The organism is Paenibacillus sp. JJ-223 (assembly GCF_927798175.1).
Classification (GTDB): domain Bacteria; phylum Bacillota; class Bacilli; order Paenibacillales; family Paenibacillaceae; genus Paenibacillus; species Paenibacillus hubeiensis.
On sequence record NZ_CAKMMP010000014.1, the window covers coordinates 1 to 230,686 of the forward strand.

Below are 230,686 nucleotides of genomic sequence, written 5' to 3' on the forward strand. Positions count from 1 at the left end.
CATCATGGCCGACCGGCGATAGCGGGCCTCGATCTCGCCCCGCAGCTCTTTGCTGAATTGCAGCACATACTCAGGGGACACTTCGGCCCCTTCCTTGCGAACCTGATCCAGCATCGCTTCATCCAAAACGGGAAGCTCCTGATTCAGCGACTCTTCCCATTTTGCATCCCATAACCCGTGCTTTTCGCCCAATTGCCGCAGCATCGTGCGAATGTGCACTTCGACCTGGCCGCCAGCCTGATCCCGGAGCATGCGCAGCAGTTCCATGGATCGCCGTTCTTTCTCCTGTTCCGTTTTGTTCCCCGCGAACAAAAATCCAACGCGGAAACCCGGTTTACGGCTTTCCAGAAATGTACCTGCCGCCGTTCGAATATCCGCAGGCGTCAGATTGGCATTCGACAAGAGCGATTCCAGTTCTCCGCGAAATGTTTCGCGTTCGCTTGAAGGCTTGGTACGCAGCTCTTTTTCTTCGCGGCTCAGCTCAGCCAGTTGGCGTTCCAGGCGCTCCACGCCTTCACGGCCTCCAATTTGCTCAAGCAGCCCAGACTTCTCTTCTTCCTGCTCTTCCTCTCGTCTGAGCAAATGCTGCTCGGTAACATGGCTTGCCGAACTGGCCAAGCTGTGACGGATAAGCGGTTCCTTCTGTTCGAGCAGATGGCGAATGATGTTCGGAATGAGCTGCCACTGATTATAGAGATGTTCCTTATCCCTCAAGGATGTGAACAGCAGCCCGTCATACTTCACTTCCCATGCTTCAAATATGGCTTCTACGCCGCGTACGTACTCATCAAAGGCCAGTTCACGGTCTCTGTGCTTATCAATTTGATTCACGATGAGAAACAAAGGTTTACCCCAATCCGACAGGCTTTTGGCAAATGACAAATTGCTTTCGGACTGTACGTGATTGTAATCCATAACATAAAAGACCACATCGGCAAGATGAAGCGCCGAATGGGTTGCCAAACTATGCCCTTTATCCGTCGAATCGACCCCAGGCGTATCGAGCAGCACGCCGTCATCGCCCAGCATCGGGATATCGTCCCAGACTTCAATGGCGCGGTAAGCTCCGCCGTTTTTGCAATACTCCTGTAATTGCTCGGGAAATACTTCAAGCGGAGCATGTGAATTCCCATGCATGTCAGCGCTTTCGTTATCGGCAGTATAGATCAGTGCGCGCGGTTCCCCGTTTCGGATCGATACCACGTTTGCGCTTGTCGGTACGGGGCTGGAGGGCAACACGCGCTTCCCGCACAAACTATTGATCAAACTCGATTTCCCTGCCGAAAAATGGCCGCAAAACGCAATCGTCAATTGCGTTGTCTCTGCCTTGCCGATCAGATCCGTTATTGCTTGTACAGCTGTCTGGTCCCCTGTCTGTTCCAGCGCTGCCCGCAGCGGAAGCAGAGGTTTGGCCAAGTCGGGCGCGTTAACTGTTCTGGTCATGGTTGGCCTTCCTCTCTCTGTAAACTTGGAAAATATCGATGTATCACTTGACCTGCATAAACGTTATTGTAACATTACCTTGCCATAATTTGAATTGGCTTCCTTCACCCATACGTCACATTCTCGATCTGCCGCCCACAAGAAAACGCATACAACATGACTGCAAAAAAATAAAACCGATCTTGTCGGTTTTATCGTCTGCCGCCGCTGAATCTCCTGTCGACGATCCCGCTTGGTTGCTTCTATGTATCCCCAATGAACGGGGAGTATGTTGCATGCAATGCGTGTGACCGTCCCGACGTGCGAACATATCCCAGAAACATTGATGCAACATTTCAATATGCGTTCCTGAATTAGGAAACGGCGTTCTCCAGCGAAGGCAGCAAAATTTCGAAAACTTGGCCATGCTGCAAAATCGTGATGCCTCTCACTTTGTCTTTCATGACAACAACCTCTGGCTTAACGGACATGCGCTCCAAATAATGTTCTGGCACATCGCCGGAGTGGCTTACTGTGATGCCTTCTACTTCTTTTTCTTCATTCTCGGCCATATCCTGGTCAACGATTTGCTCGAAAATGTCCGAGAAAGCTTCAAAATTGTCTGTGTACACGGAAATGCATTTCATCATTACTCATCCTCTTCTGATTAAGAATTTAATTTTTGCTTTGAGGTGGTGCCACGTACCTTATCTTTCCTGATTTTGGGCGTTTTCATACGCTTTTTCCCTTCCCTGCACACGTCCAGCAATGGACAAACTTCGCATTGGGGGTTCTGCGCCTTGCAATGATAACGTCCGAAAAAAATGAATCGGTGATGAGTGATGGTCCACTCATCCCGAGGTACCCGCTTCATCAGTTTTTTCTCGACTTCAAGGACGGAATCGTCCCAGCCAGCCAAACCCAGACGCTTGGATACACGTTCAACGTGGGTATCCACCGCAATTGCCGGCACGCCAAAAGCGTTAGAAACAACGACATTCGCCGTTTTGCGTCCAACTCCCGGCAGCGTCACGAGCTGATCGTGTTCCTGCGGCACATCGCCATCGTACTGATCGATCAGAATCCGGCACATGTTCTGAATATGCTTGGCCTTGTTCCGATATAAGCCGATCCGCCGAATATCCTGCTCAAGCTCTTCCAAAGGCACAGCCAAATAATCGGCAGGGCTTTTGTACTTTTGGAACAGGTCTGCGGTGACTTTGTTTACCGTTTCGTCGGTACACTGGGCAGACAACAAGACAGCTACGGTCAATTCGAACGCATTCTCATGGTTCAATTCACAGTGCGCATCCGGAAACATGGCTGCCATCGTATCAAGGATATGTCTTACCGTTGCTGCATTCATGAAGAGCTACCTCCCGCAAAATCACCACACAATATGGGCTTATTAATCAAATGCCCGATTCGAGTCAGGGCGGTGTGGACGCCGGTTCGCTTGCAAAAAAAACGTCCTGATGCGGGAAAGATCCCGCATCAAGACGGTCATTCTTTTGATCCTCGAAAATAATTGATTACTGTTTTTGGATCTCCAGGACCACGTTGCCCAAAAGATACAATACAATATTATCATTATCTTTGAGAGATTGCACGCTTAAAGTCGTGTCACCCTGATGAACATATGTGCCCGATGACAGTGCGAAACGGTAATTGGTGTCGGAAGTGGACTCCCGTTTTACCAAAATTTGATTGCCCACGGCATCATACGACCAGAACTGCCTGTTTGCTACGGTCATTACACGAAAACGCGTGGAATTGTCCGTATCTTTCGTCACTTCCACGCGATCTCCTGCCGTCAGGCTTCCAATCGTCGTCAGCGTCGAACCGGATTTCAGCACTTTGATCGTTCCGCTCACAGGCACGGTTTCGGTTTGTCCATTGAACAACTTCAATGTAACAGAACTTGCATCCACCGCCGTCACTTGGCCCAGTGTACGCTTAACGACCTGAACCGCTTTTGCCGTCGTTCCTTCAAATGTAACATTAATCAGATTGCCTGCTGCCAATTGAGCCGCAGTGATCGATTGACCATTCTCTCCGGTGAGCACAGCTTGGTCCACATAGAAGTGGCTGGTCAACAAATCGGATTTTACTAGAATGCGGCCATTGGTTTCAATGGACAATATTTCGAATTGAGCTGTTGTATTCAGCGCAATCTTCTGCACGGCATCTTGAGCTCCGTTCAGCGTGATCGTAACGGAATCGCCTACCTTCAGATCGCTTAGTCCGGCACCCGCTTTGTTATAAATTTCGATCGTTGGCACCGAGTAATACGCCACCGTCACCGTTTGGTTATTGGACAGCAGACTGATCTTTTTGTTCGCCGTGTCAATATTGCTCAGCGTACCCTCGTATTTATAAATGACTTTCACTGACAGTGCGCGAGTACCCACATATGTCAGGTCTATTTTGCGGCCTTCATTCAGAAGGGTCTCCAGCCCGGCAAGCGTTGGTTTTGCTGCATTATAGTCCAGCTTCGTTTTTTCGTCCAGCGTGAACACGTACGGTCTTTTGTTGCTGTCCAGCACGGTCAGCACTTTCGTTTTGCTGTTGTACGATACGACTGAAGCGCCGTTCATCGGCTCCATCTGACGACTCACGACCTGAATGCGTGTCACGCGGTCATCGGAGTTCAACGTCAATTCGACTTGATCCCCATTGTCTGCATCGGTAATCAGATCGCTGAGCGTTGCTTTTTCGATGCCGCTAATGATCACTTCAGGCTGGTCAACCAGCAATTTGGCTTCAAGAGAACCACCCTCCCGCTTAAACGTCAGCGTGGATTGATTGCCACCGATCTCTACCAGCGTAGCGCGTACGTTTTGTTCTACGCCTTGCGACAGTTCAACCGTTTGCAGCACGCTATCCTTCACCGTGTACTTGATGGCACTGCCTGCAGTAAGCTCGGCAACAGGCAAAATACGGTCACGATAACGAATGATGAGGTTGTCATTGTACGTGTACTGCTCCGACTGGCCGGCAGCATTCGTGATTTTGATCGTTTTGCCCGAAGGATTGACCTCGGTTACCGTACCGCTGTCGCTTTTGTTCACGATGCCCGATTTCACCCGAATAACAACGGTTTTTTTGTCAGCAGAGAATGTTTCGCGCTGAATTTCAACCGTACTGTCCGCGGTAATGTCGGAAACCTTGATTGCATTCCCGTTCTGGTCGATGAATGCCGTAGACTCATCATACGCATATGTCTCGTAGTTTTCACCGACAAAGATGCCGACTTTGTTGCCGGACAAAGCGCGCGCGAAAGTGCCTTCCACGCTCTCTACTTGAGGGGTAGCGTCCAGCAATTCGACATAGGAAGCAGCACCATTCGATCCTCCGACAATCAGCACTTTGGTGTACAATTGCACATTGGGTCCGGCAGCGCGTACTTCACTGTCTTTGGTGAAATACGGAGTACTGGAGTTCACTGTGAAATTCATCGTTTTTCCATTGGCAACCAGCGTGATTTGATTATCTTTCAAACCTGTGACATATCCGGTGTACGTGTTGGGGTAGGCCGTGTCCGTCAAACCTTCGCCGCGGCTGAAAAACGTTGCCAGCTGCGCACGCGTAACGGTCCCCGTCGGATTGAATTTGTTTCCGTCTACACCTTTGGCCAGATCAAGACTGACAGCAAGGTTTACATAACCTTTGGCACTGTCCGAAATGCTGTCATTGTCAGCGAATCCTGTGGACTGGGCATTTTGCGCTTTCGCTTCGTCATTTTTGCCCAAAGCGCGGATCAGCAGCTTTGCCGTCCATTCCCGGGATGCCGGTTTTTGGCCCCAGGTTGTATTCGTTACATCAGCAGCCGTTTCTTCGGTTTGATTAATAAGCCCCAGTTGAAGCGCCAATGCGACATACGGCTTGAAATAGTTGCTCACTTCCATGTTTGTCGGTAATGCTGCAGTCGTGCCGTCATTCAACTGGTTTTCTTTATTCATGAAACGGATGGCCATCGTTACGGCTTCTTGCTGCGTTACGGCGTCTCCCGGACGGAACAGACCGTTATTTCCGAGAAGGATCCCTTGGGATGCCAGCTTGTATACATGTTTTTCAGCCCAGTACCCTGCTTTAATATCGCTAAACAGGCCTGTTGGTGCGGCCGAAGTGGTGGTTGCCGCTGGCTGGCCTTGTCCCGTTTCGGTGGATTCGGCAGCCAGTGCGGCACCTCCGCCGCTCAGGGCCATCATGCCTGCAAGCATGGCGGACATTACTTTTTTCGAGTGTGATGGATTGTTATATTTAAAAGTCACCTATGATTCCCCTCTCTCATGTAAACGGTCATTCCCCGTAGACTCACAATTGACAGCGTGCCATCCTTTTCGTAACCGAATTATTTCGTCATCGGATGTTCCAGATCGACATGTCCCATCAGGCTTTCCAGCTGTTTGCCGTCAACCAGCAGGTCAAGGGACTTCACTTCGTCGAATTGGAAATACGTATTTTTCAAAGCCTCGATAGCAAAAGACTCGCCGCCTGCACCCAAACGTGCCGTATCGGGCATGTGGATATCAAGCGTTAACGCGCCTTCTTTGAATGTGACGGACTTGAGTTCAATTTCCTTGGCCCAGAGCGGGACAAGCTTCTCGTCGCTGCTTTGCTGCAACGCTTCGAATGCGGACTTGTACTTATCCTGGTCGCTCGCATATGAAATGCCGGCTGTCGATTCGTGCAGCTCAAGCTCTTCCGGGTCCGTGAAAAACACTTTGATCGTTTCTTGCTTTACGCTTTCGGAATTCCCTTTGGTTTCGGAGCTTTGTGAACTCGCATTCGTTCCGTTGCCCGAAGTATTCGTAGAATCGGTTGTATTCGCAGACCCCGTAGAACCGCCTTCCGATCCGTTCTGTGTCACCGTATCCGTTCCGGTCGAGTTTTGCTCCGGATCTGCCGTTACGGGTTCCGTAATTTGCGTCTCGCCTTCTGTCTCGGTCACATTGTTCTCGGTTGTCGCACCTTGGGTCTGAGCTGGAGCTGCTGTCGGTTTACTGCCACATCCGGCAGCAACTGCCATCACTGTTACTAGCAATGCTGCAATCCATATCTTTTTGTTCATCTTAACTCCGCCTCCTATCATAAGGAACAACCCTTAATTGATTCCCAGATACTCCTTGATCCCTGCTACGATGCCTTTGGCCACACTGTTCTGGAAGCTTTCGGTGAACAGGACGGCCTCGTCGCTTGCGTTGCTGAGGAATCCGCCTTCCAGCAATACCGCCGGCATGGTTGTCTCACGGGTTACATGAAGACTTGCCGTTTTCACTCCACGATCTTTCAGTCCCGAGGACTGGACGAGGTGTTTGTGCATAATATCTGCCAGGGCTTTGCTGGTCGAACGCGTATAGAAGGTTTCTACGCCATTCGCTGCAGCAGGACCGCTATTCGCATGAATGGAAACAAAGATGTCTGCTTTGATGTCCTCTGCAATTTTCACGCGCTGCTTCAATTCAAGAAACGTATCGTCACTGCGCGTCAGCACAACGTTAATGCCTGATTCCTGTTTCAACAAGGCCTGAACCTTCAAAGCCATTGCAAGATTAAAGTCTTTTTCCTTTTTGCCTGTAATACCAATGGCCCCCGGATCATGATCACCGTGACCCGCATCGATAACAACCACCTTTTTTCCGTCCCCAGTACCTGGAGTGGTTGTGTTTTGTCCTTCTTTGTTCAAGTTGATGACGACAAGGCCTGAGTCGCTCTCCACTTCATAGCCTTTCGCACTTGTCAAATCAATGACGAAACGAATGGTGGATGGGCTGTTGTTATAGAGCGAATAACGAATTTTCGACACATCCGGATAACCGCTAACCACAAGCTGTCCATTCTGATTGCTGTCCAAGGCTTGTCCTTCGCTGAAAGAATCTGCGAAAGCAGTGTTCGGCAAATCGATAACGATTCGATCCGGTCCTGTCATCGTGAAAACATTCGGCTTCGTGCTGCCGCTTGTGGCGATCATGAAGCGGTTTTCGCTGAAGCTGATGGCGTTCACCAGTACAAGACCTTCCTGATCTGAACTTCCGCTTTCATTTCCTGCATTCGGAGGTGTGATCGTTCCGTTTCCGGAGCCCGAGTTCTGGGTAACTAATGTTACCGTCTTCGTAGTGTTGTTCCAACCCACCTTAAGGCCCATTTGTTCGCCTACAAAACGCAAAGGCACAAGTGTAGTACCGTTTTTTACGATTGGCGGGGCATCAAGGCTAACGTTACTGCCGTTTACGGTTGCCGTTTTCTTTCCAACGACCATCTTCATGACGGTGTTATCCTTGGAAATCGTTACGGTGCTTGTTTTTTGCTGCCAGTCCACGCCGTATCCGAGACTTTCGGAAATAACGCGAATCGGAACCATCACTTTGCTGTTGATGTTTTCCGCTTTGGCGTCGGATGGCTGCACGATTTCCTTCCCATCAAGAACAATTTTTGTGTCTGCGGCCGCATGGCTATAGCCCGGGAAAACGAGCCCAAAGACAAATAACAGTGCCAAAAAACCGAACTTCTTCATCCTTCACCCCTACCATTCTCACATTTTATTGCCGCATGTTAAGATGACCTTGATCCGCCAGGTCAACTAGGCATTACCGGACACCTCATTAGACGTCCGCTTCCACCAAAAGTTGCGAATATATTCCAACATATCTGAGAATAAACGCTGTCAAATCAAGCTTTTTCTACATTTTCATGTCAAACTTCGCCCAGTTTTATCCATCAAACATCTTGAAACAACGAGCGTTCTTAAATCCTACACAAGAAACAATTACCAGCTAATTGCCCAAATATTCTACGATTCCATCCACGATGGCTTGCGCGCATTTATTCTGGTACTCCTCTGTAAGCATAACGGCTTCATCCGCGGGATTGCTCAAAAACCCAAGCTCGAGCAGTACAGCGGGCATCGTTGTTTCCCGCGTGACATGAAGGCTTGCCGTCTTAATCCCCCGGTCCTTAAGTCCTGTGGCCTGCATTACGTGTTTGTGCAATACGTCAGCCAATGCCTTGCTTTCCTTGCGGGTGTACAACGTTTCAATGCCATTCGGGACGGGAGTCGTAAACTTGTTTCCATGAATGGATACAAATAGCACCGCCTGATTCAGCTCAGCGATGTCAACGCGCTGCTGAAGCGATAGCTCCGTATCGTCCTGACGCGTCACCACGGTCTGAATGGCATCGTACTGTTGAAGCAAAGCCTGCACTTTAAGCGCCACCGCAAGATTGAAATCCTTCTCGTGCGCTCCGGTTACGCTCTCCGCGCCCGGTTGTCTTCCGCCATGTCCCGGATCGATCACGACGACCTGCTTTCCTTCCTTCCCCGGTATGGAAGGTTCCGCTGTCGATTCTCCAAGGCTTCCAGTCAAATCTACCAGCAGTACATTGTTATCTCCGAGGGACCATTTGGCTGTCGCAGGCTGCTTCAGGTCAAACACGACACGCACCGTTGAAGGCGAACTGCTGAACAACGCATAACGGATTTGGGATACCATGCCGGAGTCATTTACGGCAATCCGGCCGCTGCCATCCGGCGATCCGGCTTGTGCTTCGATAAACGAAGACGAGAACGCCGTTTCGGGCAGGTCAACCATAATTCGATCCGGTTCGGACAGACTCGATATCTTCGGAGCGATGCTGCCGTCTACAGCCACGCTCAAGCGATCCTTGTCATAACTGATGCTTTGCAGTAATGCCGTTTGTGCAATCGGTGCTTCACTCGGCTCCTCCTGCTCGTCCTTCTCGATAACAGGCGGGACGCTTTCCAAACTGACGGTTTTGGTACCATTATCCCAGCCAACGTGAAGCCCCATGCCCTCACCGATAAAACGAAGGGGGACCAGTGTCGTGCCTTGTCTGATCAAAGGAGGAGCATCCAGATTGACTACGGTACCATTCACGGTGGCCGAGGTCTTGCCTGCGCTCATTTCGATATGGCTGTTGTTTTTTTCAACCCATACCGTTTGGGTGGCTTTCTCCCATTTCACCTGATAACCGAGATTTTCAGACACGATGCGAATGGGAACCATCACCGTTTTGCCGATGTTTTCGGCTGGTGCTCCAGCTTGCTCCACTCTGACGCCATCGATGATAATGGAAGGTGTGACGTCAGCAGCATGTGCCGCTACAGGCAACAAACAGAGGAATAACAAAGCAAAGACAGCTGTCGACCATTTCTTCATAAATCCTCCACCAATCTGTTTTCTTTTGAACGTCCGTATGTATCTTTCCATAATCTACTAACCAGTTTATCAGATAATGTCCTGCAATCCGGTTACAACGTTGTCATATTTCGACGGCATAATAACTGCATCGAAAAAGAAAAACCGCCGACTGAAGCAGAGACGAATGTCCCCGTCCAGTCCGACGGTTTAGTTTGAGGAAAGCATTGGTTTAGCCGAAAAGTTTGGCGGCATGACGTTGTTCGTAAGCCGTGATGGCATCATCATGCTGAAGCGTCAGGCCAATGTCGTCCAAGCCTTGCAGCAGGAACTGGCGGCGATGTTCATCCAAATCGAAATCGATGTGCAGGCCGTGCGCATCCGTAATCGTTTTGTTTTCCAGATCCACGTTCAGCTGATAACCTTCATGCGCTGCGGTGCGCTGGAACAGGTCCTCGACCTGCTCTTCCGACAGCTTGATCGGCAAAATGCCGTTTTTGAAACAGTTATTGTAGAAAATGTCCGCAAACGTTGGTGCAATGACGCAGCGGAATCCATAATCCATGATCGCCCATGGTGCATGCTCACGAGAAGATCCGCAGCCGAAGTTGGCGCGCGAAATGAGGATGGATGCCCCTTCATAACGGGGTTTGTTCAATTCAAAAGAAGGATTGTTGTTTCCCTCTTCGTCAAAGCGCCATTCGTAGAACAAAAACTGTCCAAATCCGGTGCGCTCGATCCGTTTCAAAAACTGTTTCGGGATGATTGCGTCCGTATCCACGTTTACGCGGTCAACCGGTGCCACGATGCCTTGCAATGTTTTGAATGCTTCCATATCTTCCGTTCTCCCTTCGTTCCCTGCTCTTAGATAACTGCTTCCGTTTTGAAATTCCAGTCACGCACATCGACGAAACGGCCTTTGACCGCTGCGGCTGCCGCCATCGCCGGGGAAACCAGATGAGTACGTCCGCCGCGTCCCTGACGTCCTTCGAAGTTCCGGTTGGATGTCGACGCACAACGCTGGCCCGGTTGCAGTACGTCCGGATTCATCGCCAAACACATGCTGCATCCCGCTTCGCGCCATTCAAATCCTGCTTCGATAAATACTTTATCGAGACCTTCCTTCTCGGCTTGCAATTTAACTCGGCCCGATCCCGGCACCACAATCGCTGTAACGCCGCTGGATACTTTGTGCCCTTTAGCCACTTTCGCAGCCGCACGCAGGTCCTCGATCCGTCCATTCGTGCAGGAACCGATAAATACGTAGTCAATCTCGATGTCAGTGATGGCCGTTCCCGGCTCAAGTCCCATATATTCAAGCGCTTTTTCAGCTGCTTTGCGTTCGTTTTCGGTCGGCAGTTCAGCCGGTACGGGAACTCGGGAAGAAATGTCCGTCCCCATGCCCGGGCTAGTGCCCCATGTAACTTGCGGAATCAATGCTTCCACGTCGATTTCAACGACGCGGTCAAATTCAGCGCCTTCATCGGTTACGAGCTGTTTCCAAGATGCGACAGCTTCTTCGAATTTCTCGCCTTGCGGCACATACTCGCGTCCGCGCAGGTATTCGAATGTCGTTTCATCCGGCGCGATCATGCCGGCTCTTGCTCCACCTTCGATGGACATGTTGCAGACCGTCATGCGCTCTTCCATACTCAGTTCGCGAATCGCTTCGCCTGTATATTCGATGACATATCCTGTCGCAAAGTCCGTGCCGTATTTGGCGATGACCGCAAGGATCATATCTTTGGCCGTTACGCCAGGGTTGCGCTTGCCGACGAAGCGCACTTCCATCGTTTTGGCTTTCGCCTGCTGCAAACATTGCGTGGCCATGACGTGTTCCACTTCGCTCGTACCGATCCCAAATGCCAGCGCACCGAATGCTCCATGCGTCGAAGTATGGCTGTCGCCGCAAACGATCGTTTTGCCCGGATGCGTCAAGCCGAGCTCTGGACCCATAACGTGCACGACCCCTTGATCAAGCGTGTCCAGGTCATACAGCTTCACGCCAAAGTCACGGCAGTTTTGGGAGAGGGTATCGATTTGCTGTTTGGAAATCGGATCTGTAATGTTGTAACGGTCTTTCGTCGGTACGTTGTGGTCCATAGTCGCAAACGTCAGCTCAGGGCGACGGACTTTGCGGCCGCTCAGGCGCAGACCTTCAAACGCCTGCGGCGAAGTCACTTCGTGTACAAGATGCAGATCGATGTACAGAATGCTTGGTTTGTTTTCTTCCTGATGAATTACGTGGTTTTCCCAGATTTTCTCAAACATCGTTTTTTTACTCATCATTTTCACCCCATCATAAGTTCGGTCCTTGGAAGAGCTTCGACGTCTTCAATTGGCTCGGCTCTTGAATGACATAAATATATCACTCGTCTCTTCATTGTTCCAAGATATAAAAACTATAGATGCGATAGGTTTTACCTATACAGGATGAAACGCAAATAAACCATTGCAAGCTGCAGCGGTTTTATTGATAACAATTATCATTATCATAATTACATAGTACGCTGTCGGTGTTTGTGTGTCAATGCTTTTCCAGACATTTGATCGTGTACATAAACGTTATGGGGCAGGCCTTTGCGTATTTTCCCCAAAGATGTTGAAGGGACTGCGCTCCGTAATCCGTTCCCGGCCGGGGCAGCTGCGAGCGTTTTATCCCGACAAGTGATTTCTTCGCGGGGAATGATTATAATGTAGGCATAACGAAAGGAATGACAAGAACGATGGAATTAAGACAGCTTCAATATACGTTGCAGATCGCCGCCGAACGCAATTTCTCCCGGGCCGCCGAGAAGCTGCACATTGCGCAGCCATCCCTCAGCCAGCAGTTGTCCAAGCTGGAGAAGGAGCTTGGTGTGCTGCTTTTTCAGCGCAATACCAGCACAGTGGAATTGACCCATGCAGGGGTTACTTTTGTGGAGCAGGCGCAAAAAATCGTCGATGCCGTGGAGCTGCTCCGCCAGGAGATGTCCGACATCTCCCAGCTGCGCAAAGGCAAGGTTGTCGTCGGCAGCATGCCGATCACGGGCTCACATCTGCTTCCTCACGTGCTTCCGGCATATAAACAGGCTTACCCCGACATTGAAGTCACCCTGCTGGAGGATGCGGGCGGCGCGCTGGAAAAGCTGACGGCGAGCGGCAAAGCCGATCTCAGCCTACTCTCGCTGCCGCTTCAGGAACCAAGTCTGTCTTACGTAGCGATCGGGGAAGAGCGCATCGATTTGGCCGTTCCGCCTCATCACCCGCTGGCGAAGCGCGCCGATCCCGAGCATCCGGTTCCCGTCACGATGGAAGAGCTTCGCGATGAGTCCTTTATCGTACTCAAAAAAGGACAGGGATTCCGCAAATTGACCTTTGACCTTTGCGAAAAGGCTGGGTTCGATCCACAGGTCGTGTTCGAAAGCAACAACATCGAAACCGTGCAATCCCTTGTGGCCACAGGCATGGGAATCACCCTGGTGCCGCGTTTCATTGCACGGGCCCCGCGGAGCGAATTCGTGCCCGTCTACGTTCCGCTCGCAGAACCTGTGCCCAGCCGCACGCTCGTGGTTGCCTATCGCCAAGGCAGGGTGTTATCCAAGGCGGCGGAAGCGTTTATCCAAACGTTCAAAGACACGGTATCCGGGTTATCGGAGGAGTAACAAAAGTGAAGAAGTATACAAACATCAAACGAATGAATTTACCCTGCACTACAGCCCATTTTGCAACAAATGAGGCACTACAGCGACTGAAAGGCGTATCGTCAACATGTTCCTGAAGCTGTAAGGAACCTGAGACACCATATGAAGTCTAATTTCGTGGATATAGAATGCTAACGAACTCAGCACACGTTATTTAAGCAAAACATCCCTCTCACCGCTGTTTTTGCGCCAAATAAGGTGGCTAAAGTTCGTTAGCCGTCAAGGAGCATGAAATCCACCATATAAGGTGGCTGGGGTTCGTTAGCGCGCATCAAAAAGGAGCTAATGTGCCGGGTTGCGGTGACCCGGCACATTAGCTCCGCCCACTTCTCTTCAATCTTCGACCTCAGTTGCTTTTCTCATGCACCGTTGGCTTGCCGAATCATACGGACAATCTCGTCATTTCCCACTTCAACTGCCCGATCCAGCGGGCTTCCATCGTATGACCTCATCTTGCCTTTGAATCTGACAGGTTGGGTAAAATCTACCTCACGTTCAAGCAGCAGCCCCACAATCTCTTTGTGTCCAAGCCCGCATGTCATGGCACGCTTGATGCAAAATTTCTTTGGTTTGTGATCGCACATTGGACATTTGAGTATCCTCCCAAAGCTTTAACCTGATTGGTCTTCAAAGTTTCGAACTCTTAGTTGCCAAAGTACTTTTCCGGTCTGCGGTCCTCGAACACAGGAATGCGCCCACGCACTTCATCCACCAGCGAAGGCCGGATCAATCCGGTCACGATCTCTTCCTCTTCCCCGCCTTCGGCCACAATTTCGCCCCAAGGGTCGATAATGAGGGAATGTCCGAAAAAGGACGTATCCCCTGCATTGCCTACCCGGTTGCACGCAATCACGTACATTTGGTTCTCGATCGCGCGGGCAGTCAGCAGCGTGCGCCAGTGATGCAATCTCGGATGAGGCCACTCGGCAGGCACAATCAATGCTTTTGCTCCATTCAGCGCAAGAGTCCGGGCCAATTCGGGAAAACGAATGTCGTAACAGATGGACGCACCGGCCGTCAGCCCCTCTTCCAATTCAAACAGCTCCGGTTCGGCGCCAGGCTGCAAATATTTTTCTTCATCCATCAGGCGAAACAGATGCAGCTTGTCATATCGAAGGACCTCCTGCCCTTCTTTGTTATAGGCATACATCGCGTTGTAGATGTGGTCGCCCCGTTTCTCGGCAATGGAGCCGCCCACGATCGAAATGCGGTGTTTTTTCGCAAATGCCGACAACCACGCTCTCGACTTTTCTCCTTCCGGATCGGCCAGTTCATGAATTTGCTCCAGTGCGTAGCCCGTATTCCACATCTCGGGCAGCACGGCCAGCTCCAAATCCGGATACTGCTCTACCGCTTGTTCGAGCCGTCTTTGCATATGTTCATGATTCGCTTCCGGGTTCCCCAGTTGGATATTGCCTTGAATCAAAGCCACTCGCATTTCTGCCTGTTGTTGTTCTGTCATGTCAAGCACCCCTCCGACCATAATACTTGTAATCATAGCTTGATTCCCGGAATGCCTGCAACATCCTTTTGAACAAGCCTGGCCATCGCGTCAAGCGCCAAACAGGGCGATTAGACCGACACGTCCAATCCGTTCAGCAGCTCCGGCAGCAGGGACTGCAGCCTGCAGCTCGTCAGCGCATCTCCCATATTCCAAACACGCTCCTCCAGTTTGTATACTTGCCCGCTTTTCACCGCATGCAGCGCCTTCCATTCATCGCTTTCAAACAAATGCTCCGTCGCCATTCGCGCTGTATCGCTCTCAGGCATCATGACAAAGATGCGGTCGCCGGCATACTGGCTAACCGACTCCGTTGAGATTTCCTTATATGCCCGGCCTGCGGACATGGCATCCTGCACCTTGCTCACCGGAATAAATCCTTTTGGATGATACAGAAATGGAGCCAGTCCGATGTTGCCCATGACGAACAAACGAGCTCCCCGGTGATGCACCAGCACCGATGCCGTTTCCCCGGGCCGAATCCATGGCTGCACGCTGTCCCACATCTCCTCCGATCTCCGATGGTAAGCGCCCAGCCACGCCTCTGCTTCCGCTCCCATGCCAAACCAGCTGCCCACTCTGCGCATACGTTCTTCCAAATCCGCATGGGAGTTGTACATCAGCGTAGGCGCAATGCGGGAAAGACGCTGGTACAGCTGCTCGTTGCTGCTGTCGAACAAAATCAAATCCGGCTGCTTCTGTACGGTCCACTCCAAATCGAGGGGCGTCAAAGCGTCGTGCGATGCGTGGTCAAGGACGGGAATGCCGAGCGCAAGCAGGTCCCCTGCCGACTCTCCGTAAAACAATATGCGCTCGGGGGTCCGGGGAATGTTCAATTCATGCCCTGCCCAATCCTGAACAAGCGTTTGCCGTTGAAGGGATTTGTCATATTGGCGGGGGGCCAAACCGGTGTGCTTACGGAAACGTCTGCTGAAATAATATTCATCCCGAAAACCTACCCGGCTTGCAATATCCCGCAGCGGTTCATCGGACAACGCCAGCCATTCCTTGGCCTGTTTAATGCGTACGTAATTTACGTATTCAAGGGGCTTGCGGCCCGTAATTTGCCTGAACAATGCCGTAAATTGTGCGGGGCGCAGATTGGCAAGCCTGGCCAACTTTTGAACGCTGATATCCTGCGCATAGTGCTCGTCCACGTATTGAATCGTGCCTTGTACCCGGGCTTCCGGGCTTTGTTCCGTTTTGGGCAACGTGTACCGGGTCACGATCAGTTCCATCAATTTATGAAATTGCACGTTCAGCCGGCAATATTCCGCATCCGTCCGATACTGTCGACCCGAATGCAGCAAATCAAGCATGCCGCTGATCTGGGCCGGCGAAAATCCGTTCAGCCGATCCCTTATTTCAAAAAGAGGACGTGTGTACAGTTCCGGATCATCGGTTACCATATGTACAGCATCATAATGGAGCACTATATATTTCAAGGCATTCGGGCGATCATGCTCCAGCTGATAGTTTTCTCCCGGAGCCAAGGGATAGATTTTTCCTGAAACAAACGGATGAGACTCTCGGGCAATATATATGCGGCCTTCTCCCTGCTCGCAGAACAGGAGGGTGTGACGGTCACAGCTCACTTCAAGCATGACTTGACCGGATTGCTCGATGCACCGTTCGATATGACGATAACGAAACAGGAATGCCGCGAAAAATAAAGGAGCGCCGTTTGCATTCATTTTTTGCATTGCCGTTCACCTCATGAATCTTCTAGTGAGAATGGTTATCAACCATTTATTTCTTCTGATTATACGTCAGCACCCGTCATTATTCCAGCATATATGCTCACACAGCTATACATGAAGAGGAACCTGAAGGACTGCGTAAAATTCGCATGTTTCGAAATGAAAAAAGAGCCGTCCAACAAAATACGTTGAAGGCCCTCTATTCCAATAGAGATTAACACGTCTGTTATTGAAGCATCTGTTTCGGCAGCTCCTTTAAGAGCCACTCTCTGGAAGTGGCATCGCTCGATGCTTTGACGATATCGAAGCGATACACCTTTCCCTCCTTTACAGCGGGCAGGTTGTTCCATACCTCGCTCTTGGTCAAATCTTCCGTCGATTGCTGCGCTTCCTGGCCCACGGCATTAAGAATGAAAATGCGGTCTCCAGCGATTTCCGGCAATTTTTCCTGCGAAATCTCGATAAAACCAAGCCCTTCGTCCAACACCTTCTGAATCTCGGGAGTCGGTTTCATGCCGCCCTCTCCGTAAAGCAGCTGTGGCAATCCGGCACCGGCCATCACGAACAATCGGTTACCCGGATACATCGTGAATACCGACGCGGTTTCGTCTTCGTTAAGCCCGTGCTCGCGCAGCTGCTTCCACATGTCCTCTGTCGCTTTGGCATGGGCAGCCAGCCAGGTCTCTGCCTCTTGCTTTTTGTTCAACAGATCGCCCAAAAAGCGAATTCTCTCCTCTAACGGCCAGAAGGAATTAAACGTTACGGTCGGGGCAACTTTTGAAATGCGGTCATACTGCGCTGCGTCGTCATTAGAGAAAATGATCAGGTCGGGATTCAGCTCAAGCGACTTTTCAACGCTGATTGGAAAGCCGACGTCCTCCGCTTCAGCCACTTGATCATCGAACACGGTCCCTTCATTTTTGAGGATACCTACAGGAACAACGCCAAGGACCAACAGATCCCCCGTAACTTCGCCATGGTAAATGACACGCTGCGGATGGGTCGGAACCTCTACCTCATGACCGCTCCAATCTTTAAATATTCTGGTCTCGCTTGTGTTTTCCGCTTCTGCAGTAGTCTCTTCTTTTCCGGCTGCTTCGGTTGTTGCCTGAGACTCGTTCGACGCGGCCGCCGTTGTTTCTCCTTCGCCTGAACCATTGGAAGACGGGTTGCCGCAAGCAACCAGCAGCGCGGATAACGCCGCGATCATCAGTGTTGCGCTCAGTGCGCGAAAGCCTTGTTGTTTCATTTTTCTTTCCCCCCATCAATATGCGCTTCAATCAAATGATATTGATTATCATTATCGTAAATCATCATAAAATAATGGCATTCTCGAAAGCAATGGACAAACCTGAATGCTGAGCTTTGAATTTTGTGCAAATCCGCTTCGATGCTGTACGGAAAAGAAAGAGGATACATTATCCCCTCTATACAGCTCGGGATTGGCGTGATAAATTAAGGGATACGATCCATTCTAAGAACCGGAGTGATGTTGACCATGAGCCAAAAAGAGCAAATACAAAGCCGTTCTGCCTTCCCCATTCCTACAGCCGATATCATGGGACAGCTGCCGACGCAATTTTTCGCTGCCCTTGTGCAAAACGTAAACCGGGAAATCGCCGACGGGCATGACGTCATCAACCTGGGGCAGGGCAATCCGGATACGCCTACCCCTTCCCATATCGTCAAAACTTTGCAGCAATCCGCAGAGAATCCGCTGTATCACAAATACTCCCCATTCAGCGGCTACGCCTTCCTCAAGGAAGCCATCGCGCAGCGATATAAGGAAGATTACAAGGTGGATCTGGACCCCGAAACGGAAGTTGCCATTTTGTTCGGAGGCAAAACCGGGCTTGTTCAACTGCCGCAAATTTTGCTGAATCCCGGGGACGTCTGCCTGGTCCCTGACCCGGGTTATCCGGATTACTGGTCTGGCGTTGCGCTGGCCAAAGCCCGCATGTCCTTCATGCCGCTGCTGGAGTCCAATGCATTTCTGCCCGATTACGAGGCCATTTCCCCCGGGGACCGCATGCAAGCCAAACTTATGTACCTGAACTATCCGAACAATCCGACTTCGGCAACGGCACCGCTCTCCTTTTACGAAGATACGGTCAAGTTTGCAAGGGAAAATCAAATCGTCGTTGCGAGCGATTTCGCGTATGGGGCCATCGGGTTTGATGGCCATCGACCTGTGAGTTTCCTTCAAGCTCCAGGCGCCAAAGAAGTCGGTATCGAATTTTATACGTTGTCCAAAACGTACAACATGGCCGGTTGGCGGGTCGGATTTGCGCTTGGCAATGCAGAGATCATCTCCAAAATCAACCTGCTGCAGGATCACATTTACGTCAGCCTGTTTGGCGGCATCCAGGCAGCGGCTGCAGCGGCACTGACTTCCTCGCAGCAATGCGTAACCGATCTGGTGGCCAGATATGAATCCCGGCGCAACGCGTTTTTCGATGCCCTCGCTTCCATCGGATGGCATGCGTCCAAACCCGGGGGTTCCTTCTTCTCCTGGCTGCCTGTTCCGGAAGGGTTCACCTCCGCCTCCTTCGCAGACCTGTTGTTGAAGGAAGCCAAAGTCGCCGTCGCCCCAGGTATCGGATTCGGCGAGCATGGCGAAGGTTATGTCCGGGCAGGACTGCTCAGCGATGAAGCACGGTTATGCGAAGCGGTTGAACGAATCGGCAGACTGGGCCTGTTCCGATAAGCAAAACAGGCCTCGGTACCCTTTGCATCTGTCAAGTTTCCGTGGTATGTTATTAAAAACGTCTGCCTTATCGTGATGACTGTGATAATTGTCATTTATCCATATGAAATGAAACGTAATGACGGGACCAGTACAAAAGAACAAACCGCGCCCAGAGAGCAAATTTCGCCGGGCTGAAAAAATTTGCCGCGGTTTCTTTTGGAATCCTACCCCCGAACGGCCTGTGAAAGCAGGACAGTGCCTTCTGTTACAAGGCTCGAGCCGGATGATGGGAACATCATCAACAAAGGTGGTACCGCGGAAGATAACTTTCGTCCTTTTGAATTCAAAGGGTCGGGAGTTTTTTTGTTATATCAGCGTTTTCGTTCCGGGCCCATCGCCTGAAATCAACGCATTCAATTCAGTCTAAGGAAGTGAAAGCATGTCCTCACGTATTGTCGTTAAAATCGGCAGCAGTTCCCTTACATCGGATGAAGGTGGACTAAACCGCGATGCCATCGCGTTCTTTGCCCGAGAAATCGCCGCCCTTATGGAACAAGGCCATGAAGTGCTGCTGGTGACTTCCGGGGCGGTCGCTGCCGGATTCCGCGAAATCGGCTATGCCCAGCGCCCGAAGCTTTTGCATGAGAAACAGGCTGCCGCCGCTGTCGGACAGGCGCTGCTCATGCAGGCATACCAGCAGGCTTTGGCGGCGCACCGCGTCACCCCGGCGCAAATTTTGCTGACCCGTACCGACTTCCACAGCCGCAAACGAATGGGCAATGCGGGCATGACCGTGGAAGAGCTGCTCAAACAGCGGGTATTGCCCATTTTTAACGAAAATGACACCGTCTCCGTGGACGAGCTCAAATTCGGCGACAATGACCTGTTGTCCGCACTCGTGGCCAATCTCGTTAAAGCACAGCATCTTGTGATCATCACGGACACCAATGGCCTCTACACGGCTGACCCGCGCAAAGATCCGAACGCCTATCGCTATGACCGCATCAGCGAGATTACCGAAGAAATTTATGCATATGCAGGCGGCTCCGGATCATCCGTTGGCACAGGCGGCATGCGTTCGAAGGTGGATGCAGCCAAAGTGGCCACGCGCGGAGGCGTTCCCGTCTTCGTAGGCAGCGTCAAAGAACCCGGCGACATGCAGGATGCGGTAAACGGGACGGGTAAAGGAACGTATTTCGAAACACGACTCGGGGCTCTCTCCCGCAAAAAGCAATGGCTCGGCTTCATGTCCACCCCTCTGGGCACCGTCGTCGTAGATGCAGGCGCCGAAGAAGCGCTGGTGCATGGCGGCCATAGCCTGCTGCCGGTCGGCGTGAAGCGTGTGCTCGGTTCGTTCCATGCCGGAGACGTCGTCGAGGTCGTCGGCCCTGACGATACGCTGCTCGGCCGGGGCATCGTCAACTACGACGACGATCAGCTTCGCCTCATTGCCGGCCTGCCGAGCGGCGAAGTGATCCAACGGCTGAACAGCATCCATCGCCTCGAAGTGATTCATCGGGACGAGTGGATTACATTAAAATAAATGAGATCCAGTTGAACCAACCATTTATACGATAACGGAGTGGGCAGAAAGAATCTGGAGAAGCGAAGCGTTCTAAAAAGCTTTCTGAAAGAAAGCTGCAGCGGAAGCATAGGCTTATCACCGGATTTCCCCATGAAAAAGGGGATCCAAAAAATCCGGGGATAACAGCGATCGGAAGATGGTTCTGACTACGTAGCGGTCCCGTGTAAAAATCATTGGGGCAACTTATATTGAACTACTATTAAGGGGGAACTGATCATGAGTGAAGTAAGAGAAAAAGCAACGAAAGCCCAAGCGGCCTTGACGCAGCTCAACCGTCTGACCACGGAACAAAAAAATACGGCCCTGCTTGCCATGGCCGACGCATTGATCGCCGAATCCGATTCCATCATTGCCGCAAACGCGGAGGATCTGGAGCGCGGCAAACAACAAGGCACGCCTGAATCCATGCTTGACCGGCTTGCCCTGAACAAAAGCCGCATCGAAGGCATCGCGGATGGCCTGCGCCAGATTGTCGGCCTGCCTGACCCTGTCGGCGAAATCCTCGAATCGTTCACCCGTCCAAACGGCCTTCACATCGAGAAGCTGCGTGTACCGATCGGCCTGATCGGCATCATCTACGAAGCTCGTCCAAACGTGACCGTCGATGCGGCGGGATTGTGCTTGAAAACGGGGAATGCCGTGCTGCTGCGCGGCGGCTCCTCCGCCCTTTCGTCCAACCGCCGGATCGTTGAGGTGCTGACGAAGGCGCTGGCGGCGACCGATCTGCCGCCGGACGCGCTGCAGCTTGTCGAAGATGCGGATCGCGCATCGGTGGATGAAATGCTGAAGCTGAACGGCCTGCTGGATTGCATCATCCCTCGCGGGGGAGCTTCCCTGATCCGCAACGTGGTCAACAACGCCACCGTGCCCGTCATCGAAACCGGTGCTGGCATCTGTCACACCTATGTCGATGAAACGGCAAATCCTGAAATGGCTGCAGAGATCGCCTTGAACGCGAAAGCGCAGCGTCCGTCTGTCTGCAATTCCATGGAAACCCTGCTGCTGCATTCCGCTTATGCCGAACAGCATCTGAATGCAATGGCTGAACAATTCCGTGAAGCCAGCGTAACGATGAAAGGATGCGAAACGGTACGCCGCCTGGTGCCCGATGCACTTGAAGCGACGGAAGAGGACTACGCTACCGAGTATAATGATTACATTTTGAATATTCGTGTCGTGGACAGCCTGGATGAAGCGCTTCGTCACATCGCGAAGTACGGCACCAAGCACTCCGAATGCATCGTGACCGAAAACGCGGATCATGCGGCCCGGTTTCTGCAAGACGTGGATGCTGCCGCCGTGTACCACAATGCGTCCACGCGCTTTACGGATGGTTTCGAATTCGGATATGGCGCCGAGATCGGCATCAGCACCCAGAAACTTCACGCACGCGGTCCAATGGGCCTGCCTGCCCTGACATCCACGAAATACCGCATTACCGGAAACGGCCAAATTCGGCAATAATACACAGCTGATAGCTGACTAGGAGGAACGATAAACCATGAGTCAAGAACAACAAACACTGCTGCAACAAAAGATTACTTTCCATGGCGCGGGCGCGATGGCGGAAGCCATCGTCCGGGGACTGACTTCCCGCCTGGTCGTTCGGCCTAGAGACATTACGATGCTCAACCGCAGCAACAAAAAGCGCCAGGAAGAACTAAGCGCCAAATACGCGGTGCATACGGGAACGGCATCGGAGTCTTTGGATATCCTTGCGGATTCTCCTGTCATCGTGCTTGCCATGAAACCGAAGGATGCAGCAGCGGCTTTGCGTGAATTAGGCCCGATCCTGAAGCCGGATCAGCTGATTGTTTCCGTGATTGCCGGATTGTCCATCCGCACCATGCAAAGCATCCTTGGACGGAAGCAACCCATCGCCCGAACCATGCCGAACACGTCCAGCACCATTGGACTCGGGGCTACCGGCATTGCGTTCTCGGCGGAGATTACGGACGATCAGCGCAGCACGGTCATGACCATGTTTGAAGCCGTAGGCATCGTAACGATTGTTCCGGAAGAAAAACTTGAGGTCCTTACCGGCATTTCCGGAAGCGGCCCGGCTTATGTATACTATTTGATGGAAGCCATGATCGCCGCGGGCATTCGCGGAGGACTGTCCAGTCAGCAATCGCATGACCTGACCGTTCAGACCGTGCTCGGCGCAGCCCGCATGGTGCAGCAGACCGGCATGGAACCGATGAAGCTTCGCAGCGACGTGACCTCTCCTGGCGGAGCGACGCAAGCCGCGCTCAAAACGCTGGATGAAGGCGACTTTTTCGAAAACGTAATTGCAGCCGTGAACCGCTGCGCAGAGCGCTCACGGGAGATGGGGGCTGCTTTGGAAGGGGATTTGAAATGAGTAACATGTGTACGGCCACGTATCGTCTGCATGATGATCGTGCCGATTTTCGCAAAAAAGCGGAATCGATCGCGGTTGGCATGACCGTCGGAAGCTGGACCGAGCTGCCTCAAGCCAAACGCGAGGAAATGCAAAAACATCTTGGCGAAGTACTTCAGGTACACGTTCATGAAGCCGAAGGCATGGCGCCTGGCGAGCGTTATGCCGACATCACGATCGGGTACCCCGACGTCAATTTCAGCCGGGATATCCCGGCTTTGCTCGTCACGGTCTTTGGCAAAATCTCGATGGATGGACGTATCAAGCTGACGCATCTCGGGTTCTCCGACAACTTCCTGCGGGCATTTCCGGGCCCAAAATTCGGATTAAACGGCGTGCGTGACCTGCTTGGCGTGCATGACCGTCCGCTCTTGATGAGCATTTTCAAATCCGTCATCGGACTGAACGCGGATGAACTGCGCGAGCAGTTTCTGCGTCAAGCGCTCGGCGGCGTCGATCTGATAAAGGACGACGAAATTTTGTTCGAAAATCCGCTCACGCCAATCGAGAAAAGAGTCGAGGTCTGCATGAAGGCTGCCGAGCAGGCGAGCCGGGAAACCGGCAAAAAGCTGCTCTATGCCGCCAATTTGACTGGACCGACGTTCAGGCTGAAGCAGCAAGCCGAGCGGGCTATTCATGCCGGCGCAAACGCATTGCTTTTTAACGTTCTCTCTTACGGCTATGACGTGCTGCATGAGCTGAGCAGCGATCCGGACATTAACGTACCGATCATGGCCCATCCGGCTCTGGCAGGGGCAGTGTATCCTTCGCCGCATTATGGCATATCTGCTTCCGTGCTGCTTGGGCAACTGATGCGCCTGGCCGGAGCGGACTTGGTATTATTCCCATCCCCTTATGGCTCCGTAACGATGCCCAAAGAGGAAAACATGGCTATTACCGAACAGCTGCTCAGCCCGGAATTGCCCGTGCGCGCCAGCATGCCTGTGCCTTCCGCCGGGATCCATCCGGGACTGGTTCCACTCATCCTGAACGACTTCGGGACCGACGTCATCGTCAACGCCGGAGGCGGCATCCATGGTCACCCGATGGGCACGGAAGCGGGAGGACGAGCCTTTTTGCAGGCCATCGAGGCTGCCGGACGTTCCATCCCGTTGACCGAATACGCCGCAGAGCATCCCGAATTGAAGACCGCACTTGATTTGTGGGGTGCAGGCCGATGAGAAGCGACAAAAAAACGGTGATTTTTTGCGATTTTGATGGCACGATCACCCTTTCGGACAATATCGTCGCCATCATGAAACATTTTAACCCCGAAGGCATCGCACCGATCATGAAAGATACGGTCGAGCAACGAATTTCGCTGCGTGAGGGCGTAGGTGCCATGTTTGCCCTGCTGCCATCTTCGCAAAAAGACGAAATCGTCGAATTCGTGCTTGGACAAGCGGGCATTCGTGAAGGGTTCGGCGACTTTCTGGCATACGTGCGCAATGAAGGCATCGAATTTAACGTAACGAGCGGCGGCATGGATTTTTTCATTGAACCTCTGCTTGCGCCATTTGATATTCCGCAGGATCATGTATACTGCAACGGCGCGGATTTCTCGGGCGATCGCATCCGGATCGAATGGCCGCATCCCTGTCAGCCTCCATGCAAAAATGGTTGCGGCATGTGCAAAACGACCGTCATTCGCTCCTATGCAGCCGACCAATATAACCGCATTCTGATCGGGGACAGCCTGACCGACTTCGAAGGCGCCAAAATCGCCGATCTGGTCTACTCCCGCTCCATTTTGACGGACAAGTGCATCGAACTTGGGGTCGATCATGTCCCGTTCACCACGTTCCACGATATTATGGAAGACATGAAACAGAAGCAAACACAAGGAGTGCTGTAAAGATGGGCTTTGAGAAAATAACGACCGAACAGAAACGCCGGGTGCTTGAGGAACTCGCGGATATCAAGGCACTGTTCGCCAGCCGCAATTGGTTCCCCGGAACGAGCGGCAACCTTTCGATGCGCGTGGGCGAATTCGACCCCGAGCAATTTTACTTCGCGGTAACTGCTTCGGGTAAAGACAAATCCCTGCGCACACCGGAGGATTTCCTGTTCGTGGACAAACACGGCAAAGCGATTGAAGCGACCGAGCTTAAACCGAGTGCCGAAACGCTCATTCATTGCGAAATTTATCGCCTGACGGGTTGCGGCGCCGTATTTCATGTGCATACCGTGTTCAACAACCTCATCAGCGAATTTTTCGGGGCGCAGGGCCAAGTGCCGATTCAAGGCATCGAGTTGATCAAAGCATTTAACATCTGGGAAGAAAATGCGGAAGTACGCGTGCCGATTTTGCCTAACCATGCGCATATTCCATCCATTGCGGAGCTGGTGCCCGGCGTGCTGGATGCCAACGTTCCGGGCATTCTGCTGCGCAATCACGGCATTTATGCCTGGGGCAAGGACGCCTTTGAAGCCAAACGTCATCTGGAAGCCTTTGAATTTTTGTTCGAGGTATTGTATCGCCAACTGTTGTTAAAAAATGCTGCGAACTGAAATCATGATTTTTGCTTATCCTTGAACGCTGTACTCTTCTGATCGATGAAAAAACACGCCTGCGGCTGGATTTACCCAGCGCGAGGCGTGTTTTTGCTTAATACCGATCCTGCCGATCCTTGAACAAGAACAAGGAATCCGAATCATGATCCCCTGCGCTTGATCCACTGGAGGAACGCTGCTTGCCGAACAAAAGCTTCAGCCCTCCCCCAATCAGAAGCAAAGAGACGATAATCGTGTTAATGTAGGAATTGATCTCATAGGTTACGAAGAAATCGGGGAACAGTTCATTCAGCTGTGGAATAATTAACCGGATCGTAAGGTAATAGGCTCCCATCAGCACGATTCCAAATCCAATCAGCCGCTGGTGCCGCACCCAATCCTTCAATATCGGCTGATCATTCAAAGGCTCACGCCCATAACGGCTGGAACACTGAAGTCCGTCGAAGAAGCTGTAGAACCAGATCAGCGGAATCATGAACAGGAAAACCGAGAGCCTGAGCAGGTCCAGGACATAAATGCTTCCAAGGAACAGGAACATCAGCTGTATGCCTCTTTTTTGCAAGCCAAGGTACAAATGCCCTGCGCCGGGAAAAGCCGATAGCAGCGTTGCCAGCACCTTGCTGCGCCGCCCGGAATCCCGTCCCATTTCGAGCTCCTCGAACAATGTGCGGTCCTGCAGCACCTCTCCGGCCTGTTTGCGGTGCACGTGCTGCACGGCATCGAACATGCAATACACCCAAATAACAGGCAAGACAAGCAGGAACATTAAAATGGATTCGTCGATGATCGAGGCGACGAAAACCATCATCGCGAACGATCCGAAAAAGGCGATCAGGAACGATAGACCGCGGTGCAGCAGTCCCAGGTGCAAATGGCCCAATCCCGGGATAAACGAGAGCAGAATCGTGAAAAAACGCTCTCCCTCGCTGCCTTTGCGATACATAGGCTGTTGTGTGTACGGGGCTTCCGCATGAAGGTAATCCGCTTCACCCTCATGCTGGTGGTACATTCCGTCAGGATCCATGTCCCCCATGTTTCCCGCATAAGCTCCGGGATATGTGTTCAGATAGGCATGATGTCGGGCCGGCGTACGCAATAATACGATCAACATATCCAGCATGTTGATGCCCCAGAAGAACGCGGCCGCAATGCAGCCAGCAAGCATCACTACTCCCCCGTCATGTGACACGATGGCCAGCATGAAGGAACCGACCAATGTTCCAAAAAAGAGTAGCGGATAGATCGCGGCTTTTACTGGACGCCTCCAATATAAAAAGCCGAGTCCCGGAATGAAATTAAACAAAAAAGCGAGTAATCTGCTGCGTTCAGGTTGCACAGTCGTCATCCTTTCTTTTCAGGCAATGCGATAATGTTTATGGTTTGGGCTTGAGGCGATCCAGCCACGACGTGGCCGCCTCCGTCCATTTTTCTGTGAAAGAGCTCCCGTGTTCAGTCTGGAACTTATGGTAAGGGGCCATTCTGTCAAAGACTCCGGATGAGAGGAAGATTAGTGTCAGGCATGCAGCAACCGCATAATGAAATACCTTGTGCTCCAGTAAGCGCCGACGACGGTTTGATCGGGAAACGCGCTTCTGTTTGGCCGATTCCAACTCCCCAATTCGGTCCATGACGTTCTCGGCAAATTGGGCGGGATCGGCAAGGCTAGGTCGCTGTTGCTGGCGATCCAGCGCTCCGAGATAGTGTTCCATCGCTTGCGGATCATCCAGCAAAGCCTGCTCCATGCGTTCCATCTGATCAGCCTTCAAACGGTTTTCGATATAATCCGACCATTCATGGGCTCCAAATACCTCTTTACTCACGCCACTCTTCCTCCTTCCAATGATTTCGTATCCACTGCCTCGCCCGGTATAAACGCGATTCCACCGTCTTTACGGCGACTTGGGCATCGTGGGCAATCTGCTCGTAATTTTTCTCGCTCAGATAGAACGCGGTGATAATGTCCCGATGCTGGGCAGGCAGTTGATTGATCCGTTCCCTCAGAAATGCTTTGCGCTCTTCACGCACAAGGCGGGAGAGAATGTCTTCTTCGCCCCCCGGCAGACTGGCCAATCGTTCGTCTCCACCGGCTTCTTCGGGAATTCGCCTGCTCAGCTTGCGTTTGGCATCTATCGCTTTATGGAAGGCGATCCTTGTGATCCAGGTTTTAAACCCTTCGGATCGGTAGTCGGAGAGAGACTTATAGATCTGAATGAACGCCTCCTGAGCCGCATCCTGGGCATCCTGGTCGTTCCGCAGAACGGAATAGGCCACATGGTACACATGCTGGCTGTATTTGTCGACCAAAAGACGAAACAAGGATGTTTCTCCTTGGCGGATTTGTTCGATTAAGCGCGCTTCGTCAATGACTCTCCCCTCCTTCTCCACATGTATAGACGACATCTGTCCCGGTCACCCCTGCACATTTTACCAAACCATTTTAAAAAATTGTTCATTTGCCTGAAAAGCTTACGTTCTTTTTGCCGGGACTCACTCCCTGTGCAACAAAAAAACAGGACCAGACTATGCCATGGCCCTGTTTGTGCACGAATCTAACGATTATGAAGGGATCTCGGATTAGCGCCCGCCGCTGCGGAAACGCTGGGTATACGCTTTGGCGTCCTGGGCGGTTTTGACCCGATTCCTGCTCCATTCCAGCAAAATGCGATCGATGTACCGGAAGTGAACCTTCCCTGCAAATACCGCTTCTTTCAACGCCATCAAAATCAGCTCTTCCGGATAGCGGTCCTGGTCCAGCCAGCCCGAGATCGTCTCGCACTCCATCGGGGAGAGGGGACGACCAAACTCCTTCTCGAAAATGGAGAACATGTTGCGTTCTTCCTCTTCTATTTGAACACTGTTCGAATTCGGTCGTACGTTGTCAAAGCTTCGCGCATTTTGGCTTGTTTTGCTCTCTTCCGCCAAACATGCCGCAAGCTTGGCGTACAGGCCGTACAGATCGTAACGCTCATATTGGATGTCGCGGTCCTCGTCCTGATATTCCTCAATGCGGATATAACCGTCCTTCATCAATCGCTGCAGCATTCTCGCGATGCCCTCGGGAGGTTGTCCCGTACGTAGCGCGAGCTCTTCCAGCGTTGGGAATGCATTGAATTCCACTTGACGGAATCCAAGCAATTGGACGAGCAGAAGCACCTCTGCATCCGTTAATCCCAACTGATGGTAATAGCGAAGCAGCGCGTATGGCAATGGGACAGTCCCCGATGCCATGCCGTACGCCATGCCGCCAACCCAGTCGTTGGCGCCGAATTCCCCCATCATGCCACGGTTCAGCATTAAGGGTACAGACGATACAGCATGCGCGGGAATGGAATCGTCTCACGCACATGATCCAAACCGCAGATCCAAGCTACCGTCCGCTCCAATCCCAGACCGAAGCCGGAGTGCGGAACCGATCCGTATTTGCGCAAATCCATGTACCATTGATACGCCTCTTCGGACAATTTATGCTCCTCAAAGCGCTGCTGCATCAGTTCAGGGTCATCGATCCGCTGCGATCCGCCGATGATCTCGCCATAACCTTCCGGCGCAATCATGTCTGCGCAGAGAACAACCTCCGGACGATTCGGATCCGGTTTCATGTAGAATGCCTTGATTTCGGCCGGATAATGCGTAATGAATACCGGTGTTTCATATTTCTCGGCAATCGCCGTTTCATGCGGGGCACCGAAGTCTTCTCCCCAAGGAATATCGAAGCCTTGTCCGTTCAGGAACTCGATCGCTTCATCATACGTAATGCGCGGGAACGGAGCGATTACGCGTTCCAGCTTGGATACGTCGCGTCCGATCGTTTCCAGCTCGGTACGGCAGTTTTTCAGCACGGACTGTACCACGTGAGCGATGAAACGCTCTTGCACGCGCAAGTTTTCTTCATGATCTACAAACGCCATTTCCGGCTCGATCATCCAGAACTCGATCAGATGGCGGCGCGTTTTCGATTTTTCGGCACGGAATGTCGGCCCGAACGAATACACTTTGCCGAGTGCCATCGCAGCCGCTTCCATGTAAAGCTGACCGCTTTGCGTCAAATAAGCATCCTCGTCGAAATATTTGATGTGGAACAGGTTCGTCGTTCCTTCCGCGGACGAAGGTGTCAGGATCGGAGGATCAACCAAAGTGAATCCGTTATCATCAAAAAACTGCTGAACAGCGCGCACGATTTCGGCGCGGACGATCATGATCGCGCGTTGTTTCGGGGAACGCAGCCACAGATGGCGATGATCCATCAGAAAATCGACCCCGTGCTCCTTCGGCGTGATTGGATAGTTTTCGGTCAAATGGATGATCTCGATGCCCGTTACCGTCATCTCATAGCCGGAATTGCTGCGCGGCTCTTCGCGAATAATGCCGGTCACGTACAAGGAGCTCTCTTGCGTCAAGCTTTTAGCGTCGTTCCAGAGTTGTTCGCTAACTTCGCTTTTGACAACGACCCCTTGAATATATCCCGTTCCATCGCGCAGTTGCAAAAACTGGATTTTGCCGCTGGAGCGTTTGTTGTTGATCCAGGCACCGATCGTTACGGTTTCGCCCACATGCTCGTTCACGTTACGAATAACACAATTCGTAGTCATGCCCATATCTCTCCTTGATTCCTGAATTTGAAAATGCAGCAGGCAGGCGTTTGCCTGCCCCTGCACTTCCTGATGCTGCTATATCCACTTTACAATCCAATTACTTGGAATTCAATACGATTCGATGCGTATCTCTCGCAATCACCAATTCTTCATTGGTCGGAATAACCAAAACTTCCACTTTGGAGTTTGCAGTCGTGATTCGGCGAGGTTCGCCCGAACGGATGGCATTCAATGCTTCATCCAGCTCAACGCCCAAATATGTCAGCTGCTCACATACTTTCTGACGCAGCACCACAGAGTTTTCCCCGACTCCGGCCGTAAAGACGATGACGTCGACGCCATTCATTGCAGCGGCATAAGAACCGATGTATTTGCGCAGACGGTACTCGTACATTTCGAAAGCGAGCGTGGAATTGGCATCTCCGTTTTCCATGCCTTCCGTGATTTCGCGCATGTCGCTGCTGATGCCGGAAATGGCAAGCAAACCGCTATGTTTGTTCAACATGGAGCTGACTTCGCTTACGCTCAGTTCTTCCTTGTTCATGACGTATGGAACGATCGCCGGATCAAGGTCACCGCTGCGCGTTCCCATCATCAAGCCTTCCAGCGGTGTCATCCCCATCGATGTATCCACGGAAACCCCGCCTTTAACCGCTGTTACGCTGCCGCCGTTACCGATATGGCAAGTGATGATTTTCAGATCTTCCAGCGGACGGTTCAGATATTCCGCCGCAGTCTTGCTTACGTAATCATGGGAAGTACCATGGGCACCGTAGCGACGAACTTTGTATTTTTTGTAAAGCACGCGCGGAATGGCATACAAATAAGCCTTTTCAGGCATCGTTTGGTGGAACGCCGTATCGAATACCATGACTTGCGGAACGCCAGGCATGTTCGTTTCAGCCGCGCGAATCCCCATCATGGCAGCCGGGTTGTGCAGCGGCGCCAGATCGAACAAACGGCGAATCTCGGACTTCGCTTCAGAATCAACCAGCGCGGATGCCTTGAACGCTTCCCCGCCGTGAACGACGCGGTGGCCGACGGCTTCGATCTCTTCGACCGATTTCAGGACGCCGTATTCCGCATGGGTAAGCATGTCGATAACTTTGCGGATCGCCGTGGTGTGTTCCAAAATTTCGCTGACCTCCGTTACGTCCTCGAAACCTGTCGGTTTATGGGTCAGAATCGAAGAATCCATGCCGATCCGTTCAACGAGTCCTTTGGCCAATACGGATTCATCCGTCATGTCGTACAATTGATATTTAAGCGAGGAACTTCCCGCATTGATTACGAGTAATTTCACAGCCGGTCACCATCCTTGTCGTACTTGAAGAAGCCTTCGCCCGTTTTCACGCCGAGATGTCCGGCGCGCACCATTTTTTTGAGCACGGTGGAAGGACGATATTTCAGTTCGCCGAATTCGCGGAACATTCTCTCCAGAGCCGCTTCAACGGAATCCAAACCGAAACGATCGGCCATTTCGAGCGGTCCATGCTGGAAGTTGTATCCGATGCGCATCGCGTCATCGATGTCCTCTGCGGAAGCGACGCCTTCCTGCAGAACGTGCAGCGCTTCGTTAATCAGAAGGCAGATCAGGCGGGAAGTAACGAATCCAGGGGATTCATAGATCATGACGCCTTTTTTGTCCAGGACCTCTTCAACGAACCTTCTGGTTTCGTCAAAGGTGCCGTCCGAAGTTTTCAACCCGCGAATAAGTTCTACAAGATCAACCCGGGATACCGGGTGAATGAAGTGCATGCCAATAACACGCTCCGGATATTTGGTCGAGCTGGCTAGCTCGGTCAAACTCAGCGTGGATGTGTTGCTTGCAAGAATGACGTTTGCAGGACAAACTTCGTCCAGTTTGCTGAATACAGACTTTTTGGCTTCGAGATCCTCGGAAACCGTTTCGATCACCATATCGCAAGAACCCAGCTCGGCCAAGTGCGCTACCTTGGTAATCCGGGAGAGAATCAATTTTTTCTCGGCCTTCGTAATGGCCCATTTCTCCAGTTGTTTATCGAGGTTCGTCTCGATCATGTCGTAGGCATGATCCAGCTTCTCCGCCGTTTTTTCTACCAGAAGCACATCCAGTCCTTTGGCTGCGAGCATTTGGGAAATCCCTTGCCCCATCGTGCCCCCGCCGACAACTCCTATTTTTTTGAAAAACATGGTTTCTGCTCCATCCTTTCGCTTCTCTATTTCTCTATTGTACCCTGTTCGCCGAAAATTACAAATTTCGACCCAACAACTAATAATATCTTAGCACGAGTAAAAAGTAAAAAAAAATAACCGGCATACATAAATTATGCCGGTAAAAGGGCGTTGTCACGAAATTGACAACGAAATTGCTCCCCTGACAAAACTTCCTCCTTCATGAGGATATCCAGGGAGTTGTCGAAGATCGGTCTCTGTTCTTCAAGCAAGCGTTTCGTCTCATCCATCAGGCCCTGCAGAATCTCTTTATTTTCCCGCATCAGCTCTTCGGTCGTCACCATGTCCATGTTGACGATGCCAAGCGACGTCAACCCGGAAGACATCATCGTCTGCACGACGTTGGTTGCCTGCTCGAAATCATTGCGCGATCCCGTACTGCGGCCGCCATAATACATCTCTTCGGCAGCTGCGCCGCCAAGCGCAATCATGATCTGTTCTTCCAAAAAACGTTTCGTATACAGGAATTGCTCCTGCTGAGGATTGTGCCGCACATATCCAAGAGCCTGTCCGCGAGGACTCAAGGCCACCTGGCTGACACTTCCCGGCCGTACCAGTTCGGCCATAATAGCATGGCCCAATTCGTGAATGGCGACCCGTTTCTTCTCTTCCACCGTGGACTCGCGGTCGGTCTTTTCGCCCATCATGACCTTATCGATCGCCAAGGACAGGTGACGCTGTTCGATCAGCGGCAATCCTTCGCGCATCGCATAAATGGCCGCTTCGTTCATGACACTTTCCAACTGGGCTCCCGAAAATCCGTACGACTCCTCGGCCGTTTTCTCAAGGTCAACATCCTCTGTCAACGGCTTGTTGGCCGCGTGCAATTCCAGAATGTGCTTCCGTCCCTTCTTGTCGGGCAGATCAACCTGAATGTGACGGTCGAAGCGTCCAGGACGCGTGAGCGCACTGTCAAGCATCTCCTTGCGGTTGGTAGCTGCAATCAGCAAAATGCGCGGCGTGTCGGAGGAATAAATCCCGTCCATCTCGGTCAACAGCTGGTTGAGCGTCTGGTCGTATTCGCGTTGCTGGCCGCCTTCGCGTTTGCCGCCAATGACGTCGATCTCATCAATGAAAATAATGGCATTTTCCTTGTTTTCTTTGGCAGCACGCGTTTTTGCTTCACGGAACAAATCACGTATTCTGCCGGCGCCGACGCCAACGTACATCTCAACGAACTCACTGCCCGATGCTGCTACGAACACGGAATCCGTATAGTGAGCCGCCGCTTTGGCCATCAGCGTTTTGCCCGTTCCCGGAGGCCCTGTCAACAAAATGCCCTTCAACGGCCGAATGCCGAACTTCCGAATCTCCTCGTGACGAATCAAAAAGTCCAGTGCTTCGCGCAGCTCTTGTTTGGCGCTGTCCTGACCACCGATTTCCTCAAAGGTGAGCTTGGAAGGCCCTTTTTTCTTGCGTTTTCGCTCTTGCCCGGCTCCAACCGTGATTCCTCCGCGCATTTGCATCGTTAGAATCAGCGCTCCGACCAGCAAACCTGCAATGAGAACGGGAATGATATTAAACCCTATAAATGCGAGAAAAATCAGCAACACGGGTATGAATCCAATGATAATTTCCTTTGTCCATTTAGGCATTCGGCCACACTCCTATCTGTCCCGGAACACGCGGCAAAATGACAAACTTGCTCGCATTTCCGTCCCTGAGGCTAACGTATACGTTTTTATCGTCCATCGCTGTATTGACCTTAATGCCGCCTGTAGCCATCTTGCTCAGCGTTGGCGTAATTTCAGCATACTGTTTGTTTTCCATAGCCTGAGCCACGGTGAACAACGCCTCTCCCCACCAGTTGTCAAGCGTTTCGTTGGAACGGTCGACGACGTCCAGTTTGATGGAACGTGAACCGATTAAGGTTTGTCCTTCTTTATGAATATATTGAACCAGCTTGCCCAGATCGACATCCGGCTGCAAATCAAGTTTCAACAACACGTCATTGCGGTTAATGGTTATTTGAGCGTCTTTGACCCCGTCATACTGGGTCACCATTTTTTCAATGGGGTTATGCACGGCAACCTGACGATATGCAAACCAACCTCCAAACAATACGACGGCTGAAATCACGACAGTTAAAGCAATAGGCAATACTTTTAACTTCAAGTGTGCTTCCCCTCCAAAATTAGCCCGCATGAATCCATACAGGGCGTTGTATAGTCATCTGCGGAAATGCTGCAAGCCGACAAGCACGTGCATCTTGCTAAAATTCCAGCATTTCCGTCATTCGAATTTGCACAACAAGTACATATCTGAGTATATCACATCGTATATACGATTTCGAAGGCGATTATTTGAAGAATTTATTAATTTTAACTACTTAAATCCAAAATTTTCATCAAAGTACGGCAAACAACCGATCAGCAACATTCGCTGTCGGTTGTTTGGTCGTAAGCATGTCAGCTGTTCGGAATCGTATATACCAGATCCACTTGCTCCCCATTGCTAAAACGATAGAAACGATAATAACTGTGTGTATCATCATGATAATAAACTTGCCATACATAAATGCCGTTCACGACGCCAGGCAGGATTCGCTTGATTTCGCCATTCGGGACTTCGGAAGCGAATCTTTGGCGAATTTGAGCTTCGGACATTCCGTTCTGCAGCAGCTCGCTATGCACTGCCCCCGCCCCGGACAACGGTTTCCCCGTCTCGTCGAACTTGACCCACACAATGACGTCCTGGTTATCCTTATTGGTGCCGCTCAGCGTCCAATAGATGCTGTCTTCGCCCTCTTTCTGTCCCCATACGAATTTTTGAAAATTATCGTAGGACGTCAGCTCCAGCTGCTGCTGGGCGGCCTGCAGGGCGAGCGCCTCCTGATTGCGCTGGTCCTTGGTCACATAGACGTAATAGCGCTGCAATACAATCAACGCCACGATCAGGATCAGCAGCGATATCCATATCCACTTTTTCTTTTTCTTTTTCTTCAAAAGCCGAACTCCCTTTCCCTGATGAGGCTGCGCCCATGAGAAATTAACGGGCGAGCAGGCCCTCAAACGCCGATTGAGCTTCACGCAAAATGCGTTCCTCGTCCATCGTCAGGCACTCGCCATGTTTCACCACTTGTTTGCCATCTACCCACACATGCTCCACGTCTTTGGCCGACGCCGAATAAATGGCATGGGAAATCAGATCGGTATGCGGGTACAGATGAGGCTGGTCTATGTTGACCCCGATGAAATCCGCCTTCATTCCCGCTTCAAGCAAGCCGGTATTGTCGAGGAAAATCGAGCGTGCTCCGTATGCCGTTCCAAGCAGAAGCGCTTCGCCGGCCGGAACCGCAGTCGGATCACCGGACACGCCTTTATGAATCAATGCCGCCAGACGCATCTCTTCAAACATGTCCAAATTGTTATTGCTCGCCGGTCCGTCTGTTCCCAAAGAAACGGTCACGCCCGCTTTCAGCAGCTCAGGAACTCGCGCAATGCCGGAAGCCAGCTTCAGATTGCTGCCCGGATTATGAGATACTCCAACGTTATGGCGAGCCAAAATCTCGATTTCCTCATCGTTTAAATGCACAGCATGAGCCACGAGGGAAGGCCGCGAGAAAAAGCCAAGCTTCTCCAAGTGCGCTACAGGACGCAGACCGTAATCGGTCACGTTCTGTTCCACTTCGCGCAGCGTTTCGGACATATGGGTATGAAGCGGCAAATTCAGATCATGGGCAACCTGCACAAACTTTTCTATGTAATCCGGAGGGCACGTATAAGGCGCATGCGGAGACATTACGGCAGTAATCCGTCCATTTGCCTTCCCGTTCCAGTCGCGGGCAAACGCAGCCGCTTCGCCGAGCTTGTGCTTCTGTTCCTCTTCGGAGCAAAGACCGATGACGCCGCGAGCGAGCGCTGCACGAATGCCGGATTGCTCCACGACTTTGGCAACCTGATCCATGTGATCATACATGTCCAGAAAAGCCGTCGTTCCTCCTTTGAGCATCTCAAGCACCGACAAGGACGCCCCCCAATAAACGTCCTCAGACGTCATTTTCGCCTCCATCGGCCACATTTTCTCCTGCAGCCATACCTGCAGCGCCAGATCATCCCCGTGGCCTCTCAGCAGCGACATGGCGGCATGTCCGTGCGTATTGATCAAACCTGGCAGGAAGAGCAATCCTTTTCCGTCCACTTTCGGCAGGCTTTCATCTTCTGCCGGCAAGGATTCGCCGATATACTGAATTTTGTCGTCTTCCACCACCATGTATCCTTGAACCACGTTCCATTCCAAACCTTTGTTTACGGCGAATTTGCCGTTGTGTATAACCCATTTATTTGTCGTCATCCTGCTCGTCGTCCTTTCCATTTTCCAAATAATACGCAAGGCTTAGCAAATCCGTCGTAAAGTCCGCATTATGAATACGAACATGCGGCGGGGTTTTCAAGATGGTTGGCGCAAAATTCAGGATGGCTTCGATCCCGGATTCGATCAACCGGTCGGCCACATTCTGCGCTTCGGTATCGGGGACGGTGATGATGCCGATGCGAATATTAAGGTTTCTGACCGATTCCGTCAGCTCATTCATCGCTTGCACTTTCAAGCTGTTGATTTGGGTGCCGATCTTGGGTTCATATGCATCGAACACAGCCACGATTTTCATGTTGTCCTTCAAGTAAGCATTATAGTTGGACAAGGCATGACCCAGGTTACCGGCTCCTACCAACGCAACATTGATTTGCTGGTCGATCTTCAGGATATGGCGGATTTTCTCAATGAGATACGATACGTCATACCCGATGCCCTTGCGGCCAAAATCGCCGAAATAGGCCAAATCCTTGCGGATCTGGGCCGGATTGAGGTCCAGGCGCTGTCCCAGCTCCTGCGAAGAAACCGTCGTTACCTCACGTTGGTGCAATTCACTCAAATAACGCAGATATACCGGCAACCGCCTCACGACGGCTTCCGAAATTTTATCTGATTTCATGTTTTTTTTGCTCCTCCTTGCCAAAGCGCGATAAATAGATGAAAAGGGAGGCATCCCGCCGTGTACTCTAATTCGAATCATTTTAGAGGAAGGATGCCGCCTTATATTTGATGTACTTCTTTAACGTATCAACCCGCAGCCATGTAATCTCAACAAGTGTACCGCCTTTTGCAGGCGTTTCGCAACATTGCCGAAAAATGTTCTGTCGTTTCTACCTGAATTAGGTTTGTTCAACGTCTTGTTCGAGCCATTCGCTGATGCGCGGAACCATTTGCTCGGTCAGCATGTGTTCCATTTTTGGCCCAGGCAAGGAATATAAAAAGTATTTTCCGTAATATGATTCGATCACCCGCGTATCGTATACGATAACAACGCCGCGATCCTTGGCTGTGCGAACCAGCCTTCCGAATCCTTGCTTGAAACGAATGACCGCCTGAGGCACAGACAGCTTCATGAACGGGTTTTTTTTCTGCTGCTGCAATAATTCACTTTTGGCTTCCAGGAGCGGATGATTCGGCGGCTGGAACGGTAACCTGACAATAGCCAGACATGTCAACGCATCCCCAGGTATGTCCACGCCTTCCCAAAAACTGCTCGTCCCGAGAAGCACCGTCGCTTTGGCGTCTTGGAACCTGCGGGTGAGCTTGGACCGGCTGCCGCTGTCCACGCCCTGACCGAGCAAGGAGATTTCGTTTCCGGACAATGCTTCCTTAAGCGGGTCATACACTTGGCGCAGCATGCGGTAAGACGTAAACAGCACCATCATGCGCCCGCGCGTAGCGATGGCCGTCTCGGCCAACGATCGTACCAGCATGTCCACGAAATGCGCGTCCCCGATCGACCCTTTCACGCTCGGGAAATCGCGCGGTATCACCAGCAGCGCCTGATCGCGGTAGCGGAACGGAGACGGCAGCATCGCCGTGAGCAAACGATCATGCTCCGCGGCTTCCTGCAGGCCAAGCTGGTCAATCATGAATTGAAACGACTTATCCACGGACAGTGTGGCAGACGTAAGCACGACGCTTCTTTTTTTATCGAAAAACATTTCCTTCAGCTGCGCGCTCACGTCCACGGGAACGGCATACAATTGCAGCGATTTGCTGCGGAACTGGCCGCTTGCTTCCATCCAATACACCGTGGCAGCATCGTCCATTCGCATGAAGAAGCGCAGGTTTTCGCGCAGCGTGGAAAGGTCTTTGAACAAGCCCGTAATGTCCGTGATCAAGCTGTCCGACTGATAGTCGTCCTGATCCTCTTTCAGCTCGAGCATCAGCTTGTCTCCCTTGCGAATGAGATCGCCAAGCGTGACGTAAAGCTGATTCTCCTCGTTCTGCAATTCCTCCCACTTGGCCGGCTTCTGCGTGCTCTTCAAACGCAGGGAAAATTGTCCCGTCTCTCCCGGAGAAGCGTCGGTCCGTTCCGGCAGCAGGTTAAACAGCGCCTCGCTAAGCCGATCCCATATTTCTTTGGCTTCCAGCGCAATCGGGAACATCTGGTCAATGGCCGATCCCCATTCGACGGAACGTTCATGTCCCGACAGCTGAGAACGCAGCAGCGGAAGCTGTCCATTGCGGCTGTCTTTGAACAAACGCGTTAACGTATGCACCAATGTGAAATATTTCATATGAAGTCCAAGATGTTTTCCTGCTACATCTTCCAAGTGATGGGCCTCGTCGATGACAAGGCTCTCGTAGGACGGCAGCAGCTGATGGCTGGCCTTTACGTCGGTAAACAGCTTCGAATGGTTCGTGATGACGATGTCCGATAAGCCTGCTTCATGCTTGGCCCGGTGATAATAACATTTGCGGAACCAAGGACAGGAGCGCCCCAGACAGGATTCCGATTCGCTCTGCACCGTCTCCCAGAAGTCCCCGCCGCGGCCGCTGAGATTCAGTTCCTCGTCGTCCCCGGTCTCGGTCTGGGTAAGCCAGACGATCATCTGCGCCGCGGTAAAATAATCTTCCTTCGGCGTCGAAAATTCGCGGCCGTTAATCTTGTGCTCGAATTTGCGCAGGCACAGGTAGTGTCCTCGTCCTTTAAATACCGCAGCTTTAAAAGGAAAAGGCACAACTTGGGTCAAAAGAGGAATATCCCGCTCCCGCAGCTGTTCCTGCAGGTTGATCGTATGCGTGCTGACCATTACCTTTTGTTCCTGCTTCACGCTCTCGTAGATGGCTGGCAGCAGGTAACCGAGCGATTTCCCCGTGCCCGTTCCAGCTTCGATGAGCAGGTGCTTATCCTCGCTCAAGGCTTGCCGGACGCTGCTGAACATCTGGGTCTGCGCCTCGCGTTCTTCATAATGCTCCAGCGTATTCTGCAGGTTGCTCCGAACCTGCTCCATATATTGCTCAAAGCTGATGCCTGCCAGCGGATTACCGTCCTTCTCGTCGCGAGGCGCGCCGATTTCGGTCCAATCGCTTACATTGAGCGCGAGTTGGCGATAATAGGTATGTCCATCCAAATCTTGAATGGGCTCAGCTTCCTTTTCCATGCGCAGCCCGTCAAAAAACCACCCCAGATCGCTGTCCTCGGGGGCAAAAAGGTCGCTCAGGCGCTGGATCGTAATGAGCGGCAATTCACGCAGCTCGTCAAAACACTTTAACAGCACGTATGCCGTAGCCAATGCATCGCTATCCGCCTGGTGCGGACGATCATGTTGAAAGCCGAACTCGGACGAGACGTACCCGAGCTGGTACGAGCTCAGCGAGGGGAACGTGATTTTAAGAAAATCGATCGTATCCAGAATGCGGCCGGTGAACGGCAAATAACCGCAGCGGTCCAGCGCGTTCTGGAGAAAATGAAAGTCAAAGGCGACGTTGTGCCCGACCAGCACGACATCATCCAGCAGCGGCACCATTTCCATCATCATCTCTTCCAATGATGGCGCGTCCGCCACATCTTCGTCCGTGATTCCCGTTAACCCCGTAATGAACGGCGGGATCGGAACTTCCGGATTTACATACGAACTGTATATTTGAGAAATGCTGTAGTCATGATCTATTATGGCAAGCCCGACCTGAATAATCTCGCCGTCGGACTGTGTGCCGGTTGTTTCAAAATCCAAAACGGCAAATTTCATTGCAATTTACGGTCCCTTCATTTCAGTCTATGTTACAGCATAGCAAAAAAAAGGGCTTTTGAAAATTAACTGACAAAAAAGCGGTGTCCCATCCGCTATGCCAAAGGAGGGGACACCGTTTTTCGCTCGCCGGCCGGCACGCCCTGCGGGCTATGCCTTGCGTCAGCTGATTCCATATTGCATTGGTCCGCTGCTGCGCCTGCAGGCGTCCATATTGTACAGCGGTTCGGTCAAAGTCGGGTCATGCTGCAGGGCCTGCGCAAACAACATCTGTGCTGCCTTGGTGTTTGCCTGTTTGGCTTCGATGCAGCCAAGGGCATTACACACAAGACCTTTGAGCCTCGGGGACCCATTCAGATGCAGAATGCGCTGCAGGTGTTCTTGCGCATCGGCGTTCTGCTCGAGATGAATATGCGAAAGCCCCAAATAATAACGGGCCAGCGCGCTGTCGGGATAGTCATTCACAACACGGGAAAATTGCATGATCGCTTGCGGGTACATTTGCAGCTTAAAGTATCCTTGGCCACGACTGAAACATTCCAAATGCAATTCCGGAAGGGCCGTCACTGCTTCCTGTTCCGGTTCAAGCTTGGCCGCAGGCCTCATTTCCTGCTCGCGAACCTGGCTCATTTTCTCCTCGAACATCAGCCATTCGTCGATGACGCTATCACTCATCCGCTTGAGCAAATTCCACTTTTGCAGCAATTCCTGTTTTTTCAGGCCCTCGGCAGAAGGGTAGCGCTTGATAATCTCATCTAACATGTCATTCATTTCCGCGAAAACATGCTGGAACATCGTTGCATCCCCACCCTTGAAAAAATGGATTAGTGCAGTGACCTGTACTCATTTTTTGCAGGGGGGTCCCTTTTCATTCTCGTTCCCAGCCGATTACATCACCGTGGCGTGAACTTCCTTTTTAGACGTTTGTACAGGTCGGTTATGCTCGTCGACGAAGACAACCGTAGGCTGGTGAACGTTTGCTTCTTCCTGGGACATCATTGCATATGAAATGATAATGACCGTGTCGCCCGGCTGTACCAGGCGCGCCGCCGCACCGTTCAAACAGATTACGCCGCTGCCGCGCGGACCAGGAATCACATACGTTTCCAGGCGAGCACCATTGTTATTGTTGACGATCTGTACCTTCTCATTCTCCATCAGATCTGACGTTTCCATTAAATCCTCATCGATGGTAATGCTGCCCACATAATTCAAATTGGCTTCCGTTACGGTTGCCCGATGGATTTTCGATTTCATGAGTGTTCTAAACATGAGATGGCACCTCCGTAGTTTGCAGCATGGTATTGTCGATCAGTCTGGTTTTGCCGAACTTTACGGCGAGCGCGATCAAGAGATCGTCTCTGCCATGGACTAGCGCCTCATCCGCAAGAGGTTCCAGACTTGGAAATGCCTGAATTTCGGCATAATCAATGACCGCTCTCGGTGAACGGCCGATTTCTTCACGCAAAATGCGGCGAATATCTCCGGCAGTAATGTCCTTTTTGGCACGAACGGCATCTTCGGCGGAACGCAGCGCCTTGGACAGAACCAAAGCCTCCTGCCGATCCTCTGCGCTCAAGTAAACATTGCGCGAACTCAGGGCCAACCCGTCGCTCTCACGCACGATCGGGCACGGTACAACGGTAACCGGCATATTGAGGTCATTGACCATTTGCTGGATAACCGCAACCTGCTGCGCATCCTTCATGCCGAAAAATGCACGCTCCGGCTGCACGATATGGAACAGTTTGGAGACCACCGTCGTAACTCCGTCAAAGTGACCCGGACGGGAAGCGCCGCACAGGCACTCCGTCAAACGGGATACCGACACGGTCGTTTGCGTTGGGCGAGGGTACATCTCATCCACCGAAGGGATGAACACCAGATCAACGCCTTGAGCTTGAGCCGTGTTCAGATCTCTTTCTTCGTCCCGCGGATAGCTGTCAAAATCTTCGTTGGGACCGAACTGAATCGGATTGACGAAGATGCTCAGCACCACGATGTCGCTCTGGCCCCTGGCAGCCTGCATCAGGCTGGCGTGTCCCTCGTGCAGGTATCCCATCGTTGGAACCAGGCCTACGATAGGTTCTTTCCCTTCGGATAACACAGCTTTGCGCATCAAGCCGATCTCGCGTCTTAATTCCGCGATTGTACGAATAACCTTCATGCGTTGCTTCCCACCTTCTCTTTGCGATGTCCGTACAACTGCTCGACAACGCCGTCGGCAGCATTGAATACATGTTCTTCGGCAGGGAAGGAACGTTCTTTAACTTCTTTGACGTAAGCTCCGATGCTATTGCGAATAAGCGTTCCAACGTCTCCATAGGTTTTCACGAACCGCTTCGGCATATAAGGAGACGCGTATTGAACCACGTCATGGAATACAAGCACCTGGCCGTCGCAGCCTCTGCCCGCACCGATGCCGATCGTCGGAATGGAAAGTTCCTGCGAAATCGCTCTCGCGACTTCTTCGGTGACAAGTTCCAGCACAATGCCGAAGGCGCCGGCCGCTTCCAACGCCTTTGCCTCATCCATCAGACGTTTCGCGTCCGCAGCATCCTTGCCTTGAATGCGATATCCGCCGATTTGGTTGACCGATTGCGGGGTCAAGCCGATATGACCGAGCACAGGCACACCGGCCTGAACGACGGCTCTAACCGTATCTGCGATTTCGAGTCCGCCCTCGAGCTTCACGGCATGAGCATGGCCTTCCTGCATCAGCCTGCGCACGCCCTTCAACGTCTCGTCCACGCTGCCGTGATACGTCATGAACGGCATGTCGGCCACGATAAACGTATGGGAGGCTCCGCGCACAACCGAGCGGGTATGATACACCATATCGTCCAGCGTGACGGGTAAGGTAGAGTCGTATCCAAGGACGACGTTTCCCAATGAATCGCCAACGAGAATAAGATCGATTCCCGCTTCTTCCGCAAGCAGGGCGGTCGGATAATCGTACGCCGTAATCATGCTGAGCGGAATTCCGTCCTGTTTGTATTTTTTCATTTTCACGATGTTTAACGCCTGTTTGTTTGCCATTCTTGTATGGCTCCTTTCTCCTTTTCATTTCAAACAAAACAAAAAAACCTTTTAGTTTCCCACTAAAAAGGTCCCGAAAAGTTAGAAAAAACGTCCAACGACGCGCTTTCTGAAAGGAGACAGACCGCTTGCAGCGGAAATATTCTTGCAATACCAGGAACGAGTCGAAACCTCAAGGTTCGCGCCACTGATATTATCAAAAAGAATCACCTGCGATCGTCCCTTCTGTCTCGGTCCTCTTCGGCTCAGAGCAGAATCCAACAACTCACTTTAACCGCGCCCGAAGCTGGAAATGCAGAAGCTCGTTCTTCATCCAATCAGCTCAAGCGGCGCATTGCTTATGTTGCGTTTCATCGCAAAATGGCATACTGCCCCGGAGTGCAATTCGGCATGTCTTTAACCGATATCGCCTCACGAAGACAGTATACCAGAGTTCTGCCCAAACTTCACGCGTAAATGTTCACTTCAGTTGCCGATATTCGACAATGTTTTCAGTCGATCAGCGATATTTCTCCCGAAACGACCATAACGCGTTCTCCGTTATCCTGTTCCACGAGCAGAGCGCCCGAAGGATCAAGGCCGATCGCACGGCCTTCGATCGAACCTTGCGCATTATACACCTTCACCTGCCGGTGAACGGTAACCGATAACGCTTCCCAGAGCGAGGCAATGATGCCGAAGCCATCTTTTTTGTACATGGAATATAACCCTTCCAGCTCGTTAAGAATGGCTGCCGCCAGTGGGGCTCGATCGACCACGTGTCCCGTCTCCATTCGAATGGAGGTGGCGATCGATCTCAGCTCTTCCGGATAGTCGTTCTCCTCGAAATTGACGTCCACGCCGATGCCGGCCACGCAATAACGCAGGACGTGGTCCTCCACCGCCGATTCCACCAATATGCCGCACATTTTGCGGCCGCCGATCAACAGGTCATTCGGCCATTTGATGCCAACGTCCGCCCCTGTGCATGCCCGAATGGCCCTGCAGACAGCCACCCCCGCCAGCAGTGTCAGCTGAGGTGTGCTTTGCAGGGGCAGATCCGGACGCAGCAGCAGGCTCATCCAGATCCCCTTTCCTGCAGGGGAATAAAACTTTCGGCCAAAGCGGCCCCGGCCCCCAGTTTGCTCCTCTGCCAGGACAACGATGCCTTCTTCATGCCCTTCCTCGGCCAGCTTCTGGACTTCGCCTTGCGTCGATACGGTCGAATTCAGCAGGACCGTCTTTCTGCCAAAAACGGTCGTTTTCAGGGCCAACTGGAGCGCGGCTGCGTCAATGCTGGTCGGCTTGGAAACGAGCCGATATCCTTTGCGGGATACTGCCTCAAATTCATATCCCAGCTCCCGCAGCTTGTTGATCTGTTTCCAGACCGCTGCTCTGCTAATAGACAAGTTGCGGCTGATTTCCTCCCCGGACACGAATTCGTCTCCGGAATTCAGCAGCATATTCAGCAATTCCTCATGCTTGGTCAAGCTTACTCACCCGCTTTACTTCAGCGACCAGCGCTTCCTGCTGATTCGCTATATTTCCGATCGCTGCTTCCTTCAGCAAGTGTTTCATCAATTGCCCAAGCCAAGGTCCTCCCTTGCGATCAAGCAGCCGTAACACATGTTCCCCCGTAATATCGAGGTCCTTTAATGCATGAACCTGCATGGAATCGCTCCACTCCGCAGCATGTGCATGCAAAACCCTAAGCCGCGCGTTTTCCTCTTCCTTCTCGTCCCGCCAACGCTCAGGAAGAAGCGGCTGGATGTGAAGCCAATCCCGGGTCGCCCGATCTCCGTAGGTCAACACGCCGGTAATCCATTCGGACCGTAAGCCCCGATCGTCATGACGAACCTTGATCAGATTACGAACGTGATCTTCCACTCGCAATACGCCAGTAATACGGGCACGATCGTCATTCGAAAATGTCCAACCGCGCAGCAGAACATCCGCTTCGTCCCACGCATAACCACCGGACAACAGCAACAGCGACCAGCGCAAGATGGCACGTTCACCGGCCAGTTTACCGAGCTCGCCCAAACGTTTTCGGGAGAACCGTTCAGCGCTGACCGGAGCTTTGACATGTTCCAGCACCTTGCTCCGGAACAACAGCTCCAAACCGCGTAACGGATGCGGTCCTGCCATCATTTTAACCATTTCCGTGCGGACCCGCTCCATCGCGATATGCTGCAGAAGCTCACGCTGCAACACAAGGGCCTTCCATGTATTGTAGGTGATCCGAAAATGGAATACAGAGGAAAACCTGACGCAGCGAAGCATTCGCAGCGCATCCTCGCCAAAGCGTTCGTTCGGTGCACCCACACACCGGATTAACCGATGACGAATGTCGTCCTGTCCTCCGAAAGGGTCAACGACCTTCCCGTTTATGTCCATGGCCAGCGCGTTCATCGTGAAGTCTCGCCGCTGAAGGTCTTCTTTCACGTCCTTGACGAATTGCACGGCGGACGGCCTGCGGCTGTCCTTATATTCCGATTCGGTTCGAAACGTCGTTACCTCAAAAAAGCATCCTCCGGAGCGCACCGTCACCGTCCCGTGCTGCAGCCCTGTCGGGATGCAGTCCGGAAACAATTCCATCACCTGTTCCGGAGCGGCCGAGGTCGTAATATCCATATCGTCCACGGCTCGGCCGAGAAGTTCATCCCGAACGCATCCTCCAACCCAGTACGCTTCATAACCATTCTCGTTCAATATGCGCAACACGTTTTCGCTTTGCCGTGCCATCTCCCGATCTTCTACATGTGTCCACTGGATCACATCATTCACCTCATTACTTCCCGGCAGCGGCTACTTCGTTCCAACGGCCTCTACCCTTTGGAATCAACCGCAAACCGGTTTCAGGTCAGGCACTTCACGCCCGAGCACCCGATAATAAATTTGTTCATACTCGTGACGAATGGCGTCGTTGCAAAAATCATGGTGAGCCCGTTTCAGGCAAGCTTCTCTAAACTCAGCGGTCAAACGGTCATCCGTCAACAAACGGATCGCGTTGTCGGCCATGGAAGCCGTATCGCCGATCGGCGACAGGAAGCCCGTTTTGCCGTGAAGCACAAGCTCCGGAATGCCTCCTGCTTGCGATCCGATGGTCGGCACGCCGCAGGCCATGGCTTCGAGGGCCACGAGTCCGAAGCTTTCCTTTTCGGAAGGGAGCAGCAGCACGTCAGCCATGGAGATCACTTGAGCGATATCGTCCTGTTTTCCCAGAAACTGAACTTTGTCGCCCAGTCCCATATCGTTGATTTTCCATTGGATTTTCGGCAAGTCCGGTCCTTCTCCGACAAACAGCAGCTTCGCCGGAACCTGCTCCTGCACCTGACGGAACACTTCAACGACATCCTGCGTCCGCTTTACCGGACGGAAATTGGAAATATGCATCAGTATTTTTTCATGCGGAGCGGCGAATTCCCTGCGCAAACTGGCGGCGTCACGCGGGTAATACACCCTTTTATCGATAAAATTGTACGTCAGGTCGATGGGCCGCTGAATATCCAGCAAGTCCACGGTTTCCCGGATCAGATCGCGGGAAACGGCGGTTACGGCATCACTTTCGTTTATGGCCAGACGGATGAGGTCCTTCAACGATTCGTCCTGAGCCAGGACGGTGATATCCGTCCCATGCAGCGTCGTTACGACTTTAAGATCGTCGCCGACCATTTGCTTGGCCAAAAAGGCACAAACGGCATGCGGTACGGCATAGTGCACGTGCAACAGATCGAGTTGTTGAGATTTGGCTACCTGCGCCATTTTGGTCGCAAGAGACAGGTCGTAAGGCGGGTATCGAAATACATAGTAATCGTTGACCTCCACCTCATGGTAAAAAATATTTCTTTGAAACGTGCCCAATCTAAACGGGATGCTGTTCGCTATGAAATGAACCTCATGCCCCTGTTCGGCAAGCAATTTGCCGAGCTCCGTTGCGACAACGCCAGACCCTCCGAGGGACGGATAACAGGTAATCCCGATTTTCAGCTTTTGATCCATCCGGTTGGACGCCCCCTTGTTCTCCTGCTGATCTGCAGGTTGATAATGATGCAACGGAAAATAAAATATATGCATTCACAACAGGCTATCTTGCCTGATTGACAACGATGATTTTAAACGGAATCGCCGAACCTTTGAACGACGTAAGGCGTCAGCGTTGCGAAACCTTCGGCATATGCGATCTGGCTCCGCTGCCCCAGTAAGGAATCTCTGGCCTTTACCCGTTCCACGTAACCCGCATTCAGCGGCGTAGCTACAGAACCCGCCTCCATCTCGAACTGGGAGCGGTAACTTCGCAGCGAATTCTCCTTTTGCGCGTAGTATTCCGTAATGTCCATAATCAAATCCGTAGGCCCAATGTCGTTGATAAAATAAAAATACTGCTCCTTCACCTGCACGGCAGGCATGTCCGGCATGTAATTTCTCAGTTTGGCGTTAAATACGGCTTCTTGCACCAGTTTGCTGCACATGACATGGTCGGGATGACGATCCTCCCAATAAGGCGCAAACACGATGCGAGGAGCTTGGCGGCGAATTTCGGCGGTCACGGCCTGCACGTTATCCGGCGTAATATATAACCCCCGGTCTGGCAAAGCCAGATTGGTTCGACACGAAAGACCGAGGATGCGGGAGGCTTCCTCCGCTTCCTCGGCCCTGCGCTCTACCGTGCCGTTGGACGACATTTCCGCGCGCGTCAAGTCGCATATCCCGACCTTCAATCCCAACGCGGTATGTTTGGCAATCGTTCCGGCCATGCCGATCTCGGCGTCGTCCGCATGCGCCCCGAAAACAAGGATATCGAGGCTCATTGGGAATCCCCTGCATTTACTCCCGCTTCGGGCTTGTATTTATGTACGAGTTCCCTCCAAGCGAAATCACCGCGATCCAGCGCCTTCACCAATATTTCGGCCGTCGCGATGTTGGTTGCCAGCGGAATGCCTTGTACGTCGCACAAACGAAGCAGTGCGTTAATGTCAGGCTCATGTGGCTGGGCCATCAACGGATCACGCAAAAATATGATCAAATCCATCTCATTTTGGGCAACGAGCGCGCCGATCTGCTGGTCTCCGCCAAGCGGGCCGGATTCGAAGCGATGAATTTGCAGCGACGTGCCTTCCATGATGCGAAGCCCCGTCGTGCCCGTCGAGTACAATTGGTGACCATCGAATACGGATTCGTAGGCGGTCACGAAATTCACCATTTCCTCTTTCTTGCGATCATGGGCGATAAATGCGATTTTTAACATGATGACGGTCTCCTTTTAGTCGATAAAATGGTCAAATCCATAAATAAGCCCCGTATACTGCATCACTTTCTGTATGCCGATCTTAACGCCTGGCATATAGCCTGCGCGTTCGTAAGAATCATGCCTGATTTTCAGCGTCTGCCCGAAATCGCCAAACACTACTTCTTGCTGTGCAAACACCCCCGGCAAGCGCACGCTATGAATTCGGAACCCGTTAAAGTAGCCTCCGCGCGATCCTTCGATGATCTCTTCTTCGTTCGGATTTCCCTGACGGAACTCTTTGCGTGTCTCCGCGATCAACTCGGCCGTTTTGACGGCCGTTCCCGAAGGCGCATCCAGCTTCTGATCACCATGATATTCGATGATCTCGACATTCGGCATATGTTTGGCCGCCATCGCCGCGAAACGCATCATCAAAATGGCGCCGATCGAGAAGTTGGGTGCGATCAGCCCGCCAATTCCTTTTTCGGTGCACAACTTGTCCAGCTGTTCAATTTGCTCTGGCGTAAAACCGGTCACTCCCATTACAGGTCTGACGCCATGCCGTATGGCAATTTCCGTATGTTGGTAAGCGAATTTAGGGATGGTGAAATCTACCATGACCTCGGGTTTTGCCTGTGCAAAAGCCTGTTCGATATTGTCTGTAACGATAACCCCGCATTCAGGCAAACCTACCAAAGTGCCTGCATCGAGGCCCGCACCGGAACGGTTGACCGCCGCGACCAGTTCAAGCTCTGGATCCTGGAGGACCAATTTTACAACTTCCCGGCCCATGCGGCCTGCCGCTCCGATTACGGCAACTCGAATTACTTCACTCATCTTAGCTGCAACTCCTCACTATTGTTCGTTCGATGTTTTCCCTTCTCGTGACCGTGAAATGCTCACGGGCGAGATTTCTAATGAATGGACTTCATACGTTGTTTGATCTGCTGTAACAGCTGCTGCAGCTGTACATTCTGAGGATCGAGCGCAAGCGCTTCGCGCACCGTGCTCAATGCACGTTTGAATTCGTTCAGCTCGATATACGCAAGCGCAAGCAAAACATGCGCTTCCAATTGCAACGAATCCAAACGGATCGCCTCTGACAGCAGTGCGACTGCCTGTACGCAGTGCTCCGGCGATTTGCCGTCCCCCTGCTCCAACAAGGCCTTAGCTTGATTGGTCCGCTGCTTGGCCTCAAGCGTATGCAAATGAAGAAGATACTCTTCCGTACCTCCGGACAAATCCACCGCTTTTCGGGCATATTCAAGCGCGGAGCTCAAATGCTGGCTGCGGGCCTGCGTAATCGAACAGCGGTAATACAGTTCCGCATGTCCCGGATAAGCAAGGATGGCTGTCTCGAACCAACGGATCGCCTGTTCAAAATCATTTTGCAAAATACAACGGTAGGCCCGCTGCAAATAGTCCTCGGGTTTCATCATGCACACTGTCCCTCCCCCTATAGGGTGATGGTACAGCATATGTAATCAAGGCCTAATCGGTGTTTTTTGGCGTCCAGCGATTAGCGTCCCGGGTATTGAATTTATGCATGACTTTGTCGTGCGCCTCCGCAAGGTCGATCCCCAGAGAATTCGCAAAACAAATCGTAATGAATAAAATATCGCCGAGTTCAAGCTCAATGGAATTGTCCTCTTCGGTAGCCTTTTTGGGCTTTTCCCCGAATTGATGATTGACTTCCCGTGCCAGCTCGCCCACTTCTTCAGACATGCGGGCAAGCATCGCCAGCGGACTGAAGTATCCCTCCTTGAATTGGGATATGTATCGGTCTACTTCGCGCTGCATTTCTGCGATGCTTTTCTCCATGAGAACGGATTCCCCTTTTGAAATTAATCATATTGAATTTTTCAACTTTCATTTGTTCCTAATATATCAGTTATTGCGTTTTACTTCCACCATCGGCGTGCACAAATCATTTTTGAAACCACCGTTAAACAGGTATACTATATAAATCGCACTAATCAATCACATATTCGCGAAGGAATATAAATCAATTTACATATTGGAGTGAGGAACCTATGAGCAATGCCAAAGTCTGGTCGCAATTCAAAATCGTATTGCCCATTTTGCTGGGCACGGCGTTATATGCATTCGGCCTCCTGTATTTCATCATTCCCAACAAGCTGATGGAAGGCGGAGTCACCGGGGTCACTGTGCTTCTGAATTACGCGTTCGGCATTTCGCCGTCACTCACGACCTTGATTATCAATATCCCCCTGTTCTTGCTGGGTTTAAAAATTCTTGGCGGAAAACAGATGATCTACACGGGGATCGGAATCGGCTCCCTTACCGTGTTTCTATGGTTATTCGAGAAGATGATTCACGGAGGATGGATCGAGCCCCTCCATACAGAGAACGATCTCTTGCTTGCAGCCCTGTATGCCGGCGTCACCTTGGGCGCAGGTCTGGGCATTGTGTTTCGCTGGGGAGGTACGACAGGGGGCTCCGACATTATCGCCCGCATTTTAAACCGCAGGTATGGCTGGAGCATGGGCCGGGTACTCTTGGGAATCGACTTTATTATCATCGGCCTTTCCTTGATCTACATTCCCAAAGAAAAAATATTGTACACGCTCGTTGCTGTGTTCATCGCTTCAAAGGTCATCGACTTCATTCAGGAAGGGGCCTACTCGGCGCGTGCATTCATGATTATCAGCGATTACGCGCCCGAGATCGCGGAACAGATTACACGTGATATGGACCGCGGAGTCACACTTATTCCAGCCATCGGGGCATACTCCAAGCAAGCAAAACATATGGCGTATTGCGTGATCTCGCGTCAGGAATTCAGGCGTTTGCAAACGATCGTACGCTCCATCGACCCTCGTGCATTTGTCATTATTAACGACGTGCATGATGTGCATGGCGAAGGTTTTAAAGAAAGCTGACATTCAGCCCGGATACGATGCGCAACGACAACAAACAACCTCTGCCGTCAAGAAGGCTTCTCCGCGAAAGGCTTCTTGTGAACAGAGGTTGTTCGGCGGTCACCGTTGAAATGGTACGATTCCATCCTGCTGCGCCCGGTATTTTCGATATCCGGCATATCCGAGCGCGATTACGATCACAGAAGTGATCAGCAATCCTGCCGTTCTTCGATCAGGTCCATCCACGAAAGCGACGAAAGCACTCTCGTCCTTTTCCCTGCCGAACAGTAGGTTTACTTGCTCGCTTCCATGTTCAAACATGCTTCTCAGCTGTCCCCAATCAGTTTGTTTGGACGTGACCAACCCTTTGATATGGGACAGCCATGCATCCAGCTGCTCAATCTGGGAAGGCTCACGACGAATGAGTGCAGCAGGCCGAATGGTCTCGTAATGTTCCTCCAACGCATTGAATAGACCTGCGAGCTCGTCAGAACGAACGCGCTGTTCCGCAGCGAGAGTTAGTGCCTGCAGGTCATTTTGCATAATTTTGAAATATTGCAGCCACAAGGGCTTGGCCGGATTCGCAAGGCTGTCAGCGGCCAGCCGCAGTTTGGCGGAGGCCTGCTGCAAGGAAACCTCATCGTTTCTGACCCGGGCTGCCGCCTCCTTCACTTCAACCACCGTTTCGGTTAACGCATGAATTCCCTCCACCGTGGCCTGACCGTCAAACGAAATATGCTCCAGCCTTTGGCTAATGCGCGAAATGCCCTCCTGCACCTGTTCGATATCCTTGTCCAACACATGCCTGTAAAGGGCTGCCGCGGCTTCATTCAGCTGCTGAATCGAATGATTGACCGTTACTCCCTGATCCGTTCGACCAACTTCCCCGCTATCCTGTGCAGACACGCTGGATGACAAGTTTGTCCACGTCCATGCCGACAGCACGGTGAACAACAATGCCAATCGTCGCAGTTGAGCAATCAATTTTTTTTCCATGGACATCCCCCCACCATCAATGTATGGCAGAGGACTTGCCCTTAGAACAAAGCCATAAGTAAGATCTGAATCGGATCGCTTAAGCTCGCTTTGCCTGTCTCAACGCAAGCCAGGCGGCCAGAATGCTTGCCAGCGTGAGTCCAATGGTGAAGTTTCGAACGCCATCCACGTATGGCATCAACGCTCCCGGCAACCACGGGAAAATATCGTATGTATAGTCCATCGTATCATTCAACAACGTCCATGCGCTTGCAACGAGAAGCGCTCCCCAGCGAAAACCAAAGAATCGAACGTACAACAATGCTTCCACCGCCATGGCTCCGTGAGAGGCAATCAGCATCCAGTGCTGCCAGGAGACCGGTCCGCCAAACGACCAGCCTGCAAAAATAATCGAAATGGCCCATACACCGTATTTAACCGAAGTGACAACCGCCAATGCTTGAATGACATGGCCGATTCGGTTTAGAAACCTGGATTGCGGCTTGTAAAGCACCCACAGCAGCGACAAGGTGAAAAACAGGCTTGCCGTCGGGCTGTCAGGCACAAACACGATTTGCCACAAGGGCTGTTCGGCCAAGGTCTGTTCAAGCTGGTCTCCGTACCATATGTATCCATAAACCGTTCCTACTGCGTTGCACCAAAAAAGAAGCCATAGAAAATAACGATTCGTCAAAAATTCCCGACTCCAAAAATACGATAAAGCCAATGTCGCTGCCCCTTCCATTCAAACTTCCTTTATGCGCTATAGAAACATAGAAACCGCACTAATCAATCACTCCCGGTCACTGCGAGTGCATTACCATCTTCCGTCCGCTATAATCCCTTTGCTTCTCCAGATTGGTTCTGCCTCTCCGTTAACGTGTGTATGTTTCTTGCGGCTTGCTATACTTTCTTCCTGCGGCTTCAGCCTATTGCCGCGCCTTTTGATCTTACCAAAAAAACCTGACCGTATCCACGATCAGGTTTCATTAGAGTGCCGATGTTTATTGTTCCGCCTTTTGACTGGCTAACCATGCCGTCAACTGATTGATATCCTCATCCGTCAGGCCTTGGGCTATCGCGTTTTCATACTGGGCAGGCATGCTGTTGTAACCTTCCTTGATGATGGTCAGGATTTCCTCCTGGCTGTGCTTGTCGCCTACGCCGCGAAGCGTAGGTCCGCCAGATCCCTTCAAGTCCGCTGCATGGCAATTCACACAACCAGCCTTTTTGAACGTTTCCATTGCCGGATTGTCCTTATCCACGATCGCGATGTCCTGCTGTTGGCCCGGGGCATTGGACGTCGGAAGCCCCTGTTCGTGCTTCTCTCGGGCTTCCTCTTCACGCTGGATATGTTCCGGTTTCTGTCCGGTTGCCTCCAGTTCATGCTTGTAATGAGTCCAAGCGATATTGGTCAGATAGAATACCGAAATCACCGACAAAATCATAAGCGAGGACGCAATAGGGCGTTTATAAAACCGACGCTCCTTGCCCGTGTCGAGAAACGGTGCCAGCAACAAAGCTCCAAAAGCAACGCCGCTGACGCCTAACACGCCAAGCAACACATAGTCGCCTGAGGCGTACGGGTACTTCAAATACTGATAGAGAAACAAAAAGTACCAGTCCGGCATCGGAATGACCGATGCGCTCGGGTTAGCCGGATATCCGAGCGGAGCCGGTTCCGAAATGGTCAGAACCAATATGCCGACGAGTACAACGACGCCAACCATCCATTCCTTTAACAGAAAATTAGGAATAAACGCTTCGGACTTGCCGGGATACGCCGTATAGTCGGGCGGAGTAATAAAGCCGCTGCCTTTACGGACCCTCGAGTCGCCAACATAAACGACTTTTTCCTGCTTCTCCGGTTGATCGGACTTGTGTCCGTGAGCCATCGCAATTCCTCCCTTCTACGTTTATAAAGGTCCCGAAATGCCCTGTCTGCGGATCATGATGAAGTGTCCGACCAGAAGCACCAGAAGCACTGCGGGGAGGAAGAATACATGCAGGGCAAAAAAGCGTGTCAGCGTCTGCGCACCAACGATGGTACCGCCTTGCAGGAACTCCTTGATGATCGGTCCCAGCCATGGAACCGTGTTGGCGATTTCGAGCGTCACTTTGGTCGCGAAATACGCCTTGTTGTCCCAAGGCAACAAATAACCTGTCAATCCCAAACCAAGCATTACAAAAAAGATCAACATGCCGACAACCCAGTTCATCTCGCGCGGCGCTTTATACGAACCGGTAAAAAACACGCGCATCGTATGTAGAAACATCATGACGATAACCAGGCTGGCTCCCCAATGATGCATCCCGCGCACGATTTGTCCAAAGGCAACCTTTGTCTGCAAATACTCGACGCTGGCATAGGCATTGATGATATCGGGCACATAGTACATCGTCAGAAACATCCCTGACAAAATCTGAATTACGGTAATAAAGAACGTCAATCCGCCGAAACAATACACGAATGCCGAGAAATGATGCGCGGGGTTTACGTGCTCGGGAACTTCATGGTCCGCGACATCCCTCCATATGGGCGTGATATCAAGACGTTCGTCGATCCAGTCATAGACATTTTTAAACATCCGCTTTCACGCCTCCTATTTCACCCGGGTATTCGGAATGATCTCGCCGAGATACACCCAGCCCTGCTCTTCTCTGACGACGTATTCGTCCAACGGTTTCGGGGCAACGGCCAGATTCTTTCCTTCCTTGTCATAGTGCGCGCCATGGCAGGGGCAATGGTACTCGTCGGGATAATTTTTGTCGCTGTTCCATCCGACGGTGCAGCCCAGATGCTTGCAAATCGGCGAGAGCGCATAAATTTTGCCTTGCTCATCCTTACGGATCCAGGCTACCAACGAGGCATTGCTCAAATACCAGCCATCCTGCTGCTTTAATTCAAACGTAAATTCCTGAGGTTCGTTCGTGATCTTGCTGATTTCTGCCACTTTGACGGACGTTCCTTCGCCCTTGTGCTGCAAAATCGGATCCACCGCAAAACGGACCATGGGAAGAATGGCGCCAGCGGCCATGTAGGCCGTGGCTCCTCCAAGCGTGTAGGTCAAAAACTGCCTGCGCGACATTTCCTTTCGGCTTGGCGGTTTGTCCATGGCTTCGTGCTGGTCATCATGCTCGCTGCTCATAATGTCTCCAACCCCCTTTTTCAGCCAAGTTTCGCATACGTTTTCATTTTCATAAATTCCATGACTTACTAGAACATACATAATCATATAGTAGCCCTAGAACACCGTCAAGAATTTGTCACACATTTTTAAGGTAGTGTTGTAAGCGTTATTATAAAATTGTTGATAATTTGTCACATTTGTCACCAGAAATTCACTTTCTCCACAACTCACGAATTTTTTCGCCGATATATGTACTTAGCGCCTGCTCTCCAGCCTCCCGAACACCTTCAGAACGGCAAAAAACAAGATCTGCAGCGGGAATCTGTTTCGGGTTCAACTCGCCGTCGGCAGACATGATCACCACGAATTTGAATCCGGAAGCCTTCAATTGTTCAGCAAGCAAGTTCAAATTCCTTGACATTTCCGGAAACGTGTAATGAACAGCCGGATACGTCATGATTCGACCTTTGAAAGGAATTTCAACCAAATCCAGAAAATCTCTGAGCCGTTCCAATGCTTCGGTTGCCTCCGCCGGGGAACTCCCTCCAGACAACGCCGTGTAAGGAATCAGGCAAGTGTCCATGTATAACTGCAGTTCAGCCCAGCTATCCTTTGACATTTCACTGAATTTCATTTCCCGAAGACTCCTTTCCATCCATTTTATTTCCATATTATACCTGAACACTGGATATATTCATAGCGTTTTCTATCGTTCACTTAATGCTTATATAAGACAGTCTATATAGCTATATAGGCCTTAAAGCCAGGCACTTAGAATTTCATATAAAAAGAGAATGCGCCGGTTGCGCATTCTCTTTTTATAGATTGTGGTTACTTTACAACACTAGATATTTTTTTACTTTCAGCTCTTCAGTTTATGGCCTTCAGTTCATCCGTCAGATTCCGGAAAGCTACCTTGTCTCCTGTAGCCAACGCCTTGTCGATTTCCATATACAGCTTTTCACTGCGCTGTTTGCGCAGCGCTTCGTCCCATACCATCTCAGCAGCCAGCCCCAACATGACTTCATACGTAGCTTTCATTTTATCCAATAGGATGCACCTCCAAAACGGTTTTAAGAGCTCCTATATTCCCTTCCTTTGGAAACGTATCCACTTGAAGTTCGGGACATCCGTTCCAAATCGGCGTCCGTCAATTCGCGCACAACTTTTGCCGGCGTTCCCAAAGCAAGGGTATAGGGCGGAATTTTTGCATTTTCAGTAACAACAGAACCGGCCCCGATCAGCGTGTATTCGCCAATTTCGGCTCCATTGAGAAGAATGGCGCCCATGCCGACCAGTGAACCTGTTCCAATATGGCAGCCGTGCACGATGGCCGAATGCCCTACGGAAACGTCATCCCCCATGATCAGCGGCTGCCCCTTATTCACATGACCGACCGCATTATCCTGAATGTTGCAGCGCTCGCCTATGATGATGGGCGCCAAATCGGCACGCAGCACTGCGTTGAACCAGACGGTCGAGCCCTCACCCATTCGCAAATCCCCGATGAGTTTGGCTCCTTCAGCAAAGTATACCGAGGGATGTAATATCGGGCTTAACCCTTTGTACGGAATTATCATTCATATCACTCCTTAATTTGGGAGTGATTGTAGCAAGTGATCCCTCACTTGTCAAACACAACTGGCGCCTGATGGCCCGATAGCGCCCGACAGGATGCGGCAAGACGCGAACCCCATGCCGTCATTTGCATCGTGCGCAAGCCGGAGTGCTCCCCGATGCGCAGCATACCCAAGTGCAGCATCATTTTGGTGATCCGCTGATCGAATATGGCTTCTGGCGTATCGTAATAAAAAGGCTGGATCAAGGGGCCGATCTGATGAAACAGCGAGCTCGAGGTTGACCATTCTCGCGCGCATTCCCCGATCCAGTACACCACGGAAGCCAAATTGGGAATGGCCCCTTTATAGAGTCTTAACCAAAATCGGAACATCTGGACCATCTCGCTGCCGTTTTCGGTAACCAGCTTGTCCTCACCTTCCGACGTCAACTCCAGCCCATCCCTGTTTTCCCGGATAAGCCGATGGTGGTAGGCATAGTCGTAAATGAAAGCAAAACGGTCCGGGTAATCCTTGAATGAACGCCCGTATCCAAATCTCCATCCCGCTTTTCCCACCAATGTCTCCCGGATGTGCAGATGTTCCATGATTTGCATCTGGGAACGGCGATACATCATGCCTTCGGCATTCAATGCGATGTCATGCCTCGATACGTATTGCAAAAACAGCTTGAGGTCCTCGGCAAGCAGATGATGCTCGTCCCTGTACATGGCGGGTTCATCCGTTGTTTCGATCCCCTCTTTCAAATGGGCTGCCAGCACGTCTCGAAATCTCGCCTTCAAATCCTGCGGAACCTGATACAGGTATTTGGTTTGTTGGGTGGTTCCGTTAAACAACCATCCGCTTTTGCTGAACCGCACGATCAGGTCACGGGGACTCATGCCGGCATCGCCCTCCTGTTTCTCGAGCGATTGCCGGGCAATCGCAATGAGCTCCTCCATACCGAAATATTGGCGCGAATCAAACAGCAGCAGGTTTAAGAAACGTCGATTGGGCCAGTCCAGTTCGGAAACCTGCTTTTCAAAAAAAGGCCTGTTGCCCAATGTAGTGAGAATGCTCTGGATGAGTTCATGTTTGGAATTGGGCTTGCATTTGCAGTTGTAATAATCCGCGATTCGGTTAAGCTGGCCGATATCGGCAAACGTTAGCATATCCGCTAGATTCATGGGTCCATCGCCTCGCCGTTGACTACTGTCGGCTGATTCGGGGCCTGTAGTAGTTTGGTTTTGTAAACATCGTTGACGGAATTTCCATGATCTAAACCTGCAGTCGGCAAATCTTTCATTCTTTTTTTACTATTCTATGCTCAGATTTGGTTGCTCAGAAGAATATGGACCTCCCGATCCCATGCTGAAGTGAAAAAGACACAAAAAAAACAACCTGAATGGGTTAGTCAGGTTGTTTTACGGTATCCAATGTCAAATGACGTGTGCAATTGTACAGCAGCGGCGTCCAATCGTGCTTCTCTTTCTCAAGAATGGTCAAAGACAAGTTGCCGATTCGTTCTGAGTATCGATCCTTGAACAAAGCGGCCAACAAATTGGCAAGCAGGGCACCGTGAGTTACGATCAGGATGTTTTTGTGCGGATGGGCACACCAGAGATCCTCCAAAAATGCAACTGCCCGCAGCTGAATATCGGCAACCTTCTCTTGTCCCAGATCCAGCGTCTCCCAGTCGGTACCCCAGCGGGAAACACGTTCTTCGGACGTAAGGCCCTCGATCTGGCCAAACCCTCTCTCTTTCAGGCGTGCATCCGGCTCAAGCATCGGCACATGGAGCATCCCGGACAAAATTTCACCCGTCTCCTGCGCGCGGGACAAGCCGCTTGTAATGATGAAATCCCATTGCTGTTCCTCTGCAAGCAGACGGCTCCCCAGCCGTTCTGCCTGCCTTTTGCCTTCGGCATTCAGGGGAATGTCCGTCTGTCCCTGAATGCGTCCTGCGGCATTCCAATCGGTAAGACCGTGACGAATCAGCCCAATCCGCATTTCATCCCTCATTTCTCCATTCGTTAGACAGCCGTCGTCTCGGGACCGGAACGCTGCTTCCGTTTGCTCGTCGTCCGATGCATGCGCCCAAGCGAGAACAACGCCATTCCAATGGCAAGCAAGGATAGCCCCATCCAATATTGAGGATAGGCAGGCCCCATGCTTACGACCAGTGGTTCGACAATGCTGCCCCGGTCCATACCGGACAGGCTGTACTGATACATCACGGATGAAGACGAATCTCCGCCCGCTACAGCCGTTTCCAGAATGCCCGTAGTGAGCACGCTTGGCTTCTCGGCTTCCGTTACATCCGGCTTAAACATGGCCATGTACAAAAAGCTGCACAGGAAAATGGCCATAAACGCGGCAATCCACAAAGACATGTGCTTTCGAAGTGCGGCAGAGAACCGGTTGACTTTCACCTCTTCAGGCAGCAGCCATGGAGACTCCGCATATATCCGGTCCATCACGTTGCGGTTGACTCGTTCCGCTTGCTGCTCCGTAACCGGCTCAGGTATGCTGTGCAACAATATCCGGGCTTCTTCCCAGACTTCGAACTGCTGCGAACATTCCTTGCATCCGGCTAAATGGGCATCGAACGCTAGCCGCTGAGGATGATTTTCCGGCAAATCCCAGATATAAGCAAACAGCTCCTGGGCTTCATCGCAATTCATCGGTTTTTCATCCCTTCATATGGCTCGTACACCGGTTCGAAGAAATACGGCTCCAATTGGGATTTCACGCTGGATCTCGCTCTGAACAACAGCGATTTCACGGAGCTGACGCTTTGTCCGAGAATGCTGGCGATTTCCTGATAGTCCAACTGATCATACTCACGAAGTATGATGGCCGAACGCTGCTTCTCAGGCAAATTGTTTATGGCATCTCTCACCAGCGTTACCCGTTCACTTCGCAACACGGCGTGCTCCGGCGCATTCTCCGAAGGAGCAACCGGAACTACCCCGCTCTCTTCGAGCGGCACGTTGCCGCTGCGCTGTTTGCGAAGCTCGCTTAGCACCGTGTTGCGCGCGATGGTGTACAACCAAGTAGAGAAAGATGCATCCACCTCGCGAAACGAGTGCAGGCTGCGAAACGCCTTATAAAATGTCTCAGAGCACAGATCCTCTGCAAGCAGCTCCATATTGGAACTCTTCAACATATGATATACAAAAGCCAGTATTTTACGCTGATAACGGCGCATCAGCTCGGAATATAACTCCAGGTTACCTTCCTTGATTTCACGAATCAACTGGGAATCCGTCATTTGAGTGCGACCCCTCCTCGCCCATCCATGTGCTTCTCCCCGTTCGACTCTACTCATTATTACCGAACAGGCACAAAAAAGTTGCGGTATTCACCGCATGGAATATGCAAACCATGCCGAAGCATGGTCATTCGTCAATTTCCCCTATGTAATGGTAATTTCCCCAACGTTTCTACATAACAGTACATATTGTACAACGGTCTGCAGCACTCTGGCAAATCCAGTGCTATCCAGTGAAGTCCGACCTGACATTTATATGCGGCCATTTTGGCGACCATAACCGCGATTTGCTCGGTTTTTGTTTCACACATTATTTAATGACGTAACATACCTGCTAAAAGGTTGCACATTTGCGAAATTTATTTTCTAAAAACAAAAAAAAGACCGCTTACATAAGCGGCCATTGCTCATTCCGAGCAATACAGTTATTGGATAGGAGTGGAGAGAAACCATACTGTACTTTTATTATATGTATCCGTTTTCATTTTGTCAACCCTTCGAGAAAATTTTGTTAAACTTCATTAAAACTTACAAAAGAAAAGAGGACCCGCGGGCCCTCTTTTAGATCCATACCTGATATCCAAGCGAATCCAGCAGTGTCCGGGCACGCTCCATCTCCTCTTCCTGACGGAAAGAGAGGCGCATAATACCCGGTACGTCCACCCGGTTCTCGATGATTTCCATGTTGCTCAAGTTAATGTCATGCTTCCCGAGTTCAGTCGCGATTTTGCCGATCGCTCCGGGAGCATCCTGTACATCCGTATACAGATCAAACAACGGGGAAATCATGCCCTTTCGCCGTTCTGGCAGCACGCTGCGGAATTCGCGCGCCTCCCGGAATGCCTGCTCGATACGTTCGCCGTTATGCTCCTCCAGCATTTTGGTGAACGCCGCGATCTGGCCATTCCAATCCTTGAGCAGTCCAAGGAGCACATCCCGATTGCTGAGCAGAATATCGCGCCACACGATGGCATCGCTGGAGGCAATGCGCGTAATGTCCCGGAATCCGCCTGCTGCAAGCATTTTGTATAACGGATTCGATTCATTATACTCACGCACCTGATTCACCAGCGCAACGGCAATCACATGCGGCAGATGGCTGATGGCCCCTACGATGTCGTCATGAAGCAGCGGCTCCACGCGGACGATCTGCGCCCTTGTGTATGCCAACAGCTCGGACAACCGCCCGTACGCCTCCTCGGGCACATGTGCCGAAGGGGTAAGGACATAGTAGGCGTTCTCGAAAAGCACGGCAGAAGCCGCATCGACGCCCGCACGTTCCGACCCTGCCATCGGATGTCCGCCTATGAAGTAGGCGTCCTTCAAACGAAGATGCTCGGCGCAAGCCACAATGGAAGCCTTCGTGCTGCCAACATCGGTGATGATGCACCCTTTTTTCAACGGAAGGGCCGCAAGCTGCTTGAAATACGATTCCAGCAAACCTACAGGCACGCACAGGAAAATAAAGTCGGCATCCTTCACCGCGTCTTCCAAGGAGAGCGTGGCATCATCCACCACGCCGCTGGCTATGTACTTCTCCTTAAGCTCCGGCAAGTGGGCGTAGCCCACCACCGTCACGTCCGGCTTCCCCTTAAAGCAGAGTGCCAACGAACCTCCGATGAGTCCTACGCCGATCATTGCAATTTTACGTGTCATGGTTCCTCGCTATCCGCAGCCCGCTAAGGGCGAGCTACCGCTTTCTCCGCGAGGGTATTCTCGAGCGCCGCCACGAAAGCCCGGTTCTGTTCGGGCGTCCCGACAGATACACGAATGTAAGTAGGGTACAAGCGGAAGCCCGGTCGAACGATAATGCCTTGTTTAAGCAGGGATTGGAACGCTTCCTGGGCAGGCATGTCGAGATTCACCATAATAAAGTTCCCTTGCGACGGGAAATACGGCAAACCCAGCCGCGTAAACTCTCCTTGCAAAAAGTCGCGCTCCGTCTGGTTGAGCGCAGAGCACTCCTGCACGAAAGCTTGGTCAGCCAAGGCGGCTGTTGCCGCGGCTTGACCGAAACGGGACGTATTGAACGGCTCCCGCACACGGTTGATCATGTCAATGACCTCAGGACGTCCCACCCCGTATCCGATGCGCAGGGAAGCGAGGCCGTAAATTTTGGAAAATGTACGCAAAATGACGAGATTCGGATAACGTTCCAGCATCGGGATGGACTGCGGATAAGCTTCATCCTTGACAAATTCGTAGTACGCCTCATCCAGCACGACCATGACATTGGCAGGCACCCGGTTCAGGAAGGAAGTCAGTTCCGCATCGGTAACGATCGTACCTGTCGGGTTGTTGGGGTTGCACACCCAGACCACTTTGGTTTTATCATTGATTTTGGCGAGCATGGCTTCGAGATCATGCTTTCCATCCACAAGCGGCACTTCGATGCTTACCGCACCCTCGATGACGGCATTGCTTTTGTATACGGAAAACGTCTGGTCTGCCATAATCGTTTCGTCGCCTGGGAGGAAAAATGCCCGGGCGATCAATGCGATGATTTCGTCCGAACCGCAGCCAAAAATCAAATGGTTGCTCGCAACGCCGAGATGTTTGGCGAGCGTGCTCGCCAACTCCGCCGAGCTGCCATCCGGGTAAATGCTAATGTTTGCAAATTCATTCTTAATCGCTTCAATCGCGGCAGGTGAACTGCCGTACGGATTTTCGTTGGAAGCGAGCTTGATGACTTTTTCGAGCCCCAGCTCACGCTTCACTTCTTCAACCGGTTTGCCTGGTTGGTATACAGGCAGATTGACAATCTGGGATTTCGGTTTCAATCCGACCGCCTCCTTCATGTTGTGCTTATAAACAGGAACGGCATGCCGAAGCATGCGCCACTAGAATCCCCTAGTCTCCTACTAACCTTTTAATTGTGCCACAAAGTTGCGGATTTGCAACAGACCTTCCTCGCGCGTCTCGGCCTGCTTCAGCAAAGGAATGGCCTCTTCGACTTTGCGTACGATGGCGCTGCCCACGACAACCCCGTCGCAGATGCGGGAAAAACGCGCAACTTGTTCGTGGCTCGAAATGCCGAAGCCTACGGCGACGGGAATGTCCGTGTAGCTTTTGACGGTCGAAATGAAGCTCTCGATTCCGTCGAAGAAGGATGCCCGTTCCCCTGTAACGCCAAGGGAAGATACGCAATAGATAAATCCGCGAGCGCCGGACACGATGCGTTCGATCCGTGCGTTCGATGTCGGAGCGACGAGCGGAACGAGGTGGATGCCCGCGGCTTCCGATCTCCGGCGCATATCCTCGGATTCCTCGATCGGCAGATCGGGAATGATCAGACCGCTGATTCCGTTATCGACCAATAGCTCGAAAAAAGCATCCAGCCCGGTTTGCAGTACCGGATTATAGTAGGTGAACAGCACGAATGGCATTTTGACGCCTTCTTCGCGTGCTCTCGCTGCGGTTTCAATGCAGGTGCGAATCGAAATTTGGCTCTGAAGCGCACGTTCCGATGCACGCTGGATGACAGGGCCATCGGCAAGCGGATCGGAGTAAGGCACGCCAAGTTCCAAAATATCGGCGCCTGCCCTTTCGAGCTCCTTGATGATGGCAACCGTAGTATCCAGATCAGGATCCCCTACGGTCAGGAACGGAATCAGTGCGGTGCGTTTCTGCTCCTTCAGCTGTTGGAAGGTCTGGTCCATCAAGTTCATGCCAATTTACCTCCCGTATACTTCATGATCGATTCGACGTCTTTGTCTCCACGCCCCGAGAGGCAGATCACGACGAGATCGTCCGCCGTCAATTCGGGCGCAAGCTTGATCACCTGGGCAATGGCATGCGAGGATTCCAACGCCGGAATGATGCCTTCCGTGCGGCAAAGCAATTGCAGGGCATCCAGCGCCTCCTGATCCGTGATGGGAACGTACTGTGCCCGCTCGGCATCCTTCAAATACGCATGCTCGGGGCCGACGCCCGGATAGTCCAGCCCTGCCGAAATCGAATGCGCCGGCTGCACCTGGCCGTACTCGTCTTGGAGCAAATAACTCATGGAGCCCTGGAATACGCCATGCGTACCCTTGGTCATGGTCGCGGCATGGAACTCGGTCTCCACGCCTTTGCCGGCAGCTTCCACGCCCACCAGCTTCACATTTTTGTCGTTAATGAACGGATAGAACATGCCGATGGCATTGCTGCCTCCGCCGACGGCGGCAACGATGACGTCCGGCAGCCGTCCTTCCAGCTCCTGAATCTGGCGACGCGTTTCGTCGCCGATGACACGCTGGAAGTTGCGAACCATCATCGGATACGGATGAGGCCCGACGACCGAACCGAGAACGTAAAACGTATCCTCCACGTTGCTGACCCAGTAACGCAGCGCTTCGTTGCCCGCGTCCTTCAGCGTTCGGGTACCCGATGTCACCGGGATGACCTCCGCACCGAGCAATCGCATGCGGAATACGTTCAGCTGCTGCCGCTGCGTGTCTTCCTCGCCCATAAACACCTTACATTCAAGGCCGAGCAAAGCGGCAACCGTAGCCGTTGCTACGCCGTGTTGTCCTGCGCCCGTTTCGGCGATGACTTTCTTTTTGCCCATCCGTTTGGCCAGCAATCCCTGTCCAAGGGCATTGTTGATTTTGTGCGCGCCCGTATGGTTCAGGTCCTCGCGTTTGAGGTAAATTTTCGGTCCGCCCAGATGGCGAGTCAGCTGCTCCGCAAAATACAAGGGGGTTTCCCGTCCGGAGTACTCGCTGAGCAAATAGTTCAGCTCCTTGTTGAACTCCTCGTCCTTCGAGAAGCGCTCGTAGGCTTCTTCGAGCTCAATCAGCGCGTTCATGAGCGTCTCAGGCACGAAGCGGCCTCCAAAAAGGCCGAAACGCCCGTTGTGATCTGGTAATGTATGTGTCATGCCTGCTTCACCCTTTCTACAAATGCTGTTATTTTTGCTATGTCCTTCACGCCGCCCGTCTCCACGCCGCTGGATACGTCAACCCCATCCGGTTGATAGGTCCGAATCAGGTCCTCTACGTTATCCGGCTGCAGTCCGCCCGCAACAAACCATTTGACGCCATGTTCCTTGCACCAGTCGGCATAAGCAGGGATTCGTTCCCAAGCAAAGGTTTTGCCCGATCCCCCGCCATACATGGGGTCATGGGTATCCAATAAAACAGCGTCCACTGTTCCTTCGTATGGGGTCAAGGCGCGTACCGCCGAATCGTTCTCATCATCGCCTGAGCCATCTTTCGGAAACGAAAACACCTTGAAAACCTCCGCTGCCCAGCGCTGCTTTACTTGGCGGCAAAATTCCGGCGTTTCCTGCCCATGCAGTTGAATGACGTCAAGGGGCGCCACATTCATAATATGTTCCAGCTCTTCCAGCGCAGGGTTTACAAATACCCCCGCCAATCCGGGTCGTTTCCCGGCCTTCCAGTCCATCAAAACTTCGCGTAAATCAGCTGCCCGTTCCGGTTCAATGCGGCGGCGGGATTTGGCAAAGACAACACCAATGTAATCCACAGGCAAGTTTATCATTGATTTTAGCACTTCAACGTCCTGAAGTCCACAAATTTTTGCCGCCGTCGAAGCCTGCTGCTGCCCAATTCCTTCACGGCTTCCTGCTTCGCCTTGTATGTTTTCAGTCATGCTTTTGGACCCATAAGCTCGTATACGGCAGCTTCCACATCATCCTTGCGCATCAGATGCTCCCCGACCAAAATGCCGCTTACGCCGGCCGATTCCAGCGCCTCCAATCGATGAGGACCGTCAATGCCGCTTTCGCTGATCAGCGTAACACGCTCGGGAATCCATTCCATCAATCGGAGAGTGGTGTCCAGGCTCGTTTCAAACGTCTTGAGATTGCGGTTGTTAATGCCTACCAGGGTCGCCTCGGGCAAACTTAACACTTGTTCCAGTTCCGCACGGTCATGGACCTCGATCAGCACATCCAGCCCGATGCTCCGGGCAAAGCCAAGATATTGCTCCATCTGCTGTGGCGTCAATATACTGGCGATCAGGAGAACGGCGTCTGCGCCAAGCAGCCTTGCTTCAGCGATTTGCCGCTCGTCAATGATGAAATCCTTGCGCAGGAGCGGAAGGTTCACTGCTTCCCGAATGGCCTGAAGGTACTCCCCGCTGCCCTGGAAATAAGAAACGTCCGTCAGTACGGAAATGCAATCCGCACCAGCCCGTTCATATGCCATCGCGATGTCCACCGGATGGAAATCCGGACGAATGAGTCCTTTGGAAGGCGATGCCTTCTTCACCTCCGCGATCAATCCCAGCTTGCGATGACGCCCTTTCGACAGCGCATGCTCGAATCCGCGCGTGGGCGGCAGCTTTTCGATCTGTTTCAGCGCTTCCTCCATGCGGAACGTTTTGCCTAGTTCTTCCACTTCCTGTTGTTTGGTAACTACGATGCGATCAAGATACATGACTGTACGCCTCCGTTGTGTGAATTAATTGATTCAGCTTCTCCGCAGCCCTGCCGGAATCGACGGCCCTCGCTGCCATAACGACGCCATCCGCAATCGAATCCGCAAAGCCTGATACGTAAATGCACGCTCCCGCGTTCAGCAAAACGACATCCCGGTAGGCGCTCCGTTCGCCTTGGAAGATCCGTTTAATGATTTCGGCATTCTGCACCGCATCTCCCCCTAGAACCGCATCCAACTTGTGCAGGGGCAGTCCCATATCCCGTGGGTCGATGTCGTATGTTCTTACTTCGCCGCCCCGCAGCTCGGATACCTGCGTCGGCGCCGAAATGCTGATTTCGTCCAGCCCGTCATGACTGGCAACAACCAACGCACGCTTCAGACCCAGACGATTCAGTACCTCGGCGATCATCGGCGTGCGGCTCCGGTCGTAGAGACCGAGCAATTGGCGATCCGCTCCCGCCGGGTTCGTAAGCGGTCCAAGCATGTTGAAGATCGTCCTTACGCCGAGTTCCTTCCGAGGCCCTGCCGCATGTTTCATGGACGGATGGTAAACCTGGGCAAAACAGAAGCAGATGCCGATATCGTCAAGGCACTGGCGCGCCTGCTCTCCATTCAGGTGAATATTGACGCCAAGCGCCTCCAGCACGTCCGCGCTGCCTGCCCGGCCCGAAGCGGAGCGGTTGCCATGTTTGGCGACGCGTACGTTAACGGCTGAAGCGATGATTGCAGAGGCGGTGGAAATGTTGAATTTGTGAATGCCCGAACCGCCCGTTCCGCACGTATCCAGCAAGTTGCTGCCATTGGTGAGGATGCGTCCGCCCTGTCCGCGCATCGCTTCGGCGAAGCCCGTAATTTCGTCCACCGTTTCCCCTTTCATGCGCAATGCCATCAGCAGCCCGCCAATCTGAGCAGGAGTAGCTTCACCGCCCATGATCGAAGTCATCAGATCGCGCGCCTCCGCTTGCTCCAGATGTCGACCCTCCAAAATTTTGGTCAGCCCTCGCTTCATTCCTTCCGCATTTGCGCCGGGCGCAACGCTGCTTTTCGAGTCATCGTTCATCACCGGATTCATGTTCATGTCGGTCTCTCCTCTCTCAGTTCGGCATCGCTGCCGGAGTTACGAAATAGTCCGCGTTTGCCATATTGGCGTTGCCCAGTCTGTTCTTGGCGGGGAACATCGCTTCCGCCGTCCGAATCGCCGTGAGCAGGGCTTTTGCCTTGTTCACCGTCTCCTGGTACTCGTTCTCAGGCACGGAATCCCATACAATGCCGGCTCCGGCCTGCACGTAGGCTTTCCCTTTTTTGAAAATGATCGTCCGGATGGTGATGCAGGCATCCATACTGCCCGAGAAGCCCAGATAGCCGATCGCTCCGGCATAGGCTCCCCGAGCCTCTTTTTCCAGCTCTGCAATGATCTCCATCGCCCGCAGCTTGGGCGCGCCGGATACCGTTCCGGCCGGGAGGCAAGAGAGGAAGGCATCGAAGAAATCCTTGTCGTCCCGCAGTTCGCCTGCCACGTTGGACACCATATGCATGACGTGGGAGTACCGCTCAATCTCCATGAACATGTCGCATTTCACGCTGCCGAATTTGGAAACCCGCCCGATGTCGTTCCGTCCCAAATCCACCAGCATCAGATGCTCCGCACGCTCCTTCTCGTCCTGCAGCAAATCGGCCGCCAAAGCACGATCCTCGGCTTCCGTGGCCCCTCTGGGACGGGTACCGGCGATCGGCCGCGTCTCCACGCGCGTTCCGTCTACCTTTACGAGCGCTTCCGGGGAAGTGCCCACGATGATCTCGTCATCCATTTTCAAATAATACATGTACGGTGACGGGTTCAACGTCCGAAGCACGCGGTACACATGCAAAGGAGATACGTCGGTATCGATGTGGAAACGCTGCGACAGTACAACCTGGAAAATATCCCCTGCCCGAATGTACTCCTTGGCCCGATCCACATTCGCCATGAACTGTTCTTTCGTGACATTGGATTGAATATCACCGAGCTCCACATGACCCGGAATGGAACGCGGATTAAGATTTTCGCCCGGTCCTTGCTGCTGCAGCCGCTCTGCGGCCAACTCCAGCTTCTCCGACGTGCGTGCATACGCTTCGCGGATCTCTTCGTCGGTCGCCCCATCTTTCACATGTACGTTTCCTACCAGCAGCATCTGCTGCTTCACATGGTCGAACACTACGATCTGGTCGCAAAACATAAAACGGATGTCGTCCATATTCAGGTCATCCAGCGCATGCGCCGGAAGCTTCTCGTAATACTGAAGCAGGTCGTAGCCGAAAAATCCGATGGCCCCGCCCGTGAACGGCGGCAGCTCATCGCTTTTGGGGCTGCGATACTTCCGCAGTAACGCCTTGAGCTCTTCTACCGGCTTGCCCGGCAGCTCTCGCGTCCGGCCAGCCTCTTCCACCACGATACGGCCTTTTTTCGCCGAAATCATCAGGAACGGATCCGTGCCGATGAAGGAATATCTCGCCCATTGGATCCCACCCTCTACACTTTCCAGCAGGAATGCCCGGTCGTTGTCAGCAAATCTGCGGAAAATCCGAATCGGGGTCTCCATGTCTGCCAAAATCCGTTTGACGACCGGAATCAGATTATATTCATTCGACATTTTCAGCACTTGGTTCACGTTTGGCGTTATCATCAGATCACGTCCTTTCAAATTTGGGTGGCGAGGCGGTACGGTTAAAATAACAACAAAAAAGCCTCTACCATCTGGTAGAGACTTCGTTTATCTGCTGAATTTGATTAGGTGGCATTCCATTCGTGAACAGATCCCTATACGTACTGCAGCTGCAAAATAAGATACACAGGTCATGGGAAGAACGATACATCATTCCATCGTGTCCTACGGAATCCAGACGCCAGCTTCGTGATCCGTCAATCCTTACAATCCGACCCTCGATCCCAAAATCAGAAAAAGGTGTGCGGATTGTACAGACGAAAATGGTCCGAAATTGAACGCATCGTCCAAACACGCTTCTATCCCTGCTCTGTCTCATCTTGCAACCAGACGTACCGCGAATCAATTAACCGGATCCTTCCCCGGCAATCACCCGCTGGACTCTGCTGCATGCTCCACTATCTCAACTAATCTCAGCTCAAACTCATACTCTACTCAACTGTTTATCACTATACAGGAATGCGGAAGATTTGACAACCGCAATCTTACGAATTGGATGGTGCAACCAGATCGGGGCGCAAAGCCTGCGCGCCGTTCAGGTACACATGATTGATTTCATGCTGTGCCTTTTCCGTATTTACATGCACCATAAAGCGGATGCATTGCGGCAAAGCACCGGCAACCGGCACCTCCAAAGCGCACATCAGCGGCACAAGCTCCCAGCCTTCCAGTTGCCGAATCGCTTTGGCCGGGAATGCCGCATCCAAATCACCGGTCATCGTGATCCACACGCTGCAAATATCCTCCGGCACAATACCGTTGCGATCCACGATTTCGCGCAGCAATACCGCTGTTTCGCGCAAAATCTCTTCTTCGTTGTTTTGCGTGACTGTCGTAGCCCCGCGGACTCCACGTGTTACCATTGGCTTTACACTCCTTTCTTGAGCAATTCAATAACGTCCCGAACCATGGCTACGGGAACGTCTTTTTCGATTCTTGCCGATCCGATGCGATCAGGTATGATAAAGACCATATGGCCTTCACGGAACTTCTTGTCATGCATCATCGCATCCATTAAGGCATCCGTGTCCAAATGTTCCGGCATCGTCACCGGAAGACGCAATGCGCGCAGCATGCGGGTCGTTTCCTCATGCAGCCCCGCCGGCGCACCCAGCTTCTCGCCCAGCAGCGCCGATCCCGCCATGCCGATCGAGATGGCCTCGCCATGCAAAAACTCGCCGTATCCGGCGATGGCTTCGATGGCATGGCCGATCGTATGCCCCAGGTTCAACAGGGCGCGCTCTCCGTTCTCCCGCTCGTCCTTGGATACGATTTCGGCTTTGATCGCACAGCCGCGTTCAAGGCCATAACCGAGTGCTTCCGCGTCGAGCGAGAGCAGCTTCTCCGCATTCTCCTCGCACCAGTGCGCGAAGGCTTCGTCGCGAATGAGCCCATGCTTCAGCATTTCGGACAATCCGGCCGAAACGTCCCTCGGAGGCAGCGTCTGAAGCGTGTCCACATCGTACAGCACCAGTTCAGGCTGATGGAACGCGCCGATCATGTTCTTGGCTAGCGGATGGTTCACCGCCACCTTGCCGCCGACGCTGCTGTCATGCGCCAGAATCGTGGTCGGCACTTGAACGAATTTGACGCCGCGCATGTATGTAGCCGCTACGAATCCGGCCAGATCACCCACAACGCCGCCGCCGAGGGCAATGATCGCCGAGCTGCGATCCAGCTTGCCTTCGATGGCTGCCGTCATCATATCCTGATAGACGGCCAGCGATTTGGACGTTTCGCCGGAAGGAACCACGGCCGAAACGACCGTAAATCCGGCTTCCTGAAGTGCCTGTTCCAGTGCAGGCAGGTATCGTGGACCTACTTTGTCATCGGTAATGATCAGCAGCGGGCTCTTTTTGGTCAGACCATACTGTTCGAAGAAACGCGGCGCCTGTCCGAGCAAACCGCTGCCGATCAGGATCGGGTAAGAACGCTCGCCGAGCTGGACTGTTAGCTGGCGCATCTTAGTAGCTCTCCAATTGTGCCTTGTAGCTCTCGTAATTCGAGCGGATCTCTTCCATGGAATCCCCGCCGAACTTCTCAAGGAACGCTTTGGCGATCTCCCATGCCACGACATGCTCCATCACCACGCTGGCTGCAGGAACGGCACAAGCGTCCGAACGCTCGACTTGGGCGGTGAAAGCTTCCTTCGTATCGATATCCACGCTTTGCAGCGGTTTGTACAGCGTCGGAATCGGCTTCATCACGCCGCGAACGACAACCGGCATGCCGTTGGTCATACCGCCCTCGAATCCGCCAAGACGGTTCGTCGTGCGGTGGTATCCGCGCTCCTCGCTGTAGAGGATTTCGTCATGTACTTGGGAACCGCGGATCGTGCCTGCTTCAAAACCGATGCCGATTTCCACGCCTTTGAATGCGTTGATCGACATAACGCCTTGGGCAATGCGTGCATCCAGCTTGCGATCATACTGCACGTGGCTGCCCAATCCAACAGGAACACCTTCCACGATGCATTCCACGATGCCGCCGATGGAGTCGCCTTCTTTTTTGATCAAGTCGATGTACTCTTCCATCTTTTTCTCGGTTTCTTTGTCGGTCACTCGTACGGAAGAAGCCTCCGTAATTTCGATCAACTCGTCGATCGGCAGATCCTGGTATGGCGCTTCGATCTCGCCGATGCGCAGTACGCGGCCTGCCACCTTGATGCCGAATTCGGCCAAGAACTGGCGCGCCAACGCGCCGCAGGCGACGCGTACCGTCGTTTCGCGCGCGCTGGAGCGTTCCAGCACGTTGCGCAGATCTTTCAGGTTATATTTCAAACCGCCGTTCAAGTCGGCATGGCCCGGACGAGGACGGTGCACCCGGCGTTTTTCTTCGTCACTACCCTCGATCGGCTCGATGTTCATAATGTTCTGCCAATGCTTCCAGTCGTTGTTCTGCACCACGAGCGCAACCGGAGCTCCCGTCGTATATCCGTGGCGCACTCCGCCGACAAAGTTCGCCTGATCTTTTTCAATCTGCATCCGGCGTCCGCGTCCATACCCTTTTTGGCGACGGTGCAGCTGGAAATTCAGCTCTTCGAAATCAATATGCAAATTGCTTGGCAATCCTTCGATAATGGCGGTCAATTGGGGTCCGTGCGTTTCCCCTGCGGTTAAATAGCGTAAACTCATTTTACGTTCCCCCTTTAAACTGTTAAACTGCGCATTGCTAAAATCCCATAATTTCTTTGCTCATTATAGTATAGCTGACCGGCTTTGACAAGAAAGTCCGCCTTTTCGCTGCATGTAAAGACAACATTCCGGCCGATCCGCGCCCGGTCGCTGCATCCAAGGAAATTCAGGCAACGGCTTATGTGCAAATAACCGCCCGGGCACATCGCAATGTGCAACCGAACGGTTAACCGTTGGCGAATCCTATTTTTTGCGATAAAAGAACGTTTCTGCCGTTTCCAAACCGTATTGTCCCGGGGAAAAAATTTGCTCCGTACTGCCTACGAAAAGAATGCCCCCCGGCCGCAGGCTGGCTGCGAACTTATGGTACAGCAAGTTTTTCGCTTCCTCGGTAAAATAGATCATGACATTCCGGCACACGATCAAATCGTACCCTTCATCGAAACGGTCCGTCAGCAGATTCTGCTTCATGAACTTGACGGAGCTTTTCAGCTTGTCGTCGATTCGATACATTAAGCCATCCTGACGGAAATATCGGCTTGCTACGTCTTGGGGCACATCCTTGAGCGAACGCTCCATATACCGGCCTTCCTTGGCTTTGGCCAATGCGCCTTCATCGAGGTCGCTTGCCGTGATGGAGCTGTCCTTCAACACGCCCAGAATGTCCAAAATCATCGCAAGGGTGTAGGGCTCTTCTCCAGTGGAGCAAGCGGCACTCCACACTTTGGCACGCCTTTTGGACCCGATCAGATCAGGCAAAATGTCGTCCCGCAGCACTTCCCAGCGGTTGGGGTTGCGCCAAAACTCCGAAACGTTGATGGTCATGCGATCCAAAAACTCATAAAAAAGTGCCTTGTCCTTCTGCATGGCGTCGAAAAATAACGCAAACGTATTAAACCCGTTTTTGTTGCGAAGCGTGGTCAGCCTTCTTTTCATCTGGCCTTCCTTGTATTGAGCAAGATCAATGCCTGTGCTCTCTTTGATTTTCCGGATAAATCCGGCGTAATCCTGATCCAATTGTTCCTGCTCCAGCATCGTATCACCCTTCTGGCTAAAAAATTACAACCAGGCTGCGATGCTCTTGTCGTACGCTACCAATTCCTCTGGTGCAAAGAAGTTCGCTGCTTCACGTTCGGCACTCTCCGGAGAGTCCGCCCCGTGAATCAGATTATGCGGCGTATGGCTGGCAAAATCCCCACGAATGGTCCCCGGGGCAGCTTCCTTCACATTGGTTTTGCCAATGACGATGCGCGCCAGGGACACGATGTCGTCCCCTTCCCAAACCATCGCAAAGACGGGGCCGGAAGTAATAAATCGGACGAGCTCATCGAAAAACGGCTTTCCTTCATGCTCCGCATAATGACGCTTGGCCTGCTCCTCGGTCATCTGCACCAATTTGCCTGCCACCATTTTAAACCCTTTGTCCTCCAGGCGGCTAACGATACGTCCGATCAGACCACGCTGCACGCCATCCGGTTTCACCATCAAAAATGTACGATCCACGGGATCACTCCTCACTCACGGCTCATAATTATTACCAAATATGTAGACGCAATCTTCTTGATTGTAACATAGATGTCCAATTCCTCCCAATGAGAAACATCACATCCAAGTACATTTTTTGCGCCAGTAGTCGCCAAGAGGCAGGCCCGTAACGGTTCAATGGAAAATTAATGAGTGCGTTTGACGACGAAATGCGCAATGTCGCGCAAATTTTTGCTGGTTTTGATCTTTGGCAGCTGATCCAGAGCATCGAGCGCTTTCTTCATATATCGGTCAGCCAGTGCTTCGGCTTTAGCGATTCCTTGACTTTCGCGAATCATTCCAATCGCGTCCGATGCGCTTGCGCGCCCTTCTTCCTGTCTAACGCGCGAAATCTCGGCTAGCAGCGGCTCTCGCAAACGCTCTTCCTCCAAGGCATACAGGACCGGCAGCGTAATGTTGCCCTGCTTCATGTCGCTGCCTGGCGGTTTGCCCAATTGTTTTTCCGTTCCCACCAGGTCGAGCACGTCATCCTGAATCTGAAAGGCCATGCCCACATTGTATCCGTAAGTATAGAGCAGCGAGGACACTTGTTTAGGCGCGCGGGTAGCAAGCGCCCCAAGCTGACAGCTGACCGCGATCAGCAGTGCTGTTTTGCGACGGATGCGCAGCAAGTAATTGCGTACGCTTTGCCCGGTGTTGAAAAAGTCGCGGATCTGTTCCATTTCGCCGATGGACATCTGCACCATGGCCTTGGCCAGAATACGATGAATTGCCGGATCGGACAGTCCGGCCGTCAATTGCAATGCTTTACCGTAGATATAGTCGCCGGTATACATGGCAATCCGGTTATCCCATTTTGATTTCACGGTTGGTTTACCGCGGCGCGTCTCCGCATTGTCAATCACATCATCATGCACCAATGAAGCGGAGTGGATCAATTCCAGCGGAACCGCAATCAATTTCAAGCGTTCAATGTCGTATGTACCATACTTGCCGCCAAGCAGCACAAACACGGGACGCAAACGTTTCCCACCCGCTTTAAGCAAATGAAGGGATGTTTCGCTTAACAGCTGCTGCTCCCCTTCAACGCTGCGGTACAGTTCTTTTTCAATGTAATCCATATCCTTCTTCAGCAACCCGAAAATATCCAGTAGTTTCATTCGTTCACCCGTGTCAGCGTATTGTCAGTCCCTAATTCCATGCTACCTTCCCTTCCAGCAGGCCGATGGGCAGACGACTTCAATGATCATCCGCCCGCCCTTCCTGCTTATGCTCATCCATGTTCGATCACGCCATTTCCCGCCGTCTGGCCGACACCGGGAATTAAACTCTGCGACGATTTCTGAAACAAAAATTATACAGAAGCTGCCGGAGCATGGGTCAAGGCTGACTAAATACACTATACGCTGCTCAACTTTCACCCATACCCCGGAAAATCCGGGATTAAAACAGATCCGACCTCACGCTGCAACGGCATATCGCCCATGCAAAAAAGGATATCTCCGGTTTAATCCCTTGAATCCGGTTCTCCCCATCTCCGGAACAACTGGTGTGGAATACGCAAGCTGTCCAACACCTTGCCCACCAGAAACATGATCAAGTCGTCCATCGTTTGGGGTTTGTAATAAAAAGCCGGCATGGCCGGAATCATGCGCACGCCAAGGCGCGAAAGCTTGAGCATGTTTTCCAGATGGATCGCATGCAGCGGCGTCTCGCGCGGCACCAGAATGAGCGGCCTTCCTTCTTTCATCATGACATCCGCAGCGCGGGCCATCAGGTTATCGGAGGCGCCTTGCGCGATGGAAGAGAGCGTCCCCATGGAACACGGCATGACAATCATGCCGTCCGCCAGAAAAGAGCCGCTCGCAATCGAAGCTCCTATATCGCTTACCGGATGGTAGATCAGGGAACCGGAGCGGCCCCCAAACTTTTCGTCCAGGATCCGCTCGCGATTCGTTACTTCCCAATCCAGCTCTTCTTTTAGTACGCGCCAGCCGGCGTTGGAGATCACCAGATGCACCTCGTAGTCCAGATCAAGCAGCGTTTCGATCAGCCTGATGCCGTAGATGCTGCCGCTGGCTCCCGTAATTCCGACAACAAGCCGTTTGTTGTCCAGTTGGAACATTTATTTCACCGCCAGGTCGATCAAGGTAAACGTAAATACTACGATGCTCAGCACGCTGTTCATCGTAAAGAACGCGGTCTGGACACGGCTCATGTCGTTCGGCGACACAATGTAATGCTCATAGAACAAGATGCCATAAGTAATCAGCATGCCTGCGCCATACCACCAGCTCAGATCGGTCATCAGAAGCAGCGCCAAAAATCCGACGGCGGTAATCACATGGAAAAACTTCGCGATCTGCAAAGATTTGTGCAGTCCGAAGCGCGAGGGAATGGAATGAAGTCCCTCGTCTTGGTCAAACTCAAGATCCTGGCACGCATAAATGATATCGAAACCTGCCGTCCAGAACACGATGGTGACATAGAACACGATGGCCGTCCAGTCCATGGTACCGGTCACGGCTACCCATCCGCCCAGCGGCGCCAGTCCGATCGTCATGCCCAGCACAACATGGCACAACCACGTGAAGCGTTTGGTATAGGAATAAATGACGAGCATAAATACCGCGATTGGCAGCAGCTTCATCGAAAGCACGTTCAGGTTATATGAAGCCCAGAACAGCAAAATAAACGATACGATAACGAAAATGATGACTTCTCCGTTTTTCAACAACCCCGCGGGGATGGCACGCATCGCCGTCCGCGGATTTTTGCCGTCGATCACCTGGTCGATCATGCGGTTAAGCCCGAAAGCGGCGCTTCTGGCACCGACCATCGCCAGCAGCACCCACATGATTTCGAGCCAGCTTGGAAACGTGTTGTTGACCACCATCGAGCCAAGAATGGCCCCCATGAAGGCAAATGGCAATGCAAAGAGCGTATGCTCGATTTTGATCATTTCTAAAAAGATGCGAATTTTCCTAAACATGCTAATTCTCCTTGGTCCCAATATGCAGTGCCGCGATGCCTCCGGTTAGGGGGTAGGCCTGCACTTTCTTTAATCCGGTTTCTTCGAAAATGTGCGCCAGTTCCTTTCTTCCCGGAAATAGCGCCAACGAATCCGGCAGCCATTTGTATTGTTCGTAACGCTTGGCAAACAACTTGGCAAGTCTCGGCAGCACCTGTTCGAAATAAAAATAATAAATGCCCTTGAACGGCTGCCAGGTCGGCTTCGACAATTCAAGGCACACAACCATGCCGCCCGGTTTCGCGACGCGCTTCATCTCCGACAGCACCTGTCTCAGGTCTGGCACGTTGCGCAGCCCGAAACCGATGGTGACATAATCGAACGAATTATCTTCGAAGGGGAGCGACATGGCGTTTCCCTGCACAAGCGTGATCTGATTCTGACGATTTGCAGCGTTCACTTTTCCCTGCCCGACCTGAAGCATGTTGTTGCTGAAATCCAGGCCGTGCATGTGCCCCGTTTCACTTGCCTCCGCCATGGCAAGGGTCCAGTCGCAAGTACCGCAACAAAGGTCCAGGCCGGTATCCCCTTTTGACATGTTCATTTTTTTCATCGTGAACTTGCGCCAGGCCTTGTGCCTGCGAAAACTCAAAATGTCGTTCATGATGTCGTATTTCCCGGCGATGCTCTCGAATACCGAATGGACGAATTCCTCTTTCGGTTTTGTCTCTGCGTTACCCATTCGTCTCCCCCTCAATTCTCCCCCGCTGCCGCGCGCGAAGGCTGCAAATAGGCCAGGTAAGGCTCAAGAATCAAATGCACTTCCTCAAGCCCATGCTCTTTTGCGTCGTCCTGCAGCAGCAGTTGCACGCGGTTCACGGCACTGCGAAGCTTGTCCAGCAAAATGTCCTCGACCCGATGTTTTTTCAGCATGTTGCTCCGAACGTCCGGTGCCGGGTCGGATTGGCGCAGTGCATGCCGTTCTTCGTTGGACCCTTGCTCATATACATGCCAGAAGGCATAACTGTGAACAAAATGGCCGTCGTTCAAACGATGCAGCTCCGTCACGATCGTTTCACAGCGGCTAAACTCCTCAAGCAGGCATTCCCAGATCTTGCGATCCCCGGATTTGATCATATGCCCAAATGAAAGAAACAGCTGCATTTTCAGCTGCACCGTTTCACGCATGTATTCATCAGCAGAAACGAAAAATTTTTGCATCCGTGCATACAAACTCATCTTGCGAACATTGACTTCGGAAACCGCCCCGCTGAGCTTGCCGATCATCTCGATGCGCCCCGCATGGGCAAGGAGTTGATAGAAGCGGCTGCTTAAATAATCGCCGGCAAGCACATTCAGCTGCCTGGAGCGCATTTCCTGCTCTTTGCGTTCCCCGGCATCCGTATCGATCAGGTCATGCGTATCCATGGCCAATTGAACCAGCGACGTGGCGAGAGCGTACAGCTCGTCATGTCCCCTTTCATCCGTCCTTCCCACAAAAACCTGAAGCAGGCGCGCACGGCTATCCGGGAATGGCGGTATTTCCGTGTGCCGTCGAATCATGTCGTATTCGGTATATTTTTTTGCTAGTTCAGGTACGCGGTATGAATTCATTTTCAGCCTCCGAGCCTTTCATTGTAAAACCCATTCTGCACTACAATCTTATATATTATAGCATATGTTTCTTCGGCACGCACTGAATCCTGACATTCATTTACCCTTGATTTGCCCTTTCGAATTGCTTCTTCCACAATGCCGTTTCCATGATATGGAACCATTCCTTCAAATTATCCGACAGCTTGGGGCTTGACCAGCCGCGCAGTTCGCCGATGGCACTTTCGGGCCATTGATTGCGCCGAATATCCGCAGCCAGCAGCAGATGCCGTTGACGGGTCCATTCGTCCTCGGCCAGAACGCGGAGCAGCACCTGCTCCACGTTGGAGAAACCACCGAAAGACAGTTCGGCAACGTCTGCCATGCTGCCATAAATTTTTTGATATCCAATATCGGTGCCTGTGACCTTCAGGTCCAATTTCAATATCGATTTATCCCATTCTACTTTGGCGATCGGCGCAGCCAGCTGCATCGATGCCAAGGCGTCCACCAAGTTGTCCTGCGTAAGCTCGCGCGGCTGCTGGGCCGCGGTCACGGGCCGGGCATGCTCTCCTCCCAGCGTGCGATGCTGCATGGACTGCAAAGCCACAAGCAAAAAGACGGCCGCAAAGGTTGCCAGAACCGAAGCAGTTACGATCAACCGCGGTTTCATATATGCCTCCTCGTCCCTACATGATAGTGTAGTCTGTCCAGTAAAGGCTCATACCTCATTGTACAACGAAAAAAAGCAGGCTATGCCTGCAATTTTCATCATTTTTGAAAGGTCAGAACTCCATCGTTCAGGTCGCTGAGCATACAAGGAAAACATGATGCATACCTGTGTCGATCCTTTGGAAAATCAGGATCTTAATACGCTTCTGTCATTACTCGGACTGAAGCTCGCCATGCTTGGTGATCAACGTGGCTTTGCCGCGGATTTTAATCGCCGAGGTATGGTTCGTGAACTGGGCAATCATGACCTCACCCTTGTCCAACTTCTCGGTGTGGTGGAAACGCGTGTCCTGTCCACGGGTCAACCCGATGACCTGCACGCCGTTCTCCTCTGCCTTGATAACGATATAATCACTACCGGTTGGATGGTCCATGGCGTAACGTCCCCTCTCTCCTGGTTCAATAGCGTTAATGATGGGCAACAACGATTCATTTGTCAACCCGTTGCTTGCCTTTCTGGAATCTCGTCGTTTTGGAGCGATGCAATTCTCCCCCCAAGGGCATACTACGATCAGCCTCAAAGGGAAAGGAGCAAACGACATGAAATATGACCCTGCACCGCTTTCGGAAGAACATGTTCACAAGCTTCGGGAGCTGGAGCGGCAATTCACCGAAGTTACTGGCGAACCGCTGGTTCTGGTAGCTTATGCTCCGCAAGCCGAAGACAAAAGCAAGCTCCCCGATTCAGGCCGCTGAAGGCTCTGCGCGGACGGATTCAAAGGCAAAAGAAAAGGCCGTGAACAAGTCACGGTCTTTTTGCTGGCATATGGAATATGTAGAAATCTTATTTAATTCCGTCTTTGAGCGCTTTGCCTGGTTTGAACGCAGGAATTTTGCTCGCAGGAATTTCGATTTCTTCCCCCGTTTGCGGGTTGCGTCCTTTACGTGCAGAACGCTCGCGCACTTCGAAGTTCCCGAAGCCCACCAATTGCACCTTGTCTCCGTTCTGCAAAGCCTCGGAGATCGCTTCGAATACGGCATCAACCGCTTTCGTTACATCCTTTTTGGACAATTCAGTCGCTTCGGCCACGTGGTTAATCAGGTCCGATTTATTCATTATTTTCACCTCCTGGATCAATATCCTGAATGTTATACTGTGTTTCCGTTTTATAGCGAAATATACGTTCATCCGCAAAAAATGTCAATCCCATCTCTGCTTCACAAACGAAAATCTGCGCTTCCGGTAGACAGTCATTTCCGGCAATGAGATCGCCTGAAATCAATCATTTCAGGCGCCGAACAAATTTTATACTAATACAGACAGCCCACAATTTCAAGTGCGGTTGCGGTTCAGTACGTAAAATGTAACAGCCAAAGCCAGCACGAGTACGCCGCCTTTGACGATATCGTGAGCAAAATACTGCACGTTCATCATGGTCAAACCGTTGACCAGCACGCCAATCAGCACCGAACCGATAAATGTACCAATGACATTGGGTTTGCCGGCTCCGAATACCGAAAAACCGACAAATACGGCAGCTACGGATTCCATCAGCAGCGGCGAACCGGCATCGATCTGGCCCGACCCTACCTTGGAAGCGTACAGAATACCGCCAATCGCGGCAAACACGCCGGCTGCCACATAAGCAAGCGTCCTCACCTTTTTCACTTTGATGCCCGAAAGTCTGGCCGCTTCTTCATTGCCGCCCGTCACATACATCTGCCGTCCATACTTGGTATACGTCAGGAAAATGTGCACGCCAACCACCGCGATGATCAGCAGAATGACCGATATCGGCATGCCGAGCCATTTGCCCTGCCCAAGCTGCAGGAAAGTCGGATCCATCTCGCCTGCAGCCTTGCTGCCGTCGGGGAACTGCATATGATTATAAATGGTATACCCCTGAGCATACGTCTTGTGAATGCCGCCGATGATATACATCATGGCCAGCGTGGCGAGCAAGTCCGGGATGCGCAGTTTTACAATCAATAGTGCATTCAGCAGTCCGATTATCGCCCCAAGCACCAGCGGGACAATGATAACGACCGCGAGCGGCTGTTGATACCAAATCATGAGCGAGGCCGTGACTACCGTCGTCAATGAAACTGTAGCGCCTACGGACAGATCAAAACCGTCCACAATGAGAGATAAGGTTACGCCGATCGCAACAAAGGTTACGATTGAGATGGAACCTAAAATATCCGTCATATTGCTGTACGTAAAAAAATAAGGCAGGCGTATGCCAAAAAAGGCTATAACCGCAATAATAACGATAATCGCTCCGTATCGGAACGCGAAATCCATAGTTTTATCCTTCATGTCGCACCTCTTGTCCACCGCTTGCGTAATATAGCAGTTGTTCTTGATTGGCTTCTCCCCGCTTGAAATGCTTCACGATCGTTCCTTCGCACATGACGGCGATGGTATCTCCGATGCCCAGCCCTTCGTCCAACTCGCAGGTAAAATAAATGATGGCTTTGCCGGCTTGCGCCAGTTCGTTGATCAACTTGAAAATATCGCTTTTGGCGCCGATGTCCACGCCTTTGGTCGGCTCGTCGAAGACGAACACTTCCGCATCCGTATTCAGCCATTTGCCGATCGCTACCTTCTGCTGATTGCCGCCGCTTAAATATTTGACCTCCTGGCGCACCGAAGCCGTTTTGATGCCAAGCTGAGCCACCAGGGATTCCGCATTTGCCCGTTCCTGCTTCCGGCTTACAAAACCCAATGTGCTAAGACGACCAAGCAAGGGCAAGCTCAAATTCCGTTCCACATTTTCATGGATCAGGATGCCCTGCTTGCGGCGTTCCTCGGGAACGGAAACGATCCCTGACGCCGCTGCGTCAGCAGGCTGTGATAATCGCAGCTTTCGCCCATCCAAAAAGATTTCGCCTGCCTCGAGCTTGTCCGCTCCGATAAGCAGCCTCGAACACTCCGTTTTACCGGCTCCGACCAGGCCGACGACAGCAAGCACTTCACCCCTTCGGACCGAAAGGTCCACCCCTTTAACTTTGAGGCCTCGACGCAATCCTCTGGCCTCCAACAGCACTTCTCCCAGCGGCACTTCCGTTTTGGGAAATTCCTCGTCAAAGGTTTTGCCCAGCATTTGCCCCACCAGGTCGTGAATCGTCACCTCCTGCGCATTGCCTGTGAACACATGCTGCCCGTCCCGCATGACCGTTACACGGTCACAGTGAGCGGTAACCTCGACCAATCGGTGCGTAATGAAAATGCAGGCGACACCGCGATCCTTCAAATGATGCACGATCCGGAAAAACGCATCCGTCTCTTCTTGGCTGAGCGGGGCTGTCGGTTCGTCAAAAATAATGACTTTGGCGTCCTGAACCAAAATTCTCGCCAGCAAAATCATCTGTTTTTCCGCAAGCGTGAGCTCGGCTACTTTTTTGTGCAAATCGATGCTTGCCCCAAGCTGTTTCAAAACTTCCCCGGCCCGCTGCTGCTGCTTTCGCGGACTGCTCCACCACCCCCGCGAAGAGGATGCCAACTGATCCAGCATAATATTCTCCGCGGCAGTCAACTGAGGCACCAGCGCGGCATCGACCTCTTGATACACGCAGTGGATTCCGTTTGCCTTGGCATCGCCTGGCGAAGTCAGCCGAAGACGTTGCCCATTCAGCGTGATCGAACCGCGATCCATCTGGTACGCGCCGGACAACATTTTCATCAGCGTGCTTTTTCCGGCTCCGTTGGCGCCAAGCAATGCATGGATTTCCCCGCCCCGGACGGAAAAATCAACGTCCTTCAGCGCAGGCACGCCCGCAAATTGCTTGCTGACCTGTTCCATTTGAAGCAAAATTGGCGCATCTGTCATGATGCTTAACCTCCTATCGCCTATGGCTCCCATAAGGAGTCTTTCTTTATTGTGAATTTTTCATCTATTGAACTTGTCATATATGATTGAAAAAAACGCGCCTTGCGGCGCGCTCCTGTTACGCTGCTTTATTTCGCAGTGATGCCATATTCCTTCATCCAGTCCTTGATGCCCTGCGTGCTTCCGCCCCAGCCCTCCACGTATTCGGACAGCTCCGAAGTAGAGATTTGCTGATCAGGCAGCGCATCACGCTGCACATACACGGGATTCAGCACGACCTTGTCCTCGGTCTCGTCCCCGTTCAGCTTCTGGTAGGCGTAACGGACCTGGACGCGCCCGATGTCTGTCGGGTCTACGGCCGCGGAGGCCACCCAAGGATTTTTCGGATCCTGAATCATTTGCAAATCCTCGTCGCTCATATCGATGCCGTATACTTTAATTTCGTCGCGGCCTGCTTGCTGGATCGCACGTGCCGCTCCTTTGGCAAACTCATCCCAAGCGGCCCATACCGCCGTGATCTCGCCTTTAGGATATTGTTTCAGAATGGCTTCCATTTTGGCCTGCGTATCCAGCGCCGGGTTTTGCGCGGAACCAAACGTTGCGATTTCCTTGATATCCGGATTCGCTTCCATGAATGTTCCGTATGCCAGCTGGCGCCGCTCCATTGGCGCAAATCCCGCCACCCAAACTTTAACGATGTTCCCCTGGCCGTTGATATCCTTCTTCATCTGTTCCAGCGTCAGCTCGGCCATTTTTTGGTCATCCTGGGACATTACCGTGGCACCAGGGACGTTGATGTCTGCATCAAAAACGACGATCGGAATGTTTTGTTCCACTGCCTTTTTGACGCCGGGTTCCAACAACGCATCGCCATGGTCTGTCAGGATGGCATCGAATTTCTGATTGATGGCGCTGTCCAGCAGCGAGACCATTTTCGCTTTGTCGTTATCCGCCACGAACGTGGTCAGCTCGCCGCCGAATTTCTCGATTTCTTCCTTCACGCCCTGTACGTATTGCTGCGAAAAGGTTCCCGTATTAAACTCCATGATCAGTGCGATGCGTTTCCCGCTTAACGGCCCCGTAACCGCTTCGGTTTGAGGCTTGTCCCCTTCAGTCCCAGACGCTGTGGTCGAAGCCGGTTCTTTTTTGATTCCGCATGCGGATAGAGCCAGTGCAAGCACCAATACAAGCCCGAACCATGCCCATTTTACCGTTTTCGTTTTCATGTCTATATCCCCCTGTTCTCACTCGCTGTGTGACCTGGATCACAATAGTTGAGTATTAATATAACGACTAATTCCAAGCATGTAAATAGGTTTTAGTAATTTAAAGCTAGAAACCACTACATTTTTTCTTTTCACACTCTTTCATATCCAGTACAACCAAAATCATGAAACGAACGACAAAAAAGATCGCAAGGATCATCCTCGCGATCTTTTCGACTTACAGTATGATGGCAATCAGTCCACCCGAGCCTTCGTTGATGATACGGCCGAGCGTTTCCTGGAGCTTGTAGCGGGCATTGTCCGGCATCATGGCAATTTTGCCCTGGATCCCCTCCCGCACGATCGAATGCAGGGAACGGCCAAACATGTCTGAATCCCATACCTTGATCGGATCGTTCTCGAAGTCCTGCATCAAATATCTGACGAGTTCCTCGCTCTGCTTCTCTGTACCGATAATCGGCGCGAATTCGGACTCCACGTCGACGCGGATCATATGAATCGACGGAGCGGTCGCCTTCAAGCGAACGCCGAACTTCGTGCCTTGGCGGATCAGTTCCGGTTCATCCAGTGCCATCTCGGCGAGAGATGGCGCCGCAATGCCGTATCCGGTCGTTTTGACCATTTCGAGCGCTTCGGCGAAGCGATCGTATTCTCGCTTGGCATGGGTGAACTCCTGCATCAGCTGCAATAAATGGTCTTTGCCCCGGATTTCGATCCCGACGACTTCGTATAGGATTTGATCGTACAGCTCATCCGGAGCGTACAAGTCGATTTCCGCCACGCCCTGCCCCATGTTCATGCCGCTGAGGCCCGCACGGTCAATGAATTCATACTCCATGAATTGCGACACGACGCGGTCCACGTCCCGCAATCTGCGGATATCTTTGACGGTGTCGCGCACCGAGTTTTCATAGTTGCTGCGCAGCCAGTGGTTCTCATTCAGCACCATGACCCAGCTGGGAAGGTTCACGTTGACTTCATGCACCGGGAATTCGTACAACACTTCACGAAGAACTCCCGTGACATCATCCTCCGTCATCGTCGCCGCGCTGAGGGTCATGACCGGAATGTCGTACTTGGCCGCGAGCTCGGAACGCAGCTGCAGCGTTTCGTCGCTGCGAGGACGCGTCGAGTTGATGACCAGGACGAACGGTTTGCCCACTTCTTTCAGTTCGGCAATGACCCTTTCTTCGGACTCGACATAGGAACTGCGGGGAATTTCCGCAATCGTGCCGTCCGTAGTAACGACGACGCCAAGCGTCGAATGTTCCTGGATCACCTTGCGCGTGCCGATTTCGGCCGCTTCCTGGAACGGAATGGGCTCTTCGAACCAAGGCGTGGAGATCATTCTTGGCCCGTTTTCGTCTTCGTAACCTTTGGCCCCTTCCACAGCATATCCTACGCAGTCGACGAGCCGAACATTGACTTCCAGCCCTTCCGTCACCTTAATCTGAACCGCGTTATTCGGCACGAATTTAGGTTCGGTCGTCATGATCGTTTTACCCGCAGCGCTTTGAGGCAATTCATCCACTGCCCGTGCGCGATCCGCTTCATTCGTGATGTTGGGCAGTACGATCGTTTCCATGAAACGTTTGATAAATGTTGATTTCCCCGTCCGGACCGCGCCAACAACCCCGAGATAGATGTCCCCTCCGGTCCGCTCGGCAATGTCCTTAAAAATGTCCACTTTCTCCAATGAAATCCCCTCCCTAAAATACTCCGAAGGAAAAATGCTAAAGAGCATCCGCTTCGTTTTTTCAATCAGAAGACTGAAATCCCTGCAACGGTAGAGCCGCCTTTGTGAGTGCCCGGAAGTCGTCCGCCGCCGAACATTGCATTCTGATGAAACCGGTGAAAGCGGCGTTAACTCGTACATGCAATTGGACTAGTATCATCTTATGTATCCGTATGCAGCAATATGACGCGTTTTTTCATTTTTTGTCCAACCCCTTTTCGCGGGATTAAGGCCTCTTTTCGGAGTATGACGCCTTAATTTCAATCTACTTTATGAGACTGGTCGTGCTTTTATGCGAAATTAAAAAGAGATACCCCTAACACAGGAATATCTCTATCAGAATTGAATTATTCTATTAGTCTGGCAACAGGCGTATTATTCTCCCATACATAGGCTACCGATTTGACCGGAACAAAATAGGAATGCTCCAACAGGACCTCCCGGGCGTCTTCGGTCTCCGCCGGAGCTTTGCCCTCTTTCTCCACGGCCTGCATAATGTCAAAGGCATAGTCCACGTATACATTTCCCGCTTCATCCATGATGAACGGCAGCTCCTGACCGGAGTACACGCTGTTCAACTTCACTTCCGTTGTCTCAGGGCGCCCAGCCTTTTGCATATCCACCGCAAACAGTCCGTCGTACAGTTCTTCTCCTCTCGGCAGCTCATTGTTATGCTGTGCCTTGTATCGGTCCACCATCCGCTGCACGTCATTCACCTTCTGCACGGTTTGCAGATCCATGACCTTGACTGCAGGCTCCGTTTCTTCGTTTTGAATCAAAAAGTAAGCGCTGCCGCCATTCTCAAACGCGGTCACCGGGATATCTTCCAGATACCCTTGCTGCTTTAATTTGGATAAATCCACTCTGAATTTTTCATATTTCGGGGTGCTCATGTCCGCATTCAACATCGGGAGAACCCCCTGGTCCTGCTGAAAAGCCTCCACGGCATCCTGAATGCGGTTTACGCTTTCACGGTAAGCCGTTTTGGGCTCGGTAACAGCCTGGGAAGGGTACATGCATCCGCTCAAGGCAAAACCGCTCAGTATGAATAAAAGCATTGCAAAGGTCTGGCGCCCCAGACCTGACCTCCCATGACTCTTTGCATGTTTAATCCAATCGATGATCATGTGCACCCTCCTCGAATCTGATGCATGGCTTCGTGTATGCCCCTCTTCAATAAGTGAGACGTTTACAACCAATCGTCTTCTCGCCTTTGCCGTTCCAATTGTTTGCGGATCGCTGCCTTCAGCGGATCTTCAGGTACATGTACTTCTACATCATGTCGCACTTTTGCCTGACATGCCAAACGCGTTCCCTGTTCCAGCAGCATTCCCAATTTTCGCTTCTCTGCATCAGCCGGAGGCTCAAGCCCCTTGAGCTGTTCTGCATCTACCCTCACTTTGCACATCAAGCATGCGGCTTTGCCGTCACAACGAGTCGTTATTTTTATGCCTGCACGTCGCGCCGCACTTAGCAGGTTCGTGCCGGATCTGACCCGAATGCTTTTGTTTTGAGGCAGAAAAGTAACCGTCTGATCCATATGTCTCCCCCCTAAATGCTCCATGCAAAACCAATAAGCTCCTGCACCTGCTCCCGAAAAAGGTTTGTCCACACATTTTGCTTGCCGAGCTCATCCAGCAGCGGCTGGTGCTTTTGCGGTTGTTTTCGAATCGCTTGGGCTATCGGTTCATACCGATCGGCCCGGCCTCGAAGCAGGTTGAACAGCAATTCGTGCGCGAGGGGCATCAAATGAACATGATGCGAGCCCAACCGAACGGACGGCGCATGGAATGCAAGTACACGTTCGATTTCGGTTCGATACCAATTGTTGCGTGACCACATCTCAAATCCGCCGACCAGCTCCATTGCGCACGCTCCGACTTGATAATGGCTTAACAGGGAAGCGTAGGGTCCCGTTGTATCCACAGCAGGTTCGTCCAATTTCCGTCCAGGCGCCACGCCATGAAGTTGTTTTGCTGCGGCAATATCCGCATAAATATCAATATCCCTTGGAGCCTGATTCAGCTCTACTTCTTGCAACAGCAGCCCGCAGCTGCCTCCTAACAACCAGGTGTACGGTTGGTTGATCCAAGCCGCGGCCGTTTCCAGCAAAGCGGCGTGCAGATCAGGATATCGAGTCGTTAGACCCTCCGTTTCATGTGCTCCCATCCGTCAGCCTTCCCTTCTTCATCCGTATTCATTGTGCCAACTCCCATGATGTGCGTATGCGGATGCAATGCCGGGCATGTCAGGCATGGCCGTCAAATCAAGGCAGCCATTCCACCGATAAACCCAATCAGCATGACCAGAAACGCGATTAACGACAGTATGCCCCGTACAATGCCTTTGGTTCTGGCCCTTGCAAAAGTAATCAGGAAAACCGACAAGCCCATAATTAGAATGGCCACCAATGACAGCCACATCTTGTCCATTGCGCTCATGTTCAGCGTCTCCCCTTCGATCCGTCATTCATCACTGAAAGTGACAATTGCACACATTATATCATGAAACATCGCTCATCTTTCCAAAAAAAAGACAAAAAAACAAACCGGAATGATCCGGCCTGTTTTGTCTCGTAAAACGATCCGCGTACGCAGAATCGATTTATTGTTTTTTCATCATCATCTTCATCAAAGCTTCCATGTTGCTTGGGTTTAGTCCGCTCTTTTTGACTGCACTCACGATCTCCTTCACCGTATCTTCCGATACCGGAACCTTGGCCATGGCGGATACTTGCTTGATCAATTGGCGAAGCTGGGCCTCATTCTGCATCGTGGTTGGTTTAACCGTGCTTGCCAGTTTCTTGACGGCACCTTCCGTAATCGTTTTGCCCGTTTTTTTATTGATCGCTTTCAGTGCATCCTTGGAAATGTTGCTCATTCGTCTCCCCTCCTCCGGCAATACTCATGTGCATTATATGAGTCCACCAGGTAAAGGGTGAATAAGCTTCCACTACGCAGTCCGCGGCCCCCTTGTCTTATTCAGATCCATCAGGAATGCCATTGCTCCCACGTTTCGAGTTTCATGCTCTCCATCTCCGTTTTGGGATCCCTTCCCATCAATGCCTCAACCGCATCGCGGGGCTCCCGTCCTTGGAACAGAACATGGTACAGCTGATCGGCAATCGGCATTTGCACGCCGTACTTTTCGGAAATAAAATAGGCGGCCTTTGTGGTTCGAATCCCTTCGACAACCATGCCCATTGAGGCGAGCACGTCATCCAGCTTTTTGCCCTGACCCAGCAGCGAGCCAGCTCGCCAATTCCGGCTATGTTGGCTCGTGGCCGTGACGACAAGGTCGCCAACACCCGCCAAGCCGGAGAAGGTCAGCGGATTGGCTCCCATTTCAACGCCGATTCTCGTAATTTCGGCGAGTCCGCGCGTAAGAAGAGCGGCTTTGGCGTTATCGCCAAACTCCAGTCCGTCGGACATGCCTGCGCCAAGAGCGATGATGTTTTTGAAAGCCCCGGCAAGCTCCACGCCAAGCATATCCCGATTCGTATACACGCGGAAAAACGAGTTCATGAACAACGCCTGGGCAGCTTCAGCCGCTTTCTGATTCAGGGAGGCAACAACGACCGTTGTAGGGCAACGCTTCACCACTTCCTCGGCATGGCTTGGCCCTGACAGTACGACAATGTTTCCTTCCTCGCATTCCAGTTCCTCGGCGATGACCGTGGACATGCGTTTCAGCGACTCGGTCTCAAAGCCTTTGGTTGCATGGATAATTAACATTTCGGGTCGATAATATGCCTTAAGTTGGTGGGTCACCGAGCGCATTGCTGAAGACGGAGCTACGATCAACACCGCGGATGCACCTTCGACAGCCTCTGCCATGATCGTCGTCGCCCGAATGTTCGGCGGGAGCTGTGCGCCAGGCAAATAGCGTGAGTTCACATGCGTATCGTTAATTTCGGCAGCGTGTTCCTCGCTGCGCGTCCACATGACCACATTCAACTGGTTGGCTGCCAAAACGCTGGCAAGCGCGGTTCCCCAGCTGCCTGCTACGAGAACGGCAACTTTTTTAGACAACGCGTTTCCCTCCTCCGGCGCTTTTCGATCCCAATTTGTTTTCTTGTCCCTTCGCCAGCTTGACAATATTCGTACGATGCCTCCAGAAGGCGAAAAGGCAAATAATCAGGCTGCCCCAGAACATCGTCATGGAGTACCCGGGGAATACCAGAATGAAAATCGGAGTCAACGCCACGAAAATGAGCGAGCCGAGCGAAACGTAACGCGTGAATACGATGGAAAGGATCGCAATGATTCCCGCGCACAATGCGGGTGGAAAGGCCAATGTCGCCAATACACCGATCGCCGTGGCAATGCCTTTCCCGCCACGAAAACGGAAATAGAGAGGCCAATTATGCCCAGCAATTGCTGCGATACCTGCAAATGCAGGCGTCCACTCCGAACCGTTTCCAAGCCATATCCCAAGCCATACAGCCACAATCCCTTTGACCACGTCCAGCAACAGTACAAGAATGGCCGGGCCTTTGCCCAAGATGCGAAGTGTATTGGTCGCACCCGCATTGCCGCTTCCGTGCTGCCGAATGTCAATGCCCCGGATTGCTTTTGCCAGCAGGACACTAAAGCTGATTGAACCTAGCAAATAACTCAGGACAATCGCTGCGATTTGTAAGATCACAAACTTCTCCCCTAACTTTCGTCGGACTTCCTCCGAGTAAATATGCGGATTGGCGTGCCTTCAAAGTCGAACGCACCGCGGATTTTGTTTTCGAGGTAGCGCTCATACGAGAAGTGCATCAATTCCGGATCGTTCACGAAAATAACCATGGTCGGCGGTTTGACGGCAACCTGCGTCACATAGTTGATTCTCATGCGGCGTCCTTTGTCCGTAGGCGGCGGATTGATGGCAACTGCATCGGATACGACGTCGTTAAGCAGATGCGTTTGTACACGCATAGCGTGCTGTTGCGCTACATGCTGCACAACCGGCAGCAATTTTTGTAAGCGTTGTTTTGTTTTGGCTGACAAAAATACCACGGGAGCATACGTCATGAAGAGGAAATGATCCCGAATCTTTTTCTCGAATTCATGCATGGTTTTATCGGTTTTGTCCACGACATCCCATTTGTTGACAACGAAGAGGGAAGCCTTACCAGCTTCGAATGCATAACCGGCTATATGCTTGTCTTGCTCGATGATGCCTTCCTCGCCGTTGATGACCACAAGAACGACATCCGCACGCTCAATGGCGCGCATGGCGCGCATCACGCTGTATTTTTCCGTGGTCTCGTACACTTTGCCGCGTTTGCGCATACCTGCCGTATCGATCAACACATAGCGCTGCCCATCTTTTTCAAAAGGAGTATCGATGGCATCGCGTGTCGTGCCGGCAACGTCACTGACAATGACCCGTTCTTCACCCAGGATGGCATTAACAAGCGAAGATTTCCCAACGTTCGGACGTCCGATCAAGGCTACGCGAATGACGTCGTCGTCGTATTGATCGTCCTCCAGTTCGGGCAAATTCTCCACGATGGCATCCAGCAAATCGCCAATACCTGTACCGTGGCTGCCGGATACTCCGATAGGGTCGCCGAAACCGAATGAATAAAATTCATAAATCAGCTCGCTTCGCCCGATATTATCTACTTTGTTGACGGCTACAACGATGGGTTTGCCCGAGCGGTACAGCATTTGCGCAACTTCCTCATCGGCTTGGGTCACGCCGGTTTTCGCATCACACATGAATACGATAACATCCGCTTCTTCAATGGCGAGCTCTGCCTGCATCCGGATGGACTTAATAATAACGTCCTCGCCATCAATTTCGATACCACCTGTATCGATAATGCTGAATGGTTTGCCGTTCCATTCCCCGATGCCGTAAATACGGTCACGGGTAATTCCCGGCTTGTCTTCCACAATGGCCAACCTGTCGCCGATGATCCGATTAAAAATCGTGGATTTGCCCACGTTCGGCCGACCGACAATCGCCACAACGGGTCTTGCCATACATTCCACTCCTCTTGTCCATACTTCGATACCCATCATAGCAAAAAACACATGTCTTGGCTAACTTTTCATCACATTGTATCTGAAGGAAAAATGCCTCGGCTAATGGTTTTTCAGTAAGGGAATCCACGGTTATCGGAAGTCCCCTCGCCTTCCATGATGCGAATTTCAGTACGTTGTTTTTTTTATATAACGACAATCGGCGAACCCTAGCGGGCTCGCCGATCTTGCTTTATTGTTCAGCAAAATATGCAGTATAAACTAAGAACCATGCATTGATTAAAGCTTATTTGAATTTGCTGAGTTTGTCGCCGAACAGTTCGCCAAGCGTAGTGCTCATGCCTTGATTGCTCAAGGAAACGTTCGGGTTGTTGATTTCTTCACGCGGTGCGCTGTTTTTCGCAGGTCTTTCTGCTTTTGGCGCTGGAGCAGGAGCTTCTTCCGTTTCTTTGATGCTCAGGCTTACACGTTGTTCGGCAGGGTTCATTTCCAAAATTTTGACTTGAACTTCCTGACCTTCTTTCAGCACTTCATGCGGTGTGCCGATGTGTTTGTGGGAGATTTGCGAAATATGCACAAGTCCTTCAACACCTGGAGCAATCTCAACGAAAGCACCGAAATCAACCAAACGTTTAACCACACCAGTTACGATGTCGCTAGCGTTGAATTTGTCGCCGGCAGTTTCCCAAGGTCCTGGTTGCGCCGCTTTGATGCTCAAGCTGATTTTGCCTTTTTCCGGATCAACCTTCAGCACTTTTACGGTCACTTTGTCGCCTTCGGAAAGAACGTCGGATGGTTTGTCCACATGAGTCCAAGCCAGCTCGGAAACGTGAACCAGACCGTCTACGCCGCCAACGTCAACAAATGCACCAAATTGAGTCAGGCGCTGCACAGTACCTTCGATGACTTGGCCTTCTTGCAGGCTTGCCATAACTTGTGCTTTGTTAGCTTCGAATTCAGCTTCAAGCACATCCTTTTGGGACAGGATCACTTTGTTGTTTTCGCGGTCAAGTTCTTTGACTTTAACGCGCAGCGTGCGTCCTTTGTAATCGCTGAAATCTTCAACGAAGTGACGCTCAACCATGGAAGCCGGGATGAAACCGCGAACGCCCACGTCAGCAACCAGTCCGCCTTTAACGACGTCAGCCACAACAATTTCGAATACATCCTGATCTTCAAAGTGCTTCTGCAGTTGATCCCAAGCATTTTCGCTGTCGATCGCGCGTTTGGACAGTACGAGCTTTTCTTTCTCGTCGTCGATGCTAAGAACTTTAGCTTCAACTTCTTGTCCTACTTCAACGGCTTCGGATGCGCTGCCCACATGCAAGGAAGACAATTCGCGGATTGGAATGATACCGTCATATTTATATCCAATGCTCACATAAGCTTGGTTATCTTCCAATTTGACGATGGTTCCTTTAACCGTATCTCCTTTTTTCAAGGAAACGAATTGATCCAACTCATCTTGGGTTGCTTCTTGATTCTTGATTTCTTCCGACATGTCAAATACCCTCCTCAATTCAAAAACCCCATTATATTCAAACCTGCCTTGGCAGAGTTCAAAACACTTTCAGCACTGAACGTTCAGGCTTAGCTTCCCTCAGCCCCCTGAAATCATGCATTCAGTCGTTCCAAGCAGACCTTTATTGGCTCGGTTTGCCTGTCCGCACCATCTCGTTGATTTTGGACATGATTTTCTCGGTCGCCCTTTCCAGCGCATCGCCGGCTTGGTCGTCCTTGAATTCTTCCAAATCGACAGGTGCTCCATACACAACTTTCATTTTACGAAATAATTTATAATTGCCAATAATAGCAGCCGGAATGACCGTTGCGCCACTCCGGAGAGCAAAACTTGCCGCTCCCTTTTTTCCGATCCCGCCGTCATTGTGACGACTGCCCGAAGGAAAAATTCCCAACACTTCCCCATCGCGCAAAATATTCAGCGACGTTTTGATGGACTCTTTGCTAACGCCCCCGCGCTTGACGGGAAAAGCGCCAACCGCCCGAATGACTTTACCTAAGACCGGGATGTCAAACAGCTCGCTTTTGGCCATAAAACGCACTTGACGATGGATCATGATCCCTACGGTCGGCGGATCGAAATTGCTGATATGGTTGGAGCATAATAATACGCCGCCTTCGCGGGGAATGTTTTCCCGTCCGACTGCTTCCAGCCGAAACATGATGGCGTACAGGATCCGCAGAACCGTTTTTGCAAAGGTGTAAATCATAGACCTACCTCTCCTCTGGCCATTGTGCAATAAGCAACAATTTTGTCAACCACTTCACGGATGCTCATTTCGGTTGTATCCAGAACTATGGCGTCCTCGGCACAACGAAGCGGCGAAATTTCCCGCTCTGCATCCAGTTTGTCACGGGTGGCAATATCTTGTTCCAGTTGCTGCAATGTCAATCCATCTGAAGGGTCCAGCTCCTTGAAGCGCCGAAGAGCTCGCTCCTGTACGCTTGCGGTCATGAAAATCTTCACTTCTGCATCCGGCAGCACCGTTGTTCCGATATCGCGTCCATCCATCACGACGCCCTTGCGCAAAGCCATTTGCCGCTGGGTATCCACGAGTTGTGCACGCAGCCCCTCGATTTGCGCATATCGGGACACGATTCCCGTTACTTCACGAGAGCGGATTTCCATCGTTACATCTTCCCCATTACAGAACACTTTCTGTCCGGAGGGGTCCGGTTGTAAATCAATGCTCAGCTCGCGGGCTTCCCGAAGTACCTCCGGCACGTTGTCCGGCATGATGTCATGCCGCAGCATGTGCAGAGTTACCGCACGGTACATTGCGCCGGTATCGACGTAAACATACGCTAGCGTTTCTGCGACCAAGCGGGCTACGGTGCTTTTACCGGCACCAGCAGGTCCGTCAATCGCAACGTTCATCTTCCCGTTCTCTGATGTGTTCTGGCTTGCCAACGGGGCATTCCTCCTCAAACGATAAGCTTCAAAAAACGCCAAAATAATGCATTTTGCTGAAGCCGGACCGCGATTAGCGGCAGTTTATCTTGCAATATCAGCAAGCATAAGCGCTCGGGCTTGTTTCTTGTCTGATATTTAAAAAACACAGGCATTGCCTGCATCGTGAAAATTATACCACACTATGCACATGGATGCAAAAACAGGCAAGTTCAATGGCCTTGAACCTCGGCTGGATCCTGCATGCGGACGGGCGTGCCTTCCATACGGCCGATCGGGTTCAGGTACTTATTCAACCAAGGCACCTGCATCAGCAATTGATACGCGACGAGAAGTACCACAAGTATGCCGATCAGTTTAAGAGCCCCTTTTTCCATTCGGTCCGACAGTTCGCAATACAGCCTTACACGGCGATGAGATGTATGGTCTCGTTCCAAGGCTAATCCCCCGTTTTTCTTTTACGTTGCCCGGCGGAACTCCTTTTTATTCCAACGCGCGAAACACGCAGAAGCTTTATTTGGTTCGATACTCAAGCTGCCGCTCAAAGCAAAATTTAATGATTTTCTGCCGTTCGGAATCCGTGATCTGGGTGAATTTGAGCATGTGCAGCAGCCTCCCGCTTTCCAGCGTTTTGATCCGAACCACCTCGGCTTCGAACGGGACGTGTTCGATCGTGGAATTGCGATAAGGGATGAGCAGCCAGCAATTCAGCTTCTGTCCTTCCGAAATGGAGAACCCGGATTCGCCAAAAATGGATAGACCGCCCCCGCCAATGTCATCAGTAAGGGCCACCGCCCGGTTCAAATCCTCTGCCTGGATGGCGATTTCAAGGCTGGCGCGAACACGCAAGAAGCTGCGACGCTGGATTTTGGTAATATCGTCCGCTTGCGGCTTGCGAATTCTTACCAATCGGACGACGTCTTCCTCAAAGCCGGTTACGTAAGTATTGAAAAAATGCCGCACGCCTTCTTCATTCATGTAATAAATCGACAACTCTTCACCAAAATAGAGCCTTTTCAGTCGGCTGCTACCCTGCTGCATCGGGACCTCGATCAAAAAACTGTTCTGGTCTTCGTCGGCGATGCGGGATTTGAATTCCTTGCCGGCTTCTTTCTCGTCTGCAGACGCAATCTGAATATATAGAACTTCATTGATTTTGGGATACAAGCTGTCACCGCCACCTTAGCCTTATAATCTTCGTATGTACGAAAGTATTATACCATGATGCTTCTCACATTGGACAACAAAAAAACAGGCCCGAAAAGGCCTGTCATTTTGTCTTATGCTCAATTCAACGCGTTGCAGCGTTAATAGGTTTGATTTGTTCGATTGCTTCTTCAACACCGTTATCGGCATTTAAGTAAATGCGGTACTTGGAGCCATTGATCCGGCCGCCGTATTCGTAGCACAATACTTCCTTGCCGTCATCGTTTTTGATCAACGCTTTGCGGGCGTAATTGACCTTGAAATCCGGATTCAGCTTTTCGCGCGTCTGTTTTGCGGTCATGCTGGCTTTGGGAATCTGGCGCTTGTCATTGTGCTCATACACGAAATCGCTAGCCTGGAAACCGGTCACATCACCGTTGTCGAGACCTACGCGAACGGCCATCTTCTCAGGATAGATCAACGTGTCCCCGTCCTGGCGCACAAATGTCAAATTTCCCATGTTTCCGAATTCGTCATAGTTCACGGCCTTCATATTTTTGTATCCTTTATTGGTGAGGAAGCGCTCTGCCTTCGCCACGGCCTCCTGGCGTGAAATCTTTTTCGTTCCCACCGGACGGGTGTCATTATATGAAATCAGCAGGCCGCCATTACGGGTGAAGTCCATAGTTACCCTTTTGTCTTTGGCGTGTTCGACCGTGGCGGTGTAAGATTCCCATTCCGTCCCTTTGCCGTTTTCTTGAACTTGAACCTTGCTGGCGTCCGCGTCGGCAAACTTGGCAGCCTTTTCTTTGATTTGTTCTTTGGTCATGGGCGGACCACTCAGTTTTTTTACCGTGCGTTTGGAATAGATGCTGGCCACCGATGGTCCCCAATCCAGTTCAGGGTACTCACCAACTTTTTTGTCAACGGTACGGAAGCCATCCACGATGGTGTTGTCCATCGCTTTTTCCTCCGTGGCCATGGCGGTTTCAGCGTCCATCCAGCGCAACCGGTTTGAGATGACTTTTTGTTGAACGTCTTGCAAATTTTTTGTGATCTCGGATGAATTTTCATACAATCGTTTCAAATTCCCGATTTCTTTCTCCGACAGCGGCTCTTTCGATAAGTCCCTCATGGATGTCTTGTAGGCAAAATTCGAAATGCGGGACAGAAAGTCTTCGGTTTGATTGAACGGCAGCATGGTCAAAGGAAGCTGGTTGATCTCATTCTGCGCTTCGCTCGTAAGCCTCCATACGTTCATCAAGCCTTTGCGATGCATTCCATGCGAGGTCGAATGAACCGCTAACGTATTGCCGATCTCGGAATGCAGCTTGTCCATATGAAAAGACAGATCGTGAAAAGCACGCTGATACTGGTTTTCCGCTTTGATCAGTATCGCGTTTTTTTCCTGATTCTCTTGGTAGCCCCACACCAGGGCACCGATCAACAGGATCGCGCATACCGGGAACATGACTGAGCTTAGACGTTTATACATCGGTATAGTCTCCTTTCTTCTGGACCACTGTCTATATTGTGGATCGAAGAAAGGGCTCTTATGCATCGAATTCCAGTACTAGGCCAGAGAACTGTCACCAACCTCTTCAATTTCGAATTGATCGCGGTTGTCGCAGAGGCATTGCTTGAATCCCGTCTCGATTTTCCCCCGCTCCCTCTTGCCCCTTAACGTGAATCGCTCTCCGCACCGTTGGCATCTGATTTTGATTTTGATCCTCATGACTTTTGACTCTCCGTTTCCACTCTTTAAAACTCCCGGGCATTAAAAAACACACCGAGGCTCCGTAACGCGTTAAGCGTTCCATGCCACCAGTGTGTCCAAATATTCACAATTTAACCTCTTCCTCCCGCTTCAAATAACGGAAAGGTGAGCGGTTGTTTGCCCGCGTAATCTTGCCAATGGCCCCGTACCACAACCCTGCCATCAACGGTGCAATGAACCATAACCAATTGTTCACCATCGTGTTCATGATGACGTCGTACAGCGAATGCCAAAAGAACGGAAGGATCAGGGATAGCGCAAGAAACCAGCGTTTCCTGTCTGGCGTGAACTTGGCCCTGCCCAGGTAATACCCCATAATGACCGCGAACATCGCATGCCCCGATACCGGCAGCAATGCTCTAAGGAACATGACGGATACGGAGGCGTTGCCCGCAAAAGCGTATAACACGTTCTCTACCGTAGCAAACCCAAGCGAAACTGCCACGGAGTACAAAATGCCGTCATAAGGCTCGTCGAATTCGGTATGGTTATAAATAATGTGGTAAATCACAAACCATTTGACGAATTCTTCGACCCCGCCTGAAATGACGATAGCTTCGAGGTAAGGGTTTTCGCCGAGCCACATCATCATGCCTCGCTGGATAATCATGACGGGCAGTACCATCAGGACCCCCATGATGAACACGCGCAGCACCATATGAAGCGGCTCGGAATCATAACGATCTTTCAAATAAAAATATGTTAACAAGGCGAGACCCGGAGCTACTGCTGCCGCTAAAACCGAAAACAAAAGCACCGAAATTCCCTCCCCTGACTAAGACGCGTATACAACTGGAACTTAATCCTGACGTTTAAAATGCGTGCAGATCACTTCAACGGCCTGCTCAGGCATGACCACTTTTCCGTATTCTTCCATCACTGCCGGAGTAACGGAAGAGCCTTCGCCGAATTCGGCGAGCAGCGCGATCAATGCCGCATGTTTATTCGAATCAACTTCGTCTGGTTCAAAATGCAGGAACCAGCGATCCTTATAAGAGTATAGTCTTCCTGCATTCGTAACATGCTCACGAAGCATATGAGCCGCTTCGATCAGTACCTCGAAATCTTTGAACGCATACACGATGGAATCGCTCTGCTCCAGAGTAACTTCCATTTCGTATACTTCCTCAGGCAGATCATCTTCATGACCTGAGCCATATTGCTGCGGATCGTATTTCCCACGGGTCACAATGACAACCATGCCTTGAGCGGGAAGTGCAAACACTTCAACGGCAAGCGGACCTGTAGCATCGAATCCAAGCTCGGAATAGGCCTGATCCATCATCTCGGTGAACAGTTCATGAACCTTGGGTATTTCCTGCCACATATCTTCTTTTTGTATTCCGCGCTCGCTCAGATCGTCAAAGGTCAGGAAAATCCGTATCTTATCGTGACTTAAACGTTCTATTTTCATACAGGATCTCCCCTTTATAAGCAAGTCTTATAACAGATTATGAAGCACCAAACAATATGTGCTGAAAATAAATCTATGTAGACATGTTATCATTTTATGCCTTCAATTGCACGAAGTAAAATCGACAAAAAAAGAATCAATCCACAAAAATAAAGCTGTGGTTGATTCCCAATCCGAATTTACGATTATAATCCGGGAATTGTCGTGTTGGTTTGGCTCAAGATCTGCTCTACTTCACGTTTGACATCCGGATTTGTTCGTATGAAATCCATGAGCATGCCCATGTTCTCTTCTTTTTCTTTCGGAGATACGGTTCTGGCGGCTTTTTTCGCCGAATTCCGATCAGAGTCGTGGTGCCCGTTCTGTTTGGCACTGAACCCATCCATGCCGGGAAACGTCATTTCCATCATTTTGTGCTTGGCCTGATCCATCATGCGGGAAGAACCGGAGGAAAACATCGGGATTTTGCCCTTGGCCAGCCAGGAACTAGCCACAGCTCCAATGACCACTCCAAATAAAAAGGATGACGCCTTCATCAAACCAACCTCCTCATTTTGTAAAAGCAAGAGTATTGTTTGCGTGAAGACGCCAACTCATTCTGCATAAAAACAGGAAAATGCCATTATGAAGGCCACCAAGGCAAGAACGTGCTTGGCGCAGGTGCCCCCTTAATCCCCCACCATACCAAGCTGATGGTCAACATCACAAAGATAAAAATGAGCGAGTTGACAAAACGTTTGCTGAAACGTAAACGTCTGGACGGATGCAACTGGGTACGCGTCGGCAGCTCTTCAGCGACAACCGTCGACTCCTCATCCCCGTTCGCTTGTTTTGTTTTTTTGGAACGAGCAGGAATTCGACTTGGAAGCACAGGGCTTTCCAAAGAAGAGGCAAGCGCCTTGCGCTTTGATCTCGGCACGGATATGGAAGTCAATTGCACTTGGCCTGCTTCCTCAGCGATCACGGCTGTTTCGACGACAGAGACCACCTCGTGAGGCTCGAGCAAGCGATCTTGCGACTTGCTTTTCTCCGATTGGCGAGTACGCTGACTGCCATATGTCTTTATTCTGCTTAACTGCTGATTCATGATCCCCTCCGAAAACGTATGGCTAGACCGGACACCAGATCAATGACAAAATGACACAAGATCGGTGCCCACAGGGTTCCGGATTGTATGTAGATGTATCCCAACCCATAGCTCGAAACAAATACCCATCCCGTTGGAATCCAATGGCGTAAATAGCGAATGTGGATCACTGCAAAAACGATGCTGGTCCAATAAGGCCCGATCGCATGCTGGATTGCACCACGAAACAACAATTCTTCACATATCGCGACGATGGCCGCGATGCATATGATGTGCCACACCGGGCGATGTTTGAAAAGCATCTCATTGATTCCGCCGTCGTCCATGCTTTCCTGTGGAATGACATAGGAAAGCACAAGATCCATCACAAGCATCACGCCGGCCAAACCAAGCCCCCACCAGACAAAATGGATTTGTTCAGGCAAAGCCAGCACTTCCAGCAAGTTTCTTTTTTGCAACAAAACCCAGATGACCCCGATAACCAATGTCAAACCTTGCGTAAAATACAGATTCACCAAGAGCAAACGTTCGGTGAGCTGCTGCGGCTGCACTTTTTGAAACTTGAATTTGCGAAACTTCGGCTTTTTCATCCTGGATGCATGTCCTTTTGATTTCATATTTGTCGTAACAAACCATGTTTGCCCAACTGGATAGTATACTAAATGATATCCAAAAAAACAATTCGATTCAAGACCTGCCTCAAGTCCCGGTTTTTCGGGATTTTCGGCCAAAAAGAACGATGGGTCATCCATTTTCACTTCCCCAAAAAAACAAACCCTTATTTAATTGTTCGAATAATGTCTTATCATGGTTTCTAATCCTTGTTACATCGACAATATCCGCATCTCCATGAAAATGTTCAAGCCTATTGACATGCTCATGTCAGCCATGATACATTATGAAAAAATTAGTCAAGCCAAACACGATGATGGAAAAAAGACATTGCATTGTACATTCAGAGAGCCGATGGTTGGTGCAAATCGGTGGCAGGCAAATGTTCTTGAGCGCTCCTGAGTTGCTGCGTTGAAATTGGAGTAGGTGCAGCCGGTTAAGACCCGTTAACCTCTTCGGTCTATATGACCGCTAAGACTGTCGTTGCGAAGCGACGGTGAATTAGGGTGGTACCACGAATAACTCTCGTCCCTTATTGCGCAAGCAGTATGTGGATTGGGAGTTTTTTTGATTTCGCATGAAGAATAGCAGGTATGGTCACCATCCTATTTTCTATACCCGCCTTCTCTACTGCGACACCGCGTTGTCGAGCGGAAGAATCCATCCGGTTTTAAGGAAAAGACCTTTTTGATAGGGACTGGACCTTGACGATCATAGATAACCATTTCAAGGAGGAAGAAACCATGTACAAAGTGTTAGTATCAGACCCGATCAGCGATCTGGGAATTCAGCAGCTGGTGGAAGCAAATGATGTGGTAGTTGAGAAAAAGACCGGGCTTAGCGAAGACGAGCTGGTTGCCATCATTGGCGAATATGACGCTCTCCTCGTTCGCAGCCAGACGCGTGTAACGGAACGCATCATGGAAGCAGGCTCGAATCTCAAGGTGATCGGACGTGCCGGCGTTGGCGTCGACAATATCGACCTTCAAGCCGCAACTCAACGCGGAATCATCGTGATTAATGCACCTGACGGCAATACCATCACAACCTGTGAACACACATTCGCAATGATGATGGCTTTGGCACGCCATATCCCGCAGGCCTATGCCAAAACGATACAAGGTACATGGGATCGCAAAACCTTCCTTGGCGTCGAATTGCGCAACAAAACGCTCGGCGTGCTGGGAATGGGAAGAATCGGCAGCGAGGTGGCCAAACGCGCCAAAGCGTTCGGCATGGATATTCTTGCTTATGATCCGTTCCTGACTGAAGAACGCGCGGAGAAGCTTCAAGTCAAGCTGGCAAGCGTGGATGACATTATCCGCAATGCGGATTTCATGACGGTTCATACGCCGTTGACGCCGGAAACCCGCCACATGATTTCCAGACCACAATTTGAAGTCATGAAAAAAGGAATGCGCGTGATCAACTGTGCCCGTGGCGGAGTCATTGATGAAATGGCGCTGGTTGAAGCGATCGATCAAGGCATCGTAGCCGGTGCGGCATTCGACGTCTTTGAAGTGGAACCGCCAGCTGCAGACCACCCGTTTCTGAACCATCCAAACATCATCGTGACACCGCATTTGGGAGCTTCGACCGTTGAGGCCCAAGAAAACGTAGCGATTGACGTTTCGGAGCAGGTTTTGCATATTTTGCGCAACGAGCCGTTTAAAAATGCGGTAAACATGCCAGCCGTGGCTCCATCCGTCATGAACAAATTGCAGCCATACTTCAAACTTGGCGAGACCCTTGGCAGCTTCGCCGCTCAAATCACGCAGCAAGCCGTTCAGGAAATTCGCGTCGAATATGCCGGCGATTTGGCAGAGGTGGACATCTCTCCTCTAACTCGCTACATTGTCAAAGGCGTGCTTGCAAGACATCTCGGACCGGAGGCCAACATCGTCAATTCCATGCATTTGGCTAAAACGCGCGATCTTAACGTCGTCGTAAGCCAAACGTCGAAAACCAAAGGTTTCACAAACCTGATCACGGTAACGCTCGTAACGACCCAGGATGCACAAGAGCGGCGCGTGGCAGGCACCTTGCTCGCAGGCTACGGCGAACGCATTGTCCGTTTGGACAAATTCCCGGTAGATATCGCTCCGGAAAGCCATCAAATCCTTATTTCGCATAACGATAAGCCTGGGATTATCGGACGTGTCGGCACACTGCTTGGTCAAAATGATGTGAATATCGCCTCCATGCAGGTTGGACGCCAAATCATCGGCGGCGAGGCCATCATGATTCTGACGGTCGACAAGGAAGTGCCGAAAGAGGTGCTCGTCCAGCTGACTGCACTGCCGGAATTGAATACGGCGGTAGAGATTGTGTTGGAGTAGTCATTCATATTGTATTTTTAGGAAAAGAGTCGACCCTTCAAAGGTTCGACTCTTTTTTGTGTTCCACGTTGAACAAGATTAAACGGTAGCGTTCAACAAAAAAACACCCCTGGAAGAGAGGGTGTTTTCGCATTTATTGTATAAAGACTGCTCATAGGTAGGGATTCTACCGAATTTTGCAGTTCTTTCGGGAATTCAAACAAGCAGAATAAACTCGGTTCCTTTCCCAAGCGCGCTGTTGACGGTAATCGAGCCTTGATGGGCATCGACGATATTCTTCACGATGGCGAGGCCAAGCCCCGTCCCTACGCTTTCGCCGCGTACACGCGCTTTGTCCGCCTTGTAAAACCGCTCAAATATAAACGGGACATCCGATGGCGGTATGCCGGCTCCTTCGTCGCGAATGACAATCTTGGCTGATTTGGTTCGATTGTCTGTCAGTGCGCCAGCCTCAATGTATACATTTTTGCCCGAAGGCGTGTGGCGAAAGGCATTGTCGAGCAGATTGGTGAACACTTGCTCCAACCGATCTTCGTCCGCCTCGTGAAGCGTGATGACAGGCTGCTCGCAGCGCAAATGAAGCTGAATCCCCTGTTCCTTTGCACGTACCGAAAACTTGCGGTATATCCGTTCCAATAACTCGACCAGATTGATTTCCCTCATGGCCATATCGGTGTGCCCCGCATCCATGCGGGCCAGATCCAAGAGATCCTTGACCAATCTGCCCATACGCAGCGATTCGTCGTGGATAACTTGGATCAATTCTTCGCTTTCTTCCGGCGAAGCCGCCATCCCGTCTAACAAAGCCTCACTATACCCTTGCATCATGGATAAAGGAGTACGGATTTCGTGAGACACGTTCGCGACAAAATCGCGGCGCATCTTTTCCATCCTGACTTCCTCGGTAACGTCCCTAAGTACGGCAACCGCTCCTCGAACCACGCTGTCCTCGTACAGCGGGGCCATCTGCACGGACCAGACGCCCTGCTGGACATGAACGTTCGAACTCTGATCCTCGCCATCTTCCATCACTTTCTTGAACAAAGGGATCAACGGCTCGGGAACATCCCGGGATGAAGCGCCCCTATGTGCCGGTTCGCCTGCCTCCTCTTCTCCGGCCCAGTCCAGCGACTCCCACGCCTGCATAATCTTCTCTCCAGGCGGGTTGGTCAATATAATCTTGCCTTCGCCGTCAAATGTCACGACTGCATCCGTCATGCTCCTCAGGACGCTGGCCAAATGCTCCTTTTCATGATTCAGGTTGCGAATGTTGTCTTCCAATTGTGCCGCCATGTGATTGAACGTGTTGGCGAGCTCTCCGATTTCGTCGCTCGTAACCAGAGACAAACGCGTGCCATAGTTTCCCTTTCGAATGGCATTGGCCGCCTGAATCAGCTGCTGCATCGGCTGCGTGATTTTCGTAAACAAAAAGAGCGCAAAAAATGTCGTCAAGCTGAATCCGATGATGCAGACATAAGTAAACAGACGTTTGATGTCACGCGACTCGGATTCCGCAAAATTGGTATCGATATAAGGCAGCAAAAAAAGACCTAGCGCAATAAGTACACAACCCACAAGGCTAATAATGGTTAGCCACAGCTTCCCGACCAGTGACCTCCAGAAAGCGAAACTACTTCGGAACTTCCAGTTTATACCCGACACCCCAAACGGTCGTAATCATCGCTGCCGACTCCGGCGATACTTTGTTCAATTTCTCGCGCAAGCGCTTGACATGTGTATCGACGGTACGAAGATCACCGAAAAATTCGTAATTCCAAACATCTTTAAGCAGTTCTTCTCTGGAGAATACCTTGTCGGGCGATGTTGCCAGATAATGCAACAATTCGTATTCTTTCGGCGTCAGACTGATCTCTTCCCCGCCGGCTGTCACGCGATGTGCATCGTGTTCGATGACCAGATGAGGGAAGACGATATTGTTGCTGGAATTGCTTTCTTTGGACAGGTAAGCCGTCGCGGAAGAACGTCGCAGGATCGCTTTTACCCGGTAAATGACTTCACGCGGGCTAAACGGTTTAACGACATAATCATCGGCTCCGACCTCAAAGCCCTGTACCCGGTTAATCTCTTCTCCCTTGGCCGTAAGCATCAAGACGGGGGTCGACTTGACCTGTCGCAAACGGGTGCATACTTCCACACCATCCATGCCTGGCAGCATGACGTCCAACAGAATCAACCCATATTCCCCTGAAGTCGCTTTTCGCAGCGCCGTTTCCCCATCCTCGGCTTCATCGATTTCATATCCTTCTTTTTCAAGATACATCTTTAACAGTCTGCGGATTCGCTCTTCGTCATCCACGACCAGAATGCGGTTCTCATGTTCTGCCATTCCAAAATCCAGCCCCTTTGCAATAACTGCTTATCCACTTCTATTATGTTCGACTTTGCGAACAATATTTGAATGCCCCGATTGAACGCAGGAGCCGCATGTGTATTCCATCGTTTCTTGCCGGAACGTAGAGCAAACGCCCGACTTTTCGTCCTAGTCCGCTCCAGCGTAGGAATGAAGGCCGGCAATAATCAAGTTCACGCCGACCAGCGTAAACATGACGACCAAAAATCCCAGTACTGCAAGCCATGCCGATTTCCGTCCCTGCCATCCGCGGGATAAACGCAAATGCAGATAAGCGCTATAGTATAGCCAGGTAATGAGCGCCCATACCTCTTTGGGATCCCACCCCCAAAACCGGCTCCAGGCAATCTGTGCCCAGATCATCGCGAAGATCAATGCCCCAAGCGTGAAAATCGGAAAACCGATCGCGATGGCCCGATAGCTGATCTCGTCCAGATCGTCCGCATCGATGCCGTCCAGCAGCGGTTGCAAAGCTTGTCCTAACGGCCTTCTTACAATCAGTCGGATGATGCCGTAGAGAATCAGGCCAACGATGATGGACCAAACTACGGTGTTTAGTTTGCGTCCCGCATTGACCCCGTTCATCCAGGATGGTGTCTCCAGCAGCGGTTGCTTCATGCCGAGAAACGGTTTCATGCTCTCCACTTCACTATTGTATGGTCCAAAAATGGGGGGCATGCGATAAATCACTTTATCTATTGTACTATTTTCCTGTACCTCTGTGTCAATGGCAGCAGGCTTTTGCACGAATACTGCTTCATATCCCGCACCGCGAAACGCGAAAACCACGCCGATAAAACCAATCACAACGACGATGGTGACCATCGTGAACTCGACCCAGCCGCGCTGGCGGCGCGAGTTTTTGTCTTTGCCGCTGAAATCTACGGTGCGCAGCAAATACATGAAGCCGGCGGCGAAACCGACGGCGAAAAATGCCTCGCCGAGCGCAGCCAGCGTTACATGAATTTTCAGCCAGATCGACTGCAGCGCAGGAATCAGCGGCTGCACCTCCTGCGGAAACACGGCGGCATAGGCCATGATGAGGATGGTCAGCGGCAAAGCGAACAAACCAAGCAAAGATTTGCGGTAAATCGCATAGACGACGATGAACGCAACCATGATCATCATGGATAGAAAGCTCATGAACTCGTACATGTTGCTGACGGGAATATGTCCCGCCCCCATCCAGCGGGTCGCAAAAAATGCCAAGTGGGCGATCAGTGCAACGATGGAAGCAACGAAAGCCCTTTTGCCCCACTGCGCAACATGCTTTTCGGGTTCGCGATTGCTCCATTTCTTGCCCATTACGGCGACGGCATATAACAAAAACGCTGCACAATACAGAAAAAAGGATACGATAAATGCATCGCTGCTGAAATCCAATAAGCTCATGCCCGATTCCCCCCGTTATCCAACGACTTTTCGTGCGCCTCCAGATTCATATGCTGTAAAATGGCAGCAACTTCACGCCGGAAACCGAACCAGTTTTTATTCGTGTGTCCCCCGAGCGTAAGCCGGCCGTCGTCGATGCGTATCCATATGCGGCGGTGGTTCCAATAAAATCCCATAATCAAACCAAGCATAATAATTGCGGCCCCGACCCAAACGAAGGGCATTGCTTTGTCGACACGAATGTTCAAGTAGCTTATCGATGGGATGATGTCAACGTTGTCCATGCTGTCCACTTCCAGCCGCAGCGGCACCTCTCCACCGACAAGCTGTTTGTTGATTTCGTCCTGTTGAAACCGCTGCTGGTCGATCTGTTTTGGAAAATACAAATACTGGATGCCGTCATCCGGGAGCTCCGGGCCCGCAATGTGCAATAAAAAAGCGGGTGCATTCGGCGATGGTGATTTGGATATCGGCTCGCCCTGCTCGTCAAGCGCGAAATCCATAAATTTTTTCCTGACCTCGATCGTATACGGCCCAGCTTCAAATTGTTGCTGTGTATCCACCATATCCAGCTTAATCGAGCCGAACTTTTCACCTGTCGATGCGCTGACCAGCTCCGGGGTAACCGAACGAAGGGTCGGGGTTAAATCATAATCGAATTGATATGCCTTCAAGCCCTTGTAATTCAAAGGGTCATTCACCCTGATATCATGCCTCGCAACCTCGACGAGCCGGGGTTCCTTGGTTAAATCGGAACAATCGGCCGTACATTCGTACAAGACCGCTTTGGTTTCAAACAGTTTCGGCACGGTTTTGTTCAAGTTGCGGAACTGCTCCGGCACCTCGTTCTCGTCGTAAAATTCCACCGTAAACTTCTCGTTCTTCAAGTACATGGACGTATTGGGGATTTTTCGGATCTCCCCTTCCGGAAATGCGACATGCTCGTCCAGATTCAGACCAGGCAAACCTCGCGCAAGCACGGCCAGCAAAAAAATGATCAAGCCGATATGAATGACATAAGGTCCCCATCGGCTGAATCGCTGCTTCTCGGCAAGCAATGCACCGCCTTCGGTGTGTACGCGATATCCTTTCTTTTTCAGCGGCGTAACCGCTTTCGTAATCCAATCTTCGGCAGCCTCATCAATGTGGCCTTGGTAGGTGAGTCGTTGCCTCGTCAGAAACTGCATATGTTTACGTATTTTTTGCTTGTTCAGTGCCTTGTACAGCGGAAGGACCCGGTCAAGGCTGCATATAACCAGCGAAGCACCGATCATGACAAGCAGCAGAATGAACCACCATGACTCATATGTATGGGATAACCCCAGCAAATAATAAACATGCCCCAATTGCCCGTAGGTTTCTTTGTAATACACGGAAGGATCGATATTAAGAAAAGTGCTTTCCTGAGGATAAATCGTTCCCAGCATCGAGCCGAGCAGCGTGAGCACGATCAAATACACGGCGATCTTGACGGATGAAAAAAAGTTCCAAACGCGATCGATGATATTGGGATTCTTTCGTTGTGAACGTCTCGCCATGCCGTCATAACGCATCTCGAGCACTTCGTTCGATTGGGCTTCCGCCTCCAGCAGCGGCTTTCCGCATGCTTCGCACAACACGGTGCCGGTCGGATTCTGGTGTCCGCATTCGCATTTCGTATTTTGGAACACGACTAGACCTCCTGTCAGGGCTGATTGGCCAGTTGCGAAATTTTCGCGTCAAGCGTGTTCAGATCAAGCTGACCGATGTGAATGGTCGAGATTTTGCCCGTATTCGATACAAAAAACGTGGTTGGCATCGGCGATATGCCATAATTCCGGATCGAAGTTTTGTCGCGGTCGAGCATAATCGGGAATGTAATGCCAAGCTGCTGCACGAAATTTTCAACGGTCATCCGATCCTCGCCAGCATTAATGCCGATGAATTGAACGCCTTTGTCTTTCCATTTGTCCGCTTGAGCTTGAAGGGCAGGCATTTCTTTGACGCAAGGCTCGCACCAAGTTCCCCAGAAATTAATGACCAAGGCCTTCCCTTCATACTCATCGGACGCATGTACCTGACCATCCAGGCCCAGCAATTCAAAAGAAGGAGCCTTGTCCCCTTCTCTCGGCTTGCCGTTCGAGCCGGATACGGACGTGGAAATGGCGTATCCGCCCAACACCAGGATCAATAACAAAATGACGATTTGCACCGTTCTTCTTGATTTCCCCATGTGCCGCTCCCCTTTTGAATGACTGGTTCTTCCCATGCTTTTTCCTGTTCATCGATATTTCTGTGAACATCCTATGAACAATTATAACGAATTTCGTCACAAATCCGCGGCGGTTTTATGAATTTTGTGTGTCCTTCGTTTACCTTTTTTTCATTTTTTTGGCTGGTTCCGATTTGGCGAGCTGGATCAGGTTGTTCACCTCTTCTTTGGTAAGCGGACGCGTGAGCCCTCTCTTCAGGTTTTGCAGCAAAATGCCGCCAAACGCAATCCGCTTCAGCCGGGTCACCGGATGGTTGATCGCTTCGAACATACGTCTGACTTGACGGTTACGGCCTTCGTAGATCGTAATCGAAATGACAGCCTCTTTGCCATTCGGGTCCACATCCTTGTATTCCACTTCAGCAGGTGCGGTCATCCCGTCTTCGAGCATGATGCCGTCCCTTAATTTCTCCAATTCGCTGCCGTGCGGCACACCTTTCACCGTAGCGAGGTACGTTTTGGGAACATGGTGCTTCGGATGCGTCAGCAAGTGCGCAAACTCACCGTCATTGGTCAGGATCAGTAGCCCTTCGGTATCGTAATCCAGACGGCCTACAGGATAGACACGTTCCTTCACACCTTTGAGATAATCGGATACGATTTTGCGGCCCTCCGGATCGGATGCGCTTGTAATGACGCCTTTCGGTTTGTTCATCAGCAAGTACACTTTCTTCTCGCTGCGGATCGGTTTGCCGTTTACCGTGATAATATCCTCGTCGGGGTTCGCTTTCGTACCCAGTTCGGTTACGACCTCCCCGTTAACTTCAACCTTGCCGGACAGGATCAGTTCCTCGCTTTTGCGGCGGGATGCAATTCCTGCCTGTGCAATAATTTTTTGTAATCTTTCCATGTTTGTCATGTCACCTCACCCTAATGATACCCATCAAGGGCAGAAATCACAAGAAATATCCGTTCAAATGGCAAACTGGATATCGCTCATGCTTTCTATTCTTCTCATAATGCTGCCAAATAAAAAACCCGCCTTCAAGCTCCTGCATAGGAACAGGCTTGAAAAACGAGTCTTTTCCGGACCAGCTCAATATGGTGCCGCCAAATCGATCAGAAATCGTTTAGTTCACTTTTCCTTGCACAACCACCGTTTTTTTGGATGAAGCGGCGGATGCGCCGCCGTTAATAAAGGACTGCAGCGTTTTTGATGTGATGTAATAGGTGCGTCCCCCGTACGTAAAGGTCATCATCCCGACAACCTGGTTGTTCTGATTAAGCACCGGGCCGCCGGAATTTCCTTGAGCCATCGCTTTCACAATGCTGCCGATGCCCTTTTTGCCCGGAACGTCCGTTGCGGCTGCATCGGCTACACGGCTCTTGGCAATCGTGTTATAGGTGGAAGGAAACTCCTCTCCTAACAACAACAAATCGCCGTCCGGATTTTCCGGAAAACCGATCGTGTAAACGATCTGGTTGTCTTTGGCATTGGCGAACGTAACCGGCTGTGCATCCAGCGGTTTCTCCAACTTCAGCAGGGCCATATCCGTCACCGGGTCGGTTTTGATAATGGCCGCTTTGATGGGTTGTTCCGGATCGGCCGGACTGGCAATGGATAACGTCGCCTCATCGCCTTTCGGAAGCTCCGCATAATCCTGCACCACATGATAGTTGGTCAACACCATATCTTTAGCAACCAGGATGGACGTACCGACATCGTAATAAACCGCGTCAGGCTCGTCCTGTTTGATCCATCGAACGTTCACAACAGGAAAAGAGTCGGCCGAGATCGCCAGCTTTTCGCGCAGTTGTTGATCGAAATAACCCGTAAAATGAATGGTGCTTGTGGACTGGGCGGCAGCCATGCCCGTTTGGCCCGCAAGCAGCGCCATTGCAACCATTCCCGACATGCCGAATCGAAGCACACGTTTCCATTGGTTCTGCATCTGTTGTTCTCCTCTCCCACGCTATCCATCTAGCATATCTGATATATCGGAAGAGAAGCAACATTTTTTAACCAAACACAATCAAACAGATGGCAAGCGCAGCGATGAATCCGACAACGTCGGAAAAGAGCCCCACTTTAAGAGCATACCGGCCATTTCGTATGCCCACCGCTCCAAAATAGACGGTCAACACATACAACGTCGTGTCCGTGCTTCCCTGGATGGTCGAAGCCATTCTGCCAATCATGGAGTCGGGCCCATAGGTTTTGATCAGATCTGTCGTAAAAGCAAGTGATCCCGTGCCGGTCAGCGGGCGCAAAATGCCCAGCGGCAGCACTTCGCCCGGGACCCCCATCCAGGAAAACAGCGGGGCGATCAGGCTGATGACGAAATCGAGCGCACCCGAAGCGCGAAACACGCTGATGGCTACCATCATGCCCACCAAATGCGGAATGATGCTGATCGCCGTTCCGAATCCCTCTTTGGCTCCATCAACAAAGGATTCATAAACCGGTACCTTTTTGGCGAACGCATATAATGGTATAAACGCGATGATAACCGGAATGGCCCAGACCGAAATCCAGTTGATGAAGGTTAACACAGGACTCATCCTTTCATGAGTGGTTTGCCGCCTGAATGCACGTTTGGCGGTCTTTTCATCGCTCTTCTCCTGTACCATCGATCCGCCCCGAGCGCAGCCACAGTCGCGATCACGGTGGCCATCAACGTTGTGCCTACAATCTCGGTCGCGTTCGCCGAATGATAATTCAGCCTGATCGCGATGAGCGTGGTCGGAATAATCGTTATGCTTGCCGTATTCAATGCCAGCAGCGTGCACATGGCCGGAGAAGCCGTCTGTTTGTCCGGATTAAGCTCCTGCAGCTCCTGCATCGCCTTGATGCCCATCGGGGTTGCCGCATTCCCCAGTCCCAGCAAGTTGGCACTCATATTGGACAAGATATATCCCATTGCCGGATGATTGCGAGGCACGTCCGGAAACAGGAACGCGACGACAGGGCCTAACAATTTCGCGATTCTGCTGAGCAATCCGGCATCCTCCGCCATTTTCATCATGCCCATCCAGAAGACGAGCACGCTGATCAGTCCCAAACATACCGTGACGCCCGTTGCCGCCCCATCGAATGCCGCCTGGGTAACCACTTCAATATTGCCTTTAGCGGCTGCAAACGCAAATCCCGTCACAATCATCAGCAGCCAAATGATATTAATCACAAGCTGGCCTCCTTTCCAAAAACGATTTTCGTTTTGCTGGCTTGCACCATATCACGGGGACAATAATCGGCTAATCACGGCTTTCCATGCCGACGACCAGGCCTTGGATCCGGTTTCTTCTGCAAAAGCGGCATCGTCCAGCTGCGGCTCCTTGGGAATATAGCTGCCTTTGCGATAGACCGGAATCGAACCGATCTGTCGCCCCTCGAGTTCGATCTGAATGCGGCCCGCCAGACCAAATGCCGGATCGGAAGATGCACCCTCTCCTCCAGACTTCGGTTGGCTCTGCAGCACAAGACGTTTGTTCAAAGCTCCTTTTTCGCCCTCCGCAAGCGGATATTTGAAGCTGCGACCTGTAATCACATCGGTTCCTTCCACTTGCTGTTCCCTCTTGGCAATCTCAACCAGCGGGAAATGTTTAAATCCGAAGTCCAGCATGCGAGCATGGTCGTTCCAGTCGTCGCCGTCATTCAAGGTAACGGCAGCAAGCTGCTGCCCATTGCGCGTGGCCGAACTGACCAAGCACCGGAATGCCTTTTTGGTATACCCCGTTTTGACGCCGTCGGCCCCTTCGTACAATCGGAGCATCTTGTTTTTGTTATGCCACGAATAATCCCAGCTCTCATTCGGGTTCGGGGCAGATTTTTGTTCGGTGGCCACAATCCGCTTGAAAACCGGGTTCTGCAGCGCATATGCCGTCAAGCGGGCCATATCGCTCGCGGTAGAATAATGCCCATCGGCGTCCAATCCATGCGGATTCATGAAATGCGTGCCCCTTAATCCGATTTCCTCCGCTTTTTGGTTCATCATCAGCACGAACCCTTCTTCCGAACCGCCCACATGCTCCGCAATGGCCGTGGCCGCATCATTTCCCGACCGGAGCATCAAGCCGTACAACATGTTTTCGAGCGACATTTCCTCTCCCAACTTGAGGTATATGGAGGAGCCTTCTTTGCCGAATGCGGCTGCACTCACCTTGACTTTGTCATCCAGCTTCCCGTTTTCGATCGCCACGATTGCGGTCATGATTTTGGTCAAACTGGCGATCCGCATCTGTTTATCCCCCTCCTTGCTGAACAAAATCCGCCCGGAAGTCACATCGATCAGCGCTGCGCTCTCCGCGTGCGTCGACGGTTTGGACAGCTCTTCGGCCATCTCCGCTCGAATCCATGACGGCCATGCCAGCAGGGGGATAAGTATTAACACAATCACTTTTAATCCATTTCGCATGTTCATTCCTCCGGGTACTTGGAATCTTGTACTAGCCTATGTTTTGTCCACTTGAAGTATGTCCCATCCCTCAAAATACAGCAAAAATCCCTGCCGCGGCCGAAGCTGCGACAGGGCACTGTTTTAAATCAAGCCATGCCTTGAATCAAGGGTATTAATTATACGCTGTGCCTTCCGACGTAACCGTTACCCGGGTATGCTCCTCGTCCGTGTTGCCGCGAATCATGCTCTGAATGCGATCCAGCATGTGAGGTGCGGAATCGATGATCTTCTCGAACAGATGCGTGGAGTTGTCCAGCGGCACGATATGAACGCCTTGCTTGCCCACGACCAGAAACGCGATCGGACGGATGGAGACGCCTCCGCCGCTGCCTCCGCCAAACGGTGAAGCAACTGTCGCAGATTGTGCATGCTCCGTTTTGGCTCCGGAATTAGAGCTGTGCGATCGGTCGCCGTTCACATTAAAATCGCTCCCGCCCGCAGCAAAACCGAAGCCTACCTTGCTGATGGGCAAGATGACGGTTCCATCCGGCGTTTCGACGGCATCGCCAACAATCGTGTTGACATCCACCATCGCCTTGATGTTTTCCATTGCAGTTTCCATTAAACCTTGTATTGGATGATCGGACATTTTGATTCCCTCCACTTTCATTTTGAACTAGGTTCAGCCTAACCCTATTCTCTCCAGACCCAGATGAACTTATGTACAGCATCAATTGGGTGAATATGAATGCACTTCCTCCTGTATTTTACAGGCATGTTCGCTATACCCGGGAATCTCCCCGTTGCCGGTTTACTCTCCGTTGGCCGTGTCTCCGCTGCTTTAGCAGCCTCATCCACATACGCCATCCTCCCCGAACAACAAGGACTCTGGTCGTTAGCCTTATGCCTGCAACAACGATCGACCATATTTTTATTTTCATACGGCAATCCAAATCCGTGCGGAACTCCATTTCGTCACTCCACTCGGGAATAATGTCCAGTTGAGGCGGCTGATCGAAGCGGATCTGGTAAGACAAAAAACCAACGATACCGGATTTGACCCCCCATAACCAGCCTGTGAGCATCGCTGTATGCGCTGCGTCCCCCAGACTGACCCGGGTTGTCCAAATAAATCGAATCATATGTACTCGTTCCAGCGTTTGCCTGATCCATTGTTTTAATTCAGCCGTACTTCTAAGCATGACGCTGACATCGTCGCTCCATTTTTCGATTTTGCGTTTGTTTACCCGCTCGCTTCCTTTATTTTCGTTACGGGTCGTGTTCGCTCTCTGCTCCGTTTTCACAAGAAAGCCTTCCTTCATATTCTTGAAAACGATGGAGGGGATCTCATAATTCAAGCGGATCAGACCATATAGGAGCCGTACGTTGAATCGGGCAAAATCATCGCTCTTATGTTTACTGAATGAGACGTGGATATGAACATTCGAGACGAGAACTGCAGCAAGCAGCAGCACGACCGCCGCACCGATTCCTCCGAGCCAAATTAACACAGGCCTTACCTCCAAGCCCTCGATTCTTTTCCAGTTTAGTATGCACCGCAAATAGGAAAAAATTCACTGGACCCGTTAAAATCCCGCTGCACGAAAAAGGTTTTCGCATAAAAAAAAGGCTCCAGTGCTGGAGCCGATCCAATATTGCCGCCATTTTTAATTGGTTTGCTTCGTTCGTTAATCCGATTCTTTCATATCGGGCTCGTTTTCCGCATCGCTCCGATCATTCGATGTTTCCGTTCCTTCTTCCATGCTCTGCTCCAGGCTATCGAGCTCGGATTGCTGCGCATCCAGCTTGTCAAACAGCATCTGGGTCTCTTCTTCCAGATTGTCCGTATCTTCAAACAGCCCCGGCTCCGGCAATTCGCTGAGCGAACCCAAGCCAAAGTAATCCAAAAAAGCTCTCGTCGTCCCATACAGAATAGGCCTCCCGATCGCTTCAGCGCGTCCCACTTCCACGATCAGATCCTTGTTCACCAGGGTGTGGATGGCCCTCTCCGACTTTACGCCGCGAATCTCCTCAATCTCCACCCTCGTAATCGGCTGGCGATATGCAACGATGGCGAGCGTTTCGAGTGCCGCTTGGGAAAGGGTCGTTCGTGCCGGCGAGTAAGCCAGTTTCTCGAAATAGACAGCATGTTCGGGCAGTGTCCCCAATTGAACCATGCCTGCAATTTTCAAAATTTGCACGCCTCTGCCATGCTCCGCAAATTCTGTTTTCATCTCTTCGATGGCATCCGATATCCGTTCTTCCGATACGTCCACGATTTCAGAGATTTGTTTGATGCTCAGGCCTTCCTCCCCGGACAGAAACAACAGGCCTTCAATAATCGACTTCAATTTCGGAAAATCCATGATTCCTTGCTTCCCCTCTCCACTCCATCACAATGTCCTCAAATGTCCGCTCCTGGTAACAGACAATTTGTTTCATCTTCATCAGCTCAAGCACCGCCAGAAACGTCACGACAATTTCATGGCGGTACGTCTGTCCCTCCAACAATCCGGAGAACAGCATCCTGCCTCCCGGCTCCAGCTTCTTAAAAACCTGTACCACGTCCCGAATCCGGTCTTTGACCGAAATTTCATCACGCTGAATCCGGGCTACCGTCGTTCGCTTCTCCGCCTTGCGCAGGGCACGTTGAAAAGCTGCAATCAGGTCGGCCGCATGCAATCCCTCCACCGGGTTCGATTCGGTCTCCAAAGGCATGTACGGGCGCAGATCCTCAGGCTCTTTCGAGAAAATAAGGCTGCGCTCCCATTCCCTTTCATGAAGATGCCGCGCAATGCCTTTGTATTTACGATATTCTATCAGACGTGCAACCAATTCAGCACGTGGATCATAATCATCGTCCTGCCCATAATCATAATCTTCGAAGTCCTCGATCACCGGCGGTTTCGGCAGCAACAGCTTGCTCTTGATGGACAGCAGTGTTGCTGCCATGACAAGAAACTCGCTCGTAATATCCAACTCCAGCTCCTGCATAGAATGCAAATATGCCATGTATTGGTCCGTAATATCGCTGATGGGGATATCCTGGATATCAATTTCGGCCTTGTCGATCAAGTGCAGCAGAAGATCAAGCGGCCCTTCAAAGGTCTCCAGTTTGTAGGTAACTACCGTCACGAAACGAATCCTCCTGCAAAAAAAATACAAAACCCCGCTAAGCCGCCGAAATCCGGTCTCCCGTTTTCGTCTGCGCAAAGCAGGGCACTACATTAACTAAGCACTATTTTAGCTGATTCGTCAAGTTCGCCATCTCAATTGCCGCCGTAGCCGCATCCCATCCTTTGTTCCCGGCTTTGGTTCCGGCACGTTCGATGGCCTGTTCGATATTTTCCGTCGTTACCAAGCCAAAGATCGTAGGTACGCCTGTTTTGAGGTTGATCGCCGCAACCCCTTTGGCCATTTCGTTGCAAACATAATCATAATGGGTTGTTGAGCCCCGAATGACCGTGCCCAGCGTAATCACGGCGTCGTATTTGCCGCTTTCGGCCATTTTTTGGGCAATCAGCGGAATTTCGAATGCGCCCGGTACCCAGGCTACATCGATCTCCTCGTCTTTTACGCCATGGCGTTTGAACGCATCAAGCGCTCCGCTCAGCAGTTTGCTCGTGATGAATTCGTTAAAACGACCTACAACGACTCCGTATTTTAATCCCTCGGATACTAAATGTCCTTCAAAAATGTTAGGCATACTGTCATCTCCCCAAAATTGTTTTTCATATTGGGCCGCCGCCGTTGGCGCAGCCGTGATTTTTCCCGTTTTCTGGCTTGCTGCAATTAAATTTCGTTCTTTTCCTCATTTTGCTCGATGTCGTCGAATTTGAGCATGTGGCCCAGCTTCGCTTGTTTCGTGTGCAAATAAGCCGTATTGTCCTCGTTCTCCTGCATCTGGATCGGCACGCGTTCAACGACTTCGAGTCCGTAGCCTTCAAGGCCTTTGATTTTGCGAGGATTGTTCGTAAGCAGCCTGATTTGGCGCACGCCCAGATCCTTCAGGATTTGCGCTCCGATGCCGTAATCACGCAAATCTGCCGCAAAACCAAGTTTCAGGTTGGCATCGACCGTATCCAAACCTTCCTCCTGCAGTTTGTAAGCCTTCAATTTATTGATCAACCCGATTCCGCGGCCCTCCTGGCGCATGTAGAGAAGAACCCCGTTGCCCTCCTCATTGATCTGATTGAGGGCCGCATCGAACTGTGGTCCGCAATCGCAGCGATGGGAGTGGAATACGTCGCCTGTCAGACACTCCGAGTGCACCCTTACCAATACAGGCTTGGAAGAGTCGATTTCACCCTTGACCAGAGCCACATGCTCTTTATTATCCACTGCATTGGTATAAGCAACTGCCTGGAATTCGCCGAAGTCGGTAGGCATGCGTACGGCTACCTCGCGCTGAACCAGCTTTTCTTTTTCGTTGCGATACTTGATCATATCCTGAATGCTGATCAGCTTCAAATCATGCTTGCGAGCAATTTCTTGCAGGTCGGGCAGTCTCGCCATCGTGCCATCTTCCTTGATGACTTCACAGATGACGCCCGCAGGATAAGCGCCGCACATGATGGCCAGATCTACCGCGGCTTCGGTATGCCCGGCACGACGCAGCACGCCCCCATCCTTGGCGATGAGCGGGAACATATGTCCCGGCTTTCGGAAATCGCCGCTTTTGGCATTCGGATCGATCAGTCCTTTAACCGTAATGGAACGTTCATGCGCCGAAATGCCTGTCGTGGTGTCTGTATGATCGACCGAAACGGTAAAGGCCGTGCCGTGGAAATCGGTGTTTTGCTGCACCATCGGCTTCAGGTCGAGCTCATCTGCCCGTTGTTGCGTAATCGGCACGCAGACAAGCCCGCGCCCTTCCGTAATCATGAAATTAATCACTTCAGGCGTTGCTTTCTCCGCCAAGGCGATGAAGTCTCCTTCATTCTCCCGGTCCTCGTCATCTACCACGATAACCGGTTTGCCTCGCATGAGATCGTAAATTGCTTCCTCAATGGTGTCCAGTATGGATTGATCGGACATCATTCCACCTCCCGGTTCTGTCGTCTATATCTTTCATGCGAATCCATGATTCGCCAAAAATTGTTCGCTGATGCTCTGTGGTTTCTCTGAAGGCGCTGCCTGAGTACCTCTGCCGTATTGGAGTAAATGGTCCACGTATTTCCCCAAAATGTCACATTCGATATTCATGGAGTCGCCCGTTTTTTTGTAATTCAACACCGTCTCCCCGATGGTATGGGGAATGATCGACACCGTAAAAGACGTTTGCATCGTCTGAACCACCGTCAGGCTGATCCCGTCCAAAGTGACGGAACCTTTCGGAATCAAATATTTGAACAATCCTGGATCATCCGGATGAATTTCGAATACAACCGCATTCTGATCGCGCGTCATTCGGACAATCGTACCCGTACCGTCCACATGGCCCTGCACGATATGACCTCCGAAACGTCCCCCGGATTGCATAGCCCGTTCCAGGTTGACCCTGCTGCCGGACTGGAGCTTATCCAGGTTGGTGTGACGGTACGTTTCCGGCATGACGTCAGCGGTAAAACCTCCGCCTTCAAGCGTTGTCGCAGTCAGGCATACGCCGTTAACGGCAACGCTGTCGCCGATTTTCAGGTCATCCATAATGAGGGAAGCGCCAACGTTCAGCACCATCGCTTCGCCTTTTCGACCGATCCGTCGGATGTGGCCGACTTCTTCCACCAAGCCGGTAAACATGCTGCGGCCTCCTTCCTGATTATGTTATTCAGCCCAGACCGGAATTCCGCCGATGCTGATATTATCCCCCACTTGCTCGATTTCCAATTGGCACAGTTGGATCGCCTGGCTCATACGCTCGACGCCCTCGAAGCGGAAGCTTCCTGGCGTGTCGTATCCGCCAACGATTTTGGGGGCAATGAACATGAGCAGCCGATCCACCAGTTTGGCCTCTAACATCGCACCGTTCAGCGTGCCGCCGCCTTCAAGCAAAATCGAAGCGATCTCCCGTTCTCCGAGCTTGCTGAGCGCGTTCAACAGATCCACGCGCGGCCCGGGCCCGCAGCGAATGATCTCCACGCCATAAGCTTCAAGCCGTTCGGCCGCTTCTTGACTTGCTTCATCGGTTGTCAGTACCCAGGTCGGCGCCAATCCATCCTTTACCAATTTGGAAGTCAAAGGAAGACGCAATTTCGAGTCAACCACGATCCGTACCGGGTTGATCCCTTCCACCTGCAAGCGTGTCGTCAGTTCCGGGTCGTCTGCGATCACCGTATCGACGCCGACCATGATGCCTTGATGACGGTGGCGGAGGGCGTGAACGATCTCACGCGCGGATTCATTGGAAATCCATTTGCTGTCCCCGCTGCGGGTTGCGATTTTTCCATCCAGCGTGGAAGCGGTTTTTAACGTGACAAACGGCAATCCTGTCGTAATATATTTGATGAATTTTTCGTTCAGTCGTCTTCCACGCTCGCGCAGAACCCCGACCTCTACTTCAATGCCCTGCTGGCGAAGCATGGATATGCCTCTGCCGGATACTTGCGGATTCGGATCTTCGCAGCATACTACGACGCGTTTCACCTTTTCATGAATGAGTCGTTCGCTGCACGGCGGAGTTTTGCCATAATGGCTGCACGGCTCCAACGTGACGTAAACGGTACTTCCTTCCGCATCGCTGCCAGCCATATTCAGCGCATGAACCTCCGCATGGCCAGTGCCGCGCTTCAGATGACTTCCGAGACCGACTACGCGGCCGTCTTTCACAACGACACAACCTACAACCGGGTTGATTCCCGTCTGTCCTTGCGCCCGTTCTGCCATATCCAGTGCAAGCGCCATATAAAATTCGTCGTTAATCATTTCCAAGTCAGTTCACCCCGCTATGTCTAATATGTCAGGAATAGCCTGTTCAATGAGGCTGCGTTCAGCCAATCATGCAAAATCCAAAAAATCCCCATCGAACAGTCTGTTCAATGGGGATGATGAGAGATCCGCTGCTACTAGCGGATGGAACGTTGATACATGGGTACCCGAAAACAAAGGCTCTGCGGATTCAAGCAAGTGAAAATCGACACATGCCCAAAGATAGAATCCCGTCAAAGCTGCAGTGATTTCTCTAAAGTCATTTCGCATATGGTTGAAGGCAGCACAAGAAAAATTCTCGTAACTGTCTGCATTTTCGCATAACGAACAGTACCATGCGCAACATTTTGCCAAACGCGGCCATAGACCGCATCCGCTCCTTCTCCCATCCAGACTATACTGTCGGTTCTGGAATCGCACCAGATCAGCCGTCTGCCTTGGCAAACGGGTCACGGACTTTGCAGCACGCATCATTGTGGTGCGCTGCATCACCGCCGGTAGGGAATTGCACCCTGCCCCGAAGGAATGTTGTTTTGTTAATTTGGATGTTAGCACTTTAACGGTAAAAAATCAATCGTTTTTTATTCCTTTTTGTCATATACTAACTTTTAATAAGCAATGAATACTGGCAGGACATTTAGCCGTTACCAGATTGTGGCTCCTTTCCTTCCTCTATTGCGGCCCATTCAACCTCTGAGATGAGCGACAGTTTAAATTTCAGGAAAACACCAGCTTGCCAAATGTTTCAAATCTTTTGCGCGTTGAAAAGGAACGCGTTCAGGCTCCGGCATCCGAGATGCCGGGCACGGCACATCCCTTGCCACCCGTCTGACCCAGCTTGTCGAATCCAGCGCACTTACCAGGCTTTGCCAACGCCCATCCCTTCTCGGACGAAACGACAAGCTTAATTCTGCTTTGGCAGGCATCTCCTCGTAGATCCCGTCCAAAAATTCGACCTTGACCCGCTTATCCTCGATGTGATGGCAATACACCGTGATCCACAATCCTTCCCTGACGCGAATGGCGTATACATCCCCTGCCTTGGCTTCTCCTTTTCCGGCATCTGGGGAGGCTTTGGGGACGCTAGTCCGAGCCGCCCTTTTGTGCTCGAACGCTCCAACCACCGTTTCCTTAACGCCAGGGTCCTGTTCGGGCCTTTCCTCAAAAGATATGTCAGTAAGATCAAACCCTTCAAAAAGCTTTGCCAAAACACGTTCGTTGATTCCGATGGAGGAATCCCACCACGCCAGCGGGGCCTGGACTTCAACCCGAATGTTGGGCCGCTGGTCGCGCTTGACATAGGTCGTAAATTCCGTGGCCATTCCAGGGTAGTCCTTCGTATCCAGTATACCGATCAGCGCCAGCGTCTCGAGCAGGTCACGGTAAGCGTACTCGCTGCGCGTAGGCAGAAGGCGTTCCTTTTTAAGCGCTTGCGCCGCTTTGCTGTAGCGTGTTTTGGGAGGCAGCGAGCGAAGTACGGTCAGTATGGCACGGAACGTCCAACGATCATAATCGTTGGGTGCCGGAATCTGATCTTCCTCAGCAATTTGTTCCAGTGCCAGCACGTGCCCGAATAGATTGCCGTCCAGCGGCGTTCCATTGGTCATGCGCCAATACCATTGCAGACTTGTATCCGTTGCCTCATTCACATTCAATCCGCAAATTTGGCAAATGCTTGAGGACGGATAGGGGGTATATTCATGTTCCGGAACTCCGTCCGCGAGCAGCTTCCCCGTTAGCAGCGAACGCCAAATGAACGGCGCGGACCATAAGGAGGATACAAAAGCTTGCGCTGCTTCGGCAACGTTCCAGGATTGGGCGAGTTTTTTCAGTGCGACAATCGTCTGCTCATGCTGCGGCCGCATGAATTGGTTCGGGGAATGCCCTGCTGCCTCAAGCCCTTTCATCTCCGTTTCTGCGATCGTTCCCGGCACAGGATGCCAAGATGCCTCTACTTCCTCATCCCAATATGTACGTTGACTGTATACTTGCTTTAAAAGCCATAACTGATGGACTACATCCATTGTGTTTACCACCTTCCTCGGAAAATCGTCGATACAATCAAGCCTTCTTATATCCTGCTTACTTCACTCTATATTATAGAATCATTGATGGACAAGATCAGCAGGCTTCACACCCATCCATCAATGGAAATAGGGGTACTTCGACTCATTTTGATGCGTTCGTTATATACCGCTGTTTTATAAAAAAAGCCGTTTCGCAAATATCGCGAAACGGCTCTCTTAAGTTGAAATGAAAATGGGGATTAAGCTTCCACCACTTCAACGGTTTCCATTTTGTCACGGCCTTCGAAAGCATCAACGAATTCCATGCCTTTAACCACTTTGCCAAACACCGTGTGTTGGCCATCCAGATGCGGCTGCGGTTGGTAGCAGATATAGAACTGGCTTCCGCCCGTGTTGCGGCCGGCATGTGCCATAGCCAATGTACCACGCTCGTGTTTGTTCGGGTTGATTTCGCAGTTGATGGTGTAACCAGGACCGCCGGTACCTGTTCCATTAGGGCATCCGCCTTGAGCTACGAAGCCCGGGATGACGCGGTGGAATACCAGACCGTTATAAAAGCCGGAGTTCGCCAATTTCTCAAAGTTTGCTACCGTGTTTGGAGCGTCTTGATCGAACAGGTCGATAACGACTTCTCCGCCGTTTGCCATTTTGATTTTCGCTTGTTTCGCCATATGTAAATGACTCCTTTCATATTTACAGCATTCATGATGCCAAGGACCGCTTTCGCCAAACCCTAAGCACTTTTCTTAGTGTACACCGAAAATCGTTCCATCGCAAAAAAATGGACAAACTTTTTTTCTGATCCCGCCAGAATAAGAAAGAGAGAACAAACGGGAACCGTCCCGCAAGTCCTCTCTTTTTGCCTTCGATTTCAGTTCAACTGCAATTAACGCACTACAGGCTGTTTGCCGAGGCGCGCAGGAACCAGGTCATTTTGAATGATGTCCTGATAGCTCTCGCGACGAACGACGACATCGCCTTGACCATCCTTAACGAATACGACCGCCGGGCGGCGAATCCGGTTGTAGTTGCTTGCCATGGCATAGTTGTATGCACCCGTGCAGGATACCGCCAGCAGATCGCCGCTTTGCACTTTCGGCAAATCGAGATCCCAGATCAGCATGTCACCGCTCTCGCAGCATTTGCCGGCGATCGATACGGTCTCTTCGGACGCTTCGTTCGCGCGGTTGGCCAAAATCGCTTCATATTTGGACTCATACAGCGCCGGACGAGGGTTGTCGGTCATGCCGCCATCGACTGCAACATATTTGCGCACGCCGGGAATATCCTTGCTCGTACCCACCGTATAGAGGGTCGTTCCCGCTTCGCCGACAATGCTGCGGCCTGGCTCTACCCAGATTTCAGGCACGTCATAACCGATTTGGGCAAAATGGTTTTTAACCGCATCCGTGATCGCTTTAACATATTGGGAGACTTGAAGCGGAGTGTCTCCGTCGATATAGCGGATCCCGAAACCGCCGCCAAGGTTTACGACTTTAAACGCAACATTCAGGCGCTCGTACACGCTTGCGGCGAATTCAGCCACGCGTTGAACCGCCATTTGAAAACCTTCCACCTCGAAAATTTGCGAACCGATATGGGAATGCACGCCAAGCAAAACGAGATTGGATTGCTTCGAGGCCAGCTCGATCGCTTCAAACGCGGTTCCGTTGCCGATATCGAATCCGAATTTGGAGTCGGTTTGGCCTGTGGAAATGTACTCGTGTGTATGTGCTTCCACGCCCGGAGTGACGCGCAGCAAAATGTTCACCTTGCGCCCTTTGTCCGCCGCTACCGCTTGCAAGAGATGCAGTTCGTTGAAATTGTCGACGACGAAACAGCCGATTTCGGCGTCCAGAGCCATCTCGATCTCTTCCAGCGTTTTGTTGTTGCCGTGGAAGTGAATGCGCTCAGCCGGAAAACCTGCTTGCAGTGCAGTGAACAGCTCGCCGTCGGACACAACGTCGAGGGAAAGGCCTTCTTCCGCAGCGAGGGCACACATGGCCATCACGCAGAACGCTTTGCTTGCATAAGCAACCTGGAAGCCCAATCCGGAAGCGCGGAACGCATCCATGTACTCTCTGCAGCGCTGGCGAACAAGCTGCTCATCCACGATGTACAGCGGGGTACCGAACTGTTCTTTCATGACGGTGGTGTCCATGCCCCCGATTTCCAGATGTCCTTGATCATTTATTTTACTTGTACCGTGCAAATGCATATTTTTCATTCCTCACTTTTATATACTGGAACAGTGACTATTCCAAGGATTTTAAACCAGTATACCAAATTCGGAGCAAAGAAAAATGGATTTTTCGGCAAATCATTTGTGTTTTTTACTTTTCCGCAATTCACCATCCGGGTCCTGGGACATTTTGGTGTTGTCCCGCGCCTTATTGAAAGATGGTCGTTTCTTGCTTTCCAGAAGTGGCAAGCGGAATAAAAAGTTGCCGAAGGCCTTTGCATTAAACGGTATAAATGGCCACAGATAAGAGGAATTGTAGGAACGACGAAGCGTCAGCGCAAGAATAAGCAGCGTTGTTCCAACTACTAGGCCCGGCACCTTGAAGATGGCGACGGCCGCCAGCAAAACCAGCCTGACCAACCTGTTGGCTAGCCCGAGCTCATAACTCGGCGTCGCAAACATGCCGATTGCCGCGATGGCCATGTACAGGACGACCTCATTGACGAAATAACCGGTTTTTACGGCAATGTCTCCAATGAGAATGGCTGCGATTAAGCCCATCGCCGACGCTAGCGGCGTCGGCGTATGCACTGCGGCCATCCTCAGTAAGTCGACCCCCAGCTCGATGAGCAGGAACTGAAGAATGAGCGGCAGCTTGGCGTTCTGCTGCGGGCCGATGAATTCCAGGCCAGGTGGCTTGAGGGACGGTTCGATGACCATCAGCAACCACAGCGGCAGCAGGAACAAGGAAATCAGAATACCCGCAAAGCGCACCCATCTCAAGTACGTGCCCATAAAGGCCGTTTGCCTGTTCTCCTCCGCATGTTCGCAAAGGTCGAAAAAGGTCGTCGGCAAAATCATCACGCTGGGCGACGTATCAACAAAGACGACCACCCTGCCTTCGAGCAGATGAGAGGCCGTCACATCTGGACGCTCGGAGTAACGAACCAGCGGAAAAGGGTTCCAGCCTTTGTTGATGATCGCCTCCTCCAACTGCTTATCGGCTGCGGGAATGCCTTCGATGTCAAGCCGCTTGATCTTTTCACGGACGGAATCGACCTGTACTTTGTCCACAATATCGTCGATATACACGACGCAGACGTCGGTCTGCGTCCTGCGGCCCACCTGCATGAGCTCGAATTTCAATCCGGGGTCGCGTATTCTGCGTCTCACCAAGGTTACGTTGGTTAACAGCGTTTCGGTGAAACCGTCGCGCGAGCCGCGCACCACCCTTTCCAGTGAAGGCTCTTCCGGAGACCTTACGGGATAATTCCGCGTATCCATTACAAGGGCGGAGCGGTCTCCTTCGACAAACATGGCGCTCATGCCCATGAGGACCTTGCTAATGACCTGGCTCATTTTCTCGACCCGCTCGACTTGAATGTGCGGAACGTAACAATCGAAATACGATTTGAGTGCATGCCCGGACACTTGGTCCGGCGACAGATACGTCAATCTTTTCAACACCTCAAGCAGAATTTCATCCTTGGCGAACCCGGTCAGCATCAGCAGCCCGATCTGTTTGCCGCCCATCACCATCTCCCGAAGGTTCACGTCGAACGACTCGCCGAGACCCATGATTTGTTTGAGCGTATATTTGTTGTCGTTCATACGCGGGGAAATATCGTCGTTGTTTTGCCAATAATGCACCGATTCCTCGACGCTGTCGGACATTTCATCCTGTTTTTTTTCGAGGTATGCCTTTTCTTCTTCCTCCTTCCGGATTTCGTAAGGCGATTTGCCCGCCATGTCCCCCGGCAGGCCTTCGACCGTTTCCTGTCCGGTATGATCGGATCTTGTTTCCATTCTGTCCTTCCTCCTCCGCATCGTGATCTAACGCTGATATATAAAAAAGTCAAACAGAGACCCCGTCATCTTGCCCAAAATCATCGCCAGAAGCAAACCGAACAAATAAGGCTTCATGCCAAGCCGCTTGGCCAGCACCGGAAGCACGTTAAGCACCTCGGTCAGCGCCGCGGCCAACAGGCCGATGAATACGCCGCAGAACAAGCCGGCAATCGGGCTGAGCAGCATCGCTCCGTTTACTTTCCAATGCCAGAAATCCGCGACCGTGCCAAGCAGGCATCCTCCAATCAAGGCTCCTTCGTACCAGTGGCTTTTATCATAAGTTCTCGTCAGCTGAGCAAGCCTCGGAATCATGTCGAGGACCAGAATGAGCGCGATAATCCCGCTGCCGACGGCGATTCCTCCAGCAACCCCGAGCACGATGCTGATTGCACCATTAAGGACGCTCATCGGTGCTCATCTCCCTGTTATCCCGTTCCAACAAACGTTCGCTTTCCTCGATCACGACATATTGGTCGACGTTTTGCTGATATAAGAACATCTCGACTTCCAGCGGGGTAGGTTCCTCATTCCACTTTTTCTTGAATAAATGGTTGAAGAAGACGGTCATGCCAAAACCGATGCCGAGGGAATAGGCGATCTGAAACAGATACGGATGCTCGTCCCGGGTGCCCGTGAGCATTTCCACAATCCGGATCTGGACCTCCTGCATGTTCACATCCGCATGAAAATTCATGATGGTCAGGGCCGAACCAAAAAAAAGCAGGATCCAAACCAAAACGAACAATGATTTGGAAGGTTTGCCGTTCCCTTCGATCACTTCCACCAGGGTGTGACCCGAACCGATGAGCTCGACGTTGGCTTGCGGCAGAACCCGCCGAATTGCCGGAATGACCTGCAAGACGTCGATCAGGATCAGATTGCCGTCCATCGGTCCGGGATGCATCAGCTCGAGCTCATGCAATCTCGCCTCCTCCTGTTCCGGTGAAGTAAGCAAATGGGCGATATCGCCAAGCGTGACCCCTTTGCCTCTCGGAATGCGAATGCGGCTGCGCAGACGAATGTAGACCGTTGGAGTGGGTGCCAGAGACATCCGAAACACTCCTTTACTGCGTAATTTCGCTTAGTATTTGAAAATCGTGCAAATTTATTACGAAAAGAGAATATTCTCCTTTTATGCATGAAAAAAGGCCGGACCGGCAAACCGGGCCAACCTGCCATTGTCGTTCAATCGATCCATGAAACTTTCCAATGACCGTCTTCATTTTGCGTGAATGTGGTTGTGGTAACGTTGCTTTGATCGCTTATTCACATAAAAACTAACAACCTTCCACGCACGTCATATGCGTTAGAAGGTTGTTAGTTGTCGTTTATTGACGATTCATTGCGCGATCTGGTCGCGAATCGATTGCAGTATTTTTTTCTCCAGCCGCGATACCTGAACCTGGGAAATCCCCAGCCTGCTCGCCACTTCAGATTGCGTCTGATCGCGATAATACCTCAGGTAAACGATCAACCGCTCCCGCTCGCTCAGCCCGCCGATCGCCTCGCTGAGGGCCAGCTTGTCGAACCAGCGTTCCTGCGATTCGTCGGCGATCTGATCCATCAATGTGATCGGATCGCCATCGTTTTCGAACACCGTCTCATGAATCGAGGTTGGCGGCTTGTTCGCTTCCTGCGCGAATACCACTTCCTCCGGCGTCACGCCCAATTGTTCGGCCACTTCCTTAATCGTGGGCAGCCGATCGAGGTGTTTGGAGAGCTCGTCGCGTTTCTTGCGGACTTTGTTGGCCATCTCCTTCAAGGAACGGCTGACCTTGAGGGTGCCGTCATCGCGCAGGAATCGCTGAATTTCCCCGATGATCATCGGCACGGCATACGTAGAAAACTTGACGTCATAGCTCAGATCGAATTTGTCCACCGATTTAAGCAGGCCGATACAGCCGATTTGGAACAGGTCTTCCGGTTCGTACCCCCTGTTCATGAACCGCTGTACAACGGACCAGACAAGCCGGATATTGCTGTTCACCAGCGTATCCCGGGCGACATGGTCACCCGACTGACTGAGCGCAATCAGCCGTTTGACCTCGGCATCATCCAAGTAGGCCTGTGAAGATGATTTCACTTCAGCATCCATAAGACCAGCTCCTAATTAAACAATGCTTTCTTGGATTCAATCCTTTTCATCATCCTGATGGAGGTGCCCCTGCCGGGCTCGCTGCTGACTTCGAATTCATCCATGAAGTTTTCCATAATCGTGAAGCCCATGCCCGATCGCTCAAGTTCCGGCTTGGACGTGTACAGCGGTTGTTTGGCCAGTTCGAGATCCTCGATCCCTTGGCCCCGGTCCTCGACGATGATCGTGACCATGTCATCGCGAATCTGCGCCTGAATGGTAACGACGCCCTCGGGATTGTTGTTGTAGCCGTGAATGATGCTGTTGGTTACAGCTTCCGATATGACCGTCTTCAGGTCGCTAAGCTCGTCCATCGTAGGATCAAGCCGGGAGATAAAAGCCGCAACGGTCACACGCGCAAACGATTCGTTCTCCGATTTGGCCGCGAACTGCAAATTCATGAAATTTGTACCGTTTCCTTCACTCATGAGACGACCTCCAGACCCGAGAGGGCAGTTCCCTCATTTTCGTAAATCGGCATAATCTTGAACAATCCCGACATTTCCAGCAAACGGTACACCGGCGGGTTCACGTCGCATACCACCATTTTGCCGCCTTTATTTTTAATGAGCTTGTATCTGCCCAAAATGACGCCCAGACCCGAACTGTCCATAAACTGCAGGTCCTTCAGACTGAGAATCAGATGCTCGCATTGTCTGCGCTGGATGGCCTCATCCATTTGCATCCGGACCAGATCAGCGGTATGGTGATCCAATTCCCCCGATAAGCGTACGATCAGAACCCCACGGTGATGCTCCATATCCACATGCATGTTCACGTTAGCTCACTCTCCTCCCTGTCATGAACAAGGATTTCTACGCCCTCGAAGGCTTTTCCTTCCCCACGACAAAACTAGAAGAAAACCCCTATTTAACTACAAAAAATGTTCCAGTTCATCCAGGAAAAGCAGCAGTCATGCTCTCAAAGGCTGCCGCCACATACTCAATCGAACAAATTGCTCGTCGTTCGTTTGAACAGCTTCCACCAGCCCGCTTTGTTCACGTCCTGCGGTGCCTTGATGTCAAATTCCTTAATGACCTCGCTGCCTTGATAAACAACCAGCTTTCCAACGCTTTGCCCGGCCTTGACTGGCGCTTTTATGCTTGGCTGGAGCTGAAGCTCATGCCGAATTTCCTCGGATTTGCCGCCTTTGCGCATCAGCACGCTGTAATTTTGCGTGGCCTTCAGCGGCAACTGCGCCACTTCGCCCTTTTCGATGTTCAGCTGACCGAGCATCTCTCCGCTTTTGTATAGAGGTTTCATCGTATATTGGCTGAACGCATAATCGAACATGGCAGACACTTCGCTATTGCGCGTTTTGGTGTTCGGCTCGCCAAGCACGACCGCGATCGTGCGCAATCCGTCCTTCGAGGCAGTGGCTGAAAGGCAGAACTTCGCTTCGGACGTATATCCCGTTTTCAATCCGTCAGCTCCGGAGTAAAACCGAACCAGCTTGTTGGTATTGACGAGCCAAAAGGGCTTCGCCGTATCCTTGCGCAAGTAATCCTGATATGCTCCGGTGTATTTGGTAATGGAAGGATGCTTAAGCAGCTCCCGGCTCATCAGCGCAATATCGTAAGCGGACGAATGGTGACCTTTGACAGGCAGTCCATTTGGATTGACAAACCGGGTATCCTTCATGCCAAGCTCTTGAGCCCGATCGTTCATCATCTGCACAAAAGCTTGTTCCGATCCGCCGATCTTCTCGGCGATCGCGACCGAAGCGTCATTGCCGGAGGCCATCGCAATCCCTTTCAGCATGTCATCCACGGTCATCTCTTCGCCAGGCTCCAGAAAGATCTGGGACCCGCCCATGGAAGCGGCATATTCACTTGTTCTGACCTTGTCGGTCAGCTTCAGCTTGCCTGCATCGACGGCCTCGATCGTCAGCAGCATCGTCATGATTTTGGTAATGCTGGCCGGCGGCAGTTGGTCATGGCTGTTTTTTTCATAGATGATCGTTCCGGTATCCGCATCCATCAGAATCGCCGAACGCGCCGACGGGGCCAGGTCTGCTCCTTCTGCCGGTTTGCGCGTTTCTTCGGCGAACACCGAAGAAGTCATAGCGGATAGCAGCATACAAATCGTCATGAACGATGCCATAATTCGTTTCTTCACAGTGAATAACCTCCTTGAATGACTAGGCTTAGAAGCTGCGACGAAATAAGAGGTACTTTTTTCGCCCCAGTCTCTTACTGCATGTTCCATGCAAGTACTGCTAATCATTGTCGGCGCGTTTACAGCAAATTATTCCATGCAAATCATGTTTTTCCAAACTTTTTCCAGAGCTGAACTCAACAAAAAAACAGCCCATCCCGAAGACATTTTGCTTGGGGAGGCTGTTTGCTTGTTTTTTGGAAAGGCTGCGCTTCTTTATCAAGCCAGAGCCTGTGTATATTACATTTGCGGGATGACCGCAAGCACCAGGCTCAGGAACGATTCGCGAACACGTTCCGTCGTTTCCATGACTTCGTCATGAGACAAAGGCTGGTCCAAAATGCCTGCAGCCATATTGCTGATGCAGGAAATGCCCAGCACTTCAATGCCGGCATGACGGGCCACGATCACTTCAGATACGGTGGACATGCCCACGGCATCCGCACCCAACGTACGGAGCATACGGATCTCCGCCGGCGTCTCGTAGTTCGGGCCAAGCAGGCCTGCGTAAACGCCTTCGCGCACGTCGAAGCCTTGCGAAGCCGCCGTCTCCTTCGCCAAAGCACGCAAACGGCGGCTGTACGCTTCCGACAGATCCGGGAAGCGCACGCCCAATGCCGGATCATTCGGCCCGATCAACGGATTTTTGGCCGTCAGGTTAAGATGATCCGAAATGAGCATCAAGTCTCCCGGCTGAAACGACGTATTTACACCGCCGGCTGCATTCGTCACGAGCAGCGAAGCAACGCCCAGCTGCTTCATGACGCGTACCGGGAACGCGGTCAGCTCGGGACCGTAGCCCTCGTACATGTGGAAACGCCCCTTCATCATGACGACTGCACGGCCTTTGATCGTGCCGAGCAAGAGCTCGCCTTCATGTCCTTCAACCGTCGACACCGGAAAATGCGGAATGTCCTGATAAGCAATGCTCACGCCATCTTCGATCAGGTCTGCCAGGATTCCCAGGCCCGATCCGAGAATCAGGCCCACCTCTGGCTTGATCTCGCTTTTGCTTTGGATATAAGCGGCCGCTTCCGTAATCATTTGTTGATTCAATGCTGTCATTAAAATGCTCCTCCTAAAATCGTGCTGTTTTGTCATGCACCCAAGTATTCGCCATCAACGAATGGATATGCATGTATATCCTCCTGAACTCGTCCCAAGAAAAACGCCGCTGCACTAACCGATGCAACTCCGATCTACCCAGTCACCGGCTCATGGACGATGTGCGCTCCCTTCGCTTACTTCGCCCTCGGATGATGATTTTCATAAATCTCCTTCATCGTTCGCCGCCCGTGGTTGCCGTACGGATTGTTGGATTGCTCCACATGTCCAAGCATATCCTGAACTGCCCGGGTATCCGCTCCGTTCGCAATCAGGTGGGCGGCGAAGGAATGGCGCAGCGTATGAGGCGTGATCTCCCCCGAAATGCCGGCGTCGAGCGCAGCCTTTTTAAGTAATTTCCAGAAACCTTGGCGTGTCAAACGCCGTCCCGAGACATTCACGAACAGTGCCTGCTCGTCCGCATCCGTTTTGAGCAGCTCGCCGCGAAAATCACGGATGTACGTATTGACCCAATGGGCTGCAGGAGCTCCAATGGGCAAAATGCGTTCTTTACCTGCACCCCCGCAACGAATAAAGCGCATATCCGTATGTATGTCCCGCACATCAAGCGCAATCAGCTCGGAGACGCGAATGCCCGTCGCATACAGAAGCTCCAGCATGGCCCTGTCGCGAACGCCCTGAGCCGAAGCCGTATCGGGCGCGGCAAGCAGCAGCTCAATCTCCCCCACGCTGAGCACCTGCGGCGGTGTCTTGTCGGCCTTTGGAGCCTCCACATCGAATGTCGGGTCCTGCATCAACGCTCCGCGCCGCATCAAAAAATGAAAATAGGAGCGCAGGGAAACGATACTGCGGGCAATGGTTGCATTGGCTCTGCCCGCCTGCTTCAGCTTGCCTATAAACAGAACCACATGGGTGCGGCGTACTTGATCCGCCTCCCGAATCCCGTATTCTTTGTCCGCAAATTCGATAAACTTGTCCACGTCCCGAAGATACGATTCCAATGTGCTGCTCGACATTCCCTTGTCTTCTTCAAGGTATAAAGCATAGGCGTGTATCGTCTGCTTCATGCACAACGCTCCTCATCTGACAGACTGCCCGAAGGGCAGCCTGCATCCGTAATTGCATCCCAGGTGTTCAAGTCGGCTATTCCCCATACCAATAGAACAAACGCAGGCGTTCGGCAAACGCGGGACGCTCATCGCCAGGGCCTGGCCAAGCCGTTTCCTGAAATACTTTGACCGCGTTTCCCACAGGCGCCTGGTATTGGTCCACAGGCGAAATCCAGCCATTGAACAAATCCAGAACATGATAGAACAGATAGACCAATGCTGCAAAAATCAGAATAAACCGAAAAAAACGAAGCCCTTTCCGCATCGAAATAACCATGGGCAATCCCCTCCCGATTCGTTCCCTTCCTTTCCTGTATTCAAGGCGAGATGCTCCAGCACCTGCTTGTCTTGCTCAGGAAAGCGTTCAGAATCAGCCTATGCCGGGATTTGCCGAGATATGATATGAAAGCGCAAACCTCCCATACCCTGCGTGACCAAAAAAGCTCCCCCGTCAAAACCTCCGGTGAGAGCTTGAAGACACGCTATGTTATTCTTCATCTTTGGGCTTCTGGTCATTTTTAGCTTTGCAACGATAACAAATCCCGTGGAAATCCAGACGGTGGTCCACGACGGAAAAATTGAATTCCTGCTCCAGGCGCTCTTCAAGCGGTCCGAGCCAGTCTTCACGAATTTCATCCACACTTCCGCATTGAACGCAGATCAAGTGATGGTGATGATGCTTGGACGTATCTCCGCGCAGATCATAACGCGCTACACCGTCGCCGAAGTTGATTTTCTCTACAACATGCAGCTCACTCAGCAGTTCGAGGGTACGGTACACGGTTGCCAGACCGATTTCGGGAGCTTTTTCTTTAACAAGCATGAATACGTCTTCCGCGCTCAGATGATCTTCTTCATTCTCAAGAAGTACTCTGACGGTGGCTTCCCGCTGGGGCGTTAATTTATATCCTTGGGACTGTAGTTGCTGCTTGATTTTATCGATCCGTGCTTCCATTTTCTCCCTCCCCCTAGGAAATCACTGCACACTGCAACTTAACCCACTTCTTTCATTATAGGGGGAGTGCGTAATCAAAGTCAACAATTTACACATTGCTATCAAGCTAGACGGGCAGCAGCATCGGCGTGACCCAGCGCATCATTGCCGGGGTAACCCAGGTTTCGAAGGAAGCCACACCCAGCAAGAGCCCGGCCATAACCAGCGTTAAGAGAAGATAAGATGCAAACGGCCGCTGCCCTGCAGGAGCTCGCTGCATGAGCAGCCGATTGCGAATGATGTAGATTGAAAAAGTCATTGCCGCAACGCTGCAGACAAGCAAGATGGGAATGACGAACAAGTTGTGGGGAGCAACGGATACAAGTGCGAACAGCAGTCCTTTCCATGAATACTGTCCCACCAGGTATCCCACCGTGAATCCGATCAGCACGCCCTTCATAAAATCGAGAACCAATATGCCGGGTAATCCGATGACGGACAGGCCCAAAATCCAGATCAATCCGATCCACTTCAGATGCAGCATCGCAATGTCCCAATAAGCTCCGGTCTCCCCTCCGGATGTGCCATGGTGAACCGTAACGAAAAAATTGCCCAAATACCCTTCGAGATCCTGACGCTGCTCCAGCGACAGTGCATTGACCATCAGGGCACCGAAAATGACACCAACCAGAAACAGGACGGCCACGAATACATAGAGCGAAGTTTGGCCTTTGAAAGTGAAGTGAGAAGAACGCATACGAGCAAGGGTCTCCTTTCCGGTTACATGAACAACGTTCATCGATGTTTGGGAGCGGATGTTCCGTTCCAATTTTCCATGTAACCATACGTATGATAGAGACGCCCTTCGTATGACTTCTTGTCCTTTTCCCGATTAACGATCTTTGGACATGCCAGGCTCTTTTCCTTGCACGCTCACTTTGCCGTACGTGCCGCCGCCTCCTGAATCCAATTCCAGGCGACCTTCCCGCGCAGCCACGATCATGCCGGCCAAATGAGATCCTACCACTTGCGCCAGTTCCTCCTCGCTTGTGCGGTGCAATACATTCATCTCCGTACCAAAGCGTTCCAGCAACTGCTTCAACTTGGCCTTCCCCAAGCCGGGAATGAACTCCAACGGCACTTGGTAGCAGTAAGGGGGCCTGTAGGCCGGAACTTCAGGAACATTCCGATCCGCGATGGACAGTATCCGATCCAGCACGCCTTGGACCAGCTTGAGACTGCCGCAATAAGGACAGCGTTCTGCAGAGAGCTCCTGTTCGTCCATGATGCTGCCGCAGGCCGCACAATAGGTGCGGTGATATTTCCCAAGCCGCGGGTTCAGTCCATAATTCGCCCGGATTTTCCGGCCTTCCATACCCTTCAGGGCCAACCGAAATTCGTCGAACGAAGGCGAGGCAATGAGCAATTCATTGTACTCACGGCCGATTTTGCCAAGGGAGTGTGCATCCGAGTTGGTCAAAAAAGGAATAGGGTCCAGCTCCGTAATATGGCTGGCCATGGACGAATCGGAACTGAGCCCGAGCTCGACGGCGTCGATCATATCGGTATCGAGCACCTCGGCCATTCGCGCGGCCGTGCTGCCATAGATGCCTTTATGCGGCGTGAAGACGTGTGCCGGCACGATCAACCCGCCCCGGGCTCTGATCTCGGCCTGCATCTCCCGCGCGGGAACATAGATCCGCTGTGAGCTAAGGTTGACGTTTTTCATGTGACGAGCAATCCACGCCGTGAACGACTTCATCGTGGCCAGGTCCCGGAAATAAGCCAACATATGGAACTCGCGCCTGTCCGGTTCCCGCAGCTCCAGTTCCGTCCCCAGCAAAATCGTCGTATCCCTGTACCCGATGCCTCCCCCCGCCAGTTCGGTCATGGTGCCTTTCTCCAGCAGCTGTTCGATGTCCAGCTGCACGACGGGGGCGTGGCAGTCGATGACCCCGAGCAGCCGGATCCCTTTGCGTCCGGAAGCTTCGCGGGCAATATTTTCAAACGTCAGGTCCCTGCTGCCGCTGATTTTGACCGCTTCCCCTCGGGAAGTCCGGCCGATATGGATGTGAAGGTCCGCGTAGGTAGGCTGCCAATCGTTTGCAGATGCCATGGAATTCCCCATGGTCAGAACCGCCCCGTGGCCCGGTACAGATCCCATGCATACACGGCCAGCATCGTTTTGGCGTCGCTGATCCGGTTTTGGTCCATTAACGCATAAGCCTCATCCAACGTGATTTCGGACACTTCCAGAAATTCGTCTTCGTCCGGCTCCATCTCGCCTACTTCCAGGTCCTCGGCCAGATAAAGATGAATGATTTCGTCCGCAAAACCGGGGGAAGTGTAGAAGGAACGCAGATGGCGCAGCGATTTGGCCGCATATCCGGTTTCTTCGCGCAGTTCGCGTGCCGCTGCCACTTCCGGCGCTTCGCCCGGATCCAGCTTTCCAGCGGGAATTTCCACTTCCGTCCGGCCCAGTGCTTGCCGGTACTGGTCGACGACCAGCATTTTATCGCCCCTCAAGGCGAGAACGGCAACGGCTCCGGGATGGCGAACGACTTCCCGGGTCGCCCTCTGACCGTTAGGCAGTTCCACCGTGTCGATTTGGAGGGAAATCACTCTCCCCTCGAACATCTGCTCCGTGGAGATCGTTTTTTCATCCAGCTTCGGGTTGGACGATTTGGCGGAAATATTCGCTTGCGACGTGTTTGCGTTGTTCATGACTTAGTTCAGCTCCGTTCTACGAGTTTGAATTTCAACGTGTTCGTGCGGTATAAACCTTCCTGTTTTGGCATATGGTGATTTTATACCACACCCGGTCATAAAGATAACCAATCAGGGGGACAACCGATGAACAGTTATTACACCAAACAATCCGTGCATTTGGTAGGACAGGCCCGGCAAGTAAAACTGATCCTTAAACAGTGGCTTAACGAATGGGGACCGGATGCCCGTGTTGCAGACCTGATCGCAGGGCGGAAATAACGCCCCTTTATTTCAGTATTTCAGCATGGCGGCCGATTCAATCCAACCCTTCTGCATGTTCAATCGCTTGTTTGCGTTTTTGCAAAAAGTCCGAATCGGCTTGCGCCGGATTCGGACTTTATTCAACTTGTGGAGCGCACCTGGTTTCAGCCAAGCCGCTTCCGGTTGACGGTGGCGTGCCATGCATAATGCCGAATCCACGCTATTGCTTAACCGGAGGCTGCTGCAATCATTTCCGGACGGCAGCCGTTTCCTGCACGATGGCCACGACGACTTCCGCCAGCTTGGCGAGATCCTCGGCCCGAATGCGCTCATTGGTTGTATGAATTTCTTCGTAACCTACGGCCAAGTTCACCGTCGGAATGTTAAAGCCGTTGAAGATGTTGGCATCGCTGCCGCCGCCGGACATAAACGTCGACGTCTCCAGCCCAAGGCCGCGAATGGCTCGCTGTGCAAGCTGCACCACCTCATGATCATCCTGGAATCCAAATGCAGGATACAATATTTCGCTGTGGAATTCGGCTCTGGCACCAAATTTGTCGCAGGTTGTTTCGAGCGCTTCCCGCATCTTTGCAACTTGCTGCTCTACTTTCTCCTGAACGATGCTGCGTGCTTCCGCTTCGATCTGCACGAAATCGCAGACGACGTTCAGCGCCGAACCGCCTTGGAATTTGCCGATGTTCGCCGTTGTTTCATCGTCGATCCGGCCAAGCTTCATCGCCGCAATCGCTTTGGCTGCCACTTGAATGGCACTGATGCCATCTTCTGGGTTCACCCCGGCGTGTGCGGATTTGCCGTAAATATTCATCTGAATTTCGGCCCGGGCCGGTGCAGCAACGCAGATTGTGCCTACAGCGCCGTTCGAATCGAGCGCATAACCGAACTCGGCATCGATATCTTGCGGGTTCATTGCGCGCGCCCCAACCAGGCCGGATTCTTCTCCGACCGTGATGACAAACTGGATTTTGCCGTGTGGAAGGTTGTTCTCCTGAATGACGCGGATCGCTTCGAACAGGGCGGCAATGCCCGCTTTGTCGTCCGCGCCCAGGATCGTCGTTCCATCGCTGCGAATCCAGCCATCCTCACCCAGTATAGGCGTAATGCCCTTACCCGGCGTCACCGTGTCCATATGGCATGTAAAGAAAATTGCAGGAGCATCCGATGCTCCCTCAGCTTCCCAAGTGACGACCAAATTTCCCGCTCCATGACCGGTTTTGGCCGTCGTATCGTCTTCATAAACGCGAAGTCCCAAACGGGCGAACTGCTCTTTCAGGACGGTTGAGATATTTTGCTCGTGTTTCGTTTCGCTATCGATTTGCACCAGTTCCATGAACTGCTCGACAATCCGCTGTTGCTTGATCATAAGGCTTTTCTCTCCTTTAATGATAGGGTACAATACATATATTGTGGGCGTTTTCTTACGGGTCCGGCATAACTATTTGATGAAAGGAGTCCTCGCATCATGCAAAATAAAAAATGGTTTCGCATCTTCATTTACATCATGTTGATCGCGATGGTGGGGTCCACTTTGTTTATCGCGCTCGAACCGTTGTTTTACGGATAATCCCCTAGCCCTTGCACCAGTTTGAATCATTAGCGGTGAAGGGCTTCTTTTTCGTCTACCCAACGGATGTCATAAGAAAAATGCCGGCTGAAATAGGAGACGATCTCCTTGGCAACCAACTCCACGGAAAAGGCTTTGCCCGTAATATCTTCCAACGACGTCACTCCGTATTGCTGGATGCCGCAAGGAACAATTCCCTGGAAACCTTCATGCTGGATCCCCGATGCGATGTTGAAAGCAAACCCGTGACTCGTCACGAAGCCGCGCCGACGCTTGCAGCGATTGAATTTGACGCCGATGGCGGCAATTTTCAAATCCCCGATCCATACACCCGTGTAGCCTTCCTTGCGTCCGGCCTCGACCCCCTGATCGGCCAGATAATCGATAATGACCTGTTCAAGCTTACGCAAATACCCGTGCAGGTCAAGGTCCTCGTCGCGGCCGAGAACAATCAGCGGATAACCCACAAGCTGTCCGGGCCCATGATAGGTGATATCTCCGCCACGATCAATCTGAAACAATGAAATGCCCTGCTCCCGAAGCTGCTCTTGACTGAGAAGCAGGTGCTCGGGATGATTTTGCGAACCGATCGTATACGTCGGTGGATGCTGAAGCAGCAGCAACCGCTCGTTCCCTTCTCCCTCATCCAACTGCTGTACAATTGATTTTTGACTGTTCCAGGCTTCTTCATATTCAAGCATCGGTATGTATGCAACATCCAGCGGCTTATGCATGATATCCCCTCACCCTTCTGCTTCAATGTTGATGTGTTACGGATCAACCAACAACAAACAACGGGAAAAGTGCACGGCCTCCGGCACATACACTTTCCCATAACCCTGCTATTCTGTTAATACACTGTCGTTTCCATGTTATAACCTTCCAGATTCTCCTTGACGCGCTGCAGGAATCTTCCGCAGATGACGCCGTCCAAAATCCGATGATCCAACGAGAGGCACAGGTTGGCCATCGAACGAACCGCGATCATATCGTTGATCACCACAGGTTTCTTGACGATGGATTCAAATGTCAGAATGGCTGCCTGCGGATAATTGATGATCGGCTGGGAAAGGATCGAACCGAACGAGCCGGTGTTGTTGACCGTGAACGTTCCTCCCTGCATATCGTCCAGCTTCAGCTTGCCTTCACGGGTTTTGCGCGCCAAATCATCGATTTCCCGGGCCAGTCCCGCAATATTCCGCTGATCGGCATGTTTAATGACAGGTGTCAGCACCGAATCCTCCGTACCTACCGCCATGGACAGGTTAATGTCCCGTTTCACGATGATTTTGTCCACGGCCCACACCGAGTTCATGATCGGATAGTCCTTGATCGCGTTGACGACGCCTTTCATCATGAAGGACAGATACGTCAGGTTAATGCCTTCCTTGCGCTTGAATTCATCCTTCAGCTTGTTGCGCAGCAAGACCAGATTGGTTACGTCGACCTCGATCATCGTCCATGCATGCGGAATTTCGGATACGCTTTGACGCATATTGCGGGCAATGGCGTTGCGGACAGGCGTCACGTCGATAAAGTACTCGGAACGTCCTTGTCCGCCGCCTTCCACCTCGATTTGCGGGATTTTCGGGCTTTCCGTCAAATGAATGCCTGAATGTCTGACGGGCACACCCGCGTCTGCCACCGGAATTCCTTCGCGCGTTGAGGCAGCGGAAGGCTCCACCGGCCCGCGGTTGATGCCGCTGAACGGAGATGCTGCCGACTCCGTCGCATGCGCCGCTGCTTCAGGAGCGGCGACCTGCTGAACGGGGGGCGAAGATGCAGCTCCGCCCTGCGCGATGTAGGACAGAACATCTTTGCGCGTAATGCGCCCCCCCATGCCTGTTCCGTGAATATGCTGCAGATTCACGCCATGTTCTGCAGCCAATGTTTGAACTGCCGGCGAGTAACGTCCGCGCATTGGCTGGTCGGGATCATGAGCAGGCACCCCGACATTAACGACAGTTCGGGCGTCCGTTCCCGTTTGCGATGCCGATCCCGCCGCAGCAGAAGACGGCTGGCGGTTCTCGGTAATTTGCTCCGCTGCCTCTTCCCCGGAAACAGCGACCTGCATATGGCAGATCGCTTCGCCAACGGCAATCGTAGCGCCTTCCTCAGCGAGGTGATCGCCCATGATTCCATCCACGGTGGACGGAATCTCGGCATTCACTTTATCGGTAATCACTTCACAGATCGGCTCGTACTGCTCGACCGCATCGCCCGGTTTTTTCAACCATTTTGCAATCGTCGCCGATACCAGCGATTCCGCCAGCTGCGGCATAATGACCTCGATCCATTTCATGCGTTCAGCCATTTCGATATCACTCCTAACTTTGCTTGTATCTAAGCCGTTGCCATCACGTTACGCACGCCGTAACGGGGCAACATCGGGATTGAATGTATATCAATCCTTCCTCTCTTGTAACCGTCCCCGAACATATAGTCAAAGCAATCAATACTGTGCCAATGCACGCATCGCTTCCTTAGCCTTGTCTTTGCTCAGCATGTAGAACTTTTCCAGCGTCGGGCTGATCGGCATCGCCGGCACGTCCGGACCGCAAAGGCGTTGAATCGGCGCATCCAGATCGAACAAGCATTCCTCGCTGATGATGGCCGCAACCTCTGCTCCCACCCCACCGGTTTTGTTGTCTTCATGCACGATGAGCACTTTGCCCGTCAAACGAGCGGAAGCAATGATCGCATCGCGGTCGAGGGGCTGCAGCGTGCGCAGGTCGAGAACGTGCGCGGTAATGCCCTCTTCACGCTCAAGCTCTTCAGCAGCCTGCATCACGAAATGCAGCGGCTGGCTGTACCCGATGACGGTAATGTCGGCACCTTCGCGCAGTACGTTCGCTTTGCCGATCGGCACGATGTAATCGTCGTCAGGCACATCTTCCTTGATCAGCTTGTAACATTTTTTGTTCTCGAAAAACAGGACGGGATCCGGATCGCGTACAGCCGCCTTCAGCAGGCCCTTGGCGTCATATGCCGAGTACGGCGCAACGATTTTCAAGCCCGGTGTGCCAAAAAAGATCGATTCCGGACATTGGGAGTGGTAAAGGCCGCCAAAGATACCGCCGCCGATCGGCGCACGGATCACGACCGGACAGCTCCAATCGTTGTTGGAACGGTATCGGATTTTGGCCGCTTCGCTGATGATCTGGTTGGTTGCCGGAAGCATGAAGTCCGAATATTGCATTTCCGCAATCGGCTTCATGCCGTACATGGCAGCCCCGATCGCTACGCCTGCAATCGCCGATTCGGAGAGAGGCGTGTCCATGACGCGCATTTCGCCGAACTGGTCCTGCAATCCTTTGGTCGTGGTAAATACCCCGCCTTTGACGCCAACGTCCTCGCCAAGCACAAACACGTTCTCGTCGCGTTCCATCTCTTCCTTCATTGCCAGACGGATCGCATCAATGTATTCCATCATCGCCATGATTACCGTCCCCCTTCGTTGCTTTCTGCATATACATGCGTCAGCGTATCTTCAGGCTTCGGATATGGCGCGTTGTCCGCGTACTCGGTCGCCTCTTTCAATTCCAGCGCGAGCTGGGATGCCAAATCCGCATCCTGGGCTTCATCCCAAATGCCGCATTCGAACAAATAATTTCTCATGCGAAGGACTCCGTCCTTTTTCCAGTTCTCTTCCACTTCTTCCTTGGTGCGGTATGCAAGGTCATTATCCGAGGTAGAGTGCGGCGACAGACGGTACATCATCGCTTCGATCAGAGTCGGACCTTCGCCGGCAATGGCACGTTTGCGCGCTTCCTTCACCGCCGCGTATACCTCAAGCGCATCGTTTCCGTCCACACGCAGCCCCGGGAATCCATAACCAAGCGCACGATCGGATACTTTGCCGCTCAGCTGTTTGTGCACAGGCACCGAGATGGCGTACTGGTTGTTCTCGCACATGATAATGACAGGCAGCTTGTGCACGCCCGCAAAGTTCGCGCCTTCATGAAAATCTCCCTGATTGCTGGATCCTTCCCCGAACGTCACGAAAGAAACGAACTCTTTCTTTTGCATCTTGGCGGCAAGGGCGATGCCCACCGCATGGGGAACCTGCGTCGTTACCGGGCTGGAGCCCGTTACGATGCGCAGCTTTTTGTGGCCGAAATGGCCCGGCATCTGCCGTCCGCCGCTGTTCGGATCTTCCGCTTTGGCAAACGCGGACAGCATCAGTTCGCGCGGAGTCATGCCTACGGCCAATACGAAGCCGTAATCCCGGTAATATGGTAAGTAATAATCGTGATCGCGGTCCAGGCCAAATGCTGCGCCTACTTGCGCCGCCTCCTGACCGATCCCTGATACGTGAAAGTTGATTTTGCCGGCTCGCTGCAGCAGCAAGCATCGTTCGTCAAACTTGCGTGCAAGCAGCATCGTTCTGTACATATCCAACACTTCTCCGTCGCTAAGCCCCAGCTCAATGTGCCGATGGACTGCTCCTGCAGTACCTTGTGAACTCATTATGAGGTACCTCCTTTAAATTCAGAGCCTGAGGAGCCGCGAAGAAATGCTTAATGTACTTTATTTCGTCGCGGTCTCCCTGCCAGTCTTACAACCCGATCTTATAACCTGGTACTAAGACTTGGCTTAAGCCTATTATAATCCCTTTTACCCAAAAAAGGAAAGGTCCTTTCTCTCGAGGCTCTTCAGCCTACATGCCGATCGCTATTCCGTCCACCGCCAGCATCGCTTCGCCCATGATTTCCGACAAGCTTGGATGCGGATGGATCGTCTGCCCGACTTCCCATGGCGTAGCATCCAGCATCTGGGCGAGCGAAGCCTCGGCAATCAGTTCCGTCACATGGGTGCCGATCATATGTACGCCCAAAATATCGTTCGTTTCCGCATCCGCGATCACCTTTACAAATCCATCGCGGCTGCCATGGACCAGCGATTTGCCGATGGCTTGAAACGGAAACTTGCCAGTTTTGACGCTGTGGCCGCGTTCCTTCGCTTCGCGTTCGGTAAATCCGATGCTCGCCGCCTCCGGACGAGTGTATACGCAGCGCGGAATACGATGGGATTCTACGGCGTGTACCGTTTCGCCGGCGAGATGGTTAGCGGCCAGGATGCCCTCATGGCTGGCTGCATGCGCCAGCTGCAAACCACCGATCACGTCGCCGATCGCGTAGATATGCCCTTCCCCTGTCTGCAGGTTTTTGTTCACGGCAATGAAGCCGCGCTCAAGCTTGACATCCGTATTTTCGAGGCCGATGTTCTCCACGTTGGGCTGACGGCCAACGGATACAAGCATCTTGTCCGCGCTCAGCGCCTCGCGTTTATCGCCGGATAACTCCACTTCGATTTGAATGCCGTCCTGACCGGACTTGTACGTTTCCGTCAGCACCTTCGCTTTCGTCAGGAAACGAACCCCGCGTTTGCCGAGCAGACGCTGCATTTCCTTCGCGATATCTTCGTCTTCTGCCGGAAGCACATGCGAAGCCGCTTCAACGACCGTCACCTGCACGCCGAAATCGTTCAGCATGGAAGCCCACTCCAGTCCGATGACTCCACCGCCGACGATGATCAGCGAAGCTGGAAGCTCGTCCATGCGGAGCGCCTCGTCGCTGCTCATAATGTATCGTCCGTCGGGTTCCAATCCGGGAATAACGCGCGGCCGTGAGCCTGTGGCGATGATCAGGTTTGTCGGCACAACCGTGTCCATCTCGCCATCGTCGAACTCGATGGCCACCGCTCCGCTTTGAGGCGAGAAGATCGACGGACCAATGACGCGCCCGTTCGCATGTACGACCTCAATCTTGTTTTTTTTCATCAAATATTGAACGCCCTGGTGCAGCTGCTCCACGATGGCATCCTTCCGGGCCTGCACCTTCGGAAACACCAGCGTTGCGCCCGTCGTCTCAATTCCGTATGTCTCGCTTTCCTGAATTTCCGCGTAGACTTCCGCGCTTCTCAGCAGCGCTTTGCTTGGGATGCATCCCCGGTGAAGGCATGTTCCTCCCAGCCTGTCCTTCTCGATAATGACAACCTTTTTCCCCAGCTGGGCGGCACGAATGGCGGCAACGTAGCCTCCGGTTCCTCCCCCAAGAATGGCAACATCGCAATGAATTGGCATCTCATCTTTTCCCCTTTGTCAACGTTTTACGCTATCCTTGGTTCCATTGTACTCTCCCAAAGCAGCGAACTCAAAATTTCGCGCCGTCTATGCATAGACAGCTTAAGTAAACCAAGCTATGATGAAAACAGGCATATCTTGTAAACACAACCTATTTTGCTCCATTTCTAACGGTCGGGAGGTTACGGTGATCCACACAAAATTGGTTTTTGCCCGTTTCTTGGCCATTCTCGTTCTGGTCGTCCCCGGCCTGATGGCGATGAAAGGCTTTCTGATGATGAAGGACGCTTTGTTTCTGTATTACGCCGATCATGGGAACGATCAGGTTTCCCCCGCGTTTGACTGGCTTTCCTTTGGCGGCGGGCTGCTCCTGTTCGCAGCAGGCATGAGCTTTCTGGGGGGCTGGATTTTGTTTAGGGATCGCAAACGAAACTATGTAGGTCCGCGTTTTCGTTCGAAAACAGCTCATCCGGGCCCGGAAAAACAGCGGCATTCCACATGAATCACCCGGCTGGGCATAGCAAGCCTTTAACGTTTGCCCAAGCTCAGGTATAATCCTTATTGAATCGATATGTGCGCGTGGAACGAACCTGAAAATAATGATTGCCTGCATTCGGAAACGGCAAGTAACCCGGAGTGATCCCCGGGTTATTCGTATAATGCGTCCCGCAGCTTGGACGACATGCGCGATTCTTTCGAGGAAGCTTTCAGCATCGTGCGGCGCAGCGTTTGGTTGCTGGCCTGCAACCGCCGGGCTTCGGCAAACAAATCGGCGACAAGCTCCCTCGTCCGTTCATCCAGATCAACTTCCTGCACCAGTTGTTCATATTTCTCCTCCAGGGCATGTAAAGAATCGTTCATCGGTACCCTTCATCTCCTTTGGACTCCAGAATCATCAACTGCCGTGACCAGCAGCTTACCATTCCATATAGTAACACAAAGAAGTAATGATAGTGCTGGCCTAGACCCAAGTTTTTGTGGTACTCTGTAATGGTCGCTTTTTTTGAGCAGGTAGCTAATAGATAGGTGAGAGGAGCAGCAGCAACGTGCAAACAGGACGTATTACCGTTATTACAGGGCCCATGTTCAGCGAAAAATCCGGTGAGCTTATTCGCCGTTGTCAGAAATGGATCCAGTTCGGCCGCAAAACGGTCGTGGCTTACAAACCCGCTGAAGACAATCGCTTTGCGCAAGACGAAATCGTAAGCCGGATCGGTTACCGATTGCCGGCCCATTCCATTCCCCGTCAATTGACGCCCGAGATCGTTGAGCAAATTATTGCCCAAACGAAGGACGCCGACGTCGTCGCCTTTGATGAGGTTCAATTTTTTAGCAGCGCCATTATGGAGCTTGTCTCCGAGCTTGCCTACTGCGGCAAACATGTCATCGTGGACGGACTTAACATGGATTACCGCGGCAAGGAGTTCGGTTATATCGGCGGTTTGTTGGCCATGGCGGATGATATCGAGAAACTGTCGGCCTTCTGCGCCGTATGCGGCAGCCCGGATGCTGCCTTCACGCAGCGCATTGTCAATGGCGAACCCGTTACGCTCGGACCGGTCGTCATGATTGGCGATTCGGAGGCTTATGAGCCACGTTGCCGGCACTGCTTTGTTCCTCCTCATAAAGTGGATTGTCCATAAATCCGGTCTCTCCTGCAGCTTTAATTTTGATTCGGACTATTACATTACATTCTTCTAATATGAAGCCCTACGGGGCTTTTTTATTATGGTGAGGCGTCCACTTTCGCTATTTCCGCGATATCCATACACAAAAAAGCACCGCTTTGCAGCGATGCAACAGGTGTTCTTTTTTTAGTCGCGTGTCACGAAATATTTATTGGTCATATAATAGGCGTCGCCTCGGGACGTTTCGACCATTCCTTTTTTGGCATCCAGAAATACGATTTCCTTGCATTTGGTGCAATACCACTTGGTTCGCTTATATGGAGATTCCGTTACGTAAGCCGTACCGCATTTGCAATCGATCTTCATCAAAATCTCGCTGGATTTATAAGCGCTGGACAAGCGTTCCATGTTATCCTGCTGCTGTGTGGGCATTATGGTTTGCTGATAATCGGATAGATGATTCTGAACCTTGAAGTCTGCCACAAGTCCTGCGTTCAACCCAAAAAATTCCTTGCCGATTTCGGTCACGAAGCGCTTCTCGTTTTTGTAGCAATCAAGCCACTCCATAATCTGTTTGTTGGACAATGGAACCGTACCCTTGATACCGCTATTTAAGGTGTAGGTCATGATGTATAAAGTATCGTCTTGTCTACCTGAGTACATTAGAATCCTCCTTCGAATACATTTGCTAATGTACTACAAAAGCGCCCATAAATCAAAACCATGTTATTTCCTGAACGCTCCTTTTTCATTTAAATGGGAAAAAAACCTCGCCGATCCGCCAAATTTTTGCAGGATGCGCATACGCCAATCACATTTCCTTGTGGACCCGCATAATGTACGACCGCTTTGACCTTATTGCTGCAGATCGAACAATGGTTCCTCCTTTCACGTTTGGGGGTGTAGTCCGATAGCTTCACTACGTTTTGGCTATCCTTGAAACCGCGTAGAAAGCGCAACCATCTCATCTGGCACTCACTCTTTCTAGTCATCATAATCTCTCGATCTCATCCAAAATAAACCTTCGTTCTCTATGTAACATCTTCCATGCTGTACAAGTCTATCTCATATCCTATTCGACGTTTCGATGCTTTTTCCTGTTTTCCTCTTCATGCATATGAAAAAAAACCGACACTCCTTTGACGACAAAGGCGTGCCGGTCTTGCACGTTCACTTATAAAATGTCCCCAGCACGTCAAGGTCTGGAGAACGTTCAATCCGGAAAGGATAAATGTATCCCTGCGTCAAGCTGCCGGCGAATTTGCGGCTCCACAGGTCGATTCCTGACGTGAAACGATAGGCCTGGTACACGAATTTGGAGCAATAGTTACGCTCGATGCTCAGCAAATTGGTTTGCAGCCGGTAATGCTTGACTTGCTTGTAGTGTGTTTGCACCCATTCGGCGGCCTTCTGCCCTGCCTGGCTCAAACGGGAACGAAATACGATAAATCGGTCACCCTCGTAAAAACGGGTCAAATATCCGTCGATGCTGTCCGCGAAGACAGGTCCGTACGGGTGTACATGATAGACTTTGCCGTCCAGCCCTATAATGCCCATATGGCCTGCATAATACGTGGATTCGGAACTTGGCGTATATATGATATCCCCTGGCTCGAGTGCCAAATCCATCAAAGCCGCGAGTGGCTGATCGCGATCTGCGCGTCTGGCAGCAGCACGCTTGCGGCGTCCTTCGACGAGAAGCCGGTGAAGCATACCGGCCGACTTGAGATATATTTTCGCATAGGGAATGCGTTTATTCATTAAATGGCCATACCATTGACGGACGGATGAAGTGATGTCACGGAAATGATTCATCAAGCTTGCCCTTCTTCCTGAAAGAATGCTCATTTTTCGCTTACGAGCGTGTGATGCTGCATTATATGTTATTATAGCCCGCTTTCCCGAATCCGATCAAACATGCCGAACCTGTTCCGTCCGCCTTCCGGGCACACCAAAAAAGCAGCTTCGGATCAATCCGAAGCTGCCATGAATCATCGCTGAAGCAAAGGCGGGGGAATTATTCCTCAACCACGCCAAGCGCTTTGTTTTTTTCTTTGAAGCGCGAATTGTGGGACGACACGTAAGCTACCTTTTCGGCATCAGGATCCATGTACAATTTGGCGCTGTTTACGGCCAATGCGGCATCCGTAAATGTACCTGCGATGAGATGCAGCTTGCTGCCATAATCGACGAAATCGCCTGCCGCAAATACACCTGGAATATTGGTTTGCAGTCTTTCGGTAACGCTTACGTGCCACTCGCCAAGATCCAGTCCCCAATCACGGATCGGTCCGAAATCGCTCTTCATGCCATGATTCACAATGATTGCGTCCACATCAAGCAACTCGCTCTCGCCAGTCTCCACATGGCAGATGGTCACTTGTTCAATCGTTTCACCGTTTTGGCTGTGCAGCTTATCTACGGCAAAAGGTGTTCTGACGTCGACCGAAGACTCTCGCATCCGCAGCACATTCCGCTCCAATCCGCCAAAACGGTCACGACGATGCACCACCGTTACCTGCTCGGCCAGCGGCTCCAGCTCATTCGCCCAATCGACGGCAGAGTCCCCCCCTCCCGAAATCAACACTTTTTTGCCTCGGAACGGTTCCAATTCCTGCACGGTATAATGCAGATTCGTAACCTCGTATCGATCAGCGCCTTCAAGTTCGAGTTTGGCCATTTTGTATATACCGTAACCGATCGCCAGGATGACCGTACGCGTCCAGTGCTTTTCACCCGTTGCGGCTGTCAAGATGATGGTGCCGTCGGGCTGGCGCTCGAAGCCTTCGATCTGCTGTTCGAATACAATGGTAGGCTCAAACGTTCTCGCTTGTTCCTCCAGCTGCTGGATCAGTTTTTCACACAAAATAGGGGTAACCCCGCCAACGTCCCAGATCATCTTCTCTGGATAAAACAGCATGCGTCCGCCCAAACGGTCCCTGGCTTCAATCAGTTTTGTTTTCATATCGCGCATGCCGCTATAAAAAGCGGAATACATCCCGGCAGGGCCTCCACCGATAATCGTAACGTCATATAACTCCAACTGTTGTTCCATGAAAGCTACCTCCATTATTTCATTCAGGCTCGCCTGATTATATGATATCGATTCTCATTATCACTAATTCTAGTTTACTGGGAAACATATCAAAAAACAATGGACAAATCACGCACATTTTTTATACCAAAAACATATATCCTGTAATTTCTATGAAACAGACAGGGAACCTGAATAAATCAAGGGATTCTTCGGAACAATCGACTCCCGGTATGTAATTAAACATCTGCTCTACTTCAAAAAAGGCCACTGGCGGTTGTATACACTGTATCTGACAGCCATGGCCTGAACCAAAAATACGCTTTGTTTTGACTTACTGCTCTACCCGCTCCTCATTTACGCACATCATGCTGCCCGAGACGGATTTGCATATTTTTTTGATCCGTGTCGCTTCACTGATGATGTCTTCGATTTTCTCATATTTTCGCAGCATGTTGGACACAACGGCAATGGACACCGAAACAAGCGGAATGCGTCCGAGCGTTCCCGAACGGCCTTCTCCCAACACATAATCATTGCTTAGATCATCAGGATTGTAAAATTCCCGTTTCATCTGCTCGAACCCTGCCAGCACCTGCTCGCCAATTTCCCGAAAATTGTGATGGTGTAAAATCGTGATGAAGTCGTCACCGCCGATATGCCCAAGAAACGTGTCGGGAAACATGAAATGTTTCCGTAACAGATTGGCCGTGGCCTGAATCAACTGATCCCCCATTTTGAAGCCATAGCTGTCGTTGTACGACTTAAAATGATCCAAGTCGATATACAGCACGCTAAACTCATCCAATCGAAGCAGTTGTTGAAGGCGCTCGTCAATGATACGGTTGCCCGGCAAACCTGTGAGTGGATTCAGGAAAATGGCCATTTCCGCACGAATATCGGCAACGGCCAGCAATAATCTCCGAATGCTGACCGCTCCCATCAGACCTCCGGCCGATGTCACCAGCACTAGGTCGTACAGCTCTTCTTCATTACGGTTCATCGCTTGAATGCTGACGTCCGTAATCTGTTCTGCATAATCCACCACCAACGGTTCACTGTTCATTACAAGCCCAATCGCCCGGCCCATATACAAATTATAGCCGTATTGCGTTCCGATTTGCTGAAAAAAAAGGGTCCTCATCATTAATGCGGGGCTGCCCTTCGCCCCCACGACAGCAACGCCTTCCAATTTGGCATTCTGCTTGAAAAGCTGATAGACGGTATCGCATCTGGTCTCAGGCGTTACGGTTGGAATGGCTTCAGCGATCTCACCTATTTGCGTAAAAATACCGTTCACCTTCTCTTCCCCTGCGATATGAAATCCTTAAAATCCAGGCAAACTCCGGCTTTAATATGGGAAGACGTCTCTCTTCATGAAGTGTATTCATTCTTTGTGCCTAGATAAGATGTGTATGTAGTTCAATCGTATCATTCAGGCTCTACTAATATGTTAACCAAAGGTAAATGTATGTAAAAAAACTTCACAAAAGAGCCATCAAAATGAACAAAATTTATATTATGACCTTACATGACAAGTTACTTCATTGTTGCTAACCGATGCAGCTGAGTAAAATAGCCTCTTGCTAGAAGTTCATAAACATGTTCTAATATTTTTAATGCAAACGATACATAATGTATCATACAAAGTGAGTGAGGATGAAAAACTAATGACATTGTCCGATTCTAAACCATTCGATACCTTGTTCAAAATATGGGCTATAGTATTGCCTATAAATTCTTGGGTCTTAATCCCTTCCAATCCCGGGACGACCCCTGGGTTGTTGCTTTCATTAGCATCTCTTGTATTTACTCTCCTTATCGCAATCAGTTTTAAAAGAAGAAATATCATTGGAATTGGACCATTAACCAATAACTTTTATAAAGATTTTATTATTTTTGTTTACATATTAACCATGATGAACGGCTTGGCGCAGTTGACCATTTTATTCAAAATAAATGATGGCTACGATTATAATTTCAAACATAATGTTATTCTGGTAAATGAGCTTGGAGGCACCTTTTTAAGATCCAGTCTTTTCACTCAATCCATTTATCTGATCGCGGCTTCTATTATCTGCTTCTTCACCAAGTATTTTTACAAAGCAGATTGGAACAAATATATATTTGTAGGAGCGTCCCTGTTTCTGATTTATGGATTTTATGAGTGGTTTTACTACTTATTGTTCGGCACGACAGGAGACTTTTTAAGCAACAGGGTATTTGCATTAGATATTCACGGAAATCCGAAATTAGGAAGTGTCAATCAATTTACGGATGTTTTCGGATTTCGCTCGCTGAGAATGAAAAGCTTATCCAGTGAACCCAGTACTTTTGCGCTAACCGTATTGCCTTTATGGATATTTGCGGTCCATTTACGCAAACCGTTACTTCACATACCGATGTTAGTCGCTCTCATTTTATCTAATTCTTCAACCGCTTTTTTAGGAATCGTACTTTATTTCATTTACAGAATTGTTCGCTATCATCTCAAAGATCGGTATTGCCAACTGTTAATCTATTTTTTCGCGATCGTTGCAGTCCTGAATTATAAAAGAATTACGACGATATTCGGATTTTTGCTGTTTGATAAATTAGATTCCATTTCCGGCAACGAAAGATCCTCCTCGATGATGCTGCATTTAGATTATTTTGCTCAAATGCCATTTCTGAATAAGTTATATGGAATTGGATTTGGATATGTAAGGTCTACCGATTTCTTTTCCACCCTGATGGTCAATAGTGGCATAATCGGATTTATTCTTTTTTCTTTATTTTTTTTGTATCCTGTTTTCAAATTGCAGCGCAGCTATTTCAACGATGGACTTAAAATCATATTGTTGGTGGTCTATGCTTCGTTAATGATTTCCGTTCCGGAATTTTCTTATTTAACGACTTGGTTATTTTTAGGGATAAGTTATAGTCAACTAGCGAAAGAAAAGGCACTAAAAAATCAAATCCAGCTTAAACCTGTACCATCGCTTCTTCGCTGACATTCTTCCCATAAGCAAAAGGATGAATTCACTATTACATTCCGCCAAATGCCATGCTATGTACGCGAAGCATGGCATTTGGCGATGAATGAAACCTGTACTGCTATACCTGGTCCCAGTAAAGGTCATCATAGCTTAATGTCATGACATATTTGATCTATACAGAATATCGCCGTTTATTGGTTTTTAAATCCCAATAACGGCGATATGCTCGACAAACAAAATTCATATTATGATTTCAGCATTTAGCTTTTGCCCGCACGTCAAAATACGTTTGAAATGGACTGGCTTACCTCTATTCCTGATCCTTTCACGACACCTTATGCTCAATTCTCAGCTTGTCGGCCACCATCGCGATAAATTCGCTGTTCGTTGGCTTCGACTTGCTGATGTTGATGGTGTAACCAAACAAATGGCTGATCGAGTCGATGTTGCCGCGTGTCCAGGCGACTTCAATCGCATGGCGGATGGCGCGTTCCACGCGGGAAGGGGTCGTTTTGAATTTTTCGGCAATGGCTGGATAGAGTGTTTTGGTGATGGCACCTAAAATTTCAATATTGTTGTACACCATCGTAATCGCTTCGCGCAAATACTGATATCCTTTAATATGCGCAGGAACGCCGATTTCATGTATGATGGACGTAATGCTTGCATCCAAATTTTTGTGTTTGCCCATGGGCACCACGTTGGACTTGTTCACGAACGAAGATGAACTGCTGCCGGAATTGGAAGAAACTGTAGTTTGGGTTCCCACCAATTGACGCACCCGATTCGCAAGCACTTCCATGTCAAACGGCTTCAAAATGTAATAAGAAGCACCGAGCTGCACGGCGCGCTGCGTGATGTTCTCTTGTCCGAAAGCCGTCAGCATGATGACTTTGGGCTGAGGCGTAAGATTCAAGCTGCGCAACCGCTCCAGAACGCCAAGTCCATCCAAATGCGGCATAATGATATCCAGGATCAATACGTCAGGGACGTTGCGTGATTGCTCCAACATTTGCAATACCTCTTCGCCGTTGTATGCTACGCCGGATACTTCCATATCCTCCTGCTCCGATATATATTCAGCGAGCAAATTCGTAAATTCACGGTTGTCATCAGGAAGCAACACCTCGATTTTTTGCAAAACGGTATCCTCCTTTGAATGTGAACATTTTGGTTCGTACATCTCCTTACAACATAAATTTTCGACACAGGACATTAAATTCCTTCTGTCGAAAATTATTTTTCTTTATTTTTTTTATCCCTTGATTTATAATAAATATTTTATTTCATCATGCGATATATTATGTTAATGTTCGACAAAAAAATCTTAAGGCCGTTATCCAGCCTTAAGATTTTTTGCTTCATCCTTATTCATCATGACGCCGGCATCCTGAAGCATCCATTCGATGAAACAGCCATAGCCGGACTTGGGGTCGTTCACAAAGACATGGGTAACCGCTCCGACAAGTTTGCCATCTTGAACGATCGGACTACCGCTCATCCCTTGAACGATGCCCCCGGTTTTCTGAATCAGCTTCGGATCGGTAATTCTGAGTACAAGACCTTTCGTTGCAGGGACTTTTTGATCGGCTACATGTACGATATCTATGGAGAAACGTTCGACCTGCTGTCCATCAACAACCGTTAAAATTTCGGCAGGTCCTTCTTTGACTTCATGGGAAAATGCCACGGGAATGCCCTTGGAATACAAGCTGTGCTCAGGATTGGCCGACATTTTACCAAAAATGCCGAATGCCGTGTTTCTTTCGATATTGCCCAAAATTTTGCTTTCCTTTAGGAAATGAGCTCGTTTCTCGCCCGGATCGCCCGATTCGCTTTTGGAGATTGACGTTACGTTCGATTGCACAATTTGACCACTGCCAACAACGATAGACGTTTGCGTATTCATGTCGGTAATGACATGTCCCAAAGCGCCGTATACGCCTTGATCGGGAGCATAAAAGGTCAATGTTCCTACCCCTGCTGCTGAGTCGCGAATATACAGGCCCAGTCTCCAGGCTTGATCTTCTGCGTCATAAGCTGGATTAAGTCTGGTTTTGACCGTTTGCCCGCCACGCTTCAGCACTACATCAATGCCTTTTTTGCTTTTGCCCGCACGTTCCACAGCTTCGGCTACTCCTGAAACGCCTTCAAGCTTTTTCCCGTCCATGTGAGTGATCAGGTCACCAAGCTTGATGCCTGCTTCTTCCCCCGGGGAAAAGCGTTGGTCTGGCCCGGATCGGACAAGGTGATGGCCTACGACAAGAATGCCCGCCGACTTCACTTTGACGCCGATCGTTTGGCCGCCGGGAACGATGCGCAGATCGGGAATGACGTTTACATCGACCGTTTTTAACGGGATCTTGCCCCACAGCTTCAGCGTTAATCTGGCATGGCCCGTCTGCTGAGGGTGAAGATGCAATGGTTGCTGCTTCGTTACGTGCACGGCTTGATTCTGCCCTTGACCATCCAGACCGACAATGTCCGGACGATCTACAACTGCACTGGAAGTCGCAGGTACCGCAAAATGCAGATCCGCCCGCCTGCCCGCAAAAACCTGCACTTCGTCAGGCAATGAAGCGAAATTTTGCACAGGCTGAATCACCTGGCTGATCACACATAGAAAGAAGGCAAATAAAAGACCTAGAAATTTCTTCCTGAGGGGGGATTTCAATGGCTGTCACGCTCCCTTTGCTTCTTTCGCTTGACGAAAGGTGGTCGCCAATTGCGTACCTATAAGATAACCTTGCCCCCAGGCTTTTATTACTGTCAATCATTACGCCAGCCGCTCGTTTCCCCCTTTTTTGGCTTCCGCCAAATTGAGCATTTCCTGTGCATGATGGAGCGTTTTCTCGGTAATTTCGACGCCGCCGAGCATACGTGCCATTTCCTTGACGCGCCCTTCATTGGATAGTGACTCCACTTGAGTCATTGTGCGTCCGTCCATGACGTGTTTTTCGATCAAATACTGGTGATCGGCCATGCAGGCTACTTGAGGCAAATGCGTAATCGAGAACACTTGGCATGTCGAGGAGAGCCGGAATAATTTCTCGGCGATGGATTGTGCCGCTCTTCCGCTGACCCCCGTATCCACTTCGTCAAAAATAAGTACGGGAATGCGATCGTGGCGCGCAAAAATGCTCTTCATGGCCAGCATGATCCTCGACATTTCTCCACCTGAAGCAATTTTGCCAAGAGGCCGCAGCGGCTCTCCCGGATTCGGCGAAATGAGGAATTCTGCATTGTCCGCGCCTTGGCGGGTTAGGCGAATCCGTCGCCCATTCCACTCAATGCCTTTGGGATCTTCGAATGGCGTAATTTGGACCCGTAACGACGTCCGCTCCATTTGCAAATCCTTAAGCTCGCTTTCCACTTGGGTTGCCAGTTCTTCCGCACATTGCTTTCGAACCTTGCTCAGCTCCTCGGCGGATTCGAGCACCCGTTGAAGCAGCTTATCCCGCTTTGCCCGAAGCTTCTCCAAACGTTCGTCCTTATTTTCAAGCTGATCGGTTTCGTGACTGATCTGCTCGTAATATTTCAGAATTTGTTCTACGGTATCTCCGTATTTCCTTCTAAGACCGGTAATCAGGTTTAGCCTTTGTTCAACTTCTTCCAGCCTGCCGGGATTGAATTCGATTTTGTCACGATAGTCCCTAAGTTGGAATGCAACATCTTCAAGCAAATAATAGGCGGATTGCAACTGCTCTACGATCGGCTGGATGCCTTTGGTATCATATCCTGAGACATCTTCCAGACGGGATAGCGCAATGCTGACCGCTTCCAATCCGCGCTGGCCGCTCAGCAATTCATATGCACCCGCGACCGTGTCCATCATTTTCTCGCTGTGGGATAGTTTGACCCGTTCTTCGCTGAGCAATTCATCTTCACCCTCTGTCAAGGATGCCGCTGCAATTTCCTCTAACTGAAAACGGTACATATCGAGCAGCTGGTATGCCCGCTGGCTGGATTCCTGAAGTGCCCGCAGTTCCTTTTCCGCTGTCACAAATTCACTGTACCGCCGTTGGTACTCGGCTTTGACCGACCCAATTACTGCTGCTCCGTATGTATCCAGCAGACCTAAATGACTCTCTGCCCGAAGCAGGCTCTGATGTTCATGCTGACCATGAATATTGATCAGCTTCTCGCCCACTTCGCGCAGCATGGTCAGATTAACAAGTTGTCCATTAATCCGTGATGTGCTCTTGCCTTGTGTGTTCAACTCTCGTCGAATGACGAGATGTTCCTCCGGATCGCATTGAATGCCCAATTTCTCAAGCGTTTCCCACACCGGGTGGTTCGACTCCAGCTCGAACAATGCCTCCATTTCGGCTTTTTCACATCCATAACGAATGAGGTCAGCCGAACTCCGCCCGCCGGCGATCATGCCGAGCGCATCGATGATAATCGATTTCCCGGCCCCAGTTTCCCCTGTAAGAACGTGAAATCCGGGGTGAAATACCACATCCACCTCTTCAACCACGGCCAGATTACGAATCGATAAAGTAACCAACATTTGTCAAAGCACCTCCGGATGCCAAACTCTGCAAGTTGTTGTTTCGGACTCATCTCAGGACGACCTTCCCGAGCGATAAATGAAAGCTTATTTCGTGATTTCGCCAAATATCATTTCGGATTTATTTCTCAGGAAATATACCCCATGATGCGTTCAATCACGGTGACACTATTGGCTTCTGTCCGGCAAATGATGAGAATCGTATCATCGCCGCAGATCGTTCCCATTACTTCTGTCCACTCTATGTTATCCAGAAGGGCCGCAATCGAATTGGCGGTTCCCGGCAAACACTTCATCACCACCAAATTGTTCGTGTGGTCAATGTGAAGAAAATTGTCCACAAGCGCTCTCTTCAGCTTCTGAATCGGATTGTAACGCTGATCGGTAGGAAGCGAATACTTGTACCGCCCGTCATCCATCGGAATTTTGATCAACAGCAGTTCCTTGATATCTCTGGACACGGTTGCCTGAGTGACCTGAAAACCTGCTTGACGCAGCGCTTCCACCAGATCATCCTGTGTTTCAATATCGTTTTGGCTTATGATTTCACGAATTTTAATATGTCGTTGTCCCTTCATACATGCCTCCAGTTTGAATAATCCCTATAGCAACGACCTAGTCAAGATCGTCGCCATCATACACGTCTTCGTCATAATCAAGCAAACGGATCAATTTCACGCTTGCCTCTTCCAGATCTACGTACAACAGGCCATCACAACCTGGGTACAGAAGCAAGTAATGCAGGAAACGATCCCTCAAAGCAGGACCCGAAAATTCAACGGGCTGTCTGCGACGGGACGTTTTGACCAAATAGCGCGCATCTTCCCGCTCGGCGACGAAATCAATGAACAGCCTGCTGTAAAGGACCGATTCGTTGGCTTCAAACGCAAGCGGTATTTTCATTCTCCCCCCGATGACTTCATAACCTTCCGCTTCAAGCAAGTCAATTGCAGGAGAATCCTGAATATCCTCATTTAACGGAAGCCCTGACAAACTTACAGGAATTGGACGGTTCAACCAGCTTCGCCAGCCGTAAAACAGCCACAGCATCAAGCAAACGGCAAGCACTCCGATCACAATCGAGTCATATTGCCCTTCCATCATCGTTCACCTCATCCACTAATTCGAGGTTCGGAAGACATTTTCCTGTTCTTAGCATCACCTTTCCAGCGAAAAGAAACCCATCCTATGATGAGTTTCCCTTAAAAGTATGCGCAGCTTCCATTGCGATCCGATGCGCCAACGCATCAAATGGAGCCAGTTCGTTCTCTTGTTGTGGAGCATCCGGTTCTTCCAGACGCCAGTGCGCAAGAAATTCGATATTCCCTTCTCCGCCGGTAATCGGGGAAAAAGTAAGGCCTTGAAGACGAAGTCCAAGCTCATTCGCGAAACGAAGCATGGATTCCAACACTTCCTGATGGACCTTCGAGTCACGAACGACGCCGGATTTACCGACCTTCTCCCGACCGGCCTCGAATTGCGGCTTGATCAAAGCCACGATATGGGCTGGACGCTTCAACAAGGCCATAAGCGGCGGCAAAATGATTTGCAGCGAAATAAAGGATACGTCAATGCTCGCGAAATCAGGCACTGGACCTGTCAAATCCTCGGGTGTTACGTATCGGAAGTTGGTTCGCTCCATAACGGTAACCCGCTCATCATTCCTTAGCGACCAATCTAATTGGTTGTAACCGACATCGATGGCATAAACATGCGATGCGCCATGTTGAAGGGCACAATCCGTAAATCCACCGGTGGAAGAACCGATATCCAACATAACACGACCATTCATGTCGAGTCCAAAATGGCGAATTGCTTTTTCAAGCTTCAGTCCGCCACGTCCCACGTATGGATGCACAGCACCCTTCACCTTGAGTTCGGCTTCGCGCGGAATTTTCATGCCGGCTTTTTCGATCCGTTCATTATTGGCATATACCAGTCCTGCCATGATGGCTGCTTTTGCCTTTTCGCGACTCTCGTAAAAGCCTTGCTCAACCAGCAGAACATCAATTCGTTCTTTCGGGAGTGACATGTCTTTCTCCTATCCTGTAGTTAATCCAATGCTATAGAAATCGAATAAACCAATCACACTAGGCCACTTCGAATGCAGTACCATCTTCCGATCGCTGTTATCCCCAGATTGGTTCTGCCTCTTCGTTAATGTGTGTATGCTTTTTCCGGTTTATATAGGTCTATAAAAACATTTTACGACTTCCCTTAATCTAGGAAGGAAAGCGGGTTCTTGACATCCCGTACGAAGACTGGGCTGCCATGCTTCGCAGCTCGGCGCAAACATTTTGGGCCGTTAAGCCCACTTCCGCACGCTGCTCGTCAATGCTGCCATGTTCGATGAACCGATCCGGAACGCCCATGAGCTGTACATGAATGTCATGCAGACCCTGTTCTGCATAAAATTCAAGCACAGCGCTCCCCATGCTTCCTGCCTGTGATACTTCTTCAAGAACAATCAGCTTGGTTCCACGCAGCGCCAGCTCGCGCAGCATCGACTCATCGAGCGGCTTCAGGAAACGCGCGTTGATGACACCTGACGATATGCCTTCGCGTTTCGCCATATCTGCTGCCTCTTCGGCGATCTGCACCATCGACCCCGAGGCAATGATCGCATAACCTTCGGCAGGCCGCAATTGCTCCCAAGTCCCGATCGGAATCGGTATCAGCTGTTCGTCCATCGGAACGCCAACCACATTGTTTCTAGGATAGCGGTATGCAATCGGTCCATCGTTATAATCAAGCGCCGTCTTCATCATGTGACGCAGCTCGTTTTCATCTTTCGGCATCATCAGCACGATGTTCGGGATATGGCGCATAAACGCCACATCGTATACGCCTTGGTGCGTTTCCCCGTCCGGACCGACGAATCCGGCACGGTCAATGGCAAAAATGACGTTTGCGTTATGTCTGCAAATATCATGCACGATCTGATCATAAGCACGCTGCATAAACGTGGAATATACCGCATATACAGGCTTAAGCCCTTCCATGGCTAACGCAGCGCACATCGTCGCCGCATGCTGCTCGGCGATCCCCACGTCGATCATGCGATCCGGAAACGCCTTGCTGAACGGAATAAGTCCGGATCCGGTTGGCATTGCCGGGGTCACCGCGACGATTCGCTTATCCTTTTTGGCAAGCTCCACCAGCGTTTCCCCAAAGATTTCGGTATACATCGGTTTGCCAACGGCCTTAAGTACTTGGCCGGATTCAATTTTATATGGCGAGATGCCATGCCACTTATGCGAATCCGCTTCTGCAGGCTGATATCCTTTTCCTTTGGTTGTAAGGACATGGACCAGCACCGGACCATCCACGTTGTCAGCCTGCTTAAATGCCTCGATCAATTTGGGAATGTCGTGTCCATCAATCGGCCCCAAATACTTGAAGCCCAGTTCCTCGAACAGCACGCCTGGAACCATCATGTATTTCACACTATCCTTGATCCAGCTTGCCGATTTGGCCAAACGATCGCCGATACCCGGGATCCTTTTCAGCATGCCTTCTACGTCGTCCTTTGCCTTCAGGTAATGACGATCCGAGCGGATTTTGCTCAAATATTTATGCATTGCGCCTACATTGGGTGCAATAGACATTTCGTTATCATTCAGAATGACCATCAGCTTCTTTTGTTCGTGACCGATATGGTTCAACGCCTCAAAGGCCATGCCGCCTGTTAATGCCCCGTCACCAATCAGTGCAATCACCTTATTGTCCTCGCCCTTAAGGTCGCGTGCCAGGGCCATGCCCATAGCCGCCGACAATGAAGTGCTGCTGTGGCCGGCTTCCCAGACATCATGTTCGCTTTCATTTCGCTTGACGAATCCGCACAATCCATTGTGCTGCCGTAACGTATCGAAACGGTCCATGCGTCCCGTAAGAATTTTGTGAACATATGCCTGATGCCCTACATCGAATATCATTTTATCTACCGGACTGTTGTAGCAATAGTGCAGGGCCACCGTGAGCTCAACCACTCCTAAATTCGGGGCAAGATGCCCCCCTGTCACAGACAGCTTCTCGATCAGAAACTGCCGAATCTCTGCCGATAATAATACAAGGTCATCCTCAGACATCGACTTGAGATCGCTCGGTTGTTTAATTTGTGGAAGCAGCACGAGAATCTCCCCGCTTTCCTAGATTGATTAAATAGCCGTGATGTATACAGCTTATTTGTTAACATTAAAAAACATTATATCATAAATGACCAAGAAACCTAATTTGCGTCAGCAACCTTCAGTCCGCGAGCCGTTTCGCCAAATGGCACACGGGTTACAGCCTATGTATCTTTTACGTCCGTTCACCGATATGGATGCAAAAAATGCATCAAATCCATGTACCCTGATCCGAATGTATTGAAACATCGACTAACCCTGCTGCTTCTGGAAGCTAGTGATCCCTGTTCATTAAATAATCGGCAATTTCCATCAACCGGGACGAATCCGGCAGCCCGGCTCTGTCAAGCGCATCCTTCGCAGACCGGGTCAGCACGCGGACCTGCTCCAGCGAGGCTTCCATTCCGATAAAAAACGGATAGGTAACCTTCTGCTGGTTCACATCACTCTGCGTTTTTTTCCCCATCTTCTGTTCATCGCCCGTTAAATCAAGAATGTCGTCCTGAATTTGGAAGGCCAGCCCCAGATCTCTGCCGAACACGCGCAGCGCCTCCAATTGTCCTTCCGAAGCTCCGCCAATCCGGGCTCCTGCCAGCAAGGAGAACACGATCAGATCGCCGGTCTTATGCAAATGAATGTACTGCAGCTGCTCAAGGCTGGTCATGCCTTGCTCGCCTTCCATGTCAGCCACCTGTCCGCCAACCATGCCTCTGGCACCCGCCAATTCCGCCAGGTCTTCCACGATGGACAGCAGCGCTTCTGCCGGAACGCCATGGGAACGCCCCGCTTGCACAATACTGTAAAACGCATGCGTAAGCAGTGCGTCACCGGCCAATATAGCCGCGGCCTCCCCAAACACTTTATGGTTCGTAGGTTTACCTCTGCGATAATCGTCGTTATCCATGGCAGGCAGGTCATCGTGGATCAGCGAATACGTATGAACCATTTCCACGGCGCAGGCCACCGGCATTGCAGCACTGCGCTGCGCACCGAGGGCTTCCGCCGCGGCGACGACCAACAATGGGCGCAGGCGCTTGCCCCCGGCCATCAGCGAATACTGCATGGCTTCGCGCAAAGATTTCGGCACGTCCCAATGAACAGGCAGCGCTTCCTGCAGCGCTGCCGTAACCTCATTAGCCGTATTTTGCAGATACTGTTCGAATGATAGCCGATTACTCATTCGGTTCACCGCTTTCGTCAAGCGAAGTTCCAAACGGTTTTTTGCGCAGCTCCCCGTCTTCTTCCACGATCATTTCAATTTTGCGTTCCACCTGCTCCAGTTTGATGCCGCACAATTGCGAAAGCTTCATCCCCCGTTGAAACAGATCAATGGCCTGCTCAAGGGGGACATCCCCATGCTCCAGTTCGCTCACGATCTCTTCCAGAGCGGCCATTGCTTCTTCAAAGTTCAATTCCGGTTCATTCGCCATGGGTAGTGTCGTCCTCCTTCATTCCCCAAACCTGACAGTCCAGCTGCCCGTCGGTGAGTTTGATCTTGATTGAGTCTCCGGGCTGCACATCCTTCAGGGACTTGATCAACCGTTTCTCCTGCTCATCATAGACGAGGCTGTATCCGCGAGACATGACTTTAAGCGGACTGAGCGCATCCAGATGGCGTACGGCAGATGCCCATTTTTGCTGTTTAGACTTCATGATGGAATTCATCGCCAACTCCAGTTGGCGCCTCGCAGCAGTATGTTCCCGGCGTGCCGCGCCCACTTGTTCACGAGGATTGAACCGCTGCAGCGCGGCGTGAAGGCGCTCCCGCTTTTCTCCCGTCCATTTCATCCGCGAATCGATGCTCCGCATCAGTCGCTGCTGCAGCATATCGAGCCGTTCGGCGTGCTGGAGCAGCGTCCTTCTCGGGTGTACCAACACCGGCGAACGCTGCAACCGCTCCAGCCGCTCGCGGCTTTGTGCCGCCCGCTGACGAAGCCGATGCTGCAGCTGCCTTTGTCTTTGCGCGATCTGCTGCGCCAGTTCAGCCCGGCTTGGCACCGCTAGTTCTGCGGCAGCGGTCGGCGTTGCCGCGCGCAGGTCGGCCGCAAAGTCTGCAATCGTAAAATCCGTTTCATGACCAACGGCTGAAATCACCGGAATCCCCGAGCCTGCAATCGCCCTTGCAACCATCTCTTCATTAAAAGCCCACAGCTCCTCCAGCGAACCGCCGCCGCGTCCAACGATCAGCACGTCCGCTTCTCCCATTCGGTTTAAACCTTCAATGGCTTTGACAATGGAAGGTGCCGCACCTTTCCCTTGCACCAGCACCGGATACAACACGACCCGGGCAGAAGGAAATCTTCGCTGCAGAGTGGTAAGAATATCCCGAACCGCAGCTCCCGTCGGAGAAGTGATCACGCCAATGGTTTGCGGATATCGGGGAATATCCCGTTTTCGCAAGGGCGAAAACAAACCTTCATCCTCCAGCTTTTTTTTCAGCTGCTCATAAGCAAGATACAGGCTGCCAATGCCATCAGGCTGCATATGCGTGGCATAAAATTGATACTGGCCATCGCGTTCGTACACGGAAACATTGCCTCGCGCAATAACCCTCGTGCCCTCTTTGGGCACGAAGGGTAATCGCTGATTATGCGAAGCAAACATGATCGCTTTAATCCGGCTGTCCTTGTCTTTGAGCGTAAAATACATATGTCCGCTGGAATGGTGGGTGAAGTTGGAAATTTCGCCTCGAAGCCACACGTCCGACAGCACCTGATCGGATTCCAGTTTCATCCGGATATACCGATTCAGGTCCTTGATGGAAAATATCCGTTGTTCAGCCACGGGTATACCTAGCTCAAGCCGTGAGCGCGTTTGGCTGCAATCAACGTATTTTGCATCAGCATCGTAATCGTCATCGGACCTACGCCGCCGGGAACCGGTGTAATCGGTCCAGATACTTCCTTCACGCTCTCGAAATCAACATCGCCTGCGAGCTTGCCGTTATCCAAACGATTCATGCCTACGTCGATCACGACCGCACCCGGCTTGACATAGTCTGCGTCAACGAAGTTGGCGCGGCCGATGGCTACAACCAGAATGTCTGCTTGGCGAGTAATCTCTTTCATGTTCGCCGTGCGGGAGTGGCACATGGTGACAGTTGCATTCTCGCGTTGCAAGAGCAAGGATACGGGTTTACCGACGATGTTGCTGCGTCCGATAACTACGGCATGTTTGCCGGACATTTCAATGCCCGTGCGTTTGATGAGCTCGATTACACCGGCTGGCGTACAAGGCAGCAGGCTGTCGTCACCGATGACAAGATTGCCCACGTTGACCGGATGGAATCCGTCCACGTCTTTTTCCACCGCGATGGCATCAATGACAGCTTTCTCTTCGATATGATTCGGCAATGGAAGCTGAACCAGAATCCCGTTAATGCTATCCTGTTTGTTCAGCTTGTCCACGAGCGCAAGCAGGTCTTCCTGGGAAGTAGCTGCATCCAAACGATGAACTTCCGAATAGAAGCCCAGATCCTGACAAGCTTTTTCCTTGTTGCGTACGTAAACATGGGAAGCAGGGTCATCTCCAACGAGTACCACGGCGAGGCCGGGAACAACTCCCTTCTCTGCAAGCTGCTTCACTTCGGCGGTAATGCCTGTACGAATTTCCTGGGATACTTCTTTACCGTTGATAATAGATGCTGTCATTTACTCTCTCTCCCTTATGTGAACATAGAATAAGTAACCTGCAAAAAATTAAGACAACTTCTCCTTGATGGTACCCACTTCCTGAATCATGCGGCCAAGAACGCCGTTAACGAATTTTCCGGACTCGTCGGTCCCGAAGTGTTTGGACAGTTCAATCGCTTCGTTAACGGATACTTTGGCAGGGACATCATCCTGGAATACCATTTCGTAGGCGGCCAGCCTGAGAATCTGGCGGTCAACCCTGGACAAGCGGCTGATTTGCCAACCTTTGAGATAATCCCCAAGCAAACCGTCAATCGCTTCCTTACGATCCCATGTCCCTTGCACCAATGCCGTTACATACTCGCGCATCGCATCCGCGTCGCGAATGACCACATCGGTTTCGTTTTCTTCCGCCGCTTCATTGATCAACATGTTGACCGCTTCAGCAGCGCCAACCTCATTCATTTCCATCTGGTACAGGCTTTGTACCGCAATTTCCCTAGCCAAACGTCTTTTCATATCCTGCCTCCTGCAGCATTCCGTCCGGAATGCTCCTCATGCTTATTTTCAAACAACCATTTCCACACTGACTTGCTTCTGCATCCGATTGAACACCATGCATTTCAAGCAAGCTGCAGCTTGGTTTGATCTACATCTTTGGTATTATTGTGTTCCCTTTTCACAAAAAAACCTGCAATACGTTTCCTCCAAAAAAATGCATATTAAACTACAGCCATTTTGGAAGAAACCTATTGCAGGGTTCAAGCGGCTACTTAAACGGACGCCAGCGATCACCCAGCCATTGCCCCCACTCCCGCCAAGGAATGTGGAATTCCAGCTTTGAATCACTTCGTCTGCCCAAGGTATACCCGACGAACACCAAAAGTGCAAAGAACAACATATCCCAAAATCCAATCCATACGTAAAGAAAACCAAAAAAGATGCCGCCGACTATGCCGAGAATCCGGCCTTTGTAATTATCCCAAATCTCTCTCCACAGCATCAGTGAAATTCACCTCATTCCACTCGACTCTTGTAGTTAGGCGACTGGGTAACGTTCGCAATATACACAGTAACAAAGGAAACCGGAATACCCGTAATCTCCTGTACATGATCATGTATTGCCTTTTGCAGCTCGGTCGTCAGTGCCGGAATCGGCGTCTCGCCATCCACCACGGCCCTGATCTTGATCTCCAGTCCTGACTCAACCACGCGAATTCTTGCCTTGACATCACGTACGCCACGGAAACGCGAAGTGGCTTTCATGCACAAATTTTCGATCGTTTCCATCGAAATCTGCACATCGCCATATTCGGTACGCTGGTCGACGGAAGGCAGCGAAGCACGCTCGCGCCGGACGGAAATGTAGAAGAAGCGCAAACTCAGGATAAACAAAACCGCGGCCGCGATCACGGCGGCAACAATAACGTTCTGTTCCTGCTGGTAATTCAATTCGTAAGGCAGCACTCCGCTGATCAGGAGAATGACCACTGCCGATATTGCTCCAACGCTTATGCTGTATAGAAACAACAGAAGCCGATCCAGTATTTTTGCCACGAACTGCACAGCCTCCCTTGCTTACCTACGTTTCTTGATACCCAATCTTGTGCACCTGTCTCGGCTCACTGTCCCATTGGCCGAAAAGATCTGTCCAAGAAGGGATAACCCCCGGCACCCATGCCGGGGGAATTGAACTTCTTTTATTTCACGCGCTGAGTGGTAGGCTCAACTTCCTCCACCTTCTCGGCGCTCTTGAATTGAACGTCGTGAATATGCACGTTGACTTCGTTCACATTCAATCCGGTCATGTTTTCAATCGAGCGCTTCACGTTTTGCTGGATTTCTGTAGCCACTTGCGGAAGGCGATACCCGTATTCGATGATTACCGATACGTCAACGGCTGCTTCACGCTGTCCGACTTCAACCTTCACGCCTTTGGACAAGTTCTTGCGGCCCAGCAGCTCGGCAAAACCGCCAGCAAAACCGCCGCTCATGCCAGCTACGCCTTTAACTTCAACGGTAGCCAGTCCGGCAATAACTTCGATAACCTCAGGTGCGATTTGGATTTCACCGATATCCGTCCGTTCAAATTCTGTCGGCAGTGTACTCATAACTGTTCAACACACCTTTCGCGAAATAAGTTGGCGGCCATCCGTCAGGGCCAGTCCCGATTCATTCGGGCACCCTGCGGTCCGGGAAACCGGAGCCCCTGCAACCTTCATCCGCGTGTGCGGGCTCATCCACTGCAGGAGACATGCGCTCTTATTATTCATACTATATCATTTGAGGTACATTATGACAAACAAGTCCAATATACCTGTTAAATCTCGTTTTCCTCAAGAAACTTGATATCAAAGTCCCCGCGAACGAACGTCGGGTGATCAAGCAGCTTCAAGTGGAAAGGAATCGTGGTCGATATGCCTTCGATGGCAAACTCGCTCAGTGCGCGCTTCATCTTTGCAATGGCCTCTTCGCGCGTTGCTCCCCATACGATCAATTTCGCGATCATGGAGTCGTAAAAAGGGGAAATCGTATACCCTGGATATGCTGCGCTATCCACGCGCACGCCCGGGCCTCCCGGAGCCAGATAGAACCCGATTTTACCCGGAGCCGGCATAAAATTGCGATCCGGATCCTCGGCATTGATGCGGCATTCGATGGCCCAACCGTTAATCACGACGTCCTCCTGACGGAAAGAAAGCGGATGCCCTTCGGCAACGGCAATCATTTCGCGAATCAGATCCACGCCGGTAATCATTTCCGTCACCGGATGTTCGACCTGAATGCGTGTATTCATTTCCATGAAATAAAACTCGCCCGTCGGACTAAGCAGAAACTCAAGCGTACCTGCTCCCGAGTAATTGACCGCCAACGCTGCTCTGACAGCGGCTTCCCCCATCAGGGTGCGCACTTCTTCCGTCAACACAGGGCAAGGCGCTTCCTCGACAAGCTTTTGGCGGCGGCGCTGCACAGAGCAGTCACGTTCGCCAAGATGAACGGCATTGCCGTGTTTGTCGGCCATGATCTGGATTTCCACGTGTTTCATACCCGTCAGAAATTTCTCAAGGTATACGCCCGCATTGCCGAATGCCTTCTGGGCTTCCTGCTGGGCCGTCGTGATTTGTTTGACGAGCGATTCCTCGTCTTCAGCGATACGAATTCCTTTTCCCCCACCGCCGGCGGTTGCCTTGATGATTACCGGGTATCCGATATCTCTGGCGATCATGATCGCTTCGTCCATATTTTCGACCAATCCGTCCGATCCCGGAATGACGGGCACGCCCGCATCCTTCATCGTCTGTTTGGCAACGGCCTTGTCACCCATTTTGGTAATCGCTTCTGGGGAAGGGCCGATAAAGGTGATGTTGCAAGACGCACAAATTTCGGCGAAATCGGCATTCTCTGCAAGGAACCCGTAGCCAGGGTGGATCGCATCGCATTCAGTCAGCGTAGCCACGCTCATCAGGTTGGTAAAATTAAGGTAACTGTCCTTCGACAAGGTCGGACCGACGCAATATGCTTCGTCCGCCAGGCGCACATGCAGGGAATCCTTGTCCGCTTCCGAGTAAACCGCTACCGTCGAAATGCCGAGCTCACGGCAGGCACGAATAATACGTACCGCGATCTCGCCGCGGTTCGCAATCAGTATTTTATGAAATTTCATTTCGATATTGTCCTCCTTCGAAGCTCATCCGGTTGCCGTTCCTACGGCGATGGCCATTATTCCGGTTTGACCAGGAACAGAGGTTGTCCGTATTCGACCAGTTGGCCGTTCTCAACCAGCACTTCAACGATTTCGCCCTTGACGTCGGCGTCAAGCTCGTTCATCAATTTCATCGCTTCGATGATGCAGACCGTTGTTTTTTCAACAACCTTGTCGCCCTTGCTTACAAAAGGACCCGCTTCCGGCGAGGAAGCTCTGTAGAAGGTACCCACCATCGGTGATACGATTTTATGTAAATGGCTTGCAGGGTCAGCTTGCGGAGCAGCTTCGGAAACGACCGGAGCCTGCTGTACTTGCGGCGCAGCTGCAACGATTTGCGGAGCTTGCACGGCAGCGGCCTGAATCACCTCGGTTTTGCCAGGCTTGCGAATCGACAGGCGCGATCCTTCATTTTCAATTTCCAATTCCTGAACGGAACTTTCATCCACCAGTTTGATCAGTTCTTTGATCTCACTCAATTTAAACATTTCCATCATTCACTCCTTTGGCATCATGCCAGTCTCACTAGGACGGTCATATGGCTTTATGTATTATATCACAATCGTTCAAAATGGAAAGGGCCCGGCAGAATCCCACTCTCCGGGCCAATGTCCAACTTACGCTGCTTATTGCTCCGTCACGTATTGCACGCTGATTTGGTTTTGCGATACGGCCAGCTCTTTCATCACCAGATCCACGATCGATACCGCTTGCTTTACATCCAGTTTGTCACTAAGCACAAGTACTTTATACTTGTCTGCTTCTTCCTCTACGATGGCATTGGCGTATTGTTGCGACAATGTTTCTTCGATGCCTGTAATTTTCGCTTCCTTCTCTTCCAGGGCGCGAAGCTCTTCGGTTGCCTTCGCATTTTCTTCCGGCGTTTTGCTCAGGTCGCCCGCGATGGTCATCAATTCCTCATATTTGCGATTGTTGCTTTCTTCCCGCTGCCATTGATAATTTTGGAACTGGCTGCTTGCGGAAACGGCTGTATTTTGTTCCTCCATTTCCTTCAGCACCTCTTCGTCGGTTTTGGCTGTGCCTGCATCCGCTCCTTCGGTACCTGTTCCGCTGACGTCAGGGGTCGTTGCGGTTCCTTTGTCGGCCTCTTTACCGGTTTCGCCTTTCTCTCCCGATTCGGCCGCAGGTGTTTTGCCCGTATCGCCAGTTTTCCCTTCATTAGAAGACGGTTCTTCAGCCGTGCCTGCTGCAGGCTGCTGTCCTTCTGTAACAGCACCTTCGCTTACGACTTCATTCACAACCAGCCCTTCTGTCGGATCAATAATGGACGTTGTTTCCGTGACATCACCTTGCTTCATGCTGTCGACTTGCTGGCTGTCTGCTACAGGCGTATTTACAGGGCCGCTGTCCTCCGTGAACAGGTAGTAGGCTGACAAAATGACCATTAAGCTTAACATCGAGACGAGCCAGATTGTTTGGCGTTTGTTATTCATTCCAATTCCTCCTCAGATTAACTTGGCTTTGTTTCCATCAAGCTGCCGTTCCATCAAACGGCTAATCCTGCTTGCGCGGCACAACCGAAATCCGGTAAGCGGCGACGTTCAACCCTTTTTCCACGGCATCCGTAATCAGGTCCTTCACGACTTTGTTCTCGGCTCCCTTCGCTACGACGAGTACACCTCTGATCTGCGGTTTGAGCCTCTTGGTGACGATCGGCGTCTGATCACCCGACACTTCATACGTGATGATCTCCCCGTCCCGGGTATACTGGGTCATGTGCCTTTTTCCGCCATTGGCATCCGTTTCTTCCGTGAGCTGTTGGGAATCCTTTACGTTCCGCTGAACAACCAGCTCCTCGGTGGAATCGACGGTGACCATGACGTCGACCGTCCCCACGCCGACGATGTTTTCCAACACACCTTTGATTTTGTCTTCAAACGCGGTTTCAATCACCTGAAACGGATTGGACTCGTCAAGGCCCTCCTGAACGTTTGCTGCCATGGATGCAGCAGGATTGGGCGGTTCTCGCCCGATGTTTTCGGAATCTACTTTTTTGACGTTGATGAACGAACTGAACACCATGATGCCCACGCCGATCAAGCCAAGAATGATGAGCCATCGAAACGTGTTGCTGCGCTTCTGGCCTTCACCGCCGCTGAACAACGATTCGATCTTTTTAAACCACTGCTTCATTCGGACCCCTCCTTCTTCATAGTGGTTTTGCCCCCCGCTGTTCCTGAACGTGCACTTTGCTCGCATCCACGTCCCAATTCTCGCTGAGCAGGGTCATGATCTGGACGGTGAGTTTGGAATCGGGGCCGCCTTCCTTCCCTTCCTGAACGATTCCCTGTTGTTCTTGTTCACCCATCGCAGGCAAAGCCCCGCTCTCCGGATCTTTCGGCTTTTCCTCCGCAGCATTGGCATCTGCGCCAATCTGCACGGCCGGAATGTGAACTTCTCCGATTTCGATCGGCTCCCTTGTTGCCAAAGATTCTTCTTCCAAAGCTGCCGGATCGGTTTCGTTCATGGACTTCGTTTCCGCCCCGGTGCCCTGCAGAGCCTCTTCTTTTCCCTGCTCTTGATGTTGTGCAGCCATCGTCACCAGCACCTTGCGGATGACGGGTAATTCAGCCTGCGCAAATGCCGAGTCCGGCGATGAGTGCAGCTCCATGCCCAGTTGAACCTCTACGGATTGAACCCGTTTGCCGGTTTCCTCCTCAATCTGATCTTTCATCGCGCTGGAGAGCTCCCTTGCGGTCCACTGTAAGGACTGTTCCTGTTCGCCGGCTCGCAATTTTTTGCCCTCAGCCAGGATTTGCTCCAACGTTACATTCCCTTCATCCATATCTCCCATAGTCGACATGGCCCGCTTGAGCTCGGCCACCGGATCGCTTCGCAGCAGCTTGGTCAGGGGGGACAACAGCGTAAGCAGAATAAGGAGGCTCAGCACAAGCTTGACGTACCGCTCCATGGAACGATTGGGCAGCAGCATCTCCACAAAGGTTGCGAGCAGGACAATCATGATCAATTCCTGAAGCCAGTTGCTCAGCCACCCCATCCTTTCCGCCTCCCGTCCCTTTCCTTTATCGCATCATCACCGTCAGATTACCTGCTGTGAGCAGTATGGTAATTGCCAGAAAAAACATCAGTCCGACCGCAGCCAGGGCGGCAAATACGTAGATCATCGCTTTCCCGATTGCCTGCAGACACCCGACGATCGGAGTGTCGCCCAGCGGCTGCATGATCGCACCCGTTATGTTGTAGATCAAGGCAAGGGCAAGAATCTTGAGTGCCGGAAAGGCGCAAAGAAACAATATGATAATGACTCCCGTCAGCCCGATCGCATTTTTGACGAGCAATGAGGCCGTGAATACGGTATCGGTGGCATCCGCGAACGTCCGTCCCACAATGGGAATAAAGTTCCCTGCAATGTATTTTGCTGCCTTCAGGCTAACCCCGTCCGTGACGGAACTCGTCGCTCCCTGCACGGAAATGACGCCGAGAAACATGGTGAGCAGTACGCCCAGCAGTGCCACGCTAATGTTGCGGAGCAAGTCGGCAAGCTGTGTCAGCTTGTATTTGTCGGAGATCGAGCTGACCAGATGCAGCACCGCCGAGAAGAACAACAACGGAAAAACGAGCATGTGAATGAGCGTGCTTACCAAATGAATCATGAAAATAATCATGGGATGCGTCACGGATACCGTTACGATGTTCCCCATCGATGCGAGGAGGGTGAACAGCAGCGGCACCATCGCCATCATGAAACTGACCATGCCTTCAATGGCATCTTTGGCGTATCCGATCGCCACGCTGAAACTGTTGATGGCAATAATGATGATGACCATGTAACAGATCGCATACGCGATTTTGCTGATATTGTTTTTCTCAAACGCGGTCTGCAGTGTCTCCAGGATCATGCTCAGCACGCTTAACATGACAATGGTGACCAACAATTTGCCGTTGTACATGATCTCGTGCAGCATAAAGGTTCCGATGGCAACGAAAACCGATTTCAGGCTGAATCCTTCATTGCCGGGAACGAGCATATCCATGAAAGAAGGCGTCTTTCCTTCGGGAAAAAAACCGCCATACTGCTTCATTAGCTGGTCCCAGTACTTTTCCACCTGGTCTTTGGGCAGCTCATTCGCCTGTTGCTGCATCCATTCGTCCGCAGGCGCAGTTGCCGCAGCCTGTCCGATAAAGGCAAACAGAAAACACGTCACAAGGATAAAAGCAAGGCTCCAGCGCGGCTTCTCTCTGATTCGGTTCATGAATAATCCGCATGCCTCCTTTTACACCGGCATCAGCTTCATGACGGTTTCGATAATGATACCGATGATCGGAATTGCCAGCACGAGGATCAGCACCTTGCCGGCAAGTTCGATTTTGGAAGCGATGCTTTCCTGGCCGGCATCCCGCACGATCTGTGCGCCGAACTCGGCGATGTAGGCAATGCCGATAATTTTAAGCACCGTTTTCAGGTAAACGCTCTCCATGCCCGAGTTTTCGGCCAGCCGTTTCAGCACATCGATCACGGACCCGATTTTTCCGATCAGCAGCATGAAAATGACAATGCCGGTAGCCGCGGCGATCAGAAACGCAAACATGGGCTTCTGTTCCTTGATGACAAGAATGAGAACCGTTGCGATCAGCGCCAGACCCACGACTTGAATAATCTCCACAGGTCACCACCATTCCGGCTTCATGACCGCATCATTGGAACAGGAATATCGATTTGATTTCCTGCAGCAGGCCGTCCAGCATGCGAACAACCATGAACAGCACAACGACGAATCCAATCACGGTCACCCAGTGCGCCATATCTTCCTTTCCCATCTGTTTCAGAACGGTATGAATCATCGCAATGATGATACCGATTCCCGCAATCTGAAAAATTGCGTTTACTTCCAAATTCATGACCTTGGCACCTCACTATCCCGGCAATTTCAGAAGATCAGAATTACGATTAACGCTCCTACAAGCATCCCGAGGTTACGGCTCATCCGTTCATACTTCATTTGATCGGCTTGTGCACGGGACTCTTCGTGCATCAGTTGCTGAATGGCTAGCGAGATATGTTTGGTCTGATCCTGACGGTCGCTGGTGCCAAGACTATAACTCAATTGCAGCATGACTTCCCGCTCATCCTCTTTCATGGCCGACTTGGCCCAAGCCTGCTCGATGCCTGATTGCAGACTGTCACGCGCCGTTTGCCCGTGAGGTCCCTCCATTCGGTTCCCCGCGTGCAGAAAAAGCGTGCGTACCGGCTCTTTGGTCTGAGCGGCCATTTTGTCCATTGCTTCCGGCAGGGGAGTCAAGCCGTAATTGATTTCCGTCATCAACCGCTGCAAGGCAGCAATCAGTTCCCGGAGCTGTTTGGGTCTGAGCGCGTATTGCCGGGCGCGATAAAAACCGATCATCGTACTTGCCAGAAGGATCAGCACCGCACCGAGCATGTTAAGCATAAGCTTCTCCTCCTGCTCCCGCCGGGGTAACCTGCAAACCACGCATCTTGCCGTCCGCGAGCCTGAAGCTGGTGCCCCGGCTCGTCCGCCGCAGCTGCACGTAACGCTGGAACGTCTGCCCTTCAATCAGGGCGCGCAAGGCAGGTCTGGAAGCAAGCTCCATGAAGTCGCGGCCGTGAGCGGTTGCGATGACGGATACTCCGGAATGCAGCGCCTCCATGACTGCTTCGGCATCTTCCGGACGACCGATCTCGTCCACAATCAACACGTCCGGTGACATGGAACGGAGCATCATCATCATGCCTTCGGCTTTCGGGCAACCATCCAGAACATCCGTCCGCGGACCGACATCGAAGCCGGGCACGCCGCGGTGGCTGCCTGCAATTTCGGAGCGCTCGTCCACGATGCCGACCTTGAGGCGGGAAGATAATCCCTGGACGCGCTCACCTGCCCCCGGCAACCCGGTACCGCTGCTGATCTGTCTCGCCAGATCCCGCAGCAGCGTCGTTTTCCCTTGCTGGGGAGGCGACAGAATCAATGTATGGAATACCTGTCCGCTCTTGGCATCCCACAGATGAGGCAGGATGCGGTCAGCGATGCCGTGTATTTCGCGCGCGATTCTCATATTGAACCCCGTGATGTCCCGCAAGTATTCGACGCGTCCTCCGCTAACCACGGTCCGTCCAGCAAGTCCAATCCGGTGGCCCCCGGGAATCGTGATGAAACCTCTGCGGAGCTCCTCTTCCAATGTATACAGCGAATGGTTGCTAATCATGTCAAGCAGCTTGTGTGCGTCTTCTTTGGAAGGAACATAAGCATCGTCCGGCTTGTCCGTCAGACTGCCGTCCGGGCACAGAAAATGATAGCTGCCACCGGCATTGGCCTCAAGCGGCCTTCCCGTGCGTATGCGAACTTCTTCCACTTGTTCCGATACAGCGGGCGGCATTCTTCCCAGAATGGTTTGGATCGGTTCCGGGAAGAGCTCCCTCCAGTTCACTTTCATGATCGGCCCTCCAACCCCACAATTGTGATGATCTCTTTTCTGATGCTGTTCCTATCTCAATTCTATGCCTGTACATTCGAATTATGACGACGAACTCTAGCAATTGTTCGAAAGGGAGAGAGTAGCGCAAGTGGAGAGACATAGAACTTCCAATTTTATTTATTTCTGAAAGGGTGGGGAGGCTGCAAACGATAGGCACCTGTCTATGGAAGGGTGCATATAGTGCACAAACAGATTCCGTTATCCCGATTCCGCTATGCGGACGATGGAGACATTTCCCCCAAGAGAAGAAAGGAGTTGTGGGGTGTGCAAGTGGATGTGATAGGGAACGTGGACGAGGTTCGAAAAATGGACATCGCCGGGCGGAGTGTCGTGGTGATCGACGTGCTGCGAACGACGAGCACCATCGTGACCGCACTCGCCTTTAACGCTGCGGCAGTGGTTGCGGTAGAGACCGTTCCGATGGCCAAACAACTGGACTTGAAGGATTGCATTCGCGGCGGTGAACGTTTCGGCAAAAAGCTCGCCGGATTCGAAACAGGCAATTCACCCTATGAATATATGACAGAAGACATTGCGGGCAAAACGGTTGTACTCACAACGACGGATGGAACGCGGGCATTGATCAAAGCTGCCGGAGCCAAGCATGTCCTCGCAGGTGCATTTTTGAATGTCAATGCCGTAGCATCGGCCCTGAGCAGGCTTCGAAGAGACGTTCTGCTTTTATGCGCAGGTCATCAGGGAGAATTCGCGCTGGAAGACGGCCTGTGCGCAGGCATGATCATCGGTGCCATGAAGGATCAAACGCCTTGCGAATTAAGGCTGAATGATTTGGGCATGGTCCTGTATCAAGCCTCGCTTCAATGCGAAAGCAAGCTGTTCGAGCTCATAAGAGCTTCCGCCGGGGCCAAAAGTCTTGAACGGCAAGGGAGGCTGCCCGATATTTCCTATTGCGTGCAGACGAACCTTCTGGACTGTGTACCCGAAATGGACGCCAGCCACCCGTTGCAGCTATTTCGCAAAATGGGGCGGGAACAGGCCTCTAATTTGTCGTAAACAAAAAGAGGCGTCCTGACCCTAAAGGGATGCAGAACGCCTCTTTATTTATTTTATCGACGGACTTCCGGGCCGCCAACAAAAGCTTGTTCTTCCGTATCCAGGTCGAATGCGGTATGCAGCGCTTTAATTACATCATGAAGTTTGTCTCCGTCAATGACGCAGGAAACCTTGATTTCGGACGTGCTGACCATTTTGATGCTGACGCCTTCGCCGGAAATCACTTTGAACATTTTGGCAGCTACACCAGGATGGCTGACCATGCCTGCTCCGACGATCGAAATTTTAACCAGCTTTTCTTCAGAGGTCACTTCGCGGTAAGGCAAACGGTTGCGGAGCCCTTCAATGACAGTCAGTGCTTTCTCGCGATCCGTCAAAGCCACCGAGAACGAGAAATCCGCTTTCCCGTCCATAACACCGCTCTGAACGATAATATCAACATCAATCTGTGCGGATGCGAGTTCGCCGAACACTTCGGCCAGTACTCCCGGAACATCCTGTACACCCATGATGCTGATGCGCGCTACGTTTTTGTCATAGGCGATTCCACTAACCACTACCCCTTGTTCCATTGCTGCTTCCTCCTTCACAACCGTTCCTTCATTATGGTTAAAGCTGGATCTGACGATCAAAGGCACACCGGAATGCTTCGCGTACTCTACCGCACGCGGATGCAGCACAGCCGCTCCCAGATTCGCCAACTCCAGCATTTCGTCGTACGAGATTTCCTTCAGTTTGCGGGCTACTTTCACGATTCGCGGATCGGTGGAGTAGATTCCGTCCACATCCGTGTAGATTTCGCAGGCGTCAGCCCGGATCGCCGCCGCAAGCGCTACCGCTGTTGTGTCTGATCCCCCGCGCCCGAGCGTGGTAATTTCCCCGTCTTCGGTCATGCCCTGGAACCCGGCCACGATAACGATGTTGCCTTCGTTCAGCGCAGCGGTTACCCGCTCCGGACGGATATCGTTAATGCGTGCCTTTCCATGAACAGGCTCTGTCACAAAACCAGCCTGCCAACCTGTAAAAGACACTGCCTTGCGTCCAAGTGCCTGGATCGCCATCGCTAGCAGCGATATGGAGATTTGCTCTCCTGTCGTGAGCAGCATATCCATTTCCCTTGCAGGCAGATCGCTGTTCAGCAGTTTCGCTTGATCGATCAGGTCATCCGTCGTATCTCCCATGGCCGAAACCACGACGACACATTGATGCCCTTCATCTGCTTTTTCCACAACACGCCCGGCTACACGTTTCATGCGCTCCGTATCTCCGACCGAGCTGCCCCCAAACTTCATGACGTACAATGACAACGCAAATCCACTCCCTACCTTGTGCAATATGCATACTTGATGCCCATCGCCATTATTCTCTCTGGAACATGACTTTAACCCAGTATAATACGAAAGTGTCAGATCGGCTAATCTTTTTTAACAAAAATGCTTTTCCGGTATGACGGAAAGGTCCAACCTCGCCTCAAGCATAACGATTCTAAAATGTGAAAAAACCCTTTGTCATCGAAATGACAAAGGGTTGGTGTATACACGGGCATACGCTTGTTCCGGCACGATTACGCGCGGGAAGAGTATTTGCCTTCGCGAGTGTCGATGATCAGCACGTCGCCTTCGTTAATGAACAAAGGAACTTGCACGTTCAAGCCGGTTTCCAGCTTCGCGTTTTTGGTTGCACCTTGGGCAGTGTTTCCTTTTACGCCCGGCTCGGTTTCAACGACCTTCAGCTCAACGCTTGTAGGCAGGTTGATCCCCAGAATTTCACCTTGATAGCTGACGATGTGCACGTTCATGTTTTCTTTCAGGAAGTTCAGTTCCCATTCCAGTTGATCGCTTGTCAGCGTGAACTGGTCGTATGTTTCGTTATCCATGAATGTGTGCTCGCTGCCGCTGGCATACAGGTAGGAAACGCCACGGTTTTCGATCATGGCACGGCCGATCGTTTCACCCGCACGGAACGTACGCTCAACCGTGTTGCCGTTGCGCAGGTTTTTCAGTTTGGAGCGCACGAATGCTGCACCTTTGCCCGGTTTAACGTGTTGGAAATCCAGCACGGTAAAGATATCTCCGTCTACCTCGACGGTCAAGCCTGTTTTGAAATCGTTAACTGAAATCACGAATAAATCCCTCCTGGTTGAGTTAAAAAATTACATGGTTTATCCGATTACGGTAAACTTCTTATCCGACTTCGTCAAAATACGAATGCCTGTCTCCGTAATCACGACATCATCTTCGATACGTACGCCGCCCAGACCGTCGATGTAAATGCCCGGTTCCACCGTAACGACCATGCCCGGTTTCAGCACATCGTCACTAAGCTTGGACAGACGCGGAGCCTCGTGCACTTCCATGCCCAGACCATGACCTGTGCTATGCCCGAATTGTTCCCCGTAGCCATGCCCTGCAATGATATCGCGCGCAAGGGCGTCCGCTTCGCGTCCGGTCATGCCCGGCTTCAGGTTTTCCAGCGTATGTAACTGCGCCTCCAGCACGATGTCGTAGATTTTTCGCAGCTCGGGCACCGGCGTTCCTGTTGCAATGGTACGTGTCAGATCGGAACAATATCCGTCCAGCAGTGCGCCGAAATCGAACGTGATCAGTTCATTTTGCCCAATGGCCTTGCTGCTTGCTCGTCCATGAGGCAAGGCAGAACGCACGCCCGAAGCCACGATGGTATCAAACGAAGAGGATGTCGCCCCGTTTTTCCGCATGAAAAATTCCATTTCAAGATCGACTTCCGCTTCAGTCATGCCCGGTTTTGCAAACTGCAAAACATGGCTGAACGTTGCATCCGCCAGATCAGCCGCTCGCTGCATAACAGCGATTTCGTTCTCGTCCTTGAACATTCGCAAATGCTCCACGATACCCGATACGGCTTTTAATTCAATGGATTGAAGCGCCTCGGCATAAGCGCCATACGTTCCGTAAGAAACATGGTCCTGTTCAAAGCCGACTGCCGTGATGCCGCTTTGGGCCAGCAATTCGCGTACCGTTTCAATCGGTTTAGGACCATGCTCGACCACGTTGAAGCCTTCGGCTTGCTGCGACGCTTGCGCCATATAACGGAAGTCGGTCACCAAATAAGCTTCTTGCTCCGTAATGAGCACATAGCCGGATGAACCCGTAAAACCCGTCATATATTGACGGTTCACCGGACTTGCGATCAGCATCGCTGCCAATCCGCGCTCCTGCATCGCCTCGCGCAGCTTGTTCACTCTTTTGTTTTCCATCGGTAACCCTTCCTTCTCTCACATTCCCGGGTTCCCGGCTCAGGTTTGTTTGTCCAGATGACGCACGAGAGCCAGCAATCCCAGTTCATAGCTTACTTCGCCAAATCCGGCAATCTGCCCGATCGTCACTGCAGCAATGACTGATTGATGTCTGAAAGCTTCACGCGCATGAATGTTAGATAAATGAACCTCCACGGTAGGAACCTTTACCGTACTGATGGCATCGCGCACGGCATAACTGTAATGGGTCAGCGCGCCGGCATTCAGAATGATTCCGTCCGCCTCGCCCAAGGCCGCATGGATGCGATCAATAATGTCCCCCTCGTGGTTGGATTGGTAAAAAGCGATGGAGACACCCAGCTCCTCGGCTTGTCTGCGAATGTTGTCCTCAATCTCCTTCAGACTAAGCGTTCCGTAGATGCCCGGCTCGCGTACGCCAAGCATGTTCAGGTTCGGGCCATTGATCACGACGATTCGTTTCATAGCTGCTCCATCCTTTCTGCAAATAACCATCTGCTATTTTAACACAGCCATTGCCGGATTGAGAAGCTTTTTTGCGGCTGCTAGCCCGCTTCTTCGGGCTCGCGCTTCCGCTCGTCCGTATACTCCATCGCCACGGTGTAACCGATAAAGAGGCCCCACAGCAAAAAGAAGCACAATTCGGTGAAGATGGAGTCCCAGGTCAGGCGGTTTATAGGCTTCATCATCCCCAGCTTGGGACCGAGAATCACGAACAGGATGACCCACCATACGATGCCGTAAACCATGCCGGGAATCGGCCCTTTTTGTTTTCTCAGGCTAAACGTGTATATCACCGACACGAGGATGGAAAATGCGATAAAAAACAACCATCCCGTCAAATGGCCTGCTGCCGTATATATGAACCGGTGCTTGAAAAAGGGTTCCGCCAGAAAGCCTATAGGCACGACCGTAAAGTGAAGGAAATAAAAAAACCAATGTACCCCGCCCCAAATAAAGCCGGCAAAAAAACCGAGCTCAATCGCAAAAGGCAGCGGCTTCGTATGGCCTTGTTGCTGGCTTTGCCTCGGCCTCGCCTTTCTCTTCGATTCTTTCGAGCCCGTCTTGGGATCTTCCGCATGTATTGTCCGTTCTTCCACATATTCTGCCATTTGCATTCTCCTCAAGATTTAATCGTTCTCCTGCCTGCAGAATCCTTGCAGCCTTGTTCTCCGTCCCAGGTAGTATGCTCCAGTTCAGGCGAATTTAACAACCAACACCGCGGATATCCCCTCAACTAGAAATTGCTTTCAAAATTCGATACAATAAGGATATTAATCGACCTTCGAGCCTGAAGGGATATAAGAGAATAGGATGGTGAATAATTTGCCTCAACAATCCAAACCTGTCAGCTACGGGGGGCAAGCCGTCATCGAAGGCGTCATGTTCGGCGGCAAACACGTGAACGTTACCGCTGTGCGGAGAAAAGACGGCGAAATAACGTATCTGGAAGTTCCCAAGCAAGACAAGTCCTGGGTCATCAAACTGCGACGCATACCGCTTCTGCGCGGGATTGTCAGCATCATAGATTCCAGCGTCAAAGGCAGCAAACACCTTAATTACTCGGCCGACGCCTACGCGGACGATGAGCTGGAGCCGGAAGAACGCGAGAAGCAAAAGGACAAACAAGGCTCGGGCTGGAGCCTGAGCATGATTATCGGCGTAACCGCTGTAGCCATCCTTTCTTTTCTTTTCGGCAAAATTGTTTTGACGCTGCTCCCGGTAGTCGTTGAGAATTTCCTCTTCAAGAACGCATTTGACAACCAGTTCCTGCATAATTTACTGGAAGGCGTGATCAAGCTGATCCTGCTGCTCGCTTACTTGTGGCTGATCTCGCAAACGCCGATGATCAAAAGATTGTTCCAATATCACGGCGCGGAGCATAAAGTAATCAGTGCCTATGAAGCGGGCGAAGAGCTCACACCGAAAAACGTTCAAAAATACAGCCGTCTCCATTATCGCTGCGGAAGCAGCTTTATCATGCTGACGGTGATCATCGGGGTATTCCTCTATTCGCTCTTCACATACGACAATCTGTGGGAACGCATGGGACAGCGCCTGCTCCTGCTGCCGGTCGTACTGGGCATTTCGTTTGAACTGTTGAAAATCACCAATGCGATGCGCGATATTCCTGTACTTCGCTATCTTGGGTACCCAGGACTGTGGCTGCAGCTGCTGACAACCAAGGAACCGACCGACGAGCAGGTCGAAGTATCCATCGCATCGTTTAACCGCATGCTTGAGCTTGATGCCAAGCTCGCCAATGCTTCCAGCACGTCGGAGGTTCCTCTTGCAACTCTTGATCCTGTGAAAGGGTGATTGATATGAACAAGCAGGCGATCGTATTTTGGGCTTTTATCGTTCTCGCCGCTTTCGGAGTACTCAGCTGGTTGTCCAACGCTAGCATCGTCCAGATTTTGATTCCAGTGGTGGTCTTGGGAGGTGCATTCCTGCTCTACAAATTTCCGCCCCGCCGCTGGCAACGCAAACAGACGCCGAAGATCAAGCCTTCAGCGAAAACGATGGCCAAGGTCAATGCTCAGAACAGTGCCAGAAAGAGCCACTCCACGCGTAAACGCAAAGATTACCCGTTCCATGTCATTCAGGGACAAAAGGGAAAAAACGATGAGGATGTACCGAAATTCCATTAACACATTCGTTTGAAACATGAAAAAGCAATGCTTTTGCCCCATAGGCGAAGCATTGCTTTTTATTTATTGGAGGGAGCGGCTTTGGGCAATGTCCCCTGCACTGCTTTGCTGCTCGAATTCCGCCGTTCCTTGTTTAATTGCTCCCCGTATGTCTTGACGTTCCAGCCGTTGAAAAAGTCGGTACCCGAAGCAACCCCTGATTCGTACAACGCCAAGCTTTCGTCCGGGGTTAAGCGGAATTGGGTCGGCTTGATTCCAAGCGTCGGTATTTTAACGGTTCGGAAGCGGTTGATCTGCTCAATGTAACGCTCATCATGAGCCGTCAGCATCGTTTCTACCAAAGCTTGAAGCATGCTTAGCGGGCCCTTGATCGTCGCCGGCTGTCCCTCCGTTTTGCCGACCATTTTGAATCCGACCACCGGAATGATCTCCCCGCTCCGCTTCGAGCGTTCCCCTTCAAACAACCATAACGGGAAATTGCTGAGCAATCCCCCGTCCACGACGTAAACAAATTGTTGGCTGAACGGCAGCCCTTTCGAGAATGCCGGCGATTTGCGAATGACAACCGGGTCGAAAAAGTAAGGGATGCTGCAGCTCATGCGCACAGCTTTGGCAACATCCAGTTTGCCGGGTTCGATGCCAAATCGGCTGATGTCGTCAGGCAAAACCAAAATGTTGCCGCCGGAAATGTCGGAGGCAATGACGTTCAGTTTGCCAGGGGGCAGGTCGGCAAAGGAACGAATGCCCTTTTGCTGCAGCATGCTGCGAATCCATGTTTCCAAGGCTTCGCCAGAGTACAGTCCCTTTTTCAAAAAAAGCCTTGCCGCCGGACCAAGCCAGCGCACATCAAAAATCGGGGCACGACGCAGCAATGATGCAAATGGCGTATTCTCAATAATCCCCCGCATTTCGTCCGCTTTATACCCCGCGGCAATCAACGCCGCAACGATCGAGCCCGATGACGTGCCTGCAACGCGATTGAATTGCACCCCATGATCTTCTGCGCTTTTCACCGCCCCGGCGAGTGAAATTCCTTTCACTCCTCCGCCTTCAAAGACCGCATTGATCAACATAAACAAACCCCCGTTCCCATGCAACAATAGTTCTACTGTCACTGTATGAGAACAGGGGCCCGTCATATGTCGTCAATATGCATTACAAGCCGTAATATGATTTCAACCTTGCGATTAAACCGAGCGGGTCCTTCGTCAAGTATTGGGAGCTGAAATAAATATCTCCGCCAATGGCGTTGTATCGTTCATTGTATGCCAATTGATCGATGATTTCCTGCGAAGTCTGCCACCCCGATTCGGTGGTTCCTATTTTGTACGGGGAGTGTCCGATATACAATTTGACATTTGTATTCGCGACTTCGTTAACCCACCAATCTACGACTTTGTCATAACGTGCGGCGCTCAACGTCATGCTCCAATATACTTGCGGAGCCACGTAATCGATCCATTCCTGTTTGATCCAAGTACGCACATCCGCATTCATGCTGTCATACGCGGTTACACCTGCTTTGGTGTCTGAACCCGTCGCATCCACCGCTTTATTGCGCCATACGCCAAATGGACTGATTCCGTATTCCAGGTTCGGATTCACCTGATGAATGCTTTCGCCAAGCTGCTTCACGAACTGATTGATATTGTCGCGGCGCCATTCGGCACGATCACTGGTGTTTAATGTGTTATAAGTCCTGAATGCCGCATCATCATTGAAGGTCACGTTGGACGGATAGAAATAATCATCCAAGTGCACCCCGTCAATATTGTACCGGTTTACCACTTCCATAATCGTATCGATGATATGCTGCCTTGCCTCCGGAATGCCGGGGTTGATGTACAGCTTGCCTCCCGCATTGACGATCCACTCCGGATGAAGCTTGGATACATGATTCGCCGCCAATCCCGTTGTGCTCGCCGAATTCGTGGCGCGGAACGGATTGAACCAGGCATGGAACTCAAGCCCGCGTTTGTGCGCCTCCTCAATCATGAATTCCAGCGGGTCATAACCCGGATCTTTGCCTTGCGTTCCCGTAAGCACACTGTTCCAAGGCACCAGATCCGAAGGGTAAATGGCATCCCCGTTGGCTCGAACTTGCACGAACACCGCATTGATACCCATACCTTTTAATTGGTCCAGCTGCTGCGTATAATCCAGCTTCTGTTTCTCGATATTGCCTTTTGCGCCGGATGACGGCCAATCGCCATTCACCGTGGAAATCCATGCTCCGCGCATCTCGTCGGTTGCAGGCACATTGCCCGATTGATCTGAATTGCCCGGATCGACCGGTGTAACCGGCGTAGGATCAGGCGTCGTCTCCGAACCGGAGTCGTTTGTCAGCGTGAACAGATCAATCGTCTGCGTCGCCTGGGTCCAGTTCACGCGAATGCCCAGGTTTTCGCTGACGAACCGGAGCGGCACCATTACGCGCCCCTGTTTCACCTCAACCGATGCATCCAGGTTCACCGTCGCGTTATCCACCGTTGCTTGCTGTTTTCCCTTCGTCATTTGAATGATCGTGCCCGACTTGTTGATCGTTACCGTTTTGGTGGCTTGGGACCAGAATACGGATGCTCCCAATCCTTCGCTAATAACTCGGAGCGGCACCATAGTCACATTCACTTTGGGCAAAATATAAGGCGCCACATCCGACTCCAGACGCTGCCCGTCCAGATGAATCACAATGTTCTGACCGGCTGCTTGAGCAGACAGCCCTGCCGTTTGCAAACCCAACACAAAAATCAGCAGCATAACCAGGCTCTTACGAAACTTCATCCATTCAATCCTCCATCATATCCTTTTTCGCGGAAAATTCTGCTAGTTTAATAGACGCGTCAAGTGACCGTTTTGTTGCGATAAATGGATAAAATGCTGGCAAAAAAACGAAGGATGCCCTCGCGGCCTCCAATGGCACGGGGACATCCTATGTTCTTGCAGCATGATGGATGAAGCGGCTCCTTATTCCGGATCAGAACTAGGACTCCGTGTTGCTCATGACTTCCTGCAATTTCCGGAGATCGTTCAAGCGGTTTTCGTTCTGCCTGAAATATTCGACCAAGGTTTCGATGCATGTAATCGAGTCCCAGCTCAAATGATGCTCGATGCCTTCAACGTCTTTGTAAATGTTCTCTTCCTGCACGCCGATGGTCGTCAAAAATTCCTCCAGCAAATGATGACGTTCCATTAATCGCTTGCCCATCTTTTTCCCTTTTGGAGTCAGTACCAATCCACGGTACTTTTCATAAATCAGGTACTCGTCCTTGTCCAGCTTCTGGATCATCTTCGTCACCGAAGAAGGATGCACTTCCAATCCTTCAGCGATATCGGATACGCGAGCATAGCCCTTTTCATCAATGAGTTTGTATATACGCTCCAAATAATCTTCCATACTGGGCGTTGGCATCTGCTTCCCTCTCTTCTCTCTGACCGACACACGACACGATTCGCGCCTGGTCCCTATCCTTTAATGATACATGTTATCAATGCGCATTGGCAAGTCCTGCGCGACCCTGAACCATGCAATCCATCCTTCTGCCCACCATGAACGCAAAAAACGCTCAAGTATTTGGCATGCGTGCATCTGCTCCAAATAACCCAAACTAATCTTGGCAGCCAGCCATGAAAGGAGCAAACCAACCTTATGAGTACGAGCACAGCGTCTCCTCCCGTCCGGAAGGCAAAGGGGACTAAACCCTTTATTCCCGATTTGGTCTATTTTGAACCAGGCGCGCTGGAATACGACAAAGGAAAACGCATCATGGAGTGGGTCAAGTCCCAAGACATCCCTTACCAAATGACCACTTCCCATAACAGAATTACGAATTTACCGGGAGAGACGGAGCAGGAAAAATATCGCATGGCCAAACGCACACTCGTTGTGGGCGTACGAAAAACGCTGAAATTTGACCAATCCAAACCTTCAGCGGAGTATGCCATTCCGATTTCCACAGGATGTATGGGCCATTGCCATTATTGTTACCTGCAAACTACCTTGGGGGCCAAGCCATACGTAAGGGTCTACGTAAATACCGAGGAAATCATCCAGGCAGCGAAGGGTTATATCGACGAACGAGCACCTGAAATTACCCGCTTCGAGGCAGCCTGTACATCCGATCCGGTGGGCCTGGAGCATATTACGGGAAATTTGGGCGACCTGATTCGTTTCATGGCTGACGAACCATACGGACGCTTGCGTTTTGTGACCAAGTACCATCATGTTGAACCGCTGCTGGATATTAAGCATAACGGCCATACCCGCATTCGTTTCAGCGTTAATGCCGATTACGTTATTAAAAATTTTGAACCCGCAACTTCCAGATTCGAAGAACGAATCGAAGCTGCAGGGAAAATTGCCCATGCCGGTTATCCGCTCGGTTTTATTATCGCTCCAATTATTTGGTACGACGGCTGGGAGAAAGGCTACGCCGAATTGCTGCAAAAGCTCGCGGATACCCTCCCTGAGGAGGCGACCAGCAATCTTACCTTTGAAATGATCCAGCACCGTTTCACCAAAACGGCCAAAGCCACGATCGAGAAACGTTACCCCAAAACCAAACTTGAAATGGATATCGAAAAACGCAAAATGAAATGGGGCCGTTGGGGGCAGTATAAATACGTCTACAAAGACGACCAGCAGGACGCGCTGCGCGAATTCATTACGGAGCGAATTTTTGAACATTTTCCATTAGCCAACATCGACTATTTCACTTGACTGTTTCGCATCCAACCAAAAAAGCCCCATGAACCGGATTCGCATCCGATGTTCATAGGGCTTCTACTATCAAACTATGGCTATATAAGCCACAAATAACACACGTTAACGGAGGGGCAGATCCAATCTGAAGAAGCGAAGCTAAAAGCTTTCTGTAAGAAAGCTCCATCGAAAGCATACGCTTCGCATTTATCACCAGATTTTCCCCTTAAATAATCATCCAATCCGGCGTAATCTGCTGCAGCCAAATCGTAATCTTGGTCATCTGGTCAGTGAACAGCAATATGCCAAGGAACAGCATTAACGCCCCGCCCACTTTCATCATCGCATTGGAATAACGCAAAATCCAGCGGGTCGAGCCGATAAAAAAAGCAAGAACAAAAAACGGAACGGCAAATCCGACCGTATAACCGGTAATCAACGCAAACCATGTCGTCGGTTCACTTGCAGCCATCGCAATGATTGCCGTTAAAATGGGGCCGATACACGGGGACCATCCTGCAGAGAAGCCAATGCCGAATACAAAAGACCCTACATATCCCGCAGGTTTCCATTTCAACTCCAGCTTGCGCTCTTTCATCAGAAACTGCGGTTTGAACACCCCAAGCAGGAATAACCCCATCAACATGATCAGAATGGCGGATAGCTGCCGGATGAGCTCGCGATTATCATTGAAAAAACGTCCGAACAGCCCTGCACCCAATCCAAGCGAATAAAATACCGCCGAAAAACCTAAAATGAACGCCAGCGTGTGCGTCATCGTTTTCATGCGAACCTCGCGCTGGTTGCGCTCATCTTTCAGGCGCTGCACCGTCATGCCGGTGATATAGGAAAGATATGACGGATACAGAGGTAAACAACAAGGGGATATAAATGATGCAAATCCGGCTATGAAAGCCAGCCATACGTTAACATCAGGCATGAAGCGAATGTCTCCCTTCTGTGGAAGCTCACTTGCCAATTGCACATTTGATCACGTTCAAGCGTCAGGCACGGAATCCCTTTTTGGCGACCATCGTCATGATCAGCATCATAATCAACAGCAGTACAATCGTAGCACCCGGTGCCAGGTTCCAGATCCCTGCTACAACCAATCCAATGACCACGGCAATCTCACCGATGACCACGGACAATACTATTGCCGACTTGAAACTTCTTGCCATCAACAAACTGACGGCAACCGGTATGGTCAGCAACGCAGATACGAGCAAAGCACCCACGATTTTGATGGCTGTGCTAATGACCAATGCCGTCATGACCGTAATCAGCATGTTCAGCACACGAACCGGCAATCCCGTCACTGCCGCTGCATCCTCTTCAAAGCTAAGCAGAAAAAACTCCTTATGAAGCAAGGCAACGATGACAACGACAATCAACGTAACGATGCCGACCAGCTTCAGGTCGGTCGCATCCAGCGTATAGATGCTTCCGAAAAGATAACTCATCACATCGGTATTGTATCCCTTGCCAAGCGTAAAGAACAGCGAGGCCAGCGCCACGCCGCCGGACATAATAATCGCGATGGACAATTCCGCATAGCTTTTGTAAGCCTTGCGCAATTTCTCAATCGCAAATGAGGCAAGCACCGCAAACACAAGCCCTACCGCAATCGGATATACCTCAATCAAAAAACCGAGGGCAACCCCGGCAATCGTAACGTGAGAGAGCGTATCTCCGATCATGGATAGACGGCGCAATACCAGAAACAATCCAATCAGCGGGGCGGTGATGCCAATCAGCAACCCGCCTGCCAATGCCCGCTGAAAAAAATCACTCATTAAAATTTCCAAAACGTACACGACTCCTTCGGCCTTGCTCTATTCTGGCGGACAACTGCCGTTTACCGCACCTGCGCCGTCGTATGCTGCAGATTGGTTTCCGCGCAATCCTCCACCTCATGCGAGTGACGAACATGAAAATGAATTTTACCGTTCGTTACCGCCGGCTGCGAACCTAGATAATTTTCCATTCGGTTCATGTCATGGGAGACCATAAGGAAAGTCATCCGGTGATGCTCATGCATATGGGTAATCAGTTCAAAAAAAGTATCCTGGGACTCCGCGTCAATCCCCACGGTTGGTTCGTCAAGAACAAGCAGATCCGGACGGTTGATGAGCGCCCGCGCCAGAAACACGCGCTGCTGCTGCCCGCCAGAGAGCTGTCCAATCCGTTTGTGCGCAATGTCCTCGATTCGCATGACCTGCATGGCATCCGCACATTGCTGGTTGGCCTGGCGTGTCATGCGGCGAAACATGTTTTTGTTGTTGTACAGGCCGGACATGACAACCTCTCGCACCGTTGCCGGAAACAATGGATTGAAAGCATTTTTTTGCGGAACATATCCGATGCGCTGCCAATCCTTGAATTTGCGAATGGACTGGCCGAACAACTTAATGTCGCCTTTCGCAGGCGGCAGAAGCCCGACCAACATACGCAGCAGCGTTGTTTTGCCGGCGCCGTTCGATCCGATGATGCCCACGAAGTCCCGCTCTTGCACCATGAAATTCAAATGTTCAATGACTTTCTGTTCACCATAGGAAAACGACAATTGCTCGATTTCGATGATGGGATCATGACATAGTGGCATGATTTGCTGCATGGCAAAGCCACCCTTTCTTTCTATTTCAGGATTCGGACGAATCCCAGTCTATCTTATTTTAATGCGATCAGGAGATTTTGCAAATTTTTCTCCATTAAAGTGAAATAATCGTCTCCGCTTGCTGCCTGCTCTTTCGTCAGCCCCTCTACCGGGTTCAAGACCATCGTTTCCACGCCGGCTTCGCCAGCCAACGTTTTGGCCAGTTTGTCGGATACCAGTTCCTCGAAGAAAATGTACTTGATGCCTTCTTCCTTTACCAATTTGGACAGATTCACGATATCCTGACCCGTCGGCTCAGCGTCCGGGGACAGTCCCATGATCGCATGCTGTGTCAGGCCGTAATCGCGTGCCAGATAACCAAACGCCTGATGGGATACGACGATTTCCTTGTTCGGCACTTTGGAAAGCTCGTCGGTAAATCGTTGATCCAGTGCTGCCAATTTGGTTTGAAGCGCTTTGTAACGCTGCTCGTAGCCTTCTTTGTGAGCAGGATCTGCTTCCACAAGGCTGTTTTTGATATTTTCGGCCATGATCAAGGCTGATTTCGGACTCACCCATGTGTGAGGGTCGATATGATGACTGTCTACCTCTTCTGACCCCGCGTCGTTTGTATGTTCGTCGGCATGTTCATCCTCATGAGCGTGTTCTTCCGATTGTTCCGCACCATGATCGTGGCCATCGTCGCCTTCCGCCATCAAGAGATCCACGCCGTCGCTGACCGCCACCGCTTTAACCTTGGAGTCGCTATCCAGCGACTTGAGGAAATTCGGCACCCATCCTTCAAGCCCGGCACCGTTATATAAGAAAAGCTGGGCTTTGGACGTGTTGACGATATCTTGGCTCTTTGGCGTCCAGTCATGCGGCTCTACCCCGGTTGGCAGCAAGTTGATCACGTTCGCATCCTCTCCGCCGATCGCAGCCGTAAAAGCGTACACCGGATAAAACGTCGTTACGACGTTGACTTTGCCTTCTTCGATTTTGGCACTATTGGAGCTGTTTTGCCCACAAGCGGACAAGATTAGCAAACTCATAACCAGCAAACTGCTCCAAAGCAGACGAGACCGCTTGCCTTTGCGCCGGGCAGTCGCCTGAATCAATGACGGTTTTTCTCTCAAAAATTTCATTTTTTCTATCACTCCGCATCTCTTAATCGTAAACATTACTGATAGAATTATAGGTAACCTACCCACCATTGTCAAGCGTGCTCTCCTTTTCATTCTATCCAGATCTGCGGAGCTTTTATCAGTCTATGCCTGGTTGTCCCCCTTCATGGCCCCTTTCCGGCTAAAAAAATGGTGAAAAAAGTGACCCGACGAATCGGGTCACTTTCATGCAGCACATACGGGTGCCATAGTTTATTTATGCATACAAGCATGCTGTTCCGTTATTTTACTTGTGCGCCATTGGGCATGCTGTCAGGAACGGTAGCAAGCGTAAGCTGATCGCCATGCGATGCCGCCAAAATCATGCCTTGGGACAGCTCGCCGCGCAGCTTCACCGGTTTCAGGTTCGTTACGCAAATGACTTTGCGGCCGACCATGTCTTCCGGCGAATAAAACTTCGCGATACCGGATACGACCTGACGCTGCTCATAACCGAGGTCCAGCTGCAGCTTCAGCAATTTATCCGCTTTTTTGACGGGCTCGCAGGCGATAACCTGCGCCACGCGCAGCTCGACTTTCGCGAAGTCATCGATGCCGATCTCTTCTTTGCTCTCCGGTGCCTCCACGGCTTCAGCCGCTGCGTTTGCTTGCGGCGCCTCAGGCTGCGGCTCCGCCTTTTTGCCGCCGGTCATGGCTTCGGAGATGTAAGCCACTTCCTGTTCTGCATCCAGGCGCGGGAAAATCGGATCTCCCTTTTGCAGCGCATTCCCTGCCGGGATCAGTCCCCATTGCTTCGTTGTATCCCAGGCGGTAAGCTCGCCTTCCTGGATGCCGAGCTGTTCCCAAATTTTACGCGGTGCACGCGTGAGGAACGGTTGCAGCAAGATGGAAGCGATGCGCAGGCTTTCGATCAGATGGGACATGACCGAAGCCAGTTCGCTGCGTTTCTCTTCGTCACGAGCCAACGCCCACGGCTGCGTCTCGTCGATGTACTTGTTGCTGCGGCTTACAAATTGGCTGATTGCCGTTAACGCAACGGAGAACTGCAGATTTTCCATCGCCTGCTCCACTTTTTCCACGGCCGCATGGCCCGCTTCTTCAAGAGAAGCATCGAATTCGGTTACGCCGGAAGCAAATGCCGGTGCTTTGCCTTCGAAATATTTATCAACCATCGCTACGGTACGGTTCAGCAGGTTGCCGAGGTCGTTCGCCAAATCGGAATTGACGCGTTCCACGAAGCTTTCTGGCGTAAAGGTGCCGTCCGAACCGAATGGAACTTCGCGCAGCAGGTAGTATCGCAGCGCATCCAGACCGTAACGGTCAATCAGCGTAACCGGGTCAACCACATTGCCTTTGGATTTGGACATTTTACCGTCCTTCATCAGCAGCCAACCGTGCGCAAATACCTTTTTCGGCAATGGCAGGTCAAGCGCCATCAGCATGATCGGCCAATAGATCGTATGGAAACGTACGATCTCTTTACCGACCAAATGTACGTCCGCCGGCCAGAACTTGTCGTAGAGCGACGAATCGGCGGAGCCGTAGCCCAGTGCCGTGATATAGTTGGACAGCGCATCGATCCATACGTATACGACGTGTTTGGGGTCGCCTTTTACTTTGACGCCCCATTCAAACGTCGTCCGGGAGACGGCCAAATCCTCCAAGCCAGGCTTGATGAAGTTGTTGATCATTTCGTTTTTGCGGGACTCCGGCTGAATGAAGCCAGGGTTCTCCTCATAAAATTGCAGCAAACGATCGGCATATTTGCTCATCCGGAAGAAGTAGGATTCTTCTTTCACCAATTCCACCGGATGACCGCTGTCCGGGCTTTTCGCGGCAACAATGTCGCCCTGCTCGTTCCGCTCCACGTCCACCAGCTGGGTTTCCGTATAATAGGTTTCGTCCGGAATGCTGTACCAGCCTTCGTACTCTCCTTTATAAATGTCGCCCTGTTTCAGCAAACGGTCGAAAATGTCCTGCACCACCGTTTTGTGACGCTCTTCCGTGGTACGGATAAAGTCGTCGTGAGAGATGTCCAGCTTTTTCCACAGATCCTTGATGCCTGCTACGATGCCATCGACGAAAGCTTGCGGCGTTTGGCCTTTCTCTTGCGCTTTTTGTTCGATTTTTTGTCCATGCTCATCCGTGCCCGTCAAATAACGGACATCGTATCCGCGCAGACGTTTGTACCGGGCCATCGCATCGCCCGCCACCGTCGTATAAGCATGCCCGATGTGCAGCTTATCGCTTGGATAATAGATTGGTGTCGTCAGATAAAACGTTTTTTGTTCAGCCATGGCTGATTTGCCTCCTTTTCGGTTTAAAGAACACAAAAAAACTCCCGCCCCAATGGGACGCGAGTTGTTCTCACGTGTTACCACCCAAATTCCCCGCGCTTTTCGCAAACCACGGGCTCTGTCGGTCCTCAGACCGTCCATTAACGCTGGATCACGCCCCAATCTTACAGCAAGCGGTTAATCCCGCACTGCATGCTCGAAAGAGGTCCCTCCAGGACCATTTTCCATCCTCCTCCCAGACCGGTTCTCAGCTTCTCCGGCTCTCTGCGCTGGGGGTGTGTCTGTACTTATCCCTTCACTGGAAATTATTATACATGAAATATACTGAAACGCTGCCCCTTTTGTCAAGTCGGCTGCAGACTACTTGGAAGAAGCTATGACGGATTTGTCCGCTTTCGGCGGGACCAAATCCACGCCGCCCGGATGGAACGGATGACATTTGGCGATGCGCTTTGCGGCCAGCCATGATCCTTTCAAGGCGCCATGCACCTCAATGGCCTCCATCGCGTACGCCGAACATGTCGGATAAAAACGGCAGGTCGGCGGCTTGAGCGGAGAAATGCAGCTGCGATATACCCGAATGGGCGCCTGTGCCATTTTTCGCGTCAGCTTCATCGCTTAATGCTTCCCGTGAGAATGTCCCGAAACCGCTTTGGCCGGAGCATGCTCCGCACAATCTTTACAATACCCGAACACTTCGAATTTATGATCCACAACCTGAAATTGTTCCGGCGCATCCGCAAGCTGCATGGGGCAAAATACGATCGGATATGTTTTTTGGCATTTCAGGCAAATCATATGGTGATGGTGATGATCCTCGCTGCAATGGGCGCGGAACTTCACCCCGTCCTCAAAAATAATCTGCTCCAGTACACCCAATTCCTGCATCACCCGCAAATTGCGGTACACCGTGTCGAAGCTGAGTCCGCTATAGTTTTTGCTCATATATTCATAAACGTCCTTCGGTGTCAAAAAACCGGGAGATTCGGCAAACAACCTGGCCAGCGTTTTCCGCTGATCCGTGATGCGAAGCCCCTGCGAGGACATCGTGCTAATAATCTGCTCTGTTGTCAGCATGACCTGCAACACCTCCTGCCATACATATGCTCATGCAATGGGTCAAGCAAAGCCGACAGAGCGGTGCTGTAACCGATGCAAATGGCCGCTTGTATTTTCTTACTACTAATAATGCCTCAAATTTCGCTTCGAGTCAACGAAAGCAGTCAGCCGCCCGATCGATCATCCAGCATGAACTTCCCTGAGGAAACCTCGCATGAGCGTATCTATGCACGGACGGAATATGTGCATTCAGCCGACTGCAAACCTACGAAAAAGGACTCCTTGCGGAGTCCTTCCATGACGGTTTAGAACAAGTTTCTGTTCGGGCGACTTTTGGGGTGACAGGGTATACGATAATATAAGCTCTCACTCCAAACCGTCCGTTTTCCGGTCCATCTATATAAACCGCACTAACCAATCACACAAGGCCACTACGAGTGCAGCACCATCTTCCGATCGCTGTTATCCCCAGATTTTTTTGATTCCCCTTCTCTAGAAGGGAAAATCCGGTGATAAAGGCGACCGCTTCGCTTCTCCAGATTGCTCCTGACTCTCCGTTAACGTGTGTATGTTTTTTGCGGTTTATATAAAAATTGTTATTTTTTCTCTTCTGGAAGCGGTGTGAACAACAAGTTAACCGGCAGATTGCTACCCGGTGCGGCAGAGAACAGAATCGTTACGCTCTCTCCATAAGATCCGGTGCGATAAAGCACGCTTTGTTCATTCGGCGCGCTAACGGAGCTGCTTTGCGCAATCTGTACAACCTGACCATTGACCAGGGCAACGCCGGAGTATTTGCCTCCGCGAGGGTTCAGGGAAATCAACGTCCGTGGAGCAACGTTGTTCAGCGTAATTTTGTATAACACGCCAAAGTTGCCTGCATTGGACGCATCCGTGTAAGCCATCGGATCCGTTCCGACCAGATTCGGATCGCTTGCATTATCGCCAAGCGGCATGCGGGACGGTTTGGCACCGATTGGCTCATCGTAGGTAATAACCCGTGTAGCATTCGGATACGTACCACGGTTATGAACGCCGTCGCGGTCAAGCACAGGCAATGTAGCCAAAGCTTCCATCGGATCTTTGTTTGCATCGATCATGATGACGTTATAATCGAGTTGATAGTCACTGAATACGTCCGAATAGAGCGAAATAACTTGTCCTTGTTTCATCGGCAGCGCACTAAGCTCCGTCAAAATCAGCTTGCTGTCGCCAGGCTCAATATAGATTTTCTTTTGATCCTTACCTTCCTGCATCGACTGGAACCATCGGTCAATGGACAATTTCCCTGCGGCCGTAGCGATTGGGGAAGGTCCCGCAAAGCCCATGTTTTGCTGTTCGAGTTGCGCCGTATACGCGTTGTTGTTCGTTGCGACAACATACATTTTAACGGCTTTCCCCGTGTTGTTTACATGGTGAATCATGAAGCGGGTCTGACCGAAAGAAGACTCTTTATATACAATACCTTCGGAATTCACCGTTTCCGGACTGTTGCTGCGGATCAGCAGGCTTGGTTCGTCTGTATACGTATAAGGCACTTTTTCCATGGCAGGCACATCGCCGCCGTTAAAGACGAATTTCTGTCCTACCGGGGTGAAAAGCTGATTGAAATCAGAAAGAGTATACAACGTCTCATTGGTAATTGTAATGACTTTGCTGTATGTGTCGGTTTCACCGTGTTTGTCCGTAACGGTGATGGTCACCGTTTTGGGACCTGGAACGAAGAAGGCCAGTGCATTGTTATCCCATTCCACTTTTTCGATGGCGTTTTCATCATCCGTACTTTGGTCGATATACGTGATTTTTTCGCCCATCTTGTACTCTTCCTTGTCGGTCTCGAACATGGCGACAGGAGGCAGGTTTGGTTTCTGTACTTGAATGGTTACGGAATACGGGTCGCTCCATTGACCGCTAGAATCCTGAACTTCATAAGTAATCGTATACGTACCGGGCTGATCGAACGATTCCTGACGGCCGGTCCAGCGTTCGTCAACAATGTTCAACCCCTTCGGAGAACTGGAGGATGTCACGTAATCTACCTTGTCACCTGCAAAAATTTCCTTTTGGGAAATTTTGAAGCTTGCAACCGGTTTGGTATTCAGATTCAGCACAACCGTTTTGGCCGACTGATTTACTTTATAAGTAATGTTCAAGGCCTGCGTAATGGAAGTTAGCGGGACCATGAACGTATTTTTTTGCTGATAGGCAGGGCCTTTCATCGTTCTGGACTCGCCATTTACGGTGTAGACCGTGCTGTTCGTTTTGAAACGAAGCTCGCTTTCGCCGCTAATAATGATCGTTTCCTTGGTGGTGTTGTCATATTTGACTTCATATCCTACACGGTCTACCAATGCCCGAATGGCAACATACGACACGCCGTTTTTGACCGTCATGGGCTGCCCAGCCAAATACGTCTTTCCGTCTTGCTCCATTTTGTTGCTGTTCATGTACAGCGTCAGATCACCGCCTGATGTTCCGAAAGACGTTCCTCCTGCAGAAGGTTGCTCTGCCTGAACAGGGGTCGTTGGAGTCTCGACGTCCTCTGCGCTGCCGTCTTCTTGGTCCGCAGCATCCGGATCAGGTTCAGTCGCTGATGTTTCCCCATCTGTGGTTGGTGTATCCACACCTGTTGCTGGTGTTGTTGGCGTTACTTCTTTGGTTGGTGTTGTTCCGGTTGTTGACGTTGTTTCAGTTGTCGGTGCTGTTTCGGTTGTTGTAGAAGTTTCTTTGCCTTCAGTGGACTGAGCACTGTTGGAAGCGTCGCTGCTCCCTGTCTTAACTTCACTCTCGGCAAGCGGCTGTTCTTTCTTGATGACCTCTACGGATTTTACTTTGGCAGTATGAACTGGTTCTGCATCGCCTTGAGCTGCTGGTTGCGCATTCACCGAACCAACTGCAAATGCTTGAAAAACAGCTAAAGCGGTAAATATGGACAATTTTTTCTTCAAATTCATTCTTTTTCTTTGGCTCCTTCTGCTCCCACGTAATATTATCCCCCTCAAAAAGTCATACTATTAGACGCGGGTGACCGGGAAAAGTTGCTAAAATTATTTGATTAGAAATGTAAAGTTTTAATAGAGCGAAAACACTATGAAAATAGTTAGTTATCATTTCATCGCATTCATAGCTTCATCCATCAAAAAAACCTTGCCGCTATATGGATGAACTTCACCACATAACGGAAAGGTTTGTCCTTGCCTTCCATGTTAACTTAATCGGACGGGCAAGCTTCCACTCGGATTCAATTCGCCCGTAATCAAAAGGGAGAGTCCACGTACCACGGCAGGCGTATTTTCGTATGTGCACACGTAAGCTCCCGGCCGGGGAATTTCGAACAGATCATAGGGATTACGCAAAGCTACGACAATCAATGAATGTTTCTCACTCAGCCGTTCGATTATGTTGCGCTGACCTTTGGGAAGAACTCCTGCCGAGGTATAGGTGCATACGATGACTTGGTCTCCCTTTATCACGCTTTGCATAATTCGTTCTGCTTCATCATAGGACGGCTGGGTCGTTATTTTATACTCGCGGACATGATTCCTGAATTGCCCAAGCACCCTACCAAGCGAATCCGAATGGGACCAAGGCTCATCCACCTCTGTTCGCTGTACAACCTCGGGCCATATAACGAACACGTTTTGTTCGGGTTTTAAGGGCAGTAAACCGTCATTATGTACCACGGTGATGCTCTGGCACGCAATTTCGTGTAACAGTACATCGTGCGGGACGGATGAAAACGAATCTGTCATACTCGATGGTTCGCTTGGTTGATCGCCACAGCGTTTTAGCTTCCAATTCACGACACGCTCCAGCGCCTGGTCAATGATCTGCTCGTCGATTTCTCCGTGGCGAACCGCTTCTGCCACTGCCTCTATGGCTGCGATCTGTTCGTCAAGGGTATGACTGACCAGGATCAAATCCGCTCCTGCCTTCACAGCACGGACAGCCGCCTTCGCAACTCCATACGGTTTGGAGATGGCATGCATCTCCAGGCAATCTGTGATGATTATTCCTTCGAACCCCATTTCTTTGCGCAATAAACCATGTAATACGCTGCGGGACAACGTTGCGGGAATCGGCTCTGGTTCGATCGCCGGAAAAATGACATGTGCTGTCATAATGGCATCCACGCCCGCCTCAATGGCCTGGCGAAAAGGCAGCAGTTCTACCTGCTCCAGTCTCTCCCGCCCATGGGGAACGGTTACCATGCCGAGATGAGAATCCACGGCCGTATCTCCATGCCCTGAAAAATGCTTCGCTGTTGCGGCTATGCCCCGCGACTGATATCCTGTAATGGCTGCCGCACCATGAGCGGCCACCTTCTCCGCGTTTTCCCCATAGGATCTCACTCCAATCACCGGATTTAGCGCGTTATTGTTCACGTCGAGGACTGGTGCAAGGTTCATATCGATTCCAATCCGCTTCAGCTCATCCCCTAGAATCCGTGCACATTGATACGTGTAATCCGGGTTGCCTGTCGCCCCTAGCGCCATATTACCCGGTACTCTGGTCACGCCGTCTTTATCGATTCTGGCAACCATGCCGCCCTCCTGATCCACCGAGATCATAAGCGGCAGTTCACTGCTTTTAGCGGCCATCCTTTGCAATTCGGCAGACAAGCGGGTCAATTGTTCCACGCTCTCCACATTGCGCCTGAAATAAATGACGCCCCCAACATGGTAGTCCTGGATTAAACGGGTGATCTGTGCATCCGCTCGCTGTCCATGAAAGCCGCACATAAACAGCTGGCCGACCTTCTGCTCCAGCGTGAAATTGTCCCATGGTCTCATGAAAGCATTCCCTCCTCCAATGAAGCAGCTGCTCTCTTGCTCTGCCTGTATTCCGACGGCTTCATATGGAAATGTTTATGAAATACTTTGGAGAAATAACGCCGTTCTTTATACCCCGTGGCTTCCCCGATCGCTGTAATGCTCCACTCCGTTGTACTCAATAAGTGCGCTGCGCTCTCCATCCGTTTATGGGTCAAATATTCAACAAATGTGACTCCTGCATGGCTTTTGAACAGCTGACAAAAGTAGCTTGAACTGATTCCCAGCCAATCTGCAACCTCATCGATGCCAAGATCACGGTCCAGATGTGTGTCCATATAATCACATGCAGACTTTATCAAATCTGAAGTCGAAGGACGTGACGTGCCTTGTTTGTTATGCCAGGCATGGGCGATCGCTTCCGCCAGTTCGATCAATTCCTTCATGGAGGCTGCCATTTGCAGCGCGTCCCAGAACTGCTTTTCTTCCTGTTCGGCAAGCGCATGAACCTCCCTCAACTCTCCCAGCATGTGTACGAGCAAAAATCGAATATTGCTTTCACCTATGCTGTCCGATGAAAATTTAGTTTGGTTCAGCTGCTGCTTAAGGGAATGCAGCAGATTGAACACCCCCTGCTTGTTCCCCTGCCGAATACAGCGAGTCAGCAGATCGAGGTCCTCTTTGGTCACCCACGCCGCCTTTTGGAATGCTTCGTCGTTTGGCCGTAAGATGGGGTGAGCGGAAGTGGGTAGCGACCTCGTCTCATCGCCGGTTTCGAATGAAATCATCAACCTTCGCTGACAATGCAGGTATCGCTCGGTAATCTGTTGATCCAAGCGCACGGGCTGATCGTCCCGAATCGTTCTTGCCTTCATTGCCGGGTCTTTGGCAAACATGGCATTAAGCCTCCATCGGATACGCTGTTCTAATTCATCTGCCTGCTGCTCCCATCCGGTCGCAGCCTTCAGCAGAATCCCCCATTCCCCTTTGCGTACGGCAATTATCATGCTTTCTTCCAGGGCTTCCGTTAAATCTGCAAGACTGGCATTGATCACATCATGCCATTGCTGATGCTGGTCAGCAGACCAGCCGATGGAATGGCGGAAGTAACCTTCCGCATTCACAAGGATGAGAATATAGCGATCAGAAGAGCACAGCCCTTCTGTTGACGGCACAGAGCAGCACGGAGAAATTCCCTTTTCACCCCGCAGTAAGTCGGTCACATGTTTATGTCTGATCCAGTTTTCCATCTCTACATGACGATGGTGCTCAAACTCGCTTGCCCTGCGCTTCTTATGAATCTGTTCGGTTAACTCGCGCAGTTTGTTCTCCAAATCCAAGTAATCAATCGGTTTGCATATGTATTCATGTACGTTGTAGCGGATGGCCGTTCGGGCATATTCAAACTGCTGGTATCCGGTCAGCAAAATAATTTCACATGACTCGCCCCGTTCGCGCAGTATTCGAATAAGCTCCAAACCATCCATGGCAGGCATGCGAATATCGCACAGCATGATGTCCGGATGACAATCAGCCGCTTTATCCAGCGCTTCAGCCCCGCTTCTGGCCGTGCCCGCAAGTTCAATCCCCATGTCCTCCCAGGGCAGGATCAAGCTCAAATTTTCCAAAATCGGCAGTTCGTCATCAACTAGCATTGCGGTCAGATTCATCTAGGCATCCCCCTGCTCATATCGTGGAATTATGCATTGAATCACTGTCCCGTGGCCTGGAGCTGAACAGATGAATATGCCGTATCCTGCCCCATATCGGATTCGTATCCGATCCGCCACACTTCGTAAACCCAGCCCGCGGCGCTCGGCCATTGAAGACGGGGACTGCTCCCCTTCGTTTGCATGCGGATGTACCGGAGGGTCCTCTGCCATGTACTCGAATCTCCCCAATATTTCCTGGGGAATGCCAAGTCCGTTATCCTCCACCCGCAGTACCAGATTATGGCGATCCTCGAATGCACGGATCCGAAGCACTCCCTTGTACTCAATGCCCTCGAAGCCATGCTGGACGCTATTTTCTACTAATGGCTGCAACGTCAGTTTAAGTACGAAGGATGTGTACAAATGAGCAGGAATATCTATTTCGTACGTAAACAAATCACTGAATCTGTATTGTTGTATTTCAAGATAACTCTGGAGATGCCTTACTTCCTCGCCCAGTGCTATTTCCTCCTGATCTTGAATGCTGATCCGAAGAATATTGCCGAGACGGTTCACCATTTCGCTGACTTTCCGTCCTTCTCCACGCATGGCCAGCCCGTTGATCGACTCCAATGTATTGAACAGGAAGTGCGGTTTGATCTGAGCCTGCAGCACACGCAGTTCAGCCTTGGCCTTCTGCTGCTGCTCTGCCCGCACACGACGAAACAAGCTTCCGATCCGGTCCAGCAGTTCATTAAATCCATGGGCTAGAAGCTGCATCTCATCGAACCCTGTTCCCTTCACCCGTGCGCTAAAGTCACCATCCTCCACTCGCCGCATGAAGCGGACTAATACCGCAATATTGCCGGTAATACGGTTCATGAAAAACAAATTGAAGACCATTGCCGCAAGAAGGCAAACCAGAATGATAATGACCGACCAGCCTGCAAACACATTCGTTTCAGCCGACAGCGCTTCCCATGAAGTTACGCTGATTAAACTCCAGCCGTAGTTTTTCAGATGATACTGGGACAGGATGCTCTCCGTGCCGTCAAATACCGTCCGAATGCTGCTGAAGCCGGGCCCGTAACTGACTGTGTTGACACCGAGGTTCTCCATCTTCTCCCCGCTGTACCGGCCGGTAGGGTCATAGACGATCAAACCTTCTTCATTTATTAATAGAAAGGATGTATTTTGTGCGGAATCGTTAATCTGCAGATGTCGGAAGATCCGATCGATCTCTCCCTTTTTGATCTGAACAACAAGAATCCCGATATTTTGAAAATAACTGAGCTCCTTCACCAGCCTGATCTGCGTAAAGACAGGATCGACGCCGGTAAGTTCGGGATACTCCAGTGGTGCAAGCCATTTGGGCACACCGTTAAGCTGCTGGATTTCCTGGAATAAGGGATGAACCTTGAACTGCTGAAATGAAAGCGCTTCAAAATTTTCCTTGGTGAATATGGAGACGATCTGATTGTTCTGGGATGAACGCAAATCATACAAGAAAGCATAGCTGATAAACGGATAGTTATATAGAAGGGAACGAAAATTGCGCTGGCTGGCATTAAGCGACAACTGGTTACCGGTTCCGAGATCCTGTTTGGTCGGGTCCTTGGCGTTAAGTGCCATTTGAAATACCGACGTGGCGATTCCGTTATCGGTGACATTGTTAATTTGCTGAAAAACGTTCTCGATATTGTAGCTGATGGCCTGAAGGGCGTATTCGGCCTGCTGGTTGTATTTTTTCTCAATCGTATGTGAGGTGACCAGAAACATCCCGATCCCCAGTCCGCACATCGGTACAATGATCAGCAGCAGAAAGGCCATGGCCAGCTTCATGCGCAAGTTCATATCCGTTCTCCCCATTCACCGCCTCGTCCATCAACCTTTGACACTGCCGGCGGTCACACCTTCAATAATTTTCTCCTGCAGTATGGCGTAGATGACAATAACAGGCACAACGCTGTATACGATTCCTGCGGACATCTGGGCATAGTTCATCTGATACTGATCACGAAACTGGACCATGCCTACAGGCAGGGTGCGCAGCTTATCTGTAGATAGGAAATAGTTGGCGAGCAAAAATTCGTTCCAGTTGCCGAGGAAATTCACGATAAATACCGTAACGATGGCTGGAACCGTAAGAGGTATCACTATTTTAGCAAAGATTCCCGGGGCCCTCAAGCCATCCATCACCGCTGCTTCTTCAATCTCTCCAGGGAGGGATCTCATGAATGCAGCCAGTATGATGATCGTGAATGGAATCGCATTCGCTACATAAGGAACGATCAGAGCCAGATGCGTATCCAAAATGCCAAGCTTGCGGACGAGCAAATAAATGGGCAGCATCAGCGCATTATTCGGAATGAGCATGCCAGCCAGAACGAGACTGTACAGGAACAGGCTCCACTTGCGGTGTCTCATGCGGGTTACGGCAAAAGCAAACATGGCCCCCAGTATAATGGTACCTGCCGAGGACAGAACCGAAATGTACATGCTGTTCCAGAAATACGTACCGATCTTGGCGTTGACCCAGGCTTCCGCGTAATTGCTGAACACCCAGTGGGTCGGCAGACTGAACGGATGGAGTGCGATCTCATTGTTATCCTGTTTGAATGAAGAGAAGATGACAAATAAAAAGGGAAACAGAATGGCGATTAAATACAGCATCAACAGCACATGAGGAATGGTGCTCCGTATACTCTTCACCATCAATACTCCACCCTTTCGTTGTGCCTCGCTACCAACAGCTGATATACAGCCGTAAGCACAAGTGTCAGCGCAAAGATCAGGACCGCGACGGTATTGCCGTAGCCGTATTTAAAATTGGTGACCGCGTATTTGATCATATACGTGGCGAGCACCTCGGTGGACCCGGCGGGACCGCCTTTGGTCATGACAAGCACAATATCTGCCGCCTTCATCGCTCCGGCAATGGACAGCATGATGACGACCGAAATAATGGGCCTGATCAAGGGCAGCGTGATTCGGGTGGCCCGCTGTACGGCCGTTGCACCATCGATGGCTGCAGCTTCCTCCAGGTCACGGGGAATGGCCAGAATAGCCGCCAGCACCATAACGATGTAAAATCCGGTCCACTGCCAGGCATTGGTTACCAGAATGGACAGCATCGCAAAGCGATTATCGGAGAGCCAATACACCGGCGGAATGCCAAACGTATTCAGCAGTTGGTTCAACAACCCGATGTTGGGCTCATAGATAAATCCCCACAAAATGCCGATGACCGCCGTTGACATAATGGAAGGTAAAAAAACAGCCGTTTTGTATAACCCCTTGAATCGTTTGACGTTGGCAATAAGCAATGAGAATAATACAATCAACGGAACCTGGATCAATACGGAAAACCCGATAAAAAAGCCGTTGTTCCGCGTGGAAATCCAAAACCGCTCATCAGACAACGCCTTGGCGTAATTCGACAAACCCACAAAGCGTGGGTCTGTCGAAACGCCGTTCCAGCTGGTCAAGCTATAATACAGGGAGCTGCCGATCGGATACAGAAAAAACATTACAAACAGAATCAATGCCGGCAATACAAACAGCGCATAGATCAGCGGGCTGCGGAGTGAAGTATTCATGTTCAGCCTCCTTCAGTAACTTCAGTTGCAGCGATGGTCCAGGTGTATCCGTTATTCCACGGATGCGTTCGCTTCCTCCTGAACTTGCTGCAGCTCCTCCGCCATCTTCTCCGGCGTGGTCTGCCCGCCGATCAGTTTTTGAATCTGCAGGTTGCTGATCTCGGTGGTTACATCCGCCTGAACCAGCGCGTCGAATGCCGGAAATGACGTTTTGGATGCATTCAGGACAGCAACGATTTCTTTCATCAGTTCATCGGTAATACTGTCCGTCAATACCTTCTCATCCAGCTTCATGGCAGGCAGCACCCCATCTTCCACAAGTCCGCGCACCTGCATGTCTTCATTGTAGAAGTTTTTGATAAACGCTTTTACCGCCTCCAGCTTCTGAGGATCTTCCGCTACGGCTGCCGAGAAACCATAGCCATTATTGACGTCACGCATGAGTGAGGTCTGATCGCCCACTCCGTTCTCTACTGGCGGCATATTGAAAAATCCTACCTTGCCGATGAGCGATTCCCCGCTCTGTCCTTCCTTGAATACGGATGATTTCCATGTTCCGTCATACATCAGTATCGCTTCGCCACTTGTGAATTGAGTCGTGTACTCTGCGTATTCGAAGCCGAGCTCGCCTTTTTTGAAATAACCCTTATCGACCCATTCCTTATGCTTCGCAAAGCCTTGAACCACGCCCGGGTCGGTCCACTTGGCTTCACCTGTTGCAAACTTCGCGGTAATCTCGGGCCCGGCGTAACGGGACCACAGATGGTTCGTTAACATCAGCGGGACCCAGCCCGCCTTGGAAGCAGATGCAAGCGGTACTTTGCCATCCGCTTTGATCTCGGCCAGCATGTTTTCCAGTTCAGCCATGGTGGTCGGTGCTTGCCAGCCCTTTTGTGCAAAATATTCTTTGTTGTAGAAAAAGCCTTCTCCCGAACCCCCGATCGGCAGTCCGTATACTTTGCCTTCATACGTGAACGGTTCAAGGGATGTAAACTGATCCTGGATGCCCAGCTCTTGCAAAATCGGCGTGAGATCCAGCAGCATGCCTTCCTTGGCATACACCTTCGAATCCGGACTGCCGAACAGTTCGAATATATCCGGCGGATTGCCGGCAGCCATCTCTCCGCGAAGCTTTTCCTTCCGGTTCACATCGGATTCGACCCCGTCCAGCGTAAAGGTCAGATTAGGCACCTCGCTCTCCACCTTGTCGACGACGTCCTGCAGAATGGCCAGCCGTTTCTGTTTATCCGCCCCTACTTGGGTGTGACGCAGCAGCATTTCCACCGGTTCCTTGCTCGTTTCCGGGGCCGAACCTGAGGCTCCCTGCGGATTTTCGTTCCCTGAGCCCGCACATGCAGCCAGCGTCCAGGAAGTGACAAGCAGCAGTGAGAGCAGCATGATCATTCTTTTTTTCATCGTCGTTGACCCTCCTCGGCATTTTGCGCTTTTGGTTTTACACTCTGATTATAAAAAGCCGGAGCTTCCATCGTAAGGATGACAATTCATCAATGAGGGGATAAAATCCTTCACTGAACAAGCCTCTTCGTGTTCCTCCTGTAAAATGCAACAAAAAAACAGTCTCGGCGACATCGGTCGCAAAGACTGCCTGAATAGCGGATCCATATATACGTTTGTTGATTTCTAGCAGACCCATGGATCTGGATCATTTCGCCCCAGCAAGTGTGCCAGCCGTTTCCTTCCGGCCCTGTTCAATCAGGCGATACGCCCGTTCCACCTCTTCTTCGGTTGGAGAAGGCACGCCATCGAGCGGGTACACCTTACCCAGCGCCTGCCATTTGTAGATGCCCATCTGGTGATAGGGCAAAATCTCAAACTTCTCTACCCCGTTCAACGTGCCGATATATCGGCCCAGATTAAGCAAATCCTGCTCATCATTATGAATGCCGGGCACGTATACGTGGCGAATCCACATTTTCCGATCATGATCGGATAACCAGCGGGCCATACGAAGCGTTCTCTCATTGGATTTCCCGGTAAGCTGGATATGCTTTTCATCATCGATATGCTTCAGGTCCAGCATGACCAGATCGGTATGGTCCAACAAGTCAAGAATGCGATCCGGTTCATTGTAGCCGTTGCTGTCTAAGGTAGTATGCAGTCCCCAACGCCGCTTCACTTCTTTGAAAACTTGGGCCACAAAATGAGCCTGCAGCGTCGGTTCACCTCCCGACACCGTAAGTCCGCCACCGGAACTGCGATAATAGGTCAAGTAGGGCTCGATTTCCGCAAGAACTTCTTCCACGCTCATATCCCGGCCTCCATCAAGCGCCCATGTATCCGGGTTGTGGCAATACTGGCATTTCAGATGACATCCTTGCATAAATAGCACGAAGCGGATGCCTGGGCCGTCAACCGTCCCGAAAGTTTCGAGTGAGTGAATATGTCCGTTAACCATGCTGCCTCTTCCTTTCTTTTCCGCATCCGCTGTGCGTTTATGTTGTTTCTTCTCTATTACATCGAACCGTGGAACGTACGGTTAATGACGTCGAGCTGTTGTTCGCGAGTCAGCTTGATGAAGTTGACGGCATAACCCGATACCCGAACGGTCAGCTGCGGATAGTTTTCCGGATGCTCCATCGCATCGATCAGCTGTTGACGGTCAAACACGTTGACGTTCAGATGATGAGCGCCTTGGCCAAAATATCCGTCCATCATGGCGACAAGGTTGGATTTGCGGATATCGCCCTCTTTACCCAGTGCTTTAGGCACGATGGAGAATGTGTTGGAGATACCATCAAGGCTGTGCTCGTAAGGCAATTTGGCTACGGAGCCAAGGGAAGCAAGGGCGCCTTTTTTGTCGCGTCCGTGCATAGGGTTGGCTCCCGGAGCAAACGGTTCGCCCGCTTTGCGTCCATCCGGCGTTGTGCCTGTTTTCTTGCCATATACCACGTTCGACGTAATGGTCAGCACGGATTGGGTAGGCAGTGCGTTGCGATAAGCTTTGTGTTTCCGGATCATGCCCATGAAGGACTCGACCAGTTCAACCGCAATGCTGTCTACACGATCATCGTTGTTGCCGTAGCAAGGGAATTCGCCTTCGATTTCGAAGTCGACCGCGATGCCTTGCTCGTTGCGGATCGGTTTGACTTTGGCGTATTTGATCGCGCTCAGGGAATCGGCGGCTACCGACAATCCGGCGATGCCGCAAGCCATCGTACGCAGGATGTCACGGTCGTGCAATGCCATCTCGATGCGTTCATAGCTGTATTTGTCGTGCATGTAGTGAATGACGTTCAGCGTGTTCATGTACAGTTTGGCCAGCCATTCCATCATCGGTTTGAAGCGTTTCAGCACTTCGTTGTAATCGAGCACCTCGCTGGTGATCGCCGGATATTCCGGTCCGACCTGCGCGCCCGATTTTTCGTCGCGTCCACCGTTGATCGCATACAGCAGCGCTTTGGCCAGGTTGGCGCGGGCGCCGAAGAACTGCATTTGTTTGCCGATCTTCATCGCGGATACGCAGCAGGCAATGCCGTAATCGTCGCCATAGATCGGACGCATCAAATCGTCGTTTTCATATTGGATCGAGCTCGTTTCGATCGAAACTTTGGTGCAATATTCCTTGAACGCTTCCGGCAGCTTCACGGACCAGAGAACCGTCAAATTCGGTTCTGGTGCAGGGCCCAAATTATAGAGCGTGTGCAGGAAACGGAAGCTGTTTTTGGTTACGCGGGTTTCGCCGTTAACGGACATTCCGCCGATGGATTCGGTAACCCAGGTCGGGTCGCCGCTGAACAACTCGTTGTAATCCGGCGTGCGCAGAAATTTCACGATGCGCAGTTTCATGACGAAATGGTCGACCAGCTCTTGCGCCTGTTCTTCGGTCAGCACGCCTTCCTGCAGGTCGCGCTCGATGTAAATGTCCAGGAAAGAGGATACCCGTCCGAGAGACATTGCCGCACCGTTTTGTTCCTTGATGGCAGCCAGGTAGCCGAAGTACAACCATTGGAAAGCTTCTTTGGCGTTGGTGGCCGGCAAGGAGATATCGAAGCCGTGCATTTCGCCCAACTGCTTCAGTTCTTGCAGCGCACGAATCTGTTCGGAGATCTCTTCGCGCAGACGAATGACATCTTCGTCCATGGCGTCCACTTCCAGCGAATTCAGCTGTGATTTTTTGTCCCGGATCAGGAAGTCTACACCGTACAAGGCCACTCGACGATAGTCGCCGATGATGCGGCCGCGGCCGTATGCATCCGGAAGACCGGTAATGATCCCCGCTTTGCGCGCTGCGCGCATTTCGGATGTATAGGCATCGAACACGCCTTGGTTATGCGTTTTGCGAATGTTCGTGAATATGTCAATGACTTCTTGAGGCATCTCGAAACCGTAAGCCTGACATGCATCAATCATCATGCGAATGCCGCCGAACGGCTGAATGGAACGTTTGAACGGAGCATCGGTCTGAACGCCAACGATCTGTTCTTTCTCTTTATCCAGATAACCCGGCTGATGGGACACGATCGTGGAAGGCGTATTCACGTCCACGTCCAGGACACCGCCGTTCTCGCGTTCCTTTTTCGTCAAATCGGAAACGATCTCCCACAGGTCCTTCGTATTTTGGGTTGCGCCTGCAAGGAACTCTTCGTCCCCGTAATACGGCGTCAGGTTGCGCACCAGAAAATCGTTTACGTCTACGGATCTGTTCCAAGTACCTTTGACAAAGTTTCTCCAGCCTGTTTGCACTTTGACATCTTTTTCAATCACCGACATCGTTAATCCCTCCGTAATTTGGATTTCCGGACACGGGACAGGTTGTCTCGCACGTCGCATCCGTGTCCAGAACCGCGATATAATGTGAAGATTTTCACATATGCCGGATCGATACTCTCTCTTATAGGAACCCGGAACCGCGGAATTGATTGTTTTCTTTCTGTTTTCATTATACGTTTACGTTGTTTCACACTCTGTGATTTTTATCACAAAGTCAGTGAGCTTCTTCACTCCACCATTGCTGAATCATAGTGAATTACATTAATTCACATTAGCCACTGCGAGAGTAGAACAACTTCCGATCGCAATCCACTCCATATCTCCCGATTGAATTTTATCAACTGAACAAAGAACATTTACACTTGCCCACTCCGATAACAGAACTACCTTCCGATCACTGTTATCCCCCGAGTTTTTTTGATCCATTTTTCAAAGGATACACTCCCGGGATAAAGGCGAACGCTTCGCTTCTTCAGGTTATTTCTGTCCCTCCGTTTTCATGTAAATTGTTGAATTCAACAGATACCGCAAGGGTTCCGTTGAACAGAAAGACGGCAATCGGGGCTCCCCATTTCGGGGAACCCTGATCCTATTGCCTTAACCTCAAACGAATGGTTTGCTATGCTGCACTATTGTTTATTCAAACCGTCCATAGAAGGCGTTGCGGTATACATCGGCTAGTTCGGTAACCAGCGGCATCTTCGGATTGGCCGTTGTACATTGGTCCTCGAACGCACGGTCGGCCAGATAGTCTACGCGCGATTCGAAATCTTTCGGATCGAATCCGAGCTCCTGGAACGATTCCTCGATGCCCAGCGTTTTGTTCAGCTTGCGGATGGCGTTGATCAGGCTGTTGACGCCTTCTTCAGTCGTGCGGGCCGGCAGCCCGAGAATGCGGGCAATCTCGGCATAACGCTCATCGGCAACGAAGTGCGAATATTTCGGGAACGAAGCGAATTTGCTCGGTTTTTTCGCATTGTAGCGAATGACGTGCGGCATCAGGATCGCATTGGTGCGTCCATGCGCGGTGTGGTACTGACCGCCCCATTTATGCGCAAGGCTGTGGTTGATGCCCAAGAACGCATTCGCGAAAGCCATGCCTGCGATCGTCGATGCATTATGCATTTTTTCGCGGGCGAGTTTGTCGCCTTGCAAAGCCGATTGCTCCAGGTATTGGAACACCAGTTGGATCGCTTTGATCGCCAAACCGTCCGTATAATCGTTCGCCATGACCGACACATAAGCTTCGATCGCATGGGTCAGAACGTCCATGCCCGTATCCGCCACTGCGGTTCTCGGCAAGCTGTACACAAACTCCGGATCCACGATAGCCACGTCCGGCGTCAGCTCGTAATCAGCCAGCGGATATTTCGTATTGCCTTTCTCTTTGTCCGTAATGACCGCGAACGAGGTAACCTCCGAACCTGTACCGGATGTCGTCGGAATGGCTACGAATTTTGCTTTGATGCCCAAGCGCGGATATTTATAGATCCGTTTGCGGATGTCCATAAATTTTTGCTTCAGGTTGTTGAAGTCGGTATCCGGGTATTCGTAGAACAGCCACATCGCTTTCGCGGCATCCATCGGCGAACCGCCGCCGAGGGCGATGATGCAGTCCGGCTGGAAGCGATTCATCATCTCGGTTCCGCGATCAACCGTCGTTGTCGATGGATCGGGTTCGACTTCGGAGAACACTTCGATCGCAACCGGAGTCTGGCGCTGACGCAGGTAATGCTCTACTTTTTCGACATAACCAAGCTTCACCATCACAGGGTCCGTAATGATGGCAACGCGGGTGATGTCCGGCATTTTGGCGAGATATTGCGTTGCGCCTTTTTCGAAATAGACTTTGTTCGGCACTTTGAACCATTGCATATTCACGGTACGGCGAGCCACCCTTTTCACGTTGATTAAGTTGACGGCAGATACGTTCGACGACGTCGAGTTGCGTCCATACGAGCCGCAGCCCAGCGTCAGGGACGGAATGTTCGTATTGTAAATATCGCCGATCGCCCCATGCGTGGATGGCGAGTTGACCAGAATCCGGCCTGTTTGCAAACGATCCGCAAATTTGGTGATAACATCTTCATTGTTCGAATGGATCACCGAGGAGTGGCCCATGCCGCCAAAAGCAACCACTTCCGCTGCGCGTTCAATGCCTTCGGCTGCGTTTTTCACTTTGTAGCAAGCCAGCACCGGGCTCAGTTTTTCGGCCGACAGCGGGTATTTCGTGCCTACGCCTTCGATTTCGGCAACGAGGATTTTGGTGCCTGCCGGAACGTCAATGCCGCACAGTTCGGCGATTTTGACGGCGGATTGGCCTACGATCGCCGGATTGACCGCACATTTATCGACATTGATCACGCCTGGCGTCAACTTTGCCAGCTCTTCTTTGTTCACAAAGTAACAGCCGCTGGCAATCATTTTCTTTTTCACCTGGTCGAAAATGGCTTCTTCGATGATGACGGCTTGCTCGGATGCGCAGATCATGCCGTTGTCGAACGATTTGGACAGAATCAGGTCGGTCACCGCCTGGTTGATGTCCGCGCTTTTCTCAATGAAGCAAGGAACGTTACCTGGTCCGACACCCAGTGCCGGTTTACCACAGCTGTATGCGGCCCGTACCATGCCTGATCCGCCTGTGGCCAGAATAAGCGCTACGTCAGGGTGATTCATCAGGGCATTGGTCCGATCCATGGAAGGATCGTCGATCCATTGGATGCAATCGGCCGGAGCACCATGCTTCACGGCTGCTTCAAGCAGGATTTTGGCAGCTTCACGGCTGCAGTTTTGTGCGGACGGATGGAATCCAAAGATGATCGGGTTGCGCGTTTTGATGGAGATCAGCGCTTTGAACATCGTGGTGGACGTTGGATTCGTAACCGGTGTGATCCCCATAATGATGCCCACCGGTTCGGCAATTTTCTGGAAGCTGTCGAATTCGTTGTCTTCGATCACGCCTACCGTTTTGTCGTATTTAATGCTGTGATAAATATATTCCGTGGCAAAAATGTTTTTAGTGATTTTATCCTCATACACGCCTCGACCTGTTTCTTCGACGGCCATTTTGGCAAGCATCATGTGTTTGTCGAGTCCTGCGAGTGCCATCGCCTGCACGATCCGGTCGATCTGCTCCTGATCCATGGACATGAACGCTGCGTGTGCCTTGTTTGCTTTGTCAATCAACGTTTGGATATACTGGCCTGCTGTCGGTTCTTTTACTGGGGCGACTTCGTTCTTTACAGCCATCTCCCTCATCCTCCTAAAGGTTCGTATTGTTTGTCTCTCTGCTTACGATCACATCGTACCATGGCGAATTCGGTCGGTATGTGATTTTTTTCACAAAGTATAACAAATTTAATTTATGTTTTGGAGCATCGCTCCACTCCCCTTACGGCTCTTCATATTTAAAATGATATTCTGTCATCATCATCCTTTCCTTAGAAAAGTGAATTTAATCACAATGTTTGAAATATTGCCATTTTTGCCTCCTTCCCAGCCCCTGCATTAGGTATATACTGAACTTAAAAATTGAACCACCGCAATTTGTACCGTCCCTCACCGGCCGGATTCACCTGATCAGGACGGCGGCTTGCGGCGAACCACGGCAGCTCATTCACCTACATGAAAGAACGCCGGCGGATACAAAGGGGAGATAGACTTATGAGAGAACCATTGAGTGTACTGGAAGAGCGCGGAAATACAAGCTGTTTCTCGGAAGTGAACTTCAACCATCTGCTCGTAACGATGAAAGAACGCACCTATCCCGAAGGTACCCACCTGTATTGGGAAGGCGATGTCTCCGACAAATTGTATTATCTGAAACGGGGACGCGCCCAGATCACCAAATCTACGGATGAAGGCAAAGAGCTTATCATGTATATGTACCAAGCCGGGGACATGATCGGCCAGGCCGACCCGTTCTTTGGTTCCCGTCATTCCTTCTCGGCTGAAGTGCTGGAGGACAGCGAGATCGGCGTTCTGGAGCACAAAGATCTGGAGATGCTAATCTGTCAGCATTGCGATTTTGCGATTGATTTCATGAAATGGATGGGTATCCATCACCGGTTGACCCAAACCAAATTCCGTGACCTCATGTTGTATGGTAAACCGGGTGCCCTATGCTCCACGTTAATCCGTTTGTCCAATTCGTACGGGGAGCCTCACGGCGAACATGTCATCATTCATAAAAAAATTACCCACACCGACCTGTCCAACATGATCGGTGCCACTCGCGAGAGCGTGAACCGCATGCTTAGCGACCTGCGCAAAAAAGACGCCATCGAATATGAGAACGGCATGATCGTCATCAAGGATCTGCAAATGCTGCAAGGCATCTGCCATTGCGAATTGTGCCCACGGGAAATTTGCCGGATCTAACCCCCAAAAAGCCCAATCCTCCCGCTAGGAGGATTGGGCTTCTATCTGCACGGCTTGTCCATCAGGATGCCGTCAATTCCAGTTTAATCGCATCACGCGGATTCAATTTCATGTCCAGGCCGTTGTCCATCAATTCTTTGTCATTGACCATAATCACCCAGCGTTGATTCATGCGCGGGCTAACGTTTTCCACGGACAAGACGTATTTGTTGTTTTCCGACAATCGGACCACGCCGCTGGATTTCAACACATCGCGCACCGTGCATTCCGGCACGTATACGCCTGCATACTGCCGATTGAGCGATGGCAGAATGTTACCGCCGCTCACCTTGAGCAGGGTTGTCTGATAAGCAACCCCCTCATTAGAGCTGTCGGCGGCTTTGACATAGATGACCACTTCGTCCTTGGCATGCAGCTCCATATCCCAATGCTCGGGGTCGACGTCCTCTCCATTCAGTTTTACGGCCCAGCTCAGCGAGGCATCCAGCGATACTTCTCCAACCGATTGGATTCGTTTGCCGTCCGCCGTGAAATCGACAAGTCCGCTGTTCAAAAGCGCTTTTTTAAGCGTCATTCCTTCGCTGAAATCCCTTTTGATCGATTTGGTTGCATCCGGCAGGAACGTGCTGCCATCCACTGCAACCGTAATCGTATTCGCCGAATCGGCGTCTTTGACGACAGGCTGCTCGGAAGGCTGGGGTTCCGTACATCCTGCCAATATGGCCAGTAACAGCAGGCAAAACCCAATTAGTCCCGGGAATTTGTAGTTCATGTAGGTAACACCACCCTGCGTAAAATCATTTGTCTGTTGTCCATAACCATTATTATGGCACAGATTTTAACCGAAAAAAGTGTCAAAGCCGTTACTTTTCATTTCCGGGAAACACAAAGAGCCTGCAAGCAGGCTCAATTTGGATCATATGACGGTTCTTAAAAGAACCGTTGCATGTTTGACTATTGAATGTTGGCCTGCATGTACGTTCGGCCTCCATCCCCGTTTTTCACGTAAGGATTAAGCCCGAAAACTTGTTCCTCCGCAACGGTGACTTCCGTCAACAGCTGCCCTTCAAGCAGTTCCCCGTCGACGTGCACGCACAACAAGGGAGCTTTCACATATTCCTGATATAACGGAATGGAGGATCCGGGGCTGCGATGGACCTTGTACAGCTTGCCTTGCTCATGTAACGGCCGTTCGGAAAAATACGTCGGAACGACGTATTTTGCGATAATGTCCATTTCCTGTGGCGTATAAAAGGTGTCTTGGCCAAGCCAAGGCTCAAGCATTCTGATCTCTTCGTATTGCGACCAGACAATGGCCTGAATGAGCAGTTCTTTCCGAATCGTTCGACCGTCAGGCATCTTGGCCATCGTATTCGGGAACCACGCGCCCTGCAGCGGAAGCTGCCCTATTCTCACCTCGCAGCCAATGCACTTCCAGCCGGATGACGTCCGGATCCACTTTTGCAGCACGGCCGGACGAGGGCCCTGTATCTTGCCGTCAACCGTCTTCCGATCGGATGCAGCATGCGTCCGTCCGTCCGTTTGAAACAACGATGCTGCTTTTTTGTAAATGAGATGTACCTGAATGGATGCGTTCTCAAGTTCAGCAATGTCCTGCTCGCCGTAGCGTACTTCACGGGATAAGCGTTCTTCTCTCATGACAAGTGGCCTCCTCGCTCCGGCCGCGTGCGGCCATTTTTGGAAACGAAACGACTTTCGGAGATACGACTGTGAACGTTGATCATCCCATTATACTACAACTCTCAGGCAGATGTGCAAAAGGCGCGAAACAAAAAATCCCAATTTCTTGTGGAAATCGGGATTTTTTGTGCCATGGGACCGCTTCATGGAGTCCAACACCGAATATTCGATTAATCGACCCACTGCTCAGCCCATTCCTGAATTTGATTCATGACCGGCTGCAGCGCTTTCCCTTTCTCCGTCAGCTCGTATTCAATCCGAACCGGCGTTTCAGGATAAACGTGACGGATCAAAATACCTTCACTCTCCAGATCCTTCATGCGTTCCGACAACATCTTGTCACTCATGGATGGAATCAGAGTGGAAATGTCCTTGAATCGCTTGGAGCCACTCATCAACGTTTGAATGATCAAACCGTTCCAGCGCTTGCCCAAAAACGAAAACGCCGTTTCAAAACGCGGACACATCCGCAGATCTTGGCCTTCCACATTAATCACCCCTTAATGAATCATTACAACTTACATTTCGTTAGTATATATAATAATAACACATTTGCGTCACATTTAAAACGTCTGCGTGCAAAAAGTTAAGCAAAGAACGTCCAAATGCAGCTATACCAGTATACCTCACCGCGTTCCCGGGGGCCATGGGGAATTTTCTGCTAACACTTTTTACCACAAACAATTCCAAAAAGAACCCTGCCGCCATAGTCGTTCTGACTCGGAGAAGGGTTCTTAGTGTGACTATGCTGTTTATATAAACCGAATTAATCAATCACACTAGGGCACTTCGAGTCAGTACCATCTTCCGATCGCTATTATCCCCAGATTTTTTTGATTCCCTTTTCCAAAGGGAAAATCCGGTGATAAACGCGAACACTTCGCTTCTCCAGATTGGTTCTGCCTCTCTGTTAACGTGTAGATGTTTTTGCGGTTTATATAGTTATATTGTTGTCTGTTAAAGTCAGACAACTACGCCGCCAAACGGTCTGACAGGTGCGCTGTTCCCGTATTCAGGCTTCACGTTGCGAGATGGATACGCCCATTTGATCGCATTGCCGATGACTTTCAGCACGTCAGGCTGGTAATACGTCGGATACGTTTCGTGGCCTGGGCGGAAATAAAAGATTTTGCCCTCGCCGCGTTTGAACGTACACCCGCTGCGGAACACTTCTCCGCCTTGGAAATTGCTGACGAATACAAGTTCATCCGGTACCGGAATATCGAAATATTCGCCATACATTTCTTCATGCTCCAATACGATTTTTCCTTGAACGCCCTCCGCAATCGGGTGCGAAGGATTGACGCACCAAATGATTTCCTGTTCGTTCGCCACGCGCCACTTCAGATTACAGCTGGTGCCCATAAGCGCCTTGAACGGTTTGGAGAAATGGCCGGAATGCAGCACGATCAGCCCCATCCCGTTCAAAACCCGCTGAACCACCTTGTGCGTAATCTCGTCACTAACGCGATCATGTGCCATATGTCCCCACCATACCAGCACGTCTGTCGTATCCAGCACCTCGCTGCTCAGACCATGGTCCGGCTGATCCAGCGTCGCTGTCCGGATGGCAAAACCTTCGCCGCCCAGACCGTCAGCCAGTGCCCGATGCAGTCCGTCGGGATACACCTCCCTCACTTCATCATGAATCTTCTCATGGACATACTCATTCCAAATGGTGACGTTGATCATGCTTTAATTTCCCCCTAAAATGGCCCTACACCCACCACATTTCCCCCAGCGGCTCTTCGATCAGCACTTGCTGGAGATTTTGCACGGCTTTGGAGAAGCCTTCTTCGACAGACATCAGTCCGTCTTCATGTTCGATGCTAACGACATAATCATATCCGACCAGACGCAGGGCACTGATGATGTCGGCCCAAGTTTTGTTGTCGTGGCCGTAACCTACAGAACGGAACTGCCATGCCCGATCAAGCATGTTCGTGTAATCCTGCATATCGGTCAATCCGTATTTGTTCACATTCACCGGATCGATCGTTGTATCTTTCGCGTGGAAATGGTGGATACCTCCTTCGCGTCCAAGAATATGAATCGCTTGCACAGGATCGATGCCTTGCCACCACATGTGGCTCGGATCCAGGTTGGCGCCGATGACTTCGCCCGCTGCTTCGCGGAGTCTCAGCAAAGTTGCCGGTGTATGCACCGAGAAGCCACCGTGCAGCTCCAGACCGATTTTTACGCTGCGATCCGCGGCGAATTTGCCCCACTCCGTCCAGTAAGGAATGACTTTGTTTTCCCACTGCCATTTCAAAATTTCCTGGTAGTCGTTCGGCCATGGCGCTACAGGCCAGTTCGGGTATTTGGCGTCCTCATGGTCCCCAGGGCAACCGGAAAATGTGTTAACGACAGGCACTTCGAGCTTTTGTGCCAGTTCCACCGTTTTGACAAAATCGTCATGGAACGATTTGGCGATATCCTTTTGCGGATGAAGCGGATTGCCGTGTACGCTGAGCGCGCTGATGATCAAACCGCGGGATTCCACCGCGTTTTTGAAGTTTTTGAGCGCTGTCTCGTTTTCGAGAAGCTCAGCCGGGTTGCAGTGCGCATTGCCCGGATATCCTCCGGTGCCGATTTCCACGGCTTTCAGCCCTTTTGCAGCTACGTAATCAAGTGCGTCCTCCAGTTTGCGTCCACCGAACAGTACCAAAAATACGCCAAGTTTCATTTGAGATTCCTCCCTGGATTATAAGTTAAATAAATGGTATGAATGCTTGCTGCTCCGAATCCCGGTTCCGCCGTTATGCCCTTTGCATTGTACTTATTGTGGAAAATCAGGCCTCATTCTATCCTGAAAGCCAAAAATTCAAAGCACGGCTGCATGAATGGCGGCAACGGAGTCCGGATGTAGTCCAAATAAAATCTGCTTACGCATAGGTGCTCTCAAGCGCAATGTGTTTGCCTTCCAACGAAGAGCGCTGGAACGCATGCATGGCCTCCAAGACATGATAAGCGAGCTTGCCGCTTGCCTGATGCTCTCTTCCGGCCCGAATCGATTCCACCATCTCCGTAACGCCGATGCCGCGTTCGTTGTGCCCGCTTTCGAATGCCGGAGGCAGGACCTCCCATTCATCCTGTCCCGGTCTGCGCAGCTTCACGTCCCCGTTGAAAAAGTTCGGGTCCGGCACGCTCAGCACGCCTTCGGTACCGTAGATTTCGATCCGCGGCAGATCCGATCCGCCCCGAATATCGAAGCTGGCAATCATCGTGGCGATGGCACCCTGCTCAAAATCGATCGTGCCTGAAAGATGAGTCGGCGTTTCGACCTGCAGCGAAGTGCCTTCCTTCGGCCCCGAACCAATTTTGCGATCCGCGATCTGGATGCCCGCAGAAGCGCTGATCCGGCGAATCGGTCCCAGAAGTTTAATCAGGGCGGTCAAATAGTATGGCCCCATATCAAACATCGGTCCGCCGCCGACGGTGTAGAAAAATTCCGGATTCGGATGCCATGCTTCCGGTCCGCCGCCCATGAAAAATGCCGTTGCGGCAACGGGTTTGCCGATCAAGCCGTCCTCGATGGCCCGGCGGGCCGTCTGGATGCCCGAACCAAGGAACGTATCCGGCGCAGAGCCGACATACAGTCCTTTTTGTTCCGCCAGTTCAATGACCTTGCGTCCATCCTCGAGCGAAATGGCGAGCGGCTTTTCGGCATACACATGTTTGCCGGCCTCCAGCGCAGCCAGATCGGTCATGGCATGGCTGCCCGGAATGGTCAGGTTCAGCACAAGCTCGATGTCTTCGTTTTGCAGCAGTTCATCTACATTGTAAACGTTTGCGATATTAAATTCATCTGCCCGTTCCTGCGCGCGTTCGCGGATCAGATCCGCTACGGCGACCACTTCAATGACTGGGCTGTTCTTCAGGTTTTCGAGATAAATGGCGCTAATGTTGCCGCACCCGATGATGCCTGCTTTCATTTTCTCCACTATGAGGTCATCTCCTTGCACGTTGAGTCGCTGTGCTGAAAATCTTGCTAACAACTTCCTCTATGGTATTCCGTTTCACCTTCGATTAAAATGAATAATATGATCGAAACATGAACTATCTGGTCATAATTTTCAAGTTGCAAGGAGAGTGCCAATGCAATCCGATCACGCTTGTCAGGTTCTTACAGCGGGCTTTTCGTTTCACCGTAAACCTTACAACTCCATAATGCCTGAAGGAGTTAAAAACTATTTGCTTCGCCTTCAAACCGATGGCCGCTGCCGTGCCCGTGTGGACGGATCGTTGTCCCTGGTGGATGTGGGTGATCTGCTTTTATTCAGTCCGGACGAGCCGTACGAACTCAAAATCGATGCAGAGCTGAATCCGCTCGGGGAACGTCTGGTGGAGAGCGGCGACTATCACATTTTTTTCAACGGACCATGGGTGGACGATTGGTGGCATCACCACAAGCGGCCCAACCGCATCAAGGTCGAATTGACCGAGAGCCTGCTGACGCTGTTTCGCCAGTTGGTTCTGGAACAGCGCCGAATCTCCAACCCTTATCCTGAAATTTCCAGCTATTATATGCGCATTCTGTGCCTCGAAGTAGACAGGCTGCTCTCAGAGCACCCCACCATGGCCAAAACCAATTATGTGGCTTACGAGATCAAGAGCTACATCGAGGAGAACGCTTCCTCCCTGTTCAAACTTGAAGATATCGCTTCCCATGTCGGGATCAGCGTTTCGCGCGGAGTTCATTTGTTTAAGGAAGTGTTCGGCAAAAGCATCATGCAGTACGCGCTCGATGTACGGCTGAACATGGCGCGGGAACGCATCATTTTCAGCCCTATGACGCTCGAGCATGTCGCCGAATCCTCGGGTTTCAACAATTATACGTATTTCCATCGCGTGTTTCGCTCCCGCTTTGGCATGTCGCCCAGAGAATTTCGGGCCATCCACCGGGAACAAATGTAACCACCAGGCGGGAAGCCCCCGATCGGGCACTGCGGAAACGCAACGTTTAAAAAAAACGGCTAACGAGCCGCGGGCTCTTTATGGGGAAAATGGATCTCCTTCATAAGACACTCCGCTTCGTTAGCCTGTCATACTTGCACAACGACCTGTTTTCTCACTTTCGCGCAGAGATCGTTTCGGCCACAACCATGGCTAGATCATCGTTGCCAAACATGGAAAGTACGCCGAGCACCGTCTCGTCCGGAATGTCGCCGGCTTCCTCCTTAGGCACGACCAGCTTCAGCACTTGCTGCAACCGCTCGTTGCCCTGTTGGTTCGGGTAGGCCTGCCGATACAGCTCCTCCGGATCAACTCCCTGGTTAACGCACCATTGCGCGAACACAAGGATCATCATTTCCTCTTCCTGCTTGTAACTTTCGATCACCGCTTCTTCGATTTGTTTGCTGCGTTCCTTCGATTCCATCGTGCAGACAACCTCCACTTTCCCTTGGTTCTTCGTTCTTGCTTATTTGCGGAGCAATTGCTCGGCCAACTCATGACTATCCATCACATGGGTCGCACTAATGATGCATTCGTCCGGCGTTTCCAAACACTGCAGGAAATCGTTCACGGCCCCGGCAAATCCTCTGCGTTTCAAAATATCATCCCAGCTGCCAAACGTTTCACGCTGCTCCAGAGCACCGCGCTCCGTATACACGGCCGTCTCCATATTGACGACTTCGACGGACCTGCCGCCGCCATGCAGCTCCAGTTTCTCCAAATCAGCCCCTGCTTCACGCACCATATCGAACCGGCCAATCGCATGACGTCCCAATCGGGCTGATCCGGCGGCATGCAGCAATCTGCCGGCGTCGTTCGTGCGCAACCAATGCTGAACCAATTCCGTATCATGACCCGAGTACCACATCATCAGATCGAGAATATGGATCAGGTCGTCATAGACCGTTTCCGCAGCCGGACGATCTTGAATGCTTGTCCGGTGCTTCGTCACCGTCAAAGACTCAAAGCCCTTTCCCGCCTGCATCCATTCCTTCGCCTTTTGGTACATCGGCGCAAACCTGCGGTTGAATCCCACCGCGAGCAGCAGTCCCTGTGCTTCGGCAAAAGCCGTCATCTCCTCCGATTCCCGCAGCACATAAGACAACGGTTTGTCCACGTATACGGACAAGCCGCGTTCCAAGCATTGCATGACGAGCTCAAAATGCGCTTCGGTTGCCGTATGTACGAACACCGCATCCAAATCCCAAGATAACAGTTCCTTTATATCGGTCGTCCCCTGCTCCAGCCTGTACAGCTGCTTTGCAGCGTCGACCGGCCCCGGGGAGCGGTTCATCGCGCCCACAAGCTCCACGTTCGGATGGGCGGACAGCAGCGGCAGGTAGACCTTGCGCGCAATGCCCCCCAGACCGACGATGGCGGCACGGGTGCGTTTCGTTGTTTCCGTCATGATCATTCCACCTTCAGATGAGTTCTTCGTATCCACGCCCTATAGTGTAACGCTTCCTGCAGCAACATGCCAGCTTTCGCGCAAGCTTTACGGATGGTTGGCGAGCAGGCGTACCCATATCGAGAATTCGATTCGGAAAGCCTCCGCTTACGCGGTCTCCTGCTCTATCTCGATCGTGATCGAACGTGGTACACTTGAACGAGAAATCAACGTTCAGGCAATTCCCTTATTTGGCGGGTTGTTGAAAGGAGCTTTTTGGATTTTGCGAAAATGGTTATGGATTCTGCTTTATGTTTTGCTCGCAGGAGCCACGTTTATTTACAGATATGAAGTGCTCGCCTGGACGGAGGCCCACCAGTCCATCCCGCTGCTCATCCTCATTGCCATGCTGTTTGCGCTGGTTCCCGTCATTCCGTACAAATTCGTCATCGTTGCCCTGGGTTACGGATATGGCGCCACAACGGCCGCCTGGGTCAGCTGGATCGGTACTTCGCTGGCTGCGCTGCTCATCTATGCGGGAGCGAGAACCGTGTTCCGGAGCCAGGCGCGAGCCTATCTGGAGCGCATTCGCGGGTTGAGCCGGTTCACCGCATGGATGGAACAACACCCGTTCATGGGCGTGATGACGCTGCGTCTGCTGCCGATCGTGCCCCAGGTGGCCGTCAATATTTATGCAGGCATGACGTACACCCCGGTCTGGACGTTTATGCTGGCAACGGCGATCGGCAAAATCCCGGCCATCGTTGTCTTTGCTTTTGCCGGAGCGCAAGCGGGAAGTTCCATCTGGCTCAGCCTGCTCATCTTGGCCGCTTATCTGACGCTCATGGCCCTAGTGTTATTCGGGTTCAGGCTCCGTTCGCGAAGCAAACGTTGAACCGGCACCGGGCTCCGTGCTTTAGGCAGAAGTTTTCTTTGTAATATTTGGTTCTCGGCATTTGGTAGTTGACAGCTTCTGATATTATAATAATGATGCAGCAAACATATCGTTCTTCAAGAAATGGAGTGAATCATACATGGAACAACATACAAGCGAAAAAGCAACGTTTGCAGGCGGGTGCTTCTGGTGCATGGTATCCCCGTTCGAGGAGCTGCCAGGTATCCAGGGAGTTGTATCCGGTTATACCGGGGGGCACACCGAGAATCCGACGTATGAAGAGGTCTGCTCCGAGACGACAGGACATGTGGAGGCCGTTCAAATTACGTTTGACCCGGCCATCTTCCCATATAGCAAGCTGGTCGAGCTGTTCTGGCAGCAGATTGATCCTACCGATGCGGGCGGACAGTTCCATGATCGCGGTTCTTCGTATCAAACGGCCATTTTTTACCACACCGAGGAGCAGCGCGAGATCGCGGAAGCCTCCAAGGCCGCGCTAGAGCAGAGCGGACGCTTCGACAAACCGATTTTCACGCCGATTCTGCCTGCCCAAACGTTCTATCCTGCAGAGGAGTACCATCAAGGGTACCACCGCAAAAACCCGGGCCACTACAAACGGTACAGCAAGGGCTCCGGACGCGAGGACTTCATCGAACGCAACTGGTCGGGCAAACTCGACAAAAGCGACCTGAAGGAACGGCTCACGCCGCTGCAATACGAGGTCACCCAAAACAACGCCACCGAGCGCCCGTTCGAAAACGAATTTTGGGACCATCACGGCGAGGGCATTTATGTGGATATCGTCTCCGGGGAACCGCTGTTCAGCTCGAAAGACAAGTACGATGCCGGTTGCGGCTGGCCTAGCTTCACGCGTCCTCTCCGCGAATACAGCATCAAGGAAAAAACGGATCTCAGCCATTTCATGATTCGTACCGAAGTGCGAAGCCGCGAGGGAGATTCCCATTTGGGTCACGTATTTAATGACGGTCCTGGCGAAAACGGACTGCGTTACTGCATTAATTCCGCTGCGCTGCGTTTCGTGCCGAAAGAAGACCTGGTCAAGGAAGGATACGGCGAGTACGCCATCCTGTTCAAATAAGAGCCGTATGGGACGGTTCGGATTGGTTTCCGCATCACCGTCCATAGATCAAGAGCATGGGCCCCAAGGGTCCATGCTCTTTTTATCGGGAATCGACACGCACCGGCTCCAGCCGGTGCCATATTTATTGCGGCTCGGTGTATGCGGACGGAACGAAAGGATTCACTCCAATCCATACTTTCCGCCCCTTTGCCTTATCCCATCAGGCTGACAACCCATCCGATCCAGTAAGCAAAGGGAATCAGCAGCAGCTGCGCCAACAGGGTTCCGAACAATCTCGATACGAGCATGCAGCCGTAAATTTGATTCATGCGGTCCAGACGGATCTCCCCGCGCAGCGATTTGTCGCTGAGCAATGAAATGCGCGGATCGATCAGAATCGTCAGCAATATGGTGGCCATGCCGTTGATCAGCCCCGTGGACTGCGATGCCGCAACAGCCCGGTCGGGATACAAATAGGCCGCATACAGGCTCGAAAGCACCCCGGTCGTATAAATGGCGGTTACGGCTGCATTCAACGCCATCAGCCTTCTCGGCATGCCGTGCTGCACCAGCCGCTTGGCCATCGTCCAAGAGGGGGGAGTAACGTAATGCATGGCGTTTCTGATCTTATCCCGACTGAGCAAGCGACGCCCCATCGCCGGAATGGAGCCGGCCGCTTCGAAATGCACGACCAAGCGGGACGCCAGCTTCACCATCGTCGGAAAACAGAGGATCGCGATGAGCGTGCCGACGCTGGCCGCTGCCATCAGCCAGTGCAATTGGCTCGAAAAGGGGAGATGGCCCCCGCTGGTCGCGTTGTCGACCAATCTGCCAACCATAGGGCCTTGCGCCATATTGGACGTGCGGGAGACGAGCAGCAATATGCCTGACAACGACAGCGCGAGCGCAATGCGCCGCGTTCTCAGCCCTCCAAGACGCAAAGCATAAGACAGGCTGTCAGCTGCATGAATGACCATCGTAAACATCATTGGAATCAAAAGACTCATCGTTATTATCAATGCTGCCCTTCTCCTTTGTCTTGCTTTTTATGTACATAAACTCATCTCTGCATTATACGCCTCATGACTCCCATTGTATATCATCCCCAATTTACCCATTATCGACATATCCCTTGAAGTTGGACCACCTGATTGAAGCCCCGGGCTGCAGCTTTCCCGAAACCTCGGGCTCCCCAACGTCATGCTCCCCGGCGTAGTGGCAGGAAGTCATCGTTTATCGCTCCCCATGCAGGGTAATATATCACTAACCGCTATTGCAGAGGAGGAAACGATATGCCTTGGAACAAACGGGATTACCCTGTATCGATGAAAAATTTGAAACCGCGCGTGAGGCATAAAGCCATCGAGATTGCCAACGCCCTGCTGGATGAAGGATATGACGAAGGCCGCTCCATCGCCATCGCTACGGCAAAAGCAGAGGAATGGGACGCGAATCATCCAGCGGATGAACATTCTGCCTCCGATTCGGACAGGCACGGCCACCCTTCAGGAAACTCCCGCGCCTCTTCCGGACAAGGCCATTCCGAGCCCGTCTCTTCTTCCAAGAACCATGCCAACATTCATGTCGTTCCGAACGACGATGACGGCTGGTCCATCAAAAAGGAAGGAAAGGCGCAGCCCCTTTCCACGTACCGCACCAAAAACGAAGCGCTGAAGGCCGCACGCGAAATGAGCGGCAAACAAAGCATTCGGGCGATTATCCATAACCGGGACGGCCAGATTGCTGCATCCTTCCGTGCATGACCGATGGTTCGGTTCGCTCGCCTTTGAACCAAAAAAGTCCTTTCGCTGCCAGACCGGCGAGCAAAAGGACTTTGTGATTTTCGCATGGTTTGCGAATCATCCAATATAAATTAATGCGTGACACCTCTTGCTATGGTAGGACGCGGGGCCGAAGCGCCGGCAACCGCTTTGGGTGCGGATGGCACAGGTCGTTTGACCGCCGAAGTCGTGACCGTTTGAGGCGTACGAACAGTAACTACGAAAGTGATGACTTTGCTGGCAATCCATACGGCCAGAATCGTGAAGAGCGTTTCTTTGACCGGCAGGAAGAAAAGCGAGAGCAACAGCACGACGGCGTCGCTGACAAAAAATACCGTACCGAGCTTCCAGCCTTTCCAGCGGCTGACCAGCACGGCCAGAATGTCGTCTCCACCCGTGGCTCCGCCAAAGCGAAGCACGATTCCTGCACCGATTCCCGTCAGCAATCCGGATAGAATTGCGGGAATCCACAGATTGCCGTTAAATGAAATAACCAATGTGGAATAACGTTCGAATCCGTCGTAGAACAGGGAAAACGCAGCAGCGCCTATCAGCGCTTGAATCATGAATTTCCAGCCTTTGATGAACCAGGCCAGAATCATGACGGGTATATCGAGCAGCAGTATGCCCACCGCAGGCGATAATCCGGTTGCGTATTTAGCTAGCAATGCCAGACCGACAAAGCCGCCTTCCGATAATTCGTTTTGAAAATTAATGTGATAATAAGCAAACGCCAAAATAAAGGTTCCGAGCAGCATGAGGAGCATTTTCCCCGCTTCTGCCCTGATGTGTTGCAACGATGTTCTCTTCATTCAGAATCCCTCGCAGTTGGTATAGGTTGGTGTAAACCGACCGTACCCTGCAAAAGGCAAGTCTGGAAGGAAACATCGTGTTCATCCTTCGACTATTCATTCCAATCCCCTCTTTCGCAGAGTCAGCCGTTTGACGACGGTGATTTACCCTGCAGAGGAGCTAAGTGTAAGATAGATCGTAACGTTTCCAGATCATCCTTGGGGAGCTTATCCTTCGGGAGCTCATGGTATCCTGATCCTTTCTGCCAGTTTGTTGTTAACGGGCTGAGTTCGTGAAGTGAACCGTCTAGACGTTCTGTTCATTTTCCCACCGCTAACTAGCTTGTTATTTAATTATATAACACCAGCGAAGCTTGGTCTAAACAGACTTCCTCGCAAAAAACAGCCTTATTCCACTCTGTTCTGCCTAAGAAGCCGAATCCTTGAGCCAATGCAAGACAATCTTGCTAATGGTTCATCTTGCTCCTTCATTCTATGACATGAACCGGCTTCTAGAACTGTCCAGTCACCTAACCGCTGCAAATTGGGGCATTTTTTTATTTTAGGCAAAATTCACTGGAATCCTTTCGCGTCTCCACATACACTGTAACAAACGAAAACCGGCGCCTCGCCAAATATTACCAGCCTTTCCTAACTATTTATGGTATAATGTAACAATTCACTCCAATACCGTTTAAGCGAGGCGTATCCATGAAAACGTTCAAGCCAAGAGTATTTATTGGCTGCTCGCTGGAAGCGAAGCCGGTTGCAGCCGCCGTGCACGAAAATTTGCGTTTCTCTGCCGAAGTCACTCCCTGGTTTTCCGGGGTATTCCAGCCCAGCAGCTATACCATGGACGATTTGGAAGCCGAGGTCCGCACAACGGATTTTGCCATTTTTATTTTTCATCCGGATGACATATCCAAAATACGCGGCAAATATTATGCTTCCGTCCGTGACAATACGATGCTGGAAATGGGCTTGTTCATGGGCCGGTTAGGCCGCAAACGTATTTTTTTCATTCTTCCCGAACATATTACGGACAGCAAGGACGATACGAAGGTCGAGGGTCTGCGGATGCCTACCGACCTCTTGGGATTGAACCCGTTAACGTACGAAATCCGCTCCGACGGCAAATGGGCTCCGGCCGTGTCCGTCGCCTGCTCGAAAATCGCCGACAGCATCGAGGAGCAAGGACGCTGGAGCGATCCCGAACTGGAGAAGCGTTTAGCCGAATTGAAACAAACCGAGAGCGAAGCCCGGATCCAGCTGCTCAAGCTGCTGCGCTTCTTCAGGGAATTGCTGCGTTCCCGCAGGCCCGATCCGGCCATGCTGGAACGCATGAGCGATGCACTCCGCACCGCTTTTGTCTCCCATCCCCCTTTTGCCGTACGCGGCACGGCGATCTACCGCAAGGATGATCAGGGGTATATCGAACAATTGTGCGGAAATGTTGGAGAGCCGGGCAGAAGATACGATTTGACGGCCAACGACGACAAACCGCCTGATGATCCGAAGCGAATTTTGGTTATTGATTGTTATAAAGAAAATAAAATCAAGATCAATCTGTTTGACGATTACCTTGAGAAAGAATATTTGCTATGCTATCCTGTAGCCAAGAGGTATGTAATTACGGTGCATATCATTGGGCATACGGAAGCAGACGAGGCCGTTTTTCAGCAAATGGACATACAGAACCGTCAGCTGTTCAACGCCATCAACGATTTATTAGGAGGCGAACCGGAATGAAACCGGAAATGAAAAAAATAAGCAAACGCTGGGGCAGCGAAAAAAAAGTACGCCTCAGTTCTGCGCACGATTCATCACGGCCGGTTCCGGAACCCAAGGAAAAGGATAAGGATCGCTTCCACAAGCCAGCCGTACCGCTTACGACCATCGGCCCTTCCCTCAAGGGCAAAGAACGGCCTTACAAGGTCATTCTGGAAAAAGAAGCTTTATACGAAAAGCCGCAATATTTGGCTTAACGCTGCTAGAGCAACGCTGCCGTCTGTTCGGCAGCTTGGACCCGCCCCGTCTCCGGACAGGGCTTTTTTGTTTTTACCTTCGCGGTCGAAATCATGCCTTTGCATCTGCGCGATGTGGTCCGCACTTTTCGTTCGTTCCAGGTCTTCTATGCTTAGATTGCCTGCAACCCCCGCAAATTATACCCACATTTTGGAGAGGCCCGTCCCTTTTTCGCAGGCCTCTTTTGGGCTCCCGCCAATTCGGCGCCATATTTTTCCGCTTGTTTTTGGGTATGCCCCCTGCATATATTGAATATAATATAAGAACGTACGTTCCGAATATAATATTAATTCCGATTTCAGGTTAAGGAAGTGAAGGCGCATGCCCCTCCCCTCCTCCGTTCCCTCCCCTGCGGACGAAGACCACCATCTGGTCAAAAGCATCGTCGTGCGCACGCTGCTGCTGGATGTGCTCGAGCGCGATATGCGCACGCTGGGCACGCTGCCGCTGAAAATGCCCGAGGTCTACGTCCTGTCCCTGAAGAAGGTGCAAAATGACGTGCTGCGAGAAATGCAAGCCTTGCGCAAGCGGATGCGGAAGCGCGGCGTCAAAATTTTCGCGGAAAACCGTCAGGTCCAAGGCATTGAAGCATTATATTTATGCCGGGGATACCAACAGAGATTCTATATGTTATGGTCATTTGCGCGCAGCGAGGTCAAAAAAGAGTTAAGCCTGCATCTTAACGTCGATTTGACGCAGACAGAATAGTTCATTCTCTCTCTTGATCACGATGATTGAAGTGGACTTCGGTGCAAAACAGGTTGACCTTGTCAGGAAGGGTTCATTAAGATGATAGATAGACCGTAAAAAACATACACACATTAGCGGAGAGGCAGAACCAATTTGAAGAAGCGAAGCGTTCTAAAAGCTTTCTGAAAGAAAGCTGCTTCGGAAGCATAGGCTTATCACCGGATTTTCCCTTGAAAAAGGGGATTCGAAAAAATCTGGGGATAAGAGCGATCGGAAGATGGTGCTGCACTCGTAGTGGCCTTGTGTGATTGATTAGTCCGGTTTATATAGATGTAAACGAAACCTTCCATCCATTCATCTGATTTCGACCCCAAATGCAGCTAAAGCACAAACAGGCCCGTCCGCCATTGGCGAACAGACCTGTTTGCAAGAAACGATGTTTGGGTGAACCTTCAAGGAGCTGGACCAACGTGAACCTACCTGTTAACCCTAAAGGCGTGGCTGCCAATGTCACCGAATTGATCGGCAACACCCCGGCCGTGAAACTGAATCGGCTTGCCGGGCCGGAATCGGCCGACGTCTACGTCAAGCTGGAATATTTCAATCCGAGCGGCAGCGTCAAGGACCGTGCCGCCTATAATCTGATCGCCCAGGCCGAGAAGGCCGGGCTGCTGCGTCCCGGCGCAACCATCATCGAGCCGACCAGCGGCAATACGGGCATCGGCCTCGCCATGAACGCGGCGGCGAAAGGCTACAAAGCCATTCTGGTCATGCCGGACAACATGTCCATGGAGCGCATCAACATTTTGAAAGCCTACGGCGCACAGGTCGTGCTGACGCCTGCGGCCGAGCGCATGCCCGGCGCCATACGCAAAGCGAAAGAGCTGCACGCGGACATTCCGGGCAGCTTCATTCCGCAGCAGTTCGAGAATCCGGCCAACCCGGACATTCACCGGGTTACGACCGCGCCGGAGATCATGGCGCAGATGGGGGGCCGGCTGGACGCGTTCGTTGCGACCGCAGGCACGGGCGGCACGATTACCGGCACCGGCGAGGAGCTGCGAAAGCAGCTGCCCGCCATCCGCATCTACGCGGTCGAGCCGATGGGCTCACCCGTGTTGTCCGGCGGCGAGCCAGGGCCGCACAAGCTCGTCGGTACCAGTCCGGGCTTCGTGCCGGACATCCTGAATACCGACGTCTGGGATGCCATCATCCAGGTGTCCGACGAGGACGCACTGGAGACGATGCGGCAGCTTGCCGCCCGCGAAGGGCTGCTGCTCGGCCCTTCATCGGGCGCTTCGGTCTGGGCATCCCTGCGCATCGCGCAGGAGCTTGGCCCGGGCCGCCGCGTGCTTTGCATTGCGCCCGATACCGGGGAACGATATTTGAGCACAGGTTTCTTTTAAACGGAACGGGGCAGTACTGTCCATTCCACCCCTTCGGGAAGCAGGGCCGCGATGCGGTCCTTGGCTTCCTTTTTGCTGTGCAGCGTTTCGTCGAGAATGGCCGCCATGCCGGAGTCGGAGCTCGTCCGGATCAAACGTCCCAATCCCTGCTTCACCCGCAGCAGCATATACGGCAGATCGATCTCTTCGTACGGTGCGGCCGACGCTGTGCGTTTGGCGTTAAACACAGGATCCTGCGGCGGATAAGGGAGCGACCAGATGATGACGTTCGACAGGGACGGTCCCGGAACATCCAGCCCTTCCCACAGGTTTACCGAACACAGCACGCTCTCTTCGTCTTCCTGGAAAGCGGCGATGAGATCACTTATTTCGCGATCCCCTTCAAACATGAATCGCAGCCCGGAAACTTCCGGCATGCTCGCGATGTCCTGCTTGAACGTCCGCAATTCCTCCATCGTCCGGAACAGAATCAGCGCGCGACCTCCGCTTTGCTGCAATAACGAAACGGCATCTTGCATGCGGTGCGCATTTTCAGGTTGTCCCGGGGCAGTCTCAGCGGCAATGCGCATTTGCATTTTGTCCGCATATTCATACGGCGAAGCGACCGAGAAAGACACGAAATCGGAGATGCCAAGGCTGTCCGCGACGTACCGGAACGATCCGTCCACGGACAGCGTTGCGGAGGAGAACACGATCGGCATGTTTTTGTTGAACACGCGTTCGTTCAAAATCTCCTTCACCGTGCGCGGCATGATTGACAGCGTCGTTTCCTCGTCGTTTTCCTCTGCCCAGCAAATGTAGCCGTCCTGCTTGCGGAACAGCGACAGCGCCGTTTGGATCATATCCAGATGCTCCTCGACGACGCGCATTTGATAACCGTCCAGCGAGAAGAGGCCGCTCTCGAACACGAGCTCTTCCCCGATGGCATCCAGCACGCTCGTCAGGCGTTCAATCGCTGCCAGCAAAGGCGCGTCCACGCGCACTTCTTTACGGTCCGACCCCGGAATGGCTACCGTGCTGCGATCCAGCAAAGCAAACAGCTGCTCGCTGCTCTCGATCGCTTCGTCGATGCGCTCCGCGAGCGATTCGCGGATTTCGCCTTCCAGCAGGCGGGTCACCAGTTCCTCGAAGATGCGATGTTTCAATTTATAGCTCAGCGCGTTCAGCGCAGCTTCCTCCAGCA

The 230,686-nt window shown here is 51.4% G+C and carries 231 protein-coding genes, 1 riboswitch and 2 other annotated features (1 of these 234 cut by a window edge); of the genes, 29 read left to right on the plus strand and 202 right to left on the minus strand.

Annotation, left to right across the window (positions count from 1 at the left end; all coding sequences use genetic code 11):
* From L6H98_RS22325 to leuC, 9 genes are all read right to left on the minus strand, one after another.
* Positions 1-1,443: dynamin family protein (locus L6H98_RS22325; protein WP_236419658.1), on the minus strand; the 1,443-nt coding region annotated here is incomplete at its 3' end.
* Between the two features lie 353 nt (positions 1,444-1,796).
* On the minus strand, positions 1,797-2,069 hold the full coding sequence (locus L6H98_RS22330) for an NAD/NADP transhydrogenase alpha subunit (RefSeq protein ID WP_236420091.1): 273 nt from the start codon (positions 2,067-2,069) through the stop codon (positions 1,797-1,799).
* A gap of 20 nt (positions 2,070-2,089) precedes the next feature.
* Entirely contained in the window at positions 2,090-2,788 is a 699-nt protein-coding gene (gene nth / locus L6H98_RS22335) for an endonuclease III (RefSeq protein ID WP_236419660.1), read from the minus strand.
* Between the two features lie 166 nt (positions 2,789-2,954).
* Positions 2,955-5,696, minus strand: a complete 2,742-nt coding sequence (locus L6H98_RS22340; protein WP_236419662.1) for an S-layer homology domain-containing protein — start codon at positions 5,694-5,696, stop codon at positions 2,955-2,957.
* 80 nt (positions 5,697-5,776) lie between these two features.
* The gene (locus L6H98_RS22345) at positions 5,777-6,496 is read right to left on the minus strand and encodes a GerMN domain-containing protein (RefSeq protein ID WP_236419663.1); all 720 of its coding nucleotides are present in this window, start codon (positions 6,494-6,496) and stop codon (positions 5,777-5,779) included.
* A gap of 33 nt (positions 6,497-6,529) precedes the next feature.
* Entirely contained in the window at positions 6,530-7,939 is a 1,410-nt protein-coding gene (locus L6H98_RS22350) for an N-acetylmuramoyl-L-alanine amidase family protein (protein WP_236419666.1), read from the minus strand.
* Between the two features lie 259 nt (positions 7,940-8,198).
* Positions 8,199-9,602 carry an N-acetylmuramoyl-L-alanine amidase family protein gene (locus L6H98_RS22355; RefSeq protein WP_236419668.1) on the minus strand — a complete coding sequence of 468 codons (1,404 nt, stop codon included), beginning with the start codon at positions 9,600-9,602 and terminating at the stop codon, positions 8,199-8,201.
* Positions 9,603-9,813: 211 nt separating this feature from the next.
* Positions 9,814-10,416, minus strand: a complete 603-nt coding sequence (leuD, locus tag L6H98_RS22360; RefSeq protein WP_236419670.1) for a 3-isopropylmalate dehydratase small subunit — start codon at positions 10,414-10,416, stop codon at positions 9,814-9,816.
* A gap of 29 nt (positions 10,417-10,445) precedes the next feature.
* Positions 10,446-11,867, minus strand: coding sequence for a 3-isopropylmalate dehydratase large subunit (leuC, locus tag L6H98_RS22365; protein ID WP_236420093.1), 1,422 nt, complete (start codon positions 11,865-11,867; stop codon positions 10,446-10,448).
* A 440-nt stretch (positions 11,868-12,307) separates the two neighbouring features.
* On the opposite strand from leuC, the gene L6H98_RS22370 reads away from it, so the two are divergent.
* Entirely contained in the window at positions 12,308-13,225 is a 918-nt protein-coding gene (locus L6H98_RS22370) for a LysR family transcriptional regulator (protein WP_236419672.1), read from the plus strand.
* 398 nt (positions 13,226-13,623) lie between these two features.
* On the opposite strand, the gene L6H98_RS22375 is transcribed toward L6H98_RS22370, so the two are convergent.
* The 4 genes from L6H98_RS22375 to L6H98_RS22390 form a co-directional block, all read right to left on the minus strand.
* Positions 13,624-13,848, minus strand: a complete 225-nt coding sequence (locus L6H98_RS22375; RefSeq protein WP_236419674.1) for an ankyrin repeat domain-containing protein — start codon at positions 13,846-13,848, stop codon at positions 13,624-13,626.
* A gap of 59 nt (positions 13,849-13,907) precedes the next feature.
* Positions 13,908-14,726, minus strand: coding sequence for a carbon-nitrogen family hydrolase (locus tag L6H98_RS22380; protein ID WP_236419676.1), 819 nt, complete (start codon positions 14,724-14,726; stop codon positions 13,908-13,910).
* A gap of 110 nt (positions 14,727-14,836) precedes the next feature.
* Positions 14,837-16,468: an AraC family transcriptional regulator gene (locus tag L6H98_RS22385; RefSeq protein WP_236419678.1), complete on the minus strand. Its 1,632-nt coding sequence runs from the start codon at positions 16,466-16,468 to the stop codon at positions 14,837-14,839.
* A 223-nt stretch (positions 16,469-16,691) separates the two neighbouring features.
* Positions 16,692-17,714, minus strand: coding sequence for an ABC transporter substrate-binding protein (locus L6H98_RS22390; protein ID WP_236419681.1), 1,023 nt, complete (start codon positions 17,712-17,714; stop codon positions 16,692-16,694).
* 249 nt (positions 17,715-17,963) lie between these two features.
* On the opposite strand from L6H98_RS22390, the gene L6H98_RS22395 reads away from it, so the two are divergent.
* The 7 genes from L6H98_RS22395 (at position 17,964) to L6H98_RS22425 (ending at position 25,651) form a co-directional block, all read left to right on the plus strand.
* Positions 17,964-19,172 carry a pyridoxal phosphate-dependent aminotransferase gene (locus tag L6H98_RS22395; RefSeq protein WP_236419683.1) on the plus strand — a complete coding sequence of 403 codons (1,209 nt, stop codon included), beginning with the start codon at positions 17,964-17,966 and terminating at the stop codon, positions 19,170-19,172.
* Between the two features lie 109 nt (positions 19,173-19,281).
* Positions 19,282-19,494 (plus strand) — a binding site (T-box leader).
* 99 nt (positions 19,495-19,593) lie between these two features.
* A complete protein-coding gene (proB, locus tag L6H98_RS22400) occupies positions 19,594-20,697 on the plus strand; it encodes a glutamate 5-kinase (RefSeq protein ID WP_236419685.1) in 1,104 nt (367 codons plus the stop codon).
* Positions 20,698-20,955: 258 nt separating this feature from the next.
* Complete coding sequence (locus L6H98_RS22405) at positions 20,956-22,203, plus strand: glutamate-5-semialdehyde dehydrogenase (protein ID WP_236419687.1); 1,248 nt, start codon at positions 20,956-20,958, stop codon at positions 22,201-22,203.
* Positions 22,204-22,240: 37 nt separating this feature from the next.
* Positions 22,241-23,101: a pyrroline-5-carboxylate reductase gene (gene proC, locus L6H98_RS22410; RefSeq protein WP_236419689.1), complete on the plus strand. Its 861-nt coding sequence runs from the start codon at positions 22,241-22,243 to the stop codon at positions 23,099-23,101.
* A complete protein-coding gene (locus L6H98_RS22415; RefSeq protein ID WP_236419691.1) occupies positions 23,098-24,321 on the plus strand; it encodes a 2,3-diketo-5-methylthiopentyl-1-phosphate enolase in 1,224 nt (407 codons plus the stop codon). Before proC ends, L6H98_RS22415 begins: the two co-directional genes overlap by 4 nt.
* Complete coding sequence (locus L6H98_RS22420; protein WP_236419693.1) at positions 24,318-24,995, plus strand: 2-hydroxy-3-keto-5-methylthiopentenyl-1-phosphate phosphatase; 678 nt, start codon at positions 24,318-24,320, stop codon at positions 24,993-24,995. The genes L6H98_RS22415 and L6H98_RS22420 overlap by 4 nt, the downstream gene beginning before the upstream one ends.
* Before the next feature lie 2 nt (positions 24,996-24,997).
* Positions 24,998-25,651, plus strand: coding sequence for a methylthioribulose 1-phosphate dehydratase (locus tag L6H98_RS22425; protein ID WP_236419695.1), 654 nt, complete (start codon positions 24,998-25,000; stop codon positions 25,649-25,651).
* Positions 25,652-25,748: 97 nt separating this feature from the next.
* Here the strand turns inward: L6H98_RS22425 and L6H98_RS22430 are convergent, their stop codons facing one another.
* The 25 genes from L6H98_RS22430 to L6H98_RS22550 all read right to left on the minus strand — a co-directional run bounded on the left by L6H98_RS22430 (position 25,749) and on the right by L6H98_RS22550 (position 50,541).
* Positions 25,749-26,999, minus strand: a complete 1,251-nt coding sequence (locus tag L6H98_RS22430; RefSeq protein ID WP_236419697.1) for a multi-tm2 domain protein — start codon at positions 26,997-26,999, stop codon at positions 25,749-25,751.
* A gap of 28 nt (positions 27,000-27,027) precedes the next feature.
* On the minus strand, positions 27,028-27,474 hold the full coding sequence (locus L6H98_RS22435) for a hypothetical protein (RefSeq protein WP_236419699.1): 447 nt from the start codon (positions 27,472-27,474) through the stop codon (positions 27,028-27,030).
* Entirely contained in the window at positions 27,467-28,054 is a 588-nt protein-coding gene (locus L6H98_RS22440; RefSeq protein WP_236419700.1) for a sigma-70 family RNA polymerase sigma factor, read from the minus strand. The genes L6H98_RS22435 and L6H98_RS22440 overlap by 8 nt, the downstream gene beginning before the upstream one ends.
* 174 nt (positions 28,055-28,228) lie before the next feature.
* Positions 28,229-28,933, minus strand: a complete 705-nt coding sequence (locus tag L6H98_RS22445) for a DnaD domain-containing protein (protein WP_236419702.1) — start codon at positions 28,931-28,933, stop codon at positions 28,229-28,231.
* A gap of 14 nt (positions 28,934-28,947) precedes the next feature.
* Positions 28,948-30,243 carry an asparagine--tRNA ligase gene (asnS, locus tag L6H98_RS22450; RefSeq protein WP_236419703.1) on the minus strand — a complete coding sequence of 432 codons (1,296 nt, stop codon included), beginning with the start codon at positions 30,241-30,243 and terminating at the stop codon, positions 28,948-28,950.
* A 100-nt stretch (positions 30,244-30,343) separates the two neighbouring features.
* Entirely contained in the window at positions 30,344-31,549 is a 1,206-nt protein-coding gene (locus tag L6H98_RS22455) for an acetate kinase (protein WP_236419706.1), read from the minus strand.
* On the minus strand, positions 31,546-32,418 hold the full coding sequence (locus L6H98_RS22460; RefSeq protein ID WP_236419707.1) for a 3-hydroxyacyl-CoA dehydrogenase NAD-binding domain-containing protein: 873 nt from the start codon (positions 32,416-32,418) through the stop codon (positions 31,546-31,548). The genes L6H98_RS22455 and L6H98_RS22460 overlap by 4 nt, the downstream gene beginning before the upstream one ends.
* Before the next feature lie 134 nt (positions 32,419-32,552).
* A complete protein-coding gene (locus L6H98_RS22465; protein WP_236419710.1) occupies positions 32,553-34,055 on the minus strand; it encodes an AAA family ATPase in 1,503 nt (500 codons plus the stop codon).
* Positions 34,048-34,575, minus strand: a complete 528-nt coding sequence (locus L6H98_RS22470) for a hypothetical protein (protein WP_236419712.1) — start codon at positions 34,573-34,575, stop codon at positions 34,048-34,050. The genes L6H98_RS22465 and L6H98_RS22470 overlap by 8 nt, the downstream gene beginning before the upstream one ends.
* A 293-nt stretch (positions 34,576-34,868) precedes the next feature.
* Positions 34,869-35,405 (minus strand): DUF5590 domain-containing protein, encoded by a 537-nt coding sequence (locus tag L6H98_RS22475; RefSeq protein ID WP_236419714.1) that lies wholly within the window; start codon positions 35,403-35,405, stop codon positions 34,869-34,871.
* 43 nt (positions 35,406-35,448) lie between these two features.
* Complete coding sequence (locus tag L6H98_RS22480; protein ID WP_236419716.1) at positions 35,449-36,753, minus strand: amidohydrolase; 1,305 nt, start codon at positions 36,751-36,753, stop codon at positions 35,449-35,451.
* Positions 36,740-37,447 carry a redox-sensing transcriptional repressor Rex gene (locus L6H98_RS22485; protein WP_290371477.1) on the minus strand — a complete coding sequence of 236 codons (708 nt, stop codon included), beginning with the start codon at positions 37,445-37,447 and terminating at the stop codon, positions 36,740-36,742. Before L6H98_RS22485 ends, L6H98_RS22480 begins: the two co-directional genes overlap by 14 nt.
* A gap of 166 nt (positions 37,448-37,613) precedes the next feature.
* Entirely contained in the window at positions 37,614-40,472 is a 2,859-nt protein-coding gene (gene dinG, locus L6H98_RS22490; RefSeq protein ID WP_236419720.1) for an ATP-dependent DNA helicase DinG, read from the minus strand.
* Between the two features lie 162 nt (positions 40,473-40,634).
* Positions 40,635-41,267: a tetratricopeptide repeat protein gene (locus L6H98_RS22495; RefSeq protein ID WP_236419722.1), complete on the minus strand. Its 633-nt coding sequence runs from the start codon at positions 41,265-41,267 to the stop codon at positions 40,635-40,637.
* A gap of 93 nt (positions 41,268-41,360) precedes the next feature.
* On the minus strand, positions 41,361-41,744 hold the full coding sequence (gene panD, locus L6H98_RS22500) for an aspartate 1-decarboxylase (RefSeq protein ID WP_236419724.1): 384 nt from the start codon (positions 41,742-41,744) through the stop codon (positions 41,361-41,363).
* Positions 41,737-42,639, minus strand: coding sequence for a pantoate--beta-alanine ligase (panC, locus tag L6H98_RS22505; RefSeq protein WP_236419726.1), 903 nt, complete (start codon positions 42,637-42,639; stop codon positions 41,737-41,739). Before panC ends, panD begins: the two co-directional genes overlap by 8 nt.
* Positions 42,636-43,511 (minus strand): 3-methyl-2-oxobutanoate hydroxymethyltransferase, encoded by an 876-nt coding sequence (gene panB, locus L6H98_RS22510; protein ID WP_236419728.1) that lies wholly within the window; start codon positions 43,509-43,511, stop codon positions 42,636-42,638. Before panB ends, panC begins: the two co-directional genes overlap by 4 nt.
* 491 nt (positions 43,512-44,002) lie before the next feature.
* Positions 44,003-44,980, minus strand: coding sequence for a biotin--[acetyl-CoA-carboxylase] ligase (locus L6H98_RS22515; protein ID WP_290371478.1), 978 nt, complete (start codon positions 44,978-44,980; stop codon positions 44,003-44,005).
* On the minus strand, positions 44,967-46,277 hold the full coding sequence (locus L6H98_RS22520; RefSeq protein WP_236419730.1) for a CCA tRNA nucleotidyltransferase: 1,311 nt from the start codon (positions 46,275-46,277) through the stop codon (positions 44,967-44,969). The genes L6H98_RS22515 and L6H98_RS22520 overlap by 14 nt, the downstream gene beginning before the upstream one ends.
* A gap of 54 nt (positions 46,278-46,331) precedes the next feature.
* Positions 46,332-47,492 carry an N-acetyl-alpha-D-glucosaminyl L-malate synthase BshA gene (gene bshA / locus L6H98_RS22525; protein ID WP_236419732.1) on the minus strand — a complete coding sequence of 387 codons (1,161 nt, stop codon included), beginning with the start codon at positions 47,490-47,492 and terminating at the stop codon, positions 46,332-46,334.
* A gap of 113 nt (positions 47,493-47,605) precedes the next feature.
* A complete protein-coding gene (gene bshB1 / locus L6H98_RS22530; protein ID WP_236419734.1) occupies positions 47,606-48,301 on the minus strand; it encodes a bacillithiol biosynthesis deacetylase BshB1 in 696 nt (231 codons plus the stop codon).
* On the minus strand, positions 48,298-48,738 hold the full coding sequence (mgsA, locus tag L6H98_RS22535; protein WP_236419736.1) for a methylglyoxal synthase: 441 nt from the start codon (positions 48,736-48,738) through the stop codon (positions 48,298-48,300). Before mgsA ends, bshB1 begins: the two co-directional genes overlap by 4 nt.
* Positions 48,739-48,753: 15 nt before the next feature.
* Positions 48,754-49,557, minus strand: a complete 804-nt coding sequence (gene dapB, locus L6H98_RS22540) for a 4-hydroxy-tetrahydrodipicolinate reductase (RefSeq protein WP_236419738.1) — start codon at positions 49,555-49,557, stop codon at positions 48,754-48,756.
* A 77-nt stretch (positions 49,558-49,634) separates the two neighbouring features.
* Positions 49,635-50,159 carry a tetratricopeptide repeat protein gene (locus tag L6H98_RS22545; RefSeq protein ID WP_236419741.1) on the minus strand — a complete coding sequence of 175 codons (525 nt, stop codon included), beginning with the start codon at positions 50,157-50,159 and terminating at the stop codon, positions 49,635-49,637.
* 52 nt (positions 50,160-50,211) lie between these two features.
* Entirely contained in the window at positions 50,212-50,541 is a 330-nt protein-coding gene (locus L6H98_RS22550; RefSeq protein ID WP_236419743.1) for a nucleotide pyrophosphohydrolase, read from the minus strand.
* Between the two features lie 212 nt (positions 50,542-50,753).
* Between L6H98_RS22550 and L6H98_RS22555 the strand changes: the two genes are divergently transcribed.
* Positions 50,754-51,623 (plus strand): YitT family protein, encoded by an 870-nt coding sequence (locus L6H98_RS22555; RefSeq protein WP_236419745.1) that lies wholly within the window; start codon positions 50,754-50,756, stop codon positions 51,621-51,623.
* A 99-nt stretch (positions 51,624-51,722) separates the two neighbouring features.
* Here the strand turns inward: L6H98_RS22555 and L6H98_RS22560 are convergent, their stop codons facing one another.
* The 32 genes from L6H98_RS22560 to mtrB all read right to left on the minus strand — a co-directional run bounded on the left by L6H98_RS22560 (position 51,723) and on the right by mtrB (position 79,918).
* A complete protein-coding gene (locus tag L6H98_RS22560; RefSeq protein ID WP_236419747.1) occupies positions 51,723-52,598 on the minus strand; it encodes a sporulation protein YpjB in 876 nt (291 codons plus the stop codon).
* Between the two features lie 79 nt (positions 52,599-52,677).
* On the minus strand, positions 52,678-53,304 hold the full coding sequence (locus tag L6H98_RS22565) for a DUF1405 domain-containing protein (protein ID WP_236420097.1): 627 nt from the start codon (positions 53,302-53,304) through the stop codon (positions 52,678-52,680).
* 277 nt (positions 53,305-53,581) lie between these two features.
* Complete coding sequence (locus L6H98_RS22570; RefSeq protein WP_236419749.1) at positions 53,582-54,472, minus strand: menaquinol-cytochrome c reductase cytochrome b/c subunit; 891 nt, start codon at positions 54,470-54,472, stop codon at positions 53,582-53,584.
* Between the two features lie 21 nt (positions 54,473-54,493).
* On the minus strand, positions 54,494-55,165 hold the full coding sequence (qcrB, locus tag L6H98_RS22575; RefSeq protein WP_017687726.1) for a menaquinol-cytochrome c reductase cytochrome b subunit: 672 nt from the start codon (positions 55,163-55,165) through the stop codon (positions 54,494-54,496).
* 15 nt (positions 55,166-55,180) lie between these two features.
* Positions 55,181-55,726 carry a ubiquinol-cytochrome c reductase iron-sulfur subunit gene (locus L6H98_RS22580; protein WP_236419751.1) on the minus strand — a complete coding sequence of 182 codons (546 nt, stop codon included), beginning with the start codon at positions 55,724-55,726 and terminating at the stop codon, positions 55,181-55,183.
* Between the two features lie 193 nt (positions 55,727-55,919).
* Positions 55,920-56,342, minus strand: coding sequence for a DUF2487 family protein (locus L6H98_RS22585; protein WP_236419753.1), 423 nt, complete (start codon positions 56,340-56,342; stop codon positions 55,920-55,922).
* A gap of 236 nt (positions 56,343-56,578) precedes the next feature.
* Positions 56,579-56,758 (minus strand): IDEAL domain-containing protein, encoded by a 180-nt coding sequence (locus L6H98_RS22590; protein ID WP_236419755.1) that lies wholly within the window; start codon positions 56,756-56,758, stop codon positions 56,579-56,581.
* Between the two features lie 23 nt (positions 56,759-56,781).
* On the minus strand, positions 56,782-57,288 hold the full coding sequence (locus L6H98_RS22595) for a gamma carbonic anhydrase family protein (protein WP_236419757.1): 507 nt from the start codon (positions 57,286-57,288) through the stop codon (positions 56,782-56,784).
* 44 nt (positions 57,289-57,332) lie between these two features.
* Positions 57,333-58,451, minus strand: a complete 1,119-nt coding sequence (locus L6H98_RS22600; RefSeq protein WP_236419759.1) for a hypothetical protein — start codon at positions 58,449-58,451, stop codon at positions 57,333-57,335.
* Between the two features lie 223 nt (positions 58,452-58,674).
* A complete protein-coding gene (locus tag L6H98_RS22605) occupies positions 58,675-59,274 on the minus strand; it encodes a histidine phosphatase family protein (RefSeq protein WP_236419761.1) in 600 nt (199 codons plus the stop codon).
* A 23-nt stretch (positions 59,275-59,297) separates the two neighbouring features.
* Entirely contained in the window at positions 59,298-59,948 is a 651-nt protein-coding gene (locus L6H98_RS22610) for a hypothetical protein (RefSeq protein WP_236419763.1), read from the minus strand.
* On the minus strand, positions 59,945-60,538 hold the full coding sequence (locus L6H98_RS22615; RefSeq protein WP_236419765.1) for a sigma-70 family RNA polymerase sigma factor: 594 nt from the start codon (positions 60,536-60,538) through the stop codon (positions 59,945-59,947). Before L6H98_RS22615 ends, L6H98_RS22610 begins: the two co-directional genes overlap by 4 nt.
* A 561-nt stretch (positions 60,539-61,099) precedes the next feature.
* Positions 61,100-62,194, minus strand: coding sequence for a prephenate dehydrogenase (locus L6H98_RS22620; protein ID WP_236419767.1), 1,095 nt, complete (start codon positions 62,192-62,194; stop codon positions 61,100-61,102).
* A gap of 23 nt (positions 62,195-62,217) precedes the next feature.
* Entirely contained in the window at positions 62,218-63,318 is a 1,101-nt protein-coding gene (gene hisC, locus L6H98_RS22625; RefSeq protein WP_236419769.1) for a histidinol-phosphate transaminase, read from the minus strand.
* An 81-nt stretch (positions 63,319-63,399) separates the two neighbouring features.
* On the minus strand, positions 63,400-64,206 hold the full coding sequence (gene trpA / locus L6H98_RS22630; RefSeq protein ID WP_236419771.1) for a tryptophan synthase subunit alpha: 807 nt from the start codon (positions 64,204-64,206) through the stop codon (positions 63,400-63,402).
* Positions 64,203-65,402: a tryptophan synthase subunit beta gene (trpB, locus tag L6H98_RS22635; protein ID WP_236419773.1), complete on the minus strand. Its 1,200-nt coding sequence runs from the start codon at positions 65,400-65,402 to the stop codon at positions 64,203-64,205. The genes trpA and trpB overlap by 4 nt, the downstream gene beginning before the upstream one ends.
* Positions 65,399-66,136, minus strand: a complete 738-nt coding sequence (locus tag L6H98_RS22640) for a phosphoribosylanthranilate isomerase (RefSeq protein WP_290371479.1) — start codon at positions 66,134-66,136, stop codon at positions 65,399-65,401. Before L6H98_RS22640 ends, trpB begins: the two co-directional genes overlap by 4 nt.
* Complete coding sequence (gene trpC, locus L6H98_RS22645; RefSeq protein WP_236419775.1) at positions 66,133-66,924, minus strand: indole-3-glycerol phosphate synthase TrpC; 792 nt, start codon at positions 66,922-66,924, stop codon at positions 66,133-66,135. Before trpC ends, L6H98_RS22640 begins: the two co-directional genes overlap by 4 nt.
* A complete protein-coding gene (trpD, locus tag L6H98_RS22650; protein WP_236420101.1) occupies positions 66,914-67,987 on the minus strand; it encodes an anthranilate phosphoribosyltransferase in 1,074 nt (357 codons plus the stop codon). Before trpD ends, trpC begins: the two co-directional genes overlap by 11 nt.
* Before the next feature lie 34 nt (positions 67,988-68,021).
* The gene (gene trpE / locus L6H98_RS22655) at positions 68,022-69,590 is read right to left on the minus strand and encodes an anthranilate synthase component I (protein WP_236419777.1); all 1,569 of its coding nucleotides are present in this window, start codon (positions 69,588-69,590) and stop codon (positions 68,022-68,024) included.
* 524 nt (positions 69,591-70,114) lie between these two features.
* Entirely contained in the window at positions 70,115-70,492 is a 378-nt protein-coding gene (aroH, locus tag L6H98_RS22660) for a chorismate mutase (RefSeq protein ID WP_236419779.1), read from the minus strand.
* Between the two features lie 5 nt (positions 70,493-70,497).
* Positions 70,498-71,592 carry a 3-dehydroquinate synthase gene (gene aroB / locus L6H98_RS22665; RefSeq protein ID WP_236419781.1) on the minus strand — a complete coding sequence of 365 codons (1,095 nt, stop codon included), beginning with the start codon at positions 71,590-71,592 and terminating at the stop codon, positions 70,498-70,500.
* Between the two features lies 1 nt (position 71,593).
* Complete coding sequence (gene aroC, locus L6H98_RS22670; RefSeq protein ID WP_236419783.1) at positions 71,594-72,763, minus strand: chorismate synthase; 1,170 nt, start codon at positions 72,761-72,763, stop codon at positions 71,594-71,596.
* Positions 72,764-73,006: 243 nt separating this feature from the next.
* The gene (locus tag L6H98_RS22675; protein ID WP_236419785.1) at positions 73,007-73,798 is read right to left on the minus strand and encodes a protein-glutamate O-methyltransferase CheR; all 792 of its coding nucleotides are present in this window, start codon (positions 73,796-73,798) and stop codon (positions 73,007-73,009) included.
* 24 nt (positions 73,799-73,822) lie between these two features.
* Positions 73,823-74,266: a nucleoside-diphosphate kinase gene (ndk, locus tag L6H98_RS22680; RefSeq protein ID WP_236419787.1), complete on the minus strand. Its 444-nt coding sequence runs from the start codon at positions 74,264-74,266 to the stop codon at positions 73,823-73,825.
* Between the two features lie 167 nt (positions 74,267-74,433).
* Positions 74,434-75,408, minus strand: a complete 975-nt coding sequence (locus L6H98_RS22685) for a polyprenyl synthetase family protein (protein WP_236419789.1) — start codon at positions 75,406-75,408, stop codon at positions 74,434-74,436.
* A gap of 347 nt (positions 75,409-75,755) precedes the next feature.
* Positions 75,756-76,373, minus strand: coding sequence for a flavin prenyltransferase UbiX (locus L6H98_RS22690; protein WP_236419791.1), 618 nt, complete (start codon positions 76,371-76,373; stop codon positions 75,756-75,758).
* The gene (locus tag L6H98_RS22695) at positions 76,374-77,240 is read right to left on the minus strand and encodes a UbiA-like polyprenyltransferase (protein ID WP_236419793.1); all 867 of its coding nucleotides are present in this window, start codon (positions 77,238-77,240) and stop codon (positions 76,374-76,376) included.
* A gap of 1 nt (position 77,241) precedes the next feature.
* A complete protein-coding gene (locus L6H98_RS22700; protein ID WP_236419795.1) occupies positions 77,242-77,961 on the minus strand; it encodes a demethylmenaquinone methyltransferase in 720 nt (239 codons plus the stop codon).
* 11 nt (positions 77,962-77,972) lie between these two features.
* Positions 77,973-78,833 (minus strand): heptaprenyl diphosphate synthase component 1, encoded by an 861-nt coding sequence (locus L6H98_RS22705; protein ID WP_236419797.1) that lies wholly within the window; start codon positions 78,831-78,833, stop codon positions 77,973-77,975.
* Positions 78,834-78,933: 100 nt separating this feature from the next.
* Positions 78,934-79,485 carry a hypothetical protein gene (locus L6H98_RS22710; RefSeq protein ID WP_236419799.1) on the minus strand — a complete coding sequence of 184 codons (552 nt, stop codon included), beginning with the start codon at positions 79,483-79,485 and terminating at the stop codon, positions 78,934-78,936.
* A gap of 211 nt (positions 79,486-79,696) precedes the next feature.
* A complete protein-coding gene (gene mtrB, locus L6H98_RS22715; RefSeq protein WP_236419801.1) occupies positions 79,697-79,918 on the minus strand; it encodes a trp RNA-binding attenuation protein MtrB in 222 nt (73 codons plus the stop codon).
* Between the two features lie 166 nt (positions 79,919-80,084).
* Between mtrB and L6H98_RS22720 the strand changes: the two genes are divergently transcribed.
* A complete protein-coding gene (locus L6H98_RS22720; protein ID WP_236419804.1) occupies positions 80,085-80,240 on the plus strand; it encodes a hypothetical protein in 156 nt (51 codons plus the stop codon).
* Between the two features lie 88 nt (positions 80,241-80,328).
* On the opposite strand, the gene L6H98_RS22725 is transcribed toward L6H98_RS22720, so the two are convergent.
* The 24 genes from L6H98_RS22725 to L6H98_RS22840 all read right to left on the minus strand — a co-directional run bounded on the left by L6H98_RS22725 (position 80,329) and on the right by L6H98_RS22840 (position 101,205).
* Positions 80,329-80,601, minus strand: a complete 273-nt coding sequence (locus tag L6H98_RS22725; protein WP_236419806.1) for an HU family DNA-binding protein — start codon at positions 80,599-80,601, stop codon at positions 80,329-80,331.
* 216 nt (positions 80,602-80,817) lie between these two features.
* Positions 80,818-81,804: an ABC transporter permease gene (locus L6H98_RS22730; RefSeq protein ID WP_236419808.1), complete on the minus strand. Its 987-nt coding sequence runs from the start codon at positions 81,802-81,804 to the stop codon at positions 80,818-80,820.
* Positions 81,794-83,317, minus strand: a complete 1,524-nt coding sequence (locus L6H98_RS22735) for a sugar ABC transporter ATP-binding protein (RefSeq protein ID WP_236419810.1) — start codon at positions 83,315-83,317, stop codon at positions 81,794-81,796. The genes L6H98_RS22730 and L6H98_RS22735 overlap by 11 nt, the downstream gene beginning before the upstream one ends.
* Positions 83,318-83,445: 128 nt before the next feature.
* Positions 83,446-84,543, minus strand: a complete 1,098-nt coding sequence (locus tag L6H98_RS22740) for a sugar ABC transporter substrate-binding protein (RefSeq protein ID WP_236419812.1) — start codon at positions 84,541-84,543, stop codon at positions 83,446-83,448.
* 217 nt (positions 84,544-84,760) lie between these two features.
* Positions 84,761-86,239 carry a stage IV sporulation protein A gene (gene spoIVA / locus L6H98_RS22745; protein WP_236419814.1) on the minus strand — a complete coding sequence of 493 codons (1,479 nt, stop codon included), beginning with the start codon at positions 86,237-86,239 and terminating at the stop codon, positions 84,761-84,763.
* Between the two features lie 386 nt (positions 86,240-86,625).
* Positions 86,626-87,405, minus strand: a complete 780-nt coding sequence (locus L6H98_RS22750) for a hypothetical protein (protein ID WP_236419816.1) — start codon at positions 87,403-87,405, stop codon at positions 86,626-86,628.
* A 62-nt stretch (positions 87,406-87,467) separates the two neighbouring features.
* On the minus strand, positions 87,468-87,818 hold the full coding sequence (locus L6H98_RS22755; protein ID WP_236419818.1) for a 2Fe-2S iron-sulfur cluster-binding protein: 351 nt from the start codon (positions 87,816-87,818) through the stop codon (positions 87,468-87,470).
* An 11-nt stretch (positions 87,819-87,829) separates the two neighbouring features.
* Positions 87,830-88,447 carry a hypothetical protein gene (locus tag L6H98_RS22760; RefSeq protein ID WP_236419820.1) on the minus strand — a complete coding sequence of 206 codons (618 nt, stop codon included), beginning with the start codon at positions 88,445-88,447 and terminating at the stop codon, positions 87,830-87,832.
* 92 nt (positions 88,448-88,539) lie between these two features.
* A complete protein-coding gene (locus L6H98_RS22765; RefSeq protein WP_236419822.1) occupies positions 88,540-88,719 on the minus strand; it encodes a DUF2768 family protein in 180 nt (59 codons plus the stop codon).
* Between the two features lie 163 nt (positions 88,720-88,882).
* Positions 88,883-89,158: a stage VI sporulation protein F gene (locus L6H98_RS22770; RefSeq protein ID WP_236419824.1), complete on the minus strand. Its 276-nt coding sequence runs from the start codon at positions 89,156-89,158 to the stop codon at positions 88,883-88,885.
* Between the two features lie 110 nt (positions 89,159-89,268).
* Positions 89,269-90,309: an NAD(P)H-dependent glycerol-3-phosphate dehydrogenase gene (locus L6H98_RS22775; RefSeq protein WP_236419826.1), complete on the minus strand. Its 1,041-nt coding sequence runs from the start codon at positions 90,307-90,309 to the stop codon at positions 89,269-89,271.
* On the minus strand, positions 90,302-90,925 hold the full coding sequence (plsY, locus tag L6H98_RS22780; RefSeq protein WP_236419827.1) for a glycerol-3-phosphate 1-O-acyltransferase PlsY: 624 nt from the start codon (positions 90,923-90,925) through the stop codon (positions 90,302-90,304). Before plsY ends, L6H98_RS22775 begins: the two co-directional genes overlap by 8 nt.
* An 11-nt stretch (positions 90,926-90,936) precedes the next feature.
* Entirely contained in the window at positions 90,937-92,259 is a 1,323-nt protein-coding gene (der, locus tag L6H98_RS22785) for a ribosome biogenesis GTPase Der (RefSeq protein ID WP_236419829.1), read from the minus strand.
* Positions 92,260-92,545: 286 nt separating this feature from the next.
* Positions 92,546-93,760: a 30S ribosomal protein S1 gene (gene rpsA, locus L6H98_RS22790; protein WP_236419831.1), complete on the minus strand. Its 1,215-nt coding sequence runs from the start codon at positions 93,758-93,760 to the stop codon at positions 92,546-92,548.
* Between the two features lie 142 nt (positions 93,761-93,902).
* Complete coding sequence (locus L6H98_RS22795; RefSeq protein ID WP_236419833.1) at positions 93,903-94,490, minus strand: lysophospholipid acyltransferase family protein; 588 nt, start codon at positions 94,488-94,490, stop codon at positions 93,903-93,905.
* Positions 94,487-95,191, minus strand: a complete 705-nt coding sequence (gene cmk / locus L6H98_RS22800; RefSeq protein ID WP_236419835.1) for a (d)CMP kinase — start codon at positions 95,189-95,191, stop codon at positions 94,487-94,489. The genes L6H98_RS22795 and cmk overlap by 4 nt, the downstream gene beginning before the upstream one ends.
* A gap of 212 nt (positions 95,192-95,403) precedes the next feature.
* Positions 95,404-95,628 (minus strand): hypothetical protein, encoded by a 225-nt coding sequence (locus L6H98_RS22805; RefSeq protein WP_236419837.1) that lies wholly within the window; start codon positions 95,626-95,628, stop codon positions 95,404-95,406.
* A 76-nt stretch (positions 95,629-95,704) separates the two neighbouring features.
* A complete protein-coding gene (locus tag L6H98_RS22810) occupies positions 95,705-96,358 on the minus strand; it encodes a flagellar brake domain-containing protein (protein WP_236419838.1) in 654 nt (217 codons plus the stop codon).
* Between the two features lie 124 nt (positions 96,359-96,482).
* Positions 96,483-97,832 carry a germination protein YpeB gene (gene ypeB, locus L6H98_RS22815; RefSeq protein ID WP_236419840.1) on the minus strand — a complete coding sequence of 450 codons (1,350 nt, stop codon included), beginning with the start codon at positions 97,830-97,832 and terminating at the stop codon, positions 96,483-96,485.
* A 346-nt stretch (positions 97,833-98,178) separates the two neighbouring features.
* Positions 98,179-98,871 carry a glutamic-type intramembrane protease PrsW gene (prsW, locus tag L6H98_RS22820; RefSeq protein ID WP_236419842.1) on the minus strand — a complete coding sequence of 231 codons (693 nt, stop codon included), beginning with the start codon at positions 98,869-98,871 and terminating at the stop codon, positions 98,179-98,181.
* Between the two features lie 42 nt (positions 98,872-98,913).
* Positions 98,914-99,528, minus strand: a complete 615-nt coding sequence (locus L6H98_RS22825; protein WP_236419844.1) for a genetic competence negative regulator — start codon at positions 99,526-99,528, stop codon at positions 98,914-98,916.
* 185 nt (positions 99,529-99,713) lie between these two features.
* Positions 99,714-100,064, minus strand: a complete 351-nt coding sequence (locus tag L6H98_RS22830; protein WP_236419846.1) for a hypothetical protein — start codon at positions 100,062-100,064, stop codon at positions 99,714-99,716.
* A gap of 86 nt (positions 100,065-100,150) precedes the next feature.
* On the minus strand, positions 100,151-100,615 hold the full coding sequence (locus tag L6H98_RS22835; RefSeq protein ID WP_236419848.1) for a hypothetical protein: 465 nt from the start codon (positions 100,613-100,615) through the stop codon (positions 100,151-100,153).
* Entirely contained in the window at positions 100,612-101,205 is a 594-nt protein-coding gene (locus L6H98_RS22840) for a type II CAAX endopeptidase family protein (protein WP_236419850.1), read from the minus strand. Before L6H98_RS22840 ends, L6H98_RS22835 begins: the two co-directional genes overlap by 4 nt.
* Positions 101,206-101,531: 326 nt before the next feature.
* Positions 101,532-101,763: a binding site (T-box leader), on the plus strand.
* Positions 101,764-101,970: 207 nt separating this feature from the next.
* On the opposite strand from L6H98_RS22840, the gene serA reads away from it, so the two are divergent.
* Complete coding sequence (gene serA / locus L6H98_RS22845; protein ID WP_236419852.1) at positions 101,971-103,566, plus strand: phosphoglycerate dehydrogenase; 1,596 nt, start codon at positions 101,971-101,973, stop codon at positions 103,564-103,566.
* A gap of 195 nt (positions 103,567-103,761) precedes the next feature.
* Here the strand turns inward: serA and L6H98_RS22850 are convergent, their stop codons facing one another.
* From L6H98_RS22850 to L6H98_RS23020, 35 genes are all read right to left on the minus strand, one after another.
* Positions 103,762-105,141: an ATP-binding protein gene (locus L6H98_RS22850; protein WP_290371480.1), complete on the minus strand. Its 1,380-nt coding sequence runs from the start codon at positions 105,139-105,141 to the stop codon at positions 103,762-103,764.
* Positions 105,142-105,196: 55 nt separating this feature from the next.
* Positions 105,197-105,913, minus strand: coding sequence for a response regulator transcription factor (locus L6H98_RS22855; RefSeq protein ID WP_236419853.1), 717 nt, complete (start codon positions 105,911-105,913; stop codon positions 105,197-105,199).
* 153 nt (positions 105,914-106,066) lie between these two features.
* Positions 106,067-107,329, minus strand: a complete 1,263-nt coding sequence (gene ccsA / locus L6H98_RS22860; RefSeq protein ID WP_236419855.1) for a cytochrome c biogenesis protein CcsA — start codon at positions 107,327-107,329, stop codon at positions 106,067-106,069.
* Entirely contained in the window at positions 107,326-108,999 is a 1,674-nt protein-coding gene (locus L6H98_RS22865) for a cytochrome c biogenesis protein ResB (RefSeq protein WP_236419857.1), read from the minus strand. The genes ccsA and L6H98_RS22865 overlap by 4 nt, the downstream gene beginning before the upstream one ends.
* A gap of 14 nt (positions 109,000-109,013) precedes the next feature.
* Positions 109,014-109,541: a redoxin domain-containing protein gene (locus L6H98_RS22870; protein ID WP_236419859.1), complete on the minus strand. Its 528-nt coding sequence runs from the start codon at positions 109,539-109,541 to the stop codon at positions 109,014-109,016.
* A 139-nt stretch (positions 109,542-109,680) separates the two neighbouring features.
* A complete protein-coding gene (locus tag L6H98_RS22875) occupies positions 109,681-110,430 on the minus strand; it encodes a pseudouridine synthase (protein WP_236419861.1) in 750 nt (249 codons plus the stop codon).
* A gap of 220 nt (positions 110,431-110,650) precedes the next feature.
* Positions 110,651-111,472, minus strand: coding sequence for a serine protease (locus L6H98_RS22880; protein WP_236419863.1), 822 nt, complete (start codon positions 111,470-111,472; stop codon positions 110,651-110,653).
* A gap of 67 nt (positions 111,473-111,539) precedes the next feature.
* Positions 111,540-112,073 carry a spore maturation protein gene (locus L6H98_RS22885; protein ID WP_290371481.1) on the minus strand — a complete coding sequence of 178 codons (534 nt, stop codon included), beginning with the start codon at positions 112,071-112,073 and terminating at the stop codon, positions 111,540-111,542.
* Between the two features lie 5 nt (positions 112,074-112,078).
* On the minus strand, positions 112,079-112,705 hold the full coding sequence (locus L6H98_RS22890; protein ID WP_236419867.1) for a nucleoside recognition domain-containing protein: 627 nt from the start codon (positions 112,703-112,705) through the stop codon (positions 112,079-112,081).
* 51 nt (positions 112,706-112,756) lie between these two features.
* Positions 112,757-113,935, minus strand: coding sequence for a D-alanyl-D-alanine carboxypeptidase family protein (locus L6H98_RS22895; protein ID WP_236419868.1), 1,179 nt, complete (start codon positions 113,933-113,935; stop codon positions 112,757-112,759).
* Positions 113,936-114,089: 154 nt separating this feature from the next.
* Positions 114,090-114,566, minus strand: a complete 477-nt coding sequence (gene ytfJ / locus L6H98_RS22900) for a GerW family sporulation protein (protein ID WP_236419870.1) — start codon at positions 114,564-114,566, stop codon at positions 114,090-114,092.
* A 133-nt stretch (positions 114,567-114,699) separates the two neighbouring features.
* Entirely contained in the window at positions 114,700-115,428 is a 729-nt protein-coding gene (locus tag L6H98_RS22905; RefSeq protein ID WP_236419872.1) for a DUF2953 domain-containing protein, read from the minus strand.
* 177 nt (positions 115,429-115,605) lie between these two features.
* The gene (scpB, locus tag L6H98_RS22910; RefSeq protein ID WP_236419874.1) at positions 115,606-116,283 is read right to left on the minus strand and encodes an SMC-Scp complex subunit ScpB; all 678 of its coding nucleotides are present in this window, start codon (positions 116,281-116,283) and stop codon (positions 115,606-115,608) included.
* On the minus strand, positions 116,252-117,052 hold the full coding sequence (locus tag L6H98_RS22915; protein WP_236419875.1) for a segregation/condensation protein A: 801 nt from the start codon (positions 117,050-117,052) through the stop codon (positions 116,252-116,254). Before L6H98_RS22915 ends, scpB begins: the two co-directional genes overlap by 32 nt.
* Positions 117,053-117,155: 103 nt before the next feature.
* Positions 117,156-117,623, minus strand: a complete 468-nt coding sequence (ribE, locus tag L6H98_RS22920; RefSeq protein WP_236419877.1) for a 6,7-dimethyl-8-ribityllumazine synthase — start codon at positions 117,621-117,623, stop codon at positions 117,156-117,158.
* A gap of 86 nt (positions 117,624-117,709) precedes the next feature.
* Positions 117,710-118,954 carry a bifunctional 3,4-dihydroxy-2-butanone-4-phosphate synthase/GTP cyclohydrolase II gene (locus tag L6H98_RS22925; RefSeq protein ID WP_290371485.1) on the minus strand — a complete coding sequence of 415 codons (1,245 nt, stop codon included), beginning with the start codon at positions 118,952-118,954 and terminating at the stop codon, positions 117,710-117,712.
* Positions 118,955-118,987: 33 nt separating this feature from the next.
* Positions 118,988-119,656 carry a riboflavin synthase gene (ribE, locus tag L6H98_RS22930; protein ID WP_236419879.1) on the minus strand — a complete coding sequence of 223 codons (669 nt, stop codon included), beginning with the start codon at positions 119,654-119,656 and terminating at the stop codon, positions 118,988-118,990.
* Between the two features lie 24 nt (positions 119,657-119,680).
* Positions 119,681-120,784: a bifunctional diaminohydroxyphosphoribosylaminopyrimidine deaminase/5-amino-6-(5-phosphoribosylamino)uracil reductase RibD gene (gene ribD, locus L6H98_RS22935; RefSeq protein ID WP_236419881.1), complete on the minus strand. Its 1,104-nt coding sequence runs from the start codon at positions 120,782-120,784 to the stop codon at positions 119,681-119,683.
* A gap of 370 nt (positions 120,785-121,154) precedes the next feature.
* Positions 121,155-121,310: riboswitch (FMN riboswitch) on the minus strand.
* Positions 121,311-121,491: 181 nt separating this feature from the next.
* Positions 121,492-122,805 carry a hypothetical protein gene (locus L6H98_RS22940; RefSeq protein ID WP_236419883.1) on the minus strand — a complete coding sequence of 438 codons (1,314 nt, stop codon included), beginning with the start codon at positions 122,803-122,805 and terminating at the stop codon, positions 121,492-121,494.
* A 242-nt stretch (positions 122,806-123,047) separates the two neighbouring features.
* Complete coding sequence (locus tag L6H98_RS22945; protein ID WP_236419885.1) at positions 123,048-123,479, minus strand: peptidylprolyl isomerase; 432 nt, start codon at positions 123,477-123,479, stop codon at positions 123,048-123,050.
* Between the two features lie 215 nt (positions 123,480-123,694).
* Positions 123,695-125,026, minus strand: a complete 1,332-nt coding sequence (lysA, locus tag L6H98_RS22950) for a diaminopimelate decarboxylase (protein WP_236419887.1) — start codon at positions 125,024-125,026, stop codon at positions 123,695-123,697.
* Positions 125,027-125,128: 102 nt separating this feature from the next.
* Positions 125,129-126,739 carry a spore germination protein gene (locus L6H98_RS22955; protein WP_236420107.1) on the minus strand — a complete coding sequence of 537 codons (1,611 nt, stop codon included), beginning with the start codon at positions 126,737-126,739 and terminating at the stop codon, positions 125,129-125,131.
* A gap of 84 nt (positions 126,740-126,823) precedes the next feature.
* Complete coding sequence (locus tag L6H98_RS22960) at positions 126,824-127,246, minus strand: stage V sporulation protein AB (protein WP_236419889.1); 423 nt, start codon at positions 127,244-127,246, stop codon at positions 126,824-126,826.
* Entirely contained in the window at positions 127,233-127,889 is a 657-nt protein-coding gene (locus L6H98_RS22965) for a stage V sporulation protein AA (RefSeq protein WP_236419891.1), read from the minus strand. The genes L6H98_RS22960 and L6H98_RS22965 overlap by 14 nt, the downstream gene beginning before the upstream one ends.
* Before the next feature lie 288 nt (positions 127,890-128,177).
* Positions 128,178-128,933: an RNA polymerase sporulation sigma factor SigF gene (gene sigF, locus L6H98_RS22970; RefSeq protein WP_236419893.1), complete on the minus strand. Its 756-nt coding sequence runs from the start codon at positions 128,931-128,933 to the stop codon at positions 128,178-128,180.
* An 11-nt stretch (positions 128,934-128,944) separates the two neighbouring features.
* A complete protein-coding gene (gene spoIIAB / locus L6H98_RS22975; protein ID WP_236419895.1) occupies positions 128,945-129,400 on the minus strand; it encodes an anti-sigma F factor in 456 nt (151 codons plus the stop codon).
* Entirely contained in the window at positions 129,397-129,750 is a 354-nt protein-coding gene (gene spoIIAA, locus L6H98_RS22980) for an anti-sigma F factor antagonist (protein WP_236419898.1), read from the minus strand. The genes spoIIAB and spoIIAA overlap by 4 nt, the downstream gene beginning before the upstream one ends.
* 164 nt (positions 129,751-129,914) lie before the next feature.
* A complete protein-coding gene (locus tag L6H98_RS22985) occupies positions 129,915-131,090 on the minus strand; it encodes a D-alanyl-D-alanine carboxypeptidase family protein (protein ID WP_290371482.1) in 1,176 nt (391 codons plus the stop codon).
* A 279-nt stretch (positions 131,091-131,369) separates the two neighbouring features.
* A complete protein-coding gene (locus L6H98_RS22990) occupies positions 131,370-132,194 on the minus strand; it encodes a purine-nucleoside phosphorylase (RefSeq protein WP_236419900.1) in 825 nt (274 codons plus the stop codon).
* Between the two features lie 176 nt (positions 132,195-132,370).
* Positions 132,371-133,261, minus strand: coding sequence for a tyrosine recombinase (locus L6H98_RS22995; protein WP_236419902.1), 891 nt, complete (start codon positions 133,259-133,261; stop codon positions 132,371-132,373).
* A gap of 76 nt (positions 133,262-133,337) precedes the next feature.
* On the minus strand, positions 133,338-133,580 hold the full coding sequence (locus tag L6H98_RS23000) for a DUF4227 family protein (RefSeq protein WP_236419903.1): 243 nt from the start codon (positions 133,578-133,580) through the stop codon (positions 133,338-133,340).
* Between the two features lie 210 nt (positions 133,581-133,790).
* The gene (locus L6H98_RS23005; RefSeq protein WP_236419905.1) at positions 133,791-134,258 is read right to left on the minus strand and encodes a Fur family transcriptional regulator; all 468 of its coding nucleotides are present in this window, start codon (positions 134,256-134,258) and stop codon (positions 133,791-133,793) included.
* 106 nt (positions 134,259-134,364) lie between these two features.
* Positions 134,365-134,994, minus strand: coding sequence for a stage II sporulation protein M (spoIIM, locus tag L6H98_RS23010; RefSeq protein ID WP_236419907.1), 630 nt, complete (start codon positions 134,992-134,994; stop codon positions 134,365-134,367).
* Positions 134,995-135,129: 135 nt separating this feature from the next.
* The gene (locus L6H98_RS23015; RefSeq protein ID WP_236419909.1) at positions 135,130-136,353 is read right to left on the minus strand and encodes an endonuclease Q family protein; all 1,224 of its coding nucleotides are present in this window, start codon (positions 136,351-136,353) and stop codon (positions 135,130-135,132) included.
* A gap of 14 nt (positions 136,354-136,367) precedes the next feature.
* Complete coding sequence (locus tag L6H98_RS23020) at positions 136,368-136,961, minus strand: NUDIX hydrolase (protein WP_236419911.1); 594 nt, start codon at positions 136,959-136,961, stop codon at positions 136,368-136,370.
* Positions 136,962-137,090: 129 nt separating this feature from the next.
* Here L6H98_RS23020 and mciZ point away from each other — a divergent pair, with 129 nt between their 5' ends.
* The gene (gene mciZ, locus L6H98_RS23025) at positions 137,091-137,225 is read left to right on the plus strand and encodes a Z-ring formation inhibitor MciZ (protein ID WP_236419912.1); all 135 of its coding nucleotides are present in this window, start codon (positions 137,091-137,093) and stop codon (positions 137,223-137,225) included.
* Positions 137,226-137,237: 12 nt separating this feature from the next.
* Here the strand turns inward: mciZ and L6H98_RS23030 are convergent, their stop codons facing one another.
* Both L6H98_RS23030 and L6H98_RS23035 read right to left on the minus strand, forming a co-directional pair.
* Positions 137,238-137,408, minus strand: a complete 171-nt coding sequence (locus tag L6H98_RS23030; protein WP_236419914.1) for a hypothetical protein — start codon at positions 137,406-137,408, stop codon at positions 137,238-137,240.
* 46 nt (positions 137,409-137,454) lie between these two features.
* Entirely contained in the window at positions 137,455-138,588 is a 1,134-nt protein-coding gene (locus L6H98_RS23035; RefSeq protein ID WP_236419916.1) for a tripeptidase T, read from the minus strand.
* 99 nt (positions 138,589-138,687) lie between these two features.
* Here L6H98_RS23035 and prli42 point away from each other — a divergent pair, with 99 nt between their 5' ends.
* A complete protein-coding gene (gene prli42 / locus L6H98_RS23040; protein ID WP_236419919.1) occupies positions 138,688-138,789 on the plus strand; it encodes a stressosome-associated protein Prli42 in 102 nt (33 codons plus the stop codon).
* A gap of 29 nt (positions 138,790-138,818) precedes the next feature.
* Here prli42 and lipB read toward each other — a convergent pair whose 3' ends face one another.
* The 5 genes from lipB to lpdA all read right to left on the minus strand — a co-directional run bounded on the left by lipB (position 138,819) and on the right by lpdA (position 144,874).
* Positions 138,819-139,523 carry a lipoyl(octanoyl) transferase LipB gene (gene lipB, locus L6H98_RS23045; RefSeq protein WP_236419921.1) on the minus strand — a complete coding sequence of 235 codons (705 nt, stop codon included), beginning with the start codon at positions 139,521-139,523 and terminating at the stop codon, positions 138,819-138,821.
* A gap of 116 nt (positions 139,524-139,639) precedes the next feature.
* Positions 139,640-141,103 (minus strand): dihydrolipoamide acetyltransferase family protein, encoded by a 1,464-nt coding sequence (locus L6H98_RS23050; RefSeq protein ID WP_236419923.1) that lies wholly within the window; start codon positions 141,101-141,103, stop codon positions 139,640-139,642.
* A 138-nt stretch (positions 141,104-141,241) separates the two neighbouring features.
* Positions 141,242-142,228, minus strand: a complete 987-nt coding sequence (locus L6H98_RS23055) for an alpha-ketoacid dehydrogenase subunit beta (RefSeq protein ID WP_236419924.1) — start codon at positions 142,226-142,228, stop codon at positions 141,242-141,244.
* Positions 142,229-142,230: 2 nt separating this feature from the next.
* The gene (locus L6H98_RS23060; protein ID WP_236419926.1) at positions 142,231-143,259 is read right to left on the minus strand and encodes a thiamine pyrophosphate-dependent dehydrogenase E1 component subunit alpha; all 1,029 of its coding nucleotides are present in this window, start codon (positions 143,257-143,259) and stop codon (positions 142,231-142,233) included.
* Positions 143,260-143,449: 190 nt separating this feature from the next.
* Positions 143,450-144,874: a dihydrolipoyl dehydrogenase gene (gene lpdA, locus L6H98_RS23065; protein WP_236419928.1), complete on the minus strand. Its 1,425-nt coding sequence runs from the start codon at positions 144,872-144,874 to the stop codon at positions 143,450-143,452.
* A 187-nt stretch (positions 144,875-145,061) separates the two neighbouring features.
* Between lpdA and L6H98_RS23070 the strand changes: the two genes are divergently transcribed.
* A complete protein-coding gene (locus L6H98_RS23070) occupies positions 145,062-145,376 on the plus strand; it encodes a DUF2627 domain-containing protein (RefSeq protein ID WP_290371483.1) in 315 nt (104 codons plus the stop codon).
* Positions 145,377-145,522: 146 nt separating this feature from the next.
* Here the strand turns inward: L6H98_RS23070 and L6H98_RS23075 are convergent, their stop codons facing one another.
* On the minus strand, positions 145,523-145,735 hold the full coding sequence (locus L6H98_RS23075; RefSeq protein ID WP_236419930.1) for a hypothetical protein: 213 nt from the start codon (positions 145,733-145,735) through the stop codon (positions 145,523-145,525).
* 185 nt (positions 145,736-145,920) lie between these two features.
* Here L6H98_RS23075 and L6H98_RS23080 point away from each other — a divergent pair, with 185 nt between their 5' ends.
* Complete coding sequence (locus L6H98_RS23080; protein WP_236419932.1) at positions 145,921-146,517, plus strand: thymidine kinase; 597 nt, start codon at positions 145,921-145,923, stop codon at positions 146,515-146,517.
* A gap of 171 nt (positions 146,518-146,688) precedes the next feature.
* Here the strand turns inward: L6H98_RS23080 and L6H98_RS23085 are convergent, their stop codons facing one another.
* From L6H98_RS23085 to L6H98_RS23100, 4 genes are all read right to left on the minus strand, one after another.
* Positions 146,689-147,165: a hypothetical protein gene (locus L6H98_RS23085; protein ID WP_236419934.1), complete on the minus strand. Its 477-nt coding sequence runs from the start codon at positions 147,163-147,165 to the stop codon at positions 146,689-146,691.
* Positions 147,166-147,672: 507 nt separating this feature from the next.
* Positions 147,673-148,317, minus strand: a complete 645-nt coding sequence (locus tag L6H98_RS23090; protein ID WP_236419936.1) for a hypothetical protein — start codon at positions 148,315-148,317, stop codon at positions 147,673-147,675.
* 202 nt (positions 148,318-148,519) lie between these two features.
* Complete coding sequence (locus L6H98_RS23095) at positions 148,520-149,557, minus strand: NAD(P)/FAD-dependent oxidoreductase (RefSeq protein ID WP_236419937.1); 1,038 nt, start codon at positions 149,555-149,557, stop codon at positions 148,520-148,522.
* Positions 149,558-149,870: 313 nt separating this feature from the next.
* Positions 149,871-150,836, minus strand: coding sequence for a GGDEF domain-containing protein (locus L6H98_RS23100; protein WP_236419939.1), 966 nt, complete (start codon positions 150,834-150,836; stop codon positions 149,871-149,873).
* Positions 150,837-151,206: 370 nt separating this feature from the next.
* On the opposite strand from L6H98_RS23100, the gene L6H98_RS23105 reads away from it, so the two are divergent.
* On the plus strand, positions 151,207-152,529 hold the full coding sequence (locus tag L6H98_RS23105) for a hypothetical protein (RefSeq protein WP_236419941.1): 1,323 nt from the start codon (positions 151,207-151,209) through the stop codon (positions 152,527-152,529).
* A 310-nt stretch (positions 152,530-152,839) separates the two neighbouring features.
* On the opposite strand, the gene spo0A is transcribed toward L6H98_RS23105, so the two are convergent.
* From spo0A to spoIIIAA, 25 genes are all read right to left on the minus strand, one after another.
* Positions 152,840-153,655, minus strand: a complete 816-nt coding sequence (spo0A, locus tag L6H98_RS23110; protein WP_236419943.1) for a sporulation transcription factor Spo0A — start codon at positions 153,653-153,655, stop codon at positions 152,840-152,842.
* Between the two features lie 195 nt (positions 153,656-153,850).
* Positions 153,851-155,188 carry a SpoIVB peptidase gene (gene spoIVB, locus L6H98_RS23115; RefSeq protein ID WP_236419945.1) on the minus strand — a complete coding sequence of 446 codons (1,338 nt, stop codon included), beginning with the start codon at positions 155,186-155,188 and terminating at the stop codon, positions 153,851-153,853.
* Between the two features lie 102 nt (positions 155,189-155,290).
* The gene (gene recN, locus L6H98_RS23120) at positions 155,291-157,027 is read right to left on the minus strand and encodes a DNA repair protein RecN (protein ID WP_236419947.1); all 1,737 of its coding nucleotides are present in this window, start codon (positions 157,025-157,027) and stop codon (positions 155,291-155,293) included.
* Positions 157,028-157,155: 128 nt separating this feature from the next.
* The gene (gene argR, locus L6H98_RS23125) at positions 157,156-157,605 is read right to left on the minus strand and encodes a transcriptional regulator ArgR (RefSeq protein ID WP_236419949.1); all 450 of its coding nucleotides are present in this window, start codon (positions 157,603-157,605) and stop codon (positions 157,156-157,158) included.
* A 37-nt stretch (positions 157,606-157,642) separates the two neighbouring features.
* The gene (locus L6H98_RS23130; protein ID WP_236419951.1) at positions 157,643-158,131 is read right to left on the minus strand and encodes a hypothetical protein; all 489 of its coding nucleotides are present in this window, start codon (positions 158,129-158,131) and stop codon (positions 157,643-157,645) included.
* 82 nt (positions 158,132-158,213) lie between these two features.
* Positions 158,214-159,059, minus strand: coding sequence for a TlyA family RNA methyltransferase (locus L6H98_RS23135; protein WP_236419953.1), 846 nt, complete (start codon positions 159,057-159,059; stop codon positions 158,214-158,216).
* A gap of 190 nt (positions 159,060-159,249) precedes the next feature.
* Positions 159,250-161,157 (minus strand): 1-deoxy-D-xylulose-5-phosphate synthase, encoded by a 1,908-nt coding sequence (gene dxs, locus L6H98_RS23140; protein ID WP_236419955.1) that lies wholly within the window; start codon positions 161,155-161,157, stop codon positions 159,250-159,252.
* Between the two features lie 271 nt (positions 161,158-161,428).
* On the minus strand, positions 161,429-162,334 hold the full coding sequence (locus L6H98_RS23145) for a polyprenyl synthetase family protein (protein WP_236419957.1): 906 nt from the start codon (positions 162,332-162,334) through the stop codon (positions 161,429-161,431).
* A complete protein-coding gene (xseB, locus tag L6H98_RS23150; RefSeq protein WP_236419959.1) occupies positions 162,327-162,584 on the minus strand; it encodes an exodeoxyribonuclease VII small subunit in 258 nt (85 codons plus the stop codon). Before xseB ends, L6H98_RS23145 begins: the two co-directional genes overlap by 8 nt.
* Entirely contained in the window at positions 162,574-163,938 is a 1,365-nt protein-coding gene (gene xseA, locus L6H98_RS23155) for an exodeoxyribonuclease VII large subunit (RefSeq protein ID WP_290371484.1), read from the minus strand. The genes xseB and xseA overlap by 11 nt, the downstream gene beginning before the upstream one ends.
* 8 nt (positions 163,939-163,946) lie before the next feature.
* Positions 163,947-164,804, minus strand: a complete 858-nt coding sequence (gene folD / locus L6H98_RS23160; protein ID WP_236419961.1) for a bifunctional methylenetetrahydrofolate dehydrogenase/methenyltetrahydrofolate cyclohydrolase FolD — start codon at positions 164,802-164,804, stop codon at positions 163,947-163,949.
* Positions 164,805-164,852: 48 nt separating this feature from the next.
* Positions 164,853-165,305, minus strand: coding sequence for a transcription antitermination factor NusB (gene nusB / locus L6H98_RS23165; protein WP_236419964.1), 453 nt, complete (start codon positions 165,303-165,305; stop codon positions 164,853-164,855).
* Between the two features lie 250 nt (positions 165,306-165,555).
* Positions 165,556-165,789: a DUF2273 domain-containing protein gene (locus L6H98_RS23170; protein WP_236419965.1), complete on the minus strand. Its 234-nt coding sequence runs from the start codon at positions 165,787-165,789 to the stop codon at positions 165,556-165,558.
* 14 nt (positions 165,790-165,803) lie between these two features.
* Positions 165,804-166,343, minus strand: coding sequence for an alkaline shock response membrane anchor protein AmaP (gene amaP / locus L6H98_RS23175; protein WP_236419968.1), 540 nt, complete (start codon positions 166,341-166,343; stop codon positions 165,804-165,806).
* Positions 166,344-166,486: 143 nt separating this feature from the next.
* Positions 166,487-166,897, minus strand: a complete 411-nt coding sequence (locus tag L6H98_RS23180; RefSeq protein ID WP_236419971.1) for an Asp23/Gls24 family envelope stress response protein — start codon at positions 166,895-166,897, stop codon at positions 166,487-166,489.
* A gap of 209 nt (positions 166,898-167,106) precedes the next feature.
* Positions 167,107-168,450, minus strand: a complete 1,344-nt coding sequence (accC, locus tag L6H98_RS23185; protein ID WP_236419972.1) for an acetyl-CoA carboxylase biotin carboxylase subunit — start codon at positions 168,448-168,450, stop codon at positions 167,107-167,109.
* Positions 168,451-168,506: 56 nt separating this feature from the next.
* A complete protein-coding gene (gene accB / locus L6H98_RS23190; RefSeq protein ID WP_236419974.1) occupies positions 168,507-168,977 on the minus strand; it encodes an acetyl-CoA carboxylase biotin carboxyl carrier protein in 471 nt (156 codons plus the stop codon).
* A 138-nt stretch (positions 168,978-169,115) separates the two neighbouring features.
* Positions 169,116-169,943 carry a SpoIIIAH-like family protein gene (locus L6H98_RS23195; RefSeq protein WP_236419976.1) on the minus strand — a complete coding sequence of 276 codons (828 nt, stop codon included), beginning with the start codon at positions 169,941-169,943 and terminating at the stop codon, positions 169,116-169,118.
* A gap of 61 nt (positions 169,944-170,004) precedes the next feature.
* Positions 170,005-170,643, minus strand: coding sequence for a stage III sporulation protein AG (gene spoIIIAG / locus L6H98_RS23200; RefSeq protein WP_236419978.1), 639 nt, complete (start codon positions 170,641-170,643; stop codon positions 170,005-170,007).
* A gap of 16 nt (positions 170,644-170,659) precedes the next feature.
* A complete protein-coding gene (gene spoIIIAF / locus L6H98_RS23205; RefSeq protein ID WP_236419980.1) occupies positions 170,660-171,508 on the minus strand; it encodes a stage III sporulation protein AF in 849 nt (282 codons plus the stop codon).
* A gap of 25 nt (positions 171,509-171,533) precedes the next feature.
* Positions 171,534-172,724 carry a stage III sporulation protein AE gene (spoIIIAE, locus tag L6H98_RS23210; protein WP_236419982.1) on the minus strand — a complete coding sequence of 397 codons (1,191 nt, stop codon included), beginning with the start codon at positions 172,722-172,724 and terminating at the stop codon, positions 171,534-171,536.
* 21 nt (positions 172,725-172,745) lie between these two features.
* Positions 172,746-173,135, minus strand: coding sequence for a stage III sporulation protein AD (gene spoIIIAD, locus L6H98_RS23215; protein ID WP_236419984.1), 390 nt, complete (start codon positions 173,133-173,135; stop codon positions 172,746-172,748).
* 31 nt (positions 173,136-173,166) lie between these two features.
* Complete coding sequence (gene spoIIIAC / locus L6H98_RS23220; protein ID WP_056696521.1) at positions 173,167-173,370, minus strand: stage III sporulation protein AC; 204 nt, start codon at positions 173,368-173,370, stop codon at positions 173,167-173,169.
* Positions 173,371-173,399: 29 nt separating this feature from the next.
* Positions 173,400-173,918, minus strand: a complete 519-nt coding sequence (spoIIIAB, locus tag L6H98_RS23225; RefSeq protein WP_236419986.1) for a stage III sporulation protein SpoIIIAB — start codon at positions 173,916-173,918, stop codon at positions 173,400-173,402.
* Positions 173,911-174,921 (minus strand): stage III sporulation protein AA, encoded by a 1,011-nt coding sequence (spoIIIAA, locus tag L6H98_RS23230; protein WP_236419989.1) that lies wholly within the window; start codon positions 174,919-174,921, stop codon positions 173,911-173,913. The genes spoIIIAB and spoIIIAA overlap by 8 nt, the downstream gene beginning before the upstream one ends.
* Positions 174,922-175,143: 222 nt before the next feature.
* On the opposite strand from spoIIIAA, the gene L6H98_RS23235 reads away from it, so the two are divergent.
* A complete protein-coding gene (locus tag L6H98_RS23235) occupies positions 175,144-175,977 on the plus strand; it encodes a 2-phosphosulfolactate phosphatase (RefSeq protein ID WP_236419990.1) in 834 nt (277 codons plus the stop codon).
* A 53-nt stretch (positions 175,978-176,030) separates the two neighbouring features.
* Here L6H98_RS23235 and L6H98_RS23240 read toward each other — a convergent pair whose 3' ends face one another.
* From L6H98_RS23240 to L6H98_RS23260, 5 genes are all read right to left on the minus strand, one after another.
* On the minus strand, positions 176,031-177,284 hold the full coding sequence (locus tag L6H98_RS23240; protein ID WP_236419992.1) for an aspartate kinase: 1,254 nt from the start codon (positions 177,282-177,284) through the stop codon (positions 176,031-176,033).
* 257 nt (positions 177,285-177,541) lie between these two features.
* Positions 177,542-178,099: an elongation factor P gene (efp, locus tag L6H98_RS23245; RefSeq protein ID WP_236419994.1), complete on the minus strand. Its 558-nt coding sequence runs from the start codon at positions 178,097-178,099 to the stop codon at positions 177,542-177,544.
* Positions 178,100-178,138: 39 nt separating this feature from the next.
* Positions 178,139-179,212, minus strand: a complete 1,074-nt coding sequence (locus L6H98_RS23250; protein WP_236419996.1) for a Xaa-Pro peptidase family protein — start codon at positions 179,210-179,212, stop codon at positions 178,139-178,141.
* Positions 179,213-179,251: 39 nt separating this feature from the next.
* On the minus strand, positions 179,252-179,695 hold the full coding sequence (aroQ, locus tag L6H98_RS23255; protein ID WP_236419998.1) for a type II 3-dehydroquinate dehydratase: 444 nt from the start codon (positions 179,693-179,695) through the stop codon (positions 179,252-179,254).
* Between the two features lie 80 nt (positions 179,696-179,775).
* Positions 179,776-180,342, minus strand: a complete 567-nt coding sequence (locus tag L6H98_RS23260; RefSeq protein ID WP_236420000.1) for a YqhR family membrane protein — start codon at positions 180,340-180,342, stop codon at positions 179,776-179,778.
* Between the two features lie 214 nt (positions 180,343-180,556).
* Here L6H98_RS23260 and L6H98_RS23265 point away from each other — a divergent pair, with 214 nt between their 5' ends.
* A complete protein-coding gene (locus L6H98_RS23265) occupies positions 180,557-181,549 on the plus strand; it encodes a DUF1385 domain-containing protein (protein ID WP_236420002.1) in 993 nt (330 codons plus the stop codon).
* 5 nt (positions 181,550-181,554) lie between these two features.
* The gene (locus tag L6H98_RS23270) at positions 181,555-181,881 is read left to right on the plus strand and encodes a hypothetical protein (protein WP_236420004.1); all 327 of its coding nucleotides are present in this window, start codon (positions 181,555-181,557) and stop codon (positions 181,879-181,881) included.
* 59 nt (positions 181,882-181,940) lie between these two features.
* Here the strand turns inward: L6H98_RS23270 and L6H98_RS23275 are convergent, their stop codons facing one another.
* From L6H98_RS23275 to mntR, 3 genes are all read right to left on the minus strand, one after another.
* On the minus strand, positions 181,941-182,954 hold the full coding sequence (locus L6H98_RS23275) for a patatin-like phospholipase family protein (protein ID WP_236420006.1): 1,014 nt from the start codon (positions 182,952-182,954) through the stop codon (positions 181,941-181,943).
* An 82-nt stretch (positions 182,955-183,036) separates the two neighbouring features.
* Positions 183,037-184,662, minus strand: a complete 1,626-nt coding sequence (locus L6H98_RS23280) for a family 10 glycosylhydrolase (RefSeq protein WP_236420008.1) — start codon at positions 184,660-184,662, stop codon at positions 183,037-183,039.
* A gap of 199 nt (positions 184,663-184,861) precedes the next feature.
* Complete coding sequence (mntR, locus tag L6H98_RS23285; protein WP_236420010.1) at positions 184,862-185,290, minus strand: transcriptional regulator MntR; 429 nt, start codon at positions 185,288-185,290, stop codon at positions 184,862-184,864.
* A 237-nt stretch (positions 185,291-185,527) separates the two neighbouring features.
* Between mntR and splB the strand changes: the two genes are divergently transcribed.
* Positions 185,528-186,598: a spore photoproduct lyase gene (gene splB, locus L6H98_RS23290; RefSeq protein ID WP_236420012.1), complete on the plus strand. Its 1,071-nt coding sequence runs from the start codon at positions 185,528-185,530 to the stop codon at positions 186,596-186,598.
* A 208-nt stretch (positions 186,599-186,806) separates the two neighbouring features.
* Here the strand turns inward: splB and L6H98_RS23295 are convergent, their stop codons facing one another.
* The 17 genes from L6H98_RS23295 to adhE all read right to left on the minus strand — a co-directional run bounded on the left by L6H98_RS23295 (position 186,807) and on the right by adhE (position 211,659).
* Entirely contained in the window at positions 186,807-187,520 is a 714-nt protein-coding gene (locus tag L6H98_RS23295; RefSeq protein WP_236420015.1) for a cytochrome c biogenesis protein CcdA, read from the minus strand.
* Positions 187,521-187,584: 64 nt separating this feature from the next.
* Complete coding sequence (locus L6H98_RS23300) at positions 187,585-188,388, minus strand: metal ABC transporter permease (RefSeq protein ID WP_236420017.1); 804 nt, start codon at positions 188,386-188,388, stop codon at positions 187,585-187,587.
* Positions 188,389-188,438: 50 nt separating this feature from the next.
* Positions 188,439-189,197 carry a metal ABC transporter ATP-binding protein gene (locus tag L6H98_RS23305; protein ID WP_236420019.1) on the minus strand — a complete coding sequence of 253 codons (759 nt, stop codon included), beginning with the start codon at positions 189,195-189,197 and terminating at the stop codon, positions 188,439-188,441.
* A gap of 53 nt (positions 189,198-189,250) precedes the next feature.
* Positions 189,251-190,228, minus strand: coding sequence for a metal ABC transporter substrate-binding protein (locus tag L6H98_RS23310; protein ID WP_236420111.1), 978 nt, complete (start codon positions 190,226-190,228; stop codon positions 189,251-189,253).
* Positions 190,229-190,581: 353 nt separating this feature from the next.
* Positions 190,582-192,597, minus strand: a complete 2,016-nt coding sequence (gene metG / locus L6H98_RS23315; protein ID WP_236420021.1) for a methionine--tRNA ligase — start codon at positions 192,595-192,597, stop codon at positions 190,582-190,584.
* A gap of 360 nt (positions 192,598-192,957) precedes the next feature.
* On the minus strand, positions 192,958-193,212 hold the full coding sequence (yidD, locus tag L6H98_RS23320) for a membrane protein insertion efficiency factor YidD (RefSeq protein ID WP_236420023.1): 255 nt from the start codon (positions 193,210-193,212) through the stop codon (positions 192,958-192,960).
* A gap of 3 nt (positions 193,213-193,215) precedes the next feature.
* A complete protein-coding gene (locus tag L6H98_RS23325; RefSeq protein ID WP_236420025.1) occupies positions 193,216-193,674 on the minus strand; it encodes a Fur family transcriptional regulator in 459 nt (152 codons plus the stop codon).
* A 578-nt stretch (positions 193,675-194,252) separates the two neighbouring features.
* Complete coding sequence (locus L6H98_RS23330) at positions 194,253-196,610, minus strand: copper amine oxidase N-terminal domain-containing protein (protein WP_236420027.1); 2,358 nt, start codon at positions 196,608-196,610, stop codon at positions 194,253-194,255.
* Positions 196,611-196,862: 252 nt separating this feature from the next.
* Complete coding sequence (nagZ, locus tag L6H98_RS23335) at positions 196,863-198,449, minus strand: beta-N-acetylhexosaminidase (RefSeq protein WP_236420029.1); 1,587 nt, start codon at positions 198,447-198,449, stop codon at positions 196,863-196,865.
* A complete protein-coding gene (locus L6H98_RS23340; RefSeq protein ID WP_236420031.1) occupies positions 198,446-200,098 on the minus strand; it encodes a response regulator in 1,653 nt (550 codons plus the stop codon). The genes nagZ and L6H98_RS23340 overlap by 4 nt, the downstream gene beginning before the upstream one ends.
* Positions 200,099-201,934, minus strand: a complete 1,836-nt coding sequence (locus L6H98_RS23345) for a sensor histidine kinase (protein WP_236420032.1) — start codon at positions 201,932-201,934, stop codon at positions 200,099-200,101. It abuts the gene before it with no gap.
* A gap of 30 nt (positions 201,935-201,964) precedes the next feature.
* Positions 201,965-202,795, minus strand: a complete 831-nt coding sequence (locus tag L6H98_RS23350; RefSeq protein WP_236420034.1) for a carbohydrate ABC transporter permease — start codon at positions 202,793-202,795, stop codon at positions 201,965-201,967.
* The gene (locus L6H98_RS23355) at positions 202,795-203,679 is read right to left on the minus strand and encodes a sugar ABC transporter permease (protein WP_236420037.1); all 885 of its coding nucleotides are present in this window, start codon (positions 203,677-203,679) and stop codon (positions 202,795-202,797) included. The genes L6H98_RS23350 and L6H98_RS23355 overlap by 1 nt, the downstream gene beginning before the upstream one ends.
* Positions 203,680-203,730: 51 nt before the next feature.
* A complete protein-coding gene (locus L6H98_RS23360) occupies positions 203,731-205,095 on the minus strand; it encodes an extracellular solute-binding protein (RefSeq protein ID WP_236420039.1) in 1,365 nt (454 codons plus the stop codon).
* A 247-nt stretch (positions 205,096-205,342) separates the two neighbouring features.
* Entirely contained in the window at positions 205,343-206,095 is a 753-nt protein-coding gene (gene pflA, locus L6H98_RS23365) for a pyruvate formate-lyase-activating protein (RefSeq protein ID WP_236420041.1), read from the minus strand.
* Between the two features lie 56 nt (positions 206,096-206,151).
* Positions 206,152-208,410, minus strand: a complete 2,259-nt coding sequence (gene pflB, locus L6H98_RS23370; protein WP_236420043.1) for a formate C-acetyltransferase — start codon at positions 208,408-208,410, stop codon at positions 206,152-206,154.
* A gap of 636 nt (positions 208,411-209,046) precedes the next feature.
* A complete protein-coding gene (gene adhE, locus L6H98_RS23375; protein WP_236420045.1) occupies positions 209,047-211,659 on the minus strand; it encodes a bifunctional acetaldehyde-CoA/alcohol dehydrogenase in 2,613 nt (870 codons plus the stop codon).
* A gap of 414 nt (positions 211,660-212,073) precedes the next feature.
* Between adhE and L6H98_RS23380 the strand changes: the two genes are divergently transcribed.
* Positions 212,074-212,790, plus strand: a complete 717-nt coding sequence (locus L6H98_RS23380) for a Crp/Fnr family transcriptional regulator (protein WP_236420047.1) — start codon at positions 212,074-212,076, stop codon at positions 212,788-212,790.
* A gap of 61 nt (positions 212,791-212,851) precedes the next feature.
* Here L6H98_RS23380 and L6H98_RS23385 read toward each other — a convergent pair whose 3' ends face one another.
* The 6 genes from L6H98_RS23385 to L6H98_RS23410 form a co-directional block, all read right to left on the minus strand.
* Positions 212,852-213,562, minus strand: coding sequence for a hypothetical protein (locus L6H98_RS23385; protein WP_236420049.1), 711 nt, complete (start codon positions 213,560-213,562; stop codon positions 212,852-212,854).
* Between the two features lie 182 nt (positions 213,563-213,744).
* Positions 213,745-214,449, minus strand: coding sequence for a hypothetical protein (locus L6H98_RS23390; protein ID WP_236420051.1), 705 nt, complete (start codon positions 214,447-214,449; stop codon positions 213,745-213,747).
* A 212-nt stretch (positions 214,450-214,661) separates the two neighbouring features.
* Entirely contained in the window at positions 214,662-214,958 is a 297-nt protein-coding gene (locus L6H98_RS23395) for a helix-turn-helix domain-containing protein (RefSeq protein WP_236420112.1), read from the minus strand.
* 496 nt (positions 214,959-215,454) lie between these two features.
* Positions 215,455-216,183: a ThuA domain-containing protein gene (locus L6H98_RS23400; RefSeq protein ID WP_236420053.1), complete on the minus strand. Its 729-nt coding sequence runs from the start codon at positions 216,181-216,183 to the stop codon at positions 215,455-215,457.
* 25 nt (positions 216,184-216,208) lie between these two features.
* Positions 216,209-217,177 carry a sugar phosphate isomerase/epimerase gene (locus L6H98_RS23405; RefSeq protein WP_236420055.1) on the minus strand — a complete coding sequence of 323 codons (969 nt, stop codon included), beginning with the start codon at positions 217,175-217,177 and terminating at the stop codon, positions 216,209-216,211.
* 199 nt (positions 217,178-217,376) lie between these two features.
* Positions 217,377-218,435 (minus strand): Gfo/Idh/MocA family oxidoreductase, encoded by a 1,059-nt coding sequence (locus L6H98_RS23410; RefSeq protein WP_236420057.1) that lies wholly within the window; start codon positions 218,433-218,435, stop codon positions 217,377-217,379.
* Positions 218,436-218,589: 154 nt separating this feature from the next.
* On the opposite strand from L6H98_RS23410, the gene L6H98_RS23415 reads away from it, so the two are divergent.
* A complete protein-coding gene (locus L6H98_RS23415; RefSeq protein ID WP_236420059.1) occupies positions 218,590-219,408 on the plus strand; it encodes an AraC family transcriptional regulator in 819 nt (272 codons plus the stop codon).
* Positions 219,409-219,562: 154 nt separating this feature from the next.
* On the opposite strand, the gene L6H98_RS23420 is transcribed toward L6H98_RS23415, so the two are convergent.
* Together L6H98_RS23420 and L6H98_RS23425 are read right to left on the minus strand one after the other, a co-directional pair.
* Entirely contained in the window at positions 219,563-219,871 is a 309-nt protein-coding gene (locus L6H98_RS23420) for a hypothetical protein (RefSeq protein ID WP_236420061.1), read from the minus strand.
* A 42-nt stretch (positions 219,872-219,913) separates the two neighbouring features.
* Positions 219,914-220,855, minus strand: a complete 942-nt coding sequence (locus tag L6H98_RS23425) for a Gfo/Idh/MocA family oxidoreductase (protein WP_236420062.1) — start codon at positions 220,853-220,855, stop codon at positions 219,914-219,916.
* A 262-nt stretch (positions 220,856-221,117) separates the two neighbouring features.
* On the opposite strand from L6H98_RS23425, the gene L6H98_RS23430 reads away from it, so the two are divergent.
* Positions 221,118-221,729 carry a VTT domain-containing protein gene (locus tag L6H98_RS23430; RefSeq protein ID WP_236420064.1) on the plus strand — a complete coding sequence of 204 codons (612 nt, stop codon included), beginning with the start codon at positions 221,118-221,120 and terminating at the stop codon, positions 221,727-221,729.
* 139 nt (positions 221,730-221,868) lie between these two features.
* Positions 221,869-222,828 (plus strand): peptide-methionine (S)-S-oxide reductase MsrA, encoded by a 960-nt coding sequence (msrA, locus tag L6H98_RS23435; protein ID WP_236420066.1) that lies wholly within the window; start codon positions 221,869-221,871, stop codon positions 222,826-222,828.
* Between the two features lie 194 nt (positions 222,829-223,022).
* On the opposite strand, the gene L6H98_RS23440 is transcribed toward msrA, so the two are convergent.
* Positions 223,023-223,829: a lipid II flippase Amj family protein gene (locus L6H98_RS23440; RefSeq protein WP_236420068.1), complete on the minus strand. Its 807-nt coding sequence runs from the start codon at positions 223,827-223,829 to the stop codon at positions 223,023-223,025.
* 273 nt (positions 223,830-224,102) lie between these two features.
* On the opposite strand from L6H98_RS23440, the gene L6H98_RS23445 reads away from it, so the two are divergent.
* On the plus strand, positions 224,103-224,573 hold the full coding sequence (locus tag L6H98_RS23445) for a DUF2188 domain-containing protein (RefSeq protein ID WP_236420070.1): 471 nt from the start codon (positions 224,103-224,105) through the stop codon (positions 224,571-224,573).
* Between the two features lie 110 nt (positions 224,574-224,683).
* Here the strand turns inward: L6H98_RS23445 and L6H98_RS23450 are convergent, their stop codons facing one another.
* Complete coding sequence (locus tag L6H98_RS23450; protein WP_236420072.1) at positions 224,684-225,403, minus strand: YitT family protein; 720 nt, start codon at positions 225,401-225,403, stop codon at positions 224,684-224,686.
* Between the two features lie 690 nt (positions 225,404-226,093).
* Here L6H98_RS23450 and L6H98_RS23455 point away from each other — a divergent pair.
* From L6H98_RS23455 to cysK, 4 genes are all read left to right on the plus strand, one after another.
* Positions 226,094-227,131 carry a nucleotide-binding protein gene (locus tag L6H98_RS23455; protein WP_236420074.1) on the plus strand — a complete coding sequence of 346 codons (1,038 nt, stop codon included), beginning with the start codon at positions 226,094-226,096 and terminating at the stop codon, positions 227,129-227,131.
* Positions 227,128-227,367 carry a hypothetical protein gene (locus tag L6H98_RS23460; RefSeq protein WP_236420076.1) on the plus strand — a complete coding sequence of 80 codons (240 nt, stop codon included), beginning with the start codon at positions 227,128-227,130 and terminating at the stop codon, positions 227,365-227,367. The genes L6H98_RS23455 and L6H98_RS23460 overlap by 4 nt, the downstream gene beginning before the upstream one ends.
* Before the next feature lie 361 nt (positions 227,368-227,728).
* Positions 227,729-228,115: a hypothetical protein gene (locus L6H98_RS23465; RefSeq protein WP_236420078.1), complete on the plus strand. Its 387-nt coding sequence runs from the start codon at positions 227,729-227,731 to the stop codon at positions 228,113-228,115.
* 452 nt (positions 228,116-228,567) lie between these two features.
* On the plus strand, positions 228,568-229,503 hold the full coding sequence (gene cysK / locus L6H98_RS23470; protein WP_236420079.1) for a cysteine synthase A: 936 nt from the start codon (positions 228,568-228,570) through the stop codon (positions 229,501-229,503).
* Here the strand turns inward: cysK and L6H98_RS23475 are convergent.
* Positions 229,500-230,686 carry the 3' portion of an ATP-dependent DNA helicase gene (locus L6H98_RS23475; protein WP_236420113.1) on the minus strand. 781 nt of this gene lie beyond the right edge of the window, so only the last 1,187 of its 1,968 coding nucleotides appear in the window; the start codon falls outside the window, past its right edge — the gene reads right to left on this strand; its stop codon occupies positions 229,500-229,502. The two genes, cysK and L6H98_RS23475, sit on opposite strands and share 4 nt — an antisense overlap.

Bases quoted from the DNA above. Each gene is read 5' to 3' on its own strand.
- ypeB (WP_236419840.1), bottom strand. From the start codon at position 97,832: ATGTATAAACGTCTAAGCTCAGTCATGTTCCCGGTATGCGCGATCCTG.
- L6H98_RS22685 (WP_236419789.1), bottom strand. From the start codon at position 75,408: ATGAAACTACTGGATATTTTCGGGTTGCTGAAGAAGGATATGGATTAC.
- trpC (WP_236419775.1), bottom strand. From the start codon at position 66,924: ATGTATCTTGATCGCATCGTAGTTACCAAACAACAGGAAGTGGAAGAA.
- L6H98_RS23280 (WP_236420008.1), bottom strand. From the start codon at position 184,662: ATGAAGTTTCGTAAGAGCCTGGTTATGCTGCTGATTTTTGTGTTGGGT.
- L6H98_RS23310 (WP_236420111.1), bottom strand. From the start codon at position 190,228: ATGAGTTTGCTAATCTTGTCCGCTTGTGGGCAAAACAGCTCCAATAGT.
- L6H98_RS22560 (WP_236419747.1), bottom strand. From the start codon at position 52,598: ATGGAAAAAAAATTGATTGCTCAACTGCGACGATTGGCATTGTTGTTC.
- L6H98_RS22495 (WP_236419722.1), bottom strand. From the start codon at position 41,267: ATGTTCCAGCATGTTTTCGCGGAAATGAATGACATGTTAGATGAGATT.
- adhE (WP_236420045.1), bottom strand. From the start codon at position 211,659: ATGGCTGTAAAGAACGAAGTCGCCCCAGTAAAAGAACCGACAGCAGGC.
- L6H98_RS23395 (WP_236420112.1), bottom strand. From the start codon at position 214,958: ATGTGTCCGCGTTTTGAAACGGCGTTTTCGTTTTTGGGCAAGCGCTGG.
- L6H98_RS23330 (WP_236420027.1), bottom strand. From the start codon at position 196,610: ATGAATTTGAAGAAAAAATTGTCCATATTTACCGCTTTAGCTGTTTTT.
- mgsA (WP_236419736.1), bottom strand. From the start codon at position 48,738: ATGTTAAAAATCGCATTTATCGCCCATGATCGCAAGAAAGAGGAAATG.
- L6H98_RS22380 (WP_236419676.1), bottom strand. From the start codon at position 14,726: ATGACAGAACAACAACAGGCAGAAATGCGAGTGGCTTTGATTCAAGGC.
- L6H98_RS22390 (WP_236419681.1), bottom strand. From the start codon at position 17,714: ATGAAACAACAAGGCTTTCGCGCACTGAGCGCAACACTGATGATCGCG.
- L6H98_RS22395 (WP_236419683.1), top strand. From the start codon at position 17,964: ATGAGCCAAAAAGAGCAAATACAAAGCCGTTCTGCCTTCCCCATTCCT.
- mtrB (WP_236419801.1), bottom strand. From the start codon at position 79,918: ATGGACCATCCAACCGGTAGTGATTATATCGTTATCAAGGCAGAGGAG.
- L6H98_RS22875 (WP_236419861.1), bottom strand. From the start codon at position 110,430: ATGGAAAGATTACAAAAAATTATTGCACAGGCAGGAATTGCATCCCGC.
- L6H98_RS22570 (WP_236419749.1), bottom strand. From the start codon at position 54,472: ATGGCTCACGGACACAAGTCCGATCAACCGGAGAAGCAGGAAAAAGTC.
- aroH (WP_236419779.1), bottom strand. From the start codon at position 70,492: ATGGTAACACGTGGAGTCCGCGGGGCTACGACAGTCACGCAAAACAAC.
- L6H98_RS23405 (WP_236420055.1), bottom strand. From the start codon at position 217,177: ATGAAACTTGGCGTATTTTTGGTACTGTTCGGTGGACGCAAACTGGAG.
- L6H98_RS23460 (WP_236420076.1), top strand. From the start codon at position 227,128: ATGAAACCGGAAATGAAAAAAATAAGCAAACGCTGGGGCAGCGAAAAA.
- L6H98_RS22580 (WP_236419751.1), bottom strand. From the start codon at position 55,726: ATGAGCAGCGAGCATGATGACCAGCACGAAGCCATGGACAAACCGCCA.
- metG (WP_236420021.1), bottom strand. From the start codon at position 192,597: ATGGCTGAACAAAAAACGTTTTATCTGACGACACCAATCTATTATCCA.
- L6H98_RS22965 (WP_236419891.1), bottom strand. From the start codon at position 127,889: ATGTCTCTGGCACCCACTCCAACGGTCTACATTCGTCTGCGCAGCCGC.
- L6H98_RS22420 (WP_236419693.1), top strand. From the start codon at position 24,318: ATGAGAAGCGACAAAAAAACGGTGATTTTTTGCGATTTTGATGGCACG.
- L6H98_RS23170 (WP_236419965.1), bottom strand. From the start codon at position 165,789: ATGCTGTGGAGAGAGATTTGGGATAATTACAAAGGCCGGATTCTCGGC.
- ccsA (WP_236419855.1), bottom strand. From the start codon at position 107,329: ATGAGCTTATTGGATTTCAGCAGCGATGCATTTATCGTATCCTTTTTT.
- spoIIIAB (WP_236419986.1), bottom strand. From the start codon at position 173,918: ATGCTTAACATGCTCGGTGCGGTGCTGATCCTTCTGGCAAGTACGATG.
- spoIIIAG (WP_236419978.1), bottom strand. From the start codon at position 170,643: ATGAAGCAGTGGTTTAAAAAGATCGAATCGTTGTTCAGCGGCGGTGAA.
- L6H98_RS22725 (WP_236419806.1), bottom strand. From the start codon at position 80,601: ATGAATAAATCGGACCTGATTAACCACGTGGCCGAAGCGACTGAATTG.
- L6H98_RS22480 (WP_236419716.1), bottom strand. From the start codon at position 36,753: ATGACGACAAATAAATGGGTTATACACAACGGCAAATTCGCCGTAAAC.
- L6H98_RS23180 (WP_236419971.1), bottom strand. From the start codon at position 166,897: ATGAGTACACTGCCGACAGAATTTGAACGGACGGATATCGGTGAAATC.
- L6H98_RS23380 (WP_236420047.1), top strand. From the start codon at position 212,074: ATGAGAGAACCATTGAGTGTACTGGAAGAGCGCGGAAATACAAGCTGT.
- L6H98_RS23270 (WP_236420004.1), top strand. From the start codon at position 181,555: ATGAACAAGCAGGCGATCGTATTTTGGGCTTTTATCGTTCTCGCCGCT.
- L6H98_RS22640 (WP_290371479.1), bottom strand. From the start codon at position 66,136: ATGACTGAAAACATACAAGGCGAAGCAGGAAGCCGTGAAGGAATTGGG.
- der (WP_236419829.1), bottom strand. From the start codon at position 92,259: ATGGCAAGACCCGTTGTGGCGATTGTCGGTCGGCCGAACGTGGGCAAA.
- proB (WP_236419685.1), top strand. From the start codon at position 19,594: ATGTCCTCACGTATTGTCGTTAAAATCGGCAGCAGTTCCCTTACATCG.
- L6H98_RS23420 (WP_236420061.1), bottom strand. From the start codon at position 219,871: ATGGAATCGAAGGAACGCAGCAAACAAATCGAAGAAGCGGTGATCGAA.
- L6H98_RS22830 (WP_236419846.1), bottom strand. From the start codon at position 100,064: ATGAAGGCGTCATCCTTTTTATTTGGAGTGGTCATTGGAGCTGTGGCT.
- L6H98_RS22555 (WP_236419745.1), top strand. From the start codon at position 50,754: ATGAGCAATGCCAAAGTCTGGTCGCAATTCAAAATCGTATTGCCCATT.
- L6H98_RS23275 (WP_236420006.1), bottom strand. From the start codon at position 182,954: ATGTTGATCAATGCGGTCTTTGAAGGCGGAGGAGTGAAAGGAATTTCA.
- L6H98_RS23005 (WP_236419905.1), bottom strand. From the start codon at position 134,258: ATGGAAGCACGGATCGATAAAATCAAGCAGCAACTACAGTCCCAAGGA.
- L6H98_RS23295 (WP_236420015.1), bottom strand. From the start codon at position 187,520: ATGCCTGATGTTAACGTATGGCTGGCTTTCATAGCCGGATTTGCATCA.
- L6H98_RS23020 (WP_236419911.1), bottom strand. From the start codon at position 136,961: ATGAACAACGCAAACACGTCGCAAGCGAATATTTCCGCCAAATCGTCC.
- aroB (WP_236419781.1), bottom strand. From the start codon at position 71,592: ATGCGCCAGCTAACAGTCCAGCTCGGCGAGCGTTCTTACCCGATCCTG.
- panC (WP_236419726.1), bottom strand. From the start codon at position 42,639: ATGAAGGTTATTCGTACAATCGCGGAATTAAGACGCGAGATCGGCTTG.
- L6H98_RS23000 (WP_236419903.1), bottom strand. From the start codon at position 133,580: ATGGTTATTTCGATGCGGAAAGGGCTTCGTTTTTTTCGGTTTATTCTG.
- L6H98_RS22870 (WP_236419859.1), bottom strand. From the start codon at position 109,541: ATGGGGAAATCAAGAAGAACGGTGCAAATCGTCATTTTGTTATTGATC.
- nusB (WP_236419964.1), bottom strand. From the start codon at position 165,305: ATGAAAAGACGTTTGGCTAGGGAAATTGCGGTACAAAGCCTGTACCAG.
- L6H98_RS22690 (WP_236419791.1), bottom strand. From the start codon at position 76,373: ATGTTCCAACTGGACAACAAACGGCTTGTTGTCGGAATTACGGGAGCC.
- L6H98_RS22385 (WP_236419678.1), bottom strand. From the start codon at position 16,468: ATGCAAAAAATGAATGCAAACGGCGCTCCTTTATTTTTCGCGGCATTC.
- L6H98_RS23195 (WP_236419976.1), bottom strand. From the start codon at position 169,943: ATGAATAACAAACGCCAAACAATCTGGCTCGTCTCGATGTTAAGCTTA.
- L6H98_RS23015 (WP_236419909.1), bottom strand. From the start codon at position 136,353: ATGGCATCTGCAAACGATTGGCAGCCTACCTACGCGGACCTTCACATC.
- accC (WP_236419972.1), bottom strand. From the start codon at position 168,450: ATGAAATTTCATAAAATACTGATTGCGAACCGCGGCGAGATCGCGGTA.
- L6H98_RS22550 (WP_236419743.1), bottom strand. From the start codon at position 50,541: ATGGAGAAAAGCATCGCAGAAATGCAGCGCGAAGTAGACCGATACATA.
- argR (WP_236419949.1), bottom strand. From the start codon at position 157,605: ATGAAGGGACAACGACATATTAAAATTCGTGAAATCATAAGCCAAAAC.
- L6H98_RS22700 (WP_236419795.1), bottom strand. From the start codon at position 77,961: ATGGGTAACGCAGAGACAAAACCGAAAGAGGAATTCGTCCATTCGGTA.
- L6H98_RS22445 (WP_236419702.1), bottom strand. From the start codon at position 28,933: ATGATGGGGGAATTCGGCGCCAACGACTGGGTTGGCGGCATGGCGTAC.
- L6H98_RS22730 (WP_236419808.1), bottom strand. From the start codon at position 81,804: ATGAAGGATAAAACTATGGATTTCGCGTTCCGATACGGAGCGATTATC.
- trpA (WP_236419771.1), bottom strand. From the start codon at position 64,206: ATGAACTTGATGGACCAGACCTTCCAACAGCTGAAGGAGCAGAAACGC.
- L6H98_RS23455 (WP_236420074.1), top strand. From the start codon at position 226,094: ATGAAAACGTTCAAGCCAAGAGTATTTATTGGCTGCTCGCTGGAAGCG.
- L6H98_RS23105 (WP_236419941.1), top strand. From the start codon at position 151,207: ATGACATTGTCCGATTCTAAACCATTCGATACCTTGTTCAAAATATGG.
- trpB (WP_236419773.1), bottom strand. From the start codon at position 65,402: ATGACACATACATTACCAGATCACAACGGGCGTTTCGGCCTTTTTGGA.
- L6H98_RS23385 (WP_236420049.1), bottom strand. From the start codon at position 213,562: ATGAACTACAAATTCCCGGGACTAATTGGGTTTTGCCTGCTGTTACTG.
- pflA (WP_236420041.1), bottom strand. From the start codon at position 206,095: ATGGTTAACGGACATATTCACTCACTCGAAACTTTCGGGACGGTTGAC.
- L6H98_RS23035 (WP_236419916.1), bottom strand. From the start codon at position 138,588: ATGATCAAGCAACAGCGGATTGTCGAGCAGTTCATGGAACTGGTGCAA.
- L6H98_RS22855 (WP_236419853.1), bottom strand. From the start codon at position 105,913: ATGGCAGAACATGAGAACCGCATTCTGGTCGTGGATGACGAAGAGCGA.
- dinG (WP_236419720.1), bottom strand. From the start codon at position 40,472: ATGAAATTTGCCGTTTTGGATTTTGAAACAACCGGCACACAGTCCGAC.
- L6H98_RS22615 (WP_236419765.1), bottom strand. From the start codon at position 60,538: ATGACGGATTCCCAGTTGATTCGTGAAATCAAGGAAGGTAACCTGGAG.
- L6H98_RS22995 (WP_236419902.1), bottom strand. From the start codon at position 133,261: ATGAAGCAGACGATACACGCCTATGCTTTATACCTTGAAGAAGACAAG.
- L6H98_RS22595 (WP_236419757.1), bottom strand. From the start codon at position 57,288: ATGATAATTCCGTACAAAGGGTTAAGCCCGATATTACATCCCTCGGTA.
- L6H98_RS22425 (WP_236419695.1), top strand. From the start codon at position 24,998: ATGGGCTTTGAGAAAATAACGACCGAACAGAAACGCCGGGTGCTTGAG.
- L6H98_RS22720 (WP_236419804.1), top strand. From the start codon at position 80,085: ATGAAATATGACCCTGCACCGCTTTCGGAAGAACATGTTCACAAGCTT.
- xseB (WP_236419959.1), bottom strand. From the start codon at position 162,584: ATGGCGAATGAACCGGAATTGAACTTTGAAGAAGCAATGGCCGCTCTG.
- spoIIIAE (WP_236419982.1), bottom strand. From the start codon at position 172,724: ATGAACCGAATCAGAGAGAAGCCGCGCTGGAGCCTTGCTTTTATCCTT.
- L6H98_RS22485 (WP_290371477.1), bottom strand. From the start codon at position 37,447: ATGCCTCCCTTTTCATCTATTTATCGCGCTTTGGCAAGGAGGAGCAAA.
- mciZ (WP_236419912.1), top strand. From the start codon at position 137,091: ATGAACAGTTATTACACCAAACAATCCGTGCATTTGGTAGGACAGGCC.
- lpdA (WP_236419928.1), bottom strand. From the start codon at position 144,874: ATGCCAATTCATTGCGATGTTGCCATTCTTGGGGGAGGAACCGGAGGC.
- L6H98_RS23130 (WP_236419951.1), bottom strand. From the start codon at position 158,131: ATGATGGAAGGGCAATATGACTCGATTGTGATCGGAGTGCTTGCCGTT.
- L6H98_RS23345 (WP_236420032.1), bottom strand. From the start codon at position 201,934: ATGAACTTGCGCATGAAGCTGGCCATGGCCTTTCTGCTGCTGATCATT.
- L6H98_RS22750 (WP_236419816.1), bottom strand. From the start codon at position 87,405: ATGATCATCGATTGGATTAAACATGCAAAGAGTCATGGGAGGTCAGGT.
- L6H98_RS23425 (WP_236420062.1), bottom strand. From the start codon at position 220,855: ATGACGGAAACAACGAAACGCACCCGTGCCGCCATCGTCGGTCTGGGG.
- spoIIM (WP_236419907.1), bottom strand. From the start codon at position 134,994: ATGCGTTCTTCTCACTTCACTTTCAAAGGCCAAACTTCGCTCTATGTA.
- L6H98_RS23390 (WP_236420051.1), bottom strand. From the start codon at position 214,449: ATGAGAGAAGAACGCTTATCCCGTGAAGTACGCTACGGCGAGCAGGAC.
- L6H98_RS22675 (WP_236419785.1), bottom strand. From the start codon at position 73,798: ATGCTGGAGCAGGAACAATTGGATCAGGATTACGCCGGATTTATCCGG.
- spoIIIAF (WP_236419980.1), bottom strand. From the start codon at position 171,508: ATGGGGTGGCTGAGCAACTGGCTTCAGGAATTGATCATGATTGTCCTG.
- L6H98_RS22355 (WP_236419668.1), bottom strand. From the start codon at position 9,602: ATGAAGAAATGGTCGACAGCTGTCTTTGCTTTGTTATTCCTCTGTTTG.
- L6H98_RS22600 (WP_236419759.1), bottom strand. From the start codon at position 58,451: ATGAATCTAGCGGATATGCTAACGTTTGCCGATATCGGCCAGCTTAAC.
- L6H98_RS23095 (WP_236419937.1), bottom strand. From the start codon at position 149,557: ATGGAACAACAGTTGGAGTTATATGACGTTACGATTATCGGTGGAGGC.
- proC (WP_236419689.1), top strand. From the start codon at position 22,241: ATGAGTCAAGAACAACAAACACTGCTGCAACAAAAGATTACTTTCCAT.
- leuD (WP_236419670.1), bottom strand. From the start codon at position 10,416: ATGGAAGCATTCAAAACATTGCAAGGCATCGTGGCACCGGTTGACCGC.
- L6H98_RS22440 (WP_236419700.1), bottom strand. From the start codon at position 28,054: ATGTCGTCTATACATGTGGAGAAGGAGGGGAGAGTCATTGACGAAGCG.
- L6H98_RS22925 (WP_290371485.1), bottom strand. From the start codon at position 118,954: ATGTCCGATCAATCCATACTGGACACCATTGAGGAAGCAATTTACGAT.
- L6H98_RS22460 (WP_236419707.1), bottom strand. From the start codon at position 32,418: ATGTTTTTCAAAAAAATAGGAGTTGTCGGCGGGGGCACGATGGGGCAA.
- L6H98_RS23450 (WP_236420072.1), bottom strand. From the start codon at position 225,403: ATGAAGAGAACATCGTTGCAACACATCAGGGCAGAAGCGGGGAAAATG.
- L6H98_RS22735 (WP_236419810.1), bottom strand. From the start codon at position 83,317: ATGACAGATGCGCCAATTTTGCTTCAAATGGAACAGGTCAGCAAGCAA.
- lysA (WP_236419887.1), bottom strand. From the start codon at position 125,026: ATGCATTTGCACGGTACAAGTAAAATAAATGATCAAGGACATCTGGAA.
- L6H98_RS23030 (WP_236419914.1), bottom strand. From the start codon at position 137,408: ATGGCACGCCACCGTCAACCGGAAGCGGCTTGGCTGAAACCAGGTGCG.
- nagZ (WP_236420029.1), bottom strand. From the start codon at position 198,449: ATGAGACCATGGGACAATTTCACGCTGGAGCAGAAGGTCGGCCAGCTG.
- pflB (WP_236420043.1), bottom strand. From the start codon at position 208,410: ATGTCGGTGATTGAAAAAGATGTCAAAGTGCAAACAGGCTGGAGAAAC.
- accB (WP_236419974.1), bottom strand. From the start codon at position 168,977: ATGTTTAAATTGAGTGAGATCAAAGAACTGATCAAACTGGTGGATGAA.
- scpB (WP_236419874.1), bottom strand. From the start codon at position 116,283: ATGGATTTTCCGAAATTGAAGTCGATTATTGAAGGCCTGTTGTTTCTG.
- lipB (WP_236419921.1), bottom strand. From the start codon at position 139,523: ATGCATAAGCCGCTGGATGTTGCATACATACCGATGCTTGAATATGAA.
- L6H98_RS22880 (WP_236419863.1), bottom strand. From the start codon at position 111,472: ATGCAGAACCAATGGAAACGTGTGCTTCGATTCGGCATGTCGGGAATG.
- folD (WP_236419961.1), bottom strand. From the start codon at position 164,804: ATGACAGCATCTATTATCAACGGTAAAGAAGTATCCCAGGAAATTCGT.
- L6H98_RS23465 (WP_236420078.1), top strand. From the start codon at position 227,729: ATGCCCCTCCCCTCCTCCGTTCCCTCCCCTGCGGACGAAGACCACCAT.
- spoIIAB (WP_236419895.1), bottom strand. From the start codon at position 129,400: ATGAGTGAAGGAAACGGTACAAATTTCATGAATTTGCAGTTCGCGGCC.
- L6H98_RS23445 (WP_236420070.1), top strand. From the start codon at position 224,103: ATGCCTTGGAACAAACGGGATTACCCTGTATCGATGAAAAATTTGAAA.
- L6H98_RS23145 (WP_236419957.1), bottom strand. From the start codon at position 162,334: ATGAGTAATCGGCTATCATTCGAACAGTATCTGCAAAATACGGCTAAT.
- L6H98_RS23250 (WP_236419996.1), bottom strand. From the start codon at position 179,212: ATGGAAAACAAAAGAGTGAACAAGCTGCGCGAGGCGATGCAGGAGCGC.
- ytfJ (WP_236419870.1), bottom strand. From the start codon at position 114,566: ATGTCCGATCATCCAATACAAGGTTTAATGGAAACTGCAATGGAAAAC.
- panD (WP_236419724.1), bottom strand. From the start codon at position 41,744: ATGTTTAGAACACTCATGAAATCGAAAATCCATCGGGCAACCGTAACG.
- bshA (WP_236419732.1), bottom strand. From the start codon at position 47,492: ATGGATCAAAAGCTGAAAATCGGGATTACCTGTTATCCGTCCCTCGGA.
- L6H98_RS23400 (WP_236420053.1), bottom strand. From the start codon at position 216,183: ATGATCAACGTCACCATTTGGAATGAGTATGTCCATGAGAAGATTCAT.
- L6H98_RS22330 (WP_236420091.1), bottom strand. From the start codon at position 2,069: ATGAAATGCATTTCCGTGTACACAGACAATTTTGAAGCTTTCTCGGAC.
- L6H98_RS23350 (WP_236420034.1), bottom strand. From the start codon at position 202,795: ATGGTGAAGAGTATACGGAGCACCATTCCTCATGTGCTGTTGATGCTG.
- L6H98_RS22605 (WP_236419761.1), bottom strand. From the start codon at position 59,274: ATGCGGATTGGGCTGATTCGTCACGGTCTTACCGATTGGAATGCCGCA.
- qcrB (WP_017687726.1), bottom strand. From the start codon at position 55,165: ATGTTTAAAAATGTCTATGACTGGATCGACGAACGTCTTGATATCACG.
- recN (WP_236419947.1), bottom strand. From the start codon at position 157,027: ATGTTGGTTACTTTATCGATTCGTAATCTGGCCGTGGTTGAAGAGGTG.
- L6H98_RS22835 (WP_236419848.1), bottom strand. From the start codon at position 100,615: ATGAATCAGCAGTTAAGCAGAATAAAGACATATGGCAGTCAGCGTACT.
- L6H98_RS22710 (WP_236419799.1), bottom strand. From the start codon at position 79,485: ATGAAACCGCGGTTGATCGTAACTGCTTCGGTTCTGGCAACCTTTGCG.
- L6H98_RS22405 (WP_236419687.1), top strand. From the start codon at position 20,956: ATGAGTGAAGTAAGAGAAAAAGCAACGAAAGCCCAAGCGGCCTTGACG.
- sigF (WP_236419893.1), bottom strand. From the start codon at position 128,933: ATGGATGCTGAAGTGAAATCATCTTCACAGGCCTACTTGGATGATGCC.
- L6H98_RS22960 (WP_236419889.1), bottom strand. From the start codon at position 127,246: ATGAGCGTCCTTAATGGTGCAATCAGCATCGTGCTCGGGGTTGCTGGA.
- nth (WP_236419660.1), bottom strand. From the start codon at position 2,788: ATGAATGCAGCAACGGTAAGACATATCCTTGATACGATGGCAGCCATG.
- yidD (WP_236420023.1), bottom strand. From the start codon at position 193,212: ATGAAGCTGACGCGAAAAATGGCACAGGCGCCCATTCGGGTATATCGC.
- aroC (WP_236419783.1), bottom strand. From the start codon at position 72,763: ATGAGTTTACGCTATTTAACCGCAGGGGAAACGCACGGACCCCAATTG.
- L6H98_RS22765 (WP_236419822.1), bottom strand. From the start codon at position 88,719: ATGAGCGCAATGGACAAGATGTGGCTGTCATTGGTGGCCATTCTAATT.
- L6H98_RS23305 (WP_236420019.1), bottom strand. From the start codon at position 189,197: ATGCAGCAAATCATGCCACTATGTCATGATCCCATCATCGAAATCGAG.
- L6H98_RS23060 (WP_236419926.1), bottom strand. From the start codon at position 143,259: ATGAGTTCACAAGGTACTGCAGGAGCAGTCCATCGGCACATTGAGCTG.
- L6H98_RS22375 (WP_236419674.1), bottom strand. From the start codon at position 13,848: ATGTGCGATCACAAACCAAAGAAATTTTGCATCAAGCGTGCCATGACA.
- L6H98_RS22955 (WP_236420107.1), bottom strand. From the start codon at position 126,739: ATGGCGGGCAAATCGCCTTACGAAATCCGGAAGGAGGAAGAAGAAAAG.
- L6H98_RS23340 (WP_236420031.1), bottom strand. From the start codon at position 200,098: ATGAATCTGACCGCAATGCTAGTTGATGACGAACTGCCGATTTTGGAA.
- L6H98_RS22840 (WP_236419850.1), bottom strand. From the start codon at position 101,205: ATGAAAAAGCCGAAGTTTCGCAAATTCAAGTTTCAAAAAGTGCAGCCG.
- L6H98_RS22825 (WP_236419844.1), bottom strand. From the start codon at position 99,528: ATGAAAATAGAACGTTTAAGTCACGATAAGATACGGATTTTCCTGACC.
- L6H98_RS23415 (WP_236420059.1), top strand. From the start codon at position 218,590: ATGCAATCCGATCACGCTTGTCAGGTTCTTACAGCGGGCTTTTCGTTT.
- asnS (WP_236419703.1), bottom strand. From the start codon at position 30,243: ATGACTACGAATTGTGTTATTCGTAACGTGAACGAGCATGTGGGCGAA.
- ribE (WP_236419877.1), bottom strand. From the start codon at position 117,623: ATGCCTAACATTTTTGAAGGACATTTAGTATCCGAGGGATTAAAATAC.
- L6H98_RS23355 (WP_236420037.1), bottom strand. From the start codon at position 203,679: ATGAATACTTCACTCCGCAGCCCGCTGATCTATGCGCTGTTTGTATTG.
- serA (WP_236419852.1), top strand. From the start codon at position 101,971: ATGTACAAAGTGTTAGTATCAGACCCGATCAGCGATCTGGGAATTCAG.
- spoIIIAC (WP_056696521.1), bottom strand. From the start codon at position 173,370: ATGAATTTGGAAGTAAACGCAATTTTTCAGATTGCGGGAATCGGTATC.
- L6H98_RS22430 (WP_236419697.1), bottom strand. From the start codon at position 26,999: ATGACGACTGTGCAACCTGAACGCAGCAGATTACTCGCTTTTTTGTTT.
- trpD (WP_236420101.1), bottom strand. From the start codon at position 67,987: ATGAACGATGACTCGAAAAGCAGCGTTGCGCCCGGCGCAAATGCGGAA.
- L6H98_RS22760 (WP_236419820.1), bottom strand. From the start codon at position 88,447: ATGGGAGCACATGAAACGGAGGGTCTAACGACTCGATATCCTGATCTG.
- L6H98_RS23085 (WP_236419934.1), bottom strand. From the start codon at position 147,165: ATGTACTCAGGTAGACAAGACGATACTTTATACATCATGACCTACACC.
- L6H98_RS23075 (WP_236419930.1), bottom strand. From the start codon at position 145,735: ATGAACGATTCTTTACATGCCCTGGAGGAGAAATATGAACAACTGGTG.
- L6H98_RS22345 (WP_236419663.1), bottom strand. From the start codon at position 6,496: ATGAACAAAAAGATATGGATTGCAGCATTGCTAGTAACAGTGATGGCA.
- L6H98_RS22610 (WP_236419763.1), bottom strand. From the start codon at position 59,948: ATGAATTGCGATGAAGCCCAGGAGCTGTTTGCTTATATCTGGGATTTG.
- L6H98_RS22415 (WP_236419691.1), top strand. From the start codon at position 23,098: ATGAGTAACATGTGTACGGCCACGTATCGTCTGCATGATGATCGTGCC.
- L6H98_RS23325 (WP_236420025.1), bottom strand. From the start codon at position 193,674: ATGCTGACAACAGAGCAGATTATTAGCACGATGTCCTCGCAGGGGCTT.
- L6H98_RS22585 (WP_236419753.1), bottom strand. From the start codon at position 56,342: ATGAAATTCAGTGAAATGTCAAAGGATAGCTGGGCTGAACTGCAGTTA.
- L6H98_RS22795 (WP_236419833.1), bottom strand. From the start codon at position 94,490: ATGATTTACACCTTTGCAAAAACGGTTCTGCGGATCCTGTACGCCATC.
- L6H98_RS22990 (WP_236419900.1), bottom strand. From the start codon at position 132,194: ATGACAGCATTGAATCAACAAATGATTACGGAAGCGGCCGCTTATATC.
- leuC (WP_236420093.1), bottom strand. From the start codon at position 11,867: ATGAGTAAAAAAACGATGTTTGAGAAAATCTGGGAAAACCACGTAATT.
- bshB1 (WP_236419734.1), bottom strand. From the start codon at position 48,301: ATGAGCCTCGATATCCTTGTTTTCGGGGCGCATGCGGACGACGCCGAG.
- L6H98_RS23360 (WP_236420039.1), bottom strand. From the start codon at position 205,095: ATGAAAAAAAGAATGATCATGCTGCTCTCACTGCTGCTTGTCACTTCC.
- splB (WP_236420012.1), top strand. From the start codon at position 185,528: ATGAGTACGAGCACAGCGTCTCCTCCCGTCCGGAAGGCAAAGGGGACT.
- L6H98_RS22770 (WP_236419824.1), bottom strand. From the start codon at position 89,158: ATGAGCAACATTTCCAAGGATGCACTGAAAGCGATCAATAAAAAAACG.
- L6H98_RS22620 (WP_236419767.1), bottom strand. From the start codon at position 62,194: ATGACACGTAAAATTGCAATGATCGGCGTAGGACTCATCGGAGGTTCG.
- L6H98_RS23135 (WP_236419953.1), bottom strand. From the start codon at position 159,059: ATGTCACTCCCGAAAGAACGAATTGATGTTCTGCTGGTTGAGCAAGGC.
- aroQ (WP_236419998.1), bottom strand. From the start codon at position 179,695: ATGAAACGAATCGTCGTGATCAATGGCCCGAACCTGAACATGCTTGGC.
- L6H98_RS22945 (WP_236419885.1), bottom strand. From the start codon at position 123,479: ATGGCGAAACAAGCGAAAATCAAAATGGCAAACGGCGGAGAAGTCGTT.
- prli42 (WP_236419919.1), top strand. From the start codon at position 138,688: ATGCAAAATAAAAAATGGTTTCGCATCTTCATTTACATCATGTTGATC.
- L6H98_RS22465 (WP_236419710.1), bottom strand. From the start codon at position 34,055: ATGCCTAAATGGACAAAGGAAATTATCATTGGATTCATACCCGTGTTG.
- L6H98_RS22350 (WP_236419666.1), bottom strand. From the start codon at position 7,939: ATGAAGAAGTTCGGTTTTTTGGCACTGTTATTTGTCTTTGGGCTCGTT.
- L6H98_RS23090 (WP_236419936.1), bottom strand. From the start codon at position 148,317: ATGAATCATTTCCGTGACATCACTTCATCCGTCCGTCAATGGTATGGC.
- panB (WP_236419728.1), bottom strand. From the start codon at position 43,511: ATGGCAAACAAACAGGCGTTAAACATCGTGAAAATGAAAAAATACAAA.
- L6H98_RS23055 (WP_236419924.1), bottom strand. From the start codon at position 142,228: ATGGCGATGATGGAATACATTGATGCGATCCGTCTGGCAATGAAGGAA.
- L6H98_RS22695 (WP_236419793.1), bottom strand. From the start codon at position 77,240: ATGTTTAGGAAAATTCGCATCTTTTTAGAAATGATCAAAATCGAGCAT.
- L6H98_RS22705 (WP_236419797.1), bottom strand. From the start codon at position 78,833: ATGAATTCATACCGCGTACCTGAACTAGCAAAAAAATATACCGAATAC.
- ribE (WP_236419879.1), bottom strand. From the start codon at position 119,656: ATGTTTACCGGCTTGGTGGAAGAAGTCGGCCACATCCGACGGATCGGT.
- L6H98_RS23050 (WP_236419923.1), bottom strand. From the start codon at position 141,103: ATGGCTGAACGCATGAAATGGATCGAGGTCATTATGCCGCAGCTGGCG.
- L6H98_RS23260 (WP_236420000.1), bottom strand. From the start codon at position 180,342: ATGGCAGAATATGTGGAAGAACGGACAATACATGCGGAAGATCCCAAG.
- L6H98_RS22740 (WP_236419812.1), bottom strand. From the start codon at position 84,543: ATGAAAACGAAAACGGTAAAATGGGCATGGTTCGGGCTTGTATTGGTG.
- dapB (WP_236419738.1), bottom strand. From the start codon at position 49,557: ATGAGTGAAGTAATTCGAGTTGCCGTAATCGGAGCGGCAGGCCGCATG.
- L6H98_RS22370 (WP_236419672.1), top strand. From the start codon at position 12,308: ATGGAATTAAGACAGCTTCAATATACGTTGCAGATCGCCGCCGAACGC.
- L6H98_RS22545 (WP_236419741.1), bottom strand. From the start codon at position 50,159: ATGATGAAACCCGAGGACTATTTGCAGCGGGCCTACCGTTGTATTTTG.
- rpsA (WP_236419831.1), bottom strand. From the start codon at position 93,760: ATGTCGGAAGAAATCAAGAATCAAGAAGCAACCCAAGATGAGTTGGAT.
- trpE (WP_236419777.1), bottom strand. From the start codon at position 69,590: ATGATAACGCCAAACGTGAACCAAGTGCTGAAAATGTCGAATGAATAT.
- spoIIIAA (WP_236419989.1), bottom strand. From the start codon at position 174,921: ATGAAAGTGAACTGGAGGGAGCTCTTCCCGGAACCGATCCAAACCATT.
- L6H98_RS22895 (WP_236419868.1), bottom strand. From the start codon at position 113,935: ATGCGAAATGGATTAAAAGTGATTGTGTTAATACTTATCCCCCTGCTG.
- mntR (WP_236420010.1), bottom strand. From the start codon at position 185,290: ATGCCAACGCCCAGTATGGAAGATTATTTGGAGCGTATATACAAACTC.
- L6H98_RS22940 (WP_236419883.1), bottom strand. From the start codon at position 122,805: ATGGATGTAGTCCATCAGTTATGGCTTTTAAAGCAAGTATACAGTCAA.
- msrA (WP_236420066.1), top strand. From the start codon at position 221,869: ATGGAACAACATACAAGCGAAAAAGCAACGTTTGCAGGCGGGTGCTTC.
- L6H98_RS22755 (WP_236419818.1), bottom strand. From the start codon at position 87,818: ATGGATCAGACGGTTACTTTTCTGCCTCAAAACAAAAGCATTCGGGTC.